The organism is Variovorax sp. (assembly GCF_965279555.1).
Classification (GTDB): Bacteria; Pseudomonadota; Gammaproteobacteria; order Burkholderiales; family Burkholderiaceae_C; genus Variovorax.
Genome location: NZ_OZ257247.1, coordinates 2114722 through 2345407 on the forward strand (window position 1 = coordinate 2114722; position 230686 = coordinate 2345407).

Annotated in this window: 196 protein-coding genes and 1 riboswitch (2 of these 197 running past the window's edge); of the genes, 110 read left to right on the top strand and 86 right to left on the bottom strand. The window is 68.1% G+C overall.

Going from position 1 to position 230686, the window contains the following annotated elements; translation table 11 throughout:
• The 3 genes from purL to ACQY8B_RS10220 all read left to right on the top strand — a co-directional run.
• Positions 1-876 carry the 3' portion of a phosphoribosylformylglycinamidine synthase gene (purL, locus tag ACQY8B_RS10210; RefSeq protein ID WP_422086594.1) on the top strand. Its footprint begins 3102 nt before the window's first position, so 876 of the gene's 3978 nt are visible here — the last part of the coding sequence; its start codon lies off the left edge, out of view; the stop codon is at positions 874-876.
• A 5-nt stretch (positions 877-881) separates the two neighbouring features.
• Positions 882-1193, top strand: coding sequence for a hypothetical protein (locus ACQY8B_RS10215; RefSeq protein WP_422086595.1), 312 nt, complete (start codon positions 882-884; stop codon positions 1191-1193).
• A 68-nt stretch (positions 1194-1261) separates the two neighbouring features.
• Positions 1262-1531: a hypothetical protein gene (locus ACQY8B_RS10220; protein ID WP_422086596.1), complete on the top strand. Its 270-nt coding sequence runs from the start codon at positions 1262-1264 to the stop codon at positions 1529-1531.
• 206 nt (positions 1532-1737) lie between these two features.
• On the opposite strand, the gene ACQY8B_RS10225 is transcribed toward ACQY8B_RS10220, so the two are convergent.
• The 6 genes from ACQY8B_RS10225 to ACQY8B_RS10250 form a co-directional block, all read right to left on the bottom strand.
• Complete coding sequence (locus ACQY8B_RS10225) at positions 1738-2523, bottom strand: peptidylprolyl isomerase (protein ID WP_422086597.1); 786 nt, start codon at positions 2521-2523, stop codon at positions 1738-1740.
• A 140-nt stretch (positions 2524-2663) separates the two neighbouring features.
• A complete protein-coding gene (locus tag ACQY8B_RS10230) occupies positions 2664-2945 on the bottom strand; it encodes a BolA family protein (RefSeq protein WP_422086598.1) in 282 nt (93 codons plus the stop codon).
• Positions 2942-3484, bottom strand: a complete 543-nt coding sequence (locus ACQY8B_RS10235) for a septation protein A (protein WP_422086599.1) — start codon at positions 3482-3484, stop codon at positions 2942-2944. The genes ACQY8B_RS10230 and ACQY8B_RS10235 overlap by 4 nt, the downstream gene beginning before the upstream one ends.
• A gap of 10 nt (positions 3485-3494) precedes the next feature.
• On the bottom strand, positions 3495-3911 hold the full coding sequence (gene msrB, locus ACQY8B_RS10240; RefSeq protein ID WP_081269438.1) for a peptide-methionine (R)-S-oxide reductase MsrB: 417 nt from the start codon (positions 3909-3911) through the stop codon (positions 3495-3497).
• Entirely contained in the window at positions 3908-5389 is a 1482-nt protein-coding gene (locus ACQY8B_RS10245; protein ID WP_422086600.1) for a protein adenylyltransferase SelO, read from the bottom strand. Before ACQY8B_RS10245 ends, msrB begins: the two co-directional genes overlap by 4 nt.
• 77 nt (positions 5390-5466) lie before the next feature.
• Positions 5467-6546 (bottom strand): AraC family transcriptional regulator, encoded by a 1080-nt coding sequence (locus ACQY8B_RS10250; protein ID WP_422089172.1) that lies wholly within the window; start codon positions 6544-6546, stop codon positions 5467-5469.
• Between the two features lie 150 nt (positions 6547-6696).
• On the opposite strand from ACQY8B_RS10250, the gene ACQY8B_RS10255 reads away from it, so the two are divergent.
• The 20 genes from ACQY8B_RS10255 (at position 6697) to ACQY8B_RS10350 (ending at position 30885) form a co-directional block, all read left to right on the top strand.
• Complete coding sequence (locus tag ACQY8B_RS10255; protein WP_422086601.1) at positions 6697-8529, top strand: carboxylesterase/lipase family protein; 1833 nt, start codon at positions 6697-6699, stop codon at positions 8527-8529.
• A gap of 114 nt (positions 8530-8643) precedes the next feature.
• Positions 8644-10287, top strand: a complete 1644-nt coding sequence (locus tag ACQY8B_RS10260) for a 3-(methylthio)propionyl-CoA ligase (RefSeq protein ID WP_422086602.1) — start codon at positions 8644-8646, stop codon at positions 10285-10287.
• 142 nt (positions 10288-10429) lie between these two features.
• Positions 10430-11659 carry a branched-chain amino acid ABC transporter substrate-binding protein gene (locus tag ACQY8B_RS10265; RefSeq protein WP_422086603.1) on the top strand — a complete coding sequence of 410 codons (1230 nt, stop codon included), beginning with the start codon at positions 10430-10432 and terminating at the stop codon, positions 11657-11659.
• 219 nt (positions 11660-11878) lie between these two features.
• A complete protein-coding gene (locus ACQY8B_RS10270; protein WP_422086604.1) occupies positions 11879-13111 on the top strand; it encodes a branched-chain amino acid ABC transporter substrate-binding protein in 1233 nt (410 codons plus the stop codon).
• Between the two features lie 78 nt (positions 13112-13189).
• Complete coding sequence (locus ACQY8B_RS10275) at positions 13190-14143, top strand: branched-chain amino acid ABC transporter permease (RefSeq protein WP_422086605.1); 954 nt, start codon at positions 13190-13192, stop codon at positions 14141-14143.
• A 4-nt stretch (positions 14144-14147) separates the two neighbouring features.
• Positions 14148-15476, top strand: coding sequence for a branched-chain amino acid ABC transporter permease (locus tag ACQY8B_RS10280; protein WP_422086606.1), 1329 nt, complete (start codon positions 14148-14150; stop codon positions 15474-15476).
• Positions 15473-16243: an ABC transporter ATP-binding protein gene (locus ACQY8B_RS10285; protein WP_422086607.1), complete on the top strand. Its 771-nt coding sequence runs from the start codon at positions 15473-15475 to the stop codon at positions 16241-16243. The genes ACQY8B_RS10280 and ACQY8B_RS10285 overlap by 4 nt, the downstream gene beginning before the upstream one ends.
• A gap of 85 nt (positions 16244-16328) precedes the next feature.
• The gene (locus ACQY8B_RS10290) at positions 16329-17024 is read left to right on the top strand and encodes an ABC transporter ATP-binding protein (protein WP_422086608.1); all 696 of its coding nucleotides are present in this window, start codon (positions 16329-16331) and stop codon (positions 17022-17024) included.
• A gap of 239 nt (positions 17025-17263) precedes the next feature.
• The gene (locus ACQY8B_RS10295) at positions 17264-19369 is read left to right on the top strand and encodes a 3-hydroxyacyl-CoA dehydrogenase NAD-binding domain-containing protein (RefSeq protein ID WP_422086609.1); all 2106 of its coding nucleotides are present in this window, start codon (positions 17264-17266) and stop codon (positions 19367-19369) included.
• Between the two features lie 28 nt (positions 19370-19397).
• Positions 19398-20873 carry a M20 family peptidase gene (locus ACQY8B_RS10300; RefSeq protein ID WP_422086610.1) on the top strand — a complete coding sequence of 492 codons (1476 nt, stop codon included), beginning with the start codon at positions 19398-19400 and terminating at the stop codon, positions 20871-20873.
• Between the two features lie 43 nt (positions 20874-20916).
• Positions 20917-22092, top strand: coding sequence for an acetyl-CoA C-acyltransferase (locus ACQY8B_RS10305; RefSeq protein WP_422086611.1), 1176 nt, complete (start codon positions 20917-20919; stop codon positions 22090-22092).
• 141 nt (positions 22093-22233) lie between these two features.
• Complete coding sequence (locus tag ACQY8B_RS10310; protein ID WP_422086612.1) at positions 22234-24087, top strand: acyl-CoA dehydrogenase; 1854 nt, start codon at positions 22234-22236, stop codon at positions 24085-24087.
• A complete protein-coding gene (locus ACQY8B_RS10315; protein ID WP_422086613.1) occupies positions 24087-24338 on the top strand; it encodes a hypothetical protein in 252 nt (83 codons plus the stop codon). The genes ACQY8B_RS10310 and ACQY8B_RS10315 overlap by 1 nt, the downstream gene beginning before the upstream one ends.
• A 16-nt stretch (positions 24339-24354) precedes the next feature.
• Entirely contained in the window at positions 24355-24657 is a 303-nt protein-coding gene (locus ACQY8B_RS10320; RefSeq protein ID WP_422086614.1) for a Dabb family protein, read from the top strand.
• Between the two features lie 135 nt (positions 24658-24792).
• Positions 24793-25590, top strand: a complete 798-nt coding sequence (locus ACQY8B_RS10325; protein WP_422086615.1) for an SDR family oxidoreductase — start codon at positions 24793-24795, stop codon at positions 25588-25590.
• A gap of 113 nt (positions 25591-25703) precedes the next feature.
• A complete protein-coding gene (locus ACQY8B_RS10330) occupies positions 25704-26174 on the top strand; it encodes a PaaI family thioesterase (RefSeq protein WP_422086616.1) in 471 nt (156 codons plus the stop codon).
• 26 nt (positions 26175-26200) lie between these two features.
• Positions 26201-27217 carry an NADP-dependent oxidoreductase gene (locus ACQY8B_RS10335; RefSeq protein ID WP_081269456.1) on the top strand — a complete coding sequence of 339 codons (1017 nt, stop codon included), beginning with the start codon at positions 26201-26203 and terminating at the stop codon, positions 27215-27217.
• A 31-nt stretch (positions 27218-27248) separates the two neighbouring features.
• Complete coding sequence (locus ACQY8B_RS10340) at positions 27249-28889, top strand: isovaleryl-CoA dehydrogenase (RefSeq protein WP_422086617.1); 1641 nt, start codon at positions 27249-27251, stop codon at positions 28887-28889.
• A 50-nt stretch (positions 28890-28939) separates the two neighbouring features.
• Positions 28940-29878, top strand: a complete 939-nt coding sequence (locus tag ACQY8B_RS10345) for a glutathione S-transferase family protein (RefSeq protein WP_422086618.1) — start codon at positions 28940-28942, stop codon at positions 29876-29878.
• 101 nt (positions 29879-29979) lie between these two features.
• Positions 29980-30885, top strand: coding sequence for an SDR family oxidoreductase (locus ACQY8B_RS10350; protein WP_237674343.1), 906 nt, complete (start codon positions 29980-29982; stop codon positions 30883-30885).
• 4 nt (positions 30886-30889) lie between these two features.
• Here ACQY8B_RS10350 and ACQY8B_RS10355 read toward each other — a convergent pair whose 3' ends face one another.
• Positions 30890-31561: an FMN-dependent NADH-azoreductase gene (locus tag ACQY8B_RS10355; protein WP_422086619.1), complete on the bottom strand. Its 672-nt coding sequence runs from the start codon at positions 31559-31561 to the stop codon at positions 30890-30892.
• A 133-nt stretch (positions 31562-31694) separates the two neighbouring features.
• Between ACQY8B_RS10355 and ACQY8B_RS10360 the strand changes: the two genes are divergently transcribed.
• Positions 31695-32600 carry a LysR substrate-binding domain-containing protein gene (locus ACQY8B_RS10360; RefSeq protein ID WP_422086620.1) on the top strand — a complete coding sequence of 302 codons (906 nt, stop codon included), beginning with the start codon at positions 31695-31697 and terminating at the stop codon, positions 32598-32600.
• A 183-nt stretch (positions 32601-32783) separates the two neighbouring features.
• On the opposite strand, the gene ACQY8B_RS10365 is transcribed toward ACQY8B_RS10360, so the two are convergent.
• Complete coding sequence (locus ACQY8B_RS10365; RefSeq protein WP_422086621.1) at positions 32784-33815, bottom strand: CFI-box-CTERM domain-containing protein; 1032 nt, start codon at positions 33813-33815, stop codon at positions 32784-32786.
• A gap of 124 nt (positions 33816-33939) precedes the next feature.
• Positions 33940-34112, top strand: a riboswitch (yybP-ykoY riboswitch).
• 12 nt (positions 34113-34124) lie between these two features.
• On the opposite strand from ACQY8B_RS10365, the gene mntP reads away from it, so the two are divergent.
• Together mntP and ACQY8B_RS10375 are read left to right on the top strand one after the other, a co-directional pair.
• Positions 34125-34694: a manganese efflux pump MntP gene (gene mntP, locus ACQY8B_RS10370; protein ID WP_422086622.1), complete on the top strand. Its 570-nt coding sequence runs from the start codon at positions 34125-34127 to the stop codon at positions 34692-34694.
• Positions 34695-34867: 173 nt separating this feature from the next.
• Positions 34868-35071: a hypothetical protein gene (locus ACQY8B_RS10375; RefSeq protein ID WP_422086623.1), complete on the top strand. Its 204-nt coding sequence runs from the start codon at positions 34868-34870 to the stop codon at positions 35069-35071.
• 29 nt (positions 35072-35100) lie between these two features.
• Here ACQY8B_RS10375 and ACQY8B_RS10380 read toward each other — a convergent pair whose 3' ends face one another.
• On the bottom strand, positions 35101-36096 hold the full coding sequence (locus ACQY8B_RS10380; RefSeq protein WP_422086624.1) for a LysR substrate-binding domain-containing protein: 996 nt from the start codon (positions 36094-36096) through the stop codon (positions 35101-35103).
• Between the two features lie 104 nt (positions 36097-36200).
• Between ACQY8B_RS10380 and ACQY8B_RS10385 the strand changes: the two genes are divergently transcribed.
• Positions 36201-36905, top strand: a complete 705-nt coding sequence (locus ACQY8B_RS10385) for an FMN-dependent NADH-azoreductase (RefSeq protein WP_422086625.1) — start codon at positions 36201-36203, stop codon at positions 36903-36905.
• Between the two features lie 292 nt (positions 36906-37197).
• Entirely contained in the window at positions 37198-39933 is a 2736-nt protein-coding gene (locus tag ACQY8B_RS10390; RefSeq protein WP_422086626.1) for a diguanylate cyclase domain-containing protein, read from the top strand.
• Between the two features lie 59 nt (positions 39934-39992).
• Here ACQY8B_RS10390 and ACQY8B_RS10395 read toward each other — a convergent pair whose 3' ends face one another.
• The 3 genes from ACQY8B_RS10395 to ACQY8B_RS10405 are packed head-to-tail and all read right to left on the bottom strand — an operon-like array spanning position 39993 to position 43521.
• Positions 39993-41717 (bottom strand): sensor domain-containing diguanylate cyclase, encoded by a 1725-nt coding sequence (locus ACQY8B_RS10395; protein WP_422086627.1) that lies wholly within the window; start codon positions 41715-41717, stop codon positions 39993-39995.
• Positions 41718-41745: 28 nt separating this feature from the next.
• On the bottom strand, positions 41746-42282 hold the full coding sequence (locus tag ACQY8B_RS10400) for a GNAT family N-acetyltransferase (protein ID WP_422086628.1): 537 nt from the start codon (positions 42280-42282) through the stop codon (positions 41746-41748).
• Positions 42283-42330: 48 nt separating this feature from the next.
• Positions 42331-43521: an MFS transporter gene (locus ACQY8B_RS10405; RefSeq protein WP_422086629.1), complete on the bottom strand. Its 1191-nt coding sequence runs from the start codon at positions 43519-43521 to the stop codon at positions 42331-42333.
• A gap of 94 nt (positions 43522-43615) precedes the next feature.
• On the opposite strand from ACQY8B_RS10405, the gene ACQY8B_RS10410 reads away from it, so the two are divergent.
• Complete coding sequence (locus ACQY8B_RS10410) at positions 43616-44578, top strand: LysR substrate-binding domain-containing protein (protein ID WP_422086630.1); 963 nt, start codon at positions 43616-43618, stop codon at positions 44576-44578.
• On the opposite strand, the gene ACQY8B_RS10415 is transcribed toward ACQY8B_RS10410, so the two are convergent.
• The 3 genes from ACQY8B_RS10415 to ACQY8B_RS10425 all read right to left on the bottom strand — a co-directional run bounded on the left by ACQY8B_RS10415 (position 44527) and on the right by ACQY8B_RS10425 (position 47617).
• Positions 44527-45297: a fumarylacetoacetate hydrolase family protein gene (locus ACQY8B_RS10415; RefSeq protein WP_422086631.1), complete on the bottom strand. Its 771-nt coding sequence runs from the start codon at positions 45295-45297 to the stop codon at positions 44527-44529. The two genes, ACQY8B_RS10410 and ACQY8B_RS10415, sit on opposite strands and share 52 nt — an antisense overlap.
• A gap of 19 nt (positions 45298-45316) precedes the next feature.
• Positions 45317-46294 carry a Bug family tripartite tricarboxylate transporter substrate binding protein gene (locus ACQY8B_RS10420; RefSeq protein ID WP_422086632.1) on the bottom strand — a complete coding sequence of 326 codons (978 nt, stop codon included), beginning with the start codon at positions 46292-46294 and terminating at the stop codon, positions 45317-45319.
• 81 nt (positions 46295-46375) lie between these two features.
• Positions 46376-47617 (bottom strand): pyridoxal-phosphate-dependent aminotransferase family protein, encoded by a 1242-nt coding sequence (locus tag ACQY8B_RS10425; RefSeq protein ID WP_422086633.1) that lies wholly within the window; start codon positions 47615-47617, stop codon positions 46376-46378.
• A 122-nt stretch (positions 47618-47739) separates the two neighbouring features.
• On the opposite strand from ACQY8B_RS10425, the gene ACQY8B_RS10430 reads away from it, so the two are divergent.
• From ACQY8B_RS10430 to ACQY8B_RS10445, 4 genes are all read left to right on the top strand, one after another.
• On the top strand, positions 47740-48432 hold the full coding sequence (locus tag ACQY8B_RS10430; RefSeq protein ID WP_422086634.1) for a GntR family transcriptional regulator: 693 nt from the start codon (positions 47740-47742) through the stop codon (positions 48430-48432).
• Positions 48433-48464: 32 nt separating this feature from the next.
• Positions 48465-51542, top strand: a complete 3078-nt coding sequence (locus tag ACQY8B_RS10435) for an FAD-binding and (Fe-S)-binding domain-containing protein (protein ID WP_422086635.1) — start codon at positions 48465-48467, stop codon at positions 51540-51542.
• 65 nt (positions 51543-51607) lie between these two features.
• Positions 51608-52837 carry a YbfB/YjiJ family MFS transporter gene (locus ACQY8B_RS10440; RefSeq protein ID WP_422086636.1) on the top strand — a complete coding sequence of 410 codons (1230 nt, stop codon included), beginning with the start codon at positions 51608-51610 and terminating at the stop codon, positions 52835-52837.
• Positions 52834-53370, top strand: coding sequence for a methylated-DNA--[protein]-cysteine S-methyltransferase (locus ACQY8B_RS10445; RefSeq protein ID WP_422086637.1), 537 nt, complete (start codon positions 52834-52836; stop codon positions 53368-53370). Before ACQY8B_RS10440 ends, ACQY8B_RS10445 begins: the two co-directional genes overlap by 4 nt.
• Positions 53371-53376: 6 nt before the next feature.
• On the opposite strand, the gene ACQY8B_RS10450 is transcribed toward ACQY8B_RS10445, so the two are convergent.
• Positions 53377-54624 carry an MFS transporter gene (locus ACQY8B_RS10450; protein ID WP_422086638.1) on the bottom strand — a complete coding sequence of 416 codons (1248 nt, stop codon included), beginning with the start codon at positions 54622-54624 and terminating at the stop codon, positions 53377-53379.
• Between the two features lie 55 nt (positions 54625-54679).
• Positions 54680-55630, bottom strand: a complete 951-nt coding sequence (locus ACQY8B_RS10455; RefSeq protein ID WP_422086639.1) for a LysR substrate-binding domain-containing protein — start codon at positions 55628-55630, stop codon at positions 54680-54682.
• Between the two features lie 126 nt (positions 55631-55756).
• On the opposite strand from ACQY8B_RS10455, the gene ACQY8B_RS10460 reads away from it, so the two are divergent.
• Entirely contained in the window at positions 55757-56617 is an 861-nt protein-coding gene (locus ACQY8B_RS10460) for an NmrA family NAD(P)-binding protein (RefSeq protein WP_422086640.1), read from the top strand.
• Here the strand turns inward: ACQY8B_RS10460 and gcvA are convergent.
• Positions 56614-57510 (bottom strand): transcriptional regulator GcvA, encoded by an 897-nt coding sequence (gcvA, locus tag ACQY8B_RS10465; RefSeq protein WP_422089173.1) that lies wholly within the window; start codon positions 57508-57510, stop codon positions 56614-56616. The genes ACQY8B_RS10460 and gcvA overlap by 4 nt on opposite strands.
• Positions 57511-57588: 78 nt before the next feature.
• On the opposite strand from gcvA, the gene ACQY8B_RS10470 reads away from it, so the two are divergent.
• Both ACQY8B_RS10470 and ACQY8B_RS10475 read left to right on the top strand, forming a co-directional pair.
• On the top strand, positions 57589-58755 hold the full coding sequence (locus ACQY8B_RS10470) for an MFS transporter (protein ID WP_422086641.1): 1167 nt from the start codon (positions 57589-57591) through the stop codon (positions 58753-58755).
• Between the two features lie 43 nt (positions 58756-58798).
• A complete protein-coding gene (locus ACQY8B_RS10475; RefSeq protein ID WP_422086642.1) occupies positions 58799-59419 on the top strand; it encodes a pyridoxamine 5'-phosphate oxidase family protein in 621 nt (206 codons plus the stop codon).
• Between the two features lie 38 nt (positions 59420-59457).
• On the opposite strand, the gene ACQY8B_RS10480 is transcribed toward ACQY8B_RS10475, so the two are convergent.
• From ACQY8B_RS10480 to ACQY8B_RS10490, 3 genes are all read right to left on the bottom strand, one after another.
• Entirely contained in the window at positions 59458-59835 is a 378-nt protein-coding gene (locus tag ACQY8B_RS10480) for a VOC family protein (RefSeq protein WP_422086643.1), read from the bottom strand.
• A gap of 39 nt (positions 59836-59874) precedes the next feature.
• Positions 59875-59997, bottom strand: a complete 123-nt coding sequence (locus tag ACQY8B_RS10485; RefSeq protein WP_422086644.1) for a hypothetical protein — start codon at positions 59995-59997, stop codon at positions 59875-59877.
• Between the two features lie 155 nt (positions 59998-60152).
• Positions 60153-62012: a M48 family metallopeptidase gene (locus tag ACQY8B_RS10490; protein WP_422086645.1), complete on the bottom strand. Its 1860-nt coding sequence runs from the start codon at positions 62010-62012 to the stop codon at positions 60153-60155.
• Between the two features lie 199 nt (positions 62013-62211).
• Here ACQY8B_RS10490 and ACQY8B_RS10495 point away from each other — a divergent pair, with 199 nt between their 5' ends.
• From ACQY8B_RS10495 to ACQY8B_RS10545, 11 genes are all read left to right on the top strand, one after another.
• The gene (locus tag ACQY8B_RS10495; RefSeq protein WP_422086646.1) at positions 62212-63009 is read left to right on the top strand and encodes an SDR family NAD(P)-dependent oxidoreductase; all 798 of its coding nucleotides are present in this window, start codon (positions 62212-62214) and stop codon (positions 63007-63009) included.
• Between the two features lie 31 nt (positions 63010-63040).
• On the top strand, positions 63041-63901 hold the full coding sequence (locus ACQY8B_RS10500) for a CmcJ/NvfI family oxidoreductase (RefSeq protein ID WP_422086647.1): 861 nt from the start codon (positions 63041-63043) through the stop codon (positions 63899-63901).
• Entirely contained in the window at positions 63898-65229 is a 1332-nt protein-coding gene (locus ACQY8B_RS10505; protein ID WP_422086648.1) for an LLM class flavin-dependent oxidoreductase, read from the top strand. The genes ACQY8B_RS10500 and ACQY8B_RS10505 overlap by 4 nt, the downstream gene beginning before the upstream one ends.
• Before the next feature lie 61 nt (positions 65230-65290).
• Entirely contained in the window at positions 65291-66505 is a 1215-nt protein-coding gene (locus tag ACQY8B_RS10510; protein WP_422086649.1) for a multidrug effflux MFS transporter, read from the top strand.
• Between the two features lie 3 nt (positions 66506-66508).
• Positions 66509-67966, top strand: coding sequence for an MFS transporter (locus ACQY8B_RS10515; RefSeq protein WP_422086650.1), 1458 nt, complete (start codon positions 66509-66511; stop codon positions 67964-67966).
• A gap of 20 nt (positions 67967-67986) precedes the next feature.
• Positions 67987-68634, top strand: coding sequence for a paraquat-inducible protein A (locus ACQY8B_RS10520; protein ID WP_422086651.1), 648 nt, complete (start codon positions 67987-67989; stop codon positions 68632-68634).
• Entirely contained in the window at positions 68631-69374 is a 744-nt protein-coding gene (locus tag ACQY8B_RS10525) for a paraquat-inducible protein A (protein WP_422086652.1), read from the top strand. The genes ACQY8B_RS10520 and ACQY8B_RS10525 overlap by 4 nt, the downstream gene beginning before the upstream one ends.
• The gene (locus ACQY8B_RS10530; RefSeq protein ID WP_422086653.1) at positions 69371-71023 is read left to right on the top strand and encodes an intermembrane transport protein PqiB; all 1653 of its coding nucleotides are present in this window, start codon (positions 69371-69373) and stop codon (positions 71021-71023) included. The genes ACQY8B_RS10525 and ACQY8B_RS10530 overlap by 4 nt, the downstream gene beginning before the upstream one ends.
• A complete protein-coding gene (locus ACQY8B_RS10535) occupies positions 71020-71649 on the top strand; it encodes a PqiC family protein (protein ID WP_422086654.1) in 630 nt (209 codons plus the stop codon). Before ACQY8B_RS10530 ends, ACQY8B_RS10535 begins: the two co-directional genes overlap by 4 nt.
• 49 nt (positions 71650-71698) lie before the next feature.
• A complete protein-coding gene (locus tag ACQY8B_RS10540) occupies positions 71699-73303 on the top strand; it encodes an MFS transporter (RefSeq protein ID WP_422086655.1) in 1605 nt (534 codons plus the stop codon).
• An 18-nt stretch (positions 73304-73321) separates the two neighbouring features.
• A complete protein-coding gene (locus ACQY8B_RS10545; protein WP_422086656.1) occupies positions 73322-74794 on the top strand; it encodes a flavin-containing monooxygenase in 1473 nt (490 codons plus the stop codon).
• On the opposite strand, the gene ACQY8B_RS10550 is transcribed toward ACQY8B_RS10545, so the two are convergent.
• Positions 74791-75318 carry an HD domain-containing protein gene (locus tag ACQY8B_RS10550; RefSeq protein ID WP_422086657.1) on the bottom strand — a complete coding sequence of 176 codons (528 nt, stop codon included), beginning with the start codon at positions 75316-75318 and terminating at the stop codon, positions 74791-74793. The genes ACQY8B_RS10545 and ACQY8B_RS10550 overlap by 4 nt on opposite strands.
• A 112-nt stretch (positions 75319-75430) precedes the next feature.
• Between ACQY8B_RS10550 and ACQY8B_RS10555 the strand changes: the two genes are divergently transcribed.
• On the top strand, positions 75431-75907 hold the full coding sequence (locus tag ACQY8B_RS10555) for a VOC family protein (RefSeq protein WP_422086658.1): 477 nt from the start codon (positions 75431-75433) through the stop codon (positions 75905-75907).
• Positions 75908-75932: 25 nt separating this feature from the next.
• Here ACQY8B_RS10555 and ACQY8B_RS10560 read toward each other — a convergent pair whose 3' ends face one another.
• From ACQY8B_RS10560 to ACQY8B_RS10595, 8 genes are all read right to left on the bottom strand, one after another.
• Entirely contained in the window at positions 75933-77306 is a 1374-nt protein-coding gene (locus tag ACQY8B_RS10560; protein WP_422089174.1) for an MATE family efflux transporter, read from the bottom strand.
• 41 nt (positions 77307-77347) lie between these two features.
• A complete protein-coding gene (locus ACQY8B_RS10565) occupies positions 77348-77905 on the bottom strand; it encodes a DUF2239 family protein (protein WP_422086659.1) in 558 nt (185 codons plus the stop codon).
• A gap of 101 nt (positions 77906-78006) precedes the next feature.
• Positions 78007-78423: an AsnC family transcriptional regulator gene (locus ACQY8B_RS10570; RefSeq protein ID WP_422086660.1), complete on the bottom strand. Its 417-nt coding sequence runs from the start codon at positions 78421-78423 to the stop codon at positions 78007-78009.
• On the bottom strand, positions 78420-78785 hold the full coding sequence (locus tag ACQY8B_RS10575; RefSeq protein ID WP_422086661.1) for a GIY-YIG nuclease family protein: 366 nt from the start codon (positions 78783-78785) through the stop codon (positions 78420-78422). The genes ACQY8B_RS10570 and ACQY8B_RS10575 overlap by 4 nt, the downstream gene beginning before the upstream one ends.
• A gap of 56 nt (positions 78786-78841) precedes the next feature.
• Positions 78842-79357 (bottom strand): hypothetical protein, encoded by a 516-nt coding sequence (locus ACQY8B_RS10580; protein WP_422086662.1) that lies wholly within the window; start codon positions 79355-79357, stop codon positions 78842-78844.
• Between the two features lie 49 nt (positions 79358-79406).
• On the bottom strand, positions 79407-79733 hold the full coding sequence (locus tag ACQY8B_RS10585) for a hypothetical protein (RefSeq protein ID WP_428745014.1): 327 nt from the start codon (positions 79731-79733) through the stop codon (positions 79407-79409).
• A 16-nt stretch (positions 79734-79749) separates the two neighbouring features.
• Positions 79750-80649: a hypothetical protein gene (locus ACQY8B_RS10590; protein WP_422086664.1), complete on the bottom strand. Its 900-nt coding sequence runs from the start codon at positions 80647-80649 to the stop codon at positions 79750-79752.
• Positions 80650-80728: 79 nt separating this feature from the next.
• On the bottom strand, positions 80729-81418 hold the full coding sequence (locus tag ACQY8B_RS10595; protein ID WP_422086665.1) for a hypothetical protein: 690 nt from the start codon (positions 81416-81418) through the stop codon (positions 80729-80731).
• Positions 81419-81799: 381 nt separating this feature from the next.
• Here ACQY8B_RS10595 and ACQY8B_RS10600 point away from each other — a divergent pair, with 381 nt between their 5' ends.
• The 6 genes from ACQY8B_RS10600 (at position 81800) to ACQY8B_RS10625 (ending at position 87851) form a co-directional block, all read left to right on the top strand.
• Positions 81800-82594 (top strand): LuxR C-terminal-related transcriptional regulator, encoded by a 795-nt coding sequence (locus tag ACQY8B_RS10600; protein WP_422086666.1) that lies wholly within the window; start codon positions 81800-81802, stop codon positions 82592-82594.
• Positions 82595-82602: 8 nt separating this feature from the next.
• Positions 82603-83586: a sensor histidine kinase gene (locus ACQY8B_RS10605; RefSeq protein WP_422086667.1), complete on the top strand. Its 984-nt coding sequence runs from the start codon at positions 82603-82605 to the stop codon at positions 83584-83586.
• Between the two features lie 80 nt (positions 83587-83666).
• A complete protein-coding gene (locus ACQY8B_RS10610; protein WP_422086668.1) occupies positions 83667-86039 on the top strand; it encodes a Tex family protein in 2373 nt (790 codons plus the stop codon).
• A 63-nt stretch (positions 86040-86102) separates the two neighbouring features.
• A complete protein-coding gene (locus tag ACQY8B_RS10615; protein ID WP_422089175.1) occupies positions 86103-86360 on the top strand; it encodes a type II toxin-antitoxin system Phd/YefM family antitoxin in 258 nt (85 codons plus the stop codon).
• 7 nt (positions 86361-86367) lie between these two features.
• Positions 86368-86781, top strand: coding sequence for a type II toxin-antitoxin system VapC family toxin (locus ACQY8B_RS10620; protein ID WP_422086669.1), 414 nt, complete (start codon positions 86368-86370; stop codon positions 86779-86781).
• Entirely contained in the window at positions 86778-87851 is a 1074-nt protein-coding gene (locus ACQY8B_RS10625; protein WP_422086670.1) for a phospholipase, read from the top strand. Before ACQY8B_RS10620 ends, ACQY8B_RS10625 begins: the two co-directional genes overlap by 4 nt.
• Here ACQY8B_RS10625 and ACQY8B_RS10630 read toward each other — a convergent pair.
• Genes ACQY8B_RS10630 through ACQY8B_RS10650 form a run of 5 tightly spaced genes read right to left on the bottom strand, consistent with a single transcriptional unit; the run spans position 87815 to position 94365 of the window.
• Positions 87815-88201, bottom strand: a complete 387-nt coding sequence (locus tag ACQY8B_RS10630) for a hypothetical protein (protein WP_422089176.1) — start codon at positions 88199-88201, stop codon at positions 87815-87817. The genes ACQY8B_RS10625 and ACQY8B_RS10630 overlap by 37 nt on opposite strands.
• A 5-nt stretch (positions 88202-88206) precedes the next feature.
• Positions 88207-88590 (bottom strand): RidA family protein, encoded by a 384-nt coding sequence (locus ACQY8B_RS10635; protein ID WP_422086671.1) that lies wholly within the window; start codon positions 88588-88590, stop codon positions 88207-88209.
• Complete coding sequence (locus tag ACQY8B_RS10640) at positions 88587-90104, bottom strand: efflux transporter outer membrane subunit (RefSeq protein ID WP_422086672.1); 1518 nt, start codon at positions 90102-90104, stop codon at positions 88587-88589. The genes ACQY8B_RS10635 and ACQY8B_RS10640 overlap by 4 nt, the downstream gene beginning before the upstream one ends.
• Positions 90105-90122: 18 nt before the next feature.
• The gene (locus tag ACQY8B_RS10645) at positions 90123-93218 is read right to left on the bottom strand and encodes an efflux RND transporter permease subunit (protein WP_422086673.1); all 3096 of its coding nucleotides are present in this window, start codon (positions 93216-93218) and stop codon (positions 90123-90125) included.
• The gene (locus ACQY8B_RS10650) at positions 93211-94365 is read right to left on the bottom strand and encodes an efflux RND transporter periplasmic adaptor subunit (RefSeq protein WP_422086674.1); all 1155 of its coding nucleotides are present in this window, start codon (positions 94363-94365) and stop codon (positions 93211-93213) included. Before ACQY8B_RS10650 ends, ACQY8B_RS10645 begins: the two co-directional genes overlap by 8 nt.
• Positions 94366-94545: 180 nt before the next feature.
• On the opposite strand from ACQY8B_RS10650, the gene ACQY8B_RS10655 reads away from it, so the two are divergent.
• From ACQY8B_RS10655 to ACQY8B_RS10665, 3 genes are read left to right on the top strand one after another with little or no spacing between them, the layout of a single operon-like run.
• Positions 94546-95247 (top strand): response regulator transcription factor, encoded by a 702-nt coding sequence (locus ACQY8B_RS10655; protein ID WP_422086675.1) that lies wholly within the window; start codon positions 94546-94548, stop codon positions 95245-95247.
• Positions 95240-96649, top strand: a complete 1410-nt coding sequence (locus ACQY8B_RS10660) for a sensor histidine kinase (protein ID WP_422089177.1) — start codon at positions 95240-95242, stop codon at positions 96647-96649. The genes ACQY8B_RS10655 and ACQY8B_RS10660 overlap by 8 nt, the downstream gene beginning before the upstream one ends.
• Before the next feature lie 52 nt (positions 96650-96701).
• Positions 96702-97010: a YciI family protein gene (locus ACQY8B_RS10665; RefSeq protein WP_422086676.1), complete on the top strand. Its 309-nt coding sequence runs from the start codon at positions 96702-96704 to the stop codon at positions 97008-97010.
• Between the two features lie 3 nt (positions 97011-97013).
• Here ACQY8B_RS10665 and ACQY8B_RS10670 read toward each other — a convergent pair whose 3' ends face one another.
• The 10 genes from ACQY8B_RS10670 to ACQY8B_RS10715 all read right to left on the bottom strand — a co-directional run bounded on the left by ACQY8B_RS10670 (position 97014) and on the right by ACQY8B_RS10715 (position 112200).
• Positions 97014-100469: an efflux transporter outer membrane subunit gene (locus ACQY8B_RS10670; RefSeq protein WP_422086677.1), complete on the bottom strand. Its 3456-nt coding sequence runs from the start codon at positions 100467-100469 to the stop codon at positions 97014-97016.
• Positions 100457-101761, bottom strand: coding sequence for a hypothetical protein (locus ACQY8B_RS10675; RefSeq protein ID WP_422086678.1), 1305 nt, complete (start codon positions 101759-101761; stop codon positions 100457-100459). The genes ACQY8B_RS10670 and ACQY8B_RS10675 overlap by 13 nt, the downstream gene beginning before the upstream one ends.
• 38 nt (positions 101762-101799) lie before the next feature.
• The gene (locus ACQY8B_RS10680) at positions 101800-103080 is read right to left on the bottom strand and encodes an HlyD family secretion protein (RefSeq protein WP_422086679.1); all 1281 of its coding nucleotides are present in this window, start codon (positions 103078-103080) and stop codon (positions 101800-101802) included.
• A gap of 155 nt (positions 103081-103235) precedes the next feature.
• Positions 103236-103622 (bottom strand): DUF4150 domain-containing protein, encoded by a 387-nt coding sequence (locus tag ACQY8B_RS10685; protein ID WP_422086680.1) that lies wholly within the window; start codon positions 103620-103622, stop codon positions 103236-103238.
• 18 nt (positions 103623-103640) lie between these two features.
• Positions 103641-104375 carry a DUF3540 domain-containing protein gene (locus ACQY8B_RS10690; RefSeq protein ID WP_422086681.1) on the bottom strand — a complete coding sequence of 245 codons (735 nt, stop codon included), beginning with the start codon at positions 104373-104375 and terminating at the stop codon, positions 103641-103643.
• On the bottom strand, positions 104372-105484 hold the full coding sequence (locus ACQY8B_RS10695) for a pentapeptide repeat-containing protein (protein WP_422086682.1): 1113 nt from the start codon (positions 105482-105484) through the stop codon (positions 104372-104374). Before ACQY8B_RS10695 ends, ACQY8B_RS10690 begins: the two co-directional genes overlap by 4 nt.
• Entirely contained in the window at positions 105481-108126 is a 2646-nt protein-coding gene (locus ACQY8B_RS10700) for a DUF2169 family type VI secretion system accessory protein (protein ID WP_422086683.1), read from the bottom strand. Before ACQY8B_RS10700 ends, ACQY8B_RS10695 begins: the two co-directional genes overlap by 4 nt.
• 7 nt (positions 108127-108133) lie before the next feature.
• Complete coding sequence (locus ACQY8B_RS10705; protein ID WP_422086684.1) at positions 108134-108568, bottom strand: hypothetical protein; 435 nt, start codon at positions 108566-108568, stop codon at positions 108134-108136.
• 12 nt (positions 108569-108580) lie between these two features.
• Complete coding sequence (locus tag ACQY8B_RS10710; RefSeq protein ID WP_422086685.1) at positions 108581-110923, bottom strand: type VI secretion system Vgr family protein; 2343 nt, start codon at positions 110921-110923, stop codon at positions 108581-108583.
• A gap of 140 nt (positions 110924-111063) precedes the next feature.
• Positions 111064-112200 (bottom strand): iron-containing alcohol dehydrogenase, encoded by a 1137-nt coding sequence (locus ACQY8B_RS10715; protein ID WP_422086686.1) that lies wholly within the window; start codon positions 112198-112200, stop codon positions 111064-111066.
• Positions 112201-112334: 134 nt separating this feature from the next.
• On the opposite strand from ACQY8B_RS10715, the gene ACQY8B_RS10720 reads away from it, so the two are divergent.
• Together ACQY8B_RS10720 and ACQY8B_RS10725 are read left to right on the top strand one after the other, a co-directional pair.
• Positions 112335-113312 (top strand): alpha/beta hydrolase, encoded by a 978-nt coding sequence (locus tag ACQY8B_RS10720; RefSeq protein WP_422086687.1) that lies wholly within the window; start codon positions 112335-112337, stop codon positions 113310-113312.
• Positions 113309-114184: a YbgC/FadM family acyl-CoA thioesterase gene (locus ACQY8B_RS10725; RefSeq protein ID WP_422086688.1), complete on the top strand. Its 876-nt coding sequence runs from the start codon at positions 113309-113311 to the stop codon at positions 114182-114184. Before ACQY8B_RS10720 ends, ACQY8B_RS10725 begins: the two co-directional genes overlap by 4 nt.
• A gap of 21 nt (positions 114185-114205) precedes the next feature.
• Here the strand turns inward: ACQY8B_RS10725 and ACQY8B_RS10730 are convergent, their stop codons facing one another.
• On the bottom strand, positions 114206-115096 hold the full coding sequence (locus ACQY8B_RS10730; protein ID WP_422086689.1) for a hypothetical protein: 891 nt from the start codon (positions 115094-115096) through the stop codon (positions 114206-114208).
• Between the two features lie 142 nt (positions 115097-115238).
• Positions 115239-116174: a YgfZ/GcvT domain-containing protein gene (locus ACQY8B_RS10735; RefSeq protein ID WP_422086690.1), complete on the bottom strand. Its 936-nt coding sequence runs from the start codon at positions 116172-116174 to the stop codon at positions 115239-115241.
• A 113-nt stretch (positions 116175-116287) separates the two neighbouring features.
• On the opposite strand from ACQY8B_RS10735, the gene mltG reads away from it, so the two are divergent.
• From mltG to ACQY8B_RS10765, 6 genes are all read left to right on the top strand, one after another.
• A complete protein-coding gene (gene mltG / locus ACQY8B_RS10740; protein ID WP_422086691.1) occupies positions 116288-117310 on the top strand; it encodes an endolytic transglycosylase MltG in 1023 nt (340 codons plus the stop codon).
• Positions 117307-117978, top strand: a complete 672-nt coding sequence (gene tmk, locus ACQY8B_RS10745) for a dTMP kinase (RefSeq protein WP_422086692.1) — start codon at positions 117307-117309, stop codon at positions 117976-117978. Before mltG ends, tmk begins: the two co-directional genes overlap by 4 nt.
• Positions 117975-118988, top strand: coding sequence for a DNA polymerase III subunit delta' (locus ACQY8B_RS10750; protein ID WP_422086693.1), 1014 nt, complete (start codon positions 117975-117977; stop codon positions 118986-118988). The genes tmk and ACQY8B_RS10750 overlap by 4 nt, the downstream gene beginning before the upstream one ends.
• Positions 118985-119371, top strand: coding sequence for a PilZ domain-containing protein (locus ACQY8B_RS10755; RefSeq protein WP_422086694.1), 387 nt, complete (start codon positions 118985-118987; stop codon positions 119369-119371). Before ACQY8B_RS10750 ends, ACQY8B_RS10755 begins: the two co-directional genes overlap by 4 nt.
• 87 nt (positions 119372-119458) lie before the next feature.
• A complete protein-coding gene (locus tag ACQY8B_RS10760; protein WP_422086695.1) occupies positions 119459-120265 on the top strand; it encodes a TatD family hydrolase in 807 nt (268 codons plus the stop codon).
• Positions 120262-120942 carry an ankyrin repeat domain-containing protein gene (locus ACQY8B_RS10765; protein ID WP_081269534.1) on the top strand — a complete coding sequence of 227 codons (681 nt, stop codon included), beginning with the start codon at positions 120262-120264 and terminating at the stop codon, positions 120940-120942. Before ACQY8B_RS10760 ends, ACQY8B_RS10765 begins: the two co-directional genes overlap by 4 nt.
• Before the next feature lie 14 nt (positions 120943-120956).
• Here the strand turns inward: ACQY8B_RS10765 and ACQY8B_RS10770 are convergent, their stop codons facing one another.
• The 3 genes from ACQY8B_RS10770 to ACQY8B_RS10780 form a co-directional block, all read right to left on the bottom strand.
• A complete protein-coding gene (locus ACQY8B_RS10770; protein ID WP_422086696.1) occupies positions 120957-122108 on the bottom strand; it encodes a hypothetical protein in 1152 nt (383 codons plus the stop codon).
• A 179-nt stretch (positions 122109-122287) separates the two neighbouring features.
• Positions 122288-122605: a hypothetical protein gene (locus ACQY8B_RS10775; protein ID WP_422086697.1), complete on the bottom strand. Its 318-nt coding sequence runs from the start codon at positions 122603-122605 to the stop codon at positions 122288-122290.
• 69 nt (positions 122606-122674) lie between these two features.
• Positions 122675-123112: a hypothetical protein gene (locus tag ACQY8B_RS10780; protein WP_422086698.1), complete on the bottom strand. Its 438-nt coding sequence runs from the start codon at positions 123110-123112 to the stop codon at positions 122675-122677.
• Positions 123113-123369: 257 nt separating this feature from the next.
• Between ACQY8B_RS10780 and ACQY8B_RS10785 the strand changes: the two genes are divergently transcribed.
• From ACQY8B_RS10785 to ACQY8B_RS10800, 4 genes are all read left to right on the top strand, one after another.
• Positions 123370-125433 (top strand): LamG-like jellyroll fold domain-containing protein, encoded by a 2064-nt coding sequence (locus ACQY8B_RS10785; protein WP_428745016.1) that lies wholly within the window; start codon positions 123370-123372, stop codon positions 125431-125433.
• Between the two features lie 47 nt (positions 125434-125480).
• Positions 125481-125663: a hypothetical protein gene (locus tag ACQY8B_RS10790; RefSeq protein WP_081269539.1), complete on the top strand. Its 183-nt coding sequence runs from the start codon at positions 125481-125483 to the stop codon at positions 125661-125663.
• Between the two features lie 28 nt (positions 125664-125691).
• The gene (locus ACQY8B_RS10795; RefSeq protein WP_422086700.1) at positions 125692-127968 is read left to right on the top strand and encodes a phosphocholine-specific phospholipase C; all 2277 of its coding nucleotides are present in this window, start codon (positions 125692-125694) and stop codon (positions 127966-127968) included.
• A gap of 102 nt (positions 127969-128070) precedes the next feature.
• Positions 128071-128847: a DeoR/GlpR family DNA-binding transcription regulator gene (locus tag ACQY8B_RS10800; RefSeq protein WP_422086701.1), complete on the top strand. Its 777-nt coding sequence runs from the start codon at positions 128071-128073 to the stop codon at positions 128845-128847.
• Between the two features lie 18 nt (positions 128848-128865).
• On the opposite strand, the gene ACQY8B_RS10805 is transcribed toward ACQY8B_RS10800, so the two are convergent.
• From ACQY8B_RS10805 to ACQY8B_RS10825, 5 genes are all read right to left on the bottom strand, one after another.
• Positions 128866-131502 carry an AAA family ATPase gene (locus tag ACQY8B_RS10805; RefSeq protein WP_422086702.1) on the bottom strand — a complete coding sequence of 879 codons (2637 nt, stop codon included), beginning with the start codon at positions 131500-131502 and terminating at the stop codon, positions 128866-128868.
• A complete protein-coding gene (locus ACQY8B_RS10810; RefSeq protein ID WP_422086703.1) occupies positions 131499-132626 on the bottom strand; it encodes a metallophosphoesterase family protein in 1128 nt (375 codons plus the stop codon). Before ACQY8B_RS10810 ends, ACQY8B_RS10805 begins: the two co-directional genes overlap by 4 nt.
• A 166-nt stretch (positions 132627-132792) precedes the next feature.
• A complete protein-coding gene (locus tag ACQY8B_RS10815; RefSeq protein WP_422086704.1) occupies positions 132793-132981 on the bottom strand; it encodes a hypothetical protein in 189 nt (62 codons plus the stop codon).
• A gap of 102 nt (positions 132982-133083) precedes the next feature.
• A complete protein-coding gene (locus ACQY8B_RS10820; RefSeq protein WP_422086705.1) occupies positions 133084-133818 on the bottom strand; it encodes a peptidoglycan DD-metalloendopeptidase family protein in 735 nt (244 codons plus the stop codon).
• A 96-nt stretch (positions 133819-133914) separates the two neighbouring features.
• Positions 133915-134781 (bottom strand): class I SAM-dependent methyltransferase, encoded by an 867-nt coding sequence (locus ACQY8B_RS10825; protein ID WP_422086706.1) that lies wholly within the window; start codon positions 134779-134781, stop codon positions 133915-133917.
• 553 nt (positions 134782-135334) lie between these two features.
• Here ACQY8B_RS10825 and ACQY8B_RS10830 point away from each other — a divergent pair.
• The 20 genes from ACQY8B_RS10830 to ACQY8B_RS10925 all read left to right on the top strand — a co-directional run bounded on the left by ACQY8B_RS10830 (position 135335) and on the right by ACQY8B_RS10925 (position 166907).
• The gene (locus ACQY8B_RS10830; protein WP_422086707.1) at positions 135335-142639 is read left to right on the top strand and encodes an amino acid adenylation domain-containing protein; all 7305 of its coding nucleotides are present in this window, start codon (positions 135335-135337) and stop codon (positions 142637-142639) included.
• Positions 142636-145677, top strand: coding sequence for a non-ribosomal peptide synthetase (locus ACQY8B_RS10835; RefSeq protein ID WP_428745018.1), 3042 nt, complete (start codon positions 142636-142638; stop codon positions 145675-145677). The genes ACQY8B_RS10830 and ACQY8B_RS10835 overlap by 4 nt, the downstream gene beginning before the upstream one ends.
• A complete protein-coding gene (locus ACQY8B_RS10840) occupies positions 145650-147671 on the top strand; it encodes a condensation domain-containing protein (RefSeq protein WP_428745019.1) in 2022 nt (673 codons plus the stop codon). The genes ACQY8B_RS10835 and ACQY8B_RS10840 overlap by 28 nt, the downstream gene beginning before the upstream one ends.
• Before the next feature lie 15 nt (positions 147672-147686).
• A complete protein-coding gene (locus ACQY8B_RS10845; protein WP_422086709.1) occupies positions 147687-148400 on the top strand; it encodes a 4'-phosphopantetheinyl transferase family protein in 714 nt (237 codons plus the stop codon).
• Positions 148397-149215: an alpha/beta fold hydrolase gene (locus tag ACQY8B_RS10850; protein WP_422086710.1), complete on the top strand. Its 819-nt coding sequence runs from the start codon at positions 148397-148399 to the stop codon at positions 149213-149215. The genes ACQY8B_RS10845 and ACQY8B_RS10850 overlap by 4 nt, the downstream gene beginning before the upstream one ends.
• Positions 149208-150137, top strand: coding sequence for a hypothetical protein (locus ACQY8B_RS10855; RefSeq protein ID WP_422086711.1), 930 nt, complete (start codon positions 149208-149210; stop codon positions 150135-150137). The genes ACQY8B_RS10850 and ACQY8B_RS10855 overlap by 8 nt, the downstream gene beginning before the upstream one ends.
• Before the next feature lie 97 nt (positions 150138-150234).
• The gene (locus ACQY8B_RS10860; RefSeq protein WP_422089178.1) at positions 150235-151404 is read left to right on the top strand and encodes a polysaccharide biosynthesis/export family protein; all 1170 of its coding nucleotides are present in this window, start codon (positions 150235-150237) and stop codon (positions 151402-151404) included.
• Between the two features lie 38 nt (positions 151405-151442).
• On the top strand, positions 151443-153752 hold the full coding sequence (locus tag ACQY8B_RS10865; RefSeq protein WP_422086712.1) for a polysaccharide biosynthesis tyrosine autokinase: 2310 nt from the start codon (positions 151443-151445) through the stop codon (positions 153750-153752).
• Positions 153749-154450, top strand: coding sequence for a sugar transferase (locus ACQY8B_RS10870; RefSeq protein ID WP_422086713.1), 702 nt, complete (start codon positions 153749-153751; stop codon positions 154448-154450). The genes ACQY8B_RS10865 and ACQY8B_RS10870 overlap by 4 nt, the downstream gene beginning before the upstream one ends.
• 59 nt (positions 154451-154509) lie before the next feature.
• Positions 154510-155457, top strand: coding sequence for a GDP-L-fucose synthase family protein (locus ACQY8B_RS10875; RefSeq protein WP_428745020.1), 948 nt, complete (start codon positions 154510-154512; stop codon positions 155455-155457).
• Complete coding sequence (gene gmd, locus ACQY8B_RS10880; RefSeq protein WP_422086715.1) at positions 155450-156574, top strand: GDP-mannose 4,6-dehydratase; 1125 nt, start codon at positions 155450-155452, stop codon at positions 156572-156574. Before ACQY8B_RS10875 ends, gmd begins: the two co-directional genes overlap by 8 nt.
• A gap of 14 nt (positions 156575-156588) precedes the next feature.
• Complete coding sequence (locus ACQY8B_RS10885) at positions 156589-157926, top strand: hypothetical protein (RefSeq protein ID WP_422086716.1); 1338 nt, start codon at positions 156589-156591, stop codon at positions 157924-157926.
• The gene (locus tag ACQY8B_RS10890) at positions 157923-159023 is read left to right on the top strand and encodes a glycosyltransferase (RefSeq protein WP_422086717.1); all 1101 of its coding nucleotides are present in this window, start codon (positions 157923-157925) and stop codon (positions 159021-159023) included. Before ACQY8B_RS10885 ends, ACQY8B_RS10890 begins: the two co-directional genes overlap by 4 nt.
• Entirely contained in the window at positions 159020-159973 is a 954-nt protein-coding gene (locus tag ACQY8B_RS10895) for a hypothetical protein (protein WP_422086718.1), read from the top strand. Before ACQY8B_RS10890 ends, ACQY8B_RS10895 begins: the two co-directional genes overlap by 4 nt.
• Before the next feature lie 35 nt (positions 159974-160008).
• Positions 160009-160944, top strand: coding sequence for a hypothetical protein (locus tag ACQY8B_RS10900; protein ID WP_422086719.1), 936 nt, complete (start codon positions 160009-160011; stop codon positions 160942-160944).
• Between the two features lie 23 nt (positions 160945-160967).
• A complete protein-coding gene (locus ACQY8B_RS10905; protein ID WP_422086720.1) occupies positions 160968-162221 on the top strand; it encodes a lipopolysaccharide biosynthesis protein in 1254 nt (417 codons plus the stop codon).
• A complete protein-coding gene (locus tag ACQY8B_RS10910) occupies positions 162218-163450 on the top strand; it encodes a glycosyltransferase WbuB (RefSeq protein ID WP_422086721.1) in 1233 nt (410 codons plus the stop codon). Before ACQY8B_RS10905 ends, ACQY8B_RS10910 begins: the two co-directional genes overlap by 4 nt.
• 32 nt (positions 163451-163482) lie before the next feature.
• Positions 163483-164601, top strand: a complete 1119-nt coding sequence (gene galE / locus ACQY8B_RS10915) for a UDP-glucose 4-epimerase GalE (protein ID WP_422086722.1) — start codon at positions 163483-163485, stop codon at positions 164599-164601.
• Positions 164594-165373, top strand: a complete 780-nt coding sequence (locus ACQY8B_RS10920) for a response regulator transcription factor (protein WP_422086723.1) — start codon at positions 164594-164596, stop codon at positions 165371-165373. The genes galE and ACQY8B_RS10920 overlap by 8 nt, the downstream gene beginning before the upstream one ends.
• A gap of 28 nt (positions 165374-165401) precedes the next feature.
• Complete coding sequence (locus ACQY8B_RS10925; RefSeq protein ID WP_422086724.1) at positions 165402-166907, top strand: mannose-1-phosphate guanylyltransferase/mannose-6-phosphate isomerase; 1506 nt, start codon at positions 165402-165404, stop codon at positions 166905-166907.
• 24 nt (positions 166908-166931) lie between these two features.
• Here ACQY8B_RS10925 and ACQY8B_RS10930 read toward each other — a convergent pair whose 3' ends face one another.
• Positions 166932-168071 carry a DSD1 family PLP-dependent enzyme gene (locus ACQY8B_RS10930; RefSeq protein ID WP_422086725.1) on the bottom strand — a complete coding sequence of 380 codons (1140 nt, stop codon included), beginning with the start codon at positions 168069-168071 and terminating at the stop codon, positions 166932-166934.
• Complete coding sequence (locus ACQY8B_RS10935; RefSeq protein ID WP_422086726.1) at positions 168068-168727, bottom strand: HAD family hydrolase; 660 nt, start codon at positions 168725-168727, stop codon at positions 168068-168070. Before ACQY8B_RS10935 ends, ACQY8B_RS10930 begins: the two co-directional genes overlap by 4 nt.
• A 72-nt stretch (positions 168728-168799) precedes the next feature.
• On the opposite strand from ACQY8B_RS10935, the gene ACQY8B_RS10940 reads away from it, so the two are divergent.
• The 9 genes from ACQY8B_RS10940 (at position 168800) to ACQY8B_RS10980 (ending at position 177147) form a co-directional block, all read left to right on the top strand.
• Positions 168800-169729, top strand: coding sequence for a LysR family transcriptional regulator (locus ACQY8B_RS10940; RefSeq protein ID WP_422086727.1), 930 nt, complete (start codon positions 168800-168802; stop codon positions 169727-169729).
• A 167-nt stretch (positions 169730-169896) separates the two neighbouring features.
• Positions 169897-170934 (top strand): ABC transporter permease, encoded by a 1038-nt coding sequence (locus ACQY8B_RS10945; protein WP_422086728.1) that lies wholly within the window; start codon positions 169897-169899, stop codon positions 170932-170934.
• Positions 170928-171731: an ABC transporter ATP-binding protein gene (locus ACQY8B_RS10950; protein ID WP_422086729.1), complete on the top strand. Its 804-nt coding sequence runs from the start codon at positions 170928-170930 to the stop codon at positions 171729-171731. Before ACQY8B_RS10945 ends, ACQY8B_RS10950 begins: the two co-directional genes overlap by 7 nt.
• A 1-nt stretch (position 171732) precedes the next feature.
• Positions 171733-172908: a c-type cytochrome gene (locus ACQY8B_RS10955; RefSeq protein ID WP_422086730.1), complete on the top strand. Its 1176-nt coding sequence runs from the start codon at positions 171733-171735 to the stop codon at positions 172906-172908.
• A 76-nt stretch (positions 172909-172984) separates the two neighbouring features.
• Entirely contained in the window at positions 172985-173191 is a 207-nt protein-coding gene (locus ACQY8B_RS10960; protein WP_422086731.1) for a dodecin, read from the top strand.
• An 81-nt stretch (positions 173192-173272) separates the two neighbouring features.
• Positions 173273-173950, top strand: a complete 678-nt coding sequence (locus ACQY8B_RS10965; RefSeq protein WP_422086732.1) for an SGNH/GDSL hydrolase family protein — start codon at positions 173273-173275, stop codon at positions 173948-173950.
• Entirely contained in the window at positions 173947-174627 is a 681-nt protein-coding gene (locus ACQY8B_RS10970) for a cell division protein FtsQ (RefSeq protein ID WP_422086733.1), read from the top strand. Before ACQY8B_RS10965 ends, ACQY8B_RS10970 begins: the two co-directional genes overlap by 4 nt.
• A 7-nt stretch (positions 174628-174634) precedes the next feature.
• Complete coding sequence (locus tag ACQY8B_RS10975) at positions 174635-176029, top strand: MBOAT family O-acyltransferase (protein ID WP_422086734.1); 1395 nt, start codon at positions 174635-174637, stop codon at positions 176027-176029.
• 5 nt (positions 176030-176034) lie between these two features.
• A complete protein-coding gene (locus ACQY8B_RS10980; RefSeq protein WP_422086735.1) occupies positions 176035-177147 on the top strand; it encodes an alginate O-acetyltransferase AlgX-related protein in 1113 nt (370 codons plus the stop codon).
• A gap of 17 nt (positions 177148-177164) precedes the next feature.
• Here ACQY8B_RS10980 and ACQY8B_RS10985 read toward each other — a convergent pair whose 3' ends face one another.
• Genes ACQY8B_RS10985 through ACQY8B_RS11000 form a run of 4 tightly spaced genes read right to left on the bottom strand, consistent with a single transcriptional unit; the run spans position 177165 to position 179201 of the window.
• Positions 177165-177659 carry a protein tyrosine phosphatase gene (locus tag ACQY8B_RS10985; protein WP_422086736.1) on the bottom strand — a complete coding sequence of 165 codons (495 nt, stop codon included), beginning with the start codon at positions 177657-177659 and terminating at the stop codon, positions 177165-177167.
• A gap of 58 nt (positions 177660-177717) precedes the next feature.
• Positions 177718-178335, bottom strand: a complete 618-nt coding sequence (locus ACQY8B_RS10990) for a PulJ/GspJ family protein (RefSeq protein WP_422086737.1) — start codon at positions 178333-178335, stop codon at positions 177718-177720.
• Positions 178336-178719: a type II secretion system minor pseudopilin GspI gene (gspI, locus tag ACQY8B_RS10995; protein WP_422086738.1), complete on the bottom strand. Its 384-nt coding sequence runs from the start codon at positions 178717-178719 to the stop codon at positions 178336-178338. It lies immediately after the preceding gene.
• Positions 178716-179201 (bottom strand): prepilin-type N-terminal cleavage/methylation domain-containing protein, encoded by a 486-nt coding sequence (locus ACQY8B_RS11000; RefSeq protein ID WP_422086739.1) that lies wholly within the window; start codon positions 179199-179201, stop codon positions 178716-178718. Before ACQY8B_RS11000 ends, gspI begins: the two co-directional genes overlap by 4 nt.
• 108 nt (positions 179202-179309) lie before the next feature.
• Here ACQY8B_RS11000 and ACQY8B_RS11005 point away from each other — a divergent pair, with 108 nt between their 5' ends.
• Complete coding sequence (locus ACQY8B_RS11005; RefSeq protein ID WP_422086740.1) at positions 179310-179753, top strand: type II secretion system protein N; 444 nt, start codon at positions 179310-179312, stop codon at positions 179751-179753.
• Positions 179754-179762: 9 nt separating this feature from the next.
• Here the strand turns inward: ACQY8B_RS11005 and ACQY8B_RS11010 are convergent, their stop codons facing one another.
• The 15 genes from ACQY8B_RS11010 to gspG form a co-directional block, all read right to left on the bottom strand.
• Complete coding sequence (locus ACQY8B_RS11010; protein ID WP_422086741.1) at positions 179763-180401, bottom strand: transposase; 639 nt, start codon at positions 180399-180401, stop codon at positions 179763-179765.
• Positions 180402-180459: 58 nt separating this feature from the next.
• Complete coding sequence (locus ACQY8B_RS11015) at positions 180460-181080, bottom strand: RNA polymerase sigma factor (protein WP_422086742.1); 621 nt, start codon at positions 181078-181080, stop codon at positions 180460-180462.
• Positions 181081-181200: 120 nt separating this feature from the next.
• Positions 181201-193962: a filamentous haemagglutinin family protein gene (locus ACQY8B_RS11020; protein WP_422086743.1), complete on the bottom strand. Its 12762-nt coding sequence runs from the start codon at positions 193960-193962 to the stop codon at positions 181201-181203.
• Complete coding sequence (locus ACQY8B_RS11025) at positions 193959-194330, bottom strand: FecR/PupR family sigma factor regulator (protein ID WP_422086744.1); 372 nt, start codon at positions 194328-194330, stop codon at positions 193959-193961. The genes ACQY8B_RS11020 and ACQY8B_RS11025 overlap by 4 nt, the downstream gene beginning before the upstream one ends.
• A gap of 47 nt (positions 194331-194377) precedes the next feature.
• The gene (locus ACQY8B_RS11030) at positions 194378-195385 is read right to left on the bottom strand and encodes a FecR family protein (protein WP_422086745.1); all 1008 of its coding nucleotides are present in this window, start codon (positions 195383-195385) and stop codon (positions 194378-194380) included.
• Complete coding sequence (locus ACQY8B_RS11035; RefSeq protein ID WP_422086746.1) at positions 195385-195939, bottom strand: RNA polymerase sigma factor; 555 nt, start codon at positions 195937-195939, stop codon at positions 195385-195387. The genes ACQY8B_RS11030 and ACQY8B_RS11035 overlap by 1 nt, the downstream gene beginning before the upstream one ends.
• Entirely contained in the window at positions 195936-196688 is a 753-nt protein-coding gene (locus tag ACQY8B_RS11040) for an STN domain-containing protein (RefSeq protein ID WP_422086747.1), read from the bottom strand. Before ACQY8B_RS11040 ends, ACQY8B_RS11035 begins: the two co-directional genes overlap by 4 nt.
• A 269-nt stretch (positions 196689-196957) precedes the next feature.
• Entirely contained in the window at positions 196958-198214 is a 1257-nt protein-coding gene (locus ACQY8B_RS11045) for a substrate-binding domain-containing protein (RefSeq protein WP_422086748.1), read from the bottom strand.
• Between the two features lie 184 nt (positions 198215-198398).
• Positions 198399-199604 (bottom strand): type II secretion system inner membrane protein GspF, encoded by a 1206-nt coding sequence (gspF, locus tag ACQY8B_RS11050; protein WP_422086749.1) that lies wholly within the window; start codon positions 199602-199604, stop codon positions 198399-198401.
• Positions 199605-199621: 17 nt separating this feature from the next.
• The gene (gspE, locus tag ACQY8B_RS11055) at positions 199622-201046 is read right to left on the bottom strand and encodes a type II secretion system ATPase GspE (protein ID WP_422086750.1); all 1425 of its coding nucleotides are present in this window, start codon (positions 201044-201046) and stop codon (positions 199622-199624) included.
• Entirely contained in the window at positions 201043-203631 is a 2589-nt protein-coding gene (gspD, locus tag ACQY8B_RS11060; RefSeq protein WP_422086751.1) for a type II secretion system secretin GspD, read from the bottom strand. Before gspD ends, gspE begins: the two co-directional genes overlap by 4 nt.
• A gap of 23 nt (positions 203632-203654) precedes the next feature.
• Positions 203655-204236, bottom strand: coding sequence for a type II secretion system protein GspM (gene gspM / locus ACQY8B_RS11065; protein WP_422086752.1), 582 nt, complete (start codon positions 204234-204236; stop codon positions 203655-203657).
• Entirely contained in the window at positions 204233-205381 is a 1149-nt protein-coding gene (gene gspL / locus ACQY8B_RS11070; protein ID WP_422086753.1) for a type II secretion system protein GspL, read from the bottom strand. Before gspL ends, gspM begins: the two co-directional genes overlap by 4 nt.
• Positions 205378-206400: a type II secretion system minor pseudopilin GspK gene (gene gspK, locus ACQY8B_RS11075; protein WP_422086754.1), complete on the bottom strand. Its 1023-nt coding sequence runs from the start codon at positions 206398-206400 to the stop codon at positions 205378-205380. The genes gspL and gspK overlap by 4 nt, the downstream gene beginning before the upstream one ends.
• 5 nt (positions 206401-206405) lie before the next feature.
• Positions 206406-206876 carry a type II secretion system major pseudopilin GspG gene (gene gspG / locus ACQY8B_RS11080; protein WP_422086755.1) on the bottom strand — a complete coding sequence of 157 codons (471 nt, stop codon included), beginning with the start codon at positions 206874-206876 and terminating at the stop codon, positions 206406-206408.
• Between the two features lie 140 nt (positions 206877-207016).
• Between gspG and ACQY8B_RS11085 the strand changes: the two genes are divergently transcribed.
• Entirely contained in the window at positions 207017-209719 is a 2703-nt protein-coding gene (locus ACQY8B_RS11085) for a GNAT family N-acetyltransferase (RefSeq protein ID WP_422086756.1), read from the top strand.
• Between the two features lie 17 nt (positions 209720-209736).
• Here ACQY8B_RS11085 and ACQY8B_RS11090 read toward each other — a convergent pair whose 3' ends face one another.
• The 7 genes from ACQY8B_RS11090 to ACQY8B_RS11120 are packed head-to-tail and all read right to left on the bottom strand — an operon-like array spanning position 209737 to position 215065.
• On the bottom strand, positions 209737-210696 hold the full coding sequence (locus ACQY8B_RS11090) for a threonine ammonia-lyase (RefSeq protein WP_422086757.1): 960 nt from the start codon (positions 210694-210696) through the stop codon (positions 209737-209739).
• Positions 210693-211718, bottom strand: a complete 1026-nt coding sequence (locus ACQY8B_RS11095; protein ID WP_422086758.1) for a succinylglutamate desuccinylase/aspartoacylase family protein — start codon at positions 211716-211718, stop codon at positions 210693-210695. Before ACQY8B_RS11095 ends, ACQY8B_RS11090 begins: the two co-directional genes overlap by 4 nt.
• Positions 211715-212491, bottom strand: a complete 777-nt coding sequence (locus ACQY8B_RS11100; protein ID WP_422086759.1) for a transporter substrate-binding domain-containing protein — start codon at positions 212489-212491, stop codon at positions 211715-211717. The genes ACQY8B_RS11095 and ACQY8B_RS11100 overlap by 4 nt, the downstream gene beginning before the upstream one ends.
• A gap of 37 nt (positions 212492-212528) precedes the next feature.
• Positions 212529-213257 (bottom strand): amino acid ABC transporter ATP-binding protein, encoded by a 729-nt coding sequence (locus tag ACQY8B_RS11105; RefSeq protein WP_422086760.1) that lies wholly within the window; start codon positions 213255-213257, stop codon positions 212529-212531.
• Entirely contained in the window at positions 213238-213894 is a 657-nt protein-coding gene (locus ACQY8B_RS11110; RefSeq protein ID WP_422086761.1) for an amino acid ABC transporter permease, read from the bottom strand. The genes ACQY8B_RS11105 and ACQY8B_RS11110 overlap by 20 nt, the downstream gene beginning before the upstream one ends.
• A 1-nt stretch (position 213895) precedes the next feature.
• The gene (locus ACQY8B_RS11115; RefSeq protein ID WP_422086762.1) at positions 213896-214561 is read right to left on the bottom strand and encodes an amino acid ABC transporter permease; all 666 of its coding nucleotides are present in this window, start codon (positions 214559-214561) and stop codon (positions 213896-213898) included.
• A 3-nt stretch (positions 214562-214564) separates the two neighbouring features.
• A complete protein-coding gene (locus ACQY8B_RS11120) occupies positions 214565-215065 on the bottom strand; it encodes a RidA family protein (RefSeq protein ID WP_422086763.1) in 501 nt (166 codons plus the stop codon).
• Positions 215066-215252: 187 nt separating this feature from the next.
• On the opposite strand from ACQY8B_RS11120, the gene ACQY8B_RS11125 reads away from it, so the two are divergent.
• The 5 genes from ACQY8B_RS11125 (at position 215253) to ACQY8B_RS11145 (ending at position 221538) form a co-directional block, all read left to right on the top strand.
• Positions 215253-216023 (top strand): FadR/GntR family transcriptional regulator, encoded by a 771-nt coding sequence (locus ACQY8B_RS11125; RefSeq protein WP_422086764.1) that lies wholly within the window; start codon positions 215253-215255, stop codon positions 216021-216023.
• A 16-nt stretch (positions 216024-216039) separates the two neighbouring features.
• Positions 216040-217065, top strand: coding sequence for a DUF4105 domain-containing protein (locus ACQY8B_RS11130; protein ID WP_422089179.1), 1026 nt, complete (start codon positions 216040-216042; stop codon positions 217063-217065).
• Complete coding sequence (locus tag ACQY8B_RS11135) at positions 217062-218987, top strand: esterase/lipase family protein (protein ID WP_422086765.1); 1926 nt, start codon at positions 217062-217064, stop codon at positions 218985-218987. Before ACQY8B_RS11130 ends, ACQY8B_RS11135 begins: the two co-directional genes overlap by 4 nt.
• A 230-nt stretch (positions 218988-219217) precedes the next feature.
• The gene (locus tag ACQY8B_RS11140; RefSeq protein WP_422086766.1) at positions 219218-219739 is read left to right on the top strand and encodes a response regulator transcription factor; all 522 of its coding nucleotides are present in this window, start codon (positions 219218-219220) and stop codon (positions 219737-219739) included.
• A gap of 149 nt (positions 219740-219888) precedes the next feature.
• Positions 219889-221538: an ankyrin repeat domain-containing protein gene (locus ACQY8B_RS11145; protein ID WP_422086767.1), complete on the top strand. Its 1650-nt coding sequence runs from the start codon at positions 219889-219891 to the stop codon at positions 221536-221538.
• 7 nt (positions 221539-221545) lie between these two features.
• On the opposite strand, the gene ACQY8B_RS11150 is transcribed toward ACQY8B_RS11145, so the two are convergent.
• Together ACQY8B_RS11150 and ACQY8B_RS11155 are read right to left on the bottom strand one after the other, a co-directional pair.
• A complete protein-coding gene (locus tag ACQY8B_RS11150; protein WP_422086768.1) occupies positions 221546-221764 on the bottom strand; it encodes a hypothetical protein in 219 nt (72 codons plus the stop codon).
• A gap of 9 nt (positions 221765-221773) precedes the next feature.
• Positions 221774-221989: a hypothetical protein gene (locus ACQY8B_RS11155; protein WP_428745021.1), complete on the bottom strand. Its 216-nt coding sequence runs from the start codon at positions 221987-221989 to the stop codon at positions 221774-221776.
• Between the two features lie 224 nt (positions 221990-222213).
• On the opposite strand from ACQY8B_RS11155, the gene ACQY8B_RS11160 reads away from it, so the two are divergent.
• Positions 222214-222954: a Crp/Fnr family transcriptional regulator gene (locus ACQY8B_RS11160; protein ID WP_422086770.1), complete on the top strand. Its 741-nt coding sequence runs from the start codon at positions 222214-222216 to the stop codon at positions 222952-222954.
• 124 nt (positions 222955-223078) lie between these two features.
• Positions 223079-223792: a Crp/Fnr family transcriptional regulator gene (locus ACQY8B_RS11165; protein ID WP_422086771.1), complete on the top strand. Its 714-nt coding sequence runs from the start codon at positions 223079-223081 to the stop codon at positions 223790-223792.
• Between the two features lie 16 nt (positions 223793-223808).
• On the opposite strand, the gene ACQY8B_RS11170 is transcribed toward ACQY8B_RS11165, so the two are convergent.
• Complete coding sequence (locus tag ACQY8B_RS11170) at positions 223809-224750, bottom strand: LysR family transcriptional regulator (RefSeq protein ID WP_422086772.1); 942 nt, start codon at positions 224748-224750, stop codon at positions 223809-223811.
• Between the two features lie 133 nt (positions 224751-224883).
• On the opposite strand from ACQY8B_RS11170, the gene ACQY8B_RS11175 reads away from it, so the two are divergent.
• The 3 genes in view from ACQY8B_RS11175 to ACQY8B_RS11185 are tightly spaced (at most 40 nt apart) and all read left to right on the top strand, a layout consistent with a single transcriptional unit that may run on beyond the window.
• Positions 224884-226362, top strand: a complete 1479-nt coding sequence (locus ACQY8B_RS11175; protein WP_422086773.1) for a short-chain fatty acid transporter — start codon at positions 224884-224886, stop codon at positions 226360-226362.
• A 25-nt stretch (positions 226363-226387) separates the two neighbouring features.
• The gene (locus ACQY8B_RS11180; RefSeq protein WP_422086774.1) at positions 226388-229852 is read left to right on the top strand and encodes a molybdopterin-dependent oxidoreductase; all 3465 of its coding nucleotides are present in this window, start codon (positions 226388-226390) and stop codon (positions 229850-229852) included.
• Positions 229853-229892: 40 nt separating this feature from the next.
• Positions 229893-230686, top strand: the 5' portion of a protein-coding gene (locus tag ACQY8B_RS11185; RefSeq protein ID WP_422086775.1) for an ornithine cyclodeaminase family protein. The gene runs 151 nt beyond the window's last position; 794 of the gene's 945 nt are visible here — the first part of the coding sequence; its start codon is at positions 229893-229895; the stop codon falls past the right edge of the window.

Genomic DNA, 230686 nt, shown 5'->3' on the forward strand with positions numbered 1-230686 from the left:
GCCTGCGCCGATGCCGAACATGCCGCAGCCGGCGTGCCGAACGATCCGGGCATGCACGTTTTCCTGCCGAATGCGCAGCCCGGCTCCGCTGTTGCCCCCGCCATCCTGCAGTCGCGCCCCAAGGTCGCGATCCTGCGCGAGCAGGGCGTCAACTCGCACGTCGAGATGGCCTACGCCTTCACCGAAGCCGGCTTCGAAGCCTTCGACGTCCACATGACCGACCTGCAGACGGGCCGCGCGGACCTCGCCAACTTCAAGGGCGTGGTCGCCTGCGGCGGCTTCAGCTACGGCGACACGCTGGGCGCCGGCATCGGCTGGGCGCGCAGCATCACCTTCAACCCGAAGCTGGCCGAGCAGTTCAAGACCTTCTTCGGCCGCGCCGACACCTTCGGCCTGGGCGTGTGCAACGGCTGCCAGATGTTCGCCGAGCTGGCCGACATCATTCCAGGCGCGGAGGCCTGGCCGCGTTTCACCACCAACCAGAGCGAGCGTTTCGAGGCGCGCCTGTCGATGGTCGAAGTGCTCGAGTCGCCCAGCATCTTCTTCGCGGGCATGGCTGGCAGCCGCCTGCCGATCGCGGTGGCGCACGGCGAGGGCTACGCCAACTTCAAGCACCGCGGCGACGCCGCCAACGCCATCGGTGCGATGCGCTTCGTGGACAACCACGGCCAGCCGACCGAGCAGTACCCGTTCAACCCGAACGGCAGCGCGGGCGGACTGACTTCGGTCACGACGCCGGACGGCCGCTTCACCGCGGTGATGCCGCACCCGGAGCGCGTGTTCCGCAACATCCAGATGAGCTGGACCTCTGGCGACAAGAGTGACCTGAGCCCCTGGATGCAGATCTGGCGCAACGCGCGCCGCTGGGTGGGCTGAAGCAGATGCTCGACCTCGATCACCCGCGAAGCCGGCACGTGCTGGAAGCGGCGCGGATCGAGGATCTGATTCGCAAGCAATTGCTCGCGTGGCGGGACGATCCGGCGGCCGAGACGGTGGCTCGCGCGCAGGTGCTGCAGGTCTTGCTGCCTCAACTCGATGCGCTCAACACCGCGCACTTCGGCGCCTCGAAGAAGATCGCGCGCACGCTCGATGCGCTGCGCCGCGCAATGCAGGGCGACAGCGCGGATGCCGCCTGGCAGGCTTTCGCCGTGCTTGACCGCCCGGGCGACAACTTCGGCACCTGGGCGATCTGAAATAAAGACGCCCACGAAAAAGCGGCCCGCGCAGTCTGTGTAAATAGTCAGCGCTGAGTCCGCGAGAAGTGTCCTCCAGGCGCCACCTGTACGAAGAGGCGTTACAGGCCAACGCGAGCAGGCTGGCCGCTCAGCCCTGGATGATGGCGCTCAGGCGCCAGACGGTGGAGCACCCCTTCGCCAGCATCAAGCACCTCATTCTGGGCAATGCGCGATTGCTGATGAGGCACACCAGTGGAGCGCGCGCGGAGTTCAGCCTGGCTGTGATGGCCTACAACCTGAAGCGGGTGTTCAACATGAAGGGAGCGCCCTGGATGCTCCAGGCGCTGCGGGGCTGAGGCCCTTGGGGCAATCGCTCGCCCAATGAAAAATGCCCCGCTCTCGCAGGGCATCTCGATCTAAACGGCCAGCAGACTATTTACACAGACTGCGCGGGCCGCTTTTTTCATTTCCAGAACACCGCGGAACCGGCTTCGCCGGGCCGCAGGTGTTGCCCCCTGCAAGGGGGTGGGCGTAGCGACACGAAGTGCGCGAAGCCTGGGGGTTATTCCACTTTCGCCTTTGCGCGCAGGTCTTCTTGATACTTCTGCAGGCGCTGCTGTTGCAGTTGCTGCGTGATCTGCGGCTTCACTTCTTCCAGCTTCGGCAGTTGGGCCTGGCGGATGTCGTCGACGCGGATGATGTGCCAGCCGAACTGGGTCTTGATCGGGGCGGGGGTGGTTTCGCCCTTCTTCAGCTTGATCATGGCTTCCGAGAACTCGGGCACGAAGCTCGCGGGGTTGGCCCAGTCGAGGTCGCCGCCGTTGGCGCCCGATCCCGGGTCCTTGCTCTGCTTCTTGGCGATGTCTTCGAACTTGGCACCCTTCTTCAGGTCGGCCATGATCTTCTTGGCCTGGTCTTCGGTTTCGACCAGGATGTGGCGCGCCTTGTATTCCTTGCCGCCGTTTGCCGCTACAAACTTGTCGTACTCGGCCTTCACGTCGGCGTCGGAGACCGGGTTGGTCTTGCGGTAGTTGTCGAACAGAGCACGGATCATGATGGCCTGGCGGGCGAGTTCGAGCTGGTTCTTGTAGTCCTCGCTGGCGTCCAGGCCTTGCTTCTGGGCTTCCTGCATGAACACTTCGCGTGCCACGACTTCCTCGCGCAACTGGCCTTGCATTTCAGGCGTCACCGGGCGGCCGGCGGCAGCCAGTTGCTGGGCCAGAACGTCCATGCGGGCCTTGGGCACCGGCTTGCCGTTCACGATGGCTGCGTTCTGCGCGAGCGCGGCCATGGGAATGGCACCGAGCAGCACTGCGGCCGCGACGGCCTGCAAGATTTGTTTTTTCATGGAATGAATATCGAGCTGGAAAGGAAATGCGCGTTTAGGAAAAGGCGCGGGAAAGAAAGCAGGGATAGGGAAGAAAAGGGCGGGGTGGTACTGCAGCCGCTGCAACCGCGGTAGGCGCGGCGCGCGGCCCGTTGGACGACTCAGAGCACCTCGATGGCGATGGCGTGCAGCCCCTGTGCGATAAAAACTTGGAGGGCATCATACACAAGCCGATGCCGCGCCACGCGGGGCTTTCCCTCGAACCGGGGGGAAGCGATGCGGACCCGGAAATGGGTGCCTCGGCCTTGCGCGTTGGCGCCCGAATGGCCGGCGTGGGCGGCGCTCTCGTCGATCACTTCGAGCTGCGTGGGGGCCAGCGCCTCGCGCAGCGCGGCTTCGAGGTCGGCCGCCGTGGGCAGCAGTGCGGTGGTGTTGCTCGTCATGCGGTCGGCTTGTCGTCGTTCTTCAGGTGCGGCGCGATGTACAGGCCCTGCGCCACGAGGAAGACGATGGGGAACACATAGCCCCAGAGCTTGAAGTTGACCCAGGCCTCTGTCGTGAAGTACGCCGCCACGTAGCCGTTGATGACGGCCATGAACAGGCAATAGCCGATCCACGCCACGTTGAGCCGGCCCCAGATGCGCTCGGGCAGCTCCAGCTGCTGGCCCAGCAGCATCTTCAGGAAGTTCTTCTTCAGTGCCCAGAGCGCCACGGCGAGCGCGAACGCCATCGCGCCGTACAGCACGGTCGGCTTCCACTTGATGAAGCGGTCGTCGTGCAGCGCCAGCGTGAGCGTGCCGAACAGCAGGATCAGCACCAGCGTGGCCTTCTGCATGGCCTGCAGCTTGCGCTCCATGGCGTAGATGATGGCCATCTGCACCACGGTGGCGGCCATCAGCACGCCGGTGGCCGTGTAGATGTCGGCCAGCTTGTAGGCGCCGAAGAACAGCAGGATCGGGAAGAAGTCGAGGATCAGTTTCATTCGGAGCGGCTCAGTCGGCCTTTTTCTGGAAGTCGAGCGAAGCCGAGTTCATGCAGTAGCGCAGGCCGGTCTCGGTGGGGCCGTCGGGGAACACATGGCCCAGGTGGGCGCCGCAATTGGCGCAGACGTTCTCGGTGCGGACCATGCCGTGCGAGCGGTCGATGATGTTCCTGATGGCGCCGGGCACCGCTTCTTCCGAGAAGCTGGGCCAGCCGCAGCCGGCGTCGAACTTGGTCGACGACTCGAACAGCTTGGCGCCGCAGCACACGCAGTGGTAGGTGCCGTCGTCCCAGTGGGCTTCGTATTTGCCGGTGAAGGGGCGTTCGGTGGCGGCGTGGCGCGTCACTTCGAAGGCGGCGGGTTCGGCGCCTTTTTCAGCGAGCAGGGCTTTCCATTCGGCGTCGGTTTTCTGTACGGGAGTGGTCATGATGAGCAGCTGATTTCGATCGTGGAGGCCCAGTCGGGCGGGAAGCCGGCATAAGCGTCGGCACCTGGATGTTCTTCAAATGGGGTCTCGAGCAGAGCCAGCAAGGTTGCCACACCTGAGTTGTCTTTTTGCTGACTTGCCTCGATGGCTTGCTGTCCGAGGTGGTTCCGCAGCACGAACTTGGGGTTGGACCGAAGCATCAGGCCCGCCGCTTGCGCCCGGTCCGACGCCGCGTGGCGCTCCGAAAACAATAGCAGCCAGGCGTCGAAGCCCTCGCGGTCCAGGAACAGGTCGCGCACCGGCTCGAGCTTGCCGTCGGCCATGTAGTTCGACAGCCGTCGCCAGAAGATCGTGTAGTCGACCTTGCCCGCGGCCAGCAGCTTGAGCACGCCTTCGACGAGCGGGCGGTCGCCCTCGGTCGCGTCCGCCAGGCCCAGCTTGGCGCGCATGCGGCCCTCGAACTCGCTGGGGAACACGCTCTTGTAAGACTCCAGGGCGGCCACGGCGATTTCCTGGTCGCCGATCAGCGGAAGCAGTGCCTGCGCGAGGCAGAACAGGTTCCAGTACGCGACATTGGGCTGCTGGTTGAAGGCGTAGCGGCCGCTGGTGTCGCTGTGATTGCAGATATGGCGCGGATCGAAGCTGTCGAGGAACTGGAACGGCCCGTAGTCGATGGTGAGCCCCAGGATACTCATGTTGTCGGTGTTCATCACCCCGTGGCAGAAGCCCACGGCCTGCCATTGCGCGAGCAGGGCGGCGGTGCGCTCGCTCACGGCTTCGAGGAATGCGGCGTACGCATTGCCGTTGAAGCGCTCGGTATTGCGGCAGTGCGGGTAGTAGCGGTCGATGACGTAGTCGGCCAGCGCGCGCAACTCGTCTTCGCGCTGGTTGGCGGCAAAGTGCTCTAAATGGCCGAAGCGCACGAAGCTGGGCGCCACGCGCGCCACGACCGCTGCGCTTTCGAGTTCTTCGCGGCGCACGCGGGCGTCGGAGCCGGTCACGCTGAGGGCGCGCGTGGTCGGAATGCCCAGCCCGTGCATCGCCTCGCTGCAGAGGAATTCGCGGATGCTGGAGCGCAGCACCGCGCGGCCGTCGCCGCCGCGGGAGTAGGGCGTGCGCCCCGCGCCCTTCAGCTGCAACTCGAGCCCGCCGTCGGTCTCGCCGATCATGATGGCGCGTCCGTCTCCCAGCTGGCCGGCCCACACGCCGAACTGGTGGCCGCTGTACACGGTGGCAAATGGCCGGGTGCCCGCAATGGGCATGCTGCCGGTCAGCGCGGCCAACGTATCGCTCGATTCATGCCAGCCGGGCGGCAGGCCGAGTTCGCGCGCAACGGCTTCGCTGCGGCCCACCCAGTAAGGATCGGGCAGGGGCGTCGGCCGCAGTTCGGTGAAAAACGCGGGGCCCAGGTTGGAGAAGCCGGGTTTCCAGCGCAGGCCCAGGTCGGCGACCGGGGTGTCTTCAGCAAGCAAGCTCATGCGCGGATTGTCCGGCACGGCGCGTAACCCCTTGCCGAGCGGGCCATCGCGGCCCCCTTGTACGAGACCCAGGGTGCTCAGGCCGCCAGCGGCGCGGGGCTGTCCCAGATGCGCGCCCGGTACTGCGCCGGCGGCACTCCGAACCAGCGCTTGCAGGCGCGAAAGAAGTTGCTCGTGTCGACGAAGCCCAGCATGTCCGCCACGTCGGTCAGCGTGTGGCGGTCTTCCGCCAGGTACTGCTGCGCAAGCTCGCGGCGTGTGCGGTCCAGCAAGCCCTGGAACGACACCGACTCCTCCTGGAGCCTGCGCTGCAGGGTGCGCTCTGCCAGCCCCAGGCCGGATGCCACGTCCTGCCGGCGCGGCTCGCCGTGTTGCAGCCGGCGCGCGATCTCGGCGCACACGAGGCTGCTGGTGGTGGTCTGGCCCAGCAGGTCGAGCTGATCGTCGAGGAGGTGCTCCTGCAACTCGCCCAGTGTGTCGTGATGGGTGGGCAGCTGCAGGGCCAGGTCGGCACCCGACAGCAGCAGCCGATTGGCAGGCGCATTGAAGCGAACCTCGCAACCGAAGGCCTCGCGGTGCGGCCGGTCGTCGGCCGGCGCGGGGTAGACGAACTCCATGGCCAGCGGCTGCAGGTCGCGCCGCGCGAGCCATTGGCATTGCATCAGCACGGTCAGCAGGGCGTATTCGACGCGCTGGCGCGGAATCGGCAGGCTGCCGCCGGTGTGCTCCATCGCCAGCCAGCAGCCGCGCGGTTCGGGGTGCAGCGAGAAAGCTGTCGCATCGGAGATCACCGCCATGTAGCGCGCCAGCCGAGCAAGCGCGGCCCCAAGCGTGGGGCTGCAAGACATGGCATGGCCTACCGTGCCGAGCTTGCTGTGCGTGGCGGCCAGGTCGCGATGCAGGCCCAGCGTGGGCCGGGCGGCGCGCGCTACGGCGAGCTGCCACAGCACCGTGATCTCGTCGACCGGAATGCGCGTGTTCTGCCGGTGCAGGGAGTCCGGGTCGAAGCCGGCCTCCTGCAGCAGCGAAGGCACGTCCAGCCCCTCGGCCTCGAACATCGACAGCACGCCTTCGAGCCACGCGGCCGAACTGGTGCGCAGCTCCGGCTGCGGCATGCCGCCGGACCGGCGCTGCGGACCGCGCTGGCGGTGCGACAGGGAGGCTCCTGAAGTCATTCTTTTGGCTTCCTTGCGATAGCGATGAAAACGACGCCGGTTTCTAGAATTTTTTTGCGTGCTCGGCGGCCCGGAGTATGGGTGCCGTGCGCCAGGCAAGGAATTCCGATTAACCCGGTGTGGAGACAAAAAATGAAAACAGAGACAACGGCACAAGACCAGGGCGCGGCAGCAAAAACGGCGATAGCCAGGGCCACTGCGGCAGTGGTCGGCGCGGCGGCCCTTGTGGCTCTCTCGGCCTGCGGCGGCGGATCGTCCGGTTCGACCGGCTTCGCCTTCTTGCCGAGCGCGCCTCCACCGGCGCCGGCGCCCGCGGCCCAGCCTCCAGCCGACGGGCCGATGGTGCGCCAGACCACGGCCGGAAAGATCGAAGGCGTGGACGACAGCGCCCGCTCGGGCACCTATTACTGGAAGGGGGTCCCGTTCGCCAAGGCACCGGTGGGCGCGCTGCGCTGGCGTGCGCCGGTTGCACCCGAAGCCTGGAGCGGCATCCGCCCGGCCGCCAAATTCGGCAATGCCTGCCTGCAGATCGGCCGCATCTTCAGCCCCGGCCTCAACAACACATACGACGCCACCATCGGCACCAACCTCGGAAAGCCGGTCGGCAGCGAAGACTGTCTCTTCGTCAACATCTGGCGCCCGGCGACGACCGAGAAGAACTTGCCGGTGCTGCTGTTCATACATGGCGGCAGCAATATCTCCGGCTACACGGCCGACCCGCTGTACGACGGCGCCAAGCTGGCAAAGACCGCCAACGCGGTGGTCATCACCGCCAGCTACCGCCTCGGCATCCTGGGCTTCCTGAACATGCCGCAGCTGAAGCCCGGCGGCACGGAGGGAGACGACTCGGGCAACTTCGCGCTGCTCGACAACATGGCGGCGCTGCGCTTCATTGCGAACAACGTCGCCAACTTCGGAGGCGATCCGGGCAACGTCACGCTTTCGGGCGAGTCGGCAGGCGCCACCAACCTGCTGTCGGTCATGACTTCGCCGATGGCCAAGGGCCTGTTCCACAAGGCCTTCGAGATGAGCGGCGGCATTTCGCTCGCGACCAACCTGCCGCCCGGCACGCTGCCTTCGCTGTCGCCGGCCTCGGCTTCGCTCGCGCAGGGCGCGGCCATTCTGGAGAAGCTGCTCGTTGCCGACGGCACCGCTGCCGACGAAACCGCAGCCAAGGCCTACATCGCCACCCGCACGCCGGCCCAGATCGCCGAATACCTGCGGGCGCAGGACGGCGGGGCGCTGCTGGGCAAGGTGGCCGCCGCGGGCCTGGGCTCGGTCGCGCCGATTCCCGACGGCACCGTGATCCCGACCGACCCCATCGGCGCCATCGCCGCCGACCGGTATGTGAAGGTGCCCATGCTCGCGGGCAACACGCGCGACGAGGGCAAGCTCTTCGCGTCGCTGCTGGGGACCATCGGCTTCCCGACCTCGGGCTGGATCGTCAACGACGCCCAGCGCTTCTCGCTGATGTTCAACTTCGACCCCGATGCCGCGCCCACGCTCACGGTGAACGACATCATCGATCCGTTCTACCTTCCGGTAGACAAGGCCGGCACCGGCTACAACGCGGCCACCGCCCTCATCACGAAGGGGCTCTTCGAGGCAAACCGCGACAACCTCCTGGACACGATGAAGACGCGCCAGTCGAACATCTGGCACTACCGCCTCGACTGGTCGCAGGAGGCTTCGCCGTGGAATGACGTGTACGGCGCCTCGCACGCCTTCGACCTGCCATTCGTGTTCGGCAACTTCGGCCCATCGGTGCTGTCGAGCTCCATCGGCGGCAAGGCCAACGAGAAAGGGCGGCTCGCGCTGTCGAATGCCGTCATGGCGAGCATCGGCGCCTTCATGCGCAAGGGCGATCCGAACACGCCCGAACTTGGTGCAACCTGGGCGCCGTGGCCTTCGCAATTGCTGCTCGACGCCACGCCCACGGACACCAGGATCACGCCGGTGCAATGAGCCGCTCCGTTCAATCGTGCAGTGCGGGTTTGTGTCATTGTGGAAGTGGCCGAAGCTTGCGTGAATCCGTTGTCCGCAAGTTTTCATGAAGTCATTTCACATAGGAGTCCGTAGATGCTGGGTTTGATGCAAGACCAACCGCTTTTGATCTCGTCGCTGATCGAGTTCGCCGAGCGCCACCATGGCGACGGCGAGGTCGTCTCGCGCCGTGTCGAGGGCGACATCCACCGCTGCACCTGGAGCGACATCGCATCGCGCGCCAGGCAGGTGGCCAATGCGCTGGACGGCGAGCAACTGCTGTTCAGCGACCGCGTCGCGACCCTGGCCTGGAACGGCTACCGCCACCTGGAGCTGTACTACGGCGTGAGCGGCAGCGGCCGCGTGCTGCACACCATCAACCCGCGCCTGCACCCCGACCAGATCGCCTGGATCGCCAACCACGCCGAAGACCAGATCCTGTGCTTCGACCTGAGCTTCCTGCCGCTGGTGCAGGCGGTGCATGCCAAATGTCCCACGATCCGGAAATGGGTTGCACTGTGTGATGCCGACAAGCTGCCGGCCGACAGCGGCGTGCCCAACCTGGTGAGCTACGAGAGCTGGATGGGCACGCAGCCCACCGACTACGAATGGCCCAGCTTCGACGAGAACTCCGCGTCGAGCATGTGCTACACGAGCGGCACCACGGGCAACCCGAAGGCCGCGCTCTACAGCCACCGCTCCACGCTGCTGCATGCGTACGCCGCGGCGCTGCCCGACGTCATGCGCCTGTCGGCGCGCGACTCGGTGCTGCCCGTGGTGCCCATGTTCCACGTCAATGCCTGGGGCATTCCGTACTCGGCCGCGCTGGTGGGCTGCAAGCTGGTGTTCCCCGGACCGGCGCTCGACGGCAAATCGGTGTACGACCTGATCGAGGCCGAAGGCGTGACCTTCGCGGCGGGCGTGCCCACCGTGTGGCAGATGCTGCTGGGCCACATGCAGACCAACGGCCTGAAGTTCAGCAAGCTGGACCGCACCGTCATCGGCGGCTCTGCCTGCCCGCCGGCCATGATCACGGCGTTCCAGGAGAAGTACGACGTCGAGGTGCTGCACGCCTGGGGCATGACCGAGATGAGCCCGCTGGGCACGCTGTGCACGCTGAAGAACAAGCACCTGACGCTGCCGCCCGACGCGCAGCTCAAGATCCGCATGAAGCAGGGCCGCGCGATCTTCGGCGTCGACATGAAGATCGTCGACGGCGACGGCAACGAGCTGCCCTGGGACGGCAAGGCCTACGGCGACCTGCTGGTCAAGGGGCCGTGGATCGTCAAGGAATACTTCAAGGGCGAGGGCGGCGACCCGCTCATTCCCGATGCGCGCAACCGCGGCTGGTTTCCCACCGGCGACGTCGCCACCATCGACGCCGAGGGCTACCTGCAGATCACCGACCGCAGCAAGGACGTGATCAAGTCCGGCGGCGAGTGGATCAGCTCCATCGACATCGAGAACATCGCCGTGGCGCATCCGGCCGTGGCCATGGCCGCGTGCATCGGCGTGTTCCACCCCAAGTGGGACGAGCGGCCGGTCATTGCCGTCGCGAAGAAGCCGGGCGCCGAAGTCACGCGCGAGGAGCTGCTGAAGTTCTACGAGGGCAAGACCGCCAAGTGGCAGATCCCCGACGACGTGGTGTTCGTCGAGGCCATTCCGCTGGGCGCCACCGGAAAGATTCTGAAGACCAAGCTGCGCGAGCTGCTCAAGGACTACAAGCTGCCCACACTCTGAAACCACAGGCAAAGCCCTGCCGCATTGTCGCGCACGCGATAGGAAAGCCGCCCCGGCGGCCTTCCTTGCGGGCAATCCCTGTGCGGTGAAAAAAAGGGCGCTTGTACGCTGCGATTCCGCCCATCAAAACTGGAGACTCCTCATGCAATTTGCTATCAAGTCAGTAGCTGCCTGCGCTATGTTGGTGAGCTTTACCGCCGCATTCGCGCAAAAGGGCGAGACAGTCAAGATCGCCTGGCTCGACCCCTTGTCCGGCCTCATGGCCGCGGTCGGCACCAACCAGCTCAAGACTACGCAATTCCTTGCCGAGGAGTTCAACAAGAAGAACCAGTCGGGCGTGAAGTTCGAGATCATCGCGCTCGACAACAAGCTCAGCCCGCAGGAGACCACCGCCGCGCTGCGTTCCGCGCAGGACCAGGGCGCCCGCTACATCATGCAGGGCAACGGCTCCGGCCCGGCGCTGGCCATCATCGATGCCATCGAGAAGAACAACTCGCGCAACCCCGGCAAGGAGTTGCTGTACATGAATTACGCGGCGGTCGACCCCGACCTGACCAACAGCAAGTGCAGCTACTGGCACTTCCGGGTCGACGCCGACACCTCCATGAAGATGGAGGCGCTGACCGCCTGGATGAAGGACCAGCCCGACATCAAGAAGGTCTACCTGCTGGGCCAGAACTACGCCCACGGCGTGCAGGTGGCCAAGTTCGCCAAGGAAGACCTGAAGGTCAAGCGACCCGACATCCAGATCGTGGGCGAAGACCTGCACCCGCTGGCGCAGGTGCGCGACTTCTCGCCCTACATTGCGAAGATCAAGGCCTCGGGCGCCGACACCGTCATCACCGGCAATTGGGGCTCCGACCTCTCGCTGCTCATCAAGGCGGCCAACGATTCCGGCCTGAACGTCAAGTTCCTGACCTACTACGCGCCGGGCGCCGGTACCCCCACGGCCATGGGGGCCACTTCGGACGGCAAGGTCTACACCGTGGCCTACGCCCACTACAACATGGGCGGAGAGATCCAGCAGCTGCTCAACGGCTACAAGAAGCGCATGAACGACGACCTGACACAGGCTTCGATCTACCACGTGTTCGCGCTGCTCGACGCGGCCTTCGCCAAGACCAAGTCGACCGACCCGGTCAAGGTGGCGGCGGCGCTGGAAGGCATGAAGATCAAGAGCTTCAACGGCGAAGTCGAGATGCGCAAGTCCGACCACCAGCTGCAGCAGGGCCTGTACATCTCGCGCTGGGAAAAGGCCAGCGCCAAGTACCCCTATGACGCAGAGAACACCGGCTACACGAACGTGCCCGTGAAGTACTACGAGTCGTACGTGGCAAGCACGCCCACCACCTGCCAGATGAAGCGCCCCTGAGGCGTTTTCGTGAACGTCCGCTCCAACATTTCTACCCGCTGGTAGCAGCGGTCTACCCACGGGTAGCAATTCGGGTGCCGCGCTGTCGCATGCGCGATAGAAACGGCCCTTCGCGGCCTCCCTCTTACGGGCATTCCCTGAGGGGAGGGGTTGCAATCGCTTGTACGCTCGTACAGCGTTTTGATTCGGTTCTGATTCGGTTTGACCAGGAGATATAGATTGAAGTTCGCTCTGAAAATCGCTGCCGCAGCCGCCATTGCGGCCACCGCCACCGGTGCCCTCGCCCAGAAGGGTGAAACCGTCAAGATCGCATGGCTCGACCCGCTGTCGGGCCTCATGGCCGCGGTCGGGACGAATCAGCTGAAGACCTTCCAGTTCTTCGCCGAAGAGTTCAACAAGAAGAACGCCGCCGGCGTGAAGTTCGAGATCATCGGCATCGACAACAAGCTCAGCCCGCAGGAGACCACCAGCGCGCTGCGCTCGGCCCTCGACCAGGGCGCGCGCTACATCGTGCAGGGCAACGGCTCCGGCCCGGCGCTGGCCATCATCGATGCGCTCGAGAAGAACAATGCGCGCAACCCCGGCAAGGAAGCGCTGTACCTGAACTATGCGGCCGTCGACCCCGACCTGACCAACAGCAAGTGCAGCTACTGGCAGTACCGCTTCGACGCCGACACGTCGATGAAGATGGAAGCGCTGACCACCTACATGAAGGACCAGCCGGACATCAAGAAGGTCTACATCATCGGCCAGAACTATGCGCACGGCCAGCAGGTCTCCAAGTTCGCCAAGGAAGACCTGAAGCACAAGCGTCCCGACATCCAGATCGTCGGCGACGACCTGCACCCGCTCGCGCAGGTGCGCGACTTCGCGCCGTACATCGCGAAGATCAAGGCATCGGGTGCCGACACCGTCATCACCGGCAACTGGGGCTCCGACCTCGCGCTGCTCATCAAGTCCGCCAACGACTCGGGCCTGAACGTCAAGTTCTACACCTACTACGCCGTGACCACCGGCACGCCGACCGCCATGGGCGCGGCGTCCGACGGCAAGGTGTATCAGGTGGGCTATGCCCACTACAACATGGGCGGCGAGATGCAGAAGTACGCCGAAGACTTCAAGAAGAAGTTCAACGACGACCTCTACACCACCGACGTCTACACCGTGTTCCAGGCACTGACCGAAGCCTTCGTGAAGACCAAGTCGACCGACCCCGTCAAGGTGGCCGCCGCCATGGAAGGCATGAAGTTCAAGAGCTTCAACGGCGACGTCGAGCTGCGCAAGACCGACCACCAGCTACAGCAGGGCCTGTACATCGCCCGCTGGGAAAAGGCCAGCGCCAAGTACCCGTACAGCCCGGAGAACACCGGCTACACGCTGGCACCCGTGAAGTACTACGACGCCTACGTGGCCAGCACGCCCACCAGCTGCCAGATGAAGCGCCCCTCCTGATTTCGGGAGCGCGCCAACGCGGTCGAGGCCCGACTTCAACACTCGGGCCTTTTTCTTTTTAACTGACACGAAAGACCGATGAACGTCGAATTCTTCGTCATCTCGCTGCTCAACGGCGTGAGCTACGGCTTGCTGTTGTTCATGCTGAGCTCTGGCCTCACGCTGATCTTCAGCATGATGGGTGTGCTCAATTTCGCGCACGCCAGCTTCTACATGCTGGGCGCCTACTTTGCCTACACGCTGTCGGGCATCGTCGGCTTCTGGCCGGCGCTCATCATTGCGCCGCTGCTGGTGTTCGCGCTGGGCGCGGCCTTCGAGCGCTACTGCCTGCGCCGCGTCCACAAGTTCGGCCACGTGCCCGAGCTGCTGGTGACCTTCGGTCTTTCGTACCTCATTCTCGAAATCGTGCAGCTGGTGTGGGGCCGTTCGACGGTGCCCTATGGGCTGCCGACGGCGCTGCAGGGGCCGCTCTTCACGCTCTATGGCACGCAGTTCCCCAAGTCGCGCTCGTTCATCATGCTGGTGGCGGTGCTGATGCTGGTGTCTGTGTGGCTGCTGCTCACGCGCACCCGCATCGGCCTGGTCATCCAGGCGGCGCTGAAGCACCCCGACATGGTCGAGGCGCTGGGCCACAACGTGCCGCGCGTGTTCATGCTGGTGTTCGGCGGCGGCGCCGCGCTGGCGGGGCTGGCTGGCGTGGTCGGCGGCAACACCTACGTCACCGAGCCGGCCATGGCGGGTTCGGTCGGCTCCATCATCTTCGTGGTGGTGGTGGTCGGCGGCATGGGCTCATTGGCGGGCGCATTCCTGGCCTCGCTCATCATCGGCGTCGTGCAGACCTTTGCGGTGGCCATGGACCAGTCGCTCGCGACCGGCCTGCAGGCGCTCGGCGTTGCCGTGACCGACCAGACCTTCGGCTACGAGCTGCTCAAGCTCACCATCTCGCAGGTGGCGCCCATTCTTCCGTACCTGTTCCTGGTGCTGATCCTCATCTTCAGGCCCAAGGGTCTTCTCGGAACCCGGGAGGACTGATGCCATGAATACTGCAACGACAACCGCTTCGACCTCCACGCAGGTGCGCTACTACCGGTTCAAGCCGCTGAACATCGGCCGCATCCTGATCTGGTCTTTCTTCGCGCTGCTGCTGATCGTGGCGCCGATGATCTTCACAAGCAGCCTGGCGCTCACCATGCTGTCGCAGATCGGCTACCTGATCATCATCTGCCTGAGCTACAACATCCTGCTGGGGCAGGGCGGCATGCTCAGCTTCGGGCATGCGGTGTACGTGGGCCTGGGCTCGTTCATCGCCATCCACGCCATGAACCTGGCCAGCGCCGGCAAGCTGCCGATCCCGCTGGTGCTGATTCCGCTCGTGGGCGGCCTCGGCGGCATGTTCTTCGCGGTGGTGTTCGGCTACGTGTCGACCAAGAAGTCGGGCACCACCTTTGCGATGATCACGCTCGGCCTCGGCGAGCTGGTGGCCGCAATGGCGCTGATGTTCCCCAGCTTCTTCGGCGGCGAAGGCGGCATCACGACCAACCGCGTATACGGCGCCTCGTTCTTCGGCATCAACTTCGGGCCGCAGAACCAGGTGTATTACCTGATCGCCGTGTACTGCTTCATCTGCACCGGGCTGATGTTCGCCTTCACCGGCACGCCGCTCGGACGCATGCTGAACGCGGTGCGCGACAACCCGGAGCGCGTGGAGTTCATCGGCTACAACACGCAGCGCGTGCGCTACTTCGCCTTCATCATCGCGGGCTTCTTCGCGGGTATCGGCGGTGGCCTGGCGGCCATCAACTTCGAGATCGTGAACGCGGCCGACAGCCTGAACGGGCTGCGCTCCGGCAGCTACCTGCTGTTCACCTTCCTTGGCGGTGCGACCTTCTTCTTCGGGCCGATCATCGGCGCGGCGCTGCTGGTGTTCGCGCTGGTGCTGCTTTCCGAACTCAGCAAGGCCTGGCTGCTGTACGTGGGCCTGGTGTTCCTGCTGATGGTCATGTTCGCGCCCGGCGGCGTGGCCAGCCTGATCATGATGAACGTGCGCGTGGCGCTGTTCGGCAAGATCAAGCGCTTCTACCTGCTGTACGTGGGCCTGTTCATCGGCGCGGGCGTGATGCTCGCGGGCGCGGCGGCCATCGTCGAGATGATCTATCACATGCAGTTGAACGCGGCGCTCGGGCCGATGGTGCCGTTCGCGGGCCTGCAGCTTGACACCTCGTCGGCCACGAGCTGGATCGTCGCGGTGGCGCTGCTGGCGGTGGGCCTGGGCATCTTCGAGGTGTTCCGCAGGCGCTTCGCGAAGGCCTGGGGCCAGGCACAGGAAGAAATCGAAGCCGAGATCAAGCGGCGGGAGACGGCATGACCTATTCACTCGAACTCAAGGCCCTGCGCAAGAGCTTCGGCAAGACCGACATCATCCGCGGGGTGGACCTGGCCGTGAATGCCGGCGAACGCATCGCGATCATCGGGCCGAACGGCGCGGGCAAGTCCACGCTGTTCAACCTGATCAGCGGACGGCTCACGCCCACCAGCGGCGAGGTGCTGCTCAACGGCCAGCGCATCGACGGCATGAAGCCGTATGAGATCAACCGCATGGGCCTGTCGCGCAGCTTCCAGATCACCAACATCTTCCCGAAGCTCAGCGTGTTCGAGAACCTGCGCTGCGGCGTGCTTTGGAGCCTTGGCTACAAGTACACCTTCCTGCGCTTCCTGTCGAACCTGGACGATGCCAACGAGCGCACCGAAGAGCTCATCAAGCAGATCGGCCTGGAGAGGAAGCGCGACGTGCATGCGGTGAACCTCACCTATGCCGAGCAGCGCGCGCTGGAAATCGGCGTGACCATCGCGGGCGGCGCCAGCGTGATCCTGCTGGACGAACCAACCGCCGGCATGAGCAAGACCGAGACTTCGCACTTCATCTCGCTCATCAAGCACGTCACCGTGGGCAAGACGCTGCTGACGGTGGAGCACGACATGGGCGTTGTCTTCGGCCTGGCCGACAAGATCGCGGTGGTGGTGTACGGCGAAGTGATCGCCTTCGACACGCCGGCTGCGGTGCGCGCGAATGCGCGCGTGCAGGAGGCCTACCTCGGCTCCTCTGTCGCGGATGCACAAGGGGCGGGACACTGATGCCCCCACACTCATCACTTCGTGTATTCGTTGCCCCCCGGGGGGGCGAGGTCTCCCCTTGGGGCGGCCCGGCGGGAGACCTGACATGCTGAAGCTCAAAGACATCCACGCCTACTACGGCAAGAGCCATGTGCTGCATGGCGTTTCGTTCGACGTGAACCCCGGCGAAATCGTCGCGCTGCTGGGCCGCAACGGCTCGGGCCGCTCGACCACTGCCAAGGCCATCATGGGCCTGGTGCATGCCGAGGGCGGCCTGCAATGGAAGGGGCAGGACATCCTGCGCCGCAAGGCCTACGAGATCGCGCACTTCGGCATCGGCTACGTGCCCGAGAACCGCGACATCTTCCCCAAGCTCACGGTGCACCAGAACCTGCTGCTGGGGCAGAAGGGCGCCGGCAAGGGCAGCCGCTGGTCGTTCGACGACATGTACGCCATGTTCCCGCGCCTGAAGGAGCGCCAGCACACAGAGGCCGGCGTGCTCTCGGGCGGCGAGCAGCAGATGCTCACGCTGTGCCGCACGCTGATGGGCGACCCCGACCTGATCATCATCGACGAGCCGACCGAAGGCCTCGCGCCCAAGATCGTCGAACTGGTGGGGCAGTACCTGCGCACGCTGAAGGACAAGGGCATCTCGGTGCTGCTGATCGAGCAGAAGCTCACCATTGCCATGCAGATATCGGATCGTGCGCTCGTCATGGGCCACGGCAGCATCGTGTTCGACGGCACGCCGGACAGCCTGCGCGCGGATGCAACAACTCGCAAAGAGTGGTTGGAGGTCTAGGCAAACCCCCAGGCTTCGCGCACTTCGTGTCGCTACGCCTTCCCCCTTGCAGGGGGCAACACCTGCGGCCCGGCAAAGCCGGTTCCGCGGTGTTTCCCGAAAGCCCCGCCCTCCTCGTGGAGGGCCTTGTCTCTCCAGCGACTGCGTGCCATTGTTCGGCCTCGCGAAACGCCTAGAATCCCTCGAAAAAGAACACTCGTGCTTTTTCTTCTTTTTCTTCACACACCAAGGAACGCAGCATGACGGCTGAATACAAAGTGCTCGGCGATGTCGCCGTGATCACCATGACCAACCCTCCGGTCAACGGTCTCGGTTTCTCGACCCGCATCGGCATCACCGATGGCCTGGCCAAGGCCAATGCCGACGACGCCGTCAAGGCCATCGTCATCACCGGCGCCGGCAAGGCGTTCTCGGGCGGCGCGGACATCAAGGAATTCGGCACGCCCAAGGCACTGCAGGAGCCCAATCTGCTGAGCGTGATCCTCGCACTCGAAGCCTCGGCCAAGCCCATCGTCGCGGCCATCCATTCGGTGTGCATGGGCGGCGGCCTCGAGCTGGCACTGGGTTGCCACTACCGCGTGGCCGCTCCCGGCACCAGCGTTGCATTGCCTGAAGTCAAGCTGGGCCTGATCCCCGGTGCCGGCGGCACGCAGCGCCTGCCGCGCGTGGTGGGTGTCGAGACCGCGCTGAACATGATCGTCAGCGGCGAGGCCGTGAAGAGCGAACTGCTCGCGAGCCTGCCCGGCCAGAAGCTGTTCGACAAGCTGGCCGCTTCGCCCGAGTCGGTGTTCGACGAGGCCGTGGCCTTCGCCAGGAGCGTGGCCGGCAAGACCGGTGAAGCGCTGCCGCTGGTGCGCAACCTGCCGTGCAAGCATCCCCAGGGCGACGCCTACTTCCAGTTTGCCAAGAACATGGTCGGCGGCATGTCGAAGAACTACCCCGCGCCGCTGCAGTGCGTGGACGCCGTGCAGGCCGCCACCAAGATGAAGTTCGACGCCGGCATGGCCGAAGAGCGCCGCATCTTCACCGCGCTGATGTTCACGCCCGAATCGCTGGCGCTGCGCCACCTGTTCATGGCCGAGCGCGCCGCGAGCAAGATCCCCGACGTACCCGAAGACACGCCCAAGCGCGAGATCAAGGCCGTCGGCGTCATCGGTGCCGGCACCATGGGCGGCGGCATCTCGATGAACTTCCTGAACGCGGGCATCCCCGTCAAGATCCTCGAGATGAAGCAGGAAGCGCTCGACCGCGGCGTTGCCACCATCAAGAAGAACTACGAAGCCCAGGTCAAGAAGGGCAAGCTCAAGCAGGACAAGTACGAACAGCGCATGGCGCTGCTGAGCACCACGCTGAGCTACGACGACCTGAAGGACGCCGACCTGATCATCGAAGCCGTGTTCGAAGAACTCGGCGTGAAGGAGAAGGTCTTCAAGGAACTCGACCGCGTCGCCAAGAAGGGCGCGATCCTGGCCTCCAACACCTCGACGCTCGACGTCGACAAGATCGCCGCCTTCACCGACCGTCCGCAGGACGTGGTCGGCATGCACTTCTTCAGCCCCGCCAACGTCATGAAGCTGCTCGAAGTGGTGCGCGGCAAGGCCACCGCCAAGGACGTGCTGGCCACGGTCATGGCCATCGGAAAGAAGATCAAGAAGACGGCCGTGGTCTCGGGCGTGTGCGACGGCTTCATCGGCAACCGCATGATCGAGCAGTACTCGCGCCAGGCAGGCTTCCTGCTGGACGAAGGCGCCACGCCGCAGCAGGTCGACAAGGCCGTCGAGAAGTTCGGCTTTGCCATGGGTCCGTTCCGCATGGGCGACCTGGCCGGCAACGACATCGGCTGGGCGATTCGCAAGCGCCGCGCCGTCGAGCGCGCCGACATGAAGTACAGCCGCACGGCCGACAAGCTCTGCGAACTGGGCCGCTTCGGCCAGAAGACCGGGGCAGGGTGGTACGACTACCAGGCCGGCAAGCGCGACGCCATTCCGTCGGCACTCGTCAACAAGATGATCGAGGACCACCGCAAGGAACTGGGCATCACGCCGCGCAAGATTTCCGATGAGGAAATCGTGCAGCGCCTGGTGTACGCACTGGTGAACGAAGGCGCGCACATCCTGGAAGACGGCATTGCTTCGAAGTCGGGCGACATCGACATGGTGTACCTGACCGGCTACGGCTTCCCGATCTGGCGCGGCGGCCCGATGCATTACGCATCGCAGGTCGGCCTGTACAACGTGGCCGAGACGATGAAGCGCTTTGCCAAGAACCCGCGCGACGACGCCGAGTTCTGGCAGCCCGCGCCGCTGATCCAGAAGCTGGTGGCCGAAGGCAAGCAGTTCAGCTGATCCGCGAAGGCAAAGGGACCGACCGCCAATGTTGAAACGAATCTTCCTCGGGCTGCTGCTGGCAATCGTCTTGCTGGTGGCCGCCGTGGCGGTCAAGACCTGGACCACGCCGTCTCGGCAGCTGGCGGTGGCGCCCGCGCCCAAGCTGGACATCGATCTGCAGGCGGCCGCCAAGCGGCTGTCCACGGCGATCACGTTCCGCACTGTGTCGGGCATGGACGATCCGGCCGCCAACGCGGCCGAGTTCGACAAGCTGCATGCCTACCTGGAGCAGCAGTTCCCCAAGGTGCACGCCACGCTCAAGAAGGAGGTGGTGGGCAACAAGGCGCTGCTCTACACATGGGCCGGCACCGATCCGCAAGCCAAGCCCATCGCGCTGATGGCGCACCAGGACATGGTGCCCATCGCCCCGGGCACCGAGAAGGCCTGGACGGTCGACCCATTCGCCGGCGAGATCAAGGACGGCTTCGTCTGGGGTCGCGGCACGCTCGACAACAAGAGCAATCTTTTCGCGCAGATGGAAGCCATCGAGCTGCTCATCGGCGCCGGCTTCAAGCCGAAACAGACCGTCTATCTCGTGATGGGCGACGACGAAGAGGTGAGCGGCCTGCGCGGCGCGCTGCCCATTGCCGAACTCCTCAAGTCGCGCAACGTGCGGCTGGACTGGGTGCTCGACGAGGGCCTGCTGGTGCTCGACGGCGTGCTGCCGGGCCTGAGCAAGCCCGCGGCGCTCATCGGCCTGGCCGAGAAGGGCTACGGCACCTTCTTCCTGTCGCTCGACACCGCTCCCGGCCATTCGTCGATGCCGCCGCAGCACAGCGCCATCGGCAGCATGAGCGCGGCACTCGCGCGGCTCGAAGCCAACCCGATGCCCGGCGGCATCAAGGGCATTGCCGGCCAGATGTTCAGCACCCTCGCACCCGAGATGAGCGGCGTGAACCGCGTGATGCTCTCGAACCTGTGGCTCACCGAGCCCGTGGTGCGCGGCCTGCTCGAAAAGAGCCCCAGCAGCAACGCCATGCTGCGCACGACCACCGCGCTGACCATCGTTCGCGCCGGCAACAAAGACAACGTGCTGCCCGGCCGCGCCGAGGCTGCCGTCAACTTCCGCATCCTGCCGGGCGACACGCTCGCCAGCGTCGAGGCGCACCTGCGCAAGCAGCTGGCCAACGACGACATCAAGATCAAGCAGTACCCGGGCAACGCGGAGCCTTCGCCCGTGTCGCCGACCGACAGCACCGGTTACCGCGCGATCCAGCAGGCCGTGCGCCAGAGCTTTCCCGACGCGGTTGTGGCTCCCGGCCTCATGACCGCCGCTACCGATTCGCGCCACTTCAGCCTCGTGAGCGACGCCGTCTTCCGCTTCTCGCCGTTCCGGCTGAAGGGCGAAGACCTGGCGCGCATCCACGGCAACAACGAACGCCTGGCCATCTCGAACTACGGCGAGATGATCGGCTTCTATCACCAGCTCCTGAGCAACACCAACGCTGCTCCGGCGCAATGACGACAACCTCTTTTCCCTTCCATCTGCTTCAAAGGACCTCACCATGACCAGCGCCGTCATTGTTTCCACCGCCCGCACGCCGCTCGCGAAGAGCTGGAAGGGTGCCTTCAACATGACGCACGGCGCCACCCTGGGCGGCCATGCGGTTCAGCACGCGGTGCAGCGCGCCGGCATCGACCCCGCCTCGGTGGACGACGTCATCATGGGCTGCGCCACGCCCGAAGGCGCGACCGGCTCCAACATCGCGCGCCAGATCGCGCTGCGCGCCGGCCTGCCGATCACCACGTCGGGCATGACCATCAACCGCTTCTGCTCGTCGGGCCTGCAGACCATCGCCACCGCCGCCCAGCGCATCATCGCGGGCGAAGGCGAGGTGTATGTGGCCGGCGGCGTCGAGAGCATCTCGTGCGTGCAGAACGAAGCCAACAAGCACATGCTGGCCGATCCGTGGCTCGTGAAGCACAAGCCCGAGATCTACTGGAACATGCTGCAGACGGCCGAGCAGGTCGCCAAGCGCTACAACATCGGCCGCGACGCCATGGACGAATACGGCGCCGCCAGCCAGCAGAAGGCCACCGCCGCGCTGGAAGCCGGCCGCTTCAAGGACGAGATCGCCCCCATCACCGTGCTGGCCGGCGTGGCAGACCCCGTGATGGGCCTGCGCACCAAGGAAGTCACCGTAGAGAACGACGAAGGCATCCGCCCCGGCACCACCAAGGAAGGCATCAGCGGCATCCGCTCGGCCATGCCCGGCGGCCTGATCTCGGCCGGCAACGCCAGCCAGTTCTCCGACGGCGGCGGCGCTTGCGTGGTGGTCGACGAGAAGTACGCCGAGCAGAAGGGCCTGAAGCCCCTGGGCCGTTTCCTCGGCTTCGCCGTGGCCGGCTGCGAGCCCGACGAAATGGGCATCGGCCCCGTCTTCGCGATTCCGAAGGTGCTCAAGCGCCTGGGCCTCACTGTCAACGACATCGACCTGTGGGAGCTGAACGAAGCCTTCGCCGTGCAGGTCATCTATTGCCGCGACAAGCTCGGCATTCCGGCCGACCGCCTGAACGTGGACGGCGGCGCCATCGCCGTGGGCCATCCCTACGGCGTGAGCGGCCAGCGCCTGACCGGCCACGCGCTCATCGAAGGCAAGCGCCGCGGCGCCAAGAAGGTCGTGGTCACGATGTGCATCGGCGGGGGCATGGGTGCTGCCGGGGTGTTCGAGGTTCTTTGACTCTCCCCCAGGCTGCGGCGCACTTCGTGTCGCCTTCGCCAACCCCCTTCCGGGGGCAACACCGGCGGCCCGGCCGAGCCGGTTCCGCGGTGTTCCTGAGAAGGGACGCCGCGGCCTCATGACACTCACCAAAACCCGACCATGAGCCTGCGTTCCACTCTCGACTTCCTGCTCTACGACTGGCTCGACGCCGAGTCGCTCAACCAGCGCGAACGCTTTGCCGACCATTCGCGCGAGACCTTCGACGCGGTGCTCGACACCTGCGAGCGCATCGCGCGCGAGAAGTACGCGCCCTTCAACCGCACGGTGGACACGCAGGAGCCGCATTTCGACGGCGAGAAAGTCATCCTGCCGCAGGCCACGCACGACGCGCACAAAGCCTTCGTCGAGTCGGGAATGATGAGCGCCGCGCAGGACTACGACATCGGCGGCATGCAGTTGCCCTACACGATGCAGGCCGCCGCCAACAGCTTCTTCGCGATGGCCTCGGTGAGCATCGGCTCGAACATGCTCACCAGCGGCAACGCCAACCTGCTGATGGTGCACGGCACCGAGATGCAGAAAGAGGTGTTCGCCAAGAACGAGTTTTCCGGCCGCTGGGCCGGCACCATGTGCCTGTCGGAGCCGCAGGCCGGCTCGTCGCTGAGCGACGTGGCCACGCGCGCCGTGCCCGACGGCGACGACTTCCAGAACGACCCGCTGGGCCCGCGCTACCGCCTCACGGGCAACAAGATGTGGATCTCGGCCGGCGACCACGAGCTGACAGAGAACATCGTGCACATCGTGCTGGCCAAGATTCCCGACGAGAACGGCAAGCTGGTGCCGGGCACGCGCGGCATTTCGTTGTTCATCGTGCCCAAGCGCATGGTGGACACCAAGGGCGAGCTGACGGGCCAGCGCAACGACGTGGCGCTCGCGGGCCTGAACCACAAGCTGGGCTGGCGCGGCACCACCAACACGCTGCTGAACTTCGGCGAGGGCAAGTACCCGGTCGACGGCAAGGCCGGCGCGGTGGGCTACCTGGTCGGCGCGCCCGGCAAGGGCCTGAACTGCATGTTCCACATGATGAACGAGGCACGCATCGGGGTCGGTACTGCCGCCACCATGCTCGGCATGGCCGGCTACCACGCCTCGCTCGAATACGCGAAGACCCGGCCGCAGGGCCGCCTGGTCAAGAAGCCCGAGGCTGCCGGCGCCGCCGTCGCCAAGGACTCGGCCGCGCCGCAGGTGCGCATCATCGAGCACGCCGACGTGCGCCGCATGCTGCTGGCGCAGAAGGCGTATTGCGAAGGCGCGCTGGCGCTGGAGCTTTACTGCGCCCGGCTGGTCGACGAGCAGAAGACCGGCGACGCCCAGGCCGCAGACGACGCGCGCCTGCTGCTGGAAGTGCTCACGCCCATCGCCAAGAGCTGGCCCAGCGAGTGGTGCCTGGAGGCCAATTCGCTGGCCATCCAGGTGCACGGCGGCTACGGCTACACGCGCGATTTCCCGGTGGAACAGTACTGGCGCGACAACCGCCTGAACATGATCCACGAGGGCACGCACGGCATCCAGGCGGCCGACCTGCTGGGCCGCAAGGTGCTGATGGAAAAGGGCCGCGGCCTGCAGCTGCTGGCCGGCCGCATGAGCGCCACCATCGGCCGCGCCGCCAAGGTGCCGGCGCTGGCGGCCCATGCCAAGGCGCTGGGCGCCGCGCTGCAGCGCATCGGCAGCGCGACCGAGGCCGCCTGGTCCACCGGCGACCCGGCGGACGCACTGGTCAACGCGGTGCCCTACATGCAGGCCTTCGGGCACACGGTGCTGGCCTGGATCTGGCTGGACGTGGCCGGCAGGGCCCTGGAGAACGACGGTGAAAAGGCCAGGGCGGTAACAGCTGGCAAGATCGGCGCCACGGACTATTTCTTCCACTACGAGCTGCCGAAAATCGGTGCCTGGCTCAACGTGGTCGAAACCCGCGACCCGACCTGTACCGCTTTGCCCGAGGACGCCTTCTGATGGCCATCAACAATCCGCCGAATTCCACCCCCAACACCCCCGCAAACGCCCCGAAGCCGCCCAAGCCGCATGCCCGCCTGGAAAAGTGGATCTGGATCCTGATCTACGGCGGCCTGTTCCTCGTCATCCTGGGCATTTCCACCGGCCGCACCGACGCGGCCCTGGGCTGGTCGATCGCCATTCCCGGCGGGCTGGTGGCGGTGGTGGGCTTCGTGCTCATCTACGTGCGCTCGCGGCTCGACAACAAGTAACTCCAGGGACACCGCCATGCTCAAGCACATCGTGATGTGGAAGTTCAAGGAGCACGCCGAGGGCGCCGACAAGGCGACCAACCTGCGCAAGGCCAAGGCACTGCTCGACGCCTGCGCCAAGCTGTCGCCAGGCACGCACCGCTTCGAAGTGGCCATCGCCCAGCCCGGCCTGGAAGCCACCTACGACCTGATCCTGAACTCGGAATTCACCGACGCCGCCGCGCTCGCGGCCTATGCGGACCATCCGCAGCACTTGGCCCTGAAGCCATTCATCGGCGCCGTGCGTGAAGCCCGCCAGTGCATGGACTACATGGCATGACTCACCCCCAGGCTGCGCTCACTTCGTGTCGCTTCGCCAACCCCCTTGCAGGGGGCAACGCCTGCGGCCCGGCGAAGCCGGTTCCGCGGCATTTACCGAGCTGAAGAACTCAGCCCCTAACTGGAGACATTGAACATGACCGCCCGCACCGTCCAGAAACTCTTCGACCTCACCGGCAAGACCGCACTCATCACCGGCGGCTCGCGCGGCCTGGGCCTGCAGATGGCCCACGCGCTGGGCGAGGCGGGCGCGAAGATCATGCTGAGTTCGCGCAAGGCCGACGACCTTGAGCAGGCGGCCGCCGAGCTGCAGGCCGCCGGCATCGACGCGCGCTGGATCGCCGCCGACTGCTCGAAGGAGGAAGACACCCGCCGCCTGGCCGACGAGACGCTGCAGCGCATGGGCGCGGTCGACATCCTCATCAACAACGCCGGCGCCAGCTGGGGTTCGCCGGCCGAGAGCCACCCGGTCGAGGCCTGGGACAAGGTGATGAACCTCAACGTACGCGGCTACTTCATCCTGTCGCAGCAGATCGCCAACGGCTACATGATCCCGAAGAAGGCCGGGCGCATCATCAACATCGCCTCGATCGCCGGCCTGAACGGCAACCCGCCCGAGATGCAGACGCTGGCCTACAACACCTCGAAGACCGCCGTCATCGGCTTCACGCGCACGCTGGCCGCCGAATGGGGCAAGTACAACATCAACGTGAACGCGATCTGCCCGGGCTTCTTCATGACGAAGATGGCCGCCGGCCTGATCAAGTCGCTGGGCGAGGAAAAGATGGCCGCGCAGGCCCCGCTGGGCCGCCTGGGCGACGACGAAGACCTGAAGGGCCTGACGCTGCTGTACGCGAGCGATGCCGGCAAGCACATCACCGGCCAGTGGCTGGCTGTGGACGGCGGCGTGAGCGTGGTGCTGGGCGCCGCGTAACAATGCTCACCCCCAGGCTTCGCGCACTTCGTGTCGCTTCGCCTACCCCCGCGCCGGGGGCGACACCAGCGGCCCGGCAAAGCCGGTTCCGCGGTGTCCCATGAAAAGACGCAATGACCACTGAATCCCATCCATCCGACGACATCAACATCCGCTCGTACACGAGCCAGATTCCCTTTGCGCGCCACCTCGGCTTCGAACTGAAGAAGTTCGAGGGCGGCGAGTCCGAGATCGCCTACACCGCCAAGCCCGAGCACCTGAACACCTTCGACGTGACGCACGGCGGTGCCTGCATGACGCTGCTCGACATCACCATGGCCGCGGCCGCGCGCAGCGTTTCGCCCGAGACCGGCGTGGTCACCATCGAAATGAAGACCAGCTTCATGCAGCCCTCGGTAGGCCCGCTGCGGGCGCGCGGCACCCTCATTCACCGGACGGCGACGCTGGCTTTCACGGAAGCCAAGATCTACGACGAGCAGGAGCGGGTATGCGCCCACGCCACCGGCACCTTCAAGTACGTGAAGCGCCGCCTGCCGACCGGCCCCGCGAGCGCCAACGCCATGCGTCCGCCATCGACCGACTGACAGACATCCAAACACCGGAGATACACATGCCCACCAACAAGCAGATCCACCTCGACAACCGCCCCGACGGCGAGGCCGTGGCGAGCAACTTCAAGCTCGTGACCGCGGAAACCCCGGCGCTCAAGGACAACCAGGTGCTGGTGCGCCACCACTACATGAGCCTCGACCCGTACATGCGCGGGCGCATGAACGACTCCAAGAGTTACGCGCAGCCCCAGCCGCTGGGGCAGACGATGCAGGGCGGCACGGTCGGCGAAGTGGTCGAGAGCAAGCACCCGAAGTACGCCGTGGGCGACAAGGTGGTCGGTTTCGGCGGCTGGCAGGAATACAGCGTGGTCGACGCCTCGCAGCCCGGCGCGCTGAAGAAGGTCGACACCACGCACGTGCCGCTGTCGCATTACCTGGGCGCGGTCGGCATGCCTGGCGTCACGGCCTGGTATGGGCTGGTGAAGATCATCGCGCCCAAGGCCGGTGAAACCGTGGTCATCACCGCCGCCAGCGGCGCCGTGGGCAGTGCCTTCGGCGCGCTGGCCAAGGCACGCGGCTGCCGCGTGGTCGGCATTGCAGGCGGCCCCGACAAGTGCAAGTACGTGACCGACGAGCTGGGCTTCGACGCCTGCATCGACTACCGCCAGCACCCCGACGTCAAGTCGATGAGCGCTGCGCTCAAGGAAGCCTGCCCGAACGGCATCGACGGCTACTTCGAGAACGTCGGCGGCTACATCTTCGACGCGGTGCTGCTGCGCGCCAACGCCTTCGCCCGCGTGGCGCTGTGCGGAATGATCGCGGGCTACGACGGCCAGCCGCTGCCGCTCGCGAACCCGGCGCTGATCCTCATCAACCGCATGAAGATCGAAGGCTTCATCGTCAGCGAACACATGGAAGTGTGGCCCGAGGCGCTCACGGAGCTGGGCACGCTGGTGGGTACCGGCAAGCTCAAGCCGCGCGAGTCGATTGCGCAAGGCATCGAATCGGCGCCCGAAGCCTTCCTGGGCCTGCTCAAGGGCAAGAACTTCGGCAAGCAACTCGTCAAGCTGATCTGAATGAGCTGAACGCACGGCAAGGAGGCCGGTCATGGACATCACTCACGAGGTCTTCAACCAGCCTGCGCCGCTGGTCGACTACAACCTCTTCGACACCAACCGGCCCCTGCGCGATGCGCTGAAGTTCAATGCCCCGGCGCTGCAGACGACACAGCTGCATGAACTGGGCTCAACCCTCGGCTCGGCCGGCATGCAGGCGCATGCGCGGCTGGCCAATATCCACACGCCCGAGCTGCACACGCACGACCGCTTCGGCCGGCGCATCGACGAGGTGGAGTTCCATCCGAGCTATCACGTGCTGATGACCGCCGCCGTGGGCGCGGGGCTGCACGGCACGCCGTGGACCGGCACCTCCGCGTCGCCGCATGTGCTGCGCGCGGCTGGCTTCATGCTCTTCACCGAGCTGGAGCCGTCGATTCTCTGCCCCATCTCCATGACCTACGCGGTCACGCCCGCGCTGCGCGGCAATGCCGGCGTGTACGCCGACTGGGGACCGAAGCTCGGCAGCCTCTGGTACGACCCGGCACTCAAGCGCTTCAGCGACAAGCCCGGCGTAACCATGGGCATGGGCATGACCGAGAAGCAGGGCGGCTCCGACGTGCGAGCCAATACCACCCGGGCCGTGCGCGACGGCAGCGATGCCTGGGGCGAGCGCTACGCCATCACCGGCCACAAGTGGTTCTTCTCGGCGCCGATGTGCGATGCCTTCCTGGTGCTGGCGCAGGCACCGGCCGGGCTCAGCTGCTTCTTCCTGCCGCGCGTGCTGCCCGACGGCACGCGCAACGCCATCCAGATCCAGCGCCTGAAGGACAAGCTCGGCAACAAGGCCAACGCCAGTTCCGAGGTCGAGTTCCAGGGCGCCAGCGCCTGGCTGGTCGGTGAGGAGGGGCGCGGCATTCCGCAGATCCTCGAGATGGGCACGATGACCCGGCTCGACTGCGCGTTGGGCACCAGCGGGCTGATGCGCCAGTCGCTGGGCATCGCGCTCAACCATGCGGCGCGGCGCAACGCCTTCGGCAAGCCCCTGATCGACCAGCCGCTGATGAAGAACGTGCTGGCCGATCTCGCGCTCGAAAGCGAAGCCGCCACGGCGCTGGCCATCCGCCTCGCAAAAGCCTTCGATCGCCAGGACGAAGAGCACGAGCGCCTGATGGCCCGCCTGCTCACGCCGGTCGCCAAGTTCTGGATCTGCAAGCGCGGCAGCCACTTCGCGCAGGAGGCCATGGAATGCCTCGGCGGCAACGGCTATGTGGAAGAGGGCGGCGAAGGCATCGTGGCCCGCATCTACCGCGAGATGCCGCTCAACTCCATCTGGGAGGGCGCCGGCAACATCATGGCGCTCGACCTGCTGCGCGGCCTGCGCAAGGGCGACGCGATTGCCGCGCTGACGAAGGAACTGGCGCCCACGCGCGGCCAGCACGCGGCACTCGACCGTCTTGCCGATGCGCTGCCCGCACGCATCGAGGCGATGGCCTCCGAAGTCGAGGCGCGCCGCCTGGCACAGGACGTGGCGCTGGCCGTGCAAGCATCGCTGCTCGCGCAGACCGCACCGGCGGCGGTGGTCGGCGCCTTCTGCGCATCGCGCCTCGGCGGCGACTGGGGCAACGCCTTCGGCACGCTCGGCGCCGGCACGGATTTCGATTCGATCATCCAGCGCGCGCAACCCCGTTGAACGCGCGCCGGGCTTACTGCAACGACCAAGCAACCCACAGGAAAAAACCCATGGCCGACCTGATCCTCCATCACTACACCACCTCGCCGTTCTCGGAAAAGGTGCGGCTGATCCTCGGCGCGAAGAAGCTGCCGTGGAAGTCGGTCTTCATTCCGCCGATCATGCCCAAGCCCGATGTGGAAACGCTCACCGGCGGCTACCGCAAGACGCCGTTCCTGCAGATCGGCGCCGACATGTACTGCGACAGCGCGCTCATTGCAGACGTGCTGGAGCACCTGCAGCCCGAGCCCACGCTCTACCCCGAACCGGAGAAGGGCCTGTCGCGCATCCTCGCGCAGTGGGCCGACACCACGCTGTTCTGGGCCGCGATGGCCTGGAACCTGCAGCCCAGGGGCGCGGCCGAAGTGTTCGCCAAGGCGCCGCCCGAGGCTGCCAAGGCCTTCGGCGAAGACCGCGGCAAGATGAGCGCCGGCAACATGACCCGCCTGCGCCCGGCCGACGCCACCAGCGCCTACAAGTCGTACCTGCGCCGCCTGTCGGACATGCTCGACGACAAGCCGTTCCTGCTGGGCGAGGTGCCGAGCATTGCGGACTTCTCTGCCTACCACCCGCTCTGGTACACGCGCCGCATCGAGTCGGTGCGAACCATCCTCGACCTCACGCCCGCGGTGGTCGACTGGATGGACCGCATGGCCGCCATCGGCCACGGTGCGCCGGAGAAGTTCACCAGCGACGAGGCCATCGCAGCGGCCAAGGCTGCCACGCCGCGCACGCTGCTGACCGACAGCACATTCCAGGACGACCACGGCATTCCGCTGGGCAGCGCCGTCACCATCCGCGCCGAGAGCTTCGGCCTCGAAGAGACACCAGGCACGCTGGTCGCGGCCACGCGCACGCACTACACGCTGGAGCGTACCGGCGAGCGCGTCGGAACGGTGCATGTGCACTTTCCGCGCATCGGCTATGTGCTGAAGAAGGCGGACGCCTGAGCCCGTGCGGCGGGCACCTTCGTGACTGCGCCCGCGCGCTTTCCGTATTTCAATAGCGCCTTCAACGTCAGAGACATTCAACAAAAGAAGGACACCGGCAAATGATTCAGGACTTCAAGGGCAAGACCGCCGTTCTCACCGGCGCGGGCTCGGGCTTCGGACTCGAATGCGCGCGCATCGGCGCGGCGCGCGGCATGAACCTCGTGCTGGTCGACGTGCAGCAGGACGCCCTCGACAAGGCGAAGGCCGAGATGGAAGCCGCCGGCGTGCAGGTGCTGGCGCGCAAGGTCGACGTGTCCGACGCGGCGCAGATGGAAGCGCTGGCCGCCGCCGTGAAGGAACGCTTCGGCGCGCCGCACTTTGTGTTCAACAACGCGGGCGTGGGCGCCGGCGGCCTAGTGTGGGAGAACACCGTGGCCGACTGGGAATGGGTGCTGGGCGTCGACCTGTGGGGCGTGATCCACGGCGTGCGCCTGTTCACGCCGATGATGCTCGAGGCGGCCGCCAAGGACCCGTCCTATCGCGGCCACATCACCAACACCGCCAGCATGGCCGGCCTGCTCACCCCGCCAAACATGGGCATCTACAACGCCGCCAAGGCAGCCGTCGTGAGCCTGACGGAGACGATGTACCAGGACCTGAACCTCGTCACCGACCAGATCGGCGCGAGCCTGCTGTGCCCGTACTTCGTGCCCACCGGCATCACGAGCAGCGAACGCAACCGCCCCAACGCGCCGAAGGACAGCGAACTCACCAAGAGCCAGCTCATCGGCCAGGCCATGAGCAACAAGGCGGTGAGCAGCGGCAAGATCACGGCGGCCGAAGTTGCGGCCAAGGTGTTCGAGGCCATCAGCGACAACCAGTTCTACGTGTTCAGCCATCCGAAGGCGCTGGGCAACGTGCGCAGCCGCATGGAGAACATCGTGTCGGTCACGAACCCGGCCGACCCGTTCCTGGAGCGGCCGGAAATCGGGCAGAAGCTGCGCGAGCAACTGCGCTCGGCCTGATTCTTCAGGCCGCAGCCTGCAGCTCGCCCACCAGCGTCTCGACGCGGGCGAGCGCGGCGGCGATCGACCGGTCGAGCAGGTCGCCGTGGTCTTCGGCGTGCTCGATACCCACGCTGTGCATTTCGGTGAGCCCCAGCAGCGCCAGCGGGGCGGTGATGCCGGGTGTCAGCAAGTCCATTCCCGCCTGGAACTCGCCGGGCCCGTAGCCGCTGCTGCCGCATGAGGTGAGCAGCACCGTGCGGCGGCGGCGCTCTGCCAGCAGCGGCACGTAAGGGTTGTCGCGGCTTCGGTCGAAGTCGAAGGTCGAGCCGATGCGCACGATGTTGTCGATCCACGACTTCAGCGGCGCCGGCATTCCGAAGTTGTACATCGGCACGCCGATCACGAGCAGGTCGGCGCGGCGGACTTCGGCGATCAGCGTGTCGCTTTCCGCGAGCACTGCATACATCCAGGGTTCGCGCTCGGCGGCCGGGGTGTAGCCCGAGGCGATCCATTCGCCGGTGACGTGGCCCGGTGGCGTGGCGCCGATGTCGCGGTAGATCACCTCGTCGTCCGGCCGTGCCGCACGCCAGGCTGATATGAAATGCCGGCTGAGCCTGCGCGAGTGCGATCCGTGGGCATGCGTGCCAGAAAAACCGGGGCGGGCGCTGGCGTCGATGTGGAGCAGGGTGGTCATGGTCGGATCCTCTTTGTTGCTTGGTGGGATGAAGCTGTTTCAGCTGTCTGCTTGACACGCTTCCTAATCTATCCAAGCATCCGGAGCCAAACAAACGATCATTTCTTTGCGTTGCTGAAAAATTTATTCATCCATGAGCAATCTGCGCCAACTCCCGCCACTGGCGTCGCTGCGTGCTTTCGAGGCGGCAGCGCGGCATTGCAGCGCCAAGATCGCGGCCGGCGAGTTGTCGGTCACGCCTACAGCCATCAGCCATCAGGTGCGGCAACTGGAAGACTCGCTCGGCGTCGCGCTCTTCATTCGCCAGCCGAGGCAGCTGGTGCTCACGCCGCAGGGGCGCGAGTTGCAGGCGGTGCTGAGCGAATCGTTCAATGCAATGGCGAATGCCGTCGCACGGCTTCGGGCACCGCCGCAGCGGCGGGCCATCACGCTCTCGGCCACGCCGGCCGTTGCGGCTCGCTGGCTGCTGCCGAGGGTCGGTGCCTTGCGGGCGCTGCATCCGAAGCTGGACTTGCGCATCCACGCATCGCACGAAGCGGTGGCGCTCGACGGCGTCACCGCCGACATCGCCATCCGCTATGGACGCGGGCAGTGGCCGGGCATGGTGGCCGAGAAGTTGTTCGACAACGTGTTTGCTCCGGCGTGCAGCCCCGTGCTCAAGCTGAAAAAGCGGGGCGACCTGACACGGCACACGCTGCTGCACTTCGCGTTGCCCGGCAGCAGGAGCCAGCCGGGCACTTGGACAGCATGGCAAGAGCAGGCGCAGGTGCCCGGACTCGATGTGTCGGCGGGACCGGTGTTCTCGGACGAGACACACACCGTGTCGGCCGCGCTGCAGGGCCAGGGCGTGGCGCTGATGAGCCTGGCGCTGATTGCGGACGAACTGCGTGCGGGCAACCTGGTGAAGCCTTTCGGGCCGGAGCTGCCGGGGTTGCCGTTCCATCTGGTGTGCCCCGAGGCCCGGCGATCGGAGCCCGCGGTGGCGGCGGTGTTCGAATGGGTGAGAAGTCTGCAGCCGCTGGACGGAAGCGGCGGATGAAGAAGCACAAAGAAAAACCCGCCTGAGCGGGTTGAAGGGTAGCCCTGGAGGAGGGAGGGAGGAAAGAGTGGGCTACCGCGGGTGATTGTGTCGGGCGAAACTTATGCGACGCTTAAGTGCTGCAGGTTCTGAAGGCGTCGTCGCTGCCCTTCGCTTCGCAACGCATCGGCCCTATCCTCGGCGCTACCGCTTTACCAGTTGCTCGAACACCCTGACCAGCGTTGCCGCGGGCGCAACAACCAGCACATAGGCCGCGCTTCTAATTGCCTCCGATCGCGCGACCTGCCGCGCCAGCGCCGGGCCGTGTGCGTAGTACCAGGCAATGAAGGAGCGCCCCGCCGCCGTGCGTGCCAGGCGCTTGTCCCTGAAGTTGCGCAACAGCGTCACGGACGGATGTGCCGCATCGCCCATCGTCGCGGTCACGACGAAGCAGTCGCCTTTTTGCGCGCGATACACCGTGGGGAACTCGTAGCCCGGCTTGAACACGGCCAGCTTCTCGCTGTAGGCCTCCATGGCGGCGCGCAGCTTCTGTTCCTGCTTGTCGTCGACGACGAAGTCCGGTTCTTGCGCGGGGCCAATGGCTCCCTCGATCGCGGCCCGGTGAGCCTCGATCAGGAATTCGATGATCTCCGTATCGTCAGGCATGCGCCGGTGCAGGAACTCGGCGGTCTGGGCGAATATCTCGAATTGACCCAGGTAGCTGAACCACAGGTCGCTGGAGGGATTCGCCACGAGTTGGTCGCGTGCGGCCGCATGGAGCGGGAACAGTACCGCCTTGACTTTTTCCACATGCGCCTTGAGCAGCAGGGCTTGCTGCTCGGGCGGAGAAGCCTCCCGCGCGTTGTCCAGCGCGGCGATCATGTCCTTGAAGCGCAGGTTGTAGGCACCCGACGCCAGGGCAAGGGCGTCGGCCCTGCCGGTCCAGGCTTGCGCGTCCTTGGGGTCAAGCTCCAGGGCGCGGCCGAAGTAGCTGTAGGCCTCTTCCGCATTGCCGGCTTCGAGTGCTTCCCGCCCGAGTTCCCTGAGGTGCGCGGGATTCGCTGGCGCCTGCACGGCAGGTGCGGCCGGCTGCACCAGACGCACGTACTGCGCGGGCCGGACCGGCTCGCGAACCATGATGTCGGTTCCGCAATACTGGCATTTCACGAAGTCCCGTTCCTCGGGAATCTGGAGCGCCCCGGAGCATTGGGGGCACACGGCGGCAACGAGAACCATGGAGATTTCAGCAGGTTGAAAGTAGGCCGGGGCGACGACTTGACGGCGATCGAATGTAGCAAAGCCCCACAGCCAGAACAGGCGCCGTCACAGAGCCCGTGCAAGCAGGCATTTAGAATCGCCACTCCCTTGGGGAGTAGCCGGCTTCCGGACTTCGGAAGCGTTCACGTCAACATACTCGGTTCGCACCTCGCGACCGTGGCGTGAGCAGCCGAAAGGTTGGCGAGACCAGCGGTGTACGGACGCGGCTTTGGCCGGCGGGTTCGTGCGCCGCGGCGTCTTGAACCGGCCTTGCTTGCTACTTCCAAAATGAACATTGCCTCCACGATCCTTCTTGCATTCGCCATGTCGACGGATGCTTTCGCCGCTGCTGTCGGCAAGGGCGCAGCACTGCGCAAACCCTCCTGGCGCGAAGCCTTGCGCACGGGCGTCATCTTCGGCGTCATCGAGGCGATAACGCCTGTCATCGGCTGGGCTGCCGGCCTGGCCGCCGCGAGCTATGTCGAACGGTGGGACCACTGGATCGCGGTCACGCTGCTCAGCGTGCTGGGGCTGCGAATGATCTGGGAGGGTTGCGGCACGCCAGACGCGGTGGACGACAAGCCCAACCGCAACTCCTTCTGGACCCTGGCCATCACCGGTTTCGCGACCAGCATCGACGCGATGGCCGTGGGCGTCGGGCTGGCCTTCATCAACGTCAACATAGCCTGGACCGCGCTGGCCATCGGCCTCGCAACGCTGACCATGGTGACCCTTGGCGTGATGGTGGGACGCGTTCTGGGCGCCGTCGTCGGCAAGCGCGCGGAGATCGTCGGTGGCGTGCTGCTGATCGGGATCGGGTTCTTCATCCTCTACGAGCATCTGAACGGGCTGGCCTGAGGCTTTTGTGATGCGGGGTGCTGGCGCTCGGCGAAGGTATTGCACGAAAATGCAAATAAATCACGAATTCCATCCAATTCGGATCAGTTGGCCGAGTTGCTCGGGAGAAGCCCCGAGTAAGTCTTGAGTACTTAAAGACTAGGATCCAGGGAATAAGACAGACAAGGATCTCCATGGAGACGTACCCGACCCTTCGCCAGGCCACAGGCGTTGCACGCATCCTCAGCAAGCGCTCGTCCTGCACCATCGTCGTCTACCGGCAAGCAGAAGAAAAGTTCGTGGCCGCGCATTCGACCGATCGGGTGGAGGGAGTCATCGAAGGCGTGTACCGGGATGGGTATGTCGTGCCGACCCTCCTGAGCAAAACCGAGCGCTGACGGTTGCGCAGCGCCAGCCAGGTTGCCAGTCAAAGCCTTCTACGGGAGGCTTTTTCGCGTTTGGTGGCTCCTGCTTCGGTATTCGGGCCAGGCGCTGCCGGGCCTCCAGCCTGCGACCCGATCCACTCCCACACCGCACGAACCGCCGGCTCGCGCTCCCGCCCGTTGGCTGTCGCAAGAAAGTAGCTCCCCGTGTCGAGCGCCGGCCCGAACGGCTGCACCAGCGCGCCATTGCGCAGTTCTTCCGCCGAGAGCGTCAGGCTCAGCAGCGCGACACCGTGTCCGCCGAGCGCTGCGAGCATTGCATGCGTCTCGTCGGAGAACGACAGGCCCGACGGTGCCTTCGCCGTGCGTATATGCGGCTGTGCGATGCCTGCTTCCTTGAACCAGCGCGGCCACAGCGCCGGTGCAAGCGCCTGCGGCTGCCAGCTGCAATGAATCAACTGGTGCTTCGGCAGATCAGCCATGCGCTTGAGTCCCAGCATCGGGCTGCACATCGGCGCATAGCGCTCCGGCATCAGTTCGCGCACCGTGAGTCCGGGCCAGTTGCCGCTGCCGGAGCGCACCGCGATGTCGGCGTCGCCGCGTGCGAGGTCGACCAGCGTATCGCTCGCGTGCAGCCGCAATTCGATGCCGGGGCAGGCCTCGCGGAACGCGGCCATGCGTGGCAACAACCAGCGTGCTGCAAAGGCGGTGTTGGTGGTCAGCGTGACCTGTGGTGATTTGGTGGGACGGCGCAGCTTGTCGATGCCGGCCTCGAGCACGTCGAAACCCATGCGAAGGTCGTCGAAAAGCCGCTGGCCGGCCGGCGTCAGCGCGAGCTGCCGTGTGAGGCGGCGGAACAACGGCTGCCCCAGCGTGTCTTCGAGTGCGCGCACCTGATGGCTGATGGCCGAGGGGGTGACCGAGAGTTCGAGGGCCGCGCGCTGGAAGCTCAGGTGCGCTGCCGCGGCCTCGAAGGCACGCAGCGAGAGCAGCGGCGGCAGCCGGCGGGCGGCGCGGATGGATGAGCCAATCTCGTTCATTCGAAGAGAAACGATCGTTTGTAGTGGAAGTGCTCCAAACCTAGATTGGAGGCCCGTGCAGTCATTCCGACAGCGCTCCACAAGATACATCCGTTCATCCATCCATGCCACTGAATCTTCTTCACATCGACGCCAGCGCGCGTCCCGGCCACTCCGGCATCGACCCCCACGGCTCGCACACGCGGCGTCTTTCCGCACGCTTCGTCGAACGTTGGCGCCGGTCGCGGCCCGATGACAACATCGACTATCTCGACGTCGGCCTGCAGCCGCCGGCGCATGTCGACAGCCGGTGGATCCACGCCGCCTTCACGCCACCGGCCGCGCGAGAACCATGGATGGCCGGCGTCCTCGCCGAGAGCGATCGGCTGGTCGACCAGCTCGTTGCCGCCGACCTCATCGTGGTGGGCCTGCCGATGTACAACTTCAGCGTGCCGTCGCAGTTCAAGGCATGGATCGACAACATCGTGCGCGTGGGCCGCACCTTCGGCTTCGACCGTTCGCGTGGCGCGGTGCCTTATTGGCCAATGCTGGCCGAGGCGGGCAAGTGCGCGGTGCTGCTGGGCGCGCGCGGAGACCACGGCTACGACGCGGGCGGCCGCGTTGCGCACCACAACCACACGGAGAGCAGCGTGCGTTCGGCCTTCGAGTACATCGGCATTACCGATGTGCTCGAAGCGGCCGTGGAGTCGGACGAGTTCGGCGGCGAGCAGCTTGAGTTGTCGCTGCGGCAGGCGCAGGAGCGTGTGGACGCGCTGGTCGACGCGCTGCTGCACCGGGCGTCCGCAGCCGTTGGCCAAGTGCCCAAATAGCCGTGTAGAAAATCGACTGCCCGGTGCGTAAAATTGACCGGAGGAAGAAAGTATTCGAAGCGCTTGCGTCCGCACCCCCGGCGCAAGATTTCCGCGCCGACCGTCGTACGTTCCCCGTGCCGAAAGCCTGTGGCCCCAGAGCCGTGCAAGGCGAACAGGTGTGGCGTGCAAGCTCTATCGTCGCATGCCGAACGCCCCGATACTCTCGCCGGAGACTCCCGCTGCACACGCCTCGGCAGCTTGAACAAGACCAATAATGAATCCCTCGGGCCCTTCGAAACTGCGCTTCGGCTTGCACACACGCCTCAGTCTCGGGGTGGCGGCGGTGGTTCTCACCGCCACCTTCACAATTGCGACCTGCGCGCTGCATTTCGTCAAGTCCAGCCTGCGCGCCTCCATCGCCGGCGAGCAGCTTGCCCGGGTGTCCGCGGTCGCGGACGCGATCGACCAGAAACTGAACAGCCGCCGCATCCTGCTGCAGACTTTCGGCGACAGCGTGGCGGCCCAGGACTTCAAGGACGCCGAGCCGCTGCAGGCCTTTCTGGAGAAGCATGCGGCACTCAAGCAGGCCTTCGACAACGTCGCGTTCATCGACATGGAAGGCAACCTGGTCGCCAACCAGAATGGCGCGGTGCCCATCGGCAGCGTGAACATCAAGGACCGCGCCTACTTCCAGCAGACGGTGGCGGCCAAGGCGGGCATCATTTCCCAGCCCTACCGCAACCGCCTGAACGGCCTGGCGCAGGTTGCGATCACCGAGCCGGTGCTCGACAGTGCAGGGCAGGTGCGGTACGTCATTTCCGGGGCCATCAACCTCAAGGACCGCAACGTCCTGGGCGCGCTCGCCGAGGTCAAGATCGGCAAGACGGGGTACCTGTTCATCACGACCACCGACGGCATCGTGATCGATCATCCGCGCACTTCGCGCATCCTGAACCATGTGCAGGCCGACGGCGGGGCCGGCCCGCAGGTGCTGCGCGCAATCGCGGGCTTCGAGGGCACGAGCGAGGGCGTCGACGAGCGCGGCGTACCCAGCCTCTACGCCTTCGACCGCACCGAGCAGACGAACTGGATCGTCGGATCGATGTACCCGAGCGCCGAGGCCTTCGCCCGCGTCGATGCCATCGAGCGCGCCGCGTGGATCGGCGCCTTGCTGCTCGCGCTGACCGCGGGCGCGCTGGCGCTGGGCGTGGTGCGCCGGCAACTGCGGCCGCTCGCCGAGCTGCACCGCCACATGCAGGTGGCGCAGCATTCGCCCCACGAGATCGAGGCGCCGATGCAGTACGCGCACGACGAGATCGGCGATCTCGCCCGCACCTTCGACGAACTGATGAAGCAGCGCCGCGCGATCGAGCAGAGCCTGGCGCACAGCGAGGCGCAGGTTCGCACCATTGCGGACAACATTCCCGCGATGGTCTCGCACATCGATGCGTCGCTGCGCTACACCTTCGTCAATGCGCACGTGCGCGCGCTGCACAACAACGCGCCGCTGGTCGGCCGCTCGATGCCCGAGGTACGCGGCCAGCGCGACTTCGCACTGGTGGAGCAGCACATCTCGCGCGCGCTTGCGGGCGAGGCCGTGATCATCGAGAAGCCCGGGGACGCCGCGCTGGGCATCGGCAATCGCACTTTCAAGGCGCACTACATTCCCGACATCGACGCCGACGGCGTGGTGCGCGGCGTGTTCTCCATGACCTTCGACATCACGGAGGAAGTGACCATCCACAAGGCGCTGACCGAGCAGGAAAAGCGGCTGCGCGACGTGACCGACAGCATTCCCGCGCTGGTCGGCTACTTCGACCGCAACCAGAATTGCCTGTTCGGCAACATCCGGGCGCGGCAGATGGCGGGCGTGGGCGACGGCTCGCTGGTGGGGACCACTCTGCGCGCGGCCATCGGCGAGGCCATGTACGCGCAGCACAAGCCCTACCTGCCGGTGATGTTCTCGGGCAAGAAGGTGCGCTTCTCGGTGCGTGCGCCCATGCGCGGCAAGGAAGGCTTCTTCCAGGTCAACCTCATTCCCGACAAGAACCTGCGCGGCGAGGTGGTGGGCTTCTACCTCATGAGCTTCAACATCACGGCGCTCAAGGAAGCCGAGTTGCGCCAGGCCGAGAGCGAACTGCGGCTGCGCGCCATCACCGACAGCATGCCGGCGCTGATCACCTACATCGACCGCGAGGAAAAAATCACCTTCGCCAACGCCACCAGCCGCGAGTGGCTCGGCCTCGACCCGACGCAAGTGCTCGGGCGCCATATGCAGGACGTTGCCGGCCGCGAGGTATATCTCTCGCGCCAGCCGATGATCGCCCGCGCGCTGGCGGGCGAGAAGGTGGAGTTCGAGGCGCGCACCCAGCGCAAGGGCTTCGAGCGCATCACCCAGGTGATCTACGTGCCCGACGTGCGGTCCGACGGCCTGACGCACGGCATCTTCTCGCTGGCGCTGGACATCACCGCGCTGAAGGTGGTGGAGCACAAGCTCATCGAGCTGGCGCGGCTCGACACGCTCACCAACCTGCCCAACCGGCTGGCCTTCAACGAATACCTGCCCGACGCGGTGCTGCGTGGGCGCTTCACCGGCAATTCGCTTGCGCTGATGTTCCTCGACATCGACCACTTCAAGGGCATCAACGACACGCTCGGCCATGCGGTGGGCGACGCCGTGCTGGTCGAATATGCGCGGCGGCTGCAGGGCAGCGTGCGCGGCACCGACATGGTGGCCCGGCTCGCGGGCGACGAGTTCGTGCTGGTGCTCGAGAACCTGGGCGGCCAGGAGGCGGTGGCCACCGTCGCGGCCAAGATCACCGATCGCATCGGCAAGCCGCCCTTCGAGGTGGACGGCCAGCAGATCGAAGTCACGACCAGCATCGGCATCGCGTTCCACCGCGCCGCAGATTCATTGGTGACGGCGGAAGAGTTGCTGGCGCGCGCCGATGCGGCGCTCTACAACGCGAAGGCGGCGGGGCGCAACCGGTTCGAGTTCTTCATGTCGGTCAAGAACTTGCCGGACACGACGACCGAGGCGCACTGAAGAAGAAGCCAGCGGCCTTTCCAAATGCCGGCATCAGAGGGCATCAGGGCATCGGTGCATCAGGGCGGCGGTGGCGCCATAGCGCGGTTCCTGCCCAGCGACTTTGCCGCGTAGAGCGCCTTGTCCGCCCGGCGCAAGGCGCTGGTCACGCCTTCGTCCTCGCGCAGCATCTGCGACACACCGCAGCTGATGGTGATGTGGCCCACCGGTTCGATGAACGCTTCGCCCACCAGCCGCACCAGCTGCGTGGCAGTCTGCATTGCCTCGGCTGCATTCGCGCCCGGCAGCATCAGCACGAACTCTTCGCCGCCCAGCCGCGCGGCGATGTCCGACTTGCGCAGCCGGCTCTTCATGAGCCCGGCCACCGCCTTCAGCACGAGGTCGCCGGTGGCATGGCCGAAGCGGTCATTGACCGACTTGAAGTGGTCGATGTCGATCATCACGATGCCGAGCGGCGCGGTGTCGGGGTTCGACAAGGCCAGCGCCTGCTGCAGCCGTTCTTCCATGCCGTGGCGGTTGAGCAGGCCGGTCAGGGCGTCGAAGTGCGCCTGCCGGTCGAGCTCTGCGTTGGCGGTTTCCAGGGCGGCGGTGCGCTCCTTCACGCGCTGCTCGAGCTCGGCGTTGGCGCTGACCAGCTTGGCCGTCATGCCCGCGAGTGCCAGCGACAGCTGCTTGACCTCCGAGCTGCCGGCGGTGGTCGGGATGCCGGTGTCGAGCCGGCCGGCACCGATGTCGCGTGCCACCGACGCAATCTGCCGCAACGGCCGCGTGAGCCGCTGCGCCAGCAGCCAGCCAAGCACGAAGGCGAGGGCGGCGCAGAGCAGGCCAAGCATCAACGCCTTCCTGATGCCGTCGTGCGCCGCGGCGCGTGCCACGTCGGCGGGCTCGCGCGCCACCACCTTCCAGCCGAGGTCGATCTTGCCGTCGGTCGCCCCGACCGAGGCGGTGGCCATCAGGAACTCGCCGCCAGTCGATTCGTGTGCGAACCTGACGCCGGAACCGCCTGTGGCGGCCGGCTGCGCGCCGATGTCGGCCGAGCGGTCGAAGCCGGCGTCCGACGCGTAGATCACATGGTCTTTCGCGTCCAGCACGAACACCTCGAGGCGGCGCGCCAAGGCGTCGTCGGGGAAGAGCGACTCCACCACGCTGCGCGTCCATTCCCAGCTGCCGTGCATGCCCAGCACGCCGATCAGCTGCCCGTCTCGCCGGATGGGCGCCGCGAAGTCGACGAAGCGCTGCGGACCGCCGTCGCTGCCCTTGGGCAGCAGCGCCGCGAGCAGCTTGGCGGCGTGCACGTCGCCGACGTGCGTAGCGAGCAGGCCTTCCTGAAACCACGGCCGCTCGGCAACGTTGGCGCCGAGCAGCAGCTTGCCGGTGGACGCCTGCACCATGCCGTCGGGCGACACCACGCCGATCCATGCGCTGTAGGGCGTGAGCGCCTGGGTGCGCGAGATAGTCTGGATCACGCGCTCGGCACCGAGGCCGTCTTTCCAGAGCGTGGTCGAGGCGGCGAGCAATTCGATCTCGCGCGTGCGCGACGTGAGGCCGTCCGCCAGCGCCTTGGATGCGTTCCGGGCAATGGTGCGCAGCACGGCCGATTCGTCGGCCTCGCTCTTGCGCGCGAACATCGATCCCAGCACCAGCGACAGCGTGACGGCCAGCACCGCCGCGAGCCCGCCGAAGCCCAGCGCCACCTGCGTGCGAAAGCTGCGAAGCCAGCCCTTGCGGCGCGCCGGGGAGGGCGTTCCGTGGTGATCGTCGTTCGCGGAGTGGGCTGGGTACATCGATGTGTGCGGTTAGGGTGACCCGTGCTCAGGACACGGCGAGTACATGGTTCTCGTGGCGGTCTTCGCCGAGGACGAACCAGGTCCGTCCCCTCAGGCTGAAGCCGTGCTTTTCGTAGAAGCCGCAGGCGCGCCGGTTGCGGGTGTTGACCGCGAGCCACAGCGCATCGGCGCCTGTGCGCTCCGCCACGGCGGTGCGTGCCTGCCGCAGCAGCGCCGTGCCGACACCGGCCCCGGTGAACCGTTCCTGCACATAGAGCGTGCACAGCTCCGTGTTGCCGAGCTGGGCGAGCGGTTGTGCGGCATCGAAGCGCAGCAGCGCGTAGCCCACGAGGTACGCGTCGTTCTGCGCCACCAGCAGCGTGGCATCCGGGTCCTGTGCCAAAGCGGCAAAGCCCGACGGGGCGAACGCGTCGAGCACATGGCGCCCCAGCCGATCGTTCACGCCATCGGTGGCGTAGGTGTCGAGCCAGACCTGGATGGCCAAGGCCGCGAGCGCGTGTGCGTCGGTGGCAACGCCTGGGCGGACCTGGAGGGAAAAAGGCATGGAGGAGATACGGGGCATAGGCGTCTCTGGATTCTGCCTTTCCCGCGATTCCTGCAAATAGAAAGATCAGGCCGTTTGTGAAGCGCAATCCTGCAGCGTGTGGCGCGGTTCGCGCCGGTCCAGCGCGCGGCTCCAGAGCGCGATGGCCAGGCCTACCAGCGTGAGCAGCGCAGCCACCCAGCCAAGTGCGCGCAGCCCGGGGCCGTGTGCGATCACCACGCCGCCAACCCACGCGCCGAGCGCGTTGCCCAGGTTGAAGGCCGCGATGTTGAGGCTCGAGGCCAGGTTCTGGCCGGCGCCCGAGGCCTTCTCGAGCACCCGCAGCTGCATAGGCGCCACCGTGGCGAACGAGGCCACGCCCAGCAGGCCGACGAAGGCCACCGCCATCCACGGCGTGCCGATGACCCACTGCATGACGCCCAGCACCACCGCCAGCACCGCCAGCGTGCCCAGCACGGCCGGCATCGTCGCGCGGTCGGCCAGCTTGCCGCCCAGGATGTTGCCGACGGCCAGTCCGCCGCCGAACACCAGCAGCACCGGCGACACCGCCGATTCCGACAGCCCCGTGACCTGCGTCAGCAGCGGCTGGATGTAGGTGAAGACGGCCAGCACGCCGGCAAAGCCCAGCACCGTCATTGCAAGGCCCAGCAGCACTTGCGGGCGCACCAGCACCGCGAGTTCCTCGCGCAGCGGGGCGAGCGGTGCGTCGGTGCGGCTGCGCGGCACGAACACGGCGAGCACCGCGAAGGCCAGCACACCCAGCACGGCGACCGCCCAGAACGCGGCGCGCCAGCCCAGGTGGAGGCCCAGCCAAGCGCCGGCCGGCACGCCCAGCAGCGTGGCGGCGGTCAGGCCGGTGAACATGATCGCGATGGCCGAGGCCCTGCGTTCGGGCGCCACCAGGCCGGTGGCCACCACCGAGCCGACGCCGAAGAAGGTGCCGTGCGCCAGCGAGGTGATCACGCGCGCCGCCATCAGCGCTTCGTAGTTGGGCGCGACCGCGCAGGCCAGGTTGCCGAGCGTGAAGATCGCCATCAGCGCGAGCAGCACCGTCTTGCGGGGCAGCTTGCGCGTGGCGATGGTGAGCACGGGAGCACCGACCGCGACCCCGAGCGCATAGCCCGATATGAGCAGGCCGGCGGCCGTGATGGAAACATGCAGGTCCGTCGAGACCTGCAGCAGCAGGCCCATGATGACGAACTCGGTGGTGCCTATTCCGAAGGCGCCGGCGGTGAGGGCAAGTAGAGCGATTGGCATGATGCCCTGTACTTTGGAGACAAAATGGCTCGATGACTAGAATGCCGCGAGTACAAGCATTTGTGATTTGAAGTCACAAAACCATGAGGCCGCCATGCCGCGCATCGACGTCAACCGCTCCGGCGAAATGGAGGCCTTCGTCCAGGTGGTGGAGTCGGGCGGTTTCTCGGCAGCGGCGCGCCTGCTGGGCATGACACCCTCCGCCGTGAGCAAGCTGATTTCTCGCATGGAACTGCGCCTGGGCATCCAGCTGGTGCACCGGTCCACCCGCAAGCTGCAGCTCACGCCAGAAGGCACGGAGTTCTACGAGCGCAGCCTGCGCGTGCTGGCCGACATGGACGAGGCCGAGCGCTGCGCCGCGGCCGGTGCGGCCCCGCGCGGGCGGGTGAGCATCAATGCGAGCGTGTCCTTCGGGCAGCACAGGTTGGTGCCGCTGGTGCCGCGTCTGCTGGAGATGCATCCGCAGATCACGCTCGACATCGCGCTGACCGACCGCATCGTCGACCTGATGGACGAGCGCGCCGACATCGCGATCCGCTGGGGCCAACTGCCGTCTTCAGACCTCGTGGCGCGTCGGCTTGGCGAGACCAGCCAGTCGATCGTGGCCGCGCCGTCTTATCTTGCGAAGTACGGCACGCCGCGCACGCCGCAGGAACTGGAGGCGCACAACCGGCTGGGCTGGAGCTACCGCCGCAATTCGCCCGATTGGCCGCTGCGCGTGGACGGGCGAACGCAGTGGCTGCCGGTGGCCGGCCCGGTGCGCGCGGGCGACGGCGAGACCTTGCGTCAGTTGGCGATCGCGGGGACGGGCGTTGCCAGGCTGTCGCTGTATCACATACAGCATGACATCGACGCGGGCCGGCTGGTGCCGCTGCTGGAGGAGTTCAATCCCTGCGAGGTGGAACCGATCCACGCGGTGTACATCGGCAAGGCCGGCACGCTGCCGGCCCGGGTGCGCGCGGTGCTGGACTTTCTGGTCGCGTGCTCCGGCGTGGGCGGCGGGCGCTATACGCTCAAGCGGACCGCGCCGATGCCGGGGAATTCGGCCGTTACCTGATCGCCGCGCCGGCAGGGCAGCACACCGACCCACGAGCCTGTGGTGACCACGGTGCCGGCCGGCACGGTGTGGCCGTGGCGCGTGAGATGGCGCAGCCAGATTGGCAGCAGCCACGTAGGGTCGGCCAGCGGGTGCGTGCCTGTGCGCACCACCGTGTCCGCGTCGCCGATCGTGGTTTCGCAGCGCTGCGAAGCCCAGTCGAGAGCGGCATACGGTTTCCATTCGCCGATCACCAGCGCGCCGTGCACCTGCGAATCGGCCAGGCGCAGCAGGGCGGGCGTGGAGGGCAGGTCTTGCCAGCGGGCATCGACGATCTCGACCGACACGGCCATGGCGTCGACGACCGATGCGGCGTTGCCGTGGTCGAGCGCCACCGCCTGCGCGGGCGTGACGTCCTGGCCGAGCCGCAGTGCAATTTCCGCCTCGATGCCCGGCGTGTGGAGCGCGAGGTCGCTGAAGTCCGCCGGGCTCGGGCGAACGCCGGCGGGCGGCAGCGGCGCATGCGTGAGCGTCGCGCTGCGCGAGCCGCCACCCGACTTCCAGGCGCCGGGCACGGCCGCCGCGCCGAACCAGCCGAGCGCGGCGGCCACGGCGTCCTGCACTTCATAGGCATGGTCGGCGGTTTGGAGCGTGTCGAGCCAGGGCGTGGCGTCGAGGGTGCGGTTGCCGCGGCGCGCGGCGACGAGGGCGTCGGTAAGGGCGGTCTGAGCTTGGTTCATCTGCCCGATCTTCCCAGCTTCAGGTCTCGACATGGACATTGCCGTCCTTCACCACCTTCGCCCACTTCGCGATTTCCGTGCTGATGAACTGCTTGAACTTGTCCTGCGAGCCGCCGCCGTCTTCCGCGCCGTAGGTGTCGAGCCGCTCCTGCACGTCGGGCATCGCCAGCACGGTGTTGACGTCGCGGTTCACCTTCTGCGCGATGGACGCCGGCAGCTTGCCCGGCCCCGCAAGCCCGTACCAGGTGGTCGCCTCGAAGCCCTGGAAGCCTTGCTCCTGCATGGTCGGCACATTCGGATGGCCCTTGGCGCGCTTGGTGCGCGTCTGCGCGACGGCGATGACGCGGCCGTTCTTCACGTGCGGCGTGGCCGCGGTCATGGTCTCGAAGCTGTACTGGATCTGCCCGCCCATCAGGTCCGCCAGCAGCGGGCCGCTGCCTTTGTACGGCACGTGCAGCGCATCGACGCCGCCCTGCAGCTTGAACATTTCCAGCGCCAGGTGCTGAGCCGAGCCCGCGCCGGCAGAGCCGAAGCTGATGGTGCCCGGCGCGGCCTTGCAGGCGGCCACGATGTCCTTCACGCTCAGCGCCTTCTGCCCCGGGTTGGCGATCAGCAGGTTGGGCGTGACGCCCACCAGCACGATCGGCACGAAGTCGCGCTCCACGTTGTAGCGCAGCTTGGGCTGCAGGCTGGGTGCCAGCGCATGGCTGTTGATGTGCGCCATGAGCAGCGTGCTGCCGTCGGCCGGCTGCTGCGCCACGTAGTCGGCCGCCAGCACGCCGGCCACGCCGCCCTTGTTCTCCACGATGACCTGCTGGCCCCACATGACGGTGAGCTTCTGGGCGACCACGCGGGCCAGGGCGTCGGTGCCGCCGCCCGGCGGAAAACCGACCACGATGCGCACCGGGCCCGAAGGCCACTCCTGCGCGAAGAGCCGGGGCACGCCCAGCGTGGCGGCGGCCGCGCCGGCGGCCTGGATGAGGGAACGTCTTTGCATCTTCTTTGTCTCCGTCGTAGGTAGGAATCCGATGCGCGCCGGGGCGCCTGGTGCCGGTACAGCACCGGCAGTGCTGCGTGCCTATGCGGCTTTCTGCAGCGCGGCCGGTGCCGTGTGGTTCGCGAAGTGGTCCATGGCCGCGTGCACGCCGCTGCCGGCCAGCTTGATGCCCGCGAGCTTCATGCCCATCTCGACGCCGGCGACCATGGCCACCAGCGTCAGGTCGTTGCTGTCGCCCAGGTGGCCCATGCGGAACATGCGGCCCTTGAGCTTGCCCAGGCCGGTGCCCAGCGACAGGTCGAAGCGCTGGTGGATCAGCCGCCGCAGCGCGTCGGCATCGACGCCCTCGGGCGTGATCACGCCGGTGAGCACGGGCGAGTACACGGCCGGATCGGTGCACTGGATCGGCAGGCCCCAGGCATTGACCGCGGCGCGCACGCCCGCGGCCCAGCGCTGGTGGCGCGCGAACACGTTGTCCAGCCCTTCGCCGAGGATCATGTCCAGCGACTCCGAAAGGCCGTAGAGCAGGTTGGTGTTGGGCGTGTAGGGCCAGTAGCCGTCCTTGTTCATCTCGACGATCTCGTCCCAGGCCCAGAAGGCCTTTGGCAGCTTCGCGGTCTTCGACACTTCGAGCGCGCGCGGCGACAGCGCGTTGAAGCTGATGCCCGGCGGCAGCATCAGGCCCTTTTGCGAGCCGCTCACGCACACGTCCACGCCCCATTCGTCATGGCGGTAGTCGGCGCTGGCCAGGCCCGAGATGCTGTCGACCATCAGCAGCGCCGGATGGCCCGCCGCATCGATGGCCTTGCGCACCGAGGCGATGTCAGAGGTGACGCCTGTAGAGGTCTCGTTGTGCACCACGCACACGGCCTTGATCTTCTTCCCGGTGTCCTTGCGCAGGCGGGCTTCGATCAGCTCGGCCTGCACGCCGCGGCGCCAGCTTGGCGCGCTGGGCAGTTGCGCGTCGGTGCCCGACCACGCGAGGAACTCGGTCGACAGGCCCAGGCGCGTGGCCATCTTCTGCCACAGCGAGGCGAAGTGGCCGGTTTCGTACATCAGCACGTGGTCGCCCGGGCTCAGCGTGTTGGCGAGCGCGGCCTCCCATGCGCCGGTGCCGGAGGCGGGATAAATGGCAACCGGGTGCTTCGTCTTGAAGACCTGCCTGATGCCGCCCAGCACCTTCAGGCCGAGCGTGCCGAACTCCGGCCCGCGGTGGTCGATGGTGGGCAGGCTCATGGCCCGCAGGATGCGGTCGGGCACAGGGCTCGGGCCTGGAATCTGGAGGAAGTGGCGACCTGTGGGATGGATGTCGAGTTGCAGCATGGACTGTCCTTTCGCTTTTCAGTTTTGCATTCAAAATACATTTTTGTTCGATGGTTTACCCTGACTCATCTAAGTTGTGGCAAGGATTTTTTGCATTCAAAATACATTCAAAGGGAAAAACCATGACAGCGGAAATCATCGAAATCTCGCGCCTCGCATTGCATGACCAGGTGGCCTCGCGCCTGCGGACCATGCTGGTGGAGGGCTACATCGCGCCCGGCGCCAAGCTCAACGAACGCGAGCTGTGCCTGCAGCTGAACGTCTCGCGCACGCCGTTGCGCGAGGCCATCAAGCTGCTCGCGGCCGAGGGGCTGGTCGACCTGCTGCCCAACCGCGGCGCGGTGGCGGTGAAGCTCACAGAGGCCGACGTGCTCAACACCTTCGAGGTGCTGGCCATGCTCGAAGGCATGTCGGGCGAGCTGGCCGCAAAGCGCATCACCGACGAGGAACTGGCCGAGGTGCGCGCGCTGCACTACGAAATGATGGCCTGCTTCGCGCGGCGCGACCTGTCGGGTTACTACCGCCTCAACGCGCGCATCCACACCGCCATCAACGACGCGGCGGCCAACCCGGTGCTGTCGAACACCTACCGCTCCATCAACGCCCGCGTGCAGTCGCTGCGCTTTCGTACCAACCAGAACGAGGCGAAGTGGAAGCACGCCGTGCAAGAGCACGAGCAGATGATCGACGCGCTGGCCGCGCGAGACGCCGCCGCCATGCGCAAGGTGCTCGTGTCGCATGTGCTGCGCAAGCGCGACACCGTGCTCGAGCTGTTGCGCGCGGGAGAGATCTATCCCTCGGCCAAGTCGAGCTGAGAACCGTCCTCAAGAAAAAGCAACCACCCACCATGCGCATCGATCCCGCCAGCCACATGCAGCCAGCCGGAACCGTTCTTCCGCCCAACGACACCTGCGAGCTCCTCGCGCGGCGGCTGCGTGCCGACACGCAGGGCGAGGTGCTGTTCGACGACGGTTCGCGCGGGCGCTACGCCACCGACGCGTCGATCTACCAGATCACGCCCGTGGGCGCCTTCGTGCCCACGAACGAACGCGACATTGCCACCGCCATCGACATCGCGCGCGACCTGAAGGTGCCGGTGCTCGCGCGCGGCGGCGGCACCAGCCAGTGCGGGCAGACCACGGGGGCGGCGCTGGTCATCGACAACAGCAAGCACTTCAGGCGCGTGCTCGACGTGAACGTGGAAGAGGGCACGGCCACCGTCGAGCCCGGTCTCGTGCTCGACCATCTGAACGCGCAGCTCAAGCCGCACGGCCTGTGGTATCCGGTGGACGTGTCGACCAGCGCGCAGGCCACGCTGGGCGGCATGGCGGGCAACAACTCCTGCGGCTCGCGCTCCATCGCCTACGGCAACATGGTGCACAACGTGCTGGGCGCGAGCGCGTGGCTGTCGAACGGCGAGCTGGTCGACTTCGGCCCCGTGGGTTCGCTGGGCGTGCGCGCGGCGGGCATCGCACAGTTCGTGCGCGGGCTGGCAAGGCAGCAGCGCGAGCAGATCGCCGAGCATTGGCCCAAGGTGATGCGCCGCGTGGCAGGCTACAACCTCGACATCTTCGACAACCAGAGCGAGCGGCCGTACACGGCGGACGGCAGCGTGAACCTGGCGCACCTGCTGATCGGCTCCGAAGGCACGCTGGCCTATACGCGCAGCCTGAAGCTCAAGCTCGCGCCGCTGCCGCGCGCCAAGGTGCTGGGCATCGTCAACTTCCCGACCTTCCATGCGGCGATGGATGCGGCGCAGCACATCGTGAAGCTCGGGCCGACGGCGGTGGAGCTGGTCGACCGAACCATGATCGAGCTGAGCCTGGGGAACCCGGCCTTCAAGCCCACGGTGGAGACAGCGCTCATCGGCAAGCCGGCGGCCATCCTGCTGGTGGAGTTCTCTGGTGCCGACAAGGCCGCGCTGCTGGCGCAACTGAAGCGGCTGGTCGAGCTGATGGGCGACCTCGGCCTGCCCGGCAGCGTGGTCGAGATGCCCGACGACGCGCGGCAGAAGAACCTGTGGGAAGTGCGCAAGGCAGGTCTGAACATCATGATGAGCCTCAAGGGCGACGGCAAGCCGGTGAGCTTCATCGAGGACTGCGCCGTGCCGCTGGAGCACCTGGCCGAATACACCGATGCGCTGACCGAAGTGTTCGCCAGGTACGGCAGCCGGGGCACCTGGTACGCGCATGCATCGGTCGGCACGCTGCATGTGCGGCCCATCCTGGACATGCGCGTGAACGGCGCCGCCAAGATGCGCGCCATTGCCGAGGAAGCGAGCGCGCTGGTTCGCAAGTACAAGGGCGCCTTCAGCGGCGAGCACGGCGACGGCCTGTGCCGCGGCGAGTGGATCGAATGGCAGTTCGGCCCGGCCATCAACGAAGCCTTCCGCGCCATCAAGCGCAAGCTCGACCCGCTGGACCTGTTCAACCCCGGCAAGATCATCGATACACCGCGCATGGACGACGGCGCGCTGTTCCGCTTTGCGCCGCCCACCGCGCCCAAGCCGTACCGCCGCATCGAACTCAAGCCCGTGCTCGACTGGTCGGCATGGAACGTCAACGCCGACCCTGTGACCGAAGCGACCACCGCGCCCGGCACCGGCGGCGACAGCACCGGCGGCCTGGCCAAGGCCGTGGAGATGTGCAACAACAACGGCCACTGCCGCAAGTTCGACGCCGGCACCATGTGCCCCAGCTACCGCGCGACGCGCGACGAGCAGCACCTGACGCGCGGCCGCGCCAACACCTTGCGGCTCGCACTCTCGGGCCAGCTCGGCCCCGACGCCTTCACCAGCGAGGCCATGCACGAGACCATGGACCTGTGCGTCGGCTGCAAGGGCTGCAAGCGCGACTGCCCCACGGGCGTGGACATGGCGAAGATGAAGATCGAGTTTCTCGACCACTACAAGAAGCGCCACGGCCACACGCTGAAAGACAAGCTCGTGGCCAGGCTGCCCGACTACGCCCACAAGGCCAGCCGCCTGCCTTGGCTGCTGAACCTGCGCAACAGCGTGCCCGGCGCCGCATGGATAGGCGAGAAGCTGCTGGGCTTTTCCGCCAGGCGCTCGCTGCCCGCCTGGCGCAGCGACACCTTCTGGCGCGCGAAGGACAACGAGCCCGGCCTGTTCGCCGATCGCGACGCGGTGCTGGCCATCGCGCGGCGCGGCGGCAAGGCTGCGGTGCTGTTCGTCGACACCTTCAACGGCACTTTCGAGAGCGAGAACGCATTCGCGGCGGCGCGCGTGCTGCAGGCGGCGGGCTATCTGCTGCACACCGTCGAGAAGCGCGGCGGGCATCACTGCTGCGGCCGCACCTTCCTGGCCAGCGGCATGGTCGAAGAGGCCAAGGCGAAGGCCGAGGCGCTGATCGATGCGCTCGTGCCGCTGGCGCGGGCCGGCGTGCCCATCGTCGGCCTGGAGCCCTCGTGCCTGCTCACGCTGCGCGACGAAACGCTGGTGATGGGCTTCGGCGAGAAGGCGGAACTGGTGGCAAAGCATGCGCTGCTGTTCGAGGAATTCATTGCGCGCGAAGTGAAGCTCGGCCGCTTCGAACTGGCGTTGCGCCCGGCCGAGACGCCGATCCTGCTGCACGGCCACTGCCACCAGAAAGCCTTCGGCGCGGTGAGCCCGGTGATGGACGTGCTGAAGCTGATTCCCGGCGCGCAACCCGAGCTGATCGAAAGCTCGTGCTGCGGCATGGCCGGCAGCTTCGGCTACGAGGCCAGCCACTTCGAGGTGTCGATGCAGATGGCGGAAGCGAGCCTGCTGCCCGCCATCCGCGCCAGGCCCGATGCGGTCGTCGTGGCCGACGGCACCAGCTGCCGCCACCAGATAGAAGACGGCGCCCGGCGCGAGGCGGTGCACGTGTCCGTGCTGCTGGAGCGGCACCTCTTGCAAGGCGACCCTGTCGCCGGCACGGCCTGAGGGGTGCCCCCGGCAGCGGGATCGGGCAGGGTGCCGCAAAATGCGCGGCACCCCCTTTGCTCCTGATGTCGACCTCGCTCACTTCCACCGCCGCCCCGGCACAGCCTGCACTTCGGCTTGCATTCGCGCTCTCGATGGGCGCGGCCGTGTCACTGGGCATCACGCGCTTCTCCTACGGTCTGTTGCTGCCGCCAATGCGCGCCGACCTCGGCTGGAGCTATGCGCTGGCCGGCGGCATGAACACGGCGAACGCGGTGGGCTACCTGATCGGCGCGCTGATCACGCCGACGCTGATGCGCCGCTTCGGCGTGACCCGGCTGCTGGTGGTCGGCGCCGTGCTGGCGAGCGTCTTCATGGCGGGCAGCGGCTTCGTGACCGCGGCACCGGCCCTGCTGCTGCAGCGCCTGTTGGCCGGCATTGCCAGCGCCTGGGTGTTCGTGGCGGGCGGCTTGCTGGCCGCGCGGCTCGGCGAGGCCGGGTCTTCGCGCGGCGGGCTGCTGCTCGGCATTTATTACAGCGGCACCGGCTTCGGCATTGCGCTGTCGGCGCTGCTCGTGCCGCAGGTGTTGCGCGCGGCGGCCGACGTGCCGCATGGCTGGGCCTGGGCGTGGTGGGCATTGGCCATCGCGAGCGCGGCGGCCACCGGCCTGCTGGCCTGGGCCGGCCGTGCGATGCCGCAGAGGCCCGCGGCGCACGCAGCAACGTCGTCCGCGACAGCTGCCAGCGCGCCGCCCGTGGCGTTGCACCGCTTCGGCTGGGCATTGGCAGGCTATGCGCTCTTCGGCATGGGCTACATCGGCTACATGACTTTCGTGATAGCGCTGCTGCGGGAGCAGGGTGCCAGCGCCGGCTTCATCACGGTGTTCTATGCCCTGCTGGGTGTCGCCTGCGTGGCTTCTTCGCGGCTGTGGGCCGGGCTGCTCGATCGCTATCGCGGCGGCCAGCCGCAGGCGCTGCTGAACGGGCTGCTCGGCGTGGCCACGCTGCTGCCGGTGCTGAACCCCTCGGCGCCGGTGGCGCTGGTGTCGGGCCTGCTGTTCGGCGGGGTGTTCCTGTCGGTGGTGGCGTCGACCACGGCGCTGGTGCGCCACAACCTGCCGCCCGCGCGCTGGGCGCAGGGCATCAGCATGTTCACCATCGTTTTCGCGGCGGGTCAGATCGTCGGGCCGACCGTCACCGGATGGATTTCCGACGGCCCCGGCGGCCTGGCACGAGGCCTCGTGGCGTCGGCGATCACGCTGTGGGCTGCTGCCGTGCTTGCGTCACGCCAGCATGCATTGCAGGAGACGCCATGAGCGGTTTTGCCTTGTTCGAGACTGCCATCGGCATGTGCGCCCTGGCGTGGGGCCCGCGGGGGCTGGTCGGCGTGCAACTGCCTGCGGACGACGGCGAGCCGGCGACGCGGGCGCGCATGAGACAGCGCTTTCCGGAACTGCGCGAGGGGCCGCCCGACGAGATGGCGCAGCGCGCCATCACGGCCATCCAGGGCCTGCTGCAGGGCGTGCGCGACGACCTGAACCACATCGAACTCGACATGCGCGGCGTGTCGGAGTTTCACCAGCGCATCTACGCGATCGCGCGGCGCATTCCGCCCGGGCAGACGCGCACCTATGGAGAGATCGCCGAAGAGCTTGGCGACAAAGGCCTGTCGCGCGCAGTAGGGCAGGCCATGGGCCACAACCCTTTCGCGCCGGTTGTGCCGTGCCACCGCGTGCTGGCGGCAGGCAACAAGCCGGGCGGCTTCTCGGCCGGCGGCGGTGCGCTGACCAAGCTGCGCATGCTCGCCATCGAGGATGCGCGGCCGAACGGGATGGCTTCGCTGTTCTAGCAGTGCTCAGGTGGGTGCCAGCGCAGGCAGCCGCCGCAGCGTCGCGATGCGCGAGGCAAAGATGATCCCCGCCTGAAGCACGAAGCCTGCGAGCGCCAGCAGCAGGCAGGCGGACTCGCCCTGCGTGGCGCCGACCAGTCCTCCGAGTGCCGCGCCTATAGGCCGCGCGCCGGTGTTGATCGTCAGGAACACCGCCGACACGCGGCCGAGCATGGCCGGCGGCGCAACGCTCTGGCGCAGCGTGGCAGAGGTGATGACCCAGACCATCGGCCCCGCGCCGAACAGAAAAAACGACAGCGAGGCCAGCGCCGCGCTGGGCACGACGAGCGTCGCCGCCATCAGCGCGCCGGCCACGACCGCCGCCGCCGGGCCGATCTGGATGGCGCGCCCGAACGGAATCCGCGCCACCACCCGTGCCGTCAGCATTGCGCCGAACACCATGCCCGCGCCGTACATGGCGAGCGTGAAGCCGACCGCCTGCGCGCCGAGACCCAGCACGCGCACCGCATAGGGCACATAGGCCGCCTGCAGCACGAACCACGAGATGTTGAAGACCGCGCCGGTCATGAGCATGGGCCGCAGCAGTTCGTGCCGCCAGACGAAGCGCGCGCCGTCCCTCACGTCGAGCAGCGGGTTGCGCCGCGATGCAACGTGCGCGCGCGGCGCCTCGCTGAGGCTCGACAGCAGGCCGACGGCCGAGACCGACAGCACGGCAGCGAGCACGAATGCAGCCGATGCGCCCGCCCACGCGACGAGCGCGCCCGCCAGCGCCGGCCCGGCGGTGAATGCCGCGCTGCGCGCAAGCTCCAGCCGACCGTTGGCCACGGCCAGCGCCTCGCGTGGAACGAGGGCCGGCACCAGCGCAGGCGCGGCGACGCTGAAGCCCACAGTGCCCACGGCGCCCAGGAACCCGAGCACCGCAAGCCATGCAATGCCGAGCTTCGACCAGAGCAGCAGCGCGAGCAGCATCAGCAGCGACACCGCCCGCAGCCCTTCGGCCCATACCATCAGCCGCCGCCGCGACATGCGATCTGCCAGCAGCCCCAGCGGCATGGAGACAAGAAGGAAAGGCAGCGTCTGGATGGCAGCGAGGAAGCCGATTTCTCCGGGCCCGGCCTGGAGTGCCAGCACAGCGACCAGCGGCACTGCCGCGAGGCTCAACTGTTCGGCGGACTGCGCGGCGAGGTTGGACCACGCGAGATTCTGGAAGGCGCGGGGGAGCGGTGTCGTGGCAGGTGTCGTGGTGGATGTCATGCCGGCATCGTGCGGCCGGCCGGCCGATGGCGCTGGCCGCTTCCGGACGTGAGCATCAGCGCCGGGGCTTCGGCTTCGGAGCAGGCGAGGCCACGGGCGAAGACACTGGCGAGACGACCTCCATCACGAAATCGATGAACGCGCGTACCTTCGCGGCCGGAAGGTGGCGTGACGGATAAAGCGCATAGAGCGCAAGCCGCTCGTCGGGCCAGTCGGGAAACAGGTCGACCAGCTCGCCGCTGTCGAGCTGCGGCTGTATGCCCACGGCCTTGATCTGCGCCACGCAGATGCCGGCGAGCACGGTTTCCAGCACGGTGCCCGGATCGGTGAGCAGCAGCCGCCCGGTGGTCGGCACCTGCATGAGCTTGCGTCCGCGCTGGAACTCCCACGAATAGGGCTGCCCCGTGGCCGGGTTGCGCACCTGCAGGCAGGCATGGCCGCCGAGATCCACCGGCTTCGCGGGGCGACCATGCTGCGCCAGGTAGGCGGGCGTTGCGACGGTGACGACGCGCGAGTCCATCAGCTTGCGAGCCACCAGCGACGACGACGGCGGCTCGCCGAAGCGCACGGCGATGTCGAAGCCCTCGGCCACCAGGTCGCCGAGTTGTTCGCGCGCGATCAGCTCCAGCGTGAGCTCGGGGTACTTTGCAAGAAAACGCGGCAGGTGCCGCGCCAGCAGCAGGCGCGAGGTGAATGCGTCGGTGTTGACGCGCAGGCGCCCGCGCACAGCGCCGGATGCGCCCGACGCGATCGTCACCGCGTCCTCGATGCCGAGCACCAGCGGATTGATGTTGGCGTAAAGCAGCCGGCCCTCGTCGGTGAGGTTCAGCGAGCGCGTGGTGCGGTCGAACAGCCGCACGCCGATGCGTGCCTCGAGCCGCGCGATGGAGCGGCTCACGCCGGAGGGCGTGAGGCCCAGCGCCGTGGCGGCGTTGGCGAAGCTGCCGCCTTCGACCACGGCGGCCAGCACGCTGACGTTGGAGAGGAGGCGTCCGTCGAGTGTCATTGCGCGCGCTTTTTCATTGGTGATCAGATGTCATGAATGATATGCCGCTCAGTCGCTTTACTCAAAGATGACCGGTTCCTACCATTCGACCCCAGCGTGACTCCACGCATTCGAAAGGAAAGTTTCATGTACGCAATCACCGGTATCACAGGCAAGGTCGGCGGTGCCGTCGCACGCAGCTTGCTGGCCGCGGGGCAGCCTGTTCGAGCGGTCGTTCGCGACGCTGCCAAGGGCAGCCTCTGGGCCGATCAAGGCTGCGAAGTCGCCATCGCGGAGATGGAAGACGCGCAGGCGCTCACCCATGCCTTCACTGGCGCGACGGGCGTTTTCGTGCTGCCGCCTTCGCAGTTCGATCCGCAGCCTGGCTTTCCCGAGGCGAGGGCGGTGATTGGCGCGGTGCGCCAGGCGCTCGATGCGGCGCGGCCTGCCAGGGCGGTGTGCCTGTCGACCGTGGGCGCGCAGGCCGCGCAGCCCAACCTGCTGAGCCAGCGCACGCTGATGGAAGAGGCGCTGGCCACGCTACCGCTTCCCGTCACCTTCCTGCGGCCCGCATGGTTCCTGGACAACCTGGCCTGGGACATCGCGCAGGCGCGCGAACAGGGCGTGCTCTCCAGCTACCTGCAGCCGCTGGAGCGCGCGGTGCCGATGGTCGCCACCGCCGACGTGGGCCGCGTCGCCGCCGAATTGCTGATGCAGCCGGGCGAGGCGCCGCGCATCGTCGAGCTCGAAGGCCCGCAGCGCCTGAGCCAGCACGACATCGCGGCTGCGTTGTCGGCGGTGTTGGGGCGCGCGGTGCAGGCAGAGGCGGTGCCGCGCGAGACCTGGGGCGCGGTCTTTCTTGCGCAGGGCATGCGCGACCCGGTGCCGCGCATACAGATGCTCGACGGCTTCAACGAGGGCTGGATCACCTTCGCGGGCGGCGACGCCGCCGTGCGCAAGGGCACGGTCGGCGTGGCGGACGTGATCCGGTCGCTGGTGGCTTCTTAAGTCGCCTTGGCAGCCTCGGCCTGCATGCGCTCGAACCACTCCGCCACGTAAGCCGCTTCCGGCGCGGCGTCGGGCGACAGGCCGTAGTAGTAGCGGTCCAGCGTCATGCGCAGCGCGGGCAGCGGCGACTGCAGGCGGCCCGAGGCCAGGTCGTGCGAAACCAGAGATGTCGGCGCCAGCGCGATGCCCAGGCCGTCGACCGCCGCTTGCAGCACGAAGTGCAGGTGGTCGAACTGCAGCCGGCCGGCGGGCCTTGCGCGCGGCGCGCCGAACTGCTTCTTCCAGGCGTCCCAGTCGTCCTTGCGGGTCTTGGCCGACAGCAGCACATGCGACGCCAGCGAACGCAGGTCGTCCAGCGGATGGGCCTTGAAGAGAGACGGCGCGCCGACCACCAGCACCTCGTCCTTCAGGAAGGGCCGCGCCTTGATGGACGGCGGCCAGCCTTCGCGCCCCCTGCGCACCGCGATGTCGAAGCTGTCGACCGCCTGCTCGGGCATCACGGTGCTGGTGACCACCTGCGGCTCGATGTCGGGATATTGCTCGACGAAGGAGGGCAGGCGCGGAATGAGCCAGCGCACCGCGAAAGAAGGGCGCACGTTGATGCGCACCGCGCGCGCCGTGCCCTGTGCCTGCAGCGCTCGCGCGGCAGCGCCGATCTGCGCCAGCGCCGGCTCGACCTCGGCGAAGAACTGCTGCCCTTCGGCGGTCAGCGCCACCTGGCGGATACGGCGCTCGAACAGCTCGACACCCAGGAACTCTTCCAGGCTCTTGATCTGCCGGCTCACGGCGCTGTGCGTGACATGCAACTCGAGCGCCGCGCGCGTGAAGCTCAGGTGACGGGCTGCGGCGGCAAAGGCGCGCACGGCGTTGAGGGGCGGCTCGCGAAACGGCATGCGTGCAATTTTCTCACGCATGGCTGGCGTTTAAGTCGTTTGTCAGGCACGCGTGGTGCGGCGCACCATCGGCGCTCGATGTCCAGCACTCAACCCGCTCCCGCCCCGCATTCCACCGACCTGGATTCCCGCCACGCCGCAATGGCGCTCGGCCTCTCGCTGCCGGCCGACGTGGTGCTCTACCTGCTGCTGCCCATGTATGCCGACCAGTTCGGCGTGACGCTGGCCGAGGCCGGCATGCTGCTCGCCGCCAACCGGCTGGTGCGCATCGCGGGCTACGGCTTCGTCGCCCGCTTCTATGCGCGCAACGGCGACCGGCCCACCTGCACCCTGGCCGTCGTGGCCGCGGCGGTCTGCGGGCTCGGCTACACCACGCTCTCGGGCTTCTGGGCGCTGCTGCCGCTGCGGCTGATGTGGGGCCTGTGCTTCGCGGCGCTGAACCTGTCGACGCAGGCGCTGGCCACGGCCGACCCGGTCGGCGCGGCGCGGCGCAACGGGCGCTCGCGTGCCCTCATCGCGATGGGGCCCGTGCTGGCGCTGCCGCTGGGCGCCTTGCTCGCGCACTGGGTCGGGCCGCGCGCGATCTTCGGCATCCTCGCGGCGTTCTCGCTGCTCGCCTGCCTGGTCACGCGGCGGCTGCCCTCGGCGCCGCATCCCGTGGGCAAGCCTGCGCGTCGCTTCAAGCGGCCCAACAGCCTCGACGGCTGGTCGTTCATGGAAGGGTTGACGCTGGACGGGCTCTTCATCGTCGGGCTGTCGTACCTCGGCAAAGACCTGATGCCGGGCGGCGCGGTGATCGTGGCCGGTGTGCTGATGGCGCTGCGCTACCTGGCGGAGATCCTGCTGAGCCCGGTCGGCGGCCACATGGCGGAGCGCTTCGGTGCCGAGCGGCTGCTGGTGAGCCTGTCGCTCGTCACGGCCATTGTGCTGGTGGGCTTCGGCCTCGGCTGGCTGTGGAGCTGCGCGGCGCTGATCGTGGTGCTGCGTGCCTTGCAGCTGCCGCTGGTGCCACCCATCGTGGCCAGGCGCACGCCCGGACCGGAGCGTGTGCAGGCGCTGGCCGCGCGATCTGTCTGGCGCGACATCGGTGCCGGCACCGGGCCGTTGATCGCGGGGCTGCTGCTGCCGGTGGCTTCGCCGCCGTGGATCTACGGCATAGCCGCGCTGCTGCTGGCGCTGACCGCGCTGGCCTGCGGCTGGAGTTCGTCGCCCGTGGCCGCGGATGCGACACGCACCGCGGGCTGAACAACAATTCGGTCTTTCCCCCTCATCACCTGGAGCTCCTGCAATGACAACGCCGCACGCCATCGAAACCCTGGCGCAGCTCGAAGCCTTGTTCGGCCAGCCCGGCGAAGCCGCGCTGAAGAAGGAGGTGCCGTACCTTCACCCGGCTTACAGGGCGTTGATCGAGGCGTCTCCCTTCGCCGTGCTCTCAACCATCGGCCCCGGCGGCCTCGACGCCTCGCCGCGCGGCGACCCGCCGGGCTTCGTCGTCGTGCAGGACGACAAAACGCTGCTGATGCCCGAGCGGCGCGGCAACAACCGCATCGACAGCCTGCGCAACATCGTGGCCGACCCGCGCGTGGGGCTGCTGTTCCTGATTCCCGGCGTGGGCGAGACGCTGCGCGTGAACGGCAGGGCGCGCATCACCGTCGAGCCGGACCTGCTGGCTCGCCTGGCGATGGAAGGCAAGCCGCCGCAATGCGTGATCGAGATCCAGGTGGAGACTGTGTTCTTCCAGTGCGCGCGTGCGATCCAGCGCTCGAAGCTGTGGGAGCCGGTGCCGGCGGATGCGAAGCGCACGGTGCCGACGCCGGGGGCCATTCTTTCGGCGCTGACCGAGGCCGCGTTCGACGGGGAAACCTACGACAGGGAGCTGCCTGCCAGGCAGAAGGCCACGCTGTATTGAGGGCGGGCGGCGGCTGCTGATCCCGAGCCGGCCGCTCTTCAGCCTTCGGCGCGGAAAGCCCTGCTGGAAATTGCCACCGAGTTGCCGTCAGGATCCTTCGCATTCGCGAACGCGTAGCCGTTGGCCGCGTGCGTGGGACCGAACGCCAAGCCGTTCGCTGCGCTCCTTTGCTTGAAGCCTTCGATGTCTTCGACATCGAACATCAGCTTCACGCCGACCTGCCCAAGCTTCACGCTTTTTGCCGCCTGGTGGATCAGCAAGTGGGCGCCGCCGCTCGTGGACCTGAGTTCGATCAGGCCTTCCACGATTTCGAGCGTCGACTCGAACCCGAAGTGCGTGCGGTAGAACGCCGCCGTCGCCCGCATGTCGCGGGCGTACAGGAGGATGGTGTGGAGCGGCGGTGTTGTCGAAGTCACGGGCGAGGATTGTGCCCTTGCGCCCTTGCGCCCTTGCGTTCAGGCCCGCCCCGGCGCCGCAGCCTGCTCGGTGCGCGAGTCGTGCCCGATGATCGGCACCAGCGCGAAAGCCACCACCGACAGCAACGCGAGGAAGATCACCGCGTAGATGTCGTTGCTCATGCGGTCCTTCAGCGCGCCGAAATCGTCGGGCCGATGTAGCCGCCGAGGTTGCCGATGGAGTTGATCCACGCGATGCCGGCCGCTGCAGCGGTGCCGCTCACGGTGTTGTGTGGTTTGGTTTTGTGGAGGCCGCCACTTCGGTGTCAGTGGTGCGGTTATGGCTCCTGCTGCTGTTGTTGTGCCCGCATGACCTGGTGCCGCTGCCAGTAGTGGCCGGCCGCGGCCTTGAAGTGTTCCTTCTGCTTGCCCAGGCCGCCCAGCTTGACCTTGGTGGTGCGCGCGCCGCCGAGTGTGCGCTTGTCGTGGTGGGTGACGACCAAGGTGTCGCCGAAGCTGCTGTCCTTGTAGGTCAGGCCCTTGACCTCGTCCCACGGAATCGGCGCGGCGCCGTCGGCGCTCGGGTGCAGGCCGCTGTAGCTCACGTCGATGCGGTTGCCGTTCTTCAGCGCAAAGCTGATTGGCGGAAAGTGGCGCAGCACCACGGCGCGCTCTTCTTCCGTTGCCGGCTCGTAGCGGTAGGCGAGGCTGAGTTCGTGGTTCTGCACGAAGCGCTGCTCGTACTCGCTCCACATGCGCTGCTCGATGGCCGCAGCGGTCTCGATGAAGTCGGCCCACGAAGCCTGCGGCGCGGTGGCGACGATGGCGCCGTACGCACTCTCGGGCACATGGTGGCCGACGTTGCGCATGCGTTCGAGCAGCGGTGGATGGCTGTCGTAGGGGTGCGGCACGCCGGCGGTCTTCATGGCTTCGATGAAGTCGTCCGAGCCGGCGTACGGCGGCAGGCCGGCCGCCACGAAGCCGGCGATGCCCAGCGCGCCGTCGTGCTGGCGGTTCTGCTCGAAGAGCCTGCGCTCGACGTCGTTGCGGTAGCTGGCATAGGCGGAGATCTTGATCAGCGACTGCACGATGGCGCTCGGCGCCGTGAGGCCGGCGGCCACGCGGTCTGCCTTGTGCTCGCGCTCGCGGCTGTCGCGTGCAAGGGCGAACGCGAAGATCATGCGGTACAGGCGCAGCAGGTAGTGCGCCACGATGGTCAGGCCGGCGCCGCGCATCTTCCAGGTGTACTGGTCGAACTGCAGCAGCTTGGGGCCGAGCGCCGCGCTGCTGCGGGTGTCGCCGCCGCCCAGGTGGGCCAGTTCGTGCGCCAGTACCGCGTCGGCTTCTGTCTGGTCGAGCACGCGCAGCAGCGGAATGCTGACGAACAGCGTGCGGCCGTGCAGCGTTTGCCCGCGTACTTCGCACGGCGCCTCGGTCACGAAGAAGTTGGTGTCGATGCCCGCCACGATCTGGTCGGGCGGCGCAGTCTGCACGCGGCCGGCCAGCTGGCGGATGCGCTCCCACAGGCGCGGCGCATCGGCCTCGGCGATCAGTTCGCCCTCGATCTCGTTGTTGGTCGGCAGTTTCTTGAACAGCGTGTAGACGGCATAGAACACGGCCGCCGCCGCCGCGATGCCCGCGATGGCGATCAGCTTGATGTAGTAGCTATGCCAGAAGTAGGCGGTGACCCAGAACGACAGCCACACCAGCATGGCGCCCTGCAGCACGACCTCGATGGCGCTCGACACCGTCATCAGCCGCCAGCCCGCGACGAAGCTGGCATAGCGCAGGCCGCGGTTGGCAAAGGCCAGTGCGCCCAGCACCAGCGCCGCCGCGAGCAGCGCCGCGCCGAGCAAGATGGTCCAGATGGCGGCGCGGTCGGCCCAGTGGAACTGCCACTGCATCGAATAGGGGCTGCAGACCTTGTCGTGGAAGTTCTTGTCTTCGGGCGATGTGGCGTCGCAGGCCTTGGAGAGCGGATGCTCGCGGTAGAAGGCGGTGGCCTCGGCCTTGTCTTGCGCCGAGAGCCGGGCGTCGCCGGCAATGCGCTTTTCTATCGACTGCAGGAAGGCGCTGTCCTGCGAGCGCAGGGCGTATTCGGTGAAGACCAGCGTCGCGGCCGGAATGGCGAAGAGCGACACCAGTGTCAGGGCGAACACGCGCAAGAGATCGGTGCGGATCGTGCGGGCAAGAGCCATCGGTAACTTCTCCTGGAAAGCGATTGCTGTGTTTCGTTATGCGGCGGTCCGGGGAAGCCGATAGCGTAGCGGGCGCGGCGCATGGAGTGAAGCGCTGCATGCGTCAAGCGACTGCCGCCACCGACCAGCTACCGAATATGGTTATCGCTTTTGAATACTTCCGCGCCCCGGGGCGCAGGTATAGCCTTCGTGCTCTCTCATGGCTGTCACCTCCGTCACTCCCTCCGTTTCTTCGTCCCGCACCGACCCGTCTCCGGTCGCATGGATCGCCGGTGTCGGCGCCAGCGCCGGCCTGGGTGCCGCATTGGCGCGGCGCTTCGCGGCCGAAGGTTTCATCGTCGCGCTGACCGGGCGCACGCAAGCCCAGCTCGATGCGGTGGCCGCGGAAATCGTGGCGTCCGGCGGGCGCGCGCATGCGTTCGCGGGCGACGTGGCGAGCGAGGCCGAGATCCACGGCATTGCGCAGAAGGCGAGGGCGCTGGGGCCGCTGACGGTGGCCATCTTCAATGCCGCGAGCGCTGTGCGCGCGCCGACGCTGGAGCTCTCCGTCGAGCAGTTCACGCAGGCCTGGCGCACCAGCGCGCTGGGCGGTTTCATCTTCGGGCACGAGGCCTTGCGCGGCCTGCTGGCCAACAGCTTCGAGCCCGCCGGCTCGCAAGGGCGCGGTACCTTGCTGTTCACCGGCGCCACCGCGGCGCTGCGCGGCAAGCCGCCGTTCGCGGCCTTCGCCGCGGCCAAGGCCGCCTTGCGCTCGCTGAGCCAGAGCCTGGCGCGCGAGTTCGGCCCGCAGGGCGTGCATGTGGCGCATGTGGTGATCGACGGCGGCATCGACGGCGAGCGGCTGCGAACCGGCGCGCCGCAGCGCGTGGCGCAGGCCGGCGGCGACGGCCTGCTGCAGCTCGAGGCCATCGCCGAAAGTTACTGGCAGCTGCATGTGCAGCACCGCAGTGCATGGACGCAGGAACTCGACCTGCGCCCCTTCAAGGAGCCGTTTTGACAAAGGCAACAAGCAGCAGGAGCCAGACCGAATGAGCGTTGGATCGAACAGCCAGTTGCTGGCCGCCACGCTGCCGTCGGTGGAGGCGGAAGTCAATTACCTGAAGGCGGGCGAGGGCCGCCCGGTCAGCTACACCTTCGAGCCGCCGCCCGGCACGCCGTGGGTCACGGGCAAGCTGGAGCCGCGCCGCGTGGCCATCCGCGACGGCCGGCCGCTGGTGGCGTTGAACGAGTTGTCGCTCGACCGCAGCGGCTTCACGCAGATCTCGCACCGCAGCGCGGTGGCCGACTTCTCGCATGACGCCACCATCCGCGACATCTACTACCGCGAGTCAGAGGCGCTGCTGCGCGACATCACGGGCGCCGAGAAGATCGTGGTGTTCGACCACACGCTGCGCGACAGCGCCCAGGGCTCGCGCCGCACGGCCGAGCTGCGCGAGCCGGTGCGCCGCGTGCACAACGACCAGACCTTCGTCTCCGCGCCGCTCCGCGTGCGCGACCACCTGCCACCCGAAGAAGCGGCGCAGCGCCTGAAGCACCGCTTCGCCATCGTCAACCTCTGGCGCCCGCTGGCCACGGTGGAACGGCTGCCGCTTGCGCTGTGCGACGCGCGATCCATCGCCTTCGAGGACATGGTGCCGAGCGACCTCGTCTACCCCGACAAGGTCGGCGAAATCTATTCGTTCAACTACAACCCCGGCCACCGCTGGTACTGGTTTCCGCGGCTTCGGCCCGACGAGGCGCTGCTGCTGAAGATCTACGACTCGCGCGAGGACGGCATCGCGCGCTTTACCGCGCACACAGCCTTCGAATATCCCGGCAGCGCGCCCGAAGCGCCGCCTCGCCGCAGCATCGAGCTGCGCGCGCTGGTGTTCTGGCCCGCCGGCAAATGAGCACCGGCAAGCAATTGCGGCTGGGTGCCTTCATGCGCCCGGTGAGCATCCACACCGGCGCCTGGCGCTATCCGGGCGCATGGCCCGACGCCAACTTCAACTTCGCGCACATCAGGCAGCTCGCACAGACGCTGGAGCGCGGCCGCTTCGACGCCTTTTTCATGGCCGACCACCTGGCGGTGCTGAACATGCCGGTCGAAGCACTGCAGCGCAGCCACACGGTGACATCGTTCGAGCCGTTCACGCTGCTGTCGGCGCTGGCGCAGCACACGCAGCACATCGGGCTGGTGGCGACCGCCTCGACCACCTTCGACGAGCCTTTTCACATCGCGCGCCGCTTCGCCTCGCTAGACCATCTGAGCGAAGGACGCGCGGGCTGGAACATCGTCACCACCTCCAACCCCGACGCCGCGCTGAACTTCGGCCGCGACGACCACATGGCGCACGACGAGCGCTATGCCCGCGCCCGCGAGTTCTACGACGTGGTCACGGGCCTGTGGGACAGCTGGGCCGACGATGCGTTCGAGCGCGACGTCGAGAGCGGCCGCTTCTTCGACCCCGCGCGGCTGCACGTGCTGAACCACAAGGGCAAGTACCTGTCCGTGCGCGGCCCGCTGCACATCGCACGGCCGGTGCAGGGCTGGCCGGTGATCGTGCAGGCCGGCGCGTCCGAGCCCGGCAGGCAACTTGCGGCCGAGACCGCCGAGGTGGTGTTCTCGGCGCCCGGCACGCTCGACAACGCCAGGCGCTTCTATGCGGACGTGAAGGGCCGCATGGAGAAGATCGGCCGCGACCGCGACCACCTCAAGATCCTGCCGGGCGCCTTCGTGGTGGTCGGCGATACGGTGGAAGAGGCCAGGGCCATCCGCGCCCGGCTCGACAGCCTGGTGCACTACGACAGCGCCATCGCCTCGCTCTCCATCGCGCTCGGCCACGATGCCTCCAAGTTCGACCCCGACGCGCCCTTGCCCGAAGTGCCCGAGACCAACACCAGCCAGAGCGGGCGCGAGCGCGTGATCGACCTGGCGCGGCGCGAGAACCTCACGGTGCGCCAGCTGGCCCAGCGCCTCGGCGGCTACGGCGGCCTGGCATTCGTCGGCACGCAGCAAGGCATTGCCGACGAAATGCAGGAATGGCTGGAGGCCGAAGGCTGCGACGGCTTCAACGTCATGTTCCCGTGGCTGCCCGGCGGGCTCGACGCATTCGTCGACAAGGTGGTGCCGGAACTGCAGCGCCGCGGCATCTTCCGGCGTGAATACGAAGGTCGTACCTTGCGCGAGAACCTCGGCCTGCCGCGCCCGGCCAACCGATTCTTTGCCCAGAATTAGCGCCGCCTGAGCGCAGACCCCACGGCTGCAGCGATTGCCGCGCTTGGCGACAATCGGGTCAATGCGTTCTTCTCCCTTCTTCAAGATGGCCCTGTTGCTGGGCCTGCTCTCGGCCATCGGGCCTTTCGCCATCGACATGTACCTGCCGGCGCTGCCGGCCATCGGCCAGAGCCTGCATGCCGACATCGGCGCGGTGCAGATGAGCCTCACGGCGTTCTTCCTTTCGCTCGGCGCGGGCCAGCTTCTCTACGGTCCGATCTCCGACATGGTCGGGCGCAAGCCGCCGCTGTATGCCGGGCTGGTGCTGTTCGCGCTCGCGAGCGTGGGCTGTGCCATGGCCACCGACATCCAGACGCTGATCGTGCTGCGCTTCGTCCAGGGCCTGGGCGCCGCCGCCGGCATGGCGATTCCGCGCGCGGTGGTGCGCGACCTGCACACCGGCACCGACGCGGCGCGGCTGATGTCGCTGCTGATGCTGGTGTTCAGCGTGTCGCCGATCCTTGCGCCGCTCGCTGGCAGCGCGGTCATCGCTTTCGCCGGCTGGCGCGGCGTGTTCTGGGCCGTGACCATCGCGGCGGTGGCAGGCCTTGCCATGATGGTCAAGCTGCTCGACGAGACGCGCCCGGCTTCGGAGCGCGTGGAAAGCAGCCTCGGCAGCGCGCTTTCGGCCTACTGGCTGCTGCTGCGCGACCGGCACTACCTGGGGCTGGTGTTCATCGGCAGCTTCGCGATGGCGGGCTTCTTCACTTACCTGGCCAATTCGTCGTTCGTGATGATCGACCACTACGGCCTGTCGCCCGCGATGTACAGCGTGGCCTTCGGCGTGAACGCCGCCGCCTTTATTGCGGCGTCGCAGTTCACGGGGGCGCTGGGCGAGCGCTACGGGCTGGTCAACCTGGTGAAGTTCGGCGTGGTCTGCTGCGGCGTGGCGATGGTCGCGATGTTCGTGTACTTCGCGGCGGGCGGCGACAACATCTGGGTGCTCATCGTCCTGTACTTCATCGCCTCGGGTTTCATGGGGCTGGTGATCCCGACCACCGGCGTGCTGGCGCTCGAGATGCACGGCGCCATCGCGGGTACCGCCTCGGCGCTGCTCGGCACGCTGCAGATGCTGACGGGCGCGCTGGCTATGGCGCTGGTGGGCCTCTTCACCGACGGCCGCCCGCTGCCGATGGTGGCCGGCATGGCCGCCGGCGCGCTGATCGCGCTGGTGCTGACCTGGCTCACGCTGGGCGGCGTGCGCTCCGAACCCGCCGCGCGGACGCAGCAGGCCTGAGCGATGAACACCGTGCGCGCAGGCACTGCGCTTCCGGCGACCGAAGGCACAACGGGCCCGGTGCCCGTCGACGGTCTGGCCCCGCGCGAGCGCCGCTGGGCGATGCTGGTCATCGTGCTCGGGCTGATCGTGTCGGTTCTCGACGGCACCATCGTCAACCTTGCGCTGCCGGGCATCGCGCGCGAGCTGCAGGCCAGCCCGTCGCAGGCGATCTGGGTGGTCAACGCGTACCAGATCGCCACGCTGGTCATGCTGCTGCCGCTGGCGTCGCTGGGCGACCTGGTCGGCTACCGGCGCGTGTACCTCGTGGGGCTGGCGGTGTTCACGCTGTCGTCGCTGGCGGCCACCTTCGCCAATTCGCTCGCCACGCTGACCGCCGCGCGCGCCTTCCAGGGGCTGGGCGCGGCCGGCATCATGAGCGTGAATGCGGCGCTGGTGCGGCTGACGTACCCCTCGTCGCAGCTGGGCAAGGGCATGGCGCTGAATTCGCTGGTGGTGGCCACTTCGTCGGTGGCGGGGCCTTCGGTGGCGGCGGCCATTCTTTCGGTGGCTTCGTGGCCGTGGCTCTTTGCCATCAACGTGCCGCTGGGCATCGTCACCTTTGCGCTGGGCATGCGGGCGCTGCCGTTCAACCGGGTGGCGCCGGCCGCCGGGCTGCGCTTCTCGCCGGTGGACGTGGCGCTCAACGTGCTGATGTTCTCGCTGGTGTTCCTGGGCGTCGACCGCCTGGGCGTACGCGAAGGCGGGGTGCAGGGCGCCGGCGGCTCGCAGGCCTCGGCCTGGGGCATCCTGCTGGCCGGGCTGGCGGTGGGCTTCGTCTACCTGCGGCGGCAGCGCAGGCAGGCGGTGCCGCTTTTCCCCATCGACCTGCTGCGCATTCCGGTGTTCGCGCTGTCCATGGGCACTTCAGTGGCGGCGTTCTGCGCCCAGATGCTGGCCTATATCGCACTGCCGTTCCTGCTGCTCGACGCCTACGGCCGCAGCCACATCGAGGCCGGCCTGCTCATCACCGCGTGGCCGCTGGGCATCGTGGTCATGGCGCCCATCGCCGGGCGGCTGATCGGCCGCTACCCCGACGGGCTGCTCGGCGGCATCGGCCTGGCTTTGCTGGCCGGCGGGCTGGCACTGCTGGCGGCGTTGCCGGCGCACCCGGGCAATGCCGACATCGCCTGGCGCATGGCGCTGTGCGGGCTGGGCTTCGGGCTGTTCCAGTCGCCCAACAACCACACCATCGTGACCTCGCCGCCGGCGCACCGCAGCGGTGCGGCCAGCGGCATGCTGGGCACGGCCCGGCTGACCGGGCAGACGCTGGGCGCCGTGGTGCTGGCGGCGGTTTTCAGCCTCTGGAGTCCGCACGGCGGGCACGGCCCGGTGGTCGCGCTGGTGCTGGCGTCCTGCTGCGCGGCGGTGGCGGCCGTCTTCAGCAGCTTGCGCCTCAAGACGACAAAACCGGGCGGCTGAATGAGTTAGGGTGCTGACCTATGAAGGAAGTACCTGACACGGTGGTCTGCCCCGGCTGCGACGCGATCTACAGCCGCGCGCCGCTGCACCCCCGCGACGTGGCGCATTGCCCGCGCTGCGGCACCGAGCTGGCCCGGCACCCCGGCCAGCAGCAGCGCCGCATCCTTCCGCTGACGGTGGCCTGCCTGATCATGTTCGCCATCGCCAACCTGTTTCCCATCGTCGAGATCGAGCTGCAGGGCCTGCGCAGCCAGACCACGCTGGCCGGCGCGGTGGTGGCGCTGAGCGCCGAGGGCATGTCGGTGGTGGCGCTGCTGGTGCTGGCCACGACCATTCTTTTTCCGTTCCTGCAGCTGTGCATCCTGGCCTACCTGCTGGTGCCGCTGAGCCGCGAGCATCGGCCCGCGGGCTTCGCGCTGCTGGTGCGGGCGATGCAGTCGCTGCGGCCCTGGGGAATGATCGAAGTGTTCCTGCTGGGCGTGCTGGTGGCCATCGTCAAGCTGTCGAGCATGGCGACTGTGGTGCCGGGGCCGGCGCTCTGGGCCTTCGTGGCGCTCACGGTCATGCTGACGGCGGTGCTTTCGTTCAACCCCGGCGCGTTCTGGGAAATGACCTTCCGGCCGAAGGCGTCCGATGCCGACACGGACGAGGGCGGGGCGTCCGCATGAAGCTTTTTCCCTTTCGCAAGGCCGCTCGAGAAGAGCACGCCCATGACGATCATGAGGACGATGACGCCCCGGTCGCCACCGCCGCGTCGCTCGGCCTGCTGGCCTGCCGGCATTGCGGCGCGGTCTGGAAGGACGCGGAGGAGGGCGAGGCCTGCGGCCGTTGCGGCACCCATCTGCATACGCGCAAGCCGCAGAGCCTGAACCGCACCTGGGCCTTCCTGATCGCGGCCTGCATGATGTATATACCGGCCAACCTGCTGCCGGTGATGATCACGCGCACGCTGTTCGGCGCGCAGTACGACACGATCCTGAGCGGCGTCATCTATTTCTGGGTGTCGGGCGCCTACGGCCTCGCGGCCATCGTCTTCATCGCCAGCTTCCTGGTGCCGCTGTTCAAGCTCGCGGTCCTGTTGTTGCTTGTGGTGCTGGCGCAGCGCGGCAGCACCTGGCGCCAGCGCGAGCGGGCAAGGCTTTATCACATCATCGAGGTCATCGGCCGCTGGTCGATGCTCGACGTGTTCGTGGTGTCGCTGCTGACCGGGCTGGTGCAGATCCAGGGCTTCGCGGTCATCACCGCGGGCGTGGGCATCGCGGCCTTCGGCTCCGTGGTGGTGCTCACGATGCTGGCTTCGCTGAGCTTCGATCCGAAGCTCACCTGGGACAGCAAGGAAGAGCAGGCCCTCGCCGAGGGCCGTGAAGTTCCGCAGGAACGTGGCAAAAGGGACGAGAAACCAGCATGAGTGAACCAGAGCAACCGCAAGACGACAAACCGGCGCCCCCGGCGCTCCCCAGGCCACGCGTGGCGCGACGGCGCGAATGGCTGCCTTCGCTGATCTGGCTGATTCCCATCGTCGCGGCGCTGGTCGGCATCACGCTGGTGGCGCGCATCCTGATGGAGCGCGGCCCCGAGGTGGTGCTGACCTTCAAGACCGCCGAGGGCCTGGAGGCCGGCAAGACAGCCGTCAAGTACAAGGACGTGCAGATCGGCCTCGTCACTCGCCTGCGGCTGGCGCGCGACCGCTCGCATGTGCGCGTGCTGGTGCAGTTCAACAAGGACGCCGAGAGCTTCACCGCATCGGACTCGCGCTTCTGGGTGGTGCGCCCGCGGCTGGACACCTCGGGCATCTCGGGGCTGAACACCTTGCTGTCGGGTGCCTACATAGGCGCCGACGCGGGGGTATCGAAGGAAACCTCGGGTGAATTCACCGGGCTCGAAACCCCGCCCATCGTCACGCGCGACGACTCGGGCCAGCAGTTTCTTCTGCGCGCCAACGACGTGGGCTCGCTCGACGTGGGCTCGCCCGTGTACTTCCGGCGCGTGAAGGTCGGGCAGGTGGCCGCCTACGAACTGGACGGCGACGGGCGCGGCGTGACCATCCGCGTGTTCATCAATGCACCCTACGACAAGTTCGTCGGCATGAACACGCGCTTCTGGCAGGCCAGCGGCATCGACGCGCAGCTCAGCGCCAGTGGCTTCACGCTGCGCACGCAGTCGCTCGCAACCATTTTGCTGGGCGGCATCGCGTTCCAGGCGCCCGACGACGCGATGGGTCCGCTGGCCAAGGCCAACGCATCGTTCACGCTGGCGCAGGACGAGGCCACGGCCATGAAGGAGCCCGACGGTCCCTCGCAGACGCTGCTGATGTATTTCAACCAGTCGCTGCGCGGCCTGACGCCGGGCGCACCGGTCGACTTCCGCGGCGTGGTGATCGGCGAGGTCAAGTCGATCGGCGTGGAGTTCGACCGCGCCGAGCGCGAGTTCCGCATGCCGGTGCTGGTGCAGGTCTACCCCGACCGGCTGCGCCGCAAGGAGAACCACGGCAATACCGAGGCCACCGAGTCGCGCGCCACGCAGCAGGAGCGGCTGCGCTTCCTGGCGGAGAAGGGCCTGCGCGCCCAGCTTCGCAACGGCAACCTGCTGACCGGGCAGGTCTATGTGGCGCTCGACTTCTTCCCGAAGGCGCCGGCTGCCAGGATCGACGTGACGAAGAACCCGATCGAGCTGCCCACGGTGGCCAACAGCCTCGACGAGATCCAGTCGCAGGTGCAGGAAATCGCGACCAAGCTCAACAAGGTGCCCTATGAGCAGATCGCCGGCGACCTGCGCACCACGCTCGCCACGCTCAACAAGACGCTGACCGCCACCGAGCAGACCGTGAACCGCATCAACAGCGACGTCACGCCCGAGCTGGCGGCGGCCATGAAGGACGTGCGCAAGACCGTCAACACGGCAGAGCGCACGCTGGCCGACGACTCTCCGCTGCAGCAGGACATGCGCCAGACGCTGCGCGAACTGACGCGCGCGGCCGGCTCGGTGCGCGTGCTGACCGACTACCTCGAGCGCCATCCCGAATCGCTGCTGCGCGGCAAACCGGACGACAAGAAATGAAGCTGAAACTTGCATTCATCGCACTGACGGCCACGCTGGCGACCATGCTCGCAGGCTGCGCCAGCAAGCCCGACAACTACTACACGCTCGCGAGCCCGGTCATCGCCGCCGACGCGGCGCCCTCGACGCTTGGCGGCGCAGTGCCGCTCTACATCGAGCTGGCGCCGGTGGCCGTGCCCGAGCGCTTCGCCCGCCCGCAGATGGTCGTGCGCCAGCCCAACGGCAGCGTGCAGGTCGAGGTGCTGGAGCAGCACCGCTGGGCCTCGTCCTTCGAGAACGAGTTGCGCGATGCGCTGGCCAGCGGCATCGCCGGTCGGCTCGGTGCGCTCGACGTGACCAAGGGCGGCCGGCAGACATCGCAGCCGGTGTGGCGCATCGCGGTGCAGCTGCGGCAGTTCGACGCGGTCGATGGCGGGCGCGTGGATGCCGGCTTCAGCTGGACCTTGCGGCGTTCGGACGAAGCGCGCACGCTGGTGTGCCAGCTGAACCTCGGCGAAGCCGTGGGCAGCGGCATGGACGCGGTGGCGCGTGGTGCGCAGCGTGTGACAGCCGCGGCGGCGGCGGCCATGGCGCACAGCGTGGATGCGGCGCGCGCGAATCCGTCGGCGACGACCTGCGCGACCTGACTCTTTCTCTTGGCAGAGCGGGGGCAGGAGCAATAAACCGGAGACCCTCATGGCACAGATCGGCAAGGCGCCCTGCGACGACACGCTGATCCTGCACGGAGCCAGGCCGCAGGAAAGCGCCTGCCCCGAAGCCTCCAAGCCCTGGGTGCTGGCTGCCGCCATCGTCGGCTCCAGCATGGCCTTCATCGACGGCACCGTGGTCAACGTCGCGCTGCCGGCCATCCAGTCCGACCTGCATGCCACCGCCTTCCAGGCGCAATGGGTGGTCGAGTCCTATGCCTTGCTGCTCGCCGCGCTGCTGCTGGTGGGCGGCGCGCTGGGCGACCTTTACGGGCGCCGCCGCATCTTCGCGATCGGCGTGGGCCTCTTCGCCGTGTCTTCTGTGGCCTGCGCGCTCGCGGGCAGCGTGCAGCAGCTCATTGCGGCGCGGGCGGTGCAGGGCATCGGCGGCGCGCTGCTGGTGCCGGGCAGCCTCGCGCTCATCAGCGCCGCCTTTCCCGAGAAGGAACGCGGCAAGGCCATCGGCACCTGGTCGGGCTTCAGCGGCATCACGGCGGCGGTGGGGCCGGTGCTCGGCGGCTTCCTGGTCGACCACTTCTCATGGACCTGGGCGTTTCTCATCAATCTGCCGATGGCTCTGCTGGTGCTGTGGATCGTGTGGCGCCACGTGCCGGAAAGCCGCGGCGCCTCGGCCGGCGGAGGGCTCGACATCTGGGGCGCGCTGCTGGCCACTGTTGGGCTGGGCGGCATCGTCTATGCCTTCATCGAGGCGCCCACGCAGGGCTGGCGCGCACCGGCAGTGTTGGCCGCGCTGGCCGTCGGCGTGCTGGGCAGCGCGGGCTTCTTCCTTGCAGAGCGCAAGGTGCGCGCGCCGATGCTGCCGCTCGGGCTGCTGCGCATAGGCAACTTCAGCGGCGCCAACCTGCTGACGCTGCTGCTGTACGCGGCGCTGGGCGGCAGCCTTTATTTCTTTCCGCTCAACCTGATCCAGGTGCAGGGCTACTCGGCCACGGTGGCGGGCGCGGCGCTTCTGCCGTTCATCTTCATCATGTTCGCGCTCTCGGGCTGGGCGGGGCAACTGGTCGACCGGTTCGGGCCGCGCATTCCGCTGGTCGTCGGACCTTCCATCGCCGCCGTGGGCTTCGCGCTGTTCGCGTTGCCGGGCGTCGGCGCGAGCTACTGGAGCGGCTTCCTGCCAGCCGTGTTGGTGCTGGGCCTGGGCATGGCGGTGACTGTCGCACCGCTCACGACCACGGTCATGAACGCGGTCGGGCCCGACCTGGCGGGCGTGGCCTCGGGGGTGAACAACGCGGTGTCGCGCGCGGCGGCGGTGCTGGCGATCGCGGTGTTCGGCGCGGTCATGGCGGCGGTCTTCGACGTGGCTCTGGCAGGCCAGTTGCGCGAGATCGGCGCCTCGGCGCAGGTGTCGGCGTTCCTGGAAGGCGAGCGCAGCAAGCTGGCCGGCGCGGCGATGCCTGCGGGTGTCGATGCGGCTACGGCGGCGGCGCTCAAGCGGGCTGTGGCCGAGTCGTTCGTGGCGGGGTTCCGGTGGGTGATGCTGCTGGGTGCTGGGTTGGCGGTGTTGAGCGCGGCAAGTGCATGGGTGATGATCCGGCGCACGGCCACCGCGGAAGGAGCCGGCGGCAAGACCTGAGACTGAGGAGACATTCCGGTGCAGGAAGAACAACACTTCGATGTATTGATCGTCGGCGCCGGCCTCTCGGGCATCGGCGCCGGCTACCACCTCCAGGCCAACTGTCCGGGGCGCAGCTACGCGATCCTCGAAGGGCGCGAACGCAGCGGCGGCACCTGGGACCTGTTCCGCTACCCGGGCATCCGCTCGGACTCCGACATGTACACGCTGGGCTATTCGTTCCGGCCGTGGACGCAGGCCAAGGCCATTGCCGATGGCCCGTCGATCCTGAAGTACGTGCGTGAGACAGCGCAGGCACATGGCATCGACCGGAAGATCCGCTTCGAACATCGCGTGGTGCGCGCCTCCTGGTCGACGCCCGAAGCACGGTGGTGGGTCGACATCGAGCACGGCCCAGGGCGCGAGCCGCTTCGCATGAGCTGCAACTTCCTCTTCATGTGCAGCGGCTACTACAGCTACACGGCCGGCTACACGCCGGAGTTCGCGGGCACCGCCGACTACACCGGCCGCATCGTCCATCCGCAGCATTGGCCCGACGACCTGGACTACGCAGGCAAGCGCGTGGTCGTGATCGGCAGCGGCGCCACCGCGATGACGCTGGTGCCCGCGCTGGCGAAGACCGCCGCGCACGTCACGCTGCTGCAGCGCTCGCCGACCTACGTGGTGTCGCGCCCGGCCGAAGACCCCTTGGCCAACCGTTTGCGGCGCCTCTTGCCGGCACGGTTGGCGTATGGCATCACGCGGTGGAAGAACGTGTTGCTGAGCATGCTGTTCTTTCGTCTTGCGCGGCGCAAACCGGAGCGTGCCAAGCGGATGATCCTGGGCGGCGTTCGCCAGGCGTTGGGGCCGGGCTACGACATAGCCACGCACTTCACGCCGCGGTACAACCCGTGGGATCAGCGGCTGTGCCTCGTGCCCGATGGCGACCTGTTCGCGGCACTGAATGCGGGCCGTGCCTCGATGGTCACGGACCACATCGACCGCTTCACGCCGCGTGGCATCCGGCTTAAGTCGGGCAAGGAGCTGGAGGCCGACCTGATCGTCACCGCCACAGGGCTCGACCTGCAGGTGCTCGGCGGCGTCGCACTCGATGTCGACGGCGTTTCCGTCGATCCGGCCGCGACCTTCAACTACAAGGGAATGATGTACAGCGACGTGCCCAACCTCGCGTCGTCGTTCGGCTACACGAATGCCTCATGGACATTGAAGTGCGACCTGACCTGCGAGTACGTCTGCCGGCTGCTCAACCACATGGACAAGCACGGCTGGCGGCAGTGCATGCCGCGCAACACCGATCCGGCGCTGATAGCCGAGCCGTGGCTCGATTTTTCTTCGGGCTACGTGCAGCGCTCGATAGGCAAGTTCCCGAAGCAGGGCTCGCGCGCGCCGTGGCGGCTGTACCAGAACTACGCGCGCGATCTGATGAGCTTGCGCTTCGGGTCGGTGGCGGATGGGGGGATGGAGTTTTCGAGCCCGCGCAACGGCGTCTAGGCCGCGGGCATGTGCGCGGGCGAGAGCAGGGCGTCCAGTTCCGTCCACAGCGGATCGCATTGCCCCGCCCTGAACGCAGCCGCCCTGAAGGTCGGATGCTCGCCGTGATAGGTGTCCCACAGCGTGCGGTGCCCGTCCGCCACGCAGGCCCGCACATTGGCAAGCCGGTCTGCCGCCTTCACCACCAGCGCCAGTTCCTCATCGCCAGTCACTTTCGCCAGCGCCGCATAGGTCTTGGCCTTGCGTTCCTTGCGATTGGCGCCGGGCGCGTCGGTCAACAGCGCCACGCACTTGGCGACGAGGTCGCCGAAGCGCGATTGCACGTCGGCCACGGTGGCTTCGGTGTCTTCCACCACGTCGTGCAGGAAGCCGACGACGCGTGCCTGCTCGCCATAGGGCTGAAGCAGGGCGGCGACGGCATCGAGGTGGTGCACGTACGGGTGCACGCCGTATTTCTGGTCGCCGTGCATCTCGACGGCATAGGCTCGGGCGGCTTCGGGTGTCGACGAGGTGGTGGTGGTCATGGGCGTCCTTTGGTTTTTCCATTCTGCCTTTGCGGGCGACTCTGTTGACAAGGGACGCCCACCGCTTCGATACTGAACTCTCTGGTTCATCGTTGAAGCAAAGGAGACCCGCATGCAAAAGATCGTTCCCTGCCTCTGGTTCGACCGCAACGGCGAAGACGCGCTGAAGTTCTACACCGGCATTTTTCCGAACTCGCGCGTGACCGACAAACTGCTCTGGGGCGACACCAACCCCGCACTGAAGGGACAGCTGCTCACCGCGATCTTCGAGCTCGAAGGGCAGGAGTTCATGGTGATCAACGGCGGGCCGCAGTACAAGTTCACCCCGGCCATCTCGATGTACCTGCGGTGCAAGACGCAGGCCGAGGTCGACAACTACTGGAACAGGCTGCTCGAAGGCGGTGGCGAGCCGGTGCAGTGCGGCTGGCTCACCGACCGCTACGGCGTGTCGTGGCAGATCGTGCCCGACGGCCTGATCCAGATGTTCCAGGACAAGGACGCGGCCAAGGCCGCGCGCGCAATGCAGGCGATGATGAAGATGGTCAAGCTCGACATCGCCGAGGTGCGCAGGGCCTACGACGGGGCGTGATCCGCCGCCGTGGCCCTGCCGGTGTCTACACCAGCCGGTGGATCGCCTTCTTGCGCCAGACCAGCTGGTAGTACGCGGTCTGCAGCAGCAGCATCGCGCCGAAGGTCACGGGGTAGGCGATCCAGATGCCGTCCAGCCCGATGCGGTGGCTCATGGCATACGCCACCGGCACTTCGACACCCAGGATGCAGACGATGGAGATCAGCGTCGGAACCAGCACCGAGCCGCTGGCCCGCATGACCCCCGACAGCGCCGCTGCCATGCCGAAGATCACCAGGCTCCACAGCATGATGTGCAGCAGCGTCTGCGCGATCTCGAGCACTGGCTCGCTCGTGATGAAGAATGCCATCAGGTGGCGCGAGAACAGATAGCCCAGCACCACCAGGCTGCCGGTCAGCACCACGTTCATCAGCAGCGCGGTCTTGGCGATGGCGCCGAGCCGGTTGGCCCGGCCCGCGCCAATGGCCTGCGCGCCGAGGATCGACGCGGTGATGGCGATCGAAATGGCCGGAAACTGCACGTACGCCACCACCTGGTTCACCGCGCCGTAGGCGGCAGTGGCGCTGGAGCCGTAGCTGTTGACCATCGACAGCAGCACCACTTCGGCCAGCGCGACCACGATCATCTGCACGCCCGTGGGCACGCCGATCTTGAGCACTGCCTTCAGCAGCTGCGGCTGGATGCGCAGGTGGCGCATGAACTCCGCGTCGGGCGCCAGCGGGCTCTTGCGCTGGCGCAGCCGGAAGCCCAGCCAGGTGGTCGCCACCGCGAACGACAGCACCGAGGCCCAGGCGCCGCTGGCCACGCCGAGCTGCGGCAGGCCGCCCCAGCCGCGGATGAGCGCCGGCGTGACCACCAGCCCGATCAGCGTCGAGATCATCAGCGTGAGCAGCGGCGTCACGGTGTCGCCCACGCCGCGCAGCATGGCGGTGGCCAGCAGGAACACGAACACGCCCGGCATCGCGATCAGCATGATGCGGGCATAGCGGGTGGAGTCGGCCAGCACGTCGGGCGGCGTGCCCAGCGAAGCCAGCATGGGCGTGGTGAAGGCCCCGCCGAACACAGCGATGACGAGGCCCGCGAGCACGCCCACGGTGAGCGTGGTGCCGGCCACGGCCTTGGCCTTGGCGGCGTCGCGCGCGCCCCAGGCCTGGCCGATCAGCACCGAGGCGCCGGCGCCCAGGCCGATGATGAAGGCGATGAAGAAGAACATCACCGGGAAGAAGCTCGACACGGCCGCCAGCGCGCTCACGCCGAGCATCTGCCCGACGTAGATGTTGTTGAGCGTGCCCGAGAGCGATTGCAGGATGTTGCTGAGCAACATCGGCGCGAGGAAGAAAAGGAAGACCTTCCACAACGGCCGCGCGGCGCCGGCGGGCGCGACCGGCACGCCCTTCATGCCGCTGGGGCCCGTCGTGCCGGGTGCTTCAGTGGGTACTCTCATTCATGGCTCCAGCCGGGGGCGGACAGTTCTTGCAGGTGGGCGCGCAGGTCGGCGGGCCAGGGTTCGATCAGGTTGCCGAAGCGTTGCTCCTCGCCGGCGAACAGGGCGCGCGTGGCTTCCTCGAAGCCGGGCAGGTTGCCCGCGATGGCGGTCATGACGCGGTAGGTGGTCTCGCGCGCGGCACGCACGGCGTCGCGATCGGCATGCACGCGGCGCGCCTCGTCGACCAGCTTGCGCAGCGCGACCGAGGCGCCGCCGGGCTGGCGGCCGAGCCAGTCCCAGTGGCGCGGCAGCAGCGTGACTTCACGCGCGACCACGCCGAGCTTGGGGCGACCGACGCCGCGCGGCGTTTCGTCGCGGTGTTCGGCTTCGGGGTCGGGCAGTTCGCGCAGATCGAGGTCGAGCTGCGCACCGGTCTGGTCGTCGAACACGAGATAGGGCCCGGGGTCGTCGCGGCGACGAAGCTGGTCGAGCACTTCGGCGCGGGTGCCGCGTGCGATGCGCCGGAAATCGAAGAACACCGTGAGGGTGGTGGGAGGGGTGTCTGGTGACATGCGGATGTTGTGTTTCCTGATTCCTGTCGAAAGAGGAGGCCGGGAGAAACGAGTTGCGTAATCTACCCGCTGCGGCGCCCACGTGTGCGCCGCGTTGTCGCTCATATCGCCCGCAGCACGGCGTGGGCGTCGGACAAGTGCCGCTGATCGATGGAGCGGACTGCCTCCTTGCAGTGCGCTTCGACCGTCGCGGCCGCATCGCGCACCAGTTGCCGTCCGCCGGAGCGAAGCGCGGCATGGCGGCTGTTGTCGGTGCCGGCACCTGCCACGCGTTCGGCCAGGCCCGTTTTCTCGAGCAGCACCATCTTGCGGATCAGCGCCGACATCGGCAGCCCCAGCGTGCGCGCCAGGTCTGCCATCGGCATGCGGCCTTGCTCCGTGCGCAACAACAGATAGAGGAGGGTGAAGTCGGCGAAATTCAAGCCGTGGAAAGCACCGAGATCGTCGTCCAGCTTCAGCGCCAGGCTGGCGTGGGCGCGGCCCAGGTCCAGGCAGAAGGAGAGGGCATCGGTGCTCATGGCTTGTTGTAGCCCTTCTCGCTGAAACACTGCAGTTCTTCCTGCCAGAGAGCGAGCAGCTTTTCGAGTTCTGCCTTGCGGTCGAAGGCGGGATCGTCCTCGCGCTCCTTGACCCGGTCGATCACCTCGAAGCTGAAATGCGCCGCGCCCTGCGCTGCCCAGTCCTGCCCCAGAGGCTTGCAGCGGTGGGAGCCCATGCAGAGCTCGAAGCGCGCACGGTTCATCGCGCCTTCGACGTCGAGGCTGCCGGCCACATAGATACGGCCGTTCACCGTGTTTCGCACGACGAAGACGCCTGCCGGGCGCACGGATTCCTTGTATTGGCGGCTCAGGGCGCGCCTGTTTTCGGGTGACAGGTTCATGCGCCGAATATTACCCGGATTAAATTAAACCGGCAATACACCCGGGTAAAATTAACTCAGCCCTCCCTGAATCGCCGCCATCCCCGCGCGATGCGTGCCTTGACCGCGCGCACCGTCCGCCACAGACGGCTTTGCCGAACGATGGTGAGCACCCGGTCTTTCCAGGCTTTCCAGCGCGGATACCAGCGCGCGAACCACGGAATGCGCATGAGCGGCCGCTCGACCAGCTGGAAGATCCGCGCCACGATGGCCGTGCCCACCAGCTTGGCGAGCACCAGCACGGTCAGCGCGGTGGCGGCATGACCACGGCTGAAGAGGAAGAGGGCGAGCACCTTCACCGGCAGAAGCAATATCACCGGCACGAAGAAGGCCAGCAGCGCGCCCCAGGGCGGCAGTTGGCGCAGGCGGTTTTCGAGGCGCGCCCATAGGGGAAGACGCGCGAGCCGCGCCATGAGCGCGGCCAGCGGCTCCCAGCCCCACTCCTCGAAAAGCAGCAGAGGAACGAGGAGCGCGGTGCCCAACGCGCGGACGAGGGCACGAAAAACGCGCAGGACGCGCGCGAAAGGTGTCATGCGCGAAGGTTAAGGCAAGGCGCTGCTCGCGCGGCGCCTGCTGCCGACCCTACTTGCGCGTCGGCAGGAAGAACAGATACTCGCCGCGGCCCAGCTCCGGCGTGACCTCGTAGCCGGGGCACACGTCGCCTTCGCACTGGATGATGACGACGCGCGGCCAGATGGTCGCCGCCGTCGGGTAGCCGGGCATGTACTGCGGCACATGCCACACGCCGAGGTCGCCTACCGGTTGGGCCTTGTCGGTGCCGGATGCGTTCTGCAAGCCGCTGCCCATGTTCATGCGCTGGATGCGCAGCGTGTCCAAGGGCGGCGGGGCCGCCGCCGCGGCTGTTGCCAGGCAACACGCCGCGGTCCAGAGAAATACGGTCCTGGTCATCATGGACTCCGCGCGCTCACTGCGGGTAGGCCGTCGACTGCGGCGCGGTGGCGATGTCGCCGACCGGCTCCGCCGACAGGATGCGCTGCGCGCGCAGGGCGGCCGCCACGTCGCTGGCATCGATGGTCGTCACCGTCGCGCTGGATACCGGCATCGAGACCACGGCCGGCGGCTCGGCTGCAGCCACCGGCTGCGCGACGGGTTGCACAACCGGCTCCGCGGCGGCGACGGGCGAGGGTTGCACCACCGCGACCGGTGCCGGTGGCGGGGCAGGCACGGGCGCCGGCGGAGCCATCGCCACGGGGGGCATGGGCGCGGAGGCGACGGGGGCAGCAGGGGCTACGGGTCGCGTCGAGGAAACCGTGGGCGCGCCAGCCGACGAGGCTTGCGGTCCGTAGGCGCCTACGCGCTCGTCGGCGGTCATCGATTGCGGGCACTTGGTCCCCGTCATCTCCAGCGCCGCCTGGGCCGCCGGGTCCATGCAGTCCATTGCCAGCGACGCTGCCTTCATGCCCTTGTTCCAGAGCTCGCGGCTCATCTTCAGGCGCTTGCAGTGCTCGTCCGTCCAGGTGGTGCCGAAACTGAGGCCTACACCGGGGCCGTTGGCGCTCGCGCTGGTGCTGCCCATGCAAGTGTCGTTGCTGGTGGTCAGGTTGGGTCCGTTGACCGACGGCACGTTCTTGATCGTGTAACTGCCCCCGTACTCGACGCCTGTCGTGCCGCTGCTGTTGACGTTCTGGGTGCTCGTCACGCTCGAAGTGGTGTTCGAGGGACTCGCGAACGTCACGGCCTGGTTGTTGCCCTGGGCCGACGTCGTGGCCGAGCTGCTCGAGCCGTTGTTCGCGCCGCCTGCCGTCGTCTGAGCCATTGCCGCCGCGGATACCGTCAGCAATGCGAGGAAAAGCAATTTTTTCATTTTTTCAACTCCTTTGAAGGCTAGGGGAGGGGCATGGCCCCTCCCCATTTCCGAGTTCAACAACCGCTACATCGGAAGTTCAGGGTGCCGATGCGGTTGCGCCGGCGCCGGCCAGGCCGCCGGTGCCGCCACCGTTGCTGAAGCCGCCGGCATTGCCGAAGCTGACGTTGGTCACGCCAAAGGAGCCGCCGGTCGAGCCTGCGGTTGCCGACGTGGTGGTGCCGTTGATGAAGCCGTTGACCGCGCCGGAAGAAGCGCTGTAGCCCGAGGTCGTGCCCGACGTGCGGGTCACGATGGCCAGGCCGCCGCCAGGACCGGCAGCTGTCGCGGCCGTGTTGTTGGTGACCGAACTGGCGCTGCCGCCGGCACTGCCGCTGATGGGGTTCGAGCCGCCAGCGCTGTAGTGGGCGTTGGAAGCCGCGCCGGCATTGGCAGAAGCGTTGGCGCCGCCCACCGCGAGGCCGTTGCCGGTCGTTGCGGCCACGCTGGTCACCGAGCCTTGCGTGGTTGCCGTGCCGCCGGCCGTTGCACCGCCGAGCCGGATGCCCGGGAAGCTGACTGCGCCGCCTGCTGCGTTGGCGCTGGCCGACGAGCTGGAGTTGGCTGCGTTGTAGCTCAATGCACTGCCCGTGCCGGAACTGGCTGCCACCGATCCGGCGGAACTGGAAGAGCCGGTCGTCGTGCTGGTGGCGGCGAGGGCCGTCGTGCTGGTTGCCGAGGCAACGCTTCCCACCAGAACCACTGCGATTGCAATGAGAGTCTTCTTCATGATGCTTCCTCGAAAGTGTGTGAAACGAACCTGATCGCCGGACCATCCGGCTATCAGCTAACGGTCTGTGAACGCGGAATGAAATGTTTCCGTGGCGACCGGAACGCAGTTTCAGCGTCGAGGAGGGATAGAAAAATGCCCCAGGCTGGGTAATGCGAGGCTATGGCGAAAGGCGTGGATGAGCGGCTCCGGAACCGGTGCTTGAAACCGCTTCTCCATGCGGCGGCATCCTCGAAAACTACAACTTTCGTTGGACACAAATGCATATCCGCAACAGAATGCAACCAAAGTAAACAAAAAAACTTAATTCAAGATTTTGAATGGAAATGGATTAACTTTTGGTCACGAACACGGTAGTCCATTTGTCACAAAGGGGTTGGAATGGAAAGCGAACTCGACATTTCATTGACAGACATCGGAACTGGGGCTAGGAAATATTCCCCCCCTGGACAGTTCGGCGGGCTGCTCGCACCGTCTGCCGACACACTTCCGTGGCCTGACTTTCTGACCGGCCAAGAGACCAAGCCGGTGCGAGTTCTTCTGGTCGACGACGACCCCTTCGTGAGACGCGTCATCGCCCAGGAGTTGCTGAGCGATCTGCGCATCCAGCTCGAAGGCCAGGCCGGCACCCTGCGCGAAGGACGGCGGCTGCTGATGCAGCATGAATTCGATGTGCTGATGGTGGACATCCGCCTCGGTGACGGCAGCGGATTCGAGCTGATCGAAGAGGCCAAGAAACACCGCAGCGCGGCCGAGATCATCGTCATTTCGGCGCTCGAGGACGAACCCCAGGTGCTGCATGCCTTCGAGCTCGGCGCATCGGGCTACCTGGTCAAGAACGCATGGTTCCAGAGCTATGCGCAGGCCGTGCTGCAGGTGGTCAACGGGGGCGCCGCCATCACCCCCCGGCTGGCCCGCAGGCTGCTCGTGCACCTCGATCACAAGCGCTCGAACGTGAACCCGGTGCGCCCGCCGGACAGCAAGGCGACGCTATCGTCAAGGGAGCGTGAAGTGTTGCGACTTGTAGCGACGGGGTATGTGACCGAAGAGATCGCATTGCAGCTCACCATCAGTGCCCAGACGGTTAACGCCCACGTCAAGAACATCTACCGCAAGCTGCACGCACACACCCGGGCCCAGGCGGTGAGCTTCGCGTCCCACCGGGGCCTGCTCTAGGGGGCGCAATGCTGACGCCGCAGGTCTTTCATCTACCGCACTTCCTGGAAGACCAGTACGTGTGGTTGTCGATAGCCTCGTGGTGCACGCTGCTGACCTGGCTGTGGCCGCGCATTCCCCGCCGCCGCGTGCTCATGTGGGCAGGGCTGGCCGCCGCGATGCACCTCACGCCGGTGACGGCGCAGGTGCTGCGGGCCACCTCCACCATCACCGTGATGGCGCACGACATGCCCGCCACCTTCTGGGCGCTGCAGGCGCTCAACGTGGTGGTGCTGGGCATGATCGTGAGCATCTGGTACTTCTCGCAGCGCCGCGTCGCGCGCGGCCGCCTGGTGCAAGCGGTGCTGGCCGAGCGCCGGCGCATCGCCAACGACCTGCACGACGGCGTGGGCTCCCGGCTGGTGGCGCTGCTGGCCAGCCAGGACCCGAAGGCCGCCGCCGCCCCCGACAGCCTGTCGATGGCCCTGCAGGCCTGCCTGCTCGAACTCCAGATGACGGTGGACGACCTGGACGACCAGACCACCGCCACCGCCGTCGAGCGGCTGGCCCACCTGCGCTACCGTTTGCAGCCCGCCTTCAACCGGCTGGGCATCGCGCTGGTGTGGGACATCGCCGCTTCGGCGCATGCCCGGCCGCTGCCGCCCGAATCCACCATGCAGATGTGCCGGGTCGCGCAGGAGGCGCTGTCGAACGCGCTGCGCCACTCGCACGCCACCCGCGTCGAGCTGCATTTCGGCCCGCAAAGCGGCGCCCAAGGGCTGGTGCTCGAGGTGCGTGACAACGGCCGCGGCATCGGCGCGGCGCCCGGCCAGCCGCCCGAGCAGTTCGGCAAGGGCCTGCGCAGCATGCGCGCCCGCGCGGATGCCATCGGGGGCGAGCTGGCCGTCATGGACGTCGCGCCGCACGGCCTTTGCGTGCGCCTGCTGGTGCCCTCCCAGGCAGCGGGGGGCCCCCAGGCGAGCGAGCGGGCCGAGTCCGAAAGCATGCTGTAACACGCCCGCCGGGCCGCCCGGCCGGGCGCGGCTCGCGCCTATGGCAAACTCCCGCGCTTTGCCAGGGACGCGCTCAAGACATGCAGAAAATCATTCGCCAGCTCGCCGCCGAAATAAAGGTTGGCGAGAACCAGGTGAAGGCCTCCGTCGAACTGCTCGACGGAGGCGCCACGGTTCCGTTCATCGCCCGCTACCGCAAGGAAGCCACCGACGGCCTCGACGACACGCAGCTGCGTGAACTGGAAGCCCGCCTTTCCTACCTGCGCGAGCTCGAGGACCGCCGCGTGGCGGTGCTCAAGGCCATTGACGAGCAGGGCAAGCTGACCCCCGAACTGCGTGCCGCCATCGAATTCGCGCCGACCAAGCAGGAACTGGAAGACCTCTACCTGCCGTTCAAGCAGAAGCGCCGCACCAAGGGCCAGATCGCCCGCGAATTCGGCATCGAGCCGCTGGCCGACAAACTGCTGGCCGACCCCACGCTCGACCCCGCGGTGGAAGCCAAGGCCTTCCTGCAGCCCGCCACCACGCTGGACGACGGCAAGCCGGGCCCCGATTTCTCCACCGTGCCGCTCGTGCTCGACGGCGTGCGCGACATTCTTTCCGAGCGCTGGGCCGAAGACGCCGCCCTGGTGCAGGGCCTGCGCGAATGGCTCTGGGCCGAAGGCCTGCTCAAGTCCAGCCTGATGGCCGGCAAGGACGAGAACAACGCCGACGTCGCCAAGTTCCGCGACTACTTCGAGTACGACGAGCCCATCGGCCGCGTGCCCTCGCACCGCGCGCTGGCCGTGTTCCGCGGCCGCGCGCTCGACATCCTGGACGCCAAGCTGGTGCTGCCGGTCGAGCCCGAGCCGGGGAAGCCCAGCATCGCCGAAGGCCGCATCGCGCTGCACCTGGGCTGGAGCCATGCCGGCCGCCCGGCGGACGACCTGCTGCGCAAATGCGTGGCCTGGACCTGGCGCGTCAAGCTGGCCCTGTCGACCGAGCGCGACCTGTTCACCCGCCTGCGCGAAGACGCCGAGAAGGTCGCCATCAAGGTGTTCGCCGACAACCTGCGCGACCTGCTGCTGGCCGCGCCCGCCGGCCCGCGCGTGGTGATGGGGCTTGACCCCGGCATCCGCACCGGCGTGAAGGTGGCCGTGGTCGATTCCACCGGCAAGCTGGTCGAGACCGCCACCGTGTTCCCGCACGAACCGCGCAAGGACTGGGAAGGTTCGCTGCACACGCTGGGCAAGCTGTGCGCCAAGCACGGCGTGAACCTGATCGCCATCGGCAACGGCACCGCCAGCCGCGAGACCGACAAGCTGGCCGCCGACCTCATCAAGCTGCTGGCCAAGATGGCCGCGCAGGCCGGCGCGCCCGAGATCAAGGTCGACAAGGTGGTGGTGAGCGAGGCCGGTGCCTCGGTGTATTCGGCCAGCGAATTCGCCTCGCAGGAAATGCCCGACGTCGACGTGAGCCTGCGCGGCGCGGCCTCCATTGCGCGCCGCCTGCAAGATCCGCTGGCCGAACTGGTGAAGATCGACCCCAAGAGCATTGGCGTGGGCCAGTACCAGCACGACGTGAACCAGAGCGAACTCGCCCGCACGCTGCAGGCGGTGGTCGAAGACTGCGTGAACTCGGTGGGCGTGGACCTCAACACCGCGAGCGTGCCGCTGCTCAGCCGCGTTTCGGGCCTCTCTGCCAGCGTGGCAAAGGCGGTGGTGCGCTGGCGCGAGGCCAACGGCGCGTTCGCCACCCGCAAGCAGCTGCTCGACGTGACCGGCTTCGGCCCCAAGGCCTTCGAGCAGAGCGCGGGCTTCCTGCGCATCCGCGGCGGCACCGATCCGCTGGACGTGACCGGCGTGCACCCCGAAACCTATCCGCTGGTCGAGCAGATCATCGTGAAGACCGGCAAGCCCATTGCCGAGCTGATGGGCCGCGCCGAGATGCTCAAGACGCTGAAGCCCGAGCTGTTCGCCAATGAGAAATTCGGCGTCATCACGGTCAAGGACATCCTGGGCGAACTAGAGAAGCCCGGCCGCGACCCGCGCCCCGACTTCAAGGTGGCGCGCTTCAACGATGGCGTGGACGACATCAAGGACCTGGTCGAGGGCATGATCCTCGAGGGCACCGTGAGCAACGTGGCCCAGTTCGGCGCCTTCGTCGACCTCGGCGTGCACCAGGACGGCCTGGTCCACGTGAGCCAGCTGAGCCACAAGTTCGTGAACGACGCGCGAGAAGTCGTCAAGACCGGCGACATCGTCAAGGTCAAGGTGATGGAAGTGGACGTGGCGCGCAAGCGCATCGGCCTGTCGATGAAGCTCGATGCGGCGCCCGCGCGCCGCGACGGCCCGCGCGACAACCGCTTCGAGGGCGCGGGGCGCGGCCAGCAGCAAGGCCGCCGCGACAACTCGCCGCAGCCGGCTGGCCAGATGGCCAGCGCGTTCGCCAAGCTGCAGGGGCTGCGCAAGTAAGGAATGGCCAGGTGGCACGTGCCTGTTAAACTAGTCATCTAACTAGTTTGATCGGTGGTCGTCATGAAAACCTGGCCTGTGCAGGACGCGAAGGCGCGTTTCAGCGAGTTCCTCGAAGCCTCCCTGGTCGAGGGGCCGCAAATGGTGACGAAGCGTGGCGCCGAGGTGGCCGTACTCGTTCCGGCAGCGGAATGGCGGCGTTTGCATGCCACCGCCAAGCCGTCGCTCAAGGAACTGCTTCTTTCGGCGGAAGCGCGCACCGAGTTCCTGGTCCCGCAGCGGGGCGCCGCGCGCAGGCGCAGCGTCACGCCAATGCGCTGAGGCCGGCATGTATCTGCTGGACACGAACATCATTTCCGAGCTTCGCAGGCCTCGTCCGCATGGTGCGGTCGTCGAGTGGCTCACGACCATTGCAGACAGCGATCTTCATCTCTCGGCGGTGACGCTCGGAGAGATCCAGGCCGGCATCGAACTCACGCGCGAACAGGACGCGGCCAAGGCCAACGAGATCGAGCAATGGGCCTCGCTGGTGGCGGCGTCGTACAACGTGCGTCCCATGGACGCGGAAACCTTCAGGCTCTGGGCGAAGCTGATGCATCGCAGCTCGAACACGCTGTACGAAGACGCCATGATTGCCGCTACGGCAAAGCAGCACGCGCTGACCGTGGTAACCCGCAACGTGAATGACTTCGCGGGGTTCGGCGTCGAAATACTCAATCCTTTCGAATACACGCGGGCATGAAAGCACTGCGCATCTACGCCGGCCCCGCGGCCCGCAAGCACATCGAGCAGCACGGCCTGCGCCCGCAGGACGTGCGCACCATTCCCGGCGCGGCGGGTGGGCCCAAGGGATTGATCCTCGGGCCGCTCGACCGCTTCATCTTCGGCCGCTGGCTCACGCAGAGCAGCCAGCAGGTGCACCTGGTGGGCGCTTCCATTGGCGCGTGGCGGCTGTCGACGGCATGCCTGTCGGACCCCGAGGCGGCTTTCCAGCGCTTCGAGCATGACTACGTGCGCCAGCAGTTCGAGGTGCCGCCGGGGCAGAAGCGGCTGAGCCCGCAGCAGCTCAGCCAGCGCTTTGCCGAGAGCCTCGACGATTTCTACGGCGGGCGCATTGCCGAGGTACTGAACCATCCGCGCTACCGGCTGCACGTGGTGACTTCACGCGGGCGCCACATCCTCGGGCGCGAGGGCAGGGCGCGTACGCCGGTGGGCTACCTGGGCGCCTTCGCCACCAACAGCCTGAACCGCAAGGGGCTGGGCGCGTGGCTGGAGCGCTGCGTGTTTTCCACGCCCGGCGCGGCGCTGCCTTTCGGCACGCGGGACTTTCGCACCCGCCAGCATGCGCTGAGCGAGGCCAATTTCAACATGGTGCTGCAGGCCTCGTGCTCCATTCCTTTCCTGCTGGCGGCGGTGCACGACATTCCCGGCGCGCCGCGCGGCGCCTACTGGGACGGCGGCATCACCGACTACCACCTGCACCTTGACTACCAGCCGGCTGACGACGGCCTGGTGCTGTACCCGCATTTCCAGCAGGCGGTGGTGCCGGGCTGGCTCGACAAGGGGCTGCGCTGGCGCCACAAGGCCAGCGGCTTCCTCGACCGCATGGTGGTGCTCGCGCCCGATCCCGAATGGGTGAAGACGCTGCCCAACGGCAAGCTGCCCGACCGCAAGGACTTCATCCGTTTCGCCAACGACGCGCAAGCGCGCATCGCGGCCTGGAGCCAGGCCACGCGGGAGGCACAGCGGCTGTCCGACGAGTTCGAAGACTGGCTTCAGCGCGACGGCGTGCCCGAGACGCTGCCGCTCTGATCCGCCGGCCTTGCCTGCCCGGCGACCGCCAGCGGCGCCGCGCAGTCGAGGATGTTCACTTCCACCTTGTCGCCCACCTTGGGCACCGCCCCGGCCGGCAGCCGGCCGGTGCCCAGCGAGCGCGAACGCACGCCGCCGTTGCGGTAGCGCACGACGGCGTAAGGCGCATCGGGCCCGCCATCGGTGCCGCAGTCGCGGTCGACCGTGCCCGCCAGATCGGCCGCGCGGCCCACGTCGACGACCTGCGCGGCGCGCCAGCCAGCCGCGTGCGCCGTACGGTCTAAAGAGTGGGCATCGAACGCGGTGCAGCCGCCGAGCGCCAGCGCACACAGCACCACGGCGCGCGCCACCGACGTCAAGGCGCCGTCCCTGCGACGGCGCCGATGGCGGCGGTGGCCTGGATCTCGACGCGGTATTCGGAGTCGATCAGCTTGGCTCCGACCGTGGCGCGTGCCGGCGTGTGGCCTGCGGGCACCCATTCGTCCCACACCGAGTTCATGGCCTCGTAGTCGCCCACGGTGCGCAGGTAGATCGTGACGCTCACCAGGTCCTTGCGGGTCGCGCCCTGCGTGGCGAGCATGTCGTCGATGTGATGCAGGATCTCGCGCATCTGGCCCGTGATGTCGAGCGACGGGTTCTCCGCCACCTGGCCCGACAGATAAATCAGGCGGGCAGTGCCCAGGTCGACGGTCACCATCTCGCTGAAGCGGGGACCCATCTCGTGGCGAATGATGTTCATGGCGATGCGGATTTCGATGCGGTGAGGGGAGCGGAAGACGAAGAAGAATCGGCAAGCTGCGCTGGCGGTGCGTTCCACCAGCCGCCGCCCAGCGCCTGGAAGAGCGCCGCTGCGTCGGTCAGCCGGAGCGCGCGCGCCTGCACGAGGTTGAGCTGCGCCTGTTGCTCGGCCTGCTGGGCGATGCGCAGCGCCAGCGGGCTGGCATCGCCCAGCCGCACCTGCGTGCGCGTGCGCGCCAGGCTCTGCGATGCGGTGCGCTCGGCCTTCACGGAGGCCTGCAGCGCGCGGGTGTCCGCGTCGATGGCTTCGAGCGCATTGGCCACGTCCTGGAAGGCGCTCAGCACCGTGGCGCGGTATTGCGCTGCCGCCTGGTCGAACGAAGCTCGGGCGGCCGCTTCGCGGTGCTTGAGCGCGCCGCCGTCGAACACCGTCTGCGTCACGTTGCCCGCCAGGCTCCAGAACAGCGATGACGACTTGAAGAGCTTCGACAGCGTGTAAGCCGACGAGCCGTAGCTCGCGCCCAGCGTCACGTTGGGCAGCCGCGCGGCCACCGCCACGCCGATGGCGGCGCTGGCGGCCTGCAGCTGCGCCTCGGCGGCACGCACGTCGGGGCGGTGCTCGACCAGCGTGGACGGCAGCGTCTGCGGCAGTTCTCCGGGCAGTTGCAGCGCGTCGAGCTCGAAATTCGCCGTCACGCCTTGGCTGGGATAGCGGCCGGCCAGCGTGGCCAACAGGTTGCGCTGCTGCGCCAGTTGCTTGTCGAGCGGGGGCAGGGTGGCTTCGGTGGCGGCCAGCGAGGCCTCCTGGGCGTCCACCTCGGCCACCGCGACCTGGCCCAGGCCCAGTTGCTTGCGGTAGGCCTGCAGCACTTCCTTCTGGTCCGCGATGATCGCCAGCGTGGCGCGCTGCTGGGCGCGCAGCGAGGCTTCGGTGATTGCTGCAGCCACCACGTTGCTGCTCAGCGAGAGTCTGGCGGCCAGCGTCTGGAAGCGCTGCTGCCCGGTCTGCGCCTGCGCACCCTCGACCTGCCGGCGCGTGGCGCCGAACACGTCGGGCGTATAGGACACGGTCACCTGCGCCGTATGCAGCGTGTAGAGGTTCGCGTTGGACGACACCGGGCTCGCTACCGCGCCGGCCACGCGCTGCCGCGTGGGCGAGTAGCCCAGCGCCACGCTCGGCCAGAAGGCTGCGCGGTCGGCGGCCTCGTTCTCCTGCGCCACGCGCAGCGCGGCATCGGCAGCCTCGATGGTCGGGTTGCCGGCCAGGCTCTGCGCCACCAGCGCATTCAGCGGCTCCGAGCGAAAGGCCTGCCACCACTGGGCCGGCACGTCGAGGTCGGGCGAGAAGCGGGGCAGTGGCACGCCCTCGGCTTCGGTGGTGCCGGCGGGAGCGGATGTGTACTGCCCCGGCAGGTTCAGCGGCGGCCGGGCGTAGTCGGGCCCGGCCGCGCAGCCGCCCAGCAGCAGCGCGATGCCGGCTGCCACGGGCGTTGCAAGGCTTGTCTTCTTGGTCATGTTTTTTCCTCGCCTTGCTCAACGGTTGCGGCGCGAACGCAGGCCCCAGCCCTTGCGCTCGAACAGGCGCTCCAGCGCGAAGAACAGCGTCGGCAGGATGAACAGCGTCAGCAGCGTCGACACCACCAGACCGCCGACCACCACCGTGGCCAGGCCGCGCTGCACGTCGGTGCCCACGCCCGTGGCCAGCGCCGCCGGCAGCATGCCGATGGAAGCTACGGTGGCCGTCATGAGCACCGGGCGCAGCCGCTCGGTCGCTCCTTCGAGCACCGAGGCTTCCAGCGCCAGCCCTTCGCCGCGCACGCGCCGGAAGTTCGCGACCATGATGATCCCGTTCTGTATCGACACACCGAACAGCGCGATGAAACCCACCGCGGTGGCCACGTTGAGCGTTTCTCCCGCCACATGCACCGCGATCAGCCCGCCCAGCGTGGCCATCGGCACCACGCCCAGGATCAGCGCCACGTGCCGGATCTTGCCGAACTGGAAGAACAGCAGCACCGCCATGATCGACACCACGATCAGCAGCGACACCGCCAGCCGGGCCTGCGCCCGCTGCTGGTTCTCGAACTGGCCGGCCCATTGCAGCCGGAACTTGGCGCGGTCGAACTTCACGTCCTTGGCGATGCGCTCCTGCGCTTCCACCAGGTAGGAGGCGAGGTCGCGTCCGCGGTTGTCGATGCGCACCGTGATCTGGCGCGAGTTGAGCTCGTGCGAAATGGTGCTCTCGCCGGTCTGCAGCTCCACGCTGGCCACCTGCGACAGCGGGACCTTGGCGCCGCCCGCGCCATTGAGCAGCAGCGAGCCGATGGCCTCGGTGCCGCTCTTGGCCGTTTGGGGCAGCTTGACGGTCACGTTGTAGGTGCGGTCGCCGCTGTACACGGTGATGACGGGGGCGCCGCCCATGCCGGTCTGCACCAGGCTGGCCACGTCGTTCGCGTTCACGCCCAGCCGGGCGGCGGCTTCGCGGTCGAGCTTGATGACCACCTGCGGAATCGGCGGCTCCTGGAACAGCGACGCCGATGCGGTGCCGCGCACGGTGTGCAGCAGGTCGACGATCTCGTTGCCGATGCGCCGGCTTTCCTTCAGGTCGTCGCCGTAGATGCGCAGCACCAGCGGGCTGTGCGCGCCGCCCACGGCGTCGTTCACGCCGTCGATGATCGGCTGGCTGATGCCCACGTCGAAACCCGGCATCTTCGAGAAGCGCTCGTTCAGCGTGCGCACGAAGGCTGCCTTGTTCATGCCGGCGGGCCACTCGCTGTAGGGCTTCAGGCCCACGGGCACTTCCACGTGCGAAGGCGTCCAGGGGTCGGTGCCGTCGTCGTTGCGGCCCAACTGCGTCACCACGTAGGAAACCTCGGGGTACTCGAGCAGCACATGGCGCAGCTCGGAAGTCATTTCACTGGCCTTGTCGAGCGAAAGGCCCGACGGCAGCTGCACCTGCAGCCACAGCGCGCCTTCGTCGATGTCGGGCAGAAACTCGCGCCCGGCGGTGGCCCCCAGAACAGCCACCGCGGCCAGCGCGGCGATGCTCAGCGCATAGGCGATTGCGGGCACCCGCAGCAGGTGGCCCAGCACGCGCCGGTAGGCGCCGGTGAGCCACACCAGCGGCTTGTTGACGAACGGCTTCATCGGCTTGCGCAGCGCCACGTAGGCCAGGCTGGGAATCAGCGTGATCGCGCACAGCAGCGCGCCCACCAGCGCATAGCCCACGGTGAAGGCCATCGGCTTGAACAGCTTGCCTTCGGCGCGCTCGAAGGCGAACAGCGGAAAGTAGGCCGTGATGATGATCAGCGTGGCAAAGAAGATCGGCCCCGACACATGGCTCACCGTCTCGAGGATGTTGCCCTCGGTCAGCGTGGCGTTGGGCTCTTCCTCGCGCCGCCGCAGGATGGCTTCCATCACCACGATGGCGCCGTCCACGATGATGCCGAAGTCGATCGCGCCTAGCGAGAACAGGTTGGCCGGCATGCGGGTGAAGTGCATCACGATGAACACCGTGACCAGCGACATCGGAATCGCCACCGCCGCCACCACCGCGCTGCGCGGGCTGCCCAGGAAAAGAATGAGCACGAAGCAAACCAGCGCCATGCCTTCGAGCACCGTGTGCGTCACCTTGTCGACCGTGAGCTTCACCAGGTCGTCGCGATCGATGTAGGGCACGATCTTCACGCCCATGGGTGCAAGCTGCGCCTGCAGCTCGTCGATCTTCTTGTGTACGCCCTCGAGCACCCTCGACGGGTTCTCGTACTTGAGCATCAGCACGATGCCTTCGATGGTGTCGGGGTTCCTGTCCTTGCCCAGGATGCCGCCGCGCTCCTGGTGGCCGAACTGCAGGCGCCCCAGGTCGCGCACCAGCACCGGCGAGCCGTTGGACTGCGACACCACCACCGCGCCCAGGTCGTCCAGCGAGGTGATGAGGCCGATGCCGCGCACCACGTAGCTCTGTTCGCCGCGCGCAATGCGCCCGCCGCCGGCGTTGGCGCTGTTGTTGTTGATGGCCGTCACCACGTCGCTCAGCGCCAGGCCGTATTTCTGTAGCGCCGCCGGGTCGAGCTCCAGCTGGAACTCCTTGGTGAAGCCGCCGAAGTTGGTGATGTTGACCACCCCGGCCACTTGGCGCAGCCCCGGAATCACGGTCCAGCGCTGGATCTCCGAAAGCTCCATCAGGTTCTTGGTGTCCGACTCCAGCGTGTAGCGGTAGATCTCGCCCGCCGGGCCCGCCACCGGGTCCAGCCCCGGCTGCGCCCCGGAGGGCAGCGAGACCTGGCCGATGCGCTCGGTCACGCGCTGGCGCGCGAAGTAGTCGTCGGTGCCGTCCTTGAAGGTCAGCGTGATCAGCGAGAGCCCGAAGGTGCTGCTCGAGCGGATCGAGGCCAGCCCCGGCGTGTTGCTCAGCGCCCGCTCCAGCGGCGTGGTGATCTGCTGCTCGATTTCTTCCGAAGCCAGGCCGTTGACCTGGGTCGTGACCTGCACCGTCACGTCGCCCAGGTCGGGATAGGCCTCGACCGTCATTTGCGTCCAAGACCAGGCGCCGAACAGCACCAGGGCAATGGACATCGCCCAGACCAGGTGTCTGCGGCGAAAGAACTGGGTGATGATGAGATTAATCATTCAGCAGCACACCGCCACGCACCACCACACGCTCGCCGGCATTCAGGCCGCTGCGAATGCGCACCTGGTCGCCGTCTTCGCGGCCCAGCTCGACCACCCGCCGAACGAAGGTCCAGGGCTCGGCCTCGACGAACACGCTCACGGCGTCGTTGTTCATCAGCAGCGCCGACGCCGGAACCTGCGGCTGCGCCCCTTGCGGCACGCCGAGCACGGCGGTGGCGTACATGTTGGGCTTGAACAGCCCCTCGGGGTTGGCGAACACGATGCGCGCCTTGGCGCGGCGCGTGTCGGCGTCGAGCACCGCACTCACGAAGCCGACCTTGCCGGTGAGGCGGCGACCCGGGTAGGCGGCCAGCGTGACCGTCACGTTCTGGCCGGGCGCAACCGCGCCCACCACGTTCTCGGGCACGTTCACCGTCACCCAGACCGAGTCGAGGTTGGCCACCGTCATCAGGGTGGCCGTGGCGTCGTTCAGGTTGGCGCCGGCGCCGGCGTTCAGCGCGGTGACCGTGCCCGACATGGGCGCGACGATCTTCAGCAGCTGGCCGGCCTGCGCGCCGCTGCCGTCCGCGCCCAGGCTGTGCAGGCGCGTCTCGCTGCGGCGCAGCTCGGCTGTCTGCTGCGCGACGGCGCTCTGGGCCGCTTCCACGTCCTTGGCCGCGTTGGAACCGGCTTCGTTCACGCCGCGCGCACGCACCAGCGCACGCTGCGCCAGGTCGAGCGCGTCGCGGGCCTTCTGTGCGTCGGACACGGCTTGCGCCAGGTCGGGCGAGGTCATCGTGGCCAATACCTGGCCGCGCTTGACCGTGTCGCCCAGGCGCACCTTCAGCTCGACCAGCTTGCCGGTCAGCGGCGGCAGCACGTTGACGGTGCTGGCCGGGTTGGCTTCCACCGTGGCGGGCAGGCTCACGTCGTGCGGCGAGGCCTGCTCGCCGACGGTGGCCACGCGAAGCCGGTCGCGCAGCGGCGAGCCATCGGGCACGCTCAGCCGGTTGCCCTGGCGAACCAGCATCGGCGCCGGAGCGGCAGCGGCCGCGGTGGCCGCATGGGCGGTGTTGTCGAAGGAGTCGACGCACAGCGCCGCGCAGGTCAGCACGCCGAAGAAAATGCGCGCCGGCGTGATCTGGTAGAGGGATTTTTTCTTCATCTCAGGACATCCGTTGGGGCCGGACGCACTGCGCACGGAATCCCTTTCCATGCCCTTGATCTGCCCCCGTCGCCCCAAGGGAGGTTACGAAAGCACGACTGAAGAAGCTCCCAAGAAATCCTGAAGTTTTCTTCAGAATCGGGGGCACGGCGCCCGCCGGGCGCGGCATGATCCACCCCGATGAGAATTCTGTTGATCGAAGACGACCGCAAGGCCGCACGCCTGCTGGCCCGCGGGCTGCAGGAAGAAGGCTTCGTGGTCGATGTGGCGCACACGGCCGAGGAGGGCGACGAGGAAGCCTTCGTCATCGCCTACGACCTGATCGTGCTCGACTGGATGCTGCCCGGCAAGGACGGCCTGACCCTGTGCCGCGACCTGCGCCAGCGCGGCTGCAAGACCCCGGTGCTGATGCTCACCGCCCGCGACGGCCTGGGCGACCGCGTCGCCGGGCTGAACACTGGTGCTGACGACTACCTGACAAAGCCCTTCGCCTTCGACGAGCTGCTGGCGCGCGTGCGCGCCTTGCTGCGTCGCTCCGAGATCATGCGGCCCGTGGTGCTCACGCTGGCCGACCTGAGCCTCGATCCGCTGAGCCAGCGCGTGATGCGCGGCGGCATGGTGCTCGACCTGACGCACAAGGAGTTCGCGATCCTGCAGATATTGCTGCGCCATGCCGGCGAGGTGGTGAGCCGCTCCCGCCTGGCCGAGCAGGTGTGGAAGGACGACCTGATCGCCATCGACAACCTGATCGACGTGCACATCAGCAACCTGCGCCGCAAGGTCGACGCTCCGCCGGCGCCGCCGCTGATCCAGACCGTGCGCGGGCGCGGCTTCAGGCTGGCGCCGGCCGAAGACAACCCCGGCGGCGGCCATGCTGCTTAGCTTCCGCAGGCGGCTGGCGCTGGCGCACGTCAGCGTGATCGTGGTGGTGATGACGATCGCCGCCCTCGGCTCGTACTTCGTGTTTTCGCGCAACGTGCACGGCGAGCTCGACGCGGCGCTGCTCGCGCTGGCCGAGACCGAGCTCGGCATGCTGCTGTCGGCGAACGCCGGCGACGCGGTCATCGTGCACGAGGCACCGCCCGGTCCGGCCGCGCCTTCGTTCGTGCGGCTCGACCGGCTGGTGCAGATCGTCGACACCGAAGGCCGCGTGCTGGCGCGCAGCAGCAACCTCGGCGAAGCGCAACTGCCCATTCCGCCGGTGCTGCGCGAGCGCCTGGCCGCCGGCGAGACCGTGTTCGAGACGCTCGACGGCTTCGGCGAGGAGCCAACCCGCATGGTGTCGGTGCCCGTGCCCGGACATCAGAAGCTGCTGGCGGTGCAGGTCGCGGGCTCGCTCGACGACGTGAACCGCACCTTGGGGCTGGCGAGCGTGCTGTTCCTGATCCTCGGCATTTCCCTGCTGCTGGCGCTGGCCGCGGCGGGCGCGCTCATCACGCGGCGCGCCTTCGGCGCCATTGCCGACGTGGTGCAGCAGGCAAGGCACATCGGCGACGCCAACCTCGGCGAGCGCCTGCCGCACCCAGGCACGCGCGACGAGATCGGCCGGCTGGTCGACACCCTCAACGACATGCTGAGCCGCATCGAGAACGGCATGGAGGCGCAGCGCCGCTTTACTTCCGATGCTTCGCACGAGCTGCGCTCGCCGCTGTCGCGCCTGCGCACCGAGCTGGAACTCGCGCTGCGCCGGCCGCGCGAGCCGGCGGCATACGTCGAAACGCTGCATTCGTCATTGGAGGAAGTCGAGTCGCTCACGCTGCTGGTCGAGGAGCTGCTGGTGCTCGCCCGCATCGACGCCGGCCAGGAGCGCGACGCGGCCGAGAAGGTTTCGCTCAACATGCTGGCCGAGGACGCGGTGCGCCGCCTGGAGCCGATAGCCCGGGAGCGCCGTCTGTCGCTGGTGCTGGAGCCCGCGCCGCCGGTGGCCGCGCGTGTGGCGCGCGGCGCGGCCAGCCTGGCGCTGGCCAACCTGCTGGACAACGCGCTCAAGTTCTCGCCGCCCGGCACGGTGGTGAGCGTGAGCGTGCGCGCCGACCTGGAGGCCGACGAAGCAATCATCAGCGTTTCCGATCACGGGCCCGGCATTCGCGGCGACGAACTGCCGCACCTGTTCGAGCGCTTCTATCGCGGCGCCACCGCGCGCTCGGACGAGAAGACGCCGGGGCTCGGCCTGGGCCTGGCGCTGTCGCAGGCGGTGGTGCATGCGCACGGCGGGCGCATCGAGGCGGCGAACGAAGCGGGGGGCGGGGCTCGCTTCGACATGCGGTTGCGGCTGGCGCGTTGAGGATCAGGCACGGTCGCTGCTACAGCTTCCGACACCCATCAAGACAACCTTCATGAAGCATTTCATCGTCGAAATCAACTATCTCGTTCCGCTCGAAAGAATCCAGGAGTCCGTGCCGGCGCATCGCGCCTATCTGCAACTGGGCTACGACGCCGGCATGCTCCTGTGCTCCGGCCCGAAGGTGCCGGCGACCGGCGGGTTCATGCTGGCCCGCGCGGAATCGCTCTCCGCGCTCCAGGACTTCTTCGCGCAAGACCCGTTCCACACCCAGAAGCTCGCGAGCTTCACTTTCAGCGAGTTCAACCCGGTGAAGCGGCAGGGCTGGGCCGAGGCGTGGTTCGCCGCACCCTCGGCGGCTTGACTGCTACCGCGGCGCCGTCGCAGCTGCTGCAACGGGCGCCGGCGCATCTTCCCAGCCACCGCCCAGTGCCTTGTAGAGGCTCACTGTGTTGACCGCCTGCTTGAGCTGCAGCTCAATCCACTGCCGCTGCTCGATGTACAGCTCGCGCTGCGCATCGGCCCCGGCGAAGTAGTCTTCGAGCCCGTTGCGAAAGCGCGTGCGCGAGATCGTGGCCACCCTTTGCAGCGACTGCACGCGCGCCTGCTGGGCTTCGAGCTGCGGGCGCAGGTGGCTGTCGGCGATCAGCGCGTTGGCGGTTTCGCGCAACGCCTGCTGCACGGCATATTCATAACTCGCCATTGCGGCAGCCAGTCGCTCTTCGTTGGCGCTCAGGTTGGCCGAGCGGCGGCCCCAGTCGAAGATCGGCAGCGACACGCCGAGCACCGTGGCCCAGCTGCGGTTGCCCGAGCTCAGCAGGCTCGAGAACTCGCTGCTCAGGCCGCCGCCCACGGCGGTCAGTGAAAAGCTCGGATAGAACGCCGCCTTGGCCGCGCCGATGCCCGAGTTCGCGGCCTCGACGCGCGCATATGACGCCAGCAGGTCGGGCCTTCGCTGCAGCAGGCTCGCGGGCAGGCCCACGGGCACGTCTGCCACCGAGCGCTCCGGCCATGGGCGCTGTGCGCCTGTGGTGGCCGGAACCGGCTGCCCGACCAGCACCGTGAGCCATTGCAGATCCTGCCCCACGCGCATGCGGAATTCCTCGCGCTGAACGGCGGCGCGCTGCACCAGCGATTGCGAACGCAGCAGGTCGAGGTCCGATGTGCCGCCCGCCGTGCGGGCACGCTGCATCACGCCCGTGCTGTCGGTCTGGGTGGCAAGGTCCGACTCGGCCAGCGACAGCAGCGCACGGTCGGCGCGCAGCGTGAGGTAGGCGTTCGACACCTCGCCCACCAGGTTCATGCGCGCCGCGGCAAAGTCCCGGTCGCTGGCAGTGGCCTGCGAGCCCGCCTGCTTCACGCCAGCATCGACGCGGCCGAAGAAGTCGAGTTCATAGGCCATGATGCCGGCCTGCACGGCATAGGTGTTGCCCACGCTGCCGACCGCCTGGCTGTTGGTGACGACGCCGCTAGAGCTGAGCGACGTGATCTGGTTGCCGCGCCCGGCCGAGCCCACGAGACCGATCTCCGGAAACAGGCCGGAACGCGTGCCCGCGTACACGGCGCGGGCTTCCCGGGCCTTGGCGGCATACACGCGCAGGTCGCGGTTCTGCGACAGCGCGGTGCCGATCAGGCCGCGCAACTCGTCGTCGCGCACGAAGGCCTGCCATGCCATGGGCGCGGCATCGGCGCCAACCTTGCCCTCGGCCCATTGCGCGGGCACCTCGACATCGGCCGGCTTCAGCGGCGGCGTGAGGTTGCAGCCGGACAGCACCAGCACGGCGACCAGCAGCACCGTCAGCATAGGCGCGCTGCTTGCGAACATGCGCGGCATCGCCGGCATACGCGGCATATGCGGCCAACGCCAGCCTGCGCTGTCCATGAAGGCCAGCACGGCGCGCCCCGGCTTCACCTGCGTGGCGACATGGCTGGGCGGCAGGCTGAAGACATGCCGCACCAGCCGGTCGTGCACCGCTTCGTCGTGCGCGAAGGCCAGTTCGGTGCCGGCGCTGGAGCGGCCCGTCACCGTGGCCGCAACCCAGCCGACATGATCGACGTGGATGTCCAGTGCCTGCCCGACCGCGATGCGGCCCAGCGCGGTGCTGTTGAGCAGCCGCGCACCATCGCCCGCGATCTCGACGAAGCGGGCCGCACCCACGCCGGCCACGCTGCGCACGGTGGTGGCGGCGTCGTAAGGAAAGCGTTCGTCGTGCTCGGGGCGTGGGCGGTCGATGCAGGCGATCAGCGCGGCCAGGCAATACACGGTGGCGATGAAAGTCCACACCACATTGAGCACGTCGCCTGTTGTCATGGGGCTGCCGATGGCGCCCAGCGCACCCATCTCCATCGCGGCGATCAAGGCGCCGAACACCGCGACCAGGTTCCAGTGCACCACCGTCCTGGTGCGGTCCTGCCCCTTGGCCGTGACCTTGAAGGGCCGCCCAAAGGGCCGGATCAGCGCCGAGACGATGGTGCGCGTGACCGCCATCGCGGCCACGATCTGCGTCACCTCGGTGAACACCGGCAGGCAGCGGCGCTGGCTGATCCAGTAGGTGTAGCCCCAGAACATGACGAGCGGCGGCAGGCCGTACATGGCAAAGGCCCGGGGCGTGGCATGGAAGGCCGAGGCGCCCGTGTACCAGTAGAGCGCGGGCGCCGCCAGGATCAGCAGGATGAAGGGCTTGGTGAGCCAGTGCAGCAGGCCGTGCCCGTAATGCAGCCGCGCCGTGAAGCTGTAGCCCTTTCCGCGCAGCGGGCCGTCGCGCAGCAGCGCCACCTGGATCGTGCCCAGGCACCAGCGGCTGCGCTGGTTGATGTAGTCGATGATGCTGTCCGCCGACAGCCCGTTCGACAGCCGCTCGTTGAGCCAGCGCGTGACCCAGCCGAAGCGCATCAGCGTGTAGGTGGTGTAGATGTCTTCGCACACGCTGCCTGTGGGAAAGCCGCCGGCGGAGGTGATGGCGTCGCGCCGCACGATGAACGAAGTGCCGACGCAGAACGCCACGTCGGCCGCGTCCTTGGCGGGCTGCAGCACGTCGAAGAACACGCGCTGCTCGTCGACCCAGCTGTCGGTGGCGCGCAGGTTGTGCTGAATGGGGTCGGCGTTGTAATAGAACTGCGGCGTCTGCACCAGGCCCACCTTCGACGTCGGATCGTCGAACAGGCCGAGCACGCGGTAGACGATGTTGCGATGGGGCGCGAAGTCGGCATCGAGCACCAGGATGTAGGGCGCGTTGGTTCGCCGGGCCGATTGCCGCAGCCCGTTGTTGAGGTTGCCCGCCTTGGCGTGCGCGTTGTCGGGCCGGCGCGCATAGTGCACGCCTTTTCGCGCGCAGTAGTCGCGCAGCCAGTCGCGCCGCGTGTCGTCGAGCACCCAGACATTCACATGCGGATAGTCGATGGCCTGCGCGGCGAGGATGGTCTTCTCGAGCACGCCGATCTCTTCGTTGTAGGTGCAGATGAAGACATCGACGGCAGGCACGTCGGCACCGCGCTTGCGCAGCATGGCCTCGCCAGCGTCCGCCTGCGCGTGGTTGTCGCGGCGGCGCGAGAGCATCTGTATCGACAGCAGGGTGTAGAGGATCGACACCATCTCGAACACCAGGAACACCCAGCCCATCAGCGTGCCGAAGCCCAGGTCCGCCGGCGGCAGCGTCTCGGCCAGCCGCCACGCCACATAGCGCACCAGCACCAGCGCGGTGAGAAAGCCGAACAGCACGCGATGCGACGCACGGTCGGCGCGCGCGTGGAAGACCATGATCAGGGCCAGGCCCACGACCATCAGATTGACCCTGAATTCAGGTGTATCGATCAGTTCGAACATGGCTTTGCTCCTGTGACGGTGGTTGTTCCGGTGAACGGGTTCCAGCCCTTGGCGGCCAGTGCGATCCAGGCCGTGGCGCCCAGGTGGGGCCAGCGGTAGTAGAAGAAGTCGGGCCCCTTGGAATCCGGCCCGATGGCCAGCCCGGTCGATATGCGCGGGCTGGGCGTGGCGTAGTACAGGCCGTTGGGCGCGCGCTGCGAGGCCAGCAGTTGCCACAGCGCCTCGGGCGCCGCGCCCTTGACGGCCACCAGCGTGGCGGCGGCCTGCGCGCTGCCCTCGGTCCAGATGCCGTCGGGCTGGCGCGAGAAGCCGTAGCCGGCGCCGAAGCGGTGATTGGCATCGACCCACGCAAGCCCGGCCTGCCATGCGCAATGGCCCGGCGGCGCGGCGAGCACGGGCCACAGCTGCGCATCGAGGCCCGAGGCCGTGTTGGAGACGGTGGCGCCGTCGGGCTGCGTGCCGATGTAGAAGCGTTGCTCGCCCTTGTCCCACATGCGCTCGACGAAGGCCAGCGCGGTGGCGGCCTGTCGCTTCTGCCCGGGGCGTTCGCCGGAGCGGGCGGCCCATGCGGCGGCCATGGCGATGTCGGTGTTGTGCTCGGTCGACTTCCAGGCCTGCACGGCCTGCCTGTCGTCCCAGCCATACCAGCCGCCGCTGTAGCCATCGGGCGCGACGCTCGAACGCGTGCGTTGCTCGATCCAGGCCAGCAGCCTGGCGGTGGCATCGGCATAGCGCGGGGAGGGCGCCGACTGTTCCACGTTCAACAGCAGCAGCGCGGCCCACGCCACGTTGCCGGTCGCAGTGCTGACCTGGTAGGCGTCGGCGATCCACTGGTTCTTGTCCGCGTCCCAATAGCCGGACAGCACGGGCTTGGCGTCGGCCAGCAGGCCGGCGCGGTAGGCGTTGCGGATGCGGCCGTCCGGGTAGTGCGGGTCATGCTCCACGGCCAGCACCATCGCATCGGCGATGCGTTTTGCCGACGCGGTGTCGCCGCATGCGAGCAGTGCGATGCCGGCAAGCGCGTTGTCGTACACGAAGGCCACGTTTGCAAGGCTTGGCGCGAGTTCAGGCACGCCGTCGATCTGTGCCTCGGTGCGGTAGCTGGGCAGCAAAAGCGGCGTCGACGAATCCCCCCGGCTGCTGAACGCGACGGCGCGGCGCAGGCCATCGCAGCTTTGCCGCGCGAGCATCTGTTGCGCTGGGCTGTCGGCTGCCGGTGCTTGCGGTGCATGGAGGCACAGCATCGCCGCCATCGCCAGCGCGCATCGTTGAACAAGGTTTGCGTGATCCATCGCCTGCCTTCATCGGCGTCGTGGATTCAGGCTTTGCGCTAAGACGCCAGCCTCGCCGATACCACCTTGCCGGGCGCGCACAGGCCGCGCTGTGCTATCCACCCCGGGTTGTCGGATTCGACACGCGCCACCGCATACACCGAGCCTTGCTCGGCGAACGGGAAGGGCACGGCATAGCGGCTCTGGAAATCTTCTGGAGCGACCGGCAACAACTGGGTAACGCGTGCTGACACTTCCGCGCCGCCGTCATCGGTTTTCACGGCGATGGTCGAGCCCATGTTGAGCTTCTTGGCCACGCGCGGGGGAAAGACCGCGACCACTTCGATGCGGCTGCAGTCGGTCATGCGCACCAATGTGGCACCCTGCGGCACAAAACTGCCCTGCGGCATCAGCACCGAATTCACCTGGCCCGGCTGCATCGCACGCACCTCGAAGGCGGCCATGCGGTCGATGCGGCTGCGCTCCTCGGCTTCCAGCGCGGTCACCTCGCGCAGCTGCTGACGCAAGGCTTCGCTGTCGTGCTGGGCGCGCTCGATGGCGCCGCTCAGTGTTTCGCGCCGGCTGGCGAGCGTCTGGTAGACGGTGGCACCGCCGCCGCCCACGAACACCCCGCGGCTCGCGCTCGCCATGCTCTGGCCGAGGCCTGAATAAGCCTGCTCGGCCACCGCCGCGTTGGCGCGCGAGATGCTCAGTTGCGCCTGCGCGGCGTCCATGGCTTGCGGGCTCACGGCGCCTTCGTCGAGCATGGCGGACGTGCGGCGCACTTTCTGTTCCTGCTCGGCCACGCTGGATTGCGCCACTTCGCGCTGGCGTTGCGCTATCTGCCACGCATCGCGCGTCTGCGCCATCGATGCGGTGCGGTACAGCTTGACCTGCTGCTCCACGAACTGAAGCTCTTCGCCCGATGCATTGACCTGGTTCGTCAACTGCGCCACCTGGCTCTGCAACGCGAGACGCTGCGTGCTGAGCGTGGTGAGGATGTCTCTGTTGATGGTCGGGTTCTGCACAGTGGCCACCACCGCGCCGGCCTCCACCTTGTCGAGCGCGCGCACCGTCATGTGCGTGACCACCCCGCTGATGGGCGAAGTGACCAGCGTCACCGGTGCTTGCAGCACGGAGCGCGTGGCCTGCCTGGACACCAGCGGCTGGATCAGCGTGGTGACGACGAGCCACAGCACGAAGGCCAGCAGTGCGTACCCCGCGATGCGCGGCACCAGCGACTCCGCCGTACCGCCTCGCCATCGCCGCAAGCGTTCATGCAATGCGGAGTCTTCCGCTTTCGCAACGTGCTGCGATTCCTGGACAGTGCTTGCGTTCATTGGCGCCTCGCAATCGATGACGTGGTGACTTTTCAGGACCGGCGTCTCCGCTGTCGTGGCACATCATTGGGGCGCGCCATCTGCTTTGCTGCAATGCAGCAATACACATGCCAAAAGTGAATTATTTCTGCTTACAAAGGCAACCGAATGTGCATTCAGGCCGCGAGTACCAGCACCTTGAACTGGCTCGGCACGATGCGCATGCCGATGATGTTGCAGCGGTTCTGCACCGACAGGCTGGTCATGCGCGTGCACGGCGTGCCTTTCAGCAGCACGGTGAAGGCGCCGGTAATGTGGCGCGAAGGTCCCATCACCGTCTGTGAGACCACGCCCATCAGCACCCCGGCGTTGTCGCCGTTGGTGATGGGCGTGACGGTCGCCAGGTTGTGCGCGGGCGTGCCGCCGTACAGGATGTTCCAGGCGTTGGGGATGGCGGTCGGCCCCAGGGCGAAGTTGGGATAGGGAATCGGCAGCGCCGGCGGCGTCTTGCAGACGTCGGGAAAGGCGAGGTCGACGCCCATCATCTGTGCATTGGCAAACATGGCAACGGCTCCTTGGGGTCAACCCATGTGAATCTGCTCGGCATCGACCTTGACCAGCCCCTTGCTGGTCAGCAGCGTGTTCTTCGAATGCAGGCGCAGGGTCTGTTCGGCCTGTATGTCGAGCTGGCCGGCACGCACCTGTTCCACTTCCTCGGTCAGGCGAAAGCTCGAGCGGGTGAGCAGGTTGAGGCGATCCAGCACCACCTCGCAGGCGCGCCCGACGAAGCGCGACACCAACACGCTGAAGCGGATGCTGGCGCCCTGGTAGTCCATCTCGCCGATCTCGCAACGGGCCTGCCGGGCCTGGGCGCGCCACTCGGGCGACTGCATGGCGATCGAGGTGTCCGACTCCAGCGCCATGGGGCCGGCGCTATGTGCGCGGATGCCGCCCGAGCGCGACACCAGCGTCAGGTCGCCGTCCACGGCCAGCGTCGCCTGCCGCGGGTCGGCCTGGACGACCACCGCGATGACGAAGCTCTCGCCCTGGCGGGTCGAGGTGATCAGCACCGTATCGCCCGGCGCAGGCAGCAGCAGGCAGCTGGCAACGCGGCGGCAGCGCAGCGATCCCTGCCCGTCGTCGAGGCCGACCTCGAACCAGAGGTCGCCATCGCTGGCGATGACCGTGGCGGTCCGCGTGCCGGAGTCCGTGCGGGCTGCATGCGAAGGGCGCTGCATCAGCGGATCCAGCACGCCTTGCGTTTCATGGTGTGCGGTTGCGATCGTGTCGCAGGCGATGGTCCGGGTGGCGGTCATAGGTTGTCTTTCTTGGGGCGGCGGCCATGGATGTCGCGGTCCAGGCGGGATGCGCGCTCGGGCTGCTCCAACGTCACCTTCTCGGCTTCGTGCAGCGCAGGGTCGCGGTCCAGCGTACCCAGGCGGGTGCTGAACCTGGCGCCGTCCAGATCGGCGCGATGGAACACAGTGCGCAGGAAGGCGGCGTCGCGGAAGTCGGCCTGCACCAGCGAGGCGCAGGAAAAATCGGCGTAGTCCAGGCGGCTGCCGGCGAACGAGGCCTGCCCACAGTGCGCGCGATGGAAGACGCCTTGCTCGAGCTGCGCCTGCGAGAAGTCCGCGCCGTCGAGATGCGCGTCGACCCAGATGCTGTTCTGGAAGTGGCCGCGCCGGGCATCGGCGCCGCGCAGGTCGGCCTCGGGAAACAGGCACTGCATGGCTTGCGCCCCTGCCAGCACCGCGTTGCGCAGGTCGGCGCCCTTGAAGTTGCACTGCGTGAGGCGTGCATCGCGGAACCGGCACGCCGTCAGCACCGCATCGATGAACTGGCAGAGATGGAACTGCTGGCCGGAGAAGTCCTGTCCCGCAAGATCCGCCTCGCTGAAGATCGCGTTCGTGAAGCTGGCTCCGGCGTAGCACGTGTCCTTCAGCGTCGCGCGAAAGAAGATGGTCGACGAGAAAGCCACCCCGTTGAAGGACGTGCCCGTCAGGTCGCACTCGGAGAACACGGCCTTTTCAAGGCTGGCATGGTCCAGGCAGGCGTGGTGCAGCTTGCTCTGGTGGAAGTTCGCCTGGTCCATGAAGGCCTCTTCCAGCCGAACGCCCGAAAGCGTGCAGCCGCTGAACACCGAATGCGGCATGGAGGCCGAATCCAGCACCGCGTCCTGCAGGCTGCACTCGTGGAAGGCGGTGCGCGTCAGCTCTGCCGCCGGCAGCCGCGACTGGTCGAAGCGGCATTTCTCGAAGATGGATTCGCCCAGCTGCGCGGCATCGGCCTGAACGCCCCGGAAGCTGCATTCGCTGAACACGCCGCCGCGCAGGTCGATGCCCCTCATGTCCATGTCGCTGAAGTCCTTCTCGCGGATCGGCTCACCGTTGCGGACCTGGGCTGCCAGCGTCTCGGCGTTCACGCCTTGCCCGCCTCGGGGCGCCGGGGCAGCGTCTTCATCTGGTCGATATGTGCGCCCAGGGTGAGCGTGCCGGGGCTGATGAGGACCTGGGCGACATCGGCACGGAACAGGTTGGCCTCGCCCAGGTCGGCATCGACCAGGCAGGCCTTCTGGAGATTGGCATTCATGAGATTGGCGAGCCGCAGGGAGGCGCGCGTGAAATCGGCGCGGATGAAGAGGCTGTCGGGCGCCGCCGCCGCGCGCAAGTCCGCGCCCTTGAGCGACGCGCAGGAGAAGTCGCAGGTATCGAGCGTGGCCCGTCTGAAGCTCGCGCCATCGAGCGGCAGCTCGCGCAAGGTGCAATGCACCAGCGTGGCGTCCTCGAAGTCGGCCTCGCGAAGATCGGTGGTGCCGACGAAGCTGGTGGTCTTGAGCAGGGCATGCCTGAACCGGATGCCCTTGTGCAGCGGCGTGTGGGCCCAGCTGCAGGCTTCGACGGTGGCGCCGGAAAAATCCACCGACTCGAATTCGGCCTGCACGAACAGCACCTTTTCCAATCGCGCCTCACCGAAGTCGCAGCGCGTCAGCCGGCAGCGTTCGGCCATGCTCACGTAGCTCAGGTCGGCGCGCCGCAGGCTGCAATCGGCCAGCTCGATCCCCTGCAGCAGCAGATGGCTCCACGTCGCTTCGTCGAGACAGCAGCCTTCGAGGCGCAGCTTTTCCATCTGCGTGCGCTCGAAGCGGGCCTGCGCGAAGTTGGTGTTTTCGCAGCGGGCGAGGCTGAGGTTGGCACGCTCCAGGTTGCAGCCCGTCAACGAGGCCTGGCGCAGGTCGGCGCGCACCAGCACCGATTGGCTCAAGTCGGTGCCATCAAGGCGGGTGCCTTGGAGGCGGGCGCCTTCCAGCAACGTCTGATGCATGCGGGCGCCTCGCAGATCGAGGCCCGACAGGTCGCAGCCCGTCAGGTCCATGGCGGACAGATCGCGGTCCGAGGCCATGGCGGCGAGCACGCGTTCGCGCGCCTGCGCATTCTGTTCGGCGACCATCGGTTCGGCAGCGGCCTGGTGGTGGGCCCCCATGCGGTACAGCGCCAGCATGTCCTTCTGGCCCCGCTGTCCTAGGGCCTGCAGCTCGGAGTGCTCGGCGGCGCTCATGGCAGGGATGCCCGTGGCCGCTGCGATGCCGCCCAGCCCCCTGACGATGGTTTCGGCCTCGAATTTCGGCGGGCCCTTGAGCTGCGCGTTCTGGCTTTCTTCGATGATCCGGCTGCTGTCGAAGCCCGCCTTGCGCGACTCGGATGCGTTGTCGCGGGCCGCCTTCGCGACTTCCTGCCTGGCTTCCTCCAGCTTGCGTTCCTGCTCGCGCTGGTAGGCGCGTGTGTTCTCGATGAACTCGGGCAGTTCGGCCAGCGTGGGCATCTTGTCGAAAGGCTTCGGCAGCGGCCGTTCGCGGAAATGGCGCGGCTTGTGGCCTGCCTCCAGGCCGCGCGCCGTCAGTTCGGCGCGCAGGCGCTCGCCCTTGTCCTTGATGTTCCTTGCCAGGATCGATTCGCGCGCGTCGATCTGGTCCAGCCAGGGGCCGATGGCCGAGGCCGGCAGCAGTTCCTCGTCGAGGAGCGCATGGATCGCGCCTTTCTCGAGGTTGCAGCGGTTCTCGAAGACCTTCCCGTAGTGGGAGAGGGGGCGCGGCGGGCTGTCCGCCAACTCCATCGCCGGCATGACGTGCGTGATGTCCGCGGCATCGTCTTCGGTGATGAGCGTCTCGCCGTGATGGATCAGCATGACCTGCGCCACATGCGGGAAGAACCAGGCGGTGGTCAGCCGCAGCGATACCTCTTCCAGCGCAAGGGGCTGGGCAGACTTTCTCGCCACGAAGCCGCGTGCGCGCAGGTCCGGAAGCCGTCCGCGCAGCACCGCATGCTCGGGGTGCATGTTCCAGATTTCGTAGGGCGCAGCCGCGGGAATGGACAGTTCGTCGGTCCAGCGTTGTTCCACAGCAGCGGCGTTGAAGAACTGCCAGTCCATGTCGCGCGCGAAGCCGGGATAGAGCGTCTCGCGCCATTGGTCGCCGTAGTCCGTTCCCAGCAGCTTCATGCGCTCGGGCAGATCGACGTCCATCGCACCCGGGCAGGCGGGGGCCGGACGCCGGTCGGGGCGATCCATGCCATGGCCCGGGCGTTCGACGTTGGGAAGCCGCTGCACCAGCAGGCCGTTGACCATCTCGGGTGCGTACCCGATGCCCGCGGGGTTGGCGGCGAAGCCGGGGCCGCCGAAGGCGTGCTGCCAGTCCAGGCGCATGGTGTCGAAAGCTTGCGGTTCGGTGGCGCGGCCATCCAGCCAGTAGCGGTCGCCCGAAACGAGGAACTGGCGCCGCAAGACGCCGACGCGCAGGTCGACCGCGCAGCGTGTCTTGTCCTGCTGGTGGCACGTGTAGGCCTGGCCGCTCACCAGGAACTCGGGGCGCAGCTTGGGAATGCCGAGATCGATCGCCGACTGGTTTCCCACTTCGGCGGAGACGGTCTTCCAGAGCTCCGTCTCCGGCAGCAGCACGCCCCCTTCGCCGAGGGTGTGCATGCCGATCACGGTGATCGCGAGGCGCTGGCTTTGCGCGCGCAGGAAGGGCCGCGTCAGGACGCTCAGGCGCAGGGGTTTGATGGTCTTCACGGCTGGATCAGCGCCTTGCGCCGCGAATCACCAGCGGGGTGCGCGTGCGGTCGATGGCCAGCCGTGACGGGTCCCGCGGGTCCTGCAGCAGATGAACGTCGGGCCGGCCCGCGGAGAAATGGGCCAGCAGGTCCTCGTCGATGAGCGTGCGCAAGGTAGTCTGATGCTCGATGCCGGCGGCATCGGTGTAGGCGACGCCCAACTGCACGGCCGTCATCCGCTGTCCGACGGGACCGCGCCGGGAATAGCCGCTGGGCGAGCGCAGCACGGAAACCGCGACGCCCTGCAACGGGCGCCCGTCGGCCTGCAGCTGCTGCCACAGCCGGCCTTCGTCGGTATAGGCGCGATGGCTCATCAGCGACACCGCGAGCACGATTCCGGCGAGCGCGATCACGCCCAGGCTGACGATACCGAACACCCCCCACAGAATGATCTCGAGCACGCTTTCCACGCCTCAGAGCAGGACCTTGAGCGCCTGGATGCCGGCGCGCAGACCGCCCGTCGTGATCTCCGTGCCCACGAGCTGGATGAGCGCACCTGCGTCCCCCAGCGACATGGCCTTGTTCTTCCACTCCGCGCCGACGGCCTCCAGCTTCACGCCGATGGCCTGCGCCTGCACGCCGATGGCCGCCGAACGCACGGCCAGCACGCCCAGCGAAATGCCCGACACGTCCATGTTCAGGCCGATGCCGCCCAGGCGGAACCACTTCCAGTCGCTGCTCTTGGCGTAGTTGTTGGTGTAGTTGGTGGTGTTGTTGATGTAGACCGAGCTCTGGTTGTTGTAGTTGACGGAAGTGGTGTTGTAGACCGTGGTGTTGATGACGTGCTGCGTCGTGTTGTGGATGTGGTTGGTGGTGTTGAAGGTCACATCCGGCGAGGTGTGCACCGTGGGGCCCGTGACCGTGGTGGTCGAGGGGCCGTTGACCAGCACCGTGTTGGAGGTGTCGATGGTGTCCTGCCGGCCAGCGCTGACGAAGCGCACTTCCTGCCCGTCGATGGTGCCGTGGTAGCCGCCGGTGATGGCCGAGTTGACGCCGCCCGTGATGGTGTCGTTCAGACCGCCGCTGAGCACGCGCGTCTTGCCGCCCGAGATGGTCTGGTTCACGCCGCCGCTCACGGTTTCAGTGAAGCCGCCGGTCACGCTGCGGGTGTCGCCGCCGGTGATGGTTTCCCTGGCGCCGGCGGTGATGTCACGCGTTTCGCCGTCCTGGTAGGTGGCCGACTCGTGGCCCTTGATGAGCGTGGTGCGGGTGCCGTCGGTGGTGTGGGTTTCGTCGGCCTCCACCTCGACGTCGAGGTTGCGCTCGGCATGCAGCAAGATCTGCTCGGCGCCCGTGCGGTCCTCGAAGCGCAGCATGTTGGCCTGGTTGGCCGCGCCGCCGCTGCTGGAGCGCGTGAGGATGCCGCTGGCCGTGGCGTTGGCGGGCAGTTCCCAGGGCGGCATCTGGTCGCTGTTGTAGACGCGGCCGGTGATGATGGGGCGGTCGGGTTCGCCGCCGATGAAATCGACGATCACTTCCTGGCCCACGCGCGGCATGTGCATGGTGCCGAAGTTCGCGCCGGCCCAGTTGCTCGACACGCGCACCCAGCATGAGCTGTTCTCGTCGGACTGGCCGTAGCGGTCCCAGCGGAACTGCAGTTTCACGCGGCCGAAGCGGTCGGTCCAGATTTCTTCGGGGCCGACCACGGTGGCGGTCTGCGGGCCGTTGGTGCGCGGGCGCGGCGTCTTGCGCGCGGGTCGGTAGGCCACGCTCGAAGGCAGCACGGTGAAGTCGAACTCGCAGACCGATTCACTGCTGCCGCCGCTGGAGTACTCGGGCTCCTGCAGGTCATAGCGGGTCTCGGTGACGAGGTACTCGCGGTTGTCGGCCTCGCGCGGGCAGTGCGTCATCTGGAACAGGTAGCCCGGCGCCATGCCCACGACGTTGGTGTGGCCCATGGCCAGCTCGTGCGCGCACTGCAACTCCTGCAGGCGGATCTTGGCGTAGGCGTCGCCCTGCTGGTGCTCGCTGTAGCCGCCGAGCCATTCATACACCTCGTAGGTCGAATGGTCGTGGCCCTTCGGGTCTTGCTGCACGCTTTGCAGCGAGGCGCGCGACTTCCTGAAGTCGAAGTCGTCGAGCATCACGCGGCCCGAGGTGATCTGCTCGGACACGCGCCACTGGTCGATGCAGGGCTCCATCGCATTGAGCACGCGGTCGCGCGGGCGGTAGGGAATGGTGGCGTGGCCGGGCAGGGGCGCGTAGCCGCCGGTGTCGTCGCACAGCACCAGCAGGTGGGTGCCGTTGCCGTGCTCGAAGTGGTAGGCAATGCCTTCGTGCTCCATGAGCCGGCTCACGAAGGCGAAGTCGCTCTCCTGGTACTGCACGCAGTTTTCCCAAGGGCGGTAGCTGGCCGTGAGGCGCTTCTCGAACTCGAAGCCGTACTTGCCCAGCACCTCGTCGAGCACCTCGGGCACGCTCTTGTTCTGGAAGATCCGGCTGTCTGTGGTGCGCGTGAGATACCAGAGCCAGGGCTGCACCAGCGCACGGTAGACGTAGTGGCGGCCGGTTTCGTTGGCGCGGCCCACCAGTTCGAAGCGCACCACGGTGCCGTTGAGAAAGCGCGGGCCGCCATCGTCGGCCAGCTCCAGCGTGAGCGAGGTGCCCAGCAACTGCTTGAGCTCGATGTTGAAGCTGGTGCCGACCATGTCCACCTCGAACTCGAAGAGTTGCGAGAGGCCCTCCTGCCCGCGCATTGCGCGGAACTTGAGTTGCTCGGCGCCGAGGACGGTGTGGACTTGGACGGTACGCGGCATTCGGAACTTCCCTGACTCTGCAGGCTTGCACAAATGCAAACCCTTTGTGAACCAGTCTAGAAATTCCTCATGTCACATGCATGACGCACAAGCCGCCGACGCCGACCTGTTTCCCTCTGAAACAGGCGTAGAAAAAGCTCTTACATCGAGGCTTCCAGCATCGCCTTGTAGTCGTCGCGCGTGGCCAGGCGCGGGTTGGTCTTGTGGCAGTGGTCGGCCATGGCGCCGTCGATGATCTTCTCGAACATGGCGGGCGTCACGCCCACTTCGGCGAGGCCCTTCGGCAGGCCCAGGCGCGCGTTCATGTCGCGGATGGCATCGCCAAGGTCGCCGGCCGAGTCGAGGTGCATGGCCTGCGCCATGCGCTGCAGGCGCTGCTCCTTGCGCACCGAATCGGCACCCGCGTTGAAGTGGATCACCGCCGGCAGGAAGAGGGCGTTGAGCGTGCCGTGATGCAGGCGTGGATCGACGCCGCCCAGGCTGTGGCTCAGCGAATGCACGCAGCCCAGCCCCTTCTGGAAAGCCATTGCGCCCTGCATCGACGCGCTCATGAGGTTCAGCCGCGCCTCGCGGTCGCTGCCGTCCTTGGTCGCGCGTTCGATGTGGCCCCAGGCGCGCTCGAGCCCGTCAAGGCCGATGCCGTCGGCCGGCGGGTTGAATGCGGACGACATGAAGGTCTCCATGCAATGCGCGATGGCGTCCATGCCGGTGGCTGCAGTGAGCTTGGGCGGCAGGCCGAGCGTGAGTTCGGGGTCGCAGATGGCGGCCTTGGGCATCAGGAACCAGCTGTGGAAACCCAGCTTGCGGTGGTCGTCGACGATGACGATGGCGCCGCGCGCCACCTCGCTGCCCGTGCCGCTGGTGGTGGGTACGGCAATGAGCGGCACCACGCGCTCGGTGATGCGGGGCGAGCCGCCCTCGATGGTCGCGTAGGTCTTGAGCGGGCCTTCGTGCGTGGCTGCTATGGCCACGCCCTTGGCGCAGTCGATGGCCGAGCCGCCGCCCACTGCGATCAGGCCGTCGCAGCGGCCGCTGCGGTACAGCTCGACGGCGGCGCGCACGGCGGCCTCGGTCGGGTTGGAAGGCGTCTGGTCGAACACCGACACCTCCAGATCCGCGACGGCGTCCAGCGCCTTCTGCAGCACGCCCGCGGCGCGCACGCCGGCGTCGGTCACGATCAGCGGGCGGTTGATGCCGATGCGCGCGCATTCGCTGGACAGCAGCTTGATCGCGCCGAATTCGAACTGGATCTGGGTGAGGTATTGGATGAGTGCCATGGGGTGGTGATGCGCAGGGCGGTACGATTGCAGACTGTGCAAATCTACCAACAGGGGCCTGTCTTGCCCACGCAAGAAACCCTTGCCGCTGTCGCGCACGGCACACCGCACGCTATGGCCGCTTTCCTAAAGACATGACGACGAATCCCCCGACGACACAGGCGCAGCAGCAACAGCAACACCCGCTCACCGCCAAGATGGCCAGCGTGGTCGAGCGCATGGCGCGCGCCGGCCACCCCACGCTAGACCAGCTCACGCCCGATGAGGCCAAGGCCTCCTACGAAAAGGGCGCCGGCGTGCTCGAAGTGCCCAAGCCCGAACTAGCGCGCATCGAAGACTTCAGCATCGCGGCGCGCGACGGCCATGCCATTGCCGCGCGGCTTTATGCGCCGTCGGCCGAGGTGCTGCCGGTGCTGGTGTACTTTCATGGCGGCGGCTTCACCGTCGGCAACATCCGCACGCACGACACGCTGTGCCGCGTGCTGAGCCTGAAGAGCGGCTGCGCGGTGGTGTCGGTCGACTACCGGCTCGCACCCGCGCACAAGTTCCCGACCGCGTCGAACGATGCCTGGGACGCCTTCCATTTCATTGCCACGCAGGGCGCGAGCCTGGGCCTCGACCCGTCGCGCATGGCCGTGGCAGGCGACAGCGCGGGCGGCACGCTGGCCGCGGTGTGCGCCATCATGGCGCGCGACGCGGGCCTGCCGCTGGCGCTGCAACTGCTGATCTACCCCGGCACCACGGCCCACCAAGACACGGCCTCGCACAAGCGCCACGAGCACGGCCCGCTGCTCACGAAGGCGATGATCGACTTCTTCTTCGCGCAGTACGTCCGCACGCCGGCCGACCGCGACGACTGGCGCTTTGCGCCGCTGCTGGCCGACGACGTCGACGGCGTGGCGCCCGCATGGATCGGGCTCGCCGAATGCGACGCTGTGGTCGACGAAGGCCTCGCCTACGCCGACAAGCTGCGTGCCGCGGGCGTGCCGGTCGACCTGGAAATCTACCGGGGCGTGATCCACGAATTCATCAAGATGGGCCGGGCGATCCCGGAGGCGCTGAAGGCGCAGGACGACGCGGCCCGTGCCATCAAGGAAGCACTGCAACCATGAGCGAGACAGCCACACGACGCGAGAATTTCCGTTTCTTCCACCGCCTGCGCGTGCGCTGGGCCGAGGTCGACATGCAGAAGATCGTGTTCAACGCGCACTACCTGATGTACTTCGACACGGCCATCTCCGACTACTGGCGCGCGCTGGCGCTGCCGTACGAAGAGTCCATGCACTCGCTGGCCGGCGATCTCTACGTGCGCAAGGCGACGATCGACTTTCGCGGCTCGGCGCGCATGGACGACATGCTCGACGTGGGCATGCGCTGCGCACGCATCGGCAATTCGTCGATGGTGTTCGAGGGCGGGCTGTTCCGGCAGGACCAGTTCCTGGTCGGCTGCGAGCTGGTCTATGTGTTCGCGGACCCGGCCACGCAAACCTCCAAGCCGGTTCCCGAAAAGCTGCGCAGCCTGCTGACCGGCTACGAAGCAGGCGAGCCGATGCGCACCGTGGAAACGGGCGACTGGGCCAGGCTGGGCGAGTCGGCGGGCGCCCTGCGGCGCGCGGTGTTCGTGGAGGAGCAGAACATTCCCGAATCGCTGGAGTGGGACGAGCACGACGCGACCGTGCTGCACGCGGTGGCGCGCAACCGGCTGGGCCAGGTCATCGCCACGGGCCGGCTGCTGCACGCGGAGGACGGTGTCTCGCACATCGGGCGCATGGCGGTTCACCGCAACCTGCGCAGCGGCGGACACGGCGCGGCCGTGATGCAGGTGCTCGAGGAAGCGGCCAGGGCGCGCGGCGACCGCATGGTGGCGCTGAACGCGCAGCGCAGCGCCGAGCGCTTCTATGCGCGGCTCGGCTATGTGTCGCACGGCGACGGCTTCGAGGAAGCCGGCATTCCGCACATCGAGATGCGCCGCGCGCTGCGCTGAGCGGCGCGCGGCCCATTGCTTTCAGTAGCGGGGCGGCGGGTCGGGCACGTAGCCGTTGTCGGAGCCCGGGAATGCCGACGGCCCGGCCGGACGGGGCCACTGCCTCGGCTGCGGTATCACGCCTGCGGCCACGAGGTTTTCGCGGCTGTCGTAGCGGATGCGGATCACCTCGTCGGGCGACGACTGCGCGCGTTCGAAGGTCGTCTTGCCGACGTATGAAGTCTCGCGACGGCCGTGGGCGGTGCCCAGGCTCGGGCTCGGCGCCGTCTGGCGGGCCATGCTGCCGGCCGGGGCTTCGGCCGATGCCGGAGCGTCCGCGCTCGGGGCCGGGGCGGCCTTTGCCAAGGATGAATCGCTGCGGCGCTCGCGCTCCCCGTATTCGTCGCGGCGAGGGGAAGGCATGACGGGCGGCGGCGGTTCCGGCATGCGCTCGCGGAACAGGGCGACGCCGATCACGCCCACGTCGTCGGGGCGACCGGTGCGGCTGGCGTAGGAGTTGCCGGCCGAGGCGAACTGGAACGCCGCGATCTGCGAGTCGCTCTTGCGCCAGCCTGCGATGTCGCTGCGCTCGCGCGGGGCGAAGACGTAGCCGTTCTGCCCCACGCTCGCGGTTTCGCCGGTGACGACGTTGACGCCGTCCACCGACATCACGGCCATGATGCGTTCACCCATCGCATTGCGCACCCGGATGGCGTAGCGCGCGCCGGGGCGGCCGGCCACCCAGTACTCGCCGCGATAGCGGTAGACCGTCAGCTCGGCGCCGGTGCTGCGGTCGATCACGCCGACCTGCATCAGCGAGCCGACGAGGCTGGGCGGAATCGTAATGTAGGGCCGCTCCTGGCTCTGTGCGCCGCTCGCGAAAGAAGCCATGGCACTCAGGGCCAGGGCGGTGGAGAAAAGTCTGCGCTGCATGGTGTCTTCCTTGCCGGGAGTTGATCTGTGCAGGCTTCTACGGCGCAGCTTCGGCAACGGGGTTAAACGACGCGCAAAAAAATGGCGCTGCCTGTTCGACAGCGCCAAACGCCCGTTCGCGGGGCGTTGGGGGTCCGATAAATCAGATGTCTTCGAGCAGCGGGTAGGGCAGCGGCTCGACCGTGAGCGCGGGGCCGTCGGCCGCGCCGGCACGCAGGCCGCCGGCTTCCAGCGCGGCGATCTGCATCGACACCAGCGCCGCCCAGCCGCCGCCCGGCGCGGGCGCGGCCTGTGCCACGGTGCCCACGGGCTGCTCGGCGTCGTTGGCCGCGAACACTTCCTGTCCGACGCTCACTGGCGCATCGGCCTGCACGAGGTAGGCGCGCCGCTTCAGCGTGCCGCGGAACTGGCTGCGCGCCACCACTTCCTGGCCGGGGTAGCAGCCCTTCTTGAAGTTGACGCCTCCGACCGACTCGTAATTGATCATCTGCGGCACGAAGGCTTCGATGACCGGGGTGGTCAGGGTCACGATGCCGCTGCGCACCTCGCTCCACTGCCACAGGCTGTCGTCGAGCGCCGGGCCCACGGGGGCGGGATGGCCGGCCGGGGCGATCCATAGCGCACGCGGCACGCCATCGGCCGGGTAGAGCGAAACCACGCTCACATCGTCGCCCACGGCAACGCGCTTGCCGGGGGGCAGCGCGGCGTCGAGGCCGTTGTCCGCCAGCGCGGTGCCGGCCAGGCCGTAGAGCGCGAACTGGTCGGTCGCGTCGGTCAGCTTGACCTTGGCGCGCAGCACGAACATCGACAGGCGCTTGAGGGTCGCGGCAAGGATGTCGCGGCTGCAGACCAGAAGAATCAGCTCCGGTTGCGGCTTGATGCCGATGAAACTCGCGATCACACGGCCCTTGGCCGTGCACAGGGCAGCCAGCCGGGCGTCGGCGGCGCCGAGCAGCGAGAAGTCCTGTGTCAGCTGGCCGTGCAGGAAGCTGGCGGCGTCGGGGCCCTCGGCGCGGATCACGCCGAGGTGGCCGGCGGGGGAGAGGGCGGTCACGCCATTGAGAACGACAGTGGTCATCGCTGAATTATCATGGCCGGGCCTGTTCCTTCGGAGCGGCAGGGGTTCCCTCCCTGCGGCTCGCGGGGCCACCTCTTTTTCTTCTTTCTTCCGTCTTCCCCCATATCGGATCCGTGCGCAGCTTTTTCCTCACGCTTTTCCTGCTCGCCGCCCTGGCCGTGCTCGCGCTCGGCGGTGCCGGTCTCTGGTGGGTGCACCAGCCGCTCAAGCTGCCTGCGCCCAGTGTCGACCTGTCGGTCGAGCCCGGCACCACGCCGCGCGGTATCGCGCAGGCGGTGGCCGACACCGGCGTCGACGTGCAGCCGCAACTGCTCTACCTCTGGTTCCGCGTGTCGGGACAAGACCGCCAGATGCGCGCCGGCAGCTACGAACTGGAACGCGGCGTCACGCCCAAGCTGCTGCTCAACATCCTGGTGCGCGGCGAGGAAGCCACGCGCAGCCTGGTGCTGGTCGAGGGCTGGAACATTCGCCAGGTGCGTGCCGCGCTGGCCAAGGCCGACCAGCTGAAGCCCGAGAGCATCGGCCTGACCGACGAGGCGCTCATGGCCAAGCTGGGCAAGCCCGGCCTGCACCCCGAGGGGCGCTTTTTCCCGGACACCTACACCTACTCGAAGGGCTCGACCGACATCGCCCTGCTGCAGCGCGCGATGCGGGCCATGGACAAGAAGCTGGAAGCCGCCTGGGCCGCCCGCGCCTCCGACCTGCCGCTCAAGTCGGCCGACGAGGCACTGATTCTGGCCAGCATTGTCGAAAAAGAGACAGGCAAGGCCAACGATCGTGCCGAGATCGCGGCGGTCTTCACCAACCGCCTGCGCATCGGCATGCCGCTGCAGACCGACCCGACCGTCATCTACGGCATGGGCACCGCCTTCGACGGCAATCTGCGCAAGAAAGACCTGCAGACCGACACGCCCTGGAACACCTACACCCGCGGCGGCCTGCCACCCACGCCGATCTCCATGCCCGGCAAGGCCGCGCTGCTGGCTGCCGTACAGCCGGCGCAAAGCAGATCGCTGTATTTCGTCTCGCGCGGCGACGGCACCAGCCAGTTCAGCAGCTCGCTCGACGACCACAACCGCGCGGTCAATCGCTACCAGCGCGGCGGCGGCGACCCCAAACCCAAGGGAACCCAATGAGCGACCAAGGTCTGTTTCTGACGCTGGAAGGCATCGACGGCGCGGGCAAGTCGAGCCACCTTGACGCGCTGGAGGCGCTGTTCAAGGCCCAGGGCCGCGTGGTGGTGCGCACGCGCGAGCCCGGCGGCACGCCGCTGGCCGAAACGCTGCGCGGGCTGATCCTGGAACAGCCGATGGACCCGCTGACCGAGTCGCTGCTGGTGTTCGCGGCGCGCCGCGACCATGTCGCTCAGGTCATCGAGCCGGCGCTGGCGCGAGGCGACGTGGTGCTGTGCGATCGCTTCACCGACGCCACCTTCGCCTACCAGGGGGCAGGGCGCGGCTTCGATGCGGCCGTGCTGTCGACGCTCGAGCAATGGGTGCAGGCGGGCAGGGCGGCGCTGCCCGCGTCCGCGCTGCTGCAGCCGCACGTCACGCTGTGGTTCGACCTGGCTCCCGAGATCGCCGCGCAGCGGCTGGCCGGCGCGCGCGTGCCGGACAAGTTCGAAGCCCAGCCGGTCGAGTTCTTCCGCCGTGTGGCGCAGGGCTACGCGGACCGTGCCGCCGCCGATGCCAAGCGCTTCTTGCGCATCGACGCCAGCCAGGCGCGCGACCAGGTCTGGCAGCAGATCGAAACCGCGCTGCTGGCGCGCGGCGTGCTGCTGCCGCTGGGTGGAACTGCACGATGAGCACGCAGGCACTGTCTCCCTGGCTGCGCCGTCCGCTGGCCGAGTTGCTGCGTCAGCGCGGCCACGCCTGGCTGCTTCAAGGCCCGTCCGGCATCGGCCAGTACGAACTGGCCCTGGCGCTGGCTTCCGCCTGGCTGTGCGAGCAGCCGACGGACGAAGGCACCGCCTGCGGCCACTGCCAGAGCTGCCATGCCATCGAGGTGCGTACCCATGCCGACCTGTGCGTGCTGATGCCCGAGGTCGCGATGCAGGAACTCGGCTGGCCGCTCGACGAAAAAGCCCAGTCCGACATCGACGACAAGAAACGCAAGGCAAGCCGCGAGATCCGCGTCGAGGCAATGCGCGACGCGGTCGGCTTTGCCCAGCGCACCAGTGCCCGCGGACGCGGCAAGGTGGTGCTGGTGTACCCTGCCGAGCGCATGAACACCATCACCGCCAACGCGCTGCTGAAGACGCTCGAGGAGCCCGTGGGCGACGTGCGCTTCGTGCTTGCCAGCGAAGCCGCGTGGCAGCTGTTGCCGACCATCCGCAGCCGCTGCCTGGGTTTCACACTGCCGTGGCCCGAAACCGCCGAGGCCGAAGCGTGGCTTGCAGCGCAGGGCGTGCCCGCCGCCGATGCCGCGCCACTGCTGCGCGCGGCCGGCGGCCGGCCCAGCGATGCCTTGAGGCTGGCCCGCTCCGGCCAATCGCCCAAGGCCTGGTCGCTGCTGCCCAAGGCCATGACGCGCGGCGACGTGGGCGCGCTGGCCGACCACGCGCCGGCCCAGGCGGTGGGTGCGCTGCAAAAGCTCTGCCACGACCTGATGGCGATCGGCAACGGAGCCGAACCCCGGTTTTTCGACGCGGCCGACCTGCCTGCGGCGCCTTCGCGGCTGGCGCTGGCGCGCTGGTCGAAGTCCCTGGCCAGTGCCGCGAGGACCGCGGAGCATCCGTTCAATGCGGGCCTCATGCTCGAAGCGCTTGTGAGCGAAGCGCGAACGACCCTAAACTCTGCCGCTCGTCGAACATGAACCAACCCGTCGCCTCCGCTGCGCCCGCAGCAGCCCCCGCACCCGCCCGGCCGAGCGTCATCCAGCTCGCCATCAAGGAGAAAGGTGCGCTGTATGCGGCCTACATACCGCTGTTCGCGGAGGGCGGCATCTTCATCCCGACCTCGCGCGAGTACCGGCTGGGCGACGATGTCTACGTGCTGCTGACGCTGCCCGAAGACCCGCAGCGCTACCCCGTGGCTGGCAAGGTGGCCTGGATCACGCCGCCGCGCGCAGCCGGCAACCGGGCGCCGGGCGTGGGCATCCGTTTTCCTTCCGACGAGAAGTCGCGCCAGCTCAAGGCGCGCATCGAAGCGGCGCTGGGCGGCTCCATGGCCTCCGATCGCCCGACACAGACCATTTGAGTTTCCCGCCGTCCTCGTGACGCGGAACTCCGTACACGGCACCGTCTCCCACAACCCGGGCCGGTGCCGCGCACCTTTCCATTTCCGATGTTCACAGACTCCCACTGCCACCTCACCTTTCCCGAATTCGCGGACCAGATGCCGCAGATCCGCGCAGCCATGGCCGCCGCGCAGGTCGACCGGGCCCTGTGCATCTGCACCAAGCTCGAGGAGTTCGACGACGTGCAGGCGCTGGCCGCCAGCTACGACAACTTCTGGGCCAGCGTGGGTGTGCATCCCGACAACGAGGACATAGCGGAACCGACGGTCGAAGACCTGGTGCGCCTGTCGGCGCGCCCCCGCGTGGTGGCCATCGGTGAAACCGGGCTCGACTACTACCAGATGGAAGAGCGCAAGGGTGGCCGCAGCATTTCCGACATGGAATGGCAGCGCGACCGCTTCCGCGTGCACATCCGTGCCGCGCAGCAGACGCGCAAGCCGCTGGTGATCCACACCCGCGAGGCCTCTGCCGACACGCTGGCGATCCTGAAGGAGGAGGGCGAGGATGGCGTCGGCAGGGCGGCCGGCGGCGTTTTCCATTGCTTCACCGAGACCGCCGAGGTGGCGCGCGCCGCGCTCGACCTGGGTTTCTACATCTCGTTTTCCGGCATCCTGACCTTCAAGAAGGCGCAGGACCTGCGCGACGTGGCCGCCTTCGTGCCGCTCGACCGCATGCTGATCGAGACCGACAGCCCCTACCTGGCGCCGGTGCCGTACCGGGGCAAGACCAACAATCCGTCGTACGTGCCGTATGTGGCGCAGCAGATCGCCGAGCTGCGCAAGCTGCCGGTGGAAGCCGTCGCCAAGGCCACGAGCGACAACTTCGAAACATTGTTCAGGGAAGTCAAATCATGAAAAACTACTTCAAGAAATCGATTTATCTCATTGTCATTGCTGCGTCTTTTGCAGCGCATGCCGGATCTTTCGAAGACTTTTTCCGGGCCGTGCGCGGCGACAACGCCAGCGGCGTGCGCAACCTGCTGCAGCGCGGTTTCGACCCCAACACGCTGGACGAGCATGGCCAGACCGGCCTGCTGATCGCGCTGCGCGAGCCCTCGCCGAAGGTCATCAAGGTGCTGATCGACGCGCCGCAGACCAACGTCGACATCGCCAGCCCCAAGGACGAAACCCCGCTGATGCTGGCCGCGATCAAGGGCCAGCAAGACGTGGTGGCGCAACTGCTCAAGCGCGACGCCGCCGTCAACAAGACCGGCTGGACGCCGCTGCACTACGCGGCCACCAGCGGCCAGATTGCCATCATGAAGCTGCTGCTCGAGAACTACGCGTTCATCGATGCGCAGTCGCCCAACGGCACCACGCCGCTGATGATGGCGGCCATGTATGGCTCCAACGACGCCGTGAAGCTGCTGCTGGACGAGGGCGCGGACATCACCATGAAGAACCAGCTGGGCATGACGGCGGTCGACTTCGCGAACAAGGCGAGCCGCTCGGAGGCCGCTTCGATGATCACCGCAGCAGCCAGCGCCCGAGCCAATGCGCCCAAGGCCGTGCCGAAGGACGGCAAGTGGTGAGCGCCTGACGGGGCTTACCTGACCGGCCGCGGGGGCAGGGGAGGCGGAACCGGCCGCGGCGGCAGTGGCCTCGGCGGTACAGGCGGGCGGTATCCGCCGGGCGAAACCACCGCATTGCTGCGCGGACGGCCGACCTGTACGGCCGGGTTCGACGAATTCATCAACGTGGGATGCGAGATCTCGAGTGCATCGTGTTGCCCGAGTGTCAGCGCATAGGCGACCAGGTTGGCCAGTTGGGTGATGCCGCCTTCGGACGCGGACAGCGGCTTGAGCATCGGCCTTGCGGTGTATTCATAAGGCTTGCCCTTGGCAGCCATGCCCGACAGGGCCTGCCTGCCATCGGCGCGGGCCGTGTGGTAAGCGTTGAGCACAACGTCCCTGGCAACGTCGACCATGCGCGCCGCGATCTGGTCGGAGTCCTTGTGCATCAGTTCCGCGACGCGCTCGGCGCGCATCTGCATGCCTTCCACGAAGGTGGTGATCTTGATCAGCTGCTGGCGCAGATCCGACGCGGAGATGCGCACCTTGGCGGCAACGCCCGGGTACAACACCGCGTCGTTGAGATCGGTGATCTGGTCCGGCATGGAGTTGATCAGGTTGGCTATGTGCTTGTACTGCTTCATCGCAGCTTCGGCGGCCTCCATGGCCTCGCGATCGTCGCGAAAGAGCACGGCGGTTTCCTGGTTGCCGCGATTGGTGAGCACGGTGTCGGCCTCGTTGATGCTCTTGCCGTGCAGATAGCCGTCGATCCCGCCTTCGACGCCGCTGACCGCGGAAACGCCGATGCCGACGCTTTTGGTCACCAGGGTCTTGAGCACCGAGGCACCGGGAATCGGGATCTTGCCCAACCCGGCCCGGGCCAGGGCTGCGACGCCCTTGACCACCAGCCGCTGCACGTCGGCGGTGTTGCCGCAGTATTCGCTCAGCAGCATGGTCAGCTTCTTCTTGTACGGGACGCTGAAGCTGTCGTTGGATTTGGCGCGGAAGGCATCCCAGGTCCGCTCGACCATGTCGGATTTCTGAGCGAAAGCCGCGCTCACCACGCCCCAGTCCTTCGTGCGCATGCGGTCCAACAGGACACGGGCACCAGCCGCCATTTCTTTTTCGTAGTACTGGGACAGGTTCTTGCCCACTTCATCGAACGTGGTCTGTGGAATATCGAGCATCAAAAAGTTCCAATGGTCCTGAGGGTGGTCGATGCTAGGTGGGATGGGCCGATGGCGCATGGGACGAAAGTCCCATGTTCATGTGGGTTGTTGTGCGGGAGCGTCGGGAACTTTGTTTGTCCACACAATGTGCATTATGTTAAGTATCTGAGATGAGCGGTCTCCCGCTTGCGGCAGCTTCAACGCGCCCTGGCCCGGAAGCCGGAATCCTGATCCCAATCCTGCTCTGAGTGTTCGGCGCCATCCCCCTGCCGGCGTAGCGCGGCTTCCAGCGACGCTTCAACAGCGCTCCAGTCATAGAAAACATGCACCTTGCGTGCATGGTTCCACTGCCCGCCGAATGCCTTGAAGACAGTGGCGAACTGGAAGCACCCGCCCTTGATTGCCGGCATCGGTGGCCCGTTGGCAAACGAAACCTCGAGGACCTGGCAATCTTCCAGGCTCGACGCTAGCTCTTCCGCGCGCGCCTGGGCCGGGAAAGAAAGTACGGTGGGCATCGAATCACTCTACCGAAAATCGGTGGAGGATGAAACCTTTTTTCTACGCTCGCCGAGCGAGAACTCTATTCACCCGTGCACGCCTTCGATCGAGCGCGCATACATCACGATCTCCGCCGGCGTCATCGCATCTTCAAGCGCGGCCAGTTCCAGCCGTTCGAAGTCGTGCGAGATCCATTCGAACATGTGCGACAGCGGCATGTCCGTGATGTCTTCCCCGTCGCTCCATGGTTGCAGCCGCTTGGCGGCGCTGCCCAGCAGCATGCGCAGGTACAGCGCCCGCGCCAGGCGCACGGCAGCTACCTTGTCGGGGTTGTCGAGGTTCTGCTGAAACGCTTCCACGCGCTGTTCGCAGGCCACCAGTCGCTCCTGCGCTGTCACTGACCCGTGGCTGCAGATATCGGACGCCCTGCAACGCAAATCCTGAATGCGATGGAACTCGCACAGCACGCGGGCGTACGCCAGTTGCTGAAGAAGCTGTAGCGCGCGATTCAGAAAGCCTTGCATGTCTGCCATCTGAATTTCTGCTGCGCTTTCCAAACGTAGGACGGCGCGCAAAAAGAGCGCGCGGCGGCACCGCCATCTGGGCCGCATCACCCGACGAGTAGTTCCGTGAGCGTTGTCAAAGAGATGTCACTCGGCAACCGCAAGATCGGTGGCATTAATTGTGTTTGTGGCAATTTATGCAAACAACCTTTTCATGCCCAAACACAAGCAAACGCACTTCGGGTTGCGAGCGAATTTCAACTTTTTGAGGGAACAACATGATCAGAGGAACGACCGCAAGAAGCGGGCTTGCAGCTTTGGGGGCCGCCACCGCCTTCTTGCTCTCCGGCTGCGGCGGGGGCGGCGGAGGCAATGGCAGCGCGTTCATTCCGCCTGTCTCCGGCGGCACATCGACTCCCGCCACCAACCAGGGAAAGAGCGGCCCGAAGGTGCTGGTGGTCGAGATCGACGGCCTCACGCATGCGGCACTGCGCGATGCAGTCGCGCAAGGCAAGGCGCCCGCGCTGCAGTCGCTTCGCATCGCTCCCGCATGGACCGGCGGCGTCGCCGGCACGCTCAGCGAGCAACCCACATCCGACAGCCAGGGCTGGGCCACGCTGCTGACAGGCACCTGGGCCAATCGCCACGGCGTGCGCGGCAACGGCGGCGCCCAGCGCATCGACGCCAAGCTCGCGCCCTCGATCTTCGCCATCGCCAAGCAGAACGCCTCGGCCGGCTACAAGACCGGCGCCGTCACGGCGAACGCGCTCTACCCTGCTCTGCTGGGCAACGAGCCTGGCGCAATCGACGCCGCGGTCGACTGCGCGGGGGCCGATGCCTGCGTGACGGACCGTACCTCTCAACTCATCGACGCAGGCTACGACCTGCTGGTAGCGCAATACGGCGCGCCTGCCGCCGTGGTTGCAAACAGCGGGCTGAAGGGCACTGACTACCAGCAGGCCATCTCGGACACCTCCGCAGCCGTCGGCAAGCTGCTCACGCGCATCTCGCAGCGCACCGCCAACGACTCCAAGGAAGACTGGCTCGTCATCCTCACCACGGGCCACGGCCTCGATGCCTTCGGCACCAGCGCCGGTCTGCAGGGCGTCGCGGACAAGACCGTGTTCATCGCCAGCAACAAGACTCTTCCGGCATTGCCCGCCGTCGACACGGCCGCGCCTACCGACAGCACATTGCTTCGCCTGGCCGCCGCCACCGACATCGCGCCGACCGTGCTGCGCCACCTGGGTGCCACGCCAGCACCTGCGAACTACGCCTGGAGCGGCATCGCGCTGCAAGGCGCCACGAGCATCCGCGAGCTTTCCGCCCGCACCGGCGCCGACAGGGACAGCGTCGAGCTCTCGTGGAAGCTCGCCGGCACCACCAATGTGCCGGTGCAAATCCTGCGCGACGGCAAGCCGGTCGCCACATTGGCTGCAGGTAGCACGGCCTACATCGACACCCTCGAAGGCGTGAAGGACAGCAATTTCAGCTACCTCTACACAGTGGCGGCAGGCGACACCGCGCTTGCCATCACCGCCGTCAAGCCCGTGCCGCTGCCGCCTTCGCTGCTCAACGGGCTGGTCAATTACTACCCGCTCGATGCGCTGCCCGCCCTGGACGTCAAGACCGGCGCCTCGACGCTCGCTCCCTGGGCCGTGGACGCCGCGGCCGGTTCGCTGGTGGACGACGACGGCTTCAAGCCTAGCTTCAAGGCCAAGGCGCTGCGCGTGGACAACCGCATCGTGAACGCGGCCGGCATGTCGGGCTATCGCCTGATGCAGACCAACGACGTGACGACGGATCCCGCAGTCACCGCTTTCACCATCGGCTTCTGGATGCGCACCGACGCCACCTGCACCCAGGGGGTGGGCTACGGCGCATCGGTCATCGCCAACAAGAATTACGACAGCGGCAGCAATGAGGGCATCGCCATCGGCATGTTCGGCAACTGCGAGTTGCGGTTCAACACAGGCCTGGGCGGTTCGCGCGGAGAAATCAGCGGCGCCCATTTCCTGAGCGCCGGCCAGTGGGCCTACGTGGCGATGGTCATCGACAAGTCGGGACTCGCGATGAAGGGCTACGCCATCGATCCCGCGAAGGGCGTGCAGACCGGCGGCGTGGCGCTTTCGGCCGCGCTGGTCGCCAAGCTCGGCGGCCTCAAGAACGGCATTGGCCTGAACGAAGACGGCACCGGCCTCTATTACAAGCGCGCAGGCACCAGCGCACCGCGCGGCGCCATGGACTTCAACGACTTCGCGATCTGGAACCGCGCGCTTACCGCGGACGAGATCAAGAGCATCTACCAGGCCGCCCGTCCCCTGTCGACGCTGGCGCCCTGACCCATCCCGCCTCACTCACTCCACACACGACACAAGAGAGCATTCCCATGCAACTTCTTTCACTGGCCCCACGGCTGATCCCGGCGCTGGCCCTGGCCTGCGTGCTTTCCGCCTGCGGTGGCGGCAACAACGGAGGCGGCGGTAGTGGCGTGCCCATCGCCGTGACGCCCACGCCGCCGGCTGCGCAGCCTGACACCAGCGTCAAGCCCGAGATGCGCTGCGCGCCCTGACCCCCCCGAAGCCTCGGAACAAAACACCATGAAGAACTCACGCCGCAATTTCCTCAAGGGCACCGCCTCGTCGGGCCTCGCAGCCGTCGCGCTGACCGCCTTTCCGCCCAGCATTCGCCGAGCGCTGGCCATTCCGGCCAACAACAAGACCGGCACGATCATGGACGTCGAGCACGTCGTGATCCTGATGCAGGAGAACCGCTCGTTCGACCACTACTTCGGCACGCTGATGGGCGTGCGCGGTTTCGGCGACCGCTTCACCATTCCGCTGCCCAAGGGCATGAATGTCTGGCAGCAGAGCGATGCCAACGGCAAGCCCGTGCTGCCTTACCACCTCGACCAGAGCAAGGGCAACGCGCAGCGCGTGAGCGGCACGCCGCACAGCTGGGGCGATGCGCAGAACGCCTGGGACGGCGGACGCATGTACCAGTGGCCGCGCTACAAGAACACCGCGTCGATGGGCTACTTCATGGAAGCCGAGCTCCCTTTCCAATACGCGCTGGCCAACGCCTTCACGATCTGCGACGCCTATCACTGCGGCATGCATACGGGCACCAACTCGAACCGACTGTTCCATTGGAGCGGCACCAATGGCCCGTCTGGCCAGGTCGGCACCGGTCTGGCGGGCACGGCCTCGATCGACAACACCTGGGAGAACCTGCGCTACCCGTGGAACCCGGACACGGACCCCAACGGCGACTCGACCGGATACGGCTGCGACTGGAAGACCTACCCAGAGCGTCTGGAGGAAGCCAAGGTCAGCTGGATCGTCTACCAGAACCTGCCAGACAACTACACCGACAACCCGCTGCACGGCTTTAAGCAGTACCGCATGGCCAACAAAGTCTCGGGCAAGAACAAGATGTGCTACGACGGCGACGCCAGTCCGCCCGCGGGCCAGACCGTGACCGCCTATGACCCCGCCAGCGACGACGCGGGCAACCCGCTCTACAAGGGCGTTGCAAACACCATGCCCGACGGTGGCTTCCTCGGCACCTTCAAGCAAGACGTGGCCAACGGCAAGCTGCGGCAGGTGTCGTGGATCGTGGCGCCTGCCACGTACTCCGAACACCCCAGCCCTTCGAGCCCTGTGCAGGGCGCCTGGTACATCCAGGAGGTGCTGGACGCGCTCACCGCATACCCCGACGTCTGGAGCAAGACGGTGTTCATCGTCAACTTCGACGAGAACGACGGCTACTTCGACCACATGCCCTCGCCGTCGGCACCTTCGCTGATCGACCCCACCAACCCCAAGGGCGCCGTCGCCGGCAAGACCACGCTGTCCGATGCCGACGTGGCTTTCGAGCGCCATACGTACCCGCTGGTCGGCAGCACCACCGTGCCTTCGGACGGTCGCGTCTACGGTCCCGGACCGCGCGTGCCGATGTATGTCATCTCGCCGTGGAGCCGCGGCGGCTGGGTCAATTCGCAGGTGTTCGACCACACCTCGGTGCTGCGCTTCCTCGAGGCGCGCTTCGGAGTCAAGGAGATGAACATTTCGCCGTATCGCCGCGCGATCGCCGGCGATCTGACCAGCGCCTTCAACTTCGTCTCGCCCAACAACGACGCGCTACCGGTGCTGGCCGGACGCAAGACCAAGGACCAGGCCAACCAGTTGCGTGCCGACCAGCAGGCGCTGGCGCAGATCCCCGTGCCGCTCGATCCGCAACTGCCTCGCCAGGCGACGGGCACGCGCCCTTCGCGCGCCCTGCCCTACGAGCTTCACACCAGCGCGCGCAGCGACGTCGTCAACGGCAAGCTGCAGCTGCTGTTCGCCAACACCGGCAAAGCCGCCGCCGTATTCCATGTGTATGACAAGCTCAATCTCGGGTTGCTGCCGCGCCGCTACATGGTCGAAGCCGGCAAGACCCTCGACGACACCTGGAACCCGGTGGCCGACAACAGCGGCTTCTACGACCTCTGGGTGCTCGGCCCCAACGGCTATCACCGCCACTTCAAGGGCAACCTCAACACCCTGCGCGCGGGCGACGTGGCGGTGCCCGAGGTTCGCGTGTGCTACGACATCGCCAACGGCAACGTCTACCTGAAGATGCTCAACGGCGGCAAGAACGCCTGCAAGTTCACCATCCGTGCCAAGGCCTACCGCGACGACGGTCCGTGGACCGCGACGGTGAGTGGCGGCACTGTCGCCGAGCAGCATTGGGACCTGTCGGGCAGCGGCTGCTGGTATGACTTCGCAGTGACATGCGACGCCGATGCCAGCTACTACCGCCGCTTTGCCGGCCGCGTGGAAACCGGCAAGCACTCGGTGAGCGATCCCGCGATGGGCATGGCCGACCTCTGATGCCGACGGCGGCTTCGCCCCGCGAGGCCGCCTGTTTCCCACCGGCATTGCGCCGGTGGTAGGCACAATGGCGCCGCTCTTTCTTTTCACCACGGCGTTTCAATGCTTCAAGAAGAACGATTCCTGCGCATCCGCAGCCTGCTGGCCACTTTCTCCCGACTCAGCGTCGACCGCATCGTGCAGGATCTTGCGGTGTCTCGCGAGACCGTCCGCCGTGACCTGCTCGAGTTGGAGGGCCTGGGCGAGTTGCGGCGCGTTCACGGTGGCGCCATCGCCACCGGTGTGGAGCCCGAGCCGCCTCTGGCCGTGCGGCTGGTGGCGCGGCAGCGCGAGAAACGCGCCATCGCCAAGGCGGCGATCACGCTGCTGCAGCCGGGGCAGACGGTGTTCCTCGACGCGGGCAGCACCATGTCGATCCTGGCGGAAGAGATTGCCGCGCTGAGCGGCATGACTGTCATCACCAACTCGCTGAGCATCGCGCTCAAGCTCGAAGGCGCCAGCGAAGGCCGGCTGACCGGCAACAAGACCATCCTGCTGGGCGGAGAGATCGACGTGAAGACGCAGGCCACATGCGGCGACATCACGGTGGAGGCCATCCGCCGCTACCGCGCCGACGTCGCGATGCTGTCGCCCGTGGCACTGCATGCCAGGCACGGCGCCATGAGCTTCGAGCACCATGAGGCGGCGGTGGCCCGCGCCATGGCCGAACAGGCGCAGCAGCTGGTGCTGCTGGCCGACCACGCCAAGATCGGCCAGGCCAGCCGCGTGACCTATGCGAGCGCGGAAGACATCGACGCGATCGTCACCGACGCCAAGGCGCGCACGCTGCCCGCCCTTGTGCCGTTGCGCAAAGCCTGCGAGCGGCTGCTGATTGCCTGAGCGCGAAAAAGCGGCGCGCTACGGAATGCTTCGCGCCACCACGCCAAGGTCGCGCCAGGCCTCCGGGTGGCAGCTGAATATCAGGATCTGGTGCCGCGTCGCCGCGTCGTACAGCACCCGCTTCATCTGCTTCAGGCGCTCTTCGTCGGTGTTGACCAGCGCGTCGTCGAGGATCAGCAGGGTCGGCTTGCGCGCTTCTTTCAGCAGGTCGGCGTAGGCCAGGCGGGCGACCACGCCCATCTGCTCGCGCGCGCCGACGCTCAGCTCTTCGAACTCGCCGCTCTGGGCGCCGCGCAGGCCCTGGCGCGTGATGCGGCCCGGCGACAGGTCTTCGCCGACTTCGACCTGCGCACCCGGAAACAGGATCTGCAGATAGTGATCCAGGTGCTTCTGCAGGGGAGCCCGCAAGCGGCGCGCCAGGGCCGAGCGCTTTTCGCGCAGCAGCTTGAGCAGATGGTCGAGCGCCTTCGAGCGGCGCTCGAATTCCGCGCACCGGCGCGTAGCGTGATCGAGTTCGCGTTGCTTCTCGGACGCGGCTTCTTCCAGGCCCGCGGCGCCTTTTACCTGAAGCTCGACCTCGAGGCGGGTGATGTCGTTCGCGCGCTGGCTGTGCGCAGCCTCGGCCTGCTTCACGCTGCGTTCCAGCCGCTCGACGTCCTGCGAAAGCACGGGCAGGTTGACCGTCTGCAGCTGCTGCGCGAGTTCACCGACCTTGTCCTGGATGGCTGAGTGCTGCGCCAGCGCGTCGGTCAGTGCCGCGCCGGCATCGGCCTTGCGGCCGGCGCGCTGCGGATCGCTCAAGGTGGCCTTCACGGCGGCAAGCTCGGCCTCGGCGGCCTTGACCTGTTCGCGCGCATTGCCGGCCGCGACCTTGGCGTCATTCAGCGCGGCGGATGCGTCCGACAGCGCGGCGCGGGCGGCGCCCTCCTCCGACTCTGCCTGTGCGATCGGCGTTGCCGGCGCATCGGTCGATGCCGGCATGGCCTGCAGCACCTGGCGGGCGTCCACCAGCCGTGCCTCGCGCAAGGCGATGTCGGCGGCCAATGCGCTCAGGCCCTTGGGCGCCAATGCTGCCAGTACAGCCACCGCAGCGGCGGCTTCGCTCTTGCGCGATGCCTGCAGTCGTTCACGCTCTTCGATGGCCGCGACACTCTCGGCACGCAATGCCCGCAGCCGCTCGGCCAGCTCGTCACGCGCGCGGTCGCGCTCGATGGCCAGTCCTTCCAGGTCGGCGCCGCCCGGCAGCACCGTGATGCGGCCAACACCTGCGATCTCGATGCCGGTGCGGGCGATGACGGTCTGGCGCGTCAGCCCCGATACCGCCGCGCCCGCCACGTGCACATCGGCGCCGGGCAGCAGGTCGAACTCCAGCGCGGTGGCCACCGCATCCAGCTTGGCCTGCGCGGTGCGCAGCGTGTCCGCGCAGCGCTGAAGGCGCTTGAGTTCACCCTCGGGCACAGCGAGCGCCTGCGCCTCGGCTTGCAGCCGCGTGACCTTGTCCTGCTCGCCCTTTGCCTTCTCGTGGCTTTGCATGAGAGGCGCGAGTTGTTCGGCGAGGCCTTCGACGGCTTTTTCCTGTGCGATGCGTGCTGCCGACTGGCGCGCGAGCCGCAGGGCTTCTCGTGCGGCTGCGTCGGCCTGCGCCGCAGCGGCATGGCGCGGCTCCCAGGCTTGTAGTTCTTCCAGGGCCTTGGCGAGGCCTTCCTTCACCGTCTGCAGATTCTTTTCGCGCTGGACGACGGTCGATTCTTCGCGCTCCATTGCCTGCAACTGGGTGCGCAAGGCGTTGACCTGCACCGTGGCCTGCCGCAGCGCTGCGTCCTGCACGGCCTTGCGGTCCGCCAAGCCTTTGGCATCGTCCAGGCGCTGCTGCGCGCCGGCGAGCTGCTCTCGCAACGCGGCCCAGGGTCTTGCTGCCTCGTCGCGCTGATGGTCTCGGCGCAGGCTTGAAAGGCGGTCGACGCCCGATTGATACGCCTCGATATCGACGCGCAGCCGCTTCAGTTCTGCGTCAAGCTCATCCCTGAGCCTGATCGCATCCGCATACGCGCCGCGCGGCGTGCCGGCGGCGGGCGTGAGCAGTTCGTTGCGCTCGCTTTCAACCGCCTTCAACACCGCATCGCCATTGCTCGACGCCAGTTCGCCCAGCGACTCGCCCAGCGCGTTGCGCAGATGGTCGCTCGCGAAGCCCACCGCGTTCGAGATGTCGTGCGACGTGCCCTGCCTGATCCACAGCAGCCCCGGAATGCCCATGTGCTCCGGCGTGCTCGCGCCCTTGCCCGGAAACTTGAACCCCAGCAGCGCCGCCAGGTGGTCTTCCGCCACCGCGCCGTCCATCGCCTTGCCGTCGATGCTGAGTTCGCAGCGCTTCTTGCCGAGAAAGGCCTTGGTCAGGCGGCAGGGCTTGCCGTCGAGCTCGAAGTCGAGTTCGACCGTGGGCGTCGCCGAGCTTTCGCCCCACGGTCGCAGATGCTCCACCGCGCTTGAGCGGTGCCGCTCGAAGAACGCGGCGCGAATGGCTTCGGCGACGGTGGACTTGCCCGATTCGTTGGGCGCCGCGAACAGGTTCAGTCCGTCGGTGAGGCCATCGATTTCCAGCGGCGTACGAAACAGCTTGAAGTTCTCGATGCGAAGGCGTTGCAGCTTCATGCTCATGCCGAGGCTCCCGCGCGCGGAGCCTGCGCGTCGAGGATGCGGGCCAGCGTCAGCAGCGCGTCGCGCGCCAGTTCGGCATCGGCTCCGTCCTGCTGCGAGCGCAGGTCTTGCAGGGCCTCGCCGACGAAACCATCGGCATGCAGGGCCTGGATGTCTTCCTCGGTGGGTTCGAGGCGCAATGCCTCGCCGTCCCACACCAGCGCGCGGGCCCGGGCGCGGGCCGTGTCGAGCGCGGCGCCGAGCTTGTTGTGGCCGCCGAGGTCGCAGCTGCCCTGCGCGCGCAGTTGAAGCACGTCGTTGGCGCCGACGAGGTTCAGCTTTTCCACCAGCTCGTCGATGTCGGAGGCCACGGACAGGCGCGGCTCCCACTGCTGCCATGCGTACTGGCCGGTGCGCACCGGCTCGACCTGCGGCAATGCGCCTGCGCTTGCGATGGTCACCAGCAGCGCCTGCCCGGAGTCGTTGGCGCGAAAGCGGTCGGTCTCGGGCGTGCCCGCGTACCAGGTCCGTTCGTCGGTCTGGCGCGTGCCGTGCCAGTCGCCGAGCGCGAGGTAGTCGAGCCGGGCCTGCGCCGCGCGGTCTGCCGCAATGGGATTGGCCGAGTCGATGTCTTCCGAAAGAATGCCCTGCACGCAGCCGTGCGCCAGCCCGATGCGCGGCAGGCTTTCTTCTTCACCCGATGTCGCAGCGAACCAGTCGGTCAGGTCGCCATAGGTATGGCGCTGCGTGAGCGGCGCGGGCAGCAGCGTGAACTTGCCGGCCACGGTGCGCGGCACCGGCTCCAGGCAGCACACGACGTTCGACGGCACCGCGCCGAGCCTGGCGGCCCGGCTCCAGACCGATTCGCCGAGGGCGGAGTCGTGGTTGCCCGGAATCAGCAGCCAAGGCCCGGCAAAGCCCTGCATCGCGTTGAACATGCGGCGGATGGTCTTGTCGGACACCGTCTGCAGGTCGAACACGTCGCCTGCCACCAGTACCGCATCGACGGCACGTTCGCTCGCGATGGCTGCCAGCCGCTCGACCACTTTGAAGCGGGCCTCGAACAGCGCCGCGGCGTCGTCGGGCTCGAACTGCGAGAACACGCGGCCGATCTGCCAATCCGCGGTATGGAGCAAAGAAATCATGCGTGGCCCTCCCTTTGCCTCTCGCGTCTTCCGGTCGTCTCAAAACAGCGAGCATCTTAGATGCCCGCGATATCTCCTGGCGACACGGACGATTGGTCCGGCAGTGCTGCGGCAGCCGGGATTTCAGCGAGGGTGTGGCGGGGCCTCCGAGCGAAGGCCCGCTCTTTCAGAACGAGATGGTGGGCTTCTCGAACGGCCCCGCGCATTCGTCGGCCAGCGCGACGGAAAGCGCGACCTGCTCGGCGATCTGCTCGCGCAAGGGCTGCCAGCCGAGACTGAACGGGGCCAGCAAAAACCATTCAGCGGGCAACAGCGCCAACACTGTGCCGACGAGCAACCAGTACGTGAGTTCCATGTAGTACCCCCTTAACGAATGAGGGCGCGAGTCTGCGCCCTCCGGGGGACCGGGAACATCCCCAATCCGTGGGATAACTTTCGGTCGAAAGGCCCTGCCCGCCTACCGTGCCGGCAGGTACTGCCGGGGATCGACGGCTTTGCCGCGGTAGCGGATCTCGAAGTGCAGCTTGGGGTGGCCGGCATCGGCATTGCCGATCTCGGCGATCTTCTGGCCCCGCTGCACGCGCTGGCCCTGCTTCACCAGCACGGAGCGCACATTGGTGTAGACCGACATGTAGGAGCCCCCGTGGTCGACCATGAGCACGCTGCCGTAGCCGCGCAGCGTTTCGGTGACGGCCACCGAGCCGTTGCCGATGGAAACCACCGGCTCGCCCGCGTTGCCTGCGATGTCGATGCCCTTGTTGCTGGAGCCGTTGAAGCCCGCGACGACCTGGCCCTGCGCCGGCCAGCCCCAGTCGCTGCGCCGCGCGGCTGGCGGCACTACCGGGTCGGGCTCCCGCGCGGCGGGGCGCGGCGGCTTCGGGCGGTCTGCGCCGCCAGCCCTTGAAGGCGGCGGTGGCGGCGCTGATGCATCCGGCGACGGCGCCGAAGCACCGCCCGGCGGTGCCACGCGCAGCACCTGCCCAGCTTCGAGGCGGTCGGGGTCCTGGAGGTTGCTCCAGCGGGCGATCTCGCCGGGGGAGCGGCCGGTCCTGGAGGCGATGCGGTAGAGCGTGTCTCCGGGCTGCACCACGTATTCGCCGGGGCCCGCCACCGGGGTCTTGGTGGTGGAGCACGCCGCCAGGGTCAATGCCGCGATCAGCGCGATGCACGCGCGCCAGTTCCTGCCTGTCACAACCACTAGCCGTTCCTTTTTTCCTGAAGACGTTCGAGCCTACCAGCAGTGGCTGAAGACCCGTCGCGGCCGGGGCTGGACGGTGGTGGTGGCGTGTCAGGTCGCGGTGCGCCTGGCGATGCACATGAGGGACAGCGCGCTGTCGGGCGCGCGCGGGTCGCGGCCAGACAGCCGGTTGCCCATGCGGTATTTCCATTGCGCCGGGCCGACCTCGCCTTCCAGGGCCTGCGCGCCGATCTGGTGGTTGTGGGGATGGATGCGGACCTCGAATCCCAGCGGCTCCAGCGTTCGCCTGAACAGTTCGTGCGTCACGCCGTCTCCGGGGCGGTGGTGCACTTCGGTCTGCAGTCCGCAGGACTGCTGGTTGCCGGTCTTGTGAAACCCGTGCCGCGTCATGCGGTAGATCCACAGGCGCGCGTCCCACATCCATTTGGCCAGGCCCTTGTAATCCCATGCGGTCAATTGCGGGTCGTGGTCGGTAATGAGCAGGCCATTGGGTTTCACGAGCCGCGCGCCTTCGCGCAATACCGCCTTCATGTCGTCGCAATGGTGCAGCGACGCATTGATGGCCACGATGTCCGCCACGCGCGATCGGAACGGTGTGTGCGCCGCATCGGCCAGCACCGCCGTGTAGCCGAGACGCGAAGCCATTTCGAGCGAGCCGCCGGCCACATCCACGCCGATCAGCATCCTGGGTTTGCCGCCGAGCGTGGCAAAGACATTGCCGGGGCCGCAACCCAGGTCGATGACCACCTTGTCCGTCCAGTCGCCGCCCGCCGCGAGCCAACGGCTCCTGAAATGCGCATCGCGATGGCAGAAGTCCAGGTATTCCTTTGCCCATGCCTCGTTGCCGAAATAAACGGCATTGGCGGTCAATCCTGCGGAATTGTTCGGAATAACAGACTCGTAATAGAGGCCGCGACGATTGAGAACTACATCGGGTAATAAGATGTCGCTGAACATTCGAGGCTTTCAAAAGTGAATTCCGCATGAGCGCGGATACACCATGAAGTCTTGTTTGTTTTTCGGCCTTGTACAGCGGTTTTTTATCCGGTTACAGACTTCGCCACTTAATAACAGCCCGCTTTGGGGCCTTGTTTCATTTTGCGAGCGCATCGGCGCTGCGTTTTCCGCATCTCTCCCTCTGGAGCCGCCGCCTTGCCGCGCTCTCCCTGGCGCATGGGGCGCAGTGGCCGATCCGGCCCGCTCCCACTCTCGATATCCCCATGAGTACCCCGCTTCGGGAAGCGCCCACAGGCACCCTGAGGCGCATCCGATAACCTGCTTTTGCCCTAAACGGCGCATCAGTTACCCAAGATTGGACAATTGGGGTAGTACGTTTCCGAAATAACTATATCAATCTGTAACGTAGATCGAAAGTTCGTACATCGGCTTGGGGAAACACCCTAGGATCGAGACACGAAAAAACGGGAGGCAAAAATTCAAAGCCTCAATTGAGTCACTGGCCATTCGGCCTATTCAATTGGTTCCATCGTATTTCTTTTCGGGTAATTACATGGAAATTCAATCTGTTTCGACGGCACGGCGAAACGCTCCAGATACGCTTCTGGACGACCTGTTCGTGCCGCGCGCGAACCCGGAAGCGCCAGGCGGGCGGCATGCCGTCTCGCTGACGCTCGCACCCGCATTCCTGCAAGGCCGGGCGCAAGCGTCGGCAACCGGCGGCCAACTGCCCGACACCCTGTTTGCCGGCGCCTGGCTGCTGCTGCAGTCCCGGTGGCTCGGCGTGCTCTGGCCGGTGCTGCATGAACTGGCCGGCGCCAAAGCGCTCCTCACGTCCACGACCGTGGCCTTCGACGCCATCTGCCCCGTTGGCGCGTGGCTCGCGGAACTCGATGCCGCCCGTCGCGCGGCGAGCCCTGCGGCCGCCGGCATGGAGCCGCCCGCCTCGCTGTGGCTGCGCGACGCCGCCGACACTGCCACGCCCGATGCCCGCCTGCTCCTCTGGCTGGACGCAGCCTCCGGCTCCCTGCATATGGACGTGGCGGCGGCCTTGATGGACGTAACGTCCGCCGAGCGCCTGCTGGCTGCCCTCGCCGACACCGCCGCCGACCTGCTGGCCCGCCCCGAGGCCGCGCTGGACGACATCCGCACCCTGCCCGTCACCGACACCGACGACCAGCTCGTCCGCTGGAACACGCCTGCGTCCGTGCTCGACAGCACGCTCACCGTCACCGGCATGTTCCGCCGCCAGGCAGGCGCAACCCCAGAGGCCGTCGCCCTCGTCGAAGGCGACGTGCAGATGAGCTACGCCGAGCTCGACCGCCGCTCCGACCAGCTCGCACGCCATCTCCAGCGGCTGGGCGTGCGAAGCGGCGACGGCGTCGGCCTGCTGCTCGACCGCTCGCTGGCCGCCGTCGTGGCGCTGATCGGCATCCTGAAGGCGGGCGGTGGCTACGTGCCCGTACCGACCGACTTTCCGCCCGAGCGGATCGCCTACATGTTCGGCGAGGCGCAGGCCCGGCACGTGATCACGGCGCAAGCCTTTCGCCATCTCGTACCGGCCGAACAACGCGTTTTGCTGCTGGACGATGCCTTGGACAACCAGGAACGCAGTTCATGGAATGAACCGGCCATCGACGGCGAATCGGTCGCGTACGTCATGTACACCTCGGGCTCGACCGGTGCGCCCAAGGGCATCGAGATCTGCCACCGCTCGATCCTGCGGCTGGTGGTCGGCGTGGACTATGTCGAGCTCGCGCCGGGCCGCGCCATGCTGCATGCAGCTCCGTTGGGCTTCGACGCGGCCACGCTCGAAATCTGGGGCCCGCTGCTCAACGGCGGCTGCTGCGTGGTGCACGACGAACGCGTGCCCACCGGTGCCGGCCTGGCCCGCACCATCGCGCGCCACGACGTGCATACCGCCTGGCTCACGGCCGCGCTGTTCAACGCGGTCATCGACGACGACCCGGTCCACCTCGCGGGCCTGCGCCACCTGTTCACCGGCGGCGAGGCGCTCTCGGTGCCCCATGTGCGCCGGGCGCTCGCCGCCCTGCCCGGCCTGGCGCTGAGCAACGGCTACGGCCCGACCGAGTGCACCACCTTCGCGACCACGCACCGCATCGCCCCCACGCTGCCGGCCGACACCCGCTCCGTGCCGCTCGGCCGCCCGATCAAGGACACCGTGCTGCGCGTGCTGAGCCCCTCGATGGCGCTGCTGCCCTCCGGCCTGGTCGGGGAGCTGTGCATCGGCGGCCACGGACTGGCGCGCGGCTACCTGCGCCAGCCCGAACTCAGCGCCGACCGCTTCGTGCCCGATCCCTTCGGTGGTCCGGCCGACCGGCTCTACCGCACCGGCGACCTCGCGCGCTGGCTGCCTGACGGCACCATCGAGTTCATCGGCCGGCGCGACGGCCAGGTCAAGATCCACGGCCACCGCATCGAGACCGGCGAGATCGAGGCCGCCATCCTTGCCCACCCCGGGGTGCAGTCATGTGCGGTTGTCGCCCGGCCAGACGCCGATGGCCAACTGCGCCTGGTGGCCTATCTCGTGGCGCGTGGCCCGAAGCTGTCGTGGCAGGCGCTGCGCACTCACCTTGCGGCCCGCCTGCCCGCTGCGCTGGTGCCTTCGGCGCAGGTCTGGCTCGCGCAGTTGCCCGTCACGCCCAACGGCAAGCTCGACCGCCGCGCACTGCCGGAGCCCGCCGCCGGCCGCCCGGAGCTTTCGCAGCCCTACGAGGAGCCGCACGACGCCGTCGAACAGCAGATGTGCGAGGCCTTCGCGCGCGCGCTGCGCATCGACAAGGTCGGGCGCAACGACAACTTCTTCGACCTCGGCGGCGATTCGCTGCTGGTGCTGCAGGTGCTGGGCGAACTGAAGCGCGACACCGCGCTGCCGCTGTCGACCAACCTGTTCTTCCGCGACCCGACGCCGAAGGCGATGGCCGCGCGGCTGCGTCCCCCGGTCGAGGCACCCGTGCAGGCGGCATCGCAACCGTCTGCCCCGCGCCCCGTCGCGCCGGCCTCCGACGCGGTCGCGCTCATCGCCACCGCGGGCCGCTTCCCAGGCGCCGCCGATGTGGAGCAGTTCTGGGACAACCTCGTCGCCGGCCGCGACACCGTCACCTTCTTCGACGACGCCACGCTCGACGCCGGCGTGAGCCAGGCGCTGCGCAGCGACCCGTCCTACGTTCGCGCACGCGGCGTGATCGACGGCATCGAGAACTTCGACGCCGCCTTCTTCGGCATCGGCCCCAAGGAAGCGCAGCTCATGGACCCGCAGCAGCGGGTGTTCCTCGAGATCTGCTGGGAATGCCTGGAGCGCGCCGGCTACGTGCCCGACGCCGCGCCCGGCCCGGTCGGCGTGTATGCCGGCATGTACAACGCCACCTACTTCCAGCGCCATGTGAGCACCCGGCCCGATCTGGTGGAACCGGTCGGCGAGTTCCAGGTGATGCTGGCCAACGAGAAGGACTACATCACCACGCGGGTGGCGAACCGGCTCAACCTCACCGGCCCGGCCGTCAGCGTGCACACCGCCTGCTCGACCTCGCTGGTGGCCGTGGCCCATGCCTTCCATGCGCTGCGCACCGGCCAGTGCTACATGGCGCTGGCGGGCGGCGCATCGGTCACCTGCCCGCCGCGCAGCGGCTACCTCTACAACGAGGGCTCGATGCTCTCGCCCGACGGCCACACGCGCAGCTTCGACGCGAAGGCCCAGGGCACCGTCTTCAGCGACGGCGCGGCCGTGGTGCTGCTGAAGCGGCTGGCCGACGCGCAGGCCGACGGCGACACCATCTACGCCGTGCTGCGCAGCGCCAGCGTGAACAACGACGGCGGCGCCAAGGCCAGCTTCACCGCGCCCAGCGTCGACGGGCAGGCGGCGGTGATCCGCGCCGCACTGGCGGCGGCCGAGGTCGATGCGCGCAGCATTTCCTATGTCGAGGCGCACGGCACCGCCACGCCCATGGGCGACCCGATCGAGGTCGAGGCGCTGGCCGTGGCTTTCGGCGAACACACCGACGCGCTCGACTACTGCACGCTGGGCTCGCTCAAGAGCAACGTGGGCCACATGGTCACGGCTGCCGGCGCGGCGGGGCTCATCAAGACGGCGCTGGCGCTGCACCACGGGCAGATCCCGCCGACCGTGCACTTCGAGGCGCCCAACCCGGCCATCGATTTCGCGCGCACGCCCTTCCGCGTGAGCGCCAGCCTGCAGCCGTGGCCGCGCGGCGATCTGCCGCGCCGCGCGGGAGTCAGCTCCTTCGGCGTGGGCGGAACCAATGCGCACGTCATCGTGGAGGAAGCGCCGGCGCGGCCTGCATCGCCCATCGCCACGGGCGAACAGGTGCTGCCGCTCTCGGCGCGCTCGGAAGCGGCACTGGCCGTTGCCACCGAGCAGCTCGCGGCCCACCTGCAGGCGCATGCGGAGCAGCCGTTGGCCGATGTCGCCCACACGCTGGCTGTCGGCCGCAAGGCCCACGCTTTCCGTCGCGTGGTGGTGGCGGCCGACACGGTGCAGGCCATTGCCGCCCTGCGCACCGCCGACTCACCCTGGCGCGCCAGCGGCCGCCTCGCCTCGCGCGCGCCGCAGGCCGTGCTGATGTTCCCGGGCCAGGGCGCGCAGTACGCCGGCATGGGCAGGCTGCTGCACGCAGCCGACCCGGTGTTCGCCGCCGCCTTCGACGATTGCCTCGACGCCATCGCCGGCACCACTGACTTCGACCTGCGCGAACGCATGTTCTCGGACGACCCGAAGGCACTGTCGCCCACCGTCGTCACCCAGCCCGCGCTCTTCACCATCGAATACGCACTGGCACGGCGGCTGCTGGCCACCGGCGTTCGGCCTCATGCGCTGATGGGCCACAGCGTCGGCGAATTCGTCGCCGCAGTGCTCGCTGGCGTGATGCGGCTCGAAGATGCGGCCCGGCTCGTCGCCCGGCGCGGCGCGCTCATGCAGGCGCTGCCGGCGGGCGCCATGCTCTCGGTGCGCATAGGCGCGGCCGAACTGACGCAAAGGCTGGACGCGTCGATCTCTCTCGCCGCAGAGAACGGCCCCACGGCCTGCGTCGCCGCCGGCACCTTCGAGGCCATCGCCGCATTGCAGGCCACGCTGGAAGCCGAAGGCATCGCATGCCGCGCGCTGCAGACATCGCACGCCTTTCACTCCGCCATGATGGACGGCGCCGTCGCGCCCTTCGAGGCGCTGGTGGGCCAGGTGGCGCTGAATGCCCCGCAGACGCCGATCTTCTCGACCCTCACGGGTCGGCTGCTGGAAGCGGAAGAAGCCACCAGCCCCGCCTACTGGGCACGGCACCTGCGCGGCACGGTGCGCTTCTCGCCGGCCGTGCGCACCGCGATGGAACACGCCGCGCAGCCGCTCTTCATCGAAGCCGGTCCACGCAACACCCTTTCCACGCTGGTCCGCCAGCACGGCGCGAGTGCCGCGGTGCCGCTGCAGCATGGCGAGCCTGCAGACGAAGACCGCACGCTGCGCCTGGCCGTCGGCCGGCTGTGGACCTGCGGCGCGGAAGTCGAGCTGTCGCGCCTGACCAGCCGCACCGGCGCGCAGCGCGTGCGCCTGCCGACCAGTCCGTTCGAACGCAAGCGCTTCTGGGTTGACATCGCCGCCGTTCCCGAAACCGCCGCGATCCCCGCCGCCCCTCTTTCAGTCTCGCCCGCCCCTTCCGCCACACCCACACCTTTGGAGCCGATCGTGACAGCTGCAGCGACCTCGCCTCTCCCTTCCTCCGCGTCCTCCCCTCCCGTCGATGCGCGCCTGCGCGCCTTGTTCGAGGACATCTCCGGCATCGACATGGCGCAGGCGGAAGGCCACGCGCCCTTCGGCGAACTCGGCCTGGACTCGCTCACGCTGACCCAGGCGGCCACCCAGATCAAGAAGCACTTCAAGGTCAACCTGAGCTTCCGGCAGCTGATGGAGAACTACCGCTGCTTCGACGCGCTCTCCGCGTTCCTGCGCGAGAGCCTGCCGCCCGAAGCCGCGCCCGCGCCGGCCGTGGCGGCGGCACCGATGGCCGAGGCGGCTCCCGCGATGCCCGCACCGGTGGTGTACGCCCCGATGCAAGGCAACGCGGCCTCCAGCCCCATCTCCCAGCTGATTGCGCAGCAAATGGAATTGATGCGCCAGCAGCTCGCCCTGCTGTCGGGCGCCGCACCCGCGGCATTCACCGCGCCGGTCATGCTGCAGGCGGTGCCCGCGCCGGCCGTCACGGCGCCGGTCGCGGCAGCGCCCGCCGCCGAAGAGCCCGCGCCGTCCAAAGAACCGCTGCGCTACGACGTCGCCAAGGCCTTCGGCGCCATCGCCCGCATCCACACCCAGCGCACGGCGGAGCCCAGCGGGCGCCAGAAGGCCCGCCTCGCGGCCTTCATGCGCCGCTACATCGAACGCACCATCAAGAGCAAGCAGTTCACCGAGGCCAACCGCCCGCACATGGCCGACCCGCGCGTGGTCAACGGCTTCCGCCCGGTCACCAAAGAGATCACCTACCAGATCGTCATCGAGCGCTCCAAGGGCTCGAAGATGTGGGACCTGGACGGCAACGAATACGTCGACGCGCTCAACGGCTTCGGCATGAACATGTTCGGCTGGCAGCCCGACTTCGTGCAGGAAGCCGTGCGCAAGCAGCTCGACGAAGGCTACGAAATCGGCCCGCAGCATCCGCTGGCCGCCGACGTCACCGCGCTCATCTGCGAGCTCACGGGCAGCGACCGCGCCGGCCTGTGCAACACCGGCTCCGAGGCCGTGATGGCCGCGCTGCGCATCGCGCGCACCGTCACCGGCCGCAGCACGGTGGTGGTGTTCACCGGCTCCTACCACGGCACCTTCGACGAAGTGCTGGTGCGCGCCGGCAAGGGCGGCAAAGGCCTGTCGGCCGCGCCCGGCGTGATGAGCGGCATGTTCGGCGACATCCGCGTGCTCGACTACGGCACGCCCGAAGCGCTGGCCTTCATCCGCGAGAACGCCGACGACCTGGCCGCCGTGCTGGCCGAGCCGGTGCAAAGCCGCCGGCCCGACTTCCAGCCGCGCGAGTTCCTGCACGAAGTGCGCGAGATCACCGCCAAGAGCGGTTGCGCGCTGATCTTCGACGAGGTCATCACCGGTTTCCGCACCGCGCTGGGCGGCGCGCAGGAGCTGTTCGGCGTGCGCGCCGACCTCGCCACCTACGGCAAGGTGATCGGCGGCGGCTTCCCGGTGGGCGTGATCGCAGGCAAGCGCGAGTTCATGGACGCGCTCGACGGCGGCCCGTGGCAGTACGGCGACGACTCGATCCCCGGCGTCGGCGTGACCTATTTCGCCGGCACCTTCGTGCGCCATCCGCTGGCGCTGGCCGCGGCCAGGGCCTCGCTCATGCATCTGAAGGAAGCCGGCCCCGCGCTGCAGGCCGGGCTCACGGGCAGCACCAGCGCCATGGCCACGGAAATGTCGGCCTGGTGCAAGGAGGTCGGCGCGCCGATCGAGATACGCCACTTCGGCTCGCTGTGGCGCGTGAGCTGGCTCGAAGACCATCCGCTGCAGGACCTGCTGTTCGCCATGATGCGCAGCCGCGGCGTGCACATCCTGGACAACTTCCCGTGCTTCCTCACCAGCGCGCACAGCGCCGAGGACATCGCCTTCATCCAGCGTGCCTTCAAGGAATCGGTGGCTGAGATGCAGGAATCCGGGTTCCTGCCGCGCCGCGCCGCGGTCGTGACCAGCTTCGACGTGCGCAGGCCGGCGGAAGAAGGCTCGGTGCTGGCGCGCGACGTCGACGGCCAGCCCTTCTGGTACGTGCCCGAGGCGCAGACGGCGCAGATGGCCCAGGCATCCACCCACCTCGTCAATGGAAAGGCCGCAGCATGAACGCCGTCCTGCGCCCCGAGACCGACACCGGAACGGGCCCCGCCACCGGCGGGATCATCGAGTGCGTCATCCCGACCACCGAATCGCAACGCGAAGTCTGGCTCGGCGCCATGCTGAGCCCGGAGGCTTCGCTGGCCTACAACGAGTCGGTGCTGCTGCGCCTGCACGGGCCGCTGAATGCGCGCGCCCTGGGCCTTGCGATGGCCGTGCTTGTGGAGCGCCACCAGTCGCTGCGCGCCACCATCTCGCCCGACGGCAGCTGCATGCTGGTCGGGCAGGCCCCGGCCGAGGCGATGAGCATGATGGACCTCACCAAGCTCGACCCGCAATCGCGCGAGCAGGTGCTGGCGTCTGCGCACAACGCGGCGGTGTGCACGCCCTTCTCGCTCGAGCACGGGCCGCTGTTCAGGGCGGTGCTCTACCGGCTCGGCGAGGACGAGCATGAACTCGTCATGTCGGCCCACCACGTGGTGTGCGACGGCTGGTCGTGGGCGGTCATCACCGAGCAACTGGGCCACCTGTATGCCGAGCAGATCGGCCAGGGGCTGCGGCTGAAGGCCGCGCCGTCCTACGCCGACTTTGCCGCGGCGGAAGCCGCCGAGGCCGCGCAGCCCGACATGCAGCAGCACGTGGACTACTGGCTGGAGCGCTTCTCGGGCGGCACGCCGCCCGTGCTGGAGCTGCCGCTGGACCACCCGCGCCCGGCCGTGCGCACCTTCACCTCGCTGCGCACGGAACGCACGCTCGACCGCCGCCTGGTCACGGCCATGCGCTCGGTCAGCACCAAGGCCGGCACCAGCCTGTTCGCGGGCCTGCTCGGCGCCTTTGTCGCCACGCTGCACCGGCTGACGGGGCAGGACGACATCGTGGTCGGCATTCCGGCTTCGGGCCAGCTGGCGCGCGACATGCCCGGCCTGGTGGGCCACTGCGTCAACCTGCTGCCGCTGCGCATGAACGCGCATGCGCATCTGCGCTTCGACGCGCTCATGAGCGAATGCGGCGCGGCGGTGCTCGACGCCTTCGAGCACCAGTCGCTGACCTACGGCGCGCTGCTCGGCCAGCTCTCGCTGCAGCGCGACGCCAGCCGGCTGCCGCTGGTGAGCGTGATGTTCAACGTCGACCCCGACGTGGCGAGCGGCACCGACAGCTTCGTCGGCCTGTCCGTCAAGCAGGACACCGTGCCGCGCCAGTACGAGAACTTCGAGCTGTTCCTGAACCTGCGCCCGCTCGAAGGCGGGCTGGTGATCGAGGCCCAGTACAACACCGGCCTGTTCGACGAACTCAGCGTGCAGCGCTGGCTCGACATGTTCGAGTGCGTGGTGCGCTCCGCCGCGCGCGACCCCTCCGAGACCATCGGCCGGCTCGAGGTGCTGTCGACCGAGGCTTCGCTGGTGCTGGCCGCGCTGCAGCCCGCGCCCACCGAGCTGCTTGGCGACCCGCTGGCGCATGCCGGCTTCGTGGCCCGTGCGCTGCTGCACCCCGAGCGGCCGGCGCTGCGCGACGGCGCGCGCCGCTGCACCTACGGCGAGCTCGATGCGCAATCGAACCGGCTGGCGCATGCGTTGCGCGAGCGCGGCATCGGCCGGGGCCAGCGTGTGGGCCTGTGCCTGGAACGCGGCACCGACATGCTGGTGGCCTTGCTGGCGGTGCTGAAGTCGGGCGCCGCCTACGTGCCGCTCGACCCGGCCTTCCCGCAGGCGCGGCTCGACCACTACGCCGAAGACTCGCGGCTCAGCCTGCTGCTCACCACTTCAGACATGGCGACCGCCCCGCGCCAGTGGCGTGTCGACGCGAGCCGGCACATCTTCGAGATCGACCGCGACACCGCCTGGCACCAGGGCCCCGTCGACGCGCTCGAGCCTGGCGAGCTCGATGCCGGCGCCGAAGACCCGGCCTACGTGATCTACACGTCAGGCTCCACCGGCAAGCCCAAGGGCGTGAGCGTGCCGCACCGCGGCGTGGCCAACCTGCTGCAGTCGATGCGTGTGGAACCCGGCATCGGCGCGGCGGACCGCATCGCGGCCGTCACCACGCTGTCCTTCGACATCGCAGTGGCCGAGCTGCTGCTGCCGCTCGCGGCCGGCGCCGAGATCGTGATGGTGCAGCGCGAGACCGCCATGGACGGCAACCACCTGCGCGCCCTGCTGGAGGAAGAAGAAGTCACCATCCTGCAGGCCACGCCCGGCATGTGGCAGCTGCTGCTCGACGCCCAGTGGCCCGGAGCCCCTGGCTTCCGTGGCTGGATCGGCGGCGAGCCGGTGCGCCCGCGCCTGGCGCTCGAACTGCTCGATCGCTGCGAACAGCTGTGGAACGTCTACGGCCCGACCGAGACCACGGTGTGGTCGACCGTGTGGAACATGCAGCGCGACGTGGTCGCCTCGCGCGGCGTGTCGATCGGCCATCCGATCGACAACACCCAGGTGTGGATCCTGGACGCCGAGCTGCGGCCCTGCCCGCTCGGCGTGCCGGGCGAAATCTGCATCGGCGGCGACGGCGTGACGCTGGGCTATCACGATCGGCCCGAATTCACGGCCGATCGCTTCGTCACAGCGCGCATCCTCGGCCATGCCACGGCCCTCTACCGCACCGGCGACCGCGGCCGCTGGCGCAACGACGGCCTGCTGGAGCACATGGGCCGGCTCGACTTCCAGGTGAAGGTGCGCGGCTACCGCATCGAGCCCGGCGAAATCGAGGCCCGCTGCAACGAAGTTGCCGGCGTCTCGCGCAGCGTGGTCGTGGCGCGCGAAGACAACCCCGGCGACGTGCGGCTGGTGGCCTACCTCGCCCTGGCACCGAACGCGGCGGGCGCCGCCTTCGACCTCGAGGCGCTGATGCAGCACCTGCGCGGCAGCCTGCCGGCCTTCATGCTGCCGCAGCACGTGGTCACGCTCGCCAGCCTGCCGACCCTGCCCAACGGCAAGCTCGACCGCGCCTCGCTGCCGGCACCGCAGGCCGTGCCGCGCGAAACCATGCAGCGCGGCGCCGGCCCGCGCACCGATAGCGAACGCAAGTGCTCGCGGCCATGGAGCAGGTGCTGAGCCTGCCCGGCCTCGACATGAAGGACGACTTCTTCACCATGGGCGGCCATTCGCTGCTGGCGGCGCGGCTGGCCACTCTGCTGAGCCGCGAGTTCCAGATCACGCTGCCGCTGCGCACGCTGTTCGAGGCGCCCACCGCCGAGCGGCTGGCCGTGGCCGTCGAGGCGCTGCAGGGCACCGGTGCCGGCGAGCAGGTGCCGCTGCCCAACCGGCCCGGCCGCACGAGCGCGCCGATGACACCGTCGCAGGAACGCATCCGCTTCATGGAAGAGCTGCACCCCGGCCGTTCGGTCTACAACGCACCGTCGGCGCAGCGGCTGCTGGGCGAGTTCGACGCGGCGCGCTTCGAATCGGTGCTGCGAGAGATCATTCGCCGCCAGCCCGCGCTGCGCACCAGCATGGGCACCGATCCGCGCACCGGCGAGCCTGTCCAGTCGATTGCGCAGTTTGTGGATTTCTCGCTGCCGGTGATCGACCTGCGCGAGCTGCCCGCCGACCAGCGCGAAGCCGAGCTGGCCGAGCAGATGCAGGAGCTGGCCGACCGGCCCATCGACATCCACCGCGCGCCGATGGCGCATGCCGCGCTGTTCAAGCTCGACGAGCGAGACCACGCCTTCGTGTTCGTGCCGCACCACCTGGTGTGGGACGGCTGGTCTTTCGACCTGATGCAGCACGAGCTTTCCGCGCTCTACGACGCCGCCGAACGCGGCCGTCCGCACGGCCTGCCGGCCATCGCGACTACGCATGGCGACTACGCCGAGTGGCTCGCGCAGTGGATGAAGGAGCCGGTGTTCGAGGAGCAGATCGGGTTCTGGCGCAAGCGCTTCGCCGCGGCGCCCCTGCCCCGGCTGCCCAATACCGACATGCCGCGCCGCGCGGGAAAGAGCGGCCAGGGCGGCACGCAGTGGATCCAGATCGACCTGGCGGCCACGCAGCGGCTGCGCGAAGTGGCGCGCGGCATGGACGTGACGCTCAGCATGCTGACCTTCGGCCTCTATGCGCTGACCATGGCCCGCACCATCGGCTCCGACGCCATCGTCATCGCCAACCCGGTGCGCGGGCGCCAGCAGCCGGAGACCGAGGACGTGATGGGCGTCTTCAACAACGTGCTGCCGGTGTCGCTGCAGATCGACATGCGCCAGTCGCTGCCCGAGTTCATGCGCTACGTGAAGCAGGAGCTGCTCACGCTCATGAACTACCAGCAGGTGCCGTTCGAGCGCCTGATGGCCGAGCCCGGCTCCGGCGGCCAGGCCAAGGCGTCGGGACCGTACCAGTCGATGTTCTCGTTCCAGGACGCGCGCGACCGCTCGCGCCGCCTCGGCAGCCTGCAGACGCGGCAGATGCACCTGATGCAGCGCGGCGCCACCGACGACATCGGCGTGTGGCTGATGGACAAGCCAAGCGGGCTGGAAGGCGCGCTGATCTACAACGCCGACATCTACCTGCGCGAAACCGGCGCCCAACTGCGCGAGCGCTACCTCGAGCTGCTGCAGCGCGCCGCCGACCGGCCCGAGGCCAGCCTCGACTACATCGCCAGCGCCGAAGGCTCGACCAGCGCCGCCTACCTGCGCAAGCTCGCGGCCGACACGTCGCGCTCCGAGGCGCCGGCCGGCGCGGCGGCGGGTGCGCCCAAGGCCAAGGCCGCCCTGATGAACCCCGAGCAGGCGCAACTGGCGCAGGTCTGGGCCGGCGTGGTCGGCATCGACGTCAACGACATCCGCGCGAGCGACAACTTCTTCGATCTCGGCGGCGATTCGCTGCTGGTGCTGCGCGCCGTGCAGCAGACCGAACTGCTGCTGGGCTACCGCGTGGAGCCGCGCCGCTACCTGTTCGAGAGCCTCGGGCAGATCGCCGCGTCGTCCGCCTTCCAGCCGGTGCAGACGACCGGCCCGGACAGCATTCCGTCGGAGCTCCAGGGCCTGCCCGCGGCCGCCACGCCGCCGCGCGGCGGCCTGCTGGGACGCGCCTTCGGCGGCTGGCTGCGCAAGGGCTGAAGAAGAAAGAACGCCATGAAAAGCGCCACCCTCGCACGCTCCATCGACGCATCGGTCTGCCGCTACGTCGACCTGGACGAGTTCACCGACCTGCTGCCCGCGCAGATCCTGTCGGAGCAGGAGTGCGAGCGGGCGGACGCCTTCCGGTTCGGCACCGACCGCCAGCGCTTCGTGGCGGCGCACATCGCGCTGCGGCAGGTGCTTTCCGCGCACACCGGCCTGCCCGCGGATGCGCTGGACTTTGCCGTTGGCGCCTTCGGCAAGCCCTCGCTGCAGGGCCGTCCGCGCACGCAGTTCTCCATGAGCCACTGCCAGGGGCTGGCGCTGATCGCCATTGGCGGGCGCGGTCCGCTGGGCGTCGACGTCGAGCTGCTGCGCCGGGTGCCCGATGCCGCCGCATTGGCCGCGCGGCATTTCACGCGGCGCGAGAACGAAGCGCTGGCCGGCCTGCCCGCGCATGAACGCGATCGCGCCTTCCTGACCTGCTGGACCCGCAAGGAAGCCTGCCTGAAGGCGATCGGCGTGGGCCTGCTGGTATCGCCGCAGAGCTTCGAGGTCGGGCTGGAGCCCGACTGCCGCAGCGTCGAGCTGTCGGTGGCCGGGCGCATCCTGTGGCTGGTGCTTGGGGCCGCGCCGCCGCGCATGGACTGCGTCGGAGCGATCGCCGAATGGCGCGAGACCCAGGGCCGCGCAACCGTGAGCGGCCCGATGGCGGAGGCACGGGCATGAACTCCCTCGCGCTCATGTTCGGGCCGGCATCGCGCCAGCTGTTCGGCATCTTCCATCCCGCGGAAGACGCCGGCAGCGCGGACACCGCCGTGCTTGTCTGCCCGCCCTACGGCGCCGAGGGCCTGCGCACGCACCGCTTCTTCAAGGTGCTGGCAGAACGCCTGGCGCGCGCCGGCATCGCCGCGCTGCGCTTCGACTTCTACGGCACCGGCGATTCCCCGGGCGACGAGCGCCAGGGCGAGTTCGAAGGCTGGCGGCGCGACCTGTGCTCGGCGCACGAAGAACTGCGCCGCCATGCGCCCGGCGCGCGCATCGTCTGGGTCGGCGCCCGGCTCGGCGCCACCCTGGCCGTGCTGGCCGCGCGCAACGGGCGCTGCGACCCGGTGCGGCTGGTGCTGTGGGAGCCGGTGATCGACGGCCGGCGCTACGCCCGCTTCCTGCGCGAGCAGCACGTGGCGGCCATCGACGCCACCTTCTGCATCCCCGACCTCGCCTGGCGCCGCAACCTGCTGCGCGAACCCGACGCCGTGCCCGAAGAAGCGCTGGGCGCCTCGCTTTCGAGCACGCTGCGCGCGCAGCTCGCGGCGCTCACGCCCGACGCGCTGCAGCTCACCGCGCTGCACGACACGCTGGTGCTGGCGCAGCCTGACGACGAATACACGGCGCAGTGGGCTGCCGAGCAGCAGTCGCGCCACATGCCGGTGCGCCTCGCGTACTTCAAGCACCGGCTCGAGTGGACCGCCGACCCCTACCCCAACAGCGCGATGGTGCCGGCGGACGCGCTCAGCCGCCTCCAGGGAGCTCTTCATGAATGACATGACGCAAAGCCCGGTCCGCTTCGGACAAGGCGAATCGCTGGTGGGCATGCTCACCACGCCTGCCCGCGAAGGCGCCGCCGCGGTGGGCTGCCTGATGCTCAACATGGGTGCCAACCACCGGGTCGGCCCGCGCCGCATCAACGTCAAGCTGGCGCACCTGCTGGCCGCGCGCGGCGTGAGCAGCCTGCGGCTCGACCTGGGCGGCGTGGGCGACAGCGACGCGGTCGACTCCAGCAGCGACCTGCGCACGCGCGCCGTGCACGACCTGCGCGCCGCCATGGACCTGATCGAGAACAGGCTGGGCATCCGCCAGTTCGTGATCGTCGGCATGTGCTCGGGCGCGGAGCACGCCATGTCGGCCGGCGCGGCGGACACGCGCGTGGTCGGCATCTCGATGTTCGACGGCTTTGCCTTCCCCGAGCGGCGCACGCGCTGGGAGCGCACCGTGCGGCGCGCGCTGGCCGCGCCGGTGCACCCGTCGTTCGCGGGCAAGGCCCTGCGCTGGCTCAAGCGCCGGGTGCTGCGCATCCAGCCGGCCGGCAAGCCACTGCCGGGCTTCTTCACGGAAGAAAGCTCGCCCGAGGCCACCGCCAACTGGTTCGCCGCCACCATGAAGCAACTGGCCGAGCGCAAGGTGGCCATGCAGCTGCTGTATTCGGGTTCGCTGCATGTCTGCGACTACGACCGCGACCAGCTCGGCGCATTCCGCCATGCGCCCTTCGCGCAATCGCTGCAGTACGAGTTCATGCGCGAGGTCGACCACACCGTCTGCACCGAGAAGGGACAGCAGCTGTTCCTGCAGTCGGTGGGCGACTGGGTTGCCGAGCGCTGCTTCGGCGCCAGCACCGAGCGGCGAAGCGCCAGCCGCGCCACGGCCGGCGCCGGGCGCGCGATGCCCGCCACCTTGGCGGCGCCCTGAGCCGGCCAAGCCCATCCCACCCGACACAGAACCGTTCACCCCGGCAGTCAAGGAGATCACCATGGACCACATCCATTCCGCCAAGCCCTTACCGGGCATGCGCACGCTCTCGGCCCTTGCCCTGGCGGAATACCGCCTGCGATGGCTGGGCCTGGCCCTGTTGCTCTCGCTGGGGCTGGCCGGCTGCGCGCCGGGCTTCGGCACGCCGGGGCCGCTGAACTACGGCGACGGCAACCAGGGCGGCGCGGACGCGACCTCGTCGGCGGCCGCCGGCAAGATCATCCCGATCACGCCCGACCTGATCCGCACGCAGATCGCGCAGCGGCCCCAGGGCATGCCCGACTCCATAAAGAGATTGTTCGCGCAAGCCCCGGTCTACACCATCGGGCCCGGCGACGTGGTCGGCATCATCGTGTACGACCACCCGGAACTGCTGCCGAATGCCGGCGCGGTGATCGCGCAGCAGTCCGACCCGACCGGCGTGACCGTGGCGCCCGGCTTCATCGTCGACGCCAAGGGCGAGATCTTCTTTCCGTACATCGGGCGCACCAAGGTGCAGGGCCTGACGGAGAGCGGCGCCTCGGAGCTGGTGGCAAGCCGCATCAAGACCTTCGTCAAGGATCCGCAGGTGTCGGTGCGCATCCAGTCGTTCCGCAGCCAGCGCGCGTACGTGCAGGGCGAGGTGCGCACGCCCGGCCTGCAGATCTTCACCGACGTGCCGATGACGCTGTCCGAAGCCATCAGCCGCGCCGGCAGCTTCACCCAGCTCGGCGACCGCTCGCACGTCACGCTCACACGCGGCGGCGTGTCGACGCAGATCAACCTGCCGCTGCTGCAGTCGCAGGGCTTCGACGGCAACGGCATTCCGCTGCGCAACGGCGACATCGTGAACGTCGGCACCCGCGAGGACAACCGGGTCTACGTGATGGGCGAGGTGCGGGCACCGTCCGCGCTGCAGATGCGCATGAACGGCCGCCTGAGCCTGAACGAGGCGCTGGGCGACGTGGGCGGCCCCGACCTGACGACAGCGGACACCGGCCAGATCTACGTGGTGCGCAACACGCCGGACGACTCCGGCGCGCCGCAGGTCTTCAACCTCAACGCGAGGAACCCGGTGGCGCTCGCGCTGGCCGACCGCTTCGAGCTGCAGCCGCGCGACGTGGTGTACGTCGACCACGTGCCGCTGGCCACGTGGAGCCGCGTGTTCAGCCTGATTCTTCCGTCGGCCCAGGTCATCAACCTGGCCCGCGACACCGCGCGCCGGTAAGCGCGCCACCCCGTCTTCCGCACGAAAAGGTGAACCCCATGAACGCGCGTTGGCAACCTTCGCTTCCCGCTCCGGCGGGCACCCCCATGCCCATGGTCGAGGCATCCTGGGTCCGGGAGTCCCGGTTCCAGGAGTACCTGGACATCCTGATCGACAGCCGCTGGCTCATTGCCGGCCTGACGGCGCTGGCGCTGCTGGTCGGTGCCTGCTATGCGCTGTTCGGGCCCAGGGTGTATGAGGCCAACATCCTGATCCAGGTGGAAGACTCGGACCGCTCGGGCGGCAACTTCCCCGGCGACGCTGCCGGCCTGGGCGCGAAAACGCCGGTCGCCGGCGAGACCGAGATCCTGCGCTCGCGCATGGTGCTCGGCCAGGCCATGGAGAACACCAGGCTCTACATCAGCGCCAGGCCGCACTACATACCCGTGGTGGGCGAGTTCCTGGCCCGGCATTCGAGCCGGCTGTCTTCGCCGGGCATCTTCGGCATGGGCGACTATGTCTCGGGCACCGAGCGCATCGCCGTCGCCCAGATGGACGTGCCGCAGGCCTTCGAGGGCAAGAAGTTCCTGCTGACGGCGGAGGCCGACGGCAACTACACGCTCACCAACTCCGGCCTGGAGGCTCCGCTGCAGGGCAAGGTCGGCGTGCCGCTGGACGCCGCCGTGCCGGGCGGCACGCTGCACCTGCTGGTGGGCTCCTTCGAGGCCGAGCCCGGCGGCGCCTTCGAACTGGTGCGCAACTCCAAGCAGCTCACCCTGCTGGGCCTGCAGAAAGACCTGCGGGTGGTCGAGAAAGGCAAGCAGTCGGGCGTGATGGACGTCAGCATGCAGGCCGAAAACCGGGGCCAGCTGGCCGACGTGCTCAATGAAGTCTCGCGCCTGTACGTGCGCCAGAACATCGACCAGAAGACGGTGCAGGCCGAGCGCGCACTGGCCTTCCTGGGCACCGAGCTGCCCAAGTTCAAGGCCCAGCTGGAGCAGTCGGAAGACAGCTACAACCAGTACCGCAACCAGAACGGCACCATCAGCCTCGACGACGAGGCCCGCAACGCGCTGTCGCAGAACGTCGACCTGCAGGCCAAGCTGCTCGACGCGAAGCAGAAGCGCCTGGACCTGGTGGGCCGCTTCACCGCGGCGCACCCCGCGGTGCAGACGCTGGACTCGCAGATCGCCTCGCTCAAGAAGGAGCTGGGCGCGGTCGACGGGCGCATCCGCCGCATGCCGATGCTGCAGCAGAACTCGCTGCGCATGCAGCGCGACATCAAGGTCAACACCGACCTCTACGCGACGCTGCTGAACAGTTCGCTGCAGATGCGCCTGGCCAAGGAAGGCAAGGTGGCCAACGTGCGCGTGCTCGACCAGGCGCTGCTGCCCGAGAAGCCGGTGCGGCCGAAGGCGCTGATCGTCATGGCGCTGTCGCTGGCGGCCGGGCTGTTCCTGGGCGGGGCCATGGCACTGCTGCGCAAGACGCTGAAGAAGTCGATCGGCAGCCCCGAGGAGATCGAGGCCGTCACCGGGCTCAACGTGTACAGCACCATCGCGCTGAGCACCCAGCAGCGCGTGCTCGACCGCGCCATCCGCGGCGGCAAGCCGGGCGTGAAGGTGCTGGCGGCGCTGCACGTCGAAGACCCGGCGCTGGAGGGGCTGCGCCGCCTTCGCACCGCGCTGAAGTTCGTGATGCTGGGCGCGCCCAACAACCGCGTGCTCATCTCCAGCGCCACCGCGGGCGCGGGCAAGACCTTCGTGTCTTCCAACTTCGCGACGCTGCTGGCGTCTTCGGGCAAGCGCGTGCTGCTGATCGACGCCGACCTGCGCCGCGGCACCCTGAGCGAGGAGTTCGGGTTGCAGCGCAAGGACGGGCTGTCAGACGTCATCACCGGCGGCGTGCCGCTGGACCGCGCCATTCACTACCACGTGCTGCCGCGCCTGGACGTCATGACCTCGGGCACGCTGCACCCCGACCCCGCCGGCATGATGACCAGCGACGTCTTCGCGCAGACGCTGGCCACGCTGTCAAGCCGCTACGACGTGGTGATCGTCGACGCGCCGCCTGCCCTGCTGGCCTCCGAGACCGCCGCGATGGCGCCGAGCATGGGCACGCTGCTGCTGGTGGCACGCGCCGACCACAGCGAGAGCGGCGAGCTGCTCGAGAGCGTCAAGCGCCTGGGCCATGTGGGTGCCGCGTTCCACGGCGTGGTGTTCAACGCGGTCGACACCACCCAGCGCCACTACCGCGGCTACAGCTACGGCTACTACGACACCTACCGGCGCGAACCCGCCGGCGCGCTGAGCGTGAACGATGCCGACACCGTGATGCCCAAGCGGATCGAACCGGAGCACGCAGCATGAGCGTCCTGCGATCGAACACACCGGCGCGGCCCGCTCACGGCACGGCCGCCAACACGCCGGTCTACGAACCGATCGGCGGTGCCCCGTGGCTGCGCGTGGCCAAGCGCGCCGCCGACATCGCGATGGCGGGCTCGTTCTTCGTCTTCTTCGGCTGGGCCTATGCATTGATATGGCTCGGCGTGCTCATGACCTCGGGCGGCCCGGCCATCTACATGCAGCCGCGCTACGGCAAGGACGGCAAGGTGTTCCGCTTCCTCAAGTTCCGCTCGATGGTGGCCGACGCCGACGCCGTGCTGGCCCGCCACCTGCGCGACAACCCGGGCGCGCGGCGCGAATGGGACGTTTACCAGAAGCTGGAGCACGACCCGCGCATCACCCGCTTCGGCGCCTTCCTGCGCAAGTACAGCATCGACGAGTTCCCGCAGTTCTGGAACGTGCTGATGGGCGACATGAGCATGGTCGGCCCCCGGCCCTGCATGTTCGCGCAGAAGGAGCTGTACGGGGACTACTGGGAGCACTACTGCGCGGTGCGGCCCGGCATCACCGGTCTGTGGCAGATCAGCGGCCGCAACGAGGTGAGCTACCGGCGCCGCGCGGCGATGGATGCGGAGTACGTGTCCAGGCTGTCGCTGCGGCGGGACTTCGTGATCCTGCTGAAGACATTCGCGGTCGTGACCGGGGCGCGCGGCTCGCGCTGAGCCCGCTTTCCCTTCCAACGAAAGCACCTATGCGTATCTTTGTAGCCGGACATCGCGGAATGGTTGGCCAGGCGCTGGCGACGCGGCTCGCGCGGGCGGGCCATGAGGTCGTCACGCGCAGCCGTGCAGAACTCGATCTGCTCGACCAGGCGGCGGTCGCCCGTTTCTTCGCGACCGAACCTGTCGACCAGGTGTATCTGGCGGCGGCCCGGGTCGGCGGCATCCATGCCAATGCGACCTACCCCGCACAGTTCATCTACGAGAACCTGATGATCGCGGCCAACGTCACCCACCAGGCATTCCTGGCGGGCGTGAAGCGCATGCTGTTCCTCGGCTCCAGCTGCATCTATCCCCGGCTGGCCGGGCAGCCGATGGCCGAAGGCGCGCTGCTCGGCGGACCGCTCGAACCGACGAACGAGCCCTATGCCATCGCCAAGATCGCCGGCCTCAAGCTCTGCGAGAGCTACAACCGGCAGTACGGCGCCAGCCACGGCATCGACTACCGCAGCGTGATGCCGAGCAACCTCTACGGCCCAGGCGACAACTACCACCCGCAGAACAGCCACGTGGTGCCGGCGCTGCTGCAGCGCTTCCACCGCGCCCGGCAGGAACGCGCGCCGCAGGTGGTCGTCTGGGGCAGCGGCCGTGCGCGGCGCGAGTTCCTCCATGTCGACGACATGGCCGAAGGCTGCATCGCGGTGATGAACCTGCCGCAAGCCGTCTACGCACACCACACCACGCCAATGTGCGGCCACATCAACCTCGGCACCGGCGAAGACGTGTCCATTGCCGAGCTGGCTGCACTGGTGCGCGACGTGACCGGCTACGAAGGCGACATCCGCTACGACGCCACACAGCCCGATGGCGCGCCGCGCAAGCTGCTCGACGTGACGCGTGCCGCCGCCATCGGCTGGCGGGCCACCGTACCACTGGCCGAAGGGCTGCGCCGCGCCTATGCCGCCTACCTCTCCACCACCTTGTCCACCGAAGAGATCGAACATGCCTAAACGCGCACTCATCACCGGCATCACGGGCCAGGATGGCTCCTACCTTGCTGAACTGCTGATCGAAAAGGGCTACGAGGTACACGGCATCAAGCGCCGCACTTCGCAGTTCAACACCGGACGCATCGACCACCTTTACGCCGACGTCCATGCCATCGCGCAACGCCACCTGCACCTGCACCACGGCGACCTGGCGGACGGCAGCAACCTCACGCGGATCATTCAGGAGGTCCAGCCCGACGAGGTCTACAACCTGGGCGCGCAGAGCCACGTGGCCGTGAGCTTCGAGAGCCCGGAATACACGGCCGACATCAATGCGCTGGGCACGCTGCGGCTGCTCGAAGCGATCCGGCTGCTGGGCCTGCAATCGAAGACGCGCTTCTACCAGGCCAGCACCAGCGAGCTCTACGGCCTCGTGCAGGAGGGCCGCCAGAGCGAAAGCACGCCCTTCTATCCGCGCAGCCCCTACGGCGCGGCCAAGCTCTACGCCTACTGGATCACCAAGAACTACCGCGAGGCCTACGGCTTCTATGCCTGCAACGGCATCCTCTTCAATCACGAAAGCCCTCGCCGTGGCGAGACCTTCGTGACGCGCAAGGTCACGCGCGGGTTGGCCAACGTGGCGCAGGGGCTGGAACAGTGCCTCTTTCTCGGCAACATGAACGCACTGCGCGACTGGGGCCACGCCAAGGACTACGTGCGCATGCAATGGCTGATGCTGCAGCAGCCGACGGCGGTCGACTACGTGATTGCCACGGGCATCCAGTACAGCATTCGCGAGTTCGTCACCAAGGCCGCGCGCGAGCTCGGCATCACGCTGGTCTTCGAAGGGCGCGGGCTCGACGAAGTAGCGATAGTCAGCGCGGTGGAAGGCGACGATGCGCCGGCCGTCTGCGTCGGCGACGTGCTGGTGCGTGTGGATCCGCGCTACTTCCGCCCCTCGGAGGTCGAGACGCTGTGCGGCAACCCGGCCAAGGCGGCGGACGACCTGGGCTGGGTGCCGGAGATCACGCTCGACCAGATGGTGGCCGAGATGGTCGCGTCAGACCTCGGCTTGGCCAAGCGCCGTGCGCTGCTGCAGCGCCATGGCTACCACACGCCCCAGAGCATCGAGGCCTGAGCGCGGAACCCGCCATGAGAACCCTCACCTTCTGGTCCGGCATCGTCTGCTGCTTCCTGTGCGGGCTGGTCGACCCTGCCTGGGGCTATGCGGCGGTGTTCGTGCTGTCGCTGGTGCAGCTCGCGCTGCTGGGTTCTTCGGGCGGCAGCGTGTTCCTGCTGATCCATTACGCGACCATGCTGACCTACTTCTCGCTGGCGCCGGCGATGCAGATCGCCAACGACGTGGATTTCTGGGAAACGGGCGTGCTCACCACGGCGTCGCAGGCGCAGGCGCTGGTGCTGCTGCTGCTGTACATGGCCGGCGTGGAGGCCGCGCGCTTCGGCATGCCCGACGCGCCGGTGCACCGGCCGGGCCTCTACCATGCGCGCGCGGTCGGCGTGGCCCACCCGTTCCTGCTGCTGCTGAGCTGCTCGTTCGCAGCCTTCGCGACGCTCTTCATCCGGCCCGACCTGAACTTCGTGGCGCGCGGCATTCCGGGCGAGGACGACAGCGTTCCCATCGACTTCATCGTGTACTCCACGCTGCCCAAGCTGGTGGTGCTGATGTGCTTCGTGGCGCTCGCGATCCACGCGTTCCGCCGGCGCACGCCTTGGGCCTGGGCCTCGGCGGGGCTGGCGCTGGCGCTGGCGGCCGTAGCGGCCAACCCGGTCAACACGGCGCGGCAGATCCTGCTGATCGGGCTGCTGCCGCTGTTCATCCACGCACTGGCGCGGCAGCGGCACTGGCGTTGGGCGCTGGCGGGGCTGATCTTCGGCGCCATCGCCGCGCTCGGGCCGGTGCTGAACCTGTTCTCGCGCGGCAGCGTGTGGGGCGAGGGCCTCACGACCTTCCCGTTCAGCCAGGACTTCGACGCGATGTTCGTGGTGGCGGGCATCCTGGAGCGCGCGCCCATTCCAGACCTGGGCTGGGGCCGCTACCTGCTGTCGGCGTTCTCGTTCTTCCTGCCGCGCGACCTGAAGATGTTTCCGGATTTCGATCCGCTCGGCTGGTCGGCCATCCTGGGCAATTTCTCGCAGAGCAACTTGTCTCTGCCGCCTTTCACCACCGCCTACTTCGACTTCGGGCTGATGGGTCCGCTGCTGCTGGGCATCGCAATCTCTGCGGGCTTCCGGCTGGTCGACAAGGCGATCGATCCGCATCGCGCACTGTCGGGTAGCTATCTATCTGCTCTGGTGCTGCTGTCGGCCTATGTGCCGTTCATGCGCGGTCCCATCCTGGGCTGGGGTCCTTTCGCGGCCTCGGGCCTGATCGCCGCGGTAATCGCCGGCGCCCTGAGCGCGCGCAGCCGCCGCATGCGCCGGGTGCGTGCCCTGCCGCCCACGGTGCGCCGCGACCTTCCGACTCCGTGAGCAAGCACATGGCCACCTACCTGTTCTACGACACCCTTCGGCTCAACCCGAGGTCCGGCGGCGTGCTGAACGTTGCCGAGGTGCTGCTGCGCAACATGCGGCTGTCGCAGGGCGACCGCGTGCAGTCGGTCAGCGAGCGGCATCCACGCCTGTACGACGCGGCCCGCAGGCTCAGGGTGAGCCGCTTCCTGCTGGAGACGCTGCTCTACAACCTCTACCGCATCCGCGCGCTGCTGACCGGCGAGCGGGTGTACGCGCTGTTCCCGAACTACTTCCTACCGTTCACGCTGTTCGGGCGCCACGCGGACGCGGTCGTCATCGTCCACGACCTGCAATACAAGGCATACCCGGAGTACTTCAGCCGGGCAAAGCGCATGTGGCTCGACTGGAGCCTGTGGCGCGTCGCGCACAGCGCGGCCAATGCGGTGTTCATCAGCAAGAGCAGCCTGCACGACTTCGAGCGGCACTTCACGCGCTGCGCGCATGCCTCGGTGATCTTCAACCCGGTGGACGCGCCGCGCGCGCCTGTCCGCGCCGCCACGCCCGAGGCGGAACCGGCGCAGGAACGCTACCTGATCGCGGCCTACCACTACTACCCGCACAAGAACTTCAGCGGCATCCTCGCGCTGTTCGAGCGCATGAAGCGCGCAGGACTCGTGGACTTCCTGGACATCACCGGCAACGGCGCGGCCGAGGTGGAGCGCATGGTCGCCGCGCTGGCGCCCGAGGTGCGCGGCTGCGTGCGCCACCGCGGGCTGGTGTCACGCGAGGAACTGGTGCGGCTCTATGCGGGCGCCACTGCATTCATCTCGCTGTCGACCTTCGAGGGCTTCAACCTCTCGGCCGCCGAAGCCGCCACGCTGGGCGTGCCGCTGCTGCTGTCGGACATTCCGGTGCACCGCGAACTGTTCTCCGGCTACGGCTTCTTCGTGGGCAGCGCCTCCTGCGACACCTACCAGCTCGCGCGCTACCTTGCCCGGCACGAGCGCACGCGGCCCGCGTGGCTGCATGCCCAGGCCTGCGCGCCGGGCGCGGTGGCCGCGCGCTATCTGGCGCTCAAGCGCGCCGCCGTTCCGCTCGCGAGGGCCGTGCAATGAGCGCGTTCCACGTCCTGTGCAGGCGCTTGCTGGTGCCGCTGCTCCTGTGCGCGACGGCATCGGCTGCGCCAGCCCAGCCCGTGCAGCCGGCCGAGGCACCAGTGCCCGGCTTCGGCGTCATGGTGCACTACCTGCCGGACAAGCAGTCCATCTCGCAGATCAAGAACTTCGACGTCGAGGCCTTCGCTTCGGGGTTGGCGCAGATGCGTGCGTCGCACCTCATCCTCACGCTGGGCCAGAACAACGGGCAGTACATCTCGCCCAATTCCGCGCTCGAGGTACTGTGCCCAGGTGCCGCCAGGAACCGCCCATCGCGCGACCTGCCGCTGGAAATAGGCGAGGCGCTGCGCGCACGCGGCATCGCGCTGATCCTGTACCTGCCGTTCCGCGCGCCGCAGGCCGACCCCGTCCTGATGAACTGCCTGGGCGACGTTTCCGAGCAGGAACCGCCGCCAGCGCGCTTCATTGCCGCGTGGTCCAGCGTGATCCGCGACTGGTCGGAGCGCTACGGTCCGCTGGCCGCTGGCTGGTGGTTCGACGGCACCTACAACACGCAGGGCATTTCGGCCGCTGGCTGGGAGACGCTGTGCGACGCCGCGCGCAGCGGAGCAGCCAACCGCTGGCTGGCTTTCAATGCCGGCGAGGGACCGGCGCGCTTCAGCCTCAAGAGCGCGCCCTGCCAGAACCTCATGGCCGGCGAGTACATGCAGCCGCCCGCGCATTTCGCGCCGCCGCCCTCGGATCTTGTGTTCCACGTGCTCACGCCGCTCACGCCCTGGTGGGGCCGCGAGGCAGCGCCGCGCTTCACGCTGCAGCAGTTGCGCGACTGGATCGGCGAGGCCCGCGTGGCGCGCGGCCTCTTCACGCTGGACATGCCCCTGGACAACAACGGTCGCTTCCTGCCAGCGCACGTGGCGCTGGTGAAGAGCGCCACCGCCCGCAAGCCCTGACGAGCCGCATCAACCCTCCACCCATGCTGTCACACATGACCAACACCGCTCTCCCCTTCGTCGTGGTCGAAGACCGCCAGAACCGCACGCTCGCGCTGTGCCGCCAGTCCACCGCGCTCGCGCAGGAACAACTCGTGGTGCTGTCGGACACCGACGCCGGCCCCGCCTACGAGCGCTTCCGCCATGCCTATGTGCACCTGTCGAGCAACTCGCCGGAGTTCGAGCGGATCTGCTTCCGGCGCTACTTCCTGCTCGCGCAGTACCTGGCGAGCCAGCCCGACTGCCATGCCTTCGTGCTGATCGACAGCGACGTGCTGCTGTTCAAGGGCATCGGCGAGCATGTGCGCAGGCTCGCGGGCAAGGCGGACTTCTCGGGCTCCTACATCAGCCCCATCGACGGATGGAATCCCTGCCAGATCTCGCCGCACGTGAGCTACTGGACCGCCAACGGCCTGCGGCGCTTCGTGGCCTTCGTGCTCGACACCTACACAACGCCATCGGGCCGGCGCAATCTGCGCGAGATCGCGGGGCGCTTCGCGGCGCGCGGCATCCGCGGCGGCGTGTCCGACATGACGCTGCTCTACCTCTGGGCGCGCGCCAGCGGCAACGCCGATCCGATCAACCGCGTGCTCGACGGCAAGGTGATCGACCACAACATCAACAGCCCGCACAACCACCTGGCGAACGAGTTCCGCTACCGCGGCGGCGCCAAGCGCATCGCCTATTCCGACGGCCGGCCGTGGCTCACCTCCGCGGCGGGAGGTCGGACGAACGTGGTGGCGCTGCATTTCCAGGGCAGCGCAAAGATGGCCATGCCGCACGCGCTGCACGGCCGCATGCGCACCGTGGCCGCCGTGACCTACGCGCTGATGGTGGCGCGGCGAGCCAAGAACAAGGCGTTCCGGCTGGCCACGCGCGTGCGCCGCACCCTGGACGCGCTCGGCCTCGCCAACGCCCCGGCCGCCAAGTAGCCCGAACCGAACCGGCCGCGCCCATGAAACCCTTCAGCCCTTCACTTGCATTGCCCGGAGCGCGCATGGCGCGGCTGCTCGGCCTGGGGGCGCTGGTCTCGCGGCTCTACGTCTACCTGTCGGGCTTCGTCGCCATCTTCCTGATGGCGGCCAACGTGTCGCCCGCGCGCTTCGGCGAGTACTCGATCTACCAATCGGTGCTGGAGGTGGCGCTGGTGGTCGGCACGCTGGGCAGCACACTGCTGTTCTCGCGCAACGCGAGCGCCGTGCCGCCGGGCGTGACCCAGGGCGACGTGGTGCGCACGCTGGCCTTCGGACTGCCTCTGGCCACCGCTTTGATCGTCGTGATCCTGGCGCTGCAGCGGCTGCCGGTGGCCGACGTGCCCTTCGTGCTGGTGGTGGTCACGCTGGCGGTGTTCTCGTTCAACTGCCTGCGGCTGGCCTACAGCCGGGGCCTAGGCCATGCGGGGCTGCTCAATCTCGAGGCCGGCATCCGCTCGACCATCCTGGTGCTGGGCGTGGGCATCTGCGCGGCGCTGGGCTTCGAGCTGGACGTGGCGCACCTGCTGCTCATCAACCTGTTCGCTTTCGTGGTGGTGTGCGCGGCCATCTGCATTCCGTCCAACGGCGCGGCGCCGCCGGCGGGCCGCCCTGTGCTCGAGCTCGCATCGCAGGCCAGCGCCACGGTGTATTCGCTGCTGACCTTCCTGCTGCGCAAGTCGGACCTGCTGATCGTGGCCTTCTTCATGCCGCTGAGCTACGTGGGGGCCTTCAAGCTCGCCTTCCTGCTGGCGGAGGCGCCGTCGCAGTTCGTGCAGGCATTCCTGTTCACCAAGACACCGGCCATGATGGCTGCCGACCCCGAGAAGCTCGCGGCGTCGAAGCTGCAATTGGCGCGGCATTCCTTCCTGCTGGGCTGCGCGCTGTTCGTCGGGTTGGCGGGGCTGATCAGCGTGGCCGCGCCGCTGCTCAAGATGGGCGACCAGGCGCGCACCATCTTCCTCTGCATCGCGCCTTATTTCCTGTTGCGCACCTACACCATCCATCACGAGATGGTGCTGTCGCTCAAGACCTCCATGGGCTCGCTCGGGCGCTGGGCACTGCTCGAGGTGGCGCTGCGGCTGCTGTCCTACGGCGCGGTGATCCTGCTGTTTCCGGGCCGGCCGCACTATGTGTTCTTCATTGCCTGCCTGAGCGACTTCGCCTTGTACGAGACGCGCATGCGGCTGCAGTTCGGCTTCTTTCCCATCGTCCGTCTGTTGAGGCGGTCGCCATGAAGATCCTGCTGTACTCGATGAACTTCGCGCCCGAGCTCACCGGCATCGGCAAGTACTCGGGCGAGATGGCGCGCTGGCTGCATGCCAGGGGGCACGAGGTGCGCGTGATTGCCGCGCCGCCGTTCTTTCCGCAGTGGTCGGTGTACCGCGGCTACTCGGCCTGGACCTGGCGCAAGAGCGACTGGGACGGCGTGACCGTTTGGCGCTCGCCCTTGTGGGTGCCCGCGCGGCCGCGCGCGCTGGCTCGGCTCGGGCATCTGTTCTCTTTCATGCTGTCGAGCTTTCCGGTACTGCTCGCGCAGTGGCGCTGGAAGCCGGAGGTGGTGTTCGTGGTCGAGCCGCCGCTGTTCTGCGCACCGACTGCGATGTTGTTTGCCGGGCTGCGTGGCATCAAGTCTTGGCTGCACATCCAGGACTACGAAGTCGATGCCGCCTTCGGCCTGGGCCATGTGCGCGGCGAGCGCGCCCAGCGCTTCGCACGCTCGGCCGAGCGCTGGCTGATGAGCCGCTTCGACCGGGTATCGACCATCTCGGCCGCAATGATCGAGAAGGCCCGCGGCAAGGGCGTGGACGCGAGCCGGCTGGTGCTGTTTCCGAACTGGGTCGACGTAAAGGCCATTCACCCGTTGCCGCGCACGGTCGCGCCCTACGGCTACCGGCCCGCGCTCGGCATTCCCGACGACGCGGTGGTGGTGCTGTATGCGGGCAGCCTCGGCACCAAGCAAGGCATCGAGCTGCTGGCGGAGGCGGCACACCTGCTGGTGTGCTCCAGCAGCATCCACTTCGTGTTCGCAGGCAGCGGGCCGAGCCGCGAGTCGCTGCACGCCGCCTGCGCCAATCTGGCCAACGTGCATTTTCTCGAGCTGCAGCCGGCCGAGCGGCTCAACGAACTGCTGGGCATGGCCGACATCCACGTGCTGCCCCAGCGTGCCGACGCAGCCGACCTGGTGATGCCGTCGAAGCTGGGCGGCATGCTCGCCAGCGGCCGCGCCGTGGTCGTGACCGCGCATGCCGGCACCGAGCTGAGCAACGTGGTGACGGGGCGCGGCATGGTGGTCGAGCCTGGCGACGCCGCCGCGCTGGCCGATGCCATCGAGCAACTTGCCATGTCGCCCGAGCTGCGCGAGCAGATGGGTGCGGCCGGCCGCCGTTTCGCCGAGTCCGCGCTCGACGAAGACGCCATCCTGCAGCGCCTGGAGCAGGAACTGCTGCGCTGCGTCGCCGGCTGAACCGACGCTGTCCACGCCAAGGAGCCCACGACATGCCCCACGCCAAGATACTCGTGACCGGTGGTGCAGGCTTCATCGGCAGCCACACCTGCGTGGCGCTGATCGCGGCGGGCTACCAGCCGCTGGTGCTCGACACGCTGGTCAACAGCGATGCACGATCGCTGCAACGTGTGGGCTGCATCACCGGCCTTCAGCCGCAACTGCTGCGCTGCGACGTGCGCGACGGCCCGGCGCTGGACCGGGTATTCGCCGAGCATGCGGTCGAGGCGGTGGTGCACCTGGCGGGGTTGAAGGCGGTGGGCGAATCGGTGGCCGATCCGCTGGCGTACTACGACGTCAACCTGGCCGGTACGCTGGCGCTGGTGCGGGCAATGGGCCGCGCCGGCGTGCGCACGCTGGTGTTCTCGTCGTCGGCCACGGTGTACGGCGACGCGCAGCACTCGCCCATTCCCGAGACCGCGCCGTATGCGGCGGTCAACCCCTACGGCCGCACCAAGGCGATGGTGGAAAACCTGCTGGCCGACCTCGCGCATGCCGATCCGCGCTGGGGCATTGCCTGCCTGCGCTACTTCAACCCGGTCGGCGCGCATGAAAGCGGCCTGCTCGGCGAGCGTCCGAACGGGCCGCCCGCCAACCTCATGCCCTACATCTCGCAGGTGGCCGCGGGCGAGCGCGAATACCTGATGGTGCACGGCGCCGACTACGAAACCATCGACGGCACCGGCGTGCGCGACTACGTGCACGTGATGGACGTGGCCGAAGGCCACGTGGCGGCGCTGCGCCACGCGGCGCGCGAGCCCGGCATCCTGATGACCAACCTGGGCACGGGCCGCGGCGCCTCGGTGCTGGAGGTGGTGTGCGCATTCGAGCGCGCCAGCGGCCGGCGCATCGCGCTGCGCATCGGCCCGCGCCGACCGGGCGACGCACCCGCCTACTGGGCCGACGCACGCAATGCACAGGCCCGCCTGGGCTGGCGCGCGCGCCGCGACCTCGACCAGATGTGCTCGGACAGCTGGCGCTGGCAGGCCGCGAACCCGCACGGTTTCGACGACCCGGCGCCTGCGTTGCAGGCCCAGGCGCAGCCGCCTTGGCTGAGCGCCGACCTGCAGATCTTTCACGCAACTTCCAACCTCGGACACTCCAATGCCTGACAACGCACACCGCTCTCCAGAAGAGCAGGCCGACGCCCGGAGCGGATATCCGCCGGGCGGCGTCTGCCCTCCGACCCAGCCGCTGTGGCCGGGCTTCCTGACCGGGCAGGAAGGCGCGCCGGTGCGCGTTCTGCTCGTGGACGACGACAGCTTCATGCGCCGGGTGATCGCGCAGGAACTGCTGTCGGACCTGCGCATACAGCTCGAGGGCCAGGGCGGCAGCCTGCGCGACGGCCGCCGGCTGCTGGCCACGCATGAGTTCGACGTGCTCATGGTCGACCTGCGGCTGGGCGACGGCACCGGCTTCGAGCTGATCCGCGAGGCCGGCAAGCAGCATCCCGGCTGCGAAATCATCGTGATCTCCGCGCTGGAAGACGAGTCGCACGTGATGCACGCCTTCGAACTGGGCGCGACCGGCTACCTGCTGAAAGACGCCTGGCTGCAGAGCTTCGCGCAGGCAGTGCTGCAGGTGGTGAACGGCGGCGCTGCCATCACTCCCCGGCTCGCGCGGCGCCTGCTCTCGCGCCTGAGCGCACGGCCCGGCAGCCCGCCGCCGGCCGGCGACCCGCCCACGCGGGAAACCTCGCTGACCACGCGCGAATGCGAAATCCTGCGCTGCGTGGCGCGCGGCCAGGTCACCGAGGAGATCGGCGTGAAGCTGGGCATCTCGGGGCAGACGGTCAACGCGCACATCAAGAACATCTACAAGAAATTGCACGTGCACTCGCGTGCGCAGGCCGTGAGCTACGCGGCGTACTCCGGGCTCATCTGAGCCGACACCCAACTCATATCGCGCCATCATGAATACCAACTCCACCATCCATCCCGTGGTCCTGTGCGGCGGCAGCGGCACCCGCCTGTGGCCGCTTTCGCGCAAGGCGCTGCCCAAGCAATTCGCGCCGCTGCTCGGCGGCAAGAGCCTGCTGCACCTCACGCTGGAGCGGCTCTCGGGGCTCGGCAATGACATCACCTGCATCGCGTCGGAAGACCATCGCTTCCTGGTGAAAGAAACGGTCGAGAGCGCGGGCGTCACAGGCCGGCAGATCCTGGAGCCGGTGGCGCGCAACACGGCGGCGGCCATGGCCTCGGCGGCACTGCTGGCAGAGCCCGATGACCTGCTGCTGTTCGCGCCGGCCGACCACCACATTCCCGACGCCGCGCTGTTCGCGCAGACCGTGCGCGAAGGCGTGGCCGCGGCGCTGGCGGGGCAGATCGTCACCTTCGGCGTAGTGCCCAGCTTTCCCAGCACCGCCTATGGCTACATCGAGGCAGGAACGGCATCGGGCGACGGTCACAGCCGGGCCGTGGTTCGCTTCGTCGAGAAGCCGACGGCGAGCGTGGCCGAGACGCTGATCCTGCACGGAGGCTATTTCTGGAACGCCGGCATCTTCCTCGTACGCGCAAGCACGCTTCTGGCCGCGCTGCGCGCGCATGCGCCCGACATACTGCTCGCCTGCGAACGCGCCGCGGCCGCTGTTTCGGTCGACGGCAGCTTCCTGCGGCTGGAGCGCGAGGCCTTCTCGGCCTGCCGCGCCGACAGCATCGACTACGCGGTGCTCGAAAAGCACAAGGACATCGCGGTGGTGAAGTTCGAAGGCGGCTGGAGCGACGTCGGCAGCTGGAATGCTGTGGCCAGCCTGCAAATGGCCGATGGCGACGGCAACCGCCTGAGCGGCAAGGCCAGCGCCCTGAACGCGCGCAATACCTTCATCCATGCGCCGCACCGGCCGGTGGTGGCGCTGGGCACCGACGGGCTGATCATCGTGGACACACCCGACGCCGTGCTGGTGGCCGGCGCGGGCTGCGCCGAACAGGTGGCGGACGTGGTGCGCAAGCTCGCGCTCGAAGGCTGCGCCGAGGCCACCGACCACCGCCGCGTGGTGCGGCCCTGGGGCGCCTACGACAGCGTCGACATGGGCGAGCGCTTCCAGGTGAAACGACTCACCGTCAAGCCTGGCGCCAAGCTCTCGCTGCAGATGCACCACCACCGCGCCGAGCACTGGATCGTGGTGAAGGGCACGGCCCGCGCCACCTGCAACGGAGAGGTGACGCTGGTGCGCGAGAACGAGTCGATCTACCTGCCTTCGGGCGCCATCCACCGGCTGGAGAACCCGGGCAAGACCATGCTCGAGGTGATCGAGGTGCAGACCGGCGGCTACCTGGGCGAGGACGACATCGTGCGCTTCGACGACACCTACGGGCGCTGCGAGGCGGTGCACACGCTGGCCGATGCAGCGGCGGCGCCGCCGGTGTCGTCGGCCGGTTCAGGCGCGGCTGCGGTGCTGCATGCGCCGATCAACCACTGAGCCGCGCGGGGGGCGCCGCGAGCCTCACCAGCCGTGAAAACGCCCCCAGGCCTGCAGGGCTCCGTCTTCCGACAGCGCCTGGTATTGCGGAAACTGCGCACCGGTCGCGCAGGCGTGGTTCGGCAGGATGCGCAGCCGCGTGCCGATGGGAAAGCGCGCGGCAATGCCGGTGTCGGGCTCGCCTTCGCGCGACAGGATGCCGTGCTCCTGGTTCGCTCCGCTGAGCAAGTAGCCGTCCAGCACCCGGCCATTTACATCGCAGGCCTGGCCGAAGCCGAAGTCTTGTTTCTGCTTCTGCGTGCCCCGGTCGCGGCTCATGGCCATCCAGCCCGCATCGAGAATGGCCCAGCCTTTTTCGGGCTGGTGGCCGATCACCGTGGTGAGCACGCTCAACGCGATGTCTTCCTCGCTGCACACGCCGACGTTGCGCATCACCAGATCGAAGAACACATACACGCCGGCCCGCACCTCGGTCACGCCGTCGAGCGTCTCGACCATCAGCGCGGTGGGCGTGGAACCCACGCTGACCACCGGGCACGGCAGCCCCGCGTCGCGCAGCCGCCGCGCCGCGCGCACGCAGCCCGCGCGCTCCTGCTCGGCCACGGCGCGCAGTGCCTGCGGCGTGTCGAAGTCGTAGCTGGAGCCGGCATGCGTCATCACGCCGCCCAGGCGCATGCCGCCGTCGTGCAGCACGCGCGCCACCTCCAGCAGCCGGTCTTCTTCGGGCCGGATGCCCGAGCGGTGGCCGTCTGTGTCGACCTCGATCAGCACGTCGAAGGCCTCGCCATTGGCGCGGCCGAACTCCGCGATCGCCCGTGCCGACTCGATGCCGTCAGTGATGATGCCCAGCGCGCAGCCGCGCCGGCGCAGTTCCAGCGCATGCGGCAGCCGGTGCGGCGCCATGCCCACGGCATAAAGGATGTCGGTGAAGCCGGCGGCGAAGAACTGCTCGGCCTCCTTCAGCGTCGACACCGTGATGCCGCGTGCGCCCGCCGCCTGCTGCGCCTTCGCCACCTCGACGCACTTGGTGGTCTTGACGTGCGGCCGGAAGCGCACTCCGAGCGCGTCCATGCGCTGCTGCATGCGCGCGATGTTGTGCTGCATGCGGGACTGTTCGACGACGGCCGCGGGGGTGTCGATGGTGTGGAGCGTGTCCATGGTCATGCCTTGTTCGTGAAGGATTGCAGCCACTGCAGCGCGGGCGCGAGCGTCGGGCCCTGCAGTTCCGGTGCCGGCGCACCCTGCGGCAGGGCCAGCCCCACGCGGTTGTGCCAGTAGGTGCGCAGGCCGACCGCCGAGGTGCCGAACATGTCGTAGCCCGAGCCGGCGACGAAGGCCGTCTCCCGAGGTGTCGCGCCCATGCGCTCGAGCGCCATGCGGTAGGGGCGCGGATCGGGCTTGTAGAAGCCGGCCTCTTCCGATGTGACGACGGCATCCCACTCGATGCCCAGCAGCGCCGCCGCGCGATGGCCCAGCCGGCGCGAGCAATTGGTGGCCACGCCCAGCTTGCAGTGCGGCTTGAGCGCCTGCAGCAGCTCGCGCGCACCGTCCCAGGCGGGCAGCGTGTCCCATTGCGCTTCCAGCGCGTCGGGCGCGGTGTCGGCCATGCCGGTGTTGCGCGCCGCGTCTTTCACCAGTTGCTCGTAAGGCACGTAGGCGCCGCAGCCGTAGGTGAGGCGCAGGTACTCGGCGCGCCATGCGCGCCCCTTCTCCACGGAGCCGGCGGCGGCGTTCCAGACGGTCCAGGAATCGAGCAGCGCGGTGAGCAGGTCGAACAGCACGGCGCGGGGATAGCGTGGCGGGGCGATGGGTGTTTGCATGGCCACGGACTGTACGTTCGAAGGCACCGCCTGTGCTTCAATGCAGGCTCATCAATCGTTAAGCACAGATTAATGATCCAGATCGAAGACATGCAGCTCGCCGCCGCCCTGCTGCGCGAACCGTCGTTGAGCGCCGCGGCGCGCGCGCTCGACGTCACGCCGCCCGCGCTGTCGATGCGGCTGCGCAAGCTGGAAGCCACGCTCGGCCTCTCTTTGGCCAGCCGCACCGCGCGCCGCCTGAGCCTCACGCCCGAAGGCGAGCGCTTTGCGCGCGAGGCCGCCGCGCTGCTCGGCCAGATCGAGGGCCTGCGCGAATCGATGCAGCGCGACGACAAGCGGCTCACCGGCACGCTGCGCATCGCCGCGCCCTTCGGATACGGCCGCCAGTACGTGGCGCCGATGCTGGCGCGCTTCGCCCGGCTGCATCCGGGCCTGCGGGTGCAACTCGACCTGCGCGAGACCCCGTGGCCCGATCGGCACGACGCCGACGCGGTGATCCACATCGGCACGGTGCGCGATTCGTCCTGGGTGGCGCGCACGCTGAGCGCCAACGAACGCTGGCTGTGCGCCAGCCCGGCCTACCTGCGCCGGCACGGCGAGCCGCGCGCGCCGCGCGACGTGCTCACGCATGCCTGCATCTGCATCCGCGAGAACGACGAAGACGTCACGCTGTGGCACGTGCGCCCGGACGCCGATGCCGCCGGCGCGGCCGAAGGCAGGCGCGCCGCCGCCCGCGAGACCCTGCGCGTGTCGCCGGCCTACGTGACCAACGACGGCGGCGTGGCCCGGCAATGGGCCGAACAGGGCATGGGCATGGTGCTGCGCTCCGAATGGGACGCGGCCGACGCGGTGGCGCGCGGCACGCTGGTGCGCGTGCTGCCCGGCTGGCGCTTCGACAGCGCGCCGGTCACGCTGCTGGTGCCCACCCGAAAGGGGCGCACGGCGCGGGTGGCGGCCATCGTCGACTTCCTTGTGGAGAGCTTCGGCGACAGCCAGCGCTGAAGGCGGCTTCTCTCTTCTGCGCATATCCATAGCAGCATTCATTCGTTGTCCGCGCGCGCCCCGCGCGCCAACACTCGGCGCTTCCAATTTTCCGGTGGAGAAGCTCCGATGACTGTTCCTCTCAAAGTACGCCGTTCGGCCAGCCCCGTGTCGCTGGATGCGCTTGCATGACCACCGCGGAACAATTCCTCGGCTCGCCGCGTCTGGCGCGCGCGCAGGCAACGCCGCCCCGGGCCGCCACGGCGCCTTCCGGCCTCTGGGCGACCGGCCTGCTGGCCGCTGCCGCGTGGGTCGCGCTGGGCCTGCTCACGCTGCTCTGGCCCAACAAGGAAGTGGGCTTCAGCGACTGGGCCTTCACCCGCGAGTTCGGCGTGGCCACGCTCGTCGTGGCCGCGCTGCTGCTTGCCATTTCGGTGCTCGGCGCGCGCGCGGGCCGGGTGGCGCAGGTGCTGCGGCCCGCCGGCCAATGGCTGGTCGCGCTGGCCGTGGTGCTCGCGCTGTGGGAGACCTTCACCGCCAAGCTCGGCGTGCTGCCCTCGCCTTTCTTCGCGCCGCCGCAGAGCCTGATCGACGTGGTGCATGAAGACTGGCAGCGGCTCGGCCTGTCGACCGCGTATTCGCTGCGCTTGCTGGCCAACGGCTTCGTGCTGGGCGCGCTGATCGGCTTCGGCACCGGCGTGGCGGTGGGCTGGTCTCGCATCGCGGGGTACTGGGTGCATCCGCTGCTGCGCTTCCTGGGTCCGGTACCGGCCTCCGCGCTGCTGCCGCTGGCGTTCTTCTTCGCGCCTTCGAGCTATTCGGCGGCCGTGTTCCTGGTCGGACTGGCGACCTTCTTTCCGGTGGCGGTGCTCACCTGGTCGGGCGTGGCCTCGGTCGGCAAGAGCTACTACGACGTGGCGCGCACGCTGGGCGCGTCGGAGCGCTTCCTGGTGCTGCGCGTGGCGATTCCGGCGGCCCTGCCGCAGGTGTTCGTCGGGCTGTTCATGGGCCTGGGCGCCTCGTTCTCGGTGCTGATCACCGCCGAGATGATGGGCGTCAAGGCAGGCCTCGGCTGGTATCTGCAATGGGCGCAGGGCTGGGCCGCCTACGCCAACATGTACGCGGCGCTGTTCGTCATGGCGGTGCTGTGCTCGGGCCTCATCACGTTGCTGTTCAAGGTGCGCGACCGCGTGCTGTCGTGGCAGAAAGGAACCGTCAAATGGTGAGCACGCTGACCTCTCCCTCGGCTTCGCAGGCCGCCGCCACGGGCGGCGCGCACATCGGCATCCAGGGCGTGAGCCACTGGTTCGAGGTGTCCGGCGGCGTGCTGCAGGTGCTCGACGGCATCGACCTGCAGGTGCGGCCCGGCGAATTCGTCGCGCTGCTGGGCCCCAGCGGCTGCGGCAAGTCGACGCTGCTGCGGCTCGTGGCCGGGCTGGAGCCCGCCACCACCGGCAGCATCACGCAGGACGGCGTGCCGATCACGCGGCCCGACCCTTCGCGCATCGTCGTGTTCCAGGACCCCACGCTCTACCCCTGGCGCAGCGTGTGGGACAACGTGGCGCTCGGCCTGCAGGCACGCGGCGTGCTGAAGGAGCAGCGCGGCCGCGTCGACGAGGCACTGAAGCTCGTGGGCCTGACCGACTTCGCCAAGGCATTCCCGCACCAGCTCTCGGGCGGCATGGCGCAGCGCGTGGCGCTGGCCCGCGCGCTGGTCAACGACCCGCGACTGCTGGTGCTCGACGAGCCGCTGGGCAAGCTCGACTCGCTCACGCGCATCGCGATGCAGAGTGAGCTGGTCAACCTGTGGCAGCGCGCAGGCTTCTCGGCGCTCTTGGTAACGCACGACGTGGAAGAGGCGCTGTTCCTGGCCAACCGCGTGATCGTGCTGAGCGACCGGCCCGCACGCATCGCGGCGGAGCTGGTGGTCGAGCTGCCCTACCCGCGCCATCGCGGAGATCCTCGTCTGGCCGAGCTGCGGCACGAGGCGCTCAAGCACCTGGGACTCGACGCCACGTGGTGACATGAACGCGTCCCCCGAGGCCGGCTGGCTCAACCTGCTGATCGGCCTGCTGCAGGGCGCGCAGCTGCAACTGCTGCGCCTGCTGGACGCGCTGGGCCTTGTCGCGCAGGCTCATGGCCAGCCCGCGTGGCCATGGGCGCAACGCCTGTCTGGCGAGAACCTGCTGATCGACCTCTGCCAGGCGCGCAGGCTTGGGCTCACCCTGGTCGTGCTCGCGGTGGCTCTGCTGCTGATGGTGCTCGCGCTGCCGTGGCGGCGCCGGCGCATCTGGCTGCTGGCGCTGACCACGCTGCTGGTGGTCGCGGCCCCGTGGCCCGATGCCAACGTGGTGCTGGTGCCCGCATATCCGACCAGTTTCCAGCGCTCGACCACCGGATTCACTGGCGAGAGCATCGAACGCGGGCGCGTGCTCTATGCGGCGCAGTGCGTCGCCTGCCACGGCACCGACGGCCTGGGCCAGGGGCCGCTGGCGGCAGCACAGCCGGTGTGGCCGCCCAACCTGGCGGGGCCGCTGCTGTGGCGGCGCGCCGACGGCGACGTGCTCTGGCATGTGCTGAACGGCATGCGCGGCCGGCGCGGCTCGCCCACCATGCCCGCCTTCGGCGGCAGGCTCAGCGACGGCGATGCCTGGGCGCTCATCGACTTCATGAAGGCCCAGGGCGCCGGCCAGAGCCTGCGCGCCGCCGGCCTGTGGACGCAGCCGATATCACCGCCCGACGTGGCCGTGCAGTGCGCCGGCAAGCCGCCTCGCATGCTGAGCGGCTGGCGCGGCCAGCGTTTGCGGATCGTGGCGGCCGATGCGCAAGTCGCCGCTCAGCCCTTGCTCGAAGACCCGCGCCTCGTCACCGTGTTCCTCGCAAAGGACGCCGCCGCGGCAGCCTCGCGCGCGGGCGATTGCGTCGCCGAGTCGGCCACCGCCTGGGCCGCGTTCTCGCTGATTGCCGCCACGCCGCAACTGGCGGGCACGCAGCTGATCGTCGACCGCGACGGCTGGCTGCGCGCGCGCGGCGAACCCGGCAAGGGCGCATGGACCGACGACGACCTGCTGTGCCGCACCGAACAGGCGCCGCGCGCAGCGCCCGGCCCGATTCCGCTGGCGCCCGACGGCCTCGGCGCACTCATCGCCCGCATGGACGCCGAGCCCGTGCGCTTCGTGAAAGGCGGCTTCGTTCACTGAGCCGGGGCGCAGGCCTACGAAGGCCCCGGCAAGCTTCGCCCATCCTGCAACCAGCACAGCGAAAGAGAAAGAAACCATGTCGAACCATGTCTACAAAACACTCGAACTGACCGGCTCGTCGCCAAAGAGCGTCGAAGATGCGGTGCAGACCGCCATCGCCAAGGCGCACGAGACGGTGCGCAACATCCAGTGGTTCACCGTGACCGAGACGCGCGGCCATGTGACCGACGGCAAGGTCGCGCACTGGCAGGTGACGCTGAAGATCGGCTTTACGCTCGAATAGCGTCCGTCGCCGCTGCGCGCTGCGTGGAACGGGCCACCGGGGCTGGTACATTTTCCGGCCTTGAAAACGAAAGGGATATCGGTGGCACTCGCAGCGGCAATTGCCGGTCTTTCCATCCTCATCATCGGGGACAGTCATCTGTCGCAGCCGAGCTACCTGATGTCGTCGCTGCATGACGATCTCCAGCGCCAGGGCGCGAAGGTGCATTCCATCGGCGTGTGCGGCGTGCAGCCTTACGACTGGACGGTGTCCAAGCCCGGCTCCTGCGGAAGCGCGGAGCGCATCGGCAACAAGCCGGCGGTCGTGAGCCCCGGCAACCGGGCCAAGACGACCGCGGTGGCGCAACTCATCAAGGCCGAGCACCCGGACCTGGTGCTGATCGTGCTCGGCGACACCATGGCCGCCTACCGGCAAGCCGACTTCCCGATGAACTGGGTCTGGCAGCAGGTGAGCGCGCTCACCGGCGCCATTTCGGCCACCGGCACCAAGTGCGCATGGGTCGGCCCCGCATGGGGGCAGGAAGGCGGCCAGTACGGCAAGACCTACGCGCGCGCCGAAACAGTGAGCCGCTTCCTCGCGACCAATGTGGCGCCCTGCACTTTCATCGATTCACTGGAAATGTCCACGCGCGGCCAATGGCCGACCATCGACGGGCAGCACTTCAACGCGAGCGGCTACCGCGCCTGGGGTGGCGCCATCGCCAAGGCCGTCGCCCGATTGCCCCTGGCGCCCGCTGCCGCCGGCACCCCGCGGCCATGAGGCGCGCCGCTCTGATGGTGCGGCGCCGTGCGCTGCTCGGTGCCCTGCTGCCCGCCGTGGCCGGTGCCGCGCCCCAGTTGTATGACACGGGCCCGTCGCAAGACCTGGCGCTGGTGCGATTCGTCAACGCCGGGGCGCAAGCGCTCACGGTGCAAAGCGGCGGCCCCGCAAAGGCCAGCGTGGTGGTGGCGCCTTCGGCACCCATCACCGACTACCAGCCCGTGCGCTCCGACGCGCCGGTCACCGGCTACTGGAAAAACGGCCAGCGGCAAATGGCCATCACGCTGCGCGTGCCGTCGGGCGGCTCGGCGTCGGTGCTGGCATGGCAAGGCGCGAACGGCGAAATTGCCGGCACCAGCTTCACCGAGCCGCCACCCACCTTCGATCCGCTGCGCGCCTCGCTCGCGTTCTACAACGCCGACGCGCGCTGCACCGCCGCGGGCCTCCTGGCCAGCACCGGCAACGCGGCCATCTTCGAGAACCAGGCGGCGCTTGCCAACGCGCGCCGCGCCGTCAACCCGGTGAAGCTGGCTGTGCATGCCACCTGCAACGGCCAGCCCGTCGAGGGCACGGTCGACCTGGGCTCGCTGCAGGCGGGCCAGCGCTACAGCGTGTTCCTCGTTCCCGCCGGCAAGGGCAGCCGGCTGATGGGCCTGCAGGACCGCATCGCGCGCTGACCGGGCCGTGGTTTTCGCATCGCTCGAATTCCTCTCGGTCTTTCTGCCGGCGTTCCTGCTGCTGTATGCGCTGACGCCGGCGCGCGCGAAGAACACGCTGCTGCTGCTCTCCAGCTGGCTGTTCTACGGCTGGTGGAGCCCGCTGTTCCTGCTGCTGTTCATAGCGCTCACGGCGCTGGCATGGGTGGGCGGGCTGCTGGTCGAGCGCGCGGGGCCGGGGCGGCGCGGCATGCTGGTGGCTTTCATCGTGCTGAACCTCGGCGTGCTCGCATGGTTCAAATACGCCAACATCGTGGTCGAGACTTTCAACGCGGCCCTGCTGCATGCCGGCGCGATGCCGCTGGAATGGCAACGCATCTCGCTGCCCATCGGGCTGTCGTTCACCGTGCTGCAGGCGATCTCTTATCTGGTCGACGTGCATCGCGGCAAGTTTCCGGCGGAGCGCCGGCCCATCGACTTCGCGACCTATCTGGCGATGTTCGGCCACCTCGTCGCGGGGCCGATCATTCGCTACGACTGGGTCCGCCAACGCCTCGCGCACCGTGCCGTGCATGCGTCGGCATTCGCCACGGGTGCACGCCGCTTCATGATCGGCATGACGATGAAGGTGCTGGTGGCGGACACGCTCTCGCCGGTGGTGGAGCAGGTTTTTTCGTCCGCGCACCCCAGCCTGGCCGATGCATGGCTCGGCTGCCTGGCCTACACGCTGCAGCTGTTCTTCGACTTTGCGGGCTACAGCGCGATGGCCATCGGCATCGGTGCGATGCTGGGCTTTCGCTTTCCCGAGAACTTCGACCGGCCCTACCTTGCGCGCAACCTGGCGGAGTTCTGGCGGCGCTGGCATATCTCGCTGTCGTCCTGGCTGCGCGACTACCTCTATGTGCCACTCGGCGGCAGCCGCAAGGGCGCCCGGCGCACGGTGCTGAACTTGATGCTGACGATGGCCATCGGCGGGCTCTGGCACGGCGCGGACAGCTGGAACTTCCTGTACTGGGGCCTGGCGCAGGGCGTGGGCCTGAGCGTGGTGCACCTGTGCCGCGCACGCGGGCTGGGCCTGCCCGCGCCGCTCGCGCACGCCGTGACGATGCTGTTCGTGATGCTGGGCTGGACGCTGTTCCGCTCGCCTGACTTCGCGGTCGCCTGCGACATGCTGGCCGGCCAGTTCGGCGCGCACGGCTTGGCGCTGGGGGCGGCGCTGTCCAACATGCTGCGGCTGCCCGTGGTGCTGGCCTATCTGCTGGGCATTGCCTGGGTGCTCGCGCCGGCCCTGGTCGGCGCGCGGCGGCATGCGGGCAATGGCGGCGCGGTGCTTGCGACGCTGGCGCCGATTGCCGGCTTCCTGCTGTCGCTTGCGCTGGTGTCGAGCCGCGGCACGGTGCCGTTCCTCTACTTCCAGTTCTGACCGGCATGGCAACAGCGCGCACCAACCGGCGACTGCGTGGACTGCTCCGCTGGACGACGGCGGGCGTGCTGATCGCCTCGCTGGGTGCAGCGTTCGTCGCCGCATTGCCGAACATGCCCGGCGCGCTGGCTCGCGCCGACGCTTCGCTGCTGGACGATGCCGCAGCCCGGCGCACGCTGACGAAGACGCTGGTCACGACACCGCTGACCGAAACGCTCGCGCGCTACCAGCGCGAGGCAAGCTGGCTACTGCTGGGCGATCTCGGCGCGGAGGTGCATCGGGGCGAAGGCGACTGGCTTTTCCTCGACGAGGAACTGCGCGTTCACGCCGGCCGCGTTGCGAATGCCCGTGACCGTGCCGCCACCATCGCGGACATCTCCCGCACACTTGCTGCACGGCGCATCGCGCTGCTGGTCGTGGTCGTGCCGGACAAGAGCCGAATCGAAAGCGCGCACCTCAGCCGGCTGCGGCGCCCGCCCGAACTCGAAGGACGGGTGCGCGAATGGACAGCCATGCTCGATGCCGCGAACGTGCCCGTGCTCGACCTGGCGCCGGTGCTCGCGGGCGCAGCGCCCCCGCCCTTCCTGAAAACCGACACGCACTGGACCGAACACGGCAGCCAGCTCGCCGCGCAAGCCGTGGCCGAACGCCTGCGGCGCATGCAAGTGCTCGACGCCGCGCCGGTGCCTTCCGTGGTCGCATCCCGCAAGGCCGTCACCGAATGGGGCGACCTCGTGCATTTGGCGGGCATCGACGGCCTGCCGCCGTCGCTGAAGCCCGCGCCCGACACCGACTGGCAATCGACCGTCGAGACCCGCAGCGAGAGCACCGACCTGTTCGGCAACACCGCGCTGCCGTCCATCGTGCTGATCGGCAGTTCGTTTTCGCGGCGCGCCAACTTCCGGCCTTTCCTTCAGCTCGCCGGCCAGTCGCTGGTCGCCGACTTCGCGATGGATGGCGGCGACTTCTCCGGCGCCGCCCGACGCTACTTTTCGGGCCCGGCCTTCGCAGACAACCCGCCGCGCGCCGTTGTCTGGGAAGTGCCGGAGCGGGCACTCGAATCGCCCATCGCGGAGCCGGAAAGGGAGTGGATGCGGCGGCCCCTCGCGCCTCGCTGAGCTTGCGCCGGCGCGCTTCAGCGCATGTAGCCCAGGTCGCGCACGTCGGAGCGCACCGCCGCACGGTCGGCGCCCTGCATCGGCAGGCTTACGAGCAGCTCAAGCCGGCGGCGCAGCGAGAACAGCATCTGCACCGCCGCATGCGCGACCTGCTCGAGGTCGGCCTCGGCGGCCACGTCCGGGTAAGCCCACAGCGCCGCATCGGGCTGGCCGGGCCAGGAAGGCTGCAGCGACTCGGTGGCCGCGTCCAGCGCAATGACGAAATCCACGCCGGAGGGGTGGCCGCGCATCAGCTCGTCCCAGCTGCGCGGCTGCCTGTGTGGAACTGGAATGCTGGCGCTGTGAAGAGCGCCGATGGCCGCGGGATGGAACTCGCGCCCGACGTGCCCGGGCTGGCCGCAGGAAGAAACCGAGAACCGCTTGGGGTCCAGGTGCGAGAGGCATGCTTCTGCCAGGATGCTGCGCAATGAATTTCGTCGAGAGACGAAGATCACGCCGATTCGTTTTTGCATGATCGTTGACTATAGCGAGGCGCGGCAGGGTTGTGCCATGTCCCATCGCGCACTGCAATCAGTCGAGCGCGAAGACCCGCCGGAAACTCTGCGCCCCGCTCTCCCCCTCTGCCCGTATGCCAAGCACGAGTTCGATCCCGGTCGCGGTTGCGCGCGCCGGCGCCACGGCCGGCAGGTTGCGCCAGCCCTGCCCCGGCTCCCAGGCGCGCAACTGGAATGCGGAGACATCCTCCAGCACCACAACGCGCGCCTTTTCATCGGGCGGCGGCAAGGGAAACGCCGCCGCCGCCGGACCCGCCGCCCGATAGAGCGCACCGCCGCGCTGCCACCATTGCACGCGCTGCCAGTAGCCCGGCGCGGCGGGTGCGGCACGCACGATCTCCACGAAGAACGGGAGCTCGGCCTGCCGCCGCGCCGTCATCGCGGCGGGCAGCAGGTCGACGGCCTTAGTGGGCGGCAGTTCGGTGGTGGCTCGCAGCGCAACGTCGCGCTCCAGCTGGTCGAGCGCGCGCATGAGCCGGGCGATGTTGTCGGTGCGCTGCTCGAGCATGGCGTTGGCACGGGTGACGCTGTCGAGGCCGCGCCAGGCCATCACGCTCAGCACCGCCATGAGCGTGATGGCGATCATCACTTCGATCAGCGTGAAGCCGCGCTGCCGGTTGCGGGTGCCTTGCATCTAGCGAGGCTCCGCCAGGCGCGTCTGCAGCGAAGCCAGCCGCTGGCCGTTTTCTTCCGCAAGGTAAACGTCCACCGTCACGTTCCGCAGTCCGTCGGCAACGGCCCCTGTCTCGACCCGGCAGACCAGCCGCACGCCGCCCTGCGGACACGGCGTGCTGGCGGTGCCCGGCACCATCGGGCCTGCTGCAATGCGCAGCTCCGCCACGCGGTTCTCGGCCGACAGCATGGCCAGCGACTGCTGCTGCAGAAGCCCGAGGTTCGAGATCGTGAGGCTCGACGCGCGCACGATCGCGGCCAGCGCAACGCTCACGATGGTCAGCGCGATCAGCACTTCAATCAGCGTGAAGCCGGTGCTGATGCGGCGCGGCGTGCGCATGCTCATCGCACCTCGTAGCCGCCGGCCGCATCGCGCCGCACGGTGACGGTGACATCGCCGCGCCGCAGCGCCAACTGCCATTCGGCGCCGATTGGCTCGGACGTGAGCAGCACGGGCCGTGCGGGTATCACCTCGACCGGCCCTTCGCGCCATTGCCGGGGGCGCAGTTCATCGTCGCGCGCGAAGGTGTCGAGCGTGCCCGCCGTCGACACCACGGGTATCGCGCTGCCGGGCACCGGCTGCCAGGTGCCGCGCGCGAAGCTGTAGCCTTCGCTGTCGGCCTGCCATGCGATCACGCGGCCATCGACCCTCACCTCGTTCTGTGCGACCGCGAAGTGCCGCACCAGCTCATGCGCATCGCGCCGCAGTTCCTGCGCCGGATCGGGCGCGATGCTGAGGCTGATGGCCGCGGTCGCGATACCGACGATGACCATCACGACCATCAGTTCGATCAGCGAGAAGCCGCTCTCGCGGTTGCGCACTTTCATGGCGGCGATGCTAGGCACCGCATGTGATGCACCCATGAAGGGCCTGACACGAAACACCAATGCCCCTGTGATAGACACGACACTCCAAAGCCCGCCGAGGAAGCTGCCGTGATTTTTCCGTTCAAGCCGTCCGCGGCATCCGCGAAGTACATCGTTCATGCGGCGGGCCTGCTGCTCGTGGCGGCGGGCTTCGTGACCTGGGGCAAGCTGCTGGCCCGCCCCGCGCAGCAGGCGCCCGCCGCACCGATGCAAAGCTCCCAGGCAGACCCGACCGCTGATGCACTCGCCGCATGGTTCGGCCCCGGCGAGCTGCGCGCGAATGTCGCGGTCAAGGGTCTCATCAAGGGCAACGGCCAGGCCGTGGCGGTGCTGGCCGTCAACGACGGTGCCGCCCGCCCCTATCGTGTCGGCGAAACGCTGGCGCGCTCGGTCACTCTCAAGTCCATCGAGGCCGACGCGGTGGTCATCGACAAGGCCGGCGTTGCCGAGCGCATCGCCGCACCCGTGCTGCCGCAGCCCGCGACACCGGGCATCGCCCGCCCCGCGCGCTAGCCCGGGCATCTAGCGCGCCACGGCGTGCGGCCTTGCATCCGGCCCCAACGTGCCGGGCGCCGCGGAAGCCCAGGCCGACAGCGCATGCAACAAGCCGCGATTCACTCTGAAATCGCCGTCGCCCGACTCCGGCAGGAACGAGTGCGACAGGCAGCGCGTGATGATGCGCACCGCGCGCGCGTCAGCCCCCACCGCATTCAGCTCGTGCGTGAACCGGGCGCGCGCCGGCAGCTCGTCGGCGAACTTCTCGAAGCCCGCGAACCAGCGGAAGAGCATGTTGTAGGTGAGGCTCTCGTGCACCTTCTCGCCGTCTTCCAGCGAATAGATGATCTGCAGCATCAGGCACTTGAACAGTGTCGCGGCGCCGACCGTGATGCCGTGCTGGCGCTCCAGGTCGGCCAGCAGGTCCCGCTCGTAGCGCAAGGCATCTTCGACCTGGTCGCGCAGCGGCACCAGCGGGTGGCCCTGCGGCACCAGCGCGCGCAGGTTGTCGGCCTGCACCCAGGCATGGTGGCTCACGATCCAGACCCAGGGCGAGCCGTAGCGGTTGACCGCGACCGGTTCCTCGCGCGCGCGCTCGACGATCTTCGAGAGCTTCGCATCCAGCTCCTGCATCGTGACCCGCAGGGGCGACATCCACTTCATCATCTGACTCCCTCCACTTCCTGAATGACCATGCAACAGGACGCGCGGCGGCGGCGCTCCATCAGCGCAGCACGCCCAGGGCCTGTCTGAGCGCGGTGTCCACCTTGCGCAGCGACACCCCGTGGCGCCGCGCCACTTCCTGCCGCGACATTTCGTGCCATCGCAATGCAAGCAGCACCGAGCGGTGGCGCCCCGGCAGGCGCTGCATCGCGCGGTCGAGCGCCGCCACCTCGGAGCGCGCCTCCGCGATCATGTCGGGCCCGGGCTGCAGGTCGGCGATCACGTCGACGTCCTCGCAATCTTCGTTCAGACCCATCCAGCGCTTGCGCTCGCGCATGCCGTCCATCGCGAGGTTGCAGGCCACGCGGTAGATGTAGGCGTCGGGGTTCGCGGGCGTCTCTCTCGGCTGCCTTTCGCCCAGGCGCAGCCATGCGTCGTGCAGGCATTCGCTTGCCAGATCGGCGCAGCCGAACTGGCGCTCGAGCCGGCGGTGCAGCGACTGGTAGTTGGCCGTCAGGTGCGCCTGCAAGTCGACCTCGGGGGCGGTCGGCAGCTCGATGCGTTCGATGCGCTCCTCATACGCCCGCCATGCCAGCGGCAGCGGCGTGCGCGAGGAAAACGATGAAAGCAGTCCGGAGAACCGGTCCGGCGCATTGCGAATCGCCTGGGTGTCGAGGGTCATGTTGGTTTTCGCTGAACGCCCGGCCTGCTCGCCGGCCGGGATCGCCGGCGGCGGACAAGGCCGGGCCTTGGGAAAAGAGGGACGACAGGTGCGCCACGCGTGGGCGGCGCCGGACGCGGATCAGCGTTGCAGGTTGGCGCGCTCCTCGTCCGTCAGTTGCCGGCTCGCGGCCGGCGGCAGCGTGCCCCCGCCGCCGAGCACGCGAATAACGCTGCGCGGGTTGTAGCTGACCGGCGTGGCCGAGGGCTTGTTGCCGTTGCCGCTGTTGTCGTCGCTCGAGCCACCGCCGCTCGCCGGCTCGTTGCCGAAGCCCAGCACGCGCACCGTGAACACCGAAGGCAGTGCCTGCCGCGCCGCGGCGCGATCGCGCTGCAGGGCCTCTTGCGCCGCCACCGTTGCCTGCGATGCCGCGGCGCTGGCATTGGCCAGCGCGCTCACGTTCACCGCCGCCGCCACCGGCAGGCCCGCCGACTGCCCCTTGACCTGGATGTTCGCCGCGTTCACCACCTGCAAGGCCGCCACGTTCACGTTGCCCGACACCCGGATGCCGGCTTCGCCCGCGTCGATGGTGCCCAGCGGCGCGATCAGGTCGACGTCGCCGGGCGGCACCTCGGCGATGGGCGCGAGCGTCGCGATGCCCGCGCCCGAACTCGGCACCTGCGGCGAGATCTCGACATTGCCCACGTTGTCGTAGACCACCTTCGGCGGCGTGAACAGCACAGTGGTCTTAGAGCCGCGCCCGGCGTTGATGTCGCCCTTGGCGGACCACGCCAGGATGCTGCCGCCGAAGGTCGTCATCACGCGCGAAAGGCCCAGCAGCAGGCTGTCCTCGCTGTACAGGCGGATGTCTCCCTGCCCTTGCGTCAGCACCCCCGAGGTGGCCGGCGGCACCGCGCCCTGCACGCCCAGGATGATCTTGCCGCCCGGTGCCAGCATCTCGATGTCGCCGCCGAAATTGGTGCGCACGCCCGAGCCGCCGAACATCGTGATGTCGCCGCTGCGCGGGCGTTCGGGGAACAGCGTGACGATCATCTCCCGGCCGCGCAGGTACGAGCCCGCGCGGCTGCTGGTGGCGTCGTTGTACTCGCGGCCGCCGGCGCGCAGCTCGGAGTAGTAGACCTCGCGCAGGAAGATGCGCTGCTGCTCGGGTGCGAGCGCGTCGAAGTACGCGAGCGACTCTTGCGCGGTCTTGCTGCTGAAGCCGTAGCGCGATTGGAGCCATGCAGCCAGCTCGGTCTCGTAGGTCTTCGCGGCCTTGCCCGGCTGCTGCGCCAGCGGCGTGCCGGCTTCCGCGCGGTTCGACGGGTCGAGGTAGCGCGCGCGGATCGCGGACATGTCGAGCGCCGAGGCGCCGATGCCGGCCATCAATGCGACCGAAGCGCCGGGGCGCGTGTCGCCCGGCACGATCGGGCCGATCGACGTGATGCCGCCGCTGGCTTCCTGCAGCAGGTTGCGGCCAGCCGAGACTTCGAGTGTGCCGGGGCCGGCGATGTCGAAGTTGGCGTAGAGGATGTCGCGTCCGGCCGAGACGATGGAGACGTCGGTCGGGTTGCTGTGCACGATGAGGTTGCCATGCAGCTTGCCACCGCCCAGTTCCGGGCCGCGCACGTTCAGGAAGCCGGGTGCATCGCCCGTGTTGACGATGTCCCGGGCCGCCCTGATGCGAACCGGCGCCGCGGCGTTGTAGCCGGTGGCTGGCGCACCGTCTCCCTCGAAGCTCACGATTTCACCCGTCTTGAGCCCGATGATGTCGCCGCCGGCCGCATAGAAGCGCGCCGGCGGTGCGTCCGCCGCGCGCTCGAGCCTCACTGACGCCGTGTTCGCCCCGAAGGCGAACAGCACGGGGCCGTTGAAGGTGCGGGAGAAGCTGCTGCCCGAGAAGGCCGTTCCGTCCGCGGAGGCATTGGTGACGAGGATGTCGCCGGCAATGTCGGGCTGGCCCACGAATGCGGGATTGAACGGCGTGGGCAAAGGCGTACCGGAGCCGGACATCCCGACCGAGTACTGCCCCGCGTAGATCGATCCCCCCGCCAGCATTTCCAGCTCGCCCCGGGCCGATGGCGCAAGGGTCAGGCCGTAGCTGATCTGCTCGGGCGCCCACAAGGCAGGCGGGAGCGCCGCATAGCCGTAGTGGAAATTGCCCGTCAACGCGGCCGCCCGGAAGATGGACGGATACACGATCCAGGCATCTGTAGACGTGGTCTTGATGCGGTCGCTGTTGAATCCGATCGCCATGCTCGGCGTCAGGTTGCCGCCAGCGGAAACGAGATTGATCGCGCTGCGGCCGGTCCAGAGGCTGAACCAGCCTTGCCCGCCTGCCGTGAAGTCTGCCCCGCCAAGCGAGAAGGCCGAGCTGTTCGGCGTGGTGCTGCGCCCCGGGTCCGCCGCCGCGCCCAGCGCCAGGTCGCCCAGCGTCTGCAGATAGACCGCCGTGTCGCCCGGCACGAGATTGATGCCGCCGCGGGCGTTGGCGTACGTCGCCTTGAACGGGTCGATGCCGCGCGCGTCGATGGGGTCGGAGAACGCAAAGTCGCTCGCCAGATATTGCAGGCCCACGCTGCCGATCGAAGCCGCGCTGACCAGCGTGGCACCCCGCAGATTGGCGATGGCGCCGGTGAGCACGAGTTTTTCGGCGCCGTCGCTGAGCTTGCGTTGCGGATTGAGGGCACCGGCAATGCGCATGTCGATGTCGCCGCCGCCTGTCAGGGTCAGCGAACCGTCGGCGCCCACGCGGCCCGTGCTGCCCACCGCGACCACCAGGCCTTCGCTGCGGTCCGCCTTGCCCAGGTTGGCGGCCGTGGACCCGCGCAGACCGATGGTTCCGGCCTCGCCGCCCACGCGCACCTTCACGTCCCCGCCGCCCAGCGCGCCGATTCCGGTGAAGCCGACGAGGTCGGGCGTCATTGCATCGCTTCCGGCATAGGTGTAGGTGCCGAAGTTGATCCACCAGGCGGCAGGAATCGGGGTGTCGATGCCCGCGTTGCCTGAGCCCTGGCGCCACAGCCAGTTGCCGGGCACCACGCTCGACGATTGCGCGCCGGAGATGTCGCCCACCAGGTTGCCGCCCGCGGAAACAAGCACGTTGCCCCCCTGGTCGGGATACCAGGCGCGGTAGTCCGCCAGGCTGGCGCCGTAGCCGAATGCATCGAACTGGGCGCCGATCGAGGTGCCGTCGGGCGCCATGCTCCGGCTGCGGAGGTATGCGGCATCGGCGGGCGTGGCGGAGCCGGCCGTGTAGACGCCGTAGAGCGAATCCATGCGGATGTCGCCGGCCGCGATCATTTCCAGGTCGCCGGTGCCGGTGCGCACCACGCTGAATGCAGAGGGTGCAATGGAACTGCCGTCGGCGACGCCCGTGCTGTTGGGGTCCACGAGATAGTGCGAGTCGGCCAGCCTGATGGTGCCCCTCGAAGCCGGGTCGAGCGCGCGCCGGTCGGCCGAGCCACGATCGGCACCCGCCACGAGCTTCAGGTCCCAGGAGGCGGTCCCCTCGCCCAGCATCGGCGCCACGGCCCAGTTGCGGCCCTGCGCACCATCCACCACGGGCCGCAGATTGACCGGCAGGCCGTCCGGCAGTTGCACCGCGGTCATCGACGGTATGCGCGAGCCGCGCATCAGCGCGACCTGTTCCGTCGTCACCATGGCCGTCGGCAATGCCACGCCCTTGGGCCAGGTCATTGCGGCCACGGCCGCATCCCCTCGCAGCACCGTGCCGGCGCCCAGGCGCATGCCGGCATCGAGCGTCACGGCGGCAGCCAGCACGGAGCCGGCCGCGTAGACGGGCAAGCCGTCGGCGTTGTAGATGGTGGCCGCGACCACGGTCCCGCCCGACAAGGTCAGCGCGCCCGCGAGAACGGTGTCCACGGGCAGCACGGTGCCGGCCGGCAGCGTCATGGCGTCCACCGGAATGGCGTAGTTGAGTACCGCGCCGGGCTGGAAGCTCGTGCCGACGTCGAGCACCACGCCGTCGATCGGCACCACGATGTCTCCACCCAGTGCGCTGGTGCCGGTGGTGAGCTGCCAGCCGTTGTCGTCCGGCGTGGCGGCTGGCGGCGCAAAGCCATCGTTGATGCTGCCGTGGATGCTCAGGTCTCCCGCGGCGCGGATCACCAGCCGGCCCGGCTCGCCGGAGCCGCGCACGGCGGGGTTGGCGTCGGGGCCGTAGCGGTAGCCCGACAGGTCCAGGTCGCCGGACACCGTGAGATCGCCATGCGGGTTGGTCGCGCTGTTGCTGACGATCTCCACACCGGGGCGCAGGTGGTAGCTGCCCAGGCCCGCAAGGCGGCGGCTCAAAGCCGTGTTGCCCAGCGCCGCATTGATGAAGGCCTGGCTGTCGCCGTCGATGCGATCGAGCATGTCCTGCGTGATGAGCTGCGGCTTGTAGCCCGACACATCGGACTGATCGGCCAGCGGCGCGTCGTCGTAGCGGCGGAAGGCATTGACGCCGACGGTCTTCGCTCCCTGGATGACAGGCGCGCCATTGACCGTGACCGCCACATCGTTGCCGCCGACACGCGGCGCATTCAGGTCGAGCGTGCCGCGCGGACGGCCATCGTTCTGGCCTGCGGCGTTGCCCACGGGAACATCGGTGCCGGCGCGCAGGTCGATGCGCGCACCGCTGCCCAGCGTCAACATGCCTTCGCTGCTGGTGAGGTCGACCACTGCGCGGTTCGGGCTGTCGATGATCTTGCCGTAGCTGTCCACGCGCAGGCCGGTGCCGTGCGCATCGAGCGTGCCGTTGACCGTGAGGTCGCCCTTGGCCGCGAGGCGGATCGAACCGACCTGATAGCCGCTGGCATCGATGCGGCCGTCCACGCGAAGGCTGCCGCCGTCGAGCGCAATGGACACTTCGCGCGCTTTCACGCCGTCGCCCACGACAAGGTCGCCCTGCTTGATCTGGAAGCGACGTGCACCGGTCACGCCGCCTTCGTTCAGCCGGTTGTTCAGGCCGGCGAAGTCGCCCAGGGTCTGGGCGCGCACGGTCAGTTCGGCCGCGCCGTAGGGCACGACCGTGCCGCCCGCGTCGTAAGTGCCGCTGCTGCTTCCCCGGATTGCGCCCGCCAGGTCGACGCGGCCCGCACTTGCGCCCAGGGCGGTGGCCTCCACCGTGCCGCCCCGGTTGAAGCGCGCCGAAACATCGATGACCGATCCCGCCGCCTGCGTGATGTTGCCCGCCGCACTGGACAGCACGAAGTCGCCGCCCCAGCTGTACTTGTCGACATCGAACAGCGAAACCTTCCGGCCCGACAGATCGACGCGCGAGGCGTTGCCCAGCACGACGTCATCGTTGGCCGCCAGCACCAGCCTGCCGGAGGGCAGCACGATGCTGCCCTCCAGGCCGACGCTCTTCCCCCTCAGTTCCAGTGTGGCGCCCAGCGCGTCGACCGATGCCGTTGCATCGGCGCCTTCGGGCCTGGCAACGGTGATGACTCCGCCCGCGGTGATCACGTTCTTCGAGCCCGACTGCCCGGTCAGCACCGGCGCGGTGATGGCGAGATTGCCGCCCCTGTACGAATAGCCTTCGCCGGGCACATAGGGGTCCTGCTGCTGGTACACGGACAGCGAGCTCTTGCCGCCGGAAGTGACGCTTTCGGTGGCGGTCAGTTTCACGTCGGCAAAGCCCAGCGCCAGTCGCGCATCGGTTGCGGTGCTGTCCGGCTGGGTGTTGGGGCCGTAGCCCAGCACGATGCGGCGTGCCGCGATGTCGAGGGTTCCGCTACCCAACTGGTCGGCCATGGCGGCGCCGGGCACGGCCTGCGAGCCCGTCCAGACGAACTCGCCGGCGCGGATCGCGGCGATGTCGCCCGACCCGCCATAGCCGTAGATGGCGGGCGTGCCGAGCACGAAGCGGCTCAGGCTGGAGGCGTCGAGCTTGACCGGCCCGAAGACGTTCACCGCATCCCGCGCATTGAGGATCAGCGTCTCCAGCGCAGGCACGCCGGTGGCGGTGTTGCCGGCCAGGAGCCGGTCGAGCCTGGACTGGTTGAGCAGCAGGCCGCGCGGCAGTCGCCCGGCTTCGCTTGCCGCGGCAAAGCTGCGGTCTTCGCCCAGGTTGACCGTGGCCAATGCCAGCGACAGATTGCGCGTGCCGTACGAGACATTGTTGGCCAGGGTCAGTGCGCCTTCGGTGGCGATGGCCAGCGTGCCTTCGGACAGCAGCCGGGTCGTGCCGTCGCAGGCCGCGCTCACGCAGCTGCCGATATTGATCGCGACCGTGTTGGTCGGCGCGTTGGCGTCCTTCCCCAGCCGCAGGTCGAACCAGCCGTTGGACAGGGCCAGCACGCCATTGCCGTTGAAGACATAGCCGGAGCTCGAATCGAAGCCGCCGCGCCCGCGTCCGATGGTGCTGATCGACGCCCCCTCCTCGATGGTGATGGCCTGATCGCCCACGAAGCTGGGGCTGCTTGCCAGGATGACATCGCCTGCCGAAAGGCTGGCGCCGCTGCGCACGATCAGTTCACCGTCGCCCAGGATGGAGACCAGGCGGCCGCGCTGGCCATATGCAGAGCTGATGCTGCCGTTGATCACCAGGCGCGGCGCGTTGAGCTTGTTCAGTTCGTCCGCATGAACGGAGGCGCCCTCCAGGCCTTCTGCCGCGGCCTGTCCGGCGCCCAGAATCTCGCGAACGTTGCGGACATTCACCGTTCCCGCGAAGCCCTGGGTGCCGGCCTGCGCGCCAAGGCGCAACTCCCCGTCGAACCTCAGGCCGGTGCGCTCCTCATCGAGCTCGGCCGGTTTGGCCAGGAAGATGTCGAGCGTCTTCGCGTCCGAGGTGAGCATGGCCCGCATGAAACCGCGCCGCGCGGCCTCCCCGAGCGCGAAGGCGTTGTAGTCCGTTTCGTTGTAGCTTGAATGCGCACGCACCTTGCTGCCCGGGGTCACGACGATCTGGTTCGCCACCGCCTCGCGGAACGAGGTGTTGGCGGTACCCAGGTAACCGGCCGCGACGTACGAGCCGTTGCCGACGCCCGTGACGCCCGGAAGGCCAAGGCGGTCCACCGCGCCGATTTCCACCCGGAACGCACCAGGCTGCAGTGCGTAGTTCGAGGGCATCAGCGTGTAGGTGCCGGCCGGGAGCCCGGGCACCCCGGCGGGCACGGTGATCTGCTGGCCGATGCCCGGCGCGCCGAAACCGGCTTCGGGCGACACCGGCGCATAGCTCGCCTTGTTGCCGGGCACGATGGCGTACACGGCATTGCCGGCACTGCTGTAGCGGTTGGCGGGATTGGCATTGGCCAGGGGCGTGGTGAGGATGTCGACCGAGCCGCCGCGGCCGCTCACGAAAGCAGCGCCGGCCAGCGTGCCTCCGCCCGACAGGTCGAGGACCGAGCCGGCCTGCGCATCCACGTGGCTGGCCGCCAGCTGGATACCGCGCATCGGCGAACCGACGCCGTCCAGGACCAACGGCTGGCCGTTGTAGAGATAGCTCAGTCCATCGACGGTACCGCCGTAAGGCATTGCCAGCCCGGCGCCGCTGACCGATGTGACGCTGCCGGGCAGAAGGTTAACTCGCGCGGTCGTGCGCGAGGTCGCATCGGAGCCCAATACCAGTTGCCCCAGCGGTGCCCTCACGACCCCGCCCTGCTCGATGGTCTCGGCATTCAGCCAGAGACGGCCGAATGCCGCGTCCGGCATGGCAGGTGCGCCGTCGCCGGAGCGCCGGATGGACAGGACGGTTCCGGGGACGAATTCCTCGACGTTCGCTCCATCCACTGTCCGCAGCGCATAGCCTGCGACGACCCGGGCATCCGCACCCGTCACCGGGTAGATCTGCGTGGCGGTCAGCGTCAGGTTGCCCGGCGTCTCCAGTGCCGTCGCAAGCGCAGTCACCGGCTGAGGGGACGCAAGGAAACGGATTTCGCCACGGCTCGTGATCTCGACATTCGCGAAACCGCGCCGGTCCACCGTGTACTTCGAGGTGTACAGGCCGATATCGGCATGGGTGCCGAAGCCGACCACGTTGCGGCTTTCGATCAGGTCGGCCTCGACCGAAAAGCGTCCATCGGCGGCTTGCTGCGAAGGGCCGTTCGACCAGTTGGCCTGGGGCAGCGTGTTGCCGTCGCCAGGAAGAGCGGTCACGCCCGCCAGCCGGACATGAGGCGCACTGAGCGAGACGTTCGAACCTGCGGCCGCGTTCTCGGCATGCGCATAGGTGCCTGCATACAGCCGCAGGCTCTGCGCCATGTGCAGCGACACGTTGCCGTCGAACGCCAGCGGCCCGTGCGCAAGCACCGACAGGTTGTCGAAGCCGCCTGCCTCGATGCGGTCCACGCCCACGCGCGCGGTGCCGGTGCGCAGGATGCTCCTGGCCTGCGACATGGTCTGCGCCGCCGCCACCGGGCTGTCGCCCTGCGCTTGCGCCACCACCAGTTCGCGATGCCGCAAGACATCGCCCCGGGTGGTCGCGGTCGGGTAGGCCGTGGATTCCAGCGCCAGGGCCAGCGTGCCGCCCGCCGCCCCGGCGCCGCCCGAGGCCGCGCGCAGCGTGCCGTCCAGGTACAGGCCCTGGCCGGACTTAAGGATGATCGAGCCGCCCTTGCTGGCCACCGTTACCGGCGTCGCGGCACCGGCGCCACGCGCGAGCACCGCGCTGGCGCCGGATGCGTCGAGCAGCGCGCCTGGACGCACGACGACGAAGGCTTCCGGGACATCGGCCGCGCCCGTCTTCTCCCAGTCCAGCGCGCCACCGACGCTGATCGTTCCGCCATCTGCAACGCGCCCGTAAGTGCGGCCGAAGCTGTCTTGCGCCACTGCCGCGCGCGCCGCCACGTCGATCACGGCGTGGTCTCCTATCCAGATCATGCGAGGCGGCCCGCCCTGCCTGCCGCCGTCGATGGCGATCGCCCCGCCCGGCGCACTGAGCGTGCCGTCCACCGTGACATCGCGCCCCGTAAGCGTGATCGACTGGCCCGGATCGACCATGATCTCCACGCCCGGCCTGACATCGACCGGACCGCTGGTGACGATCGCCTTGCCCGAGCCCGTGGTCGATTGCAGCACCAGGCTGGCACCGCCGCGCTGCGTGAGCACACCCTGCACCGGGTCTTCGGTCCACACCGGCGGCGTCCAGAGTTCCAGCGCGCGCGCGGGATCGGTGCCGGTGGCAGCCTGCCTGGCCGCGGCGGGAAAGCGATAGACCGGCATCGCGAGATTCAACCGGGTGTTGTCGGCCACCACGAGTCCCAGGTGAGCATTGACGTCGTAGCGGGAAAAGCCCGACTGGAAAAGTGCCGGGTCGATCCTCGCGTTCGCGCGAACGTCGACCGTCTGGCTGAGCACGCTGCCCGCCACCAGCCGCGCACCGCTCGCCACCGTGAAATCGGCCGGCGCAATTTGCCCGGCGGAGACCGTCAAGGTCTCGGGCGTGATCGGTACGCCGGTGGGGAACACGGCCGCCGGTACCACATAGTCCAGAGGAAACATGGGGTCGTTGATGAGCCGGGTCACTTTGGCGCCCGCCGGTATCGTCGCGGTCTCGCGTCCACCTGGATCATCTTTCGCGTAGGCCACGAACGAGCGCGAGCGGCCGTTGATGATGGCCGACACGGTGTACGAAGCGTTGCTGTTGCCTACGGCGTCGGGCAGCTTCCAGTCCGCCGCGAGCGTGACGGCGCTCGTGGTGGTGTTGAAGAGCGGCGTCGAGGCCACGGCCTCGCCCGGCCGGGCAAGGTTGCGCACGTAGCTGTAGTCCACCGGCAGGATGTCGCCGGCGTGGACCCGGTAGTCCTGCAGCAGGATCAGGTCCGTGGTTGCCGCCTCGCCTGCACGCAGGCTGCCTCCCGCACCTGCGTCCTTGCCGCCGATGAGGGTGCCGGTGCCCGACGCCATCCGCAGGGTTCCTCCGCCGTTGACGCCATAGCCGCGAACATCGCCATCGACAGTCAGGACACCGCCGATCGAGGCCGTCGACGACTGCACATCGGCGAACAGGGTCACGTCCCCGCCGCGTCCGCCGCGCGTCTTGCCATTGGCCAGCACGGCGCCACCCGAAGACACGTCGATCAGCGAACCGTTCTGGAGCGTGACCGCGCCCGAACTGCGGATGTACACCGAACCCCCGTCGAGGTACGGCAGGCCCTGGCTGTTGCCCGGGTCGAGCTGCAGGTTGGTCCAGAGGCCGCGCGCATCGAGCGTCACGCCCTTTGCCACGATCACTTCGACCGGTGTTTTCTCGGCCACCGGCAGCATGGCCTCGACCGGCAGGCCCACCGCGGCGAAGCCGCCCACCACGTTGCCCAGCGCAATGGACCCGCCACGCGCCGTGAGATCGGCGTTGACGGCTACTTGCGTTGCATGAAGCGCGATGCTGCCCCCCGGCGCGACCGCGAGCGCACCGTTCACCGTGACGTTCTTGCTTCCGAGCGCCACGATCGAGCCGAGCCCGGATGCGCTCAGCCGTTCACTGTCCAGATACAGCGCTTCCTGGCGCGCCTGCGGCAACGCATCGCCCGGCGCCAGGCTGGCAGCCAGTTCGGGCTGCTCATGGTCGAACACGATGCGTTCGAAGGTGGGGGTCACATTGCTCGTGACGCCGACCGGCCCCAGCTTGGCATCCTCGTTGTAGCGGGTCGTGTAGCTGCCGAGGATCAGTTGCGCAGGCTGGGCTGCCGCGTTTTGCGACTGGGCATAGCCATCGAGTAAAGCGTCGCGCTTCACCGACTGACGCGGCCCCTGGTAGGCGTTGGCGGTGATATCGCCCTCGATCACCGCGGCGCCGGTGGCAACCACCAGCCGGCCCGCGTCGCGGCCCACCGTGTAGCCGTTTTCCAGCCGCTGCTGCGGCCCGATGAGCGGGTTGTAGAAATAGCCCGTGGTCTTTTCGCCCCAGCGCTTGTGCTCGTCCTCGAAGCCCTTGTAGAGGCCGGTGTAGGAAATATCGGCGGGTGCGTTCGAGACTTCGTAGAGCCGCCCATCGGCGCCCTTGAGCCAGCTCTGGCGCATGAAGCCCGTCTGCACGTCGAGCGTGCCGCCGGAGAGGTTGATGTTCGATCCGGCCTGCGTGACCAGCTCGCCGCCACTGAAGGTGACGCTGCCGCCCTGCGCCGCCCATTCGCCGATGCCGTGGCCCTGCAGGCCGAGATAGCCGCCGACCTCCAGCAGGCCGCCCGGCGTGTACCAGCGTTCCTTGTCGTAGCCGCCCGTGCCGGCGGCCACGCGCGTGAGCTTGCGCCGGTCGATCCACACGTTGGCGTTGTTCAGCATCGAGGTGTCGCGGTTCAGCGGCGCATCGCGCTGCTCGTTGCCCTGGATGTCGATCTTCACGTTGTTGGACGACATGGCCACCTGCACGCCGACCGCGCCCGACACGTCGAGCCGCGCGCCTTGCGCCACGGTGCTGCGTCCCCCCGTCTTGCCGGCGCTGACGGCAAGCTGCCCGCCGGTGGCCAGCGTGGCGGAGCCGCCCTCGAACAGCACGTTGCCGCCCGAGACGATCTCGATGCGCGACAGATCGCGACGATCGTCGAGCAGCGAAAGATTGTCGAAGGCGCCGGACGCGGCCTGCTGCCTGTCCTGCCGGGCGGATTCGGTGATCAGCGCATCGCGCTGGCTGTCCAGCGCGGTGCGGCCGTTCTTGTCGTCCAGCAGCACTGCGTTGAGCGCACGCTGCGTGACGGTGACGCTGCCGAGCTTGTCGCTTGCCGAGCTCAGCAGGTGGATGGTGCCGCGCGTGTCGACCGTGGTGGTCGCCAGCGCCACGCCGTCCTGCACGACCCTGCGCCCGGCCAGCGTGATGTCGCCTTCCGGGGCCTGCAGCAAGCCGGTGTTGACCACCAGGCCCGCCGTACTGTCGGCACCGAACTGCGGTGCCACTTCGTTGCCTCTCGTGCTGGAAGCCTTGTTGGCCGCCGTGCCCTGGCCGGGCCGCACGATGAAGAAATCGCCGGCGGCAAGCTGCGCCTGCCCGCGCGGCGTGGTGATTGTGCCGGCATTGCTTGCCTCCTGCCCCATCAGCAGCACGTAGCCTCCGCCCTGCTTCACTGACGTGGGTGTGCGCGTCGCGAGTTGCGCGCCCGCTTCGACCTGCACCGCCCCGCCCGCTTCGGTGAAGCTCGGCGCGTAGCTGTCGCCGGTCTTCGCGCTGTGGATGCCCCGGGCCTTGAACTGCTCGTCGCTGATGCGCGCGGCGGCGGCCACCAGGTTGCGTGTGTCGGTCTGGCTGCTGCCGCTGAACACGATGCCGTTGCGGTTGGCGATGAGCACCGTGCCGTCGGCCTTGATCTGCCCCTGGATCTGCGAAGGCCGCGCGGCCGGGTCGTTCACGCGATTGAGCACGGCCCAGTCGGCCTGCTGCTTGAAATCGACCGTGGTGTTGCGCCCGACGTTGAAGGTCTCCCAGTTCAGGATGGCCTTGTCGCCGGTCTGCTGGATCGCCACGTTCGTGCGGCCGTCGGCCTGCTGCGACTGCACCGGCGCATTGGCGTTCTGCCAGCCGGCCGTGAGGCTGTTGGTGTCGACCTTCAAGCCGCCGTCGGCAAGGCCGTCGGGCACGGAAGAAGGAGATTTCAGGGCTGCATCGCGCGCCGCCGCCTGCCCGGCCTGTTGCGCCGCGATGGCCTGCGCTGCCAGGCTCAGGTTGCTGATAGAGCGTTGCAGCTGGGCATTGGCCTGCTGTTGCTGTGCCGTCGGATTCGTCAGGTTCGAGGCCGGCATGCCGTTGGGCAGGCGGCCGCTCTGCACCGCGCCGGCCTGCGCCGCGCCTTTGTCCGCAAACCATGCAGGGCTGAAAGCCTGGCCCGCATGCGCGGGGCCGAATGCACCGAACGCGGCGAGCGCCACGGCCACGGAGCGCGACAACGGCGTCAACAGCAAATCGCCGCCACTGGCGGATTCGCGGGTCTGCGCTGCCGCTGATCGGCGCGAACGGGTGGTGTGCGGATTCAAGACCATGATTGCCTGGGACGAAAGTGCGAAGACGGTGTGTCTGGCGCGGCGCCGGCTTCGGCACTGCGATCGAAGGGTCGGATGTCGCCCGCCCTGCGGGCGATGCGCGGATGGCGGGCCGCGCCGCGGCGGTGTTTTCTTTGCGGAAGCTCGCGGGCAACGGGCAGCAGCAACTGCCACAAGGCCATGGCCTGGCGCCACGCCCGCGCGTGCGCGGCACTGCGCGCGCACCAGATGCCCAGCGCCTGGATCTCCGCCTCGCTGATGCGAAGACGGTTCAGGCGCACGATCCAGTCCAGCGCCTCGCTCAGGCAGGTGTCGTCGCTGCGAGCGTTGCGTGTCCGGTCGTCAAGAGGCGTCGGTTCCATACCTCCATGACGAGCCTGCGCGGGGCAACCCGTAAATTAATTTCGCATCAGCTCAGCACCACGATGCCGCCCGGCAGGCTGCGCATGCGGGCGCCGTAGAGTTCGCGAATCATCACGGGCGCGTTGTCGATACTGCGCAGCGTCAGTTGCATCCTGACCAGCGTGCGCCCCAGTTCGTCGTTGCGCAAGAAGACCTTGCCGGGCCGGTAGCGGTTGATCTCGTCGATCACGTCCGACAACGGCGTGCGGTCGAAAGACAGGATGCCCGTGCGCCACGTGCTCACGCTGGCCACGTCCGCGCGCACGATCTCGCGCATGCCGTTCTTGTCGTAAGTGACTTGCCGCCCGGCTTCCAGCGAGCGCTTCTCTGCGTTCACGGACACCAGCACGCGGCCGTCGAGGCAGGTCACGCACACTTGAGGCCCGGTGTGGCGGATGTTGAAGCGCGCGGCGCGCGCCTGCAGCCGGCCGCCGCCGGTTTCGACGAAGAAATCGTGCGCGCCCGCCGCCACGATCTCGGCCTCTCCCGCCACCAGCGCCATGCCCCGTGCGAGCGTGCCGGTGCCGATGCGGTTGATCAGCGTCTGCGTGTTCATGCGCACGCTGACGTCGCCGTCCAGGGCCACCTGCCGCTGCTCGCCCGTGGCGGTGCGGTAGTCGGCCGTCAGTTCGCCCACCGAGGGCCACAGCCCCAGCGGAGGCTCGACCGCGAGCACGCCGGCGGTCACCGAAGCCGCGACGGCGCCGCCCAGGAATGCCCTGCGTCCCGGCGACTGCAGGGCCTGCAGGGCTTGAGGCATGCGCAGCCACGAGAAGAAAGACCTTTCGCCCGAGGCACGGCGCGCCGCCTCTTCGGCCAGCAGCGGATCGAGCGCGGACCACACGCGCATCACCTCGCGCCAGGCCTGGGCATGGGCTGCGCTGTGGGTTGCCCATTGGCGGAACGCATCGGCGTCGGCGCGGGTGGCCTGGCCCGAGTGCAGCCGCACCCACCAGGCCTGTGCCTGTCGGTGAAGCGAGCCGGATTCGGGTTCGGTGTAAGACATGACGCTCATCAGTATTTTCTCGGCCCGGCAAAGCGGCCGCGTTGTGCGGCCTCCAGATCGGGCAAATGCTTCTTGCAATATTCGAGGGCTGCGCGCAGCTCTTTCTCGACCGTGCTCAGCGACAGGTCCATGCGCTGTGCGATCTCGCTGTTGAGTTGGCCCTCGACCCGCGCCGCCACCAGGATCGCGCGGCGCCGGGCCGGCATGCGGGCCAGCACGAGGCTCAGCGCCTGCACGTCGCTGCGCGCACTGGCAATGCGCTCGGGGTCGCCGGCCTCATCCACCATGTGCACCAGTTCGTCGATCTCGCCGCGCACCAGCAGCACATTGTTCTGGCGGTAGTGGTCGGTGGCAATGTTTGCGGCCATGCGCAGCAGGTAGGCATCGGTGTTGTGGACGGTTGCGGCGTCGCTCGCGCTTGCGCTTGCGAGCCGCAGCCATGTTTCCTGCATGGCGTCGGCCGCGTCGTCGCGCGAGCCCACGATGCGTTCGAGCTTGCCGCGCAGTTCTACATAGCGCGCGACCATGCGCGCACGCAGCGTGGATGAAATGTTCTCGCTCATGGTGTGCGCGCCTGTCCAAGGTAGGCGGCCTGCCCGCAATCGGACTCGGCGCCCGGACCTTCGGGCAACAACAGGATCACCAACGGCTGCGGCAACGATGGTGGCGGCGGGCTGCCGATGGCCACCGTGCGCACGCTGCTCTGCACGGCCGCATCGCGGCGCGCATCGCCGGTGGTGCTCAGCAGGCGGAACCGCTCCACCGCACCGCGCGCGTCCAGGCGCAACTGCAGTGCCAGGCGATAGCTGCCCGGCCGCGTCTCGGCCGAACTGCACAAGGTTCTGCGCAAGGCCTGCTGGACCTGGGCGGCGTACGACTGATGCAAGACTTCCCCCTCTTTGAATCCCGACTCCTCCATGCCCGCGGCCTCGGGCATCGCGGCAACGCCGGACTGCCGGGACGCATGAATCACCACCGAAGTCGGGTTCGCGTGGCGCGCCTCCAGGCCTGTTCCGGCCAGCATCGCTTCCAGGGCCTCCTGCGCGGTCAGCAGGCCGCGCACTGCGTTCGAAGTTCGCTGCGCGTGCTGGCCGTCGATCAATATGTCCAGCCCGGACGCCCTGCTGTAGGCATCGATCGCATCGCCCAGGCGCTGCGCCGCGATATCGAATTCGATACGCACCGCGGGTGACGCCGGTGCGGGCGAATCCGGCTGTTGCGCGTACGCGTTGCCTGCGCAAAGCACCGAGACCCCGCTGGCCAGGCACAAGGCCAGTGCCAGGACACTGACCGATGCCGAATTCGCTGTCATACCGGGTTGGCGCGCGTGCTCCTGAGTTGCTTCGTTCGCCAGGAAACCCGCAGGAGACATTGGCAAACCCAGGCAACATTAGTCGCCGGCGGTGACGGTCGCATGACATTGGCGAGGTGGTTGAAGGCATTCGTCGAGGCCTTCCGTCGCGCAGACAGAAAAAGCCCCGAGGGTTCGAGCCGCACCATCGCGCGGCCCTTGCCTCGAGGCTGATCCTGCTGGTTCCGAGCCGCCTGCAAGACGACTCGGAATACGCTGGCGGCAACCGATCAGTTGCTCAGCGGACGGCCGATGCCGTTGCAGACGTTGGTGTTGCCGATGCCCAGGTTGCTGGACGCATCGAGGAACGTGCTGGCGACAGCTGCCTTCCAGTTGTTCGTGCCAGCGGTGCCGTCAGGCAGGTTGACGAAGTTGTGGGCGGTGATCTGCGCGTCGTAGGTCGTGCCGAACAGGTCGACCAGGAAGGCCTTGATCTTGGCCTGCACAGCGGCGTCCTTGTAGCACTGGTTCACCAGCAGGTTGGTCGTGCCGAAGATCGGATAGCCGGATGCCGGCTTGGCATAGGCCGGGACCCAGGCCAGCGGGTTGCTGGCTTGCGAAGCACCGCCCACCGGCAGGGACACCGCGCCCAGCACGGCCTTGATCGAGGATGCGACCGGCAGGTTGCCGTTGATCTTCGAGACGACTGCGTTGCTGCTGCCGGTGTAGGTCGAATCGGGGCTCAGGTAGCCGATGCGGCCGTTGGTGCCGAAGGCACCCGACATGCCGCCGCTGCCGTTCACGCCGAGCCAGCCGGTGGTAGCCAGCGTGGTGCCGCTGGGCAGAGCGCCCGCAACCATCGTAGCGAAGCTGTTGGACACGACGAAGCCCGAGCCCGGGCAGGCGGCGACGAGGTAGCGGCTGAGCAGTTCGGTCGTGCCGCTGGTGTCGGTGCGGTAGACCACCTGGACTGCCGTGGTGTCGGTGGTGCCGCGCACCTGGCCCCAGGTCTGGCCGCCGGACTTCTTGGAGAAGATGGCGCACATCTTCGCGTCGGTCAGGTCGAGGTTGCTGATGCCGGTGCGCTTGTAGGGGATCAGCACCGAGGTGGCCACGGCGGGGATCTGGATCAGCGGGCCCCAGGCGGCCAGGCGCGTCAGCGGGCTTGCCGGCGTGCCGGTGGTCACGGTGTTGTAGTTGCTCAGTTCCGTCGAAGTCACGGCGGAATCGCTGCCGGCGAAGTGCACCGACTGCGTGGCGGGCCAGGGGTTGGGCAGCGGCACTGCGGCCGTGGGCGCGGGCGACAGCGATTCGTTGTCGAACACGGTGGCATTGTTGTTGTAGAAGGCCGTCTTGCCTGCGCCGCTGCCGGTGCCGGTGTATGTGAAGTCGGTCAGGCCCACGCCGCTGGGCAGGATCTCGTCATACAGGATCTCGGGCAGCGTGGCGCCACCACCGACGGCGATCTGGGCGGAAGCGGCACCGGCGGCCAGCAGGCCCGCCATCATCACGGCCGACAGGGCGACCGACTTGAACTTTGCACTCATGGAAACTCCTTTGATTGGACCAAGAGAAATGAGCTACCAAAGACGGTGGATCTCTTTGTGAGCGCGCCGCCTTTTCGCTACCTGAGTCGCCCCTCTGGCGACGGAGTTAATCTTCGATTTACGGGGTGACAGCAGCCCGAAAAAAGCTCGGGAACACGGCCCCGAAAAGCTCCCGAACTCAGGCTCAGCGGACCATCTGGTTGATCTCCATGATGGGCATCAGCACCGCGAGCACGATGGCCATCACGACACCGCCCATCGCAAGGATCATCAAGGGCTCCAGCAGCGTCGTGAGGCGCATGGCGCGGCGCTCGAGGTCACGCGAAAGGTTTAGCGCGGCGCGCTCGAACATGGCTGCCAGCGCACCCGTCTTCTCGCCGCTGGCCACCAGGTGCACGAGGTTCGACGGAAAAATCTTCTGCGCCTTGAGCGCCGCCGCGAGCGGCGTACCCTCTTTCACGCGGCCGGTGGCTTCGAGCACGCAACGCTTGAGCCATTCATTTACCAGCGTCTGCCGCGCGGCCTCCAGTGCGCGCAGCAAGGGCACGCCGGCATCCATGAGGATCGACAGCGTCGATGCGAAGCGCGCGGTGTCCACGCCGAGCGCGAAGCGCCCGACCATCGGCATGCGCAGGATGAGTCCGTGCCACTTCAGCTTGCGCCCCGCGTCGCGCAGCGATGCACGCGCTGCCGCCCACGCGCCCACGATCACGCCCGCGGTGAGCCAGCCCCATTCGCGCACGAAGGCGCTCGCTGCCAGCATCACGCGGGTGATGGCAGGCAGCTCCTGCCGCGCCTGCGCGAAGGCACCTATCACCTGCGGCACCACGTAGCCCAGCAGGAACACCACGATGCACAGCGACACGAAGCCGACGATGGCCGGATAGATGAAAGCGGTGAGCACCTTGCCGCGCAGGTTGTCGCGGTTCTCCAGGTAGTCGGCCAGCCGCTCCATCACGCGTGCGAGGTCGCCCGAGTCTTCGCCCGCGCTGACGAGTGCGCGGTAGATCTGCGGAAAGTCGCGTGGCCGTTCTGCCAGTGCATCTGCCAGCCGCATGCCGGCGCGCACGCTGTCGCACACGGCGCTCAGAGATTCGGCGACGTGCTTGCGCTCGGCCTGCTCGATGGTGGCGACCAGCGCGGCCTCCAGCGTGAGCCGCGCGCCCAGCAGGCTCGCGAGTTCGCGCGTGGCCCAGCACAGGTCCGCCGCGCCCAGGCGCGGGCTGAGCCAGGCCAATGCGCCGCCGCTCGCGGCCTTCTCGCGGATGTCGAGCGGCGTGAGGCCGCGGTCTCGCAGTTGCGCGCGCACCGAGCGTGCGGACTCGCCTTCGGTGGTGCCGCGTTGAAGCTCGCCGCTGGCGCTCGCGGCCTCGTACTCGAAGCGTGCCATGGTGGGGTGCGCCCTCCTCAGGCGTCGCGCGTCACGCGCAGGATTTCCTCGGCGGTGGTGATGCCTTCGCGCACCCAGCGCTGGCCGTCTTCGCGCATGGAGCGCATGCCGCGCTTCGCTGCCGCCGCACGCATCGCCTGTTCGTCGCCGCCTTCGTGAATGAGCCGCCGAACGTCGTCGTGCACCACGAAGAGTTCATGGATGCCCGTGCGCCCCTTGAAGCCCGAATTTCCGCAGGCCGCGCAGCCCACGGGCACGTAAACGACGCTGCCGTCGGGCCGGGTCTGCGGCGCCTTGCATGCGGGGCACAGGCAGCGCACCAGCCGCTGCGCGAGCACGCCGAGAAGCGACGACGACAACAGGAAGGGCTCGATGCCCATGTCGGTCATGCGCGTGACGGCGGACACGGCGTCGTTGGTGTGCAGCGACGCAAGTACGCCGTGCCCGGTGAGCGAGGACTGCACCGCGATCTGCGCGGTTTCCAGGTCGCGGATCTCGCCGATCATGATGTTGTCGGGGTCCTGCCGCAGCGCCGCGCGCAGGGCCGCACCGAAGGTCATGCCGATCTTGCTGTGCACCGGTATCTGGCCGATGCCCGGCAGGTCGTATTCCACCGGGTCTTCCACCGTGAGGATGTTGCTGGTGCTCAGGTCGAGCTGGCCCAGGGCCGCATAGAGCGTGGTGGTCTTGCCGCTGCCGGTGGGGCCCGTGACCAGCACGATGCCGTGCGGCTGCCGGACGAGGCGCGTGAGTTCGGCCAGTGTGTCGGGCGCCATGCCCAGGCGTTCGAGCCGCAGCCGGCCCGCGTCCTTCTCCAGCAGGCGCAGCACGGCGCGTTCACCGTGCGCGGTGGGTACGGTGGACACGCGCACGTCGATCGGCCGGCCGCCCACGCGCAGGGTGATGCGGCCGTCCTGCGGCAGGCGTTTTTCCGCGATGTCGAGCTGCGACATGATCTTGATGCGCGAGATCAGCGCCGCATGCAGCGCCTTGCGCGGCGCCACCACGTCGCGCAGCGTGCCGTCGACCCGGTAGCGAACCACCGAATGCGTCTCGAAGGATTCGAGGTGGATGTCGCTCGCGCCGTCGCGGGCGGCCTGCGCGAGCAAGGCGTTGATCATGCGGATGACGGGCGCATCGTCCTGCGCGTCGAGCAGGTCGGTGACCGCCGGAATGTCCTGCATCAGGCGGTCGAGGTCGACCTGCTGCTCCACAGCGCCCACCACCGAGGCTGCATCGCCGGTCTCGGCATAGGTGGCGCCGAGCAATGCGTCCATTTCCGGCGGCGCGATCTGCTTCAAAGGCAGTTCGCCCAGCAGCAGCCTCGCCTCGACCACGGCCCAGCCCGGCGTGCGCTCGCAGACCACGAGGCTGCGGGTGTCACCCTCCTGCCGCACCGCGATGCGGTGACTGCGCGCCCACGCATGCGGCAGCGCGTTCACGGCGTCACCACCAGTTCGGGCCGGTAGCCCAGTTCGCGCAGCACGCTCAGCGCGTTGTCGACAGCCTGCGGATCGCGCGGCACATCGGCGCGCACCAGGTTGCCCTCCCCGCCCGGCCCGCCGACGATGTAGGCGCCGATGCCGCTGATGCGCACCCGCTTGACGATGCGCACTGCGTCCTGCTCGCTCGTCACGTCGGCGATCTGCAGCACGCTGACCTTGTCGTTCGTGCCGCCGTACAGCACGGCGGGGTCTGAATCGACGGTCACGCCCCTGGGTAGCTGGGAGCGCAATACGGGCGGCGGCGGGGCCGCTTCGGCCGGCTGCTGGCGCACCGCGCTGGCAGTGGCGGTGGGCGGCGGCGGCTGTTCGCGCGTGCGCTCCCAGCTCTGCGGGCGCAGGTCGACTTCGGGCAAGCGTCCGGAAACGGGCAGGTCTGCCGGCGGCAGCGCGGGGCCGCCGACATCGGGCAGCAGCCCATGCGGCACCGGCCGTGCGCGGCCCTGCTGGGCGCGCATGAAGTTGTAGCGGTCCAGCGTGAGGCCGCGGCCCGCGTTGGCGTCGCGTATCACGTAGGGCCGCAGGAAAACCATCAGGTTGGTTTTCACGCGCTGGCGCTTGTCGTAGCGAAACAGGTTGCCCACCAGCGGCAGCGCGCCCAGGCCCGGCACGGCCTCGGTGCCGTTGGCCACGCTGTCTTCCATGAGGCCGCCGAGCACCATGATCTGCCCGTCGTCCACCAGGATGCTGGTGTCCAGCGCGCGCTTGTTGGTGACGATGCCGGAGATGTCCGAGGCCTGCGTGTCGATGGTCGACACCTCCTGGTAGATGTCGAGCTTGACCGTGCCGCCTTCGGAAATCTGCGGCCGGATGTTGAGCTTCAGCCCGATGTCCTCGCGCTGGATTGTCTGGAACGGGTTGGTGCTGCTGTTGCCGCTGGTGACGTACTGCCCGCTCACGAAGGGCACTGTCTTGCCCACCATGATCGACGCGGCCTCGTTGTCCAGCGTGAGGATGTTGGGCGTCGAGAGGATGTTGGCGCCGTCCTTCGCCTGCAGGGCGCGCGCCAGCATCTTGAGGTTGAGGATCTCGCCCACGCCCGGCAGGTTGACGGTGCCGTCGACGATGCCGATGTTGAGCCCGCGCGGCATCGCCTCGATGGTGTTGCGCGCGCTGGCGTTGAGCGTGGCGCCACCGAAATTGGTGCCCGCGCGCACGCCGCGCCCGTTGCCGCCGCCGGCCATCCACTGGATGCCGAGTTCGGAAGCGTCGCGCTCCGTCACTTCCACGATCAGGCTTTCGACCAGCACCTGCGCGCGCCGCTGGTCGAGCGTGTCGATCACGCGGCGCAGGCTGCGGTACATGGGTTCCGGCGCGGCGATGATGAGCGTGTTGGTGGTGGCATCGGCCTGCACGGTGACACCGCCGGCGGAGAATGCCGCGCCGTTGCTGCCGCCAGAAGGGCCGGCCTGTGTTCCGCTGCTCGTACCGCCTGCGACGCCGCGCAGGCCGCCGCTCGAGGCGGTGCCGCCGCCGGAGCCCGTACCGGCTGCCCCCGTCGAACTGCGGTTCGTCGAACTTCCATTGGCCGGGCCGCCGCTGGTGCCATTGGCCGCGCCGGCGCCGCCGAGCATGCCGCCCGCGCCCAACGCCGCACGCACCGAACCACCGCCCGTGCCCGAGGCATCCGGCGACTCGCCCGTCAGCAGCCCGCGCAGCACACCCGCCAGGTGCACCGACTGCGCATTGCGCAGGTACACCACGTGCAGGTTGCCGGGGTCGCTCTGCGCATTCTCGAGCTTGGCGACCAGCTCGCGCGCCAGCGCCGTGCGCCCCGGGCTGCTCGAGCGGATGACGATGCTGTTGGAGCGCGGGTCGGCCAGCACCACGATGTCGCGCCGGCCCTTCTCGCCGCTGCCGTCGAGCAGTTCGGTGGCCAGCCCGGCGATGTCCACCGCCACGCCGTTGCGCAGCTTGACGACTTCGGAGTCGAGCGAAGTGGGCGTGTCGATGCTCTCGATGATGCGCGCGAGACGCTCGAGGTTGTCGATGTAGTCGGTCACCACCAGCGTGTTGTTGGCCGGGTAGGCGTTGATGCTGTTCTCGGCCGCGATCAGCGGCTTGAGCACCGGCAGCATCGCCTCGGCGTTCTCGTAGTTCAGCCGGAAGGTGCGCGTGGCCAGCCCGCCGCCGGGGTTGCGGGTGTTCACCGCGCCGCCCTGCAGCCTGGCGTCGGCAACGGGCACGACGCGGCTCACCTCGCCCACGTCGACGATCGCGAAGCCGCGCATGCGCAGCGCGGTAGACAGCATGCCGTAGGCGGTGGCCGCCGGCACCTCGCCTTCGGAGACCAGCGTGATCTGCCCCTTCACGCGCGGGTCGAACAGGAAGTTGCGGCCCAGGAAGCGGGCCAGCGCGGAGACCACCGAGGTGATGTCCGCGTCGACGAAGTTGAGGACCACCCTGTCGTCCCTGCCGGCACGCGCGGCCTGCGGCGGCGCCGTGGCGGGAGCAGGCGCGGTCGTGGCCGCAACGGCGGCGGTGCATGCAAGCCCGATGCAGCACGCCAGGGTCCATCGGCGCATCGCTGCGCCCTGTCGATCTCGTCTCACGGGCCATCCTTGTAGAGTTGGGTGGACTGCAGGTCCACCACGCCGCGCACGCTGGCTTGCGGGTCGTTGCCATCGCTGCCGTCCTTGCGGTCGAGCACGACGCCGGTCACTTCGAGGTCGGCGCGGGCGGAAATCGCCAGCAGCCAGGGAAAGACTTTGTCGGCCGGCGCGGGTTGCTCGAAGGCGATTCGCCACGCCTTCGCGGGCGGTGCCTTGCCGGTGCCCGGCGGCGCGTCGGCCACGATGAGTTCGATGCGGTAGGCGCCCTGCAGGCCCGCGCGATCCAGCCCGGTCTGGGGCGGCTCGCTGGGGCCGGCGCCCTGGGCCGCATGCGCCGCGGGCATGCCGGAGAGCAACTCGTCGAGTTCGCGCGACTGGGCTTGCAGCCTGGGCAGGTCGCGTTGCCAGCGGGACAGGGTTTCCAGCGCGGGTTTCGTGGCGAAGAGCCACAGCACGGCCAGCACCAGCACGATGGCGGCGGCGCTTGCCGCCAGGCGGTCGCGCGGCGGCAGCGCCTGCCAGCGTGCCTTGCCTTCGCGCAGCCACTGCAGGGCTGGATGCGAGCGCAAGGGCTTCATGGCGTGGCCTTCCTGGCGGAGGCATCTTCAGCAGCAGCGGTGGCGGCAACCGTCAGGCGGAGTCCGTCCGCATCGGCGTTTGCCGACAGGCCCTGCTCTGTGGCGCGAGCCTGCAATGCGCGCCGCTCCTCGGCACCCGGCGCACCGCCGTCGCGCCATCGGATGTGCAGTTCCCCGGCGGTGTAGCGCAGGCCCTGCACTTGCCCGGCCGGTGTCTGTGCAAGCAGCGTCGCGGTCGCGCGCAGAAGGCTCGCCGCATCTCCGCTGGCCGTGGGCACTGAGCCGGCCGCGAACGCGTCTTTCTGCTGCTTCGCCTGCTGCACGGGGTTGACCACGACTGGTATGTCGGGGAACGCGGCCTTCACGCGCGCGGCCATCTGCCGTTTCAAGCCCTGGCCTTGCGCCGCCAACTGGTTCGCATACACGTTGAGGCCGGTCAGCCAGACTGCCAATGCGAGGGCGCCCCAGCCGACTGCAGGCCCGATAAGCGCGGCGCCCACGCTGCCTGCAGCCGATTCGCCACCCGCCAGCGACCAACCCCAGCCCTCGCCGGACCAGCGCCTGTCGGCTTCGTCTTCGCCGAGCCATTGCACGTCGGCTGCCAGCCCGTCCGCGCCTTCCGGCAGCCATTGCACGAAGCCCTGGCTCTTGCCCGTGCGCGCGACCAGCCATCGATCGACACGGCACCCCACGGTCGCCTCCGCCGAATACGGCAGGAACGCGCAAGGAAGATGCAGCTCGCGCACCTGCAAGCCATGCTTGCGCAGCAGCGCGAGCCAACCGTCCATCACGCCGCGCGATATCCACGCGGCAGGCACGGTGCCGTCCGCCGCGCGCGGACCGAAGCCGGTCACCAGGTTTTCCAGCGGCTGCAGCGCGCAAGGCTCGATGGCGCCGCGCACTGCAGCACGCATGCGCGCACCCGACAACGGCGGCAGCGTGAACGCGGCCATCGGCACATCGCCCGGATGCAGGCACACCTCGATCCGCTTGGCGGCGAACTTCTCCACAAGACCTTCCAGCGCCCGCAATCCGCCGTCGCGCCACGTGCCATCGGGCTGCCGATAGCCGAACCGCACGTGCACGCCGGCCGCATCGCCACCCGGCCACGGCGGCAGCATCAAGCGCAGTGCATCGGCCTTCACACGCCCTCCCGCAGCCACACTACGCGCGGCAGGGTGGCCTTGTCGTCATGCAGCAAGGCGCTCTGCACGAACTGCGTGCGCCCGGTAGAGAGAACGCTCGACACGCGGAACCAGTTGCTGGTGACGCCCATGCGCACCTCGTCCACCGCCAGATCGGGCATGCGCAGCCGGTTCGCGAAGTCGCCGCGGTTGATGAACCACTGGCCCTTGTCGCGCGCCGTCAGCAGCGCGCGCGCACGGTCCAGCGACAGCCCTTGCACGCCGGCGGCCACGGCCTCCGCGCGTGCGGTGTTGGCGTTGAGCCAGGTGCGCTCGGGCAGCACGGTCACGAAGGGCATCAGGCGAGCGAGCACCCCGGCATCCACGCCGGGCACGGCCAGCAGGTCTTCCAGCGCGCGCAGGCGCGGCGCCTGCGGGTTGGCCGGGAGTTCGGGCGGCAGGCCCATGCCCTCGGCGAACTTCGCGGCCTCCTTGCGCATGTCCTCGGACACGGCGCCCGCCTGCGACGCGTCCGCACCGCCCAGGCTCAACGCCACGCGCCGGACGATCGCCTGCGCCGGCGCCCTGGGCACGCCCACCAGCGCACAGAGCCGCATGAAGACTTCGGCTTCCGCCGGGTCGATGCGGCCTTTGTCCACCATGTTGCGCAGGTTGAACTTGCCTTGCTCGTCGGTGATTTCGCTGAGCAGCCGCCCGCCCTCGGCCGCCACCTGCCCGGAGGCCGGCCGGCTGTACGGCCGGTTCCATGCGCCATCGAGCCGCGTGGTCGGTTCGCGCACGGCGTCGGCGCGCAGCGTGCGCTGCGCCTCGCTCACTTCGCCGCGCAGCAGCCAGCGCGCCTGGGTGCGGAACTGGTCGCCCTGCGTGGTGCGGATGAACGCCGACTGCCGCCCCAGCAGCGCCGCCGCCATCGCCGCAATCACCGCGACGATGAGCAGCGCGCTCACCACCGCCATGCCCCGGTGGCGGCCTGCCGGGGCGGGACCGCCGCCCGCCTTGCTACCCGCCGTCGCAGCCACGGCGCCTACCAGGAGCCGATGTCGGCGTTGGCCTTCTCGCCCCCGGGTTCGCCGTCGGCGCCCAGCGAAAACACATCGACCTCGCCGTGCGTGCCGGGGTTCAGGTATTGGTAGGGGTTGCTCCACGGATCGGCGGGCAGGCGCTCCAGGTAGGGGCGCCAGTTGGCGGGCGCCTTGCCCGTGGCGGGCTTGGCGACGAGCGCCTGCAGGCCCTGGGTGGAGCTGGGATAGGTGCCGTTGTCCAGCCGGTAGAGCTTGAGCGCCTGCATGATCGCGGCCACGTCCTGCCGGGCGGCGGTGGCGCGGGCCTGGTCGGGCCGGTCCATCAGGCTGGGCACGATCAGCGCGGCCAGCACGCCGATGATCACCAGCACCACCATCAATTCGATCAGGGTGAACCCGCGCTGGCATATCGGGAGAATCCGGAAGGGGAAGCGCCGGCTGCCTGCGCGGCGACGGGTTGAACCTGCGGTCATCTTCCACTCCCGGAACAAAGGACATCAAGGGCTTTCACCGCGCCGATCCTCGCAGTGCCGGATGTCAGTCGGATTGAAAATCCTCGGGAGTTCTCCGCCCGCCGCACAAACCCGCCCCCGAACGGTGCAGACTTGAGGGCATGGACAAGCATTTCCTGAATCCGCTCTTCGCCCCGGCCTCCATCGCGGCCTTCGTCGGCCATGCCGACGACCCCGGCGGCCAGACGCCGGCCGGCCGCACCCTGCGCGAAGCCTTCCGCGCCGACCGCTTCGACGGCACGCTGCGCTTTCTGGACGTGCGCACCAAGGGCACGCTCGAAGAACTGGCCCAGACCCATGCCGACCTGGCGCTGATCGCCCTCGCCCCGCGCGACGTGGCGGCGGCCCTGGAGATCGCGGGCCGCATCGGCTGCACAGCGGCGGCGGTCATTTCCAGCGGCATCGGCGCCGACCAGGCCGCCCAGTGGCGCAAGATCGCAAAGCGCGAAGGCGTGCACCTGCTCGGCCCCAACTCGCTGGGCTTCCAGCGCCCGCCGCTGCACCTGAATGCCAGCGTGGCCGGTCCGCTCGCCAGCACCGGGCCGCTGGCGCTGGTGTCGCAGTCGGGCGCGCTCACCGCGTCGATGCTCGACTGGGCGCGGCAGAACGGCGTGGGCTTCTCCAGCGTGGTGTCGCTGGGCCCGCACACTTCGGTCGACATTCCACAGGTGCTCGACTTCCTGGCCAACGACCGGGCCACCCACAGCATCATCGTGTACCTCGAAGGCATTGCGGACGCGCGCCGCTTCATGAGCGCACTGCGCTCGGCCTCGCATGCCAAGCCGGTGGTGGTGCTCAAGGCCGGCCGCAAGCCGGCCGGCAACGAGGCCGCGCAGACGCACAGCGCCGCCATCGTGGGCAGCGACGACGTGTTCGACGCCGCGCTGCGCCGCGCGGGCGCGGTGCGGGTGCGCTCCTTCGTCGAGCTGTTCTCGGCCGCCAAGTGCCTGGCCTCGCGCTACCGGCCGGTGGGCAAGCGGCTGGCAGTGGTCACCAACGGCGGCGGCCCCGGCGTGCTGGCGGCCGACTGGATCAACGAGATCGGGCTCGACCTGGGCAAGCTCTCCGCGCCCGTGCAGAAGCTCATGCTGCCGTCGATGCCGCCCCTGGCTTCGCTGACCGACCTGATCGATCTTTCGGAAGAGGCGCAGCCCGCGCACTACCGCGCCGCCATCGACGCAGCCTCGGCCGACAGCCAGGTCGACGGCGTGCTGGCCATCTTCTCGCCCAAGCCGGGTGCCGACGCGGCGGCCATGGCCAAGGCGCTGGCAGACATTCCGCGCCCCATGAACAAGCCGCTGCTGGCCTGCTGGATGGGCGACTCGTCGGTGGGCAAGGCGCGCGCCGTGCTGGCCGAGGCCACCATTCCCAGCTTTCGCACGCCCGAGGCGGCCGTGGGCGCCTTCGGCAACATCGCAGCCTTCTACCAGAACCAGCAGTTGCTGCAGCAGACGCCGCCGCCGCTGTCGGCGCTGGCCAAGCCCGACATCGAAGGCGCGCGCCTTCTCATCGAAAGCGTTCTGGCCGAGCGGCGCCGCGTGCTGACGGAGATGGAGTCGAAGTCGCTGCTGTCGTCGTTCCACATTCCCATCACCCGCACGCTGCTGGCGCGCAGCGCCAACGAGGCCATGATGATCGCCACGCAGCTGGGCTTTCCGGTGGCGCTGAAGATCGACTCCCCCGACATCCCGCACAAATCAGACGTAGAGGGCGTGGCGCTCAACGTGATGAACGGCACCAGCGCGCGCGACACCTACGTCGAGATGATGGAACGCGTGGCACGCCTGGCGCCCGAGGCGCGCATCAACGGCGTGACCGTGCAGAAGATGGTGCGCGCACGGCGCGGCCGCGAAATCTACGTGGGCCTGGTGACAGACCAGCCCTTCGGCCCCGTCATCGTGTTCGGCGCGGGCGGCACCATGATCGAATTGCTGAACGACCGCGCGATGGAACTGCCGCCGCTCAACCAGTTCCTGGCGCGCCGGCTCATAGAGCGCTCGCGCGTGGCCCAAACCCTGGGCGAATGGCGTGGCGCCAGCGCGGTCGACATGGAGGCGCTGGAGCACGTGCTGCTGCGCGTGTCGGAAATGGTGTGCGAGCTGCCCGAGCTGCGCGAGATGGACATCAACCCCATCATCGTGGACGAGTCGGGCGCCGTCTCGGTCGATGCGCGCATCGTGGTCGACAGCAGCACGCAGGCGGTGGCAGGCCAACTGGGCAACGCGGCCAACGGCTACCACCACCTGGCCATCATGCCGTACCCCGCGCGCTACCGGCGCGAATGGCCGCTGCCGGGTGGCGGCATCTACATCGTGCGGCCGGTGCACCCCAACGACGCGCAGATGCTGCAGGCGCTGGTGCAGGGCCTGTCGCCCGAAAGCCGCTGGTTCCGCTTCGTCTCGCGCTTCCACGAACTGCCGCCGTCGATGCTGTCGCGCTTTACGCTGATCGACTACGACCGCGAAATGGCGCTGGTGGCCGTGGTGATGGAGCGCAGCGTGTCACCCGAAGGCACGGTGCTCGAGAGCGAGCGCATCGTGGGCGTGTCGCGCTACATCACCAACCCCGACCAGACCAGCTGCGAGTTCTCGCTGGTGGTGGCCGACGAATTCAGCGGCAAGGGCATCGGCTCGCGGCTGATGGAAAGCATCATCGACGTGGCGCGCGACAAGGGCCTGTCGGAAATCGACGGACTGGTGCTCGCCAACAACCCCGACATGCTGAAGCTGGTGCGCAGGCTGGGGTTCACGGTGAAGTCCTTCCCCGAAGATCCGGACTTCAAGCTCGTGACCTACATGCTGTAGCGCGGCAGGCAGCCCGCTCAGGCCTTGGGCATGCCGTCGCTGCCGCTGCCGCACAGCACGACGGCGATCTTCTCGTCGTCGCGGCGCTCGAAGCAGCGCTGGCTCACGGCCGCCAGCGCGGTGGCCGCGCCCAGCTCGATGGCCAGGCCCGCATGCTGCCAGGCGGAACGGGCCGCGTCCTCGATGACTTCTTCATCGACCAGCACGATGTCGTCGACGTACTTCTCGATCAGCTCGAAGTTCAAGGGCTCGGTCGAACGCGCCGCGAGGATCGGCACGCGCGTCTTCACGTTCTCCAGCTTCACGATGCGGCCTTCCTTGCGGCAGGTGTGGAGCGTGGGGCAGCCCGCCGCTTCCACGCCGATTACGCGGATCGACGGCTTGAGCAGCTTGGCCGCCTGGGCAATGCCCGCGAGCAGGCCGCCGCCGCCGATGGACACCACCAGCGTCTCGACCTCGGGCCATTCGTCGATGATCTCCAGCGCGGCCGTGCCCTGGCCTATCACCACGTCGCGGTCGGCATACGGATGCAGCAGCGCGCCGCCGTGCTCGGCCACGTTGGCGCCGGCGGCGTCCCAGCTCTGGTCCCAGAAGTCGCCGTGCACTGTGAGCCTGGCGCCGTGGCTTTCGATGCGCGCCCGGGTGATCGGCGTGCTGGTGTTCATCACGAACACGTTGGCCGGCAGGCCCAGCGTCTTGCCCACGTAGGCCACGGCCGCGCCGAAGTTGCCGCCCGATGCGGTGGCCAGCCCCTGTTTGCGCACGTCTTCCGACAGGTTGAGCACGCGATTGAAGGCGCCGCGCGCCTTGAAGGAGCCGGTCACCTGGTTGCACTCGGCCTTGAATCGCACCTGCGCCGCGCCGCCGGGCATCCAGGGGTGCGCATTGACCAGCGGCGTGTGGCGGATGTAGGGCTGCACGCGGGCATGGGCCGCGCGGTAGTCGTCCAGCGTGATCGGGGTCTTGTTCTCGCTCATGCGGCTGTGCCCTCCTCGTCTTCGACCAGCACGCACAGGTTGTTGCCCTGCTTCACGATGCCGAAGGTGCGCTGCGAATACACCGTGCCGCCCTTGGCGAAGCGCACTTCGCGCGGCGCCAGCGCGGGCTCGGTCAGCAGGTGCAGGTAGCCGGCCAGCTCGCCGGCGGCCACCGTGTCGCCGAGTTCGTGCAGCGGCTCGAAGTAGCCGTCGCCCGGCGACAGCAGGTTTCCGCCGTCCGGCACGATGTGCACGCGGCGGCTCGCCGGCGGCGTAGCCGGCAGCTCGGCGGGCACCACGCCCAGCCTTGCCAGCACGCGCGACAGGCACTCGCGCGTGCGCTTCACGCCCTTGGGCGACACGCTGCCGTTCTCGCCCATCTCGGCCGCAATCGCCGCCAGGCCCAGGTGCGCGGCGGCGCCGCAGCTGGTGCGCGGGTCGCCCATGTTGTCGGTGATGACGGTGAACCTGGCGCCGAACCAGCGCGCCATGTCTTCGGCGCGCTCGCGCACTTCGGGCGCCAGCGTGGGCGTGACCACCACTTGCGCGCTCTCCTCGATGAACAGCGAACTGCCGCCCGCATGCAGGTCGACATACGCGTCGCACTTGGGAAACAGCACGTCGTGGATGAACGCGGCGATCTGCTCGGTCGGCGTGCCGAAGGGGTTGCCCGGGAACACGCGCGCCAGGTTCTTGCCGTCGAGCGGGCTCACGCGCGAGGCCGCGCGCAATGCCGGCGCGTTGGCCGCGGGCATCAGGATCAGCCGGCCCTTGACCCGCGCGGCGTCGAGCGAACGGATCAGCTCGTTGATGACGATCGGGCCTTCGTACTCGTCGCCGTGGATGGCGCCGGTGACCAGCACGGTTGGCCCGTCGCCGTTGCCGATGACGGCCAGCGGCAGCGCGACCGCGCCCCAGGCATCCTCATGCCCCGAGTACGGCAGCCACGCATGGCCGACCTGCTTGCCGGGCTGGGCCCAGTCGATGTCCGTGAAAACGGTTGAAGGACGCGGCTGGCTCACTTCACTTCTTTCTGCTCGTCCTTGAACCACTTCAGGCGCAGCGCCGCGAGGCTGCCGTCGGCGGCCTTGGCGTCGATGATCCTGTTCATCTCGGCCAGCAGCGCGGTTTCGCTCGGCTGCACGGCCATGTAGGCGGGGCTGATGCGGATCAGCGACTTCATCTCGACGCCCTTGGCGGGGTTTTCATCGGCCACCTTCTGGGCGATGAAGTTGTTCTCCGCGAACAGCGGTGCCTGGCCCGACAGGAAGGCCGAGATGGTCGAGGCCGTGTCTTCCAGGCGGATCAGCTTGGCGCCGGGCGCCAGCTCGCTCAGCGACAGGTCGGGGGTCGAGCCCTTGGGCACCGCCACGGTCTGGCCCGTGAGGTCGCCCAGCTTGGCGAACTTGGGAATGCCCTTGCCGCCATACACGCCGAGGTACACCGCCGCGTAAGGCTTGGAGAAGGCGACCTGCTTCGCGCGCTCGGGCGAGCTGCCCAGCGCCGCGATCACCACGTCGACCTTGTTCGACAGCAGATAGGGAATGCGGTTGGCACCGGTCACCTGCTGCAGTTCGAGCTTCACGCCCATGGCCTTGGCCACGTTCTCGGCCAGTTCCACATCCAGGCCCGTGGGCTTGCCGGCCGCGTCGGTGAAGCCCCAGGGAGCGGCGTCGATGGTCGTGGCGATGCGGATCGCGCCCTTGGCCTTGATGTCCGCGAGCTTGTCTGCATGCGCGAGCAAGGGTGCGGCGCAGACCAGCGCGGCGGCGAACAGGGTTTTCATCTTGAACATGGAGGCTCCTTGGGAAGACAGAAAAAGCGAAAAAGAATCAGACGACGGATTGGACGAACTGCTGGAATTCAGGGGTCTGCGGGCTGCCGAACATGCGCTCCGGCGTGCCGCGCTCCCAGATGCGGCCCTGGTTCATGAAGAGGACCTCGGAGGCCACGCGGCGCGCGAAGGCCATCTCGTGCGTGACGACCATCATGGTCATGCCGTCGCGCGCCAGGTCTTCCATCACGCGCAGCACCTCGCCGACCAGTTCGGGGTCGAGCGCGGAAGTGGCTTCGTCGAACAGCATCAGCTGCGGCGACATGGCCAGCGCACGCGCGATGGCCACGCGCTGCTGCTGGCCGCCCGACAACTGCGAGGGCATGGCGTCGAGCTTGTGGCCCAGGCCCACGCGCTCCAGCATGCGCTGAGCCAGGTCGCGGGCCTCGCCCTTGGCGATCTTCCTGGTCAGCACCGGCGCCAGCGTCACGTTGGCGGCGGCCGACAGGTGCGGGAACAGGTTGAAGCTCTGGAACACCATGCCCACGCGGCGGCGCAGCAGGGCCAGGTCGGTGTCCGGCGACTGCACGTCCACGCCGTCGACCACGATGCGCCCCGCGCTGATGGTCTCCAGCCCGTTCACGCAGCGCAGCAGCGTGCTCTTGCCCGAGCCGCTGCGGCCCACGAGCGCCACGATGTCGCCCTTGGCCACTTCGGTGGACACGCCCCGCAATACATGGTTGTCGCCGAAGTGCTTTTCGACCGATTCAATGAGCACGAGCGGCATTCATGCGTCCTTCCAGAGAGAGTGCCAGCCGGGCCAGCGGGTAGCAGATGGCGAAGTAGCACAGGGCCACGCCGCAGAAGACAGGCAGGTGCGCCAGCGTGGATCCGGCGACGATCTGGCCCGATCGCGTGAGTTCGACCAGACCGACGAGCGCAGCCAGCGAGGTGTTCTTGATGAGCTGCACCAGATAGCTCACCGTGGGCCCCAGCGCCACGCGAAAGGCCTGCGGCCACACCACGTGCCGCATGACCTGCCAGCGGCGCAGGCCCACGCACGAGGCAGCCTCCCACTGGCCCTTGGGCACCGATTCGATGGCGCCGCGCCAGATGTCGCCGAGGAAGGCGCCGGCCGACAGCGAAAACGCGGCCGCGGCGGCCATGAAGGCGTTGACCTCGATGCCCAGCAGCATCGGCACGCCGAAGTACAGCAGGAACAACACGCCCAGCAGCGGCGTGCCCTGCACCAGCTCCGTGTAGATGCGCGCCAGCACGCGCAGCCACGGCAGCCGCGAAGTGCGCGCCACGGCCACGCCGAGCGCGATCACCGCGCCGATGGCGAACGCGGTGACGGCCAGCGCGGCGGTCCAGCGGATCGCGCCCAGGATGAGCCAGAGGTCGGCAATGGAAAGTCCGCGCATTTCAGCCCTCCTTGCCGAACAGGCGGCGCTGCACGAAACCGAGGATCACGCGCAGCGCCTGCACCGCCACGAAATACATCACGCAGATCACGAGGTAGACCTCGAAGCTGCGGAAGGTGCGCGAGTCGATGAAGCTGCCGGCATGGAAGATGTCTTCCACGCCGATCTGCGAGATGAGGCTGGTGCCGATCAGCGTGAGCACCATCTGGCTCGCGAGCGAGGGAAACACGTTGCGCAGCGCCGGCACGAACAGCACGTGCACCAGCACCTGCCGCGGCCGCAGCCCGAGCGCCGCGCCGGCTTCCGACAGGCCGCGCGGCACCGACATCAGTCCGGAGCGGAACACCTCGACCATGTAGGCGCCGCAATACAGCGCCAGCGAAATCACGCCCGCCACGGGCGCCTCCAGCCGTATGCCCAGGTTGGGCAGGCCGAAGTAGATGAGAAAGAGCTGCACCAGCGCCGGCGTGTTGCGGAAGAACTCCACGTACACCCGCGTCACGCCGCGCAGCGGCTTGCCGCCGTAGACCAGCGCCAGCGAGCCCGCCACGCCGATCGCCATGCCCAGCACGATGCTTGAGGCGGCATAGCCCAGCGTGTGCAGCAGCCCTTCCACCAGTTGACCGGTGTAGGGAGCGAGCGCGTCGAACTGGAACTGGTAGGCCATGGCTCAGTCCACTTCCAGGATGGCCTCGACCTCGACGGTCTGATGGCCGGGCAGCGAACCCGCGCCGATGGCCGAGCGCGCGCCGCGCCCCACTTCGTCGCCGAACACATCGACGAACAGGTCGGAGCAGCCGTTGACGACCTTCGGGTGATGCGCGAAGCCCGGCGAGGCATTCACGAAAGCCAGCAGCTTCACCACGCTGCGCACGCGCCTGAGGTCGCCCAGCGCGACCTTGGCCACCGCCAGGAGGTTCAGCCCGGTGAGCCGCGCATGGGCGTAGGCTGCCTCGATGCTCACCTCTTCGCCGACACGGCCGACGTGCAGATGCCCGTTCGCCTCCAGCGGACCCTGGCCCGAGAGATACAGCAGCGGACCGGTGCGGCGCCAGGCCACGAAGTTGGCGACGGGCGCCGGGGGCGGCGGCAGCACCAGGCCGAGCGCGGCAAGCCGCTCTTCAGGACCGGGGGCCGTGGCCGTCGGCGCCGTGTTGGAATCCAGGGTCATTGAGAACACTTCACCGCAGCGCCGCACGGGGCAGCACCGGGTCAACCTTTCGACGAAAATCAACAGCTTCGGACGGATTGGTCAACCAATCCGGAACCAGACAACGCAGCCTTGTATGACTGCGTAATGAATTCATTCTAAGATTCTTAATTGTGATTGGTCAACCATTTTGGCGAACTCTCTAACCATGGATGCAAAGCCTGCTTCACAGTCGCCGCAGCCGCTGATCGACGTGACCGACCTGTCGGGCCGGATCGCTGCGCAGGACAAGGCCACCGCCTCGAAGGTCTACCGCGCCATCCTCCAGTCGATCCGCGACGGCGTGCTCAAGCCCGGCGACAAGCTGCCCAACGAGCGCGACCTGTCCGAGCAGTTCAAGACTTCGCGCAGCACCGTGCGCCATGCGCTGGCCATGATGAGCGCGCAGGGCCTGCTGGAGCGCAAGGTAGGCAGCGGCACCTTCCTGGCCGAATCGCTGATGCAGCTGCTCAGCGAATCCGACCTGCCCGTGGCGGCCCACCACCGCGACGTGCCGACCTACACCGAGATTCTCGAAGGCCGGCTGCTGTTCGAGCCGGCCATGATGGCGCTGTCGGCCCAGCGCGCCGACGCCGACGACTTCGCGCTCATGCGCCACCACCTGGCCGTGGTGCGCGACGCCGACCAATGGATCGCCTTCAAGGAAGGCATCTACGGCGTGCACCAGGCAATCTTCCGCGCCACGCGCAACCGCTTCCTGATGCAGGTGTTCGACGCGGTGGTGGCCGACCGCCGCGCGGTGCAGTACGACGGGCGCTCCAACCTCAACGGCCCGGTGGGCGCCATCGTGCGCGAGCAGACGCTGCGCGAGCTCACCGCCATCGTCGATGCGCTCGAGGCACGCGACGCCAAGGGCGCGACCGCGCTGGCCGACGCGTACTTCACGCGCATCCTGGCGTCGCTCAGCGTCTACGGCTAGGCGCCGCGTCAAGATGATGATCCGCGCGATCCTGCGTTTCTCCGGCCGCCTGCTGCTGTCGCTGGCCGTGGTGCTCACGGCGCTGTGGGCCTGCCTTGCGCTCTGGTTCCAGTTGCCGGGGCCCGCGTTCGTGAAGGTCGGCGCCGGCGTGCTGTGGGCCGGCTTCGGCCTTGCCGCCATCGCGCTGCTGTGGCGCGGCAGGGCCGGGCGCGCCCTGCTCTCCTACGTCGTGGGCTTCGCGATGCTGCTCGCATGGTGGGGCACCATCCTGCCTTCGCAAGACCGTGTGTGGGCCGACGACGTGTCGCGCCAGCTGCGCGCGCGCGTGGACGGCAGCATCGTCACCATGGAGAACGTGCGCAACTTCGAATGGCGCAGCGACACCGACTACACGCAGCGCTGGGAAACGCGCCGCTACGACCTCGACCGCCTGCGCACGGTCGACGTGTCGCTCTCCTACTGGACCGGCCCCGCCATCGCGCACACGCTGGTGTCCTTCGGCTTCGACGACGGCAAGTTCGTCACCTTCTCCATCGAAATCCGCAAGGAGCGTGGCGAGAGCTTCTCGTCGGTCGGCGGCTTCTTCAGGCAGTTCGAGACCAGCCTGGTCGCGGCCGACGAGCACGACATCCTGCGCGTGCGTACCAACGTGCGCGGCGAAGACGTCTACATGTACCGCGTGCGCCTGCCGCAGCCCGAGATGCGCTCGCTGTTCCTCGCCTACCTGGGCGAGGCCGACGCGCTGGTGCGCGCGCCCAGCTTCTACAACACGCTCACGGCCAACTGCACCACCATCGTCTATGCGCTGGCCAAGCGCATCGTGCCCGGCCTGCCGATGGACTACCGCCTGCTCGCATCGGGCTACCTGCCCGACTACCTGTACGACGTGGGCGGCCTCACGCCGGGCTACGACATGCAGGCACTGCGAGCCGCCGGGCGAATCACCGAGCGCGCCATCGCCACCGACAAAACGCCCGGCGCCGATTTCTCGCAGGCCATCCGGCAAGGCCTGCCGGGCGCAGCGCTGAAAGCGGCGCCATGATGCGCGCGCCTTTTCATCTGCTCGCGGCCCTGCTGTGCGCAACGGTGCTGGCGGCCGGCTGCGCGGGCGTGAAGGTCGGCTCCATCTCGCCAGCCGAATACCTCGCGCAGCGCCGCGGCGACATTCTCACCACCGGCAAGCTCAGCACCTCCGCGCAGGAAGTGCTGCGCGTGATCGGCTCCGACGCCGACCTGTGCCGCCGCGACGGCCAGGCCTGCCGCCAGGCCCTGGCCGACTCTGCGGGCATCACCGACGAGCAGCGGCTGTCGGCGCTGTCGGAGGTGTGGCTGCAGGTGGCGCTGTCGGCCGACAAGGGCGGCACGACCGATGGGCCGTCGGCCGACAAGGCCATCGACGCATGGCTGGAAACCGCCCGCCATGCCTATGCCTACCTGTTCTTCACAGAGCGCAATCCGCGCGACCGGGCCTTCGAGGACCGGCAGACGCAGGTGCGCGACTACTACAACTATGCGGTGCAGCAGGCCATCACCGGCCTGTACAGCAGCTACCAGAAGAACAACCGGCGCGAGCGCGACAGCACCCGTCCACCCACCATTCCGCAGGTGGGCGACTGGCACATCGACAGCGACGTGTCGGCGTTGCAGCTGCCACCTGGCGCGGCGCTCCCGCAAGAACTGATTCCCGCCGCCTCGCTCACCTTCTCGGGCCTGCGCAACATCTACCGGCGCGATGGCTTCGGCGCCGAACTGGTGGCCATGACCGACGAGCCCACCCTTGGCGCCAACGCGCCGCCCTACCGCGAGACGCCCTTCCCCGCGCTCACCGCGTTGCTCAAGTTCGACGGCGCCGACCTGCGGCAGGTGCTGGCCACGCGCGACCTGCGCATCGTGGTGTTCGACCCCTACCGCACGTCGAGCGTGCAACTCGGCGGGCAGGAGATTCCGCTGGCCGCCAACTTCACCTCCGGCTACGGCCTGTGGCTCGCGCGCTCCGACTTCGCGCTGCAGGCGCTGCGCAGCCTCTTCGGCAGCGCCGACGGGCTCACCAGGCCGCGCATCTACCTGATGCAGCCCTACGACCCGAACCGCCGCACGATCATCATGCTGCACGGCCTGGCCAGCAGCCCCGAGGCATGGATCAACGTCGCCAATGAAGTGCTAGGCGACGAAACGCTGCGCCGCAGCTACCAGGTCTGGCAGGTGTATTACCCGACCAATGCGCCGCTGCCGCTCAACAACCTCGCCATCCGCGAAGCTGTGGAGCAGACCATTGCGCACTTCGACCCCACGGGCAAGGCACGCGCGTCCAACGACATCACGCTGATCGGCCACAGCATGGGCGGCGTGCTGTCGCGGCTGATGGTTTCGTCATCGGAAGACAAGCTGTGGGAGGCCCTGCTTGCAAGCTACCCGATGCAGGGCGCGCAGCAGCAGCGCATCGAGCAGCGGCTCGCGCCGTACCTGCGCTTCGAGCCCTTGCCGCAGGTCAGCGACGCCATCTTCATCGCGTCGCCGCACCGCGGCACCGACTTTGCCAACAACCGCATTTCGCGCTGGGTGGCCAACCTCGTCACGCTGCCGGTCACCATGCTGGGACAGCTGAGCGACATCTCGCGCGAGTTGATCCGCATCGCACCGGGCAAGCAGGACCTGGGGCCGCTGCGCATCCCGAACAGCATCGACAACCTCAGCGATCGCGATCCCTTCGTGCGGCTGTCGTCGGGCCTGCCGATGAATCCGCGCGTGCGCTATCACTCGATCATCGGCAACGACACGCCGGGCGTGCCGCTCGCCGAGTCGAGCGACGGCATCGTGCCGTACGAGAGCGCGCACCTCGATGGAGCGGCGTCGGAGCTGGTGATTTCGTCGCAGCACAGCGTGCAGGAGAACCCGCTGGCCATCCTGGAGATCCGGCGGATTCTCAAGGAGCAGTTGCGCATGGAGCCCGCAACCGCACGCTGAATCGCGTGCCCTTTGCTGATTGCGCGCGGATGTGATGAAGAACACATCCGCGCCGCGAAACAGGCTGCGCGCGGCGGCCTTAATTAATACGATGGGCTTCGCTTTGATTGGCGCGTGAACCGGCTCCCGGATTCACCGCTTGCATCGAATCGACTTGCTTCAAGATGCCGCCCTCTCCTTCTTCCGAAACCGTTGTCGCACACAGGCCGCCGCCATCCGAACTCCATCTGGTGACCGACCACGACGAATCCGATGCGCGCACCGCCAATGCAGCGGCGGTCGCGAGCGCGTTGTGCCATCTGTTCACGAAGGCCAGCGAGCCGGAACTCGCGTCGCTGCTGCGCTCCATCGAACAAGGCGATGCATCGGCCGCGGCGCGGCTGGCGCACGAGATCCTCAGGCCCATCGCGTTTCCCTCGCAGGCGCCGCCCGCCACAGTGGATGCTGACGTGGAGGCCATGCAGCACTTCGCGCCCGTGGAGACGAACGCGCTGCTGTCGTCGCGCGAACTCAAGGTGCTGTGGCTCATCTCGCGCGGCTGGAGCAACCGCGAGATCGCCGAGGCCACGCATCGCTCCATCAACACCATCGAGGCGCAGCTCAAGAGCATGTATCGGAAGCTGGGCGTGAAGTCGCGCACCCAGGCGATCCGCGAGGCAATGAAGCATGGCCTGCTGATCTGGCGCTCCAACAGCGGCGACCCGTCGGCCATGGCGATGAACGACGCAGGCCCGGTCGGCTTGCGGGCCTGAAGGCCGCGCTAAGATGCGGGCCGCGGTTGCAAGCCGCGCCCGGGCCCGCGGGAAGGGTTGAACCCACTTGCCTCCATGTGTTGCTGATTCATCAGCCTTTTGTGCAGCCGGAATTGCGGGTCCTCGGCGTCCGATGCACGGAGGTTTTCATGAAGCGCATTCCCGCACGGCCCGACCTGGGCCACCTGAAGAAGCAAGCCAAGGAGCTGCTTGCTCTCTACCGGGGCAACGACCCCACCGCCACCACCCGATTCCGCGATGCACTGCCGGCCGCCGCAGGCAAAGGCGACATGGCGATCGCCTCGCTCGGCCTTCGCCTGCATGACGCGCAGTCATGCATCGCGCGCGAATACGGTTTTGCCTCCTGGGCCGATCTGCAGGGCTTCGTGCTCGCGCGCAAGGCGCAGGCGGACGATCCGGCGAAGACCGTGCTGCATTGGCTGCGCTGCGTGTATGCAGGCGACATTGCCGGCGGCGCGGACCGTTCGAGGCCCTCAGTCGCCGTTCGCCTGCTGGAAGAAAGCCCCGGGCTGCTTGGCGATGACCCCTACCTCGCATGCGCCATCGGCGATGAAGCCGTTGTGCGCCGCGCGACGGCGCAAGACCCGGACTGGATTCACCGGCCGGGCGGACCTCTCAAGCTGCCGCCGCTCGTCGCGGTCGCGCATTCCAGCCTGCTGACACTGCCGGCTTATCGCGAAGGCCTGCTGGCCTGCGCCCGGCTCCTGCTCGAAGCCGGTGCCGATGCCAACCAGTCGGTCGGCAACCGCTGGCCGCCGGCATCGCTCGAGGCGCCGGACGAGGACGAGCGCCTTTCCGCGCTCTACGGCGCCGCCGGCCAGAACCGCGACGCCGAACTCACCCGGATGCTGCTGCAGGCCGGCGCCGATCCGAACGACAACGAATCTCTCTATCACTCGCTGGAAAACGCGGCCTGCGTCGAGCTTCTGCTGAAGGCCGGCGCTCGCGTCACCGGCACGAACGCGCTGTATCGCGTGCTCGACCTCGATGCGCTCGAAGCCCTGCGGCTACTGCTCTTGCACGGCGGCGACGCCAACGAACCCGCCGGGAGTTCGCTCGCGTCCGACTGGGGCACACCGCTGCTGTGGGCCATCCGGCGCCGGCGCTCTCCTGCACACATCGAGGCCTTGCTGGCTGCGGGCGCAAACCCTTCCGCCACGACGCCGGACGGAACCAGCGCCTACACCATCGCCCTGCGCTTCGGGCTGCCGGAGGTTGCGCGGCTGCTGCAGCAGGCCGGCGGCGGCTCGGCGCTGCCGGAGACCGAAGTCTTCGTCGCCGCCTGCGCACGGGCCGACGGAGCGGCCGCGCGGCGGATGCTGGACAAGAACCCGAAGCTCATCGGCATGCTGTCCGAACGCCAGCTCCGGCTGCTGCCAGAACTCACGGCCCAGGGGAGCTGCAACGATGCGGTGAAGCTCATGGTCGAACTCGGCTGGCCGGTCGCCGTGCGCGCCGGCGACTGGGACGGCTCGGCCCTCAACCACGCTGTGTTTCGCGGCGACGCGGCGCTCGCCCGCTTCCTGCTCGAACACGGCTCCAGCTGGGAAGAACGGCACGGCTTCGACGACAACGCCTGCGGTTCGCTGTCATGGGCCTCGGTCAACGAGCCGGTCGAGGGCGGCGACTGGGTCGGCTGCGCCGAAGCGCTGGTCGCGCACGGCATGCCCGCGGCAAGGCCGGACCCTGCGGGCACTGACGGCGTGCTGATCGGTGCGCAGCGCTACCGGTTCTCGGAAGAGGTCACGGACTATCTGCTGGGCGCATCGCGGGGATAAGCGAGGCTCAGGCCTTGGGCGCCTTCGGGTCCAGCACGCCCGCAAACCACCGGAAGATGTTGCAGCGCTTGCTGTCGAGCCGTACGAACAGATAGCCGGACTCCGCATTGCCCAGCGCATCCACCGGAATCCCGGCGGAGCGCAGCGCCGCCATCTCCTCGTCAGGAGCGATGTCGAAAGGCAGCCTGAGCGTCACCGTGGCGGTGTGCATGAATCGCTTGACCATCTCACCGGCTCAGTGCTTCCCGGTCAAGGCGGCTTGCCCCTTGAGTGTCACGCGCATCACCGTGGCCTGGCCTGAATAGACGGTTCGTCCGCGCTGGTGCGCCACGGGCGGCAGTTCGGCTTCGATCAGGCCAGCATCGCGCAGCACGCCGCACTTCAGGATCTCATCCTGGTCGTCGATCTTCAGGGGAAGTTGCGCGCAGCACAGGCGGCCGAGCAGTTGCATGGGCATTTCAATCTCCCGGTATTCCCAAGGGGCTCATCGAGTGCATGTCGATGTCCTCCTGGATTGGGTGGCGGGCTTCCACGCTAAATGGAAAGAAGCACTGGCACCGTTCGCCAGCGCACCGACACGCCCCAAAAATGAATAATCGGCGTTCTGTACGCCACCGCACAGACACGCAGGGTCGCGCCGCAGAATCATGTGAACTTTGGAAGGCCGCTCCAGTCATGGCATTGTTCCCGCGTTCGTCCTCGCCGCCTGCCGCCACCGCGCGAAATGGCCTGCTGGAAGTCATCCCTCCCGACGTGATGGCCCGGATGAAGCCTTTCCTGGAACTGGTGCAGCTGAGCCTGGGAGAGGTGCTCTACGAGTCGGGCGCAGTTCAGCAGCACGTGTTCTTTCCAGTCGACTGCATCGTCTCGCTGCTGTATGTGCTGGAAAACGGGCAGTCCGCAGAAATCGCCGTCGTGGGCTTCGAGGGCATGGTGGGCGTGTCGCTGCTGATGGGCGGAGGCAGCACGCCCAACCGCGCGGTGGTGCAAAGTGCCGGCCGCGCCTTTCGCCTGGGCGCAACCCACATCAAGGAACTGACCGACAAGGGCGGCCCGCTGCTGCACCTGCTGCTGCGCTACACCCAGTCGCTCATTACGCAGATGTCGCAGACGGCGGTTTGCAACCGGCACCACTCGCTGGAGCAGCAACTGTGCCGCTGGCTGCTGCTGAGCCTGGACCGCCTGCCCGGCAACGAGCTGGTGATGACGCAGGAGCTCATCGCCAACATGCTTGGCGTGCGGCGTGAAGGGGTGACGGAGGCGGCGGGCAAGCTGCAGCGCCTGAACCTGATCAAGTACGCGCGCGGCCACATCACGGTGCTCGACCGCAGCGGGCTGGAGCGGCAGGTGTGCGAATGCTACGAAGTGGTCAAGCGCGAGACGGACCGGCTGCTGCCGCAGCTGCCAGCCACCTGAGCCTGCGTGCGCGCGTGGGTGCGGCGGCGCACAGAGAGCGGTGCATCCGCAGGCAAGAATGCATCGGCAGTCGCTTTGCAGCGCGTGCGCTCCTGGCTCTTTCCTCTTATCGACAGGCAGTTTCGTGACTTCTGATCCGTCGACCCCCGTGCTCAACCGGCTGCTCCAGGCCTTGCCGCCTTCGGACCGCGCGCGGCTGCTCGCGCGCTGCGACCACGTGCAGCTGGTGGCTGCGCAAGTGCTGTACGAGCCGGGTGACGCCATCCGGCACGTCCACTTCCCTACCACCGCCTTCGTGTCGCTGGTGTCCACGGCGGACGGCCACGACGGCCTGCAGACCGGCATGGTCGGCAATGAGGGTGTCCTTGGCTACGAGCTATCGCTGAACGCGCAGCGCGCACCGCTGCGCACCCTGGTGCAGGGAGACGGCCTGGCATGGCGGCTCTCGGCGAAGTCGTTCGAGCAGGAATTGGCGGGCAACACACCGCTCAAGCGCGTGCTCCATCGCTACGTGTGCGTGCTGCTGGCCGAATTCGGCCGCTCGGGGCTGTGCCATCAGTTCCACCAGATCGAGGAGCGCCTGGCGCGATGGCTGCTCACCACGCAAGACTGTGCGCATTCGGCGCACCTGGCGCTCACGCACGAGGTGCTGGGGCGCATGCTGGGCGTGCGGCGGGTCGGCATCACCAATGCTGCGACGGCGCTGCACACGCGCAGTCTCATCGACTACCGCCGCGGCGTCATCACCATCACCGACCGCCAGGGGCTGGAGAACGCAGCCTGCGACTGCTACCGCGCCAACCGGCGCAGCTACTCGGACCTGATCGCCTCAGGCTAGCCGACGACCAGTCAATCTACTGCGGCTCATCGTCCATAAGCGGTTGCGACTCTCTCGTCAGCGTCCTGGCCAGCAGCCGCAAGGTGCTCGCACAGGCTTCGGTGGCCTCGGAAAGAACGGCCCCGCGCCGGTAGGCCAGCCCCAGGTCCATCGAGGGCACCGCGCTCGACACCACCGTCCTGCGGATTCGCCCGCCGTCGTGAGACCAGGGGCGAAACACCAGATCGGACAGGATGGTCACGCCCACGTTCTGCGCGACGAGGCTGCGCACGGCCTCGATCGATTTGGTGCGGAACACGACCTTGGGCTTGAGCTTCATCGCGCCCCAGTAGCGGCCCACGGTATCCACGTGCTCGTCCATGTCCAGCAGCACGAAGGGCAGCTGCGCGATCTCACGCAGCGGCACCGACTTCTGCGCCACCAGCGGATGGTCGAACGACGTCCACAGGCGGCGCTGCGACTTCAGCAGGTTCTCGCGCCGGATGTCCGACGCGCGAGAGAGGTTCGACACCAGCACCACGGCCAGGTCGAACTCGCCGCTGCGCAGGCCGTCCTCGATCTCGAGCCGGTTGCGCTCCACGGGCTCGAACTCGACCAGCGGCAGTTGCCTGCGCATCGCGCCGATGATCTTCGGCAGCATGTATTCGGACACGGTGTCGGTGATGGCGATCTGCACTCGCCCCTCGACCGAAGACACCGAGTTGCGCGTTTCCTCCACCGCCGCCTCGAGCGTGTGCAGCATGTGCTCCGCGTGCCGAAGAAAACCCTCCCCCTGCACCGTGAGCCTCAGCCCGTCGGAGTGCCGCGTGAAGAGCTGCACCTTCAGAGTGGACTCCAGGTTCTTGAGCGAAGTGGTCAACGAGGGCTGGCTCACATAGCAGCGCTGGGCCGCGCGGGACACCTGCCCGGTGTGCGCGGCAGCCACGAAGTGCTGCAGCTGCTTGATGGTTATCGACATAGATGCGTCCTATATCGCTCTATTGAAAATAGAGATTATGAATTGTCGATGGTAGTTCCTAATATCCGGGCAACACGCCATGTCAGGCGTGTGACGAGGACGCCCACCGTTCCAGCAGTAGCAGGAAAAACTCATGCCATCGACATCACAGACTTCCGCCGGCACCGGCGCCCACGCTCGTATCCCCCAAGACGTTCCGGCCGATCCCGGGCTGTTGAGCCGCCTGGGCCTGCGCTTCACGGCCTGGGCCGAGCGCTGGTTTCCCGACGCCTTCGTGTTCGCGGCCATCGCCGTGGTGGTGGTCGCGGGCGCCGCGCTCCTGAACGGTTCCAGCCCGCAGGCGGTGGCCAAGTCCTTCGGCGACGGTTTCTGGAGCCTCATTGTTTTCACGATGCAGATGGCGCTGGTGGCCATCGGCGGCTACGTGGTGGCGACCTCGCCGCCGGCCGCACGGCTCATCCGCAAGCTGGCCGCGCTACCCGTGTCGGGGCGACAGGCCATCGCGTACGTGGCGGCGATCAGCATGATCCTGTCGCTCTTCAACTGGGGCATTTCGCTGATCTTCAGCGCGCTCTACGTGCGTGCGCTGGCCGGCCGCCTCGACCTGCGCATGGACTACCGTGCCGGCGGCGCTGCCGCCTACCTGGGCATGGGCGCGACCTGGGCGTTGGGTCTCAGTTCGTCGGCGGCGCAGTTGCAGGCCAACGCCAGCAGTCTGCCCAAGAGCATTCTCGACATCACCGGCGTGATTCCGTTCAGCCAGACCATCTTCCTGTGGCAGTCGGTCGTCATGGCGCTGGTGTTGATCGTCGTGTCGGTGGCCATCGCGCTGTGGTCGGCGCCCGACGCGAAGAACGCGGTCACGGCGCAGGACCTGGGCGTGGACCTCTCGGAAGCCAAGCCGGCCTCCCCCGAGTCCGCTGCACGCCGCCCCGGCGAGTGGTTCGAACGCAGCCCGTTGCTCACGCTGCTCCTGTGCGCGCTTGGCTTCGGCTGGCTGGCGCAGGAGTTCATGGCCAAGAGCCCGCTGATCGCGATCTCGGGCCTCAACACCTACAACCTGCTGTTCCTCATGATCGGGCTGCTGCTGCACTGGCGCCCACGCAGCTTTCTCGATGCGGTGTCGCGTTCGGTGCCGTCCACGGCGGGCGTGATCATCCAGTTCCCGCTGTACGGCGCCATCGCGGCCATGCTGACCGGCGCCAAGGGCGACGCAGGCATCACGCTGTCGGACCGCATCGCGCACCTGTTCGTGAGCATCTCCAACGTCGACAGCTTCGCGGTGGTGATGGGCGCGTATTCGGCCGTGCTGGGCTTCTTCATTCCCTCGGGCGGCGGCAAATGGATCATCGAGGCGCCCTACGTCATGCAGGCGGCCAATGACCTGAAGGTACACCTGGGCTGGGCCGTGCAGGTCTACAACGCGGCCGAGGCGCTGCCCAACCTTATCAACCCGTTCTGGATGCTGCCGCTGCTTGGCGTGCTGTCGCTGAAGGCACGCGACATCGTGGGCTTCACTTTCCTGCAATTGCTGGTGCACGCGCCGCTGGTGCTCTTCATGCTGTGGGTCTTCGGCCGCACGCTGAGCTATGTCGCGCCGGTGATTCCTTGAGTGCCTTGAGTCAGGCAGGCTCCGGATGCAAGTGACGACGACGGCGGCAACCCAAACTAGGCAGGGCTACTGCACGCTCTGCCGCTCGCGCTGCGGCACGCTCAACGAGGTGCGCGACGACATGCTGGTGTCGGTACGACCGGACCCCTCGCACCCTACCGGCCAGGCGATGTGCATGAAGGGCAAGGCCGCACCCGAGCTTGTGCACAGCCCGCACCGCCTGCGCTACCCGATGCGCCGCACCAGGCCCAAGACCGAAGCGGATCCGGGCTGGGTGCGCATCGGCTGGGACGAGGCGCTGGCCGAGACCGCGCAGCGCCTGGGCGCCATCAAGGCCGAGAGCGGCGCCGAGTCGGTGGTGTTCGCCGTGACCACGCCCAGCGGCACGCCGCTGACGGACAGCATCGACTGGATCGAGCGCTTCGTGCGCCTCTTCGGCAGCCCCAACATCTGCTACGCGACCGAGGTCTGCAACTGGCACAAGGACTTCGCGCACGCCTTCACCTTCGGCTGCGGCATGCCCGCGGCCGACTATGCGCAGGCCGAACTGATCGTGCTGTGGGGCCACAACCCCGCGAACACCTGGCTGGCACAGGCCAATGCCATCGGCCGGGGCCGCGCGAACGGGGCGAAGATGGTGGTGATCGATCCGCGCCCCACCGCGCTCGCGCGGCAGGCCGACACCTGGCTGCCCGTGCGGCCCGGCACCGATGCGGCACTGGCGCTGGGGCTGATCCACCTGCTGATCGCGGACGCGCGCTTCGACGAAGGTTTCGTGCGCGCCTGGACCAATGCCCCATTGCTGGTACGCGGCGACAACGGACACTTCCTGCGCGAGCAGGACCTGTGGCCCGATGCCGAGGGCAACCGCTTCGTGGCGTGGAACGACGCGCTGGACTGCGCGGTGCCCTACGACACGGCACAGGCCGCGCAAGCCCAGGACGCAGACCACTTCCGCCTGCGCGGCGCGGTCGAGATCGAAGCGGGCACACGTCTCCTGTCGTGTGCTCCGGCTTTCGAGCTGCTGGCCCAGGGCTGCGCCGCCTACACGCCGCGGGATGTCGAACGCATCACCGGCGTTGCTGAAGCCTCGCTGCGCGCGGTCGCAGACCTGTTCGGCACCTGCCGCCGCGTGGCCTATCACGCCTGGACCGGCATCGGCCAGCACACCAACGCCACACAAGCCGAACGCGCGGTCGCCACGCTGTATGCGCTGTGCGGCAGCTTCGACCGCATCGGGGCGAACCGCGTTCGCGTCGGTCCGGGCGTCAACGCCGTCAACTCGCTCTCACTGCTGCCCGACGCGCAGCGCGCCAAGGCGCTCGGTCTGGCGGAGCGCCCGATCGGTCCCCCAGCGCATGGCTGGGTGACGGCACGCGACACCTACCGCGCGATTCTCGAAGGCGAGCCTTACAAGGTGCGCGCGATGATGGCGTTCGGCACCAACCTGCCCGTGTCGCAGGCAGACACCGCGCTCGCGCACCGGGCGCTGTCGCAGCTCGAATTCCACGTGCACTGCGACTTGTTCGAGACACCCGCCGCCCGGTACGCCGACATCCTGCTGCCGGTCAATACGCCGTGGGAGCGCGAAGGCCTGCGCATCGGCTTCGAGATCGACGACCGCGCGGCCGGTTGGGTGCAGTTGCGCCAGCGCATGGTTGCGCCGCGCGGCGAATCGCGCTCGGACAACGATGTGGTCTTCGAACTGGCCACCCGCCTTGGCTTGGGTGACGGCTTCTTCGGCGGCAGCCTCGACGCCGGCTGGAACTACATGCTCGAGCCGCTCGGCCTCACGGTCGACCAGCTGCGCGCCCGACCCGGAGGCATTGCCTGCGCCATCGACGCGAGCGAGCAGAAATACGCCCGCGCCACGCCCACCGGCGTGCGCGGCTTCGACACCCCGACGCGCCGCGTCGAGCTCTACTCCGAAACCCTGCTGCGCCACGGCCAGCCGCCGGTCGCAACCTTCGCCGAACCGGCCGACACGCCGCGCGACGCCAAGGCCACGCGCCAGGGCCGCTTCCCCTATGTGCTGAGTTCGGCCAAGAACGGCTTCTATTGCCACAGCCAGCACCGCAGCCTGCCTTCACTGCGCAAGCGCGCGCCCGATCCGGTGGCCGAGTTGAGCCCCGCGCTGGCGGCTGCGAAAGGCATCGTGGACGGCGACTGGATGCGCATCCGCACGCGCGTGGGCGAGGCCCGCTTCGTCGCACGCGTCACGCCCCAACTGGCGGACGACGTCATCGTGGCCGAATTCGGCTGGTGGCAGGGCTGCCCCGAGCTCGACCGCGACGGCCTGCCGGTTGAAGGAACGCTGAGCAGCAACTTCAACGCGCTGATATCAGCCGACAGCTGCGACCCGGTGAGCGGTTCGGTGCCGCATCGCTCCTTTCTCTGCGACATCGAACGCGACCCGGCTACGGAAGCGCGGCAGCGCAAGTGGACCGGCTACCGTTCCTTCCGAATCAGCGAGCTGCGGCGCGAGGCCGACGGTGTGCTGGGCATCCACTTCGAGCCGGTCGATGGCGGCGAACTGCCAGACTACCGCCCCGGGCAGCACGTCGAAATGCAGTTGCATCTGGACGACGGCACGCAAGTCGCACGCGCCTACTCGCTCACGGGCGCGGCCGAGGTGCCTGGGCGGCGCAGCTACAGCGTGGCCGTTCGCCACCAGCGCGGCTGCTCGGCCGACGGCACGCCGCACGAGGGGCGCGTGTCGAGCCACCTGCATCGCGCGCTGAAGGTCGGCGACACCCTGGCGCTGCGTGCGCCGTCGGGCGGCTTCGTGCTGCCGCGCCACTCGCCGCAACCGCTGGTTTTCTTCGCGGGCGGCATCGGCATCACGCCCTTCATCAGCCTGCTCGAATCGTTGCCCGACGGCGCGCAGGGGCCGGCCATCTGGCTTTATTACGCCAACCAGAACGGTACGACCCACGCCTTTCGCGAGCGTATTGCGCAGCACCGCGCACGGCTGCCGCAGTTGCGGGTCGTCGACCACTACAACGCACCGCAGCCGCGGGAGCGCCAGGGCATCGACTACCAGTCGGACCGCTACATCGACGCGAGCGTGGTGGACGACGCGCTGATCGCGCAGCGCGCCCGCTTCTATATGTGCGGACCGCCCGCCATGATGGACGCCGTGACCGCCGGACTGGTGGCGCGGGGCGTTCCGCGCTTCGACATCTTCAGCGAGGTATTCCGCTCGCCCGCCGCGCCGCCCACCGACGGTGACCAGCGCTTCACAGTCAGCTTCGCGCGCTCGGGCCACGCCCCCGCGACTTGGACGCCCAGGCAGGGCACGCTGCTGACCTTGGGCGAATCGCTCGGCCTGCAGATGGCCAGCGGCTGCCGCGTGGGCCAATGCGAGAGCTGTGCCGTGCGCCTGCTGGCCGGCAAGGTCCGTCACCTGCACGGCAGCGAGCCTGAAGACCCGGCCATGTGCCTGACCTGCCAGGCCGTTCCCCTCGAAGACGTAGTGCTCGATGCATGACTGCCGGCACTTCCATCCACTCGATTCCATCCTCAACCCTATGAAAATCATCGATACGGAAAGCACCCGCCGTGCCCTGCCCTTCGACCGCCTGATCCCGGCACTTCGGGAGATGTTCGTCACTGGCTGCGAGGTGCCTTTGCGGCACACGCATTCGCTCCAGGCCGAGGCGGACGGCCCGCCCCGCACCGTGCTGGTCATGCCGGCGTGGCAGCACGACCGCTACCTGGGCATCAAGACCGTGACCATCTTCCCGGACAACGCGCAGCGCGGCCTGCCCGGGTTGTTCTCGACCTATGTGCTGTACGACGCAAGCACGGGCGAGCCGCTGGCGCAGATCGACGGCAACGAGATCACTTCGCGGCGCACCGCTGCCGCATCGGCGCTGGCCGCTTCTTATCTCGCACCAGCCGATGCGCGCAGCCTGCTGGTCGTGGGCTGCGGGCGTGTCGGCAGTCTCATTCCCGACGCCTATCGGGTCGTGCGCCCCATCGAACGCGTAGTGGTGTGGGACCGCGACGAACATACGGCGAAGGCGCTGGCTGCGCGGCTGTGCGCGCAGGACATCGAGGCGACCGTCGCGCCTGACCTGGCCAAGGCGGTGAACGAAGTCGACGTCGTGAGCTGCGCCACGCTCGCCACGCAGCCGCTGGTGCAGGGCGCGTGGCTGCGGCCGCGCAGCCACCTCGACCTGATCGGCAGCTTCACGCCTCAAATGCGTGAAGCCGACGATGCCTGCTTTGCCGGTGCACGCCTGTTTGTCGATACGCAGGAAGCGTTGCAGAAGAGCGGCGAACTGCTCGGGCCCATGTCGCGCGGCGTATTCGCCGCCGC

Coding starts and splice junctions, on each gene's coding strand:
- ACQY8B_RS10245 (WP_422086600.1), bottom strand. CDS start 5,389: ATGAGCTTGCTTGCTGAAGACACCCCGGTCGCCGACCTGGGCCTGCGC.
- ACQY8B_RS11110 (WP_422086761.1), bottom strand. CDS start 213,894: ATGCGCGGACTTTCCATTGCCGACCTCTGGCTCATCCTGGGCGCGATC.
- ACQY8B_RS10595 (WP_422086665.1), bottom strand. CDS start 81,418: ATGAAGAAGACTCTCATTGCAATCGCAGTGGTTCTGGTGGGAAGCGTT.
- ACQY8B_RS10775 (WP_422086697.1), bottom strand. CDS start 122,605: ATGCCCACCGTACTTTCTTTCCCGGCCCAGGCGCGCGCGGAAGAGCTA.
- ACQY8B_RS10275 (WP_422086605.1), top strand. CDS start 13,190: ATGAACGTCGAATTCTTCGTCATCTCGCTGCTCAACGGCGTGAGCTAC.
- ACQY8B_RS11125 (WP_422086764.1), top strand. CDS start 215,253: ATGGATGCAAAGCCTGCTTCACAGTCGCCGCAGCCGCTGATCGACGTG.
- ACQY8B_RS10625 (WP_422086670.1), top strand. CDS start 86,778: ATGAAAGCACTGCGCATCTACGCCGGCCCCGCGGCCCGCAAGCACATC.
- galE (WP_422086722.1), top strand. CDS start 163,483: ATGCCCCACGCCAAGATACTCGTGACCGGTGGTGCAGGCTTCATCGGC.
- ACQY8B_RS10295 (WP_422086609.1), top strand. CDS start 17,264: ATGACGGCTGAATACAAAGTGCTCGGCGATGTCGCCGTGATCACCATG.
- ACQY8B_RS10985 (WP_422086736.1), bottom strand. CDS start 177,659: ATGCAAAAACGAATCGGCGTGATCTTCGTCTCTCGACGAAATTCATTG.
- ACQY8B_RS10385 (WP_422086625.1), top strand. CDS start 36,201: ATGCCACTGAATCTTCTTCACATCGACGCCAGCGCGCGTCCCGGCCAC.
- ACQY8B_RS10935 (WP_422086726.1), bottom strand. CDS start 168,727: ATGCAAACACCCATCGCCCCGCCACGCTATCCCCGCGCCGTGCTGTTC.
- ACQY8B_RS10845 (WP_422086709.1), top strand. CDS start 147,687: ATGAAAAGCGCCACCCTCGCACGCTCCATCGACGCATCGGTCTGCCGC.
- ACQY8B_RS10900 (WP_422086719.1), top strand. CDS start 160,009: ATGACCAACACCGCTCTCCCCTTCGTCGTGGTCGAAGACCGCCAGAAC.
- ACQY8B_RS10305 (WP_422086611.1), top strand. CDS start 20,917: ATGACCAGCGCCGTCATTGTTTCCACCGCCCGCACGCCGCTCGCGAAG.
- ACQY8B_RS10885 (WP_422086716.1), top strand. CDS start 156,589: ATGAGAACCCTCACCTTCTGGTCCGGCATCGTCTGCTGCTTCCTGTGC.
- ACQY8B_RS10590 (WP_422086664.1), bottom strand. CDS start 80,649: ATGAAAAAATTGCTTTTCCTCGCATTGCTGACGGTATCCGCGGCGGCA.
- ACQY8B_RS10395 (WP_422086627.1), bottom strand. CDS start 41,717: ATGTACCCAGCCCACTCCGCGAACGACGATCACCACGGAACGCCCTCC.
- ACQY8B_RS10530 (WP_422086653.1), top strand. CDS start 69,371: ATGAGTGAACCAGAGCAACCGCAAGACGACAAACCGGCGCCCCCGGCG.
- ACQY8B_RS10540 (WP_422086655.1), top strand. CDS start 71,699: ATGGCACAGATCGGCAAGGCGCCCTGCGACGACACGCTGATCCTGCAC.
- ACQY8B_RS11120 (WP_422086763.1), bottom strand. CDS start 215,065: ATGACCCTGGATTCCAACACGGCGCCGACGGCCACGGCCCCCGGTCCT.
- ACQY8B_RS10375 (WP_422086623.1), top strand. CDS start 34,868: ATGGAGACGTACCCGACCCTTCGCCAGGCCACAGGCGTTGCACGCATC.
- ACQY8B_RS10970 (WP_422086733.1), top strand. CDS start 173,947: ATGAGGCGCGCCGCTCTGATGGTGCGGCGCCGTGCGCTGCTCGGTGCC.
- ACQY8B_RS10265 (WP_422086603.1), top strand. CDS start 10,430: ATGCAATTTGCTATCAAGTCAGTAGCTGCCTGCGCTATGTTGGTGAGC.
- ACQY8B_RS10290 (WP_422086608.1), top strand. CDS start 16,329: ATGCTGAAGCTCAAAGACATCCACGCCTACTACGGCAAGAGCCATGTG.
- ACQY8B_RS10495 (WP_422086646.1), top strand. CDS start 62,212: ATGGCTGTCACCTCCGTCACTCCCTCCGTTTCTTCGTCCCGCACCGAC.
- ACQY8B_RS10380 (WP_422086624.1), bottom strand. CDS start 36,096: ATGAACGAGATTGGCTCATCCATCCGCGCCGCCCGCCGGCTGCCGCCG.
- ACQY8B_RS10410 (WP_422086630.1), top strand. CDS start 43,616: ATGCCGCGCATCGACGTCAACCGCTCCGGCGAAATGGAGGCCTTCGTC.
- ACQY8B_RS10795 (WP_422086700.1), top strand. CDS start 125,692: ATGAAGAACTCACGCCGCAATTTCCTCAAGGGCACCGCCTCGTCGGGC.
- ACQY8B_RS10755 (WP_422086694.1), top strand. CDS start 118,985: ATGAACCAACCCGTCGCCTCCGCTGCGCCCGCAGCAGCCCCCGCACCC.
- ACQY8B_RS10575 (WP_422086661.1), bottom strand. CDS start 78,785: ATGAACCTGTCACCCGAAAACAGGCGCGCCCTGAGCCGCCAATACAAG.
- ACQY8B_RS10860 (WP_422089178.1), top strand. CDS start 150,235: ATGCGCACGCTCTCGGCCCTTGCCCTGGCGGAATACCGCCTGCGATGG.
- ACQY8B_RS10665 (WP_422086676.1), top strand. CDS start 96,702: ATGAAGCATTTCATCGTCGAAATCAACTATCTCGTTCCGCTCGAAAGA.
- gmd (WP_422086715.1), top strand. CDS start 155,450: ATGCCTAAACGCGCACTCATCACCGGCATCACGGGCCAGGATGGCTCC.
- ACQY8B_RS10735 (WP_422086690.1), bottom strand. CDS start 116,174: ATGACCACTGTCGTTCTCAATGGCGTGACCGCCCTCTCCCCCGCCGGC.
- ACQY8B_RS10785 (WP_428745016.1), top strand. CDS start 123,370: ATGATCAGAGGAACGACCGCAAGAAGCGGGCTTGCAGCTTTGGGGGCC.
- ACQY8B_RS10910 (WP_422086721.1), top strand. CDS start 162,218: ATGAAGATCCTGCTGTACTCGATGAACTTCGCGCCCGAGCTCACCGGC.
- ACQY8B_RS10475 (WP_422086642.1), top strand. CDS start 58,799: ATGACAACGCCGCACGCCATCGAAACCCTGGCGCAGCTCGAAGCCTTG.
- ACQY8B_RS10950 (WP_422086729.1), top strand. CDS start 170,928: ATGGTGAGCACGCTGACCTCTCCCTCGGCTTCGCAGGCCGCCGCCACG.
- ACQY8B_RS11180 (WP_422086774.1), top strand. CDS start 226,388: ATGCAAGTGACGACGACGGCGGCAACCCAAACTAGGCAGGGCTACTGC.
- gspF (WP_422086749.1), bottom strand. CDS start 199,604: ATGGCACGCTTCGAGTACGAGGCCGCGAGCGCCAGCGGCGAGCTTCAA.
- ACQY8B_RS10605 (WP_422086667.1), top strand. CDS start 82,603: ATGCTGACGCCGCAGGTCTTTCATCTACCGCACTTCCTGGAAGACCAG.
- ACQY8B_RS10725 (WP_422086688.1), top strand. CDS start 113,309: ATGAGCGAGACAGCCACACGACGCGAGAATTTCCGTTTCTTCCACCGC.
- ACQY8B_RS10285 (WP_422086607.1), top strand. CDS start 15,473: ATGACCTATTCACTCGAACTCAAGGCCCTGCGCAAGAGCTTCGGCAAG.
- ACQY8B_RS11130 (WP_422089179.1), top strand. CDS start 216,040: ATGATCCGCGCGATCCTGCGTTTCTCCGGCCGCCTGCTGCTGTCGCTG.
- ACQY8B_RS10850 (WP_422086710.1), top strand. CDS start 148,397: ATGAACTCCCTCGCGCTCATGTTCGGGCCGGCATCGCGCCAGCTGTTC.
- ACQY8B_RS10640 (WP_422086672.1), bottom strand. CDS start 90,104: ATGACCAAGAAGACAAGCCTTGCAACGCCCGTGGCAGCCGGCATCGCG.
- ACQY8B_RS10425 (WP_422086633.1), bottom strand. CDS start 47,617: ATGCTGCAACTCGACATCCATCCCACAGGTCGCCACTTCCTCCAGATT.
- ACQY8B_RS10750 (WP_422086693.1), top strand. CDS start 117,975: ATGAGCACGCAGGCACTGTCTCCCTGGCTGCGCCGTCCGCTGGCCGAG.
- ACQY8B_RS11155 (WP_428745021.1), bottom strand. CDS start 221,989: ATGCAACTGCTCGGCCGCCTGTGCTGCGCGCAACTTCCCCTGAAGATC.
- ACQY8B_RS10430 (WP_422086634.1), top strand. CDS start 47,740: ATGACAGCGGAAATCATCGAAATCTCGCGCCTCGCATTGCATGACCAG.
- ACQY8B_RS10715 (WP_422086686.1), bottom strand. CDS start 112,200: ATGGCACTCATCCAATACCTCACCCAGATCCAGTTCGAATTCGGCGCG.
- ACQY8B_RS10455 (WP_422086639.1), bottom strand. CDS start 55,630: ATGACACTCGACGGACGCCTCCTCTCCAACGTCAGCGTGCTGGCCGCC.
- ACQY8B_RS10435 (WP_422086635.1), top strand. CDS start 48,465: ATGCGCATCGATCCCGCCAGCCACATGCAGCCAGCCGGAACCGTTCTT.
- ACQY8B_RS10415 (WP_422086631.1), bottom strand. CDS start 45,297: ATGAACCAAGCTCAGACCGCCCTTACCGACGCCCTCGTCGCCGCGCGC.
- ACQY8B_RS11135 (WP_422086765.1), top strand. CDS start 217,062: ATGATGCGCGCGCCTTTTCATCTGCTCGCGGCCCTGCTGTGCGCAACG.
- ACQY8B_RS10515 (WP_422086650.1), top strand. CDS start 66,509: ATGAACACCGTGCGCGCAGGCACTGCGCTTCCGGCGACCGAAGGCACA.
- ACQY8B_RS11090 (WP_422086757.1), bottom strand. CDS start 210,696: ATGAGCGAGAACAAGACCCCGATCACGCTGGACGACTACCGCGCGGCC.
- ACQY8B_RS10310 (WP_422086612.1), top strand. CDS start 22,234: ATGAGCCTGCGTTCCACTCTCGACTTCCTGCTCTACGACTGGCTCGAC.
- ACQY8B_RS10520 (WP_422086651.1), top strand. CDS start 67,987: ATGAAGGAAGTACCTGACACGGTGGTCTGCCCCGGCTGCGACGCGATC.
- ACQY8B_RS11015 (WP_422086742.1), bottom strand. CDS start 181,080: ATGACCCTCGACACCCAGGCGATTCGCAATGCGCCGGACCGGTTCTCC.
- ACQY8B_RS10805 (WP_422086702.1), bottom strand. CDS start 131,502: ATGAGCATGAAGCTGCAACGCCTTCGCATCGAGAACTTCAAGCTGTTT.
- ACQY8B_RS10800 (WP_422086701.1), top strand. CDS start 128,071: ATGCTTCAAGAAGAACGATTCCTGCGCATCCGCAGCCTGCTGGCCACT.
- ACQY8B_RS11160 (WP_422086770.1), top strand. CDS start 222,214: ATGGCATTGTTCCCGCGTTCGTCCTCGCCGCCTGCCGCCACCGCGCGA.
- ACQY8B_RS10340 (WP_422086617.1), top strand. CDS start 27,249: ATGGACATCACTCACGAGGTCTTCAACCAGCCTGCGCCGCTGGTCGAC.
- gcvA (WP_422089173.1), bottom strand. CDS start 57,510: ATGCCGTTTCGCGAGCCGCCCCTCAACGCCGTGCGCGCCTTTGCCGCC.
- ACQY8B_RS10875 (WP_428745020.1), top strand. CDS start 154,510: ATGGTTGGCCAGGCGCTGGCGACGCGGCTCGCGCGGGCGGGCCATGAG.
- ACQY8B_RS10690 (WP_422086681.1), bottom strand. CDS start 104,375: ATGACCGCCACCCGGACCATCGCCTGCGACACGATCGCAACCGCACAC.
- ACQY8B_RS10610 (WP_422086668.1), top strand. CDS start 83,667: ATGCAGAAAATCATTCGCCAGCTCGCCGCCGAAATAAAGGTTGGCGAG.
- ACQY8B_RS11010 (WP_422086741.1), bottom strand. CDS start 180,401: ATGATGAAGTGGATGTCGCCCCTGCGGGTCACGATGCAGGAGCTGGAT.
- ACQY8B_RS10920 (WP_422086723.1), top strand. CDS start 164,594: ATGCCTGACAACGCACACCGCTCTCCAGAAGAGCAGGCCGACGCCCGG.
- ACQY8B_RS11035 (WP_422086746.1), bottom strand. CDS start 195,939: ATGAGCGAGAACATTTCATCCACGCTGCGTGCGCGCATGGTCGCGCGC.
- ACQY8B_RS11030 (WP_422086745.1), bottom strand. CDS start 195,385: ATGAGCGTCATGTCTTACACCGAACCCGAATCCGGCTCGCTTCACCGA.
- ACQY8B_RS10600 (WP_422086666.1), top strand. CDS start 81,800: ATGGAAAGCGAACTCGACATTTCATTGACAGACATCGGAACTGGGGCT.
- ACQY8B_RS10565 (WP_422086659.1), bottom strand. CDS start 77,905: ATGTCACCAGACACCCCTCCCACCACCCTCACGGTGTTCTTCGATTTC.
- ACQY8B_RS10215 (WP_422086595.1), top strand. CDS start 882: ATGCTCGACCTCGATCACCCGCGAAGCCGGCACGTGCTGGAAGCGGCG.
- ACQY8B_RS10280 (WP_422086606.1), top strand. CDS start 14,148: ATGAATACTGCAACGACAACCGCTTCGACCTCCACGCAGGTGCGCTAC.
- ACQY8B_RS10535 (WP_422086654.1), top strand. CDS start 71,020: ATGAAGCTGAAACTTGCATTCATCGCACTGACGGCCACGCTGGCGACC.
- ACQY8B_RS10780 (WP_422086698.1), bottom strand. CDS start 123,112: ATGCAAGGCTTTCTGAATCGCGCGCTACAGCTTCTTCAGCAACTGGCG.
- ACQY8B_RS10710 (WP_422086685.1), bottom strand. CDS start 110,923: ATGCCGCGTACCGTCCAAGTCCACACCGTCCTCGGCGCCGAGCAACTC.
- ACQY8B_RS10325 (WP_422086615.1), top strand. CDS start 24,793: ATGACCGCCCGCACCGTCCAGAAACTCTTCGACCTCACCGGCAAGACC.
- ACQY8B_RS11040 (WP_422086747.1), bottom strand. CDS start 196,688: ATGACAGCGAATTCGGCATCGGTCAGTGTCCTGGCACTGGCCTTGTGC.
- ACQY8B_RS10930 (WP_422086725.1), bottom strand. CDS start 168,071: ATGACCATGGACACGCTCCACACCATCGACACCCCCGCGGCCGTCGTC.
- ACQY8B_RS10770 (WP_422086696.1), bottom strand. CDS start 122,108: ATGCTCGATATTCCACAGACCACGTTCGATGAAGTGGGCAAGAACCTG.
- mntP (WP_422086622.1), top strand. CDS start 34,125: ATGAACATTGCCTCCACGATCCTTCTTGCATTCGCCATGTCGACGGAT.
- ACQY8B_RS10585 (WP_428745014.1), bottom strand. CDS start 79,733: ATGACCAGGACCGTATTTCTCTGGACCGCGGCGTGTTGCCTGGCAACA.
- gspI (WP_422086738.1), bottom strand. CDS start 178,719: ATGAGCATGCGCACGCCGCGCCGCATCAGCACCGGCTTCACGCTGATT.
- ACQY8B_RS10955 (WP_422086730.1), top strand. CDS start 171,733: ATGAACGCGTCCCCCGAGGCCGGCTGGCTCAACCTGCTGATCGGCCTG.
- ACQY8B_RS10470 (WP_422086641.1), top strand. CDS start 57,589: ATGTCCAGCACTCAACCCGCTCCCGCCCCGCATTCCACCGACCTGGAT.
- ACQY8B_RS11000 (WP_422086739.1), bottom strand. CDS start 179,201: ATGAAAGTGCGCAACCGCGAGAGCGGCTTCTCGCTGATCGAACTGATG.
- ACQY8B_RS11100 (WP_422086759.1), bottom strand. CDS start 212,491: ATGTTCAAGATGAAAACCCTGTTCGCCGCCGCGCTGGTCTGCGCCGCA.
- ACQY8B_RS10330 (WP_422086616.1), top strand. CDS start 25,704: ATGACCACTGAATCCCATCCATCCGACGACATCAACATCCGCTCGTAC.
- ACQY8B_RS10550 (WP_422086657.1), bottom strand. CDS start 75,318: ATGACCACCACCACCTCGTCGACACCCGAAGCCGCCCGAGCCTATGCC.
- ACQY8B_RS10525 (WP_422086652.1), top strand. CDS start 68,631: ATGAAGCTTTTTCCCTTTCGCAAGGCCGCTCGAGAAGAGCACGCCCAT.
- ACQY8B_RS10500 (WP_422086647.1), top strand. CDS start 63,041: ATGAGCGTTGGATCGAACAGCCAGTTGCTGGCCGCCACGCTGCCGTCG.
- ACQY8B_RS10680 (WP_422086679.1), bottom strand. CDS start 103,080: ATGAACGCAAGCACTGTCCAGGAATCGCAGCACGTTGCGAAAGCGGAA.
- ACQY8B_RS10655 (WP_422086675.1), top strand. CDS start 94,546: ATGAGAATTCTGTTGATCGAAGACGACCGCAAGGCCGCACGCCTGCTG.
- ACQY8B_RS11175 (WP_422086773.1), top strand. CDS start 224,884: ATGCCATCGACATCACAGACTTCCGCCGGCACCGGCGCCCACGCTCGT.
- ACQY8B_RS10830 (WP_422086707.1), top strand. CDS start 135,335: ATGGAAATTCAATCTGTTTCGACGGCACGGCGAAACGCTCCAGATACG.
- ACQY8B_RS10335 (WP_081269456.1), top strand. CDS start 26,201: ATGCCCACCAACAAGCAGATCCACCTCGACAACCGCCCCGACGGCGAG.
- ACQY8B_RS10555 (WP_422086658.1), top strand. CDS start 75,431: ATGCAAAAGATCGTTCCCTGCCTCTGGTTCGACCGCAACGGCGAAGAC.
- ACQY8B_RS10405 (WP_422086629.1), bottom strand. CDS start 43,521: ATGCCAATCGCTCTACTTGCCCTCACCGCCGGCGCCTTCGGAATAGGC.
- ACQY8B_RS10485 (WP_422086644.1), bottom strand. CDS start 59,997: ATGAGCAACGACATCTACGCGGTGATCTTCCTCGCGTTGCTGTCGGTG.
- ACQY8B_RS10765 (WP_081269534.1), top strand. CDS start 120,262: ATGAAAAACTACTTCAAGAAATCGATTTATCTCATTGTCATTGCTGCG.
- ACQY8B_RS10300 (WP_422086610.1), top strand. CDS start 19,398: ATGTTGAAACGAATCTTCCTCGGGCTGCTGCTGGCAATCGTCTTGCTG.
- ACQY8B_RS10895 (WP_422086718.1), top strand. CDS start 159,020: ATGAGCGCGTTCCACGTCCTGTGCAGGCGCTTGCTGGTGCCGCTGCTC.
- ACQY8B_RS10675 (WP_422086678.1), bottom strand. CDS start 101,761: ATGGATCACGCAAACCTTGTTCAACGATGCGCGCTGGCGATGGCGGCG.
- msrB (WP_081269438.1), bottom strand. CDS start 3,911: ATGACCACTCCCGTACAGAAAACCGACGCCGAATGGAAAGCCCTGCTC.
- tmk (WP_422086692.1), top strand. CDS start 117,307: ATGAGCGACCAAGGTCTGTTTCTGACGCTGGAAGGCATCGACGGCGCG.
- ACQY8B_RS10570 (WP_422086660.1), bottom strand. CDS start 78,423: ATGAGCACCGATGCCCTCTCCTTCTGCCTGGACCTGGGCCGCGCCCAC.
- gspD (WP_422086751.1), bottom strand. CDS start 203,631: ATGCGCCGATGGACCCTGGCGTGCTGCATCGGGCTTGCATGCACCGCC.
- ACQY8B_RS10320 (WP_422086614.1), top strand. CDS start 24,355: ATGCTCAAGCACATCGTGATGTGGAAGTTCAAGGAGCACGCCGAGGGC.
- ACQY8B_RS10980 (WP_422086735.1), top strand. CDS start 176,035: ATGGCAACAGCGCGCACCAACCGGCGACTGCGTGGACTGCTCCGCTGG.
- ACQY8B_RS10510 (WP_422086649.1), top strand. CDS start 65,291: ATGCGTTCTTCTCCCTTCTTCAAGATGGCCCTGTTGCTGGGCCTGCTC.
- ACQY8B_RS10230 (WP_422086598.1), bottom strand. CDS start 2,945: ATGACGAGCAACACCACCGCACTGCTGCCCACGGCGGCCGACCTCGAA.
- ACQY8B_RS10645 (WP_422086673.1), bottom strand. CDS start 93,218: ATGATTAATCTCATCATCACCCAGTTCTTTCGCCGCAGACACCTGGTC.
- ACQY8B_RS10615 (WP_422089175.1), top strand. CDS start 86,103: ATGAAAACCTGGCCTGTGCAGGACGCGAAGGCGCGTTTCAGCGAGTTC.
- ACQY8B_RS11025 (WP_422086744.1), bottom strand. CDS start 194,330: ATGGAACCGACGCCTCTTGACGACCGGACACGCAACGCTCGCAGCGAC.
- ACQY8B_RS10235 (WP_422086599.1), bottom strand. CDS start 3,484: ATGAAACTGATCCTCGACTTCTTCCCGATCCTGCTGTTCTTCGGCGCC.
- ACQY8B_RS10905 (WP_422086720.1), top strand. CDS start 160,968: ATGAAACCCTTCAGCCCTTCACTTGCATTGCCCGGAGCGCGCATGGCG.
- ACQY8B_RS10730 (WP_422086689.1), bottom strand. CDS start 115,096: ATGCAGCGCAGACTTTTCTCCACCGCCCTGGCCCTGAGTGCCATGGCT.
- ACQY8B_RS10990 (WP_422086737.1), bottom strand. CDS start 178,335: ATGCAAGGCACCCGCAACCGGCAGCGCGGCTTCACGCTGATCGAAGTG.
- ACQY8B_RS10720 (WP_422086687.1), top strand. CDS start 112,335: ATGACGACGAATCCCCCGACGACACAGGCGCAGCAGCAACAGCAACAC.
- ACQY8B_RS10255 (WP_422086601.1), top strand. CDS start 6,697: ATGAAAACAGAGACAACGGCACAAGACCAGGGCGCGGCAGCAAAAACG.
- ACQY8B_RS10620 (WP_422086669.1), top strand. CDS start 86,368: ATGTATCTGCTGGACACGAACATCATTTCCGAGCTTCGCAGGCCTCGT.
- ACQY8B_RS10350 (WP_237674343.1), top strand. CDS start 29,980: ATGATTCAGGACTTCAAGGGCAAGACCGCCGTTCTCACCGGCGCGGGC.
- ACQY8B_RS10670 (WP_422086677.1), bottom strand. CDS start 100,469: ATGTTCGAACTGATCGATACACCTGAATTCAGGGTCAATCTGATGGTC.
- ACQY8B_RS10225 (WP_422086597.1), bottom strand. CDS start 2,523: ATGAAAAAACAAATCTTGCAGGCCGTCGCGGCCGCAGTGCTGCTCGGT.
- ACQY8B_RS10945 (WP_422086728.1), top strand. CDS start 169,897: ATGACCACCGCGGAACAATTCCTCGGCTCGCCGCGTCTGGCGCGCGCG.
- ACQY8B_RS10400 (WP_422086628.1), bottom strand. CDS start 42,282: ATGCCCCGTATCTCCTCCATGCCTTTTTCCCTCCAGGTCCGCCCAGGC.
- ACQY8B_RS10460 (WP_422086640.1), top strand. CDS start 55,757: ATGTACGCAATCACCGGTATCACAGGCAAGGTCGGCGGTGCCGTCGCA.
- ACQY8B_RS10815 (WP_422086704.1), bottom strand. CDS start 132,981: ATGGAACTCACGTACTGGTTGCTCGTCGGCACAGTGTTGGCGCTGTTG.
- ACQY8B_RS10925 (WP_422086724.1), top strand. CDS start 165,402: ATGAATACCAACTCCACCATCCATCCCGTGGTCCTGTGCGGCGGCAGC.
- ACQY8B_RS10685 (WP_422086680.1), bottom strand. CDS start 103,622: ATGTTTGCCAATGCACAGATGATGGGCGTCGACCTCGCCTTTCCCGAC.
- ACQY8B_RS10445 (WP_422086637.1), top strand. CDS start 52,834: ATGAGCGGTTTTGCCTTGTTCGAGACTGCCATCGGCATGTGCGCCCTG.
- ACQY8B_RS10760 (WP_422086695.1), top strand. CDS start 119,459: ATGTTCACAGACTCCCACTGCCACCTCACCTTTCCCGAATTCGCGGAC.
- ACQY8B_RS10960 (WP_422086731.1), top strand. CDS start 172,985: ATGTCGAACCATGTCTACAAAACACTCGAACTGACCGGCTCGTCGCCA.
- ACQY8B_RS11145 (WP_422086767.1), top strand. CDS start 219,889: ATGAAGCGCATTCCCGCACGGCCCGACCTGGGCCACCTGAAGAAGCAA.
- ACQY8B_RS10825 (WP_422086706.1), bottom strand. CDS start 134,781: ATGTTCAGCGACATCTTATTACCCGATGTAGTTCTCAATCGTCGCGGC.
- ACQY8B_RS11045 (WP_422086748.1), bottom strand. CDS start 198,214: ATGAGTGCAAAGTTCAAGTCGGTCGCCCTGTCGGCCGTGATGATGGCG.
- gspG (WP_422086755.1), bottom strand. CDS start 206,876: ATGACCGCAGGTTCAACCCGTCGCCGCGCAGGCAGCCGGCGCTTCCCC.
- ACQY8B_RS10365 (WP_422086621.1), bottom strand. CDS start 33,815: ATGGTTCTCGTTGCCGCCGTGTGCCCCCAATGCTCCGGGGCGCTCCAG.
- ACQY8B_RS10440 (WP_422086636.1), top strand. CDS start 51,608: ATGTCGACCTCGCTCACTTCCACCGCCGCCCCGGCACAGCCTGCACTT.
- ACQY8B_RS10650 (WP_422086674.1), bottom strand. CDS start 94,365: ATGAAGAAAAAATCCCTCTACCAGATCACGCCGGCGCGCATTTTCTTC.
- ACQY8B_RS10810 (WP_422086703.1), bottom strand. CDS start 132,626: ATGATTTCTTTGCTCCATACCGCGGATTGGCAGATCGGCCGCGTGTTC.
- ACQY8B_RS10635 (WP_422086671.1), bottom strand. CDS start 88,590: ATGAACATCATTCGCCACGAGATGGGTCCCCGCTTCAGCGAGATGGTG.
- ACQY8B_RS10490 (WP_422086645.1), bottom strand. CDS start 62,012: ATGGCTCTTGCCCGCACGATCCGCACCGATCTCTTGCGCGTGTTCGCC.
- ACQY8B_RS10315 (WP_422086613.1), top strand. CDS start 24,087: ATGGCCATCAACAATCCGCCGAATTCCACCCCCAACACCCCCGCAAAC.
- ACQY8B_RS10865 (WP_422086712.1), top strand. CDS start 151,443: ATGAACGCGCGTTGGCAACCTTCGCTTCCCGCTCCGGCGGGCACCCCC.
- ACQY8B_RS10505 (WP_422086648.1), top strand. CDS start 63,898: ATGAGCACCGGCAAGCAATTGCGGCTGGGTGCCTTCATGCGCCCGGTG.
- ACQY8B_RS10360 (WP_422086620.1), top strand. CDS start 31,695: ATGAGCAATCTGCGCCAACTCCCGCCACTGGCGTCGCTGCGTGCTTTC.
- ACQY8B_RS11115 (WP_422086762.1), bottom strand. CDS start 214,561: ATGGCCTACCAGTTCCAGTTCGACGCGCTCGCTCCCTACACCGGTCAA.
- ACQY8B_RS10450 (WP_422086638.1), bottom strand. CDS start 54,624: ATGACATCCACCACGACACCTGCCACGACACCGCTCCCCCGCGCCTTC.
- ACQY8B_RS10580 (WP_422086662.1), bottom strand. CDS start 79,357: ATGACACCTTTCGCGCGCGTCCTGCGCGTTTTTCGTGCCCTCGTCCGC.
- gspM (WP_422086752.1), bottom strand. CDS start 204,236: ATGAAGCCCTTGCGCTCGCATCCAGCCCTGCAGTGGCTGCGCGAAGGC.
- ACQY8B_RS10870 (WP_422086713.1), top strand. CDS start 153,749: ATGAGCGTCCTGCGATCGAACACACCGGCGCGGCCCGCTCACGGCACG.
- ACQY8B_RS11085 (WP_422086756.1), top strand. CDS start 207,017: ATGGACAAGCATTTCCTGAATCCGCTCTTCGCCCCGGCCTCCATCGCG.
- ACQY8B_RS10345 (WP_422086618.1), top strand. CDS start 28,940: ATGGCCGACCTGATCCTCCATCACTACACCACCTCGCCGTTCTCGGAA.
- ACQY8B_RS10420 (WP_422086632.1), bottom strand. CDS start 46,294: ATGCAAAGACGTTCCCTCATCCAGGCCGCCGGCGCGGCCGCCGCCACG.
- ACQY8B_RS10835 (WP_428745018.1), top strand. CDS start 142,636: ATGAACGCCGTCCTGCGCCCCGAGACCGACACCGGAACGGGCCCCGCC.
- ACQY8B_RS10355 (WP_422086619.1), bottom strand. CDS start 31,561: ATGACCACCCTGCTCCACATCGACGCCAGCGCCCGCCCCGGTTTTTCT.
- ACQY8B_RS10560 (WP_422089174.1), bottom strand. CDS start 77,306: ATGAAGGGCGTGCCGGTCGCGCCCGCCGGCGCCGCGCGGCCGTTGTGG.
- ACQY8B_RS11105 (WP_422086760.1), bottom strand. CDS start 213,257: ATGCCGCTCGTGCTCATTGAATCGGTCGAAAAGCACTTCGGCGACAAC.
- ACQY8B_RS10790 (WP_081269539.1), top strand. CDS start 125,481: ATGCAACTTCTTTCACTGGCCCCACGGCTGATCCCGGCGCTGGCCCTG.
- ACQY8B_RS11170 (WP_422086772.1), bottom strand. CDS start 224,750: ATGTCGATAACCATCAAGCAGCTGCAGCACTTCGTGGCTGCCGCGCAC.
- ACQY8B_RS11150 (WP_422086768.1), bottom strand. CDS start 221,764: ATGGTCAAGCGATTCATGCACACCGCCACGGTGACGCTCAGGCTGCCT.
- ACQY8B_RS10940 (WP_422086727.1), top strand. CDS start 168,800: ATGATCCAGATCGAAGACATGCAGCTCGCCGCCGCCCTGCTGCGCGAA.
- ACQY8B_RS10260 (WP_422086602.1), top strand. CDS start 8,644: ATGCTGGGTTTGATGCAAGACCAACCGCTTTTGATCTCGTCGCTGATC.
- ACQY8B_RS10855 (WP_422086711.1), top strand. CDS start 149,208: ATGAATGACATGACGCAAAGCCCGGTCCGCTTCGGACAAGGCGAATCG.